213 protein-coding genes, 2 tRNA genes and 1 riboswitch (2 of these 216 running past the window's edge) are annotated in these 230002 nt (G+C 64.3%); of the genes, 123 read left to right on the top strand and 92 right to left on the bottom strand.

Annotation, left to right across the window (positions count from 1 at the left end; translation table 11 throughout):
* From JOF47_RS13730 to JOF47_RS13720, 3 genes are all read left to right on the top strand, one after another.
* Nucleotides 1-322 carry the 3' portion of a PucR family transcriptional regulator gene (locus JOF47_RS13730; protein ID WP_342592782.1) on the top strand. The gene continues 1331 nt to the left of window position 1, outside the view, so only the last 322 of its 1653 coding nucleotides appear in the window; the start codon falls outside the window, past its left edge; it ends in the stop codon at nt 320-322.
* Between the two features lie 33 nt (nt 323-355).
* Complete coding sequence (locus JOF47_RS13725; protein WP_209999454.1) at nt 356-1153, top strand: gamma-glutamyl-gamma-aminobutyrate hydrolase family protein; 798 nt, start codon at nt 356-358, stop codon at nt 1151-1153.
* An 83-nt stretch (nt 1154-1236) separates the two neighbouring features.
* Complete coding sequence (locus tag JOF47_RS13720) at nt 1237-1455, top strand: hypothetical protein (RefSeq protein WP_209999453.1); 219 nt, start codon at nt 1237-1239, stop codon at nt 1453-1455.
* Between the two features lie 118 nt (nt 1456-1573).
* On the opposite strand, the gene JOF47_RS13715 is transcribed toward JOF47_RS13720, so the two are convergent.
* The 3 genes from JOF47_RS13715 to JOF47_RS13705 all read right to left on the bottom strand — a co-directional run bounded on the left by JOF47_RS13715 (nt 1574) and on the right by JOF47_RS13705 (nt 7338).
* Complete coding sequence (locus tag JOF47_RS13715; protein ID WP_209999452.1) at nt 1574-2920, bottom strand: purine-cytosine permease family protein; 1347 nt, start codon at nt 2918-2920, stop codon at nt 1574-1576.
* A 363-nt stretch (nt 2921-3283) separates the two neighbouring features.
* Nucleotides 3284-5281 (bottom strand): hydantoinase B/oxoprolinase family protein, encoded by a 1998-nt coding sequence (locus tag JOF47_RS13710; RefSeq protein ID WP_209999451.1) that lies wholly within the window; start codon nt 5279-5281, stop codon nt 3284-3286.
* 2 nt (nt 5282-5283) lie between these two features.
* Nucleotides 5284-7338 (bottom strand): hydantoinase/oxoprolinase family protein, encoded by a 2055-nt coding sequence (locus JOF47_RS13705; RefSeq protein ID WP_209999449.1) that lies wholly within the window; start codon nt 7336-7338, stop codon nt 5284-5286.
* 178 nt (nt 7339-7516) lie between these two features.
* Between JOF47_RS13705 and JOF47_RS13700 the strand changes: the two genes are divergently transcribed.
* Nucleotides 7517-9100, top strand: coding sequence for a PucR family transcriptional regulator (locus JOF47_RS13700; RefSeq protein ID WP_342592781.1), 1584 nt, complete (start codon nt 7517-7519; stop codon nt 9098-9100).
* A gap of 207 nt (nt 9101-9307) precedes the next feature.
* Here JOF47_RS13700 and JOF47_RS13695 read toward each other — a convergent pair whose 3' ends face one another.
* The 5 genes from JOF47_RS13695 to JOF47_RS13675 form a co-directional block, all read right to left on the bottom strand.
* Nucleotides 9308-9934, bottom strand: coding sequence for a copper resistance CopC family protein (locus JOF47_RS13695; RefSeq protein ID WP_209999447.1), 627 nt, complete (start codon nt 9932-9934; stop codon nt 9308-9310).
* A gap of 108 nt (nt 9935-10042) precedes the next feature.
* Nucleotides 10043-10777 (bottom strand): YcnI family copper-binding membrane protein, encoded by a 735-nt coding sequence (locus tag JOF47_RS13690; protein WP_209999446.1) that lies wholly within the window; start codon nt 10775-10777, stop codon nt 10043-10045.
* 1437 nt (nt 10778-12214) lie between these two features.
* Nucleotides 12215-14164, bottom strand: a complete 1950-nt coding sequence (locus JOF47_RS13685) for an acyl-CoA dehydrogenase family protein (RefSeq protein ID WP_209999444.1) — start codon at nt 14162-14164, stop codon at nt 12215-12217.
* A 175-nt stretch (nt 14165-14339) separates the two neighbouring features.
* A complete protein-coding gene (locus JOF47_RS13680; RefSeq protein ID WP_209999443.1) occupies nt 14340-14816 on the bottom strand; it encodes a hypothetical protein in 477 nt (158 codons plus the stop codon).
* A gap of 128 nt (nt 14817-14944) precedes the next feature.
* The gene (locus tag JOF47_RS13675) at nt 14945-15622 is read right to left on the bottom strand and encodes a helix-turn-helix transcriptional regulator (RefSeq protein WP_209999442.1); all 678 of its coding nucleotides are present in this window, start codon (nt 15620-15622) and stop codon (nt 14945-14947) included.
* 95 nt (nt 15623-15717) lie between these two features.
* Between JOF47_RS13675 and JOF47_RS13670 the strand changes: the two genes are divergently transcribed.
* The gene (locus tag JOF47_RS13670) at nt 15718-16125 is read left to right on the top strand and encodes a DoxX family membrane protein (RefSeq protein ID WP_209999440.1); all 408 of its coding nucleotides are present in this window, start codon (nt 15718-15720) and stop codon (nt 16123-16125) included.
* A gap of 155 nt (nt 16126-16280) precedes the next feature.
* Here the strand turns inward: JOF47_RS13670 and JOF47_RS13665 are convergent, their stop codons facing one another.
* Together JOF47_RS13665 and JOF47_RS13660 are read right to left on the bottom strand one after the other, a co-directional pair.
* Nucleotides 16281-17588 (bottom strand): MFS transporter, encoded by a 1308-nt coding sequence (locus tag JOF47_RS13665; protein WP_209999439.1) that lies wholly within the window; start codon nt 17586-17588, stop codon nt 16281-16283.
* A 24-nt stretch (nt 17589-17612) separates the two neighbouring features.
* Nucleotides 17613-19028 (bottom strand): M20 family metallopeptidase, encoded by a 1416-nt coding sequence (locus JOF47_RS13660; protein ID WP_209999437.1) that lies wholly within the window; start codon nt 19026-19028, stop codon nt 17613-17615.
* A gap of 130 nt (nt 19029-19158) precedes the next feature.
* Between JOF47_RS13660 and JOF47_RS13655 the strand changes: the two genes are divergently transcribed.
* Complete coding sequence (locus JOF47_RS13655; protein WP_209999435.1) at nt 19159-20049, top strand: LysR family transcriptional regulator; 891 nt, start codon at nt 19159-19161, stop codon at nt 20047-20049.
* Between the two features lie 23 nt (nt 20050-20072).
* Here the strand turns inward: JOF47_RS13655 and JOF47_RS13650 are convergent, their stop codons facing one another.
* A complete protein-coding gene (locus JOF47_RS13650) occupies nt 20073-20774 on the bottom strand; it encodes a FadR/GntR family transcriptional regulator (protein ID WP_342592780.1) in 702 nt (233 codons plus the stop codon).
* 236 nt (nt 20775-21010) lie between these two features.
* On the opposite strand from JOF47_RS13650, the gene JOF47_RS13645 reads away from it, so the two are divergent.
* From JOF47_RS13645 to JOF47_RS13635, 3 genes are all read left to right on the top strand, one after another.
* On the top strand, nt 21011-22237 hold the full coding sequence (locus JOF47_RS13645; protein WP_209999434.1) for a CaiB/BaiF CoA transferase family protein: 1227 nt from the start codon (nt 21011-21013) through the stop codon (nt 22235-22237).
* Nucleotides 22234-23745 carry a carboxyl transferase domain-containing protein gene (locus JOF47_RS13640; RefSeq protein WP_209999432.1) on the top strand — a complete coding sequence of 504 codons (1512 nt, stop codon included), beginning with the start codon at nt 22234-22236 and terminating at the stop codon, nt 23743-23745. The genes JOF47_RS13645 and JOF47_RS13640 overlap by 4 nt, the downstream gene beginning before the upstream one ends.
* 164 nt (nt 23746-23909) lie before the next feature.
* Nucleotides 23910-24866, top strand: coding sequence for an Lrp/AsnC family transcriptional regulator (locus JOF47_RS13635; protein WP_209999430.1), 957 nt, complete (start codon nt 23910-23912; stop codon nt 24864-24866).
* A 29-nt stretch (nt 24867-24895) separates the two neighbouring features.
* Here the strand turns inward: JOF47_RS13635 and JOF47_RS13630 are convergent, their stop codons facing one another.
* On the bottom strand, nt 24896-26308 hold the full coding sequence (locus JOF47_RS13630) for an amidase (RefSeq protein WP_210001675.1): 1413 nt from the start codon (nt 26306-26308) through the stop codon (nt 24896-24898).
* A gap of 258 nt (nt 26309-26566) precedes the next feature.
* Here JOF47_RS13630 and JOF47_RS13625 point away from each other — a divergent pair, with 258 nt between their 5' ends.
* The 3 genes from JOF47_RS13625 to JOF47_RS13615 all read left to right on the top strand — a co-directional run bounded on the left by JOF47_RS13625 (nt 26567) and on the right by JOF47_RS13615 (nt 29323).
* Nucleotides 26567-27313, top strand: a complete 747-nt coding sequence (locus JOF47_RS13625) for a DUF5058 family protein (RefSeq protein ID WP_209999429.1) — start codon at nt 26567-26569, stop codon at nt 27311-27313.
* A gap of 358 nt (nt 27314-27671) precedes the next feature.
* Complete coding sequence (locus JOF47_RS22365; RefSeq protein ID WP_342592779.1) at nt 27672-28097, top strand: hypothetical protein; 426 nt, start codon at nt 27672-27674, stop codon at nt 28095-28097.
* A gap of 2 nt (nt 28098-28099) precedes the next feature.
* On the top strand, nt 28100-29323 hold the full coding sequence (locus JOF47_RS13615; protein WP_209999428.1) for an amidohydrolase: 1224 nt from the start codon (nt 28100-28102) through the stop codon (nt 29321-29323).
* 195 nt (nt 29324-29518) lie between these two features.
* Here the strand turns inward: JOF47_RS13615 and JOF47_RS13610 are convergent, their stop codons facing one another.
* Entirely contained in the window at nt 29519-30019 is a 501-nt protein-coding gene (locus tag JOF47_RS13610) for a hypothetical protein (protein WP_245356369.1), read from the bottom strand.
* Between the two features lie 258 nt (nt 30020-30277).
* Here JOF47_RS13610 and JOF47_RS13605 point away from each other — a divergent pair, with 258 nt between their 5' ends.
* On the top strand, nt 30278-30571 hold the full coding sequence (locus JOF47_RS13605; protein ID WP_209999427.1) for a cupin domain-containing protein: 294 nt from the start codon (nt 30278-30280) through the stop codon (nt 30569-30571).
* A 566-nt stretch (nt 30572-31137) separates the two neighbouring features.
* Here JOF47_RS13605 and JOF47_RS13600 read toward each other — a convergent pair.
* From JOF47_RS13600 to JOF47_RS13590, 3 genes are all read right to left on the bottom strand, one after another.
* The gene (locus tag JOF47_RS13600) at nt 31138-31416 is read right to left on the bottom strand and encodes a hypothetical protein (protein ID WP_209999426.1); all 279 of its coding nucleotides are present in this window, start codon (nt 31414-31416) and stop codon (nt 31138-31140) included.
* 199 nt (nt 31417-31615) lie between these two features.
* Entirely contained in the window at nt 31616-33007 is a 1392-nt protein-coding gene (locus JOF47_RS13595; RefSeq protein WP_209999425.1) for an aspartate aminotransferase family protein, read from the bottom strand.
* Nucleotides 33004-33441: an Lrp/AsnC family transcriptional regulator gene (locus tag JOF47_RS13590; protein WP_210001671.1), complete on the bottom strand. Its 438-nt coding sequence runs from the start codon at nt 33439-33441 to the stop codon at nt 33004-33006. The genes JOF47_RS13595 and JOF47_RS13590 overlap by 4 nt, the downstream gene beginning before the upstream one ends.
* A 316-nt stretch (nt 33442-33757) precedes the next feature.
* On the opposite strand from JOF47_RS13590, the gene JOF47_RS13585 reads away from it, so the two are divergent.
* The 10 genes from JOF47_RS13585 (at nt 33758) to JOF47_RS13540 (ending at nt 41186) form a co-directional block, all read left to right on the top strand.
* Complete coding sequence (locus JOF47_RS13585) at nt 33758-35008, top strand: polyamine ABC transporter substrate-binding protein (protein ID WP_209999424.1); 1251 nt, start codon at nt 33758-33760, stop codon at nt 35006-35008.
* Nucleotides 35008-36225 (top strand): ABC transporter substrate-binding protein, encoded by a 1218-nt coding sequence (locus tag JOF47_RS13580; RefSeq protein ID WP_209999423.1) that lies wholly within the window; start codon nt 35008-35010, stop codon nt 36223-36225. The genes JOF47_RS13585 and JOF47_RS13580 overlap by 1 nt, the downstream gene beginning before the upstream one ends.
* A 1-nt stretch (nt 36226) precedes the next feature.
* Entirely contained in the window at nt 36227-37381 is a 1155-nt protein-coding gene (locus JOF47_RS13575) for an ABC transporter ATP-binding protein (RefSeq protein ID WP_245356368.1), read from the top strand.
* Entirely contained in the window at nt 37378-38322 is a 945-nt protein-coding gene (locus JOF47_RS13570; RefSeq protein WP_209999421.1) for an ABC transporter permease, read from the top strand. The genes JOF47_RS13575 and JOF47_RS13570 overlap by 4 nt, the downstream gene beginning before the upstream one ends.
* Before the next feature lie 11 nt (nt 38323-38333).
* The gene (locus JOF47_RS13565) at nt 38334-39131 is read left to right on the top strand and encodes an ABC transporter permease (RefSeq protein ID WP_209999419.1); all 798 of its coding nucleotides are present in this window, start codon (nt 38334-38336) and stop codon (nt 39129-39131) included.
* Between the two features lie 150 nt (nt 39132-39281).
* Nucleotides 39282-39755, top strand: coding sequence for a MarR family winged helix-turn-helix transcriptional regulator (locus JOF47_RS13560; protein WP_209999417.1), 474 nt, complete (start codon nt 39282-39284; stop codon nt 39753-39755).
* A gap of 425 nt (nt 39756-40180) precedes the next feature.
* Nucleotides 40181-40417 (top strand): 50S ribosomal protein L28, encoded by a 237-nt coding sequence (gene rpmB / locus JOF47_RS13555; RefSeq protein ID WP_209999416.1) that lies wholly within the window; start codon nt 40181-40183, stop codon nt 40415-40417.
* The gene (gene rpmG, locus JOF47_RS13550; protein WP_068733060.1) at nt 40417-40584 is read left to right on the top strand and encodes a 50S ribosomal protein L33; all 168 of its coding nucleotides are present in this window, start codon (nt 40417-40419) and stop codon (nt 40582-40584) included. Before rpmB ends, rpmG begins: the two co-directional genes overlap by 1 nt.
* 2 nt (nt 40585-40586) lie before the next feature.
* A complete protein-coding gene (gene rpsN, locus JOF47_RS13545) occupies nt 40587-40892 on the top strand; it encodes a 30S ribosomal protein S14 (RefSeq protein ID WP_209999415.1) in 306 nt (101 codons plus the stop codon).
* Between the two features lie 135 nt (nt 40893-41027).
* The gene (locus tag JOF47_RS13540) at nt 41028-41186 is read left to right on the top strand and encodes a hypothetical protein (RefSeq protein ID WP_209999411.1); all 159 of its coding nucleotides are present in this window, start codon (nt 41028-41030) and stop codon (nt 41184-41186) included.
* 123 nt (nt 41187-41309) lie between these two features.
* Here JOF47_RS13540 and JOF47_RS13535 read toward each other — a convergent pair whose 3' ends face one another.
* A complete protein-coding gene (locus JOF47_RS13535; RefSeq protein ID WP_209999409.1) occupies nt 41310-41948 on the bottom strand; it encodes a DnaJ family domain-containing protein in 639 nt (212 codons plus the stop codon).
* 140 nt (nt 41949-42088) lie between these two features.
* On the opposite strand from JOF47_RS13535, the gene JOF47_RS13530 reads away from it, so the two are divergent.
* The 11 genes from JOF47_RS13530 (at nt 42089) to JOF47_RS13480 (ending at nt 54324) form a co-directional block, all read left to right on the top strand.
* Nucleotides 42089-43072, top strand: coding sequence for an SDR family NAD(P)-dependent oxidoreductase (locus tag JOF47_RS13530; RefSeq protein ID WP_209999407.1), 984 nt, complete (start codon nt 42089-42091; stop codon nt 43070-43072).
* Nucleotides 43073-43395: 323 nt separating this feature from the next.
* Complete coding sequence (locus JOF47_RS13525) at nt 43396-43680, top strand: HU family DNA-binding protein (RefSeq protein WP_068733068.1); 285 nt, start codon at nt 43396-43398, stop codon at nt 43678-43680.
* A gap of 184 nt (nt 43681-43864) precedes the next feature.
* Nucleotides 43865-44494: a hypothetical protein gene (locus tag JOF47_RS13520; protein WP_209999405.1), complete on the top strand. Its 630-nt coding sequence runs from the start codon at nt 43865-43867 to the stop codon at nt 44492-44494.
* 62 nt (nt 44495-44556) lie between these two features.
* Nucleotides 44557-45168, top strand: a complete 612-nt coding sequence (locus JOF47_RS13515) for a copper resistance CopC family protein (RefSeq protein ID WP_209999404.1) — start codon at nt 44557-44559, stop codon at nt 45166-45168.
* Nucleotides 45169-45418: 250 nt separating this feature from the next.
* Nucleotides 45419-45988, top strand: coding sequence for a copper chaperone PCu(A)C (locus JOF47_RS13510; protein ID WP_209999399.1), 570 nt, complete (start codon nt 45419-45421; stop codon nt 45986-45988).
* 5 nt (nt 45989-45993) lie between these two features.
* Nucleotides 45994-47220: a Dyp-type peroxidase gene (locus JOF47_RS13505; protein WP_342592778.1), complete on the top strand. Its 1227-nt coding sequence runs from the start codon at nt 45994-45996 to the stop codon at nt 47218-47220.
* A gap of 102 nt (nt 47221-47322) precedes the next feature.
* Nucleotides 47323-49452 carry a bifunctional copper resistance protein CopD/cytochrome c oxidase assembly protein gene (locus tag JOF47_RS13500; protein WP_342592777.1) on the top strand — a complete coding sequence of 710 codons (2130 nt, stop codon included), beginning with the start codon at nt 47323-47325 and terminating at the stop codon, nt 49450-49452.
* A complete protein-coding gene (locus JOF47_RS13495) occupies nt 49442-50224 on the top strand; it encodes a hypothetical protein (protein ID WP_209999395.1) in 783 nt (260 codons plus the stop codon). Before JOF47_RS13500 ends, JOF47_RS13495 begins: the two co-directional genes overlap by 11 nt.
* A 141-nt stretch (nt 50225-50365) precedes the next feature.
* Nucleotides 50366-52321 carry an NHL domain-containing thioredoxin family protein gene (locus JOF47_RS13490; protein WP_209999393.1) on the top strand — a complete coding sequence of 652 codons (1956 nt, stop codon included), beginning with the start codon at nt 50366-50368 and terminating at the stop codon, nt 52319-52321.
* A gap of 309 nt (nt 52322-52630) precedes the next feature.
* On the top strand, nt 52631-53059 hold the full coding sequence (locus JOF47_RS13485) for a MarR family winged helix-turn-helix transcriptional regulator (protein WP_209999391.1): 429 nt from the start codon (nt 52631-52633) through the stop codon (nt 53057-53059).
* On the top strand, nt 53056-54324 hold the full coding sequence (locus JOF47_RS13480; RefSeq protein ID WP_209999390.1) for an MFS transporter: 1269 nt from the start codon (nt 53056-53058) through the stop codon (nt 54322-54324). The genes JOF47_RS13485 and JOF47_RS13480 overlap by 4 nt, the downstream gene beginning before the upstream one ends.
* Nucleotides 54325-54334: 10 nt before the next feature.
* On the opposite strand, the gene JOF47_RS13475 is transcribed toward JOF47_RS13480, so the two are convergent.
* The 4 genes from JOF47_RS13475 to JOF47_RS13460 all read right to left on the bottom strand — a co-directional run bounded on the left by JOF47_RS13475 (nt 54335) and on the right by JOF47_RS13460 (nt 59745).
* Nucleotides 54335-55330: a hypothetical protein gene (locus JOF47_RS13475; RefSeq protein ID WP_209999389.1), complete on the bottom strand. Its 996-nt coding sequence runs from the start codon at nt 55328-55330 to the stop codon at nt 54335-54337.
* 48 nt (nt 55331-55378) lie between these two features.
* On the bottom strand, nt 55379-57133 hold the full coding sequence (locus JOF47_RS13470) for a helicase HerA-like domain-containing protein (RefSeq protein WP_209999388.1): 1755 nt from the start codon (nt 57131-57133) through the stop codon (nt 55379-55381).
* A gap of 72 nt (nt 57134-57205) precedes the next feature.
* The gene (locus tag JOF47_RS13465; RefSeq protein ID WP_209999387.1) at nt 57206-57721 is read right to left on the bottom strand and encodes a GNAT family N-acetyltransferase; all 516 of its coding nucleotides are present in this window, start codon (nt 57719-57721) and stop codon (nt 57206-57208) included.
* 5 nt (nt 57722-57726) lie between these two features.
* Nucleotides 57727-59745: an FAD/NAD(P)-binding protein gene (locus tag JOF47_RS13460; RefSeq protein ID WP_209999386.1), complete on the bottom strand. Its 2019-nt coding sequence runs from the start codon at nt 59743-59745 to the stop codon at nt 57727-57729.
* Nucleotides 59746-60091: 346 nt separating this feature from the next.
* Here JOF47_RS13460 and JOF47_RS13455 point away from each other — a divergent pair, with 346 nt between their 5' ends.
* From JOF47_RS13455 to JOF47_RS13430, 6 genes are read left to right on the top strand one after another with little or no spacing between them, the layout of a single operon-like run.
* Complete coding sequence (locus JOF47_RS13455; protein ID WP_245356367.1) at nt 60092-61174, top strand: amino acid ABC transporter permease; 1083 nt, start codon at nt 60092-60094, stop codon at nt 61172-61174.
* Nucleotides 61171-61977, top strand: a complete 807-nt coding sequence (locus JOF47_RS13450) for an amino acid ABC transporter ATP-binding protein (protein WP_209999385.1) — start codon at nt 61171-61173, stop codon at nt 61975-61977. The genes JOF47_RS13455 and JOF47_RS13450 overlap by 4 nt, the downstream gene beginning before the upstream one ends.
* Before the next feature lie 44 nt (nt 61978-62021).
* A complete protein-coding gene (locus tag JOF47_RS13445) occupies nt 62022-63023 on the top strand; it encodes a transporter substrate-binding domain-containing protein (protein WP_209999383.1) in 1002 nt (333 codons plus the stop codon).
* A gap of 58 nt (nt 63024-63081) precedes the next feature.
* Nucleotides 63082-64155: an LLM class flavin-dependent oxidoreductase gene (locus JOF47_RS13440; RefSeq protein WP_209999381.1), complete on the top strand. Its 1074-nt coding sequence runs from the start codon at nt 63082-63084 to the stop codon at nt 64153-64155.
* A gap of 47 nt (nt 64156-64202) precedes the next feature.
* The gene (locus JOF47_RS13435) at nt 64203-65612 is read left to right on the top strand and encodes an NtaA/DmoA family FMN-dependent monooxygenase (RefSeq protein WP_209999377.1); all 1410 of its coding nucleotides are present in this window, start codon (nt 64203-64205) and stop codon (nt 65610-65612) included.
* Nucleotides 65609-66562 carry an ABC transporter substrate-binding protein gene (locus JOF47_RS13430; protein ID WP_209999375.1) on the top strand — a complete coding sequence of 318 codons (954 nt, stop codon included), beginning with the start codon at nt 65609-65611 and terminating at the stop codon, nt 66560-66562. Before JOF47_RS13435 ends, JOF47_RS13430 begins: the two co-directional genes overlap by 4 nt.
* An 81-nt stretch (nt 66563-66643) precedes the next feature.
* Here the strand turns inward: JOF47_RS13430 and JOF47_RS13425 are convergent, their stop codons facing one another.
* The 8 genes from JOF47_RS13425 to JOF47_RS13390 all read right to left on the bottom strand — a co-directional run bounded on the left by JOF47_RS13425 (nt 66644) and on the right by JOF47_RS13390 (nt 72769).
* Nucleotides 66644-67426 carry an amino acid ABC transporter ATP-binding protein gene (locus tag JOF47_RS13425; RefSeq protein WP_281070244.1) on the bottom strand — a complete coding sequence of 261 codons (783 nt, stop codon included), beginning with the start codon at nt 67424-67426 and terminating at the stop codon, nt 66644-66646.
* The gene (locus JOF47_RS13420; RefSeq protein WP_209999373.1) at nt 67413-68078 is read right to left on the bottom strand and encodes an amino acid ABC transporter permease; all 666 of its coding nucleotides are present in this window, start codon (nt 68076-68078) and stop codon (nt 67413-67415) included. Before JOF47_RS13420 ends, JOF47_RS13425 begins: the two co-directional genes overlap by 14 nt.
* A gap of 65 nt (nt 68079-68143) precedes the next feature.
* Entirely contained in the window at nt 68144-68974 is an 831-nt protein-coding gene (locus JOF47_RS13415; protein WP_209999371.1) for an amino acid ABC transporter substrate-binding protein, read from the bottom strand.
* 363 nt (nt 68975-69337) lie between these two features.
* Nucleotides 69338-70264, bottom strand: coding sequence for an AEC family transporter (locus JOF47_RS13410; RefSeq protein WP_209999368.1), 927 nt, complete (start codon nt 70262-70264; stop codon nt 69338-69340).
* 124 nt (nt 70265-70388) lie between these two features.
* Nucleotides 70389-70459: transfer RNA gene (locus JOF47_RS13405), tRNA-Gly, on the bottom strand.
* 67 nt (nt 70460-70526) lie between these two features.
* On the bottom strand, nt 70527-71735 hold the full coding sequence (locus JOF47_RS13400; protein WP_209999367.1) for a cation:proton antiporter: 1209 nt from the start codon (nt 71733-71735) through the stop codon (nt 70527-70529).
* A gap of 11 nt (nt 71736-71746) precedes the next feature.
* Nucleotides 71747-72229, bottom strand: coding sequence for a cation:proton antiporter regulatory subunit (locus JOF47_RS13395; protein WP_209999366.1), 483 nt, complete (start codon nt 72227-72229; stop codon nt 71747-71749).
* Between the two features lie 54 nt (nt 72230-72283).
* On the bottom strand, nt 72284-72769 hold the full coding sequence (locus tag JOF47_RS13390; RefSeq protein WP_209999364.1) for an SseB family protein: 486 nt from the start codon (nt 72767-72769) through the stop codon (nt 72284-72286).
* Nucleotides 72770-72879: 110 nt separating this feature from the next.
* On the opposite strand from JOF47_RS13390, the gene JOF47_RS13385 reads away from it, so the two are divergent.
* Nucleotides 72880-74586, top strand: coding sequence for a fumarate hydratase (locus tag JOF47_RS13385; RefSeq protein WP_209999362.1), 1707 nt, complete (start codon nt 72880-72882; stop codon nt 74584-74586).
* Between the two features lie 100 nt (nt 74587-74686).
* On the opposite strand, the gene JOF47_RS13380 is transcribed toward JOF47_RS13385, so the two are convergent.
* Together JOF47_RS13380 and JOF47_RS21985 are read right to left on the bottom strand one after the other, a co-directional pair.
* Nucleotides 74687-75961, bottom strand: a complete 1275-nt coding sequence (locus tag JOF47_RS13380; protein WP_209999358.1) for an Nramp family divalent metal transporter — start codon at nt 75959-75961, stop codon at nt 74687-74689.
* Between the two features lie 175 nt (nt 75962-76136).
* Complete coding sequence (locus tag JOF47_RS21985; RefSeq protein WP_209999357.1) at nt 76137-76970, bottom strand: M15 family metallopeptidase; 834 nt, start codon at nt 76968-76970, stop codon at nt 76137-76139.
* 179 nt (nt 76971-77149) lie between these two features.
* Here JOF47_RS21985 and dcd point away from each other — a divergent pair, with 179 nt between their 5' ends.
* A complete protein-coding gene (gene dcd, locus JOF47_RS13370; protein ID WP_209999355.1) occupies nt 77150-77731 on the top strand; it encodes a dCTP deaminase in 582 nt (193 codons plus the stop codon).
* A gap of 96 nt (nt 77732-77827) precedes the next feature.
* On the opposite strand, the gene JOF47_RS13365 is transcribed toward dcd, so the two are convergent.
* Together JOF47_RS13365 and JOF47_RS13360 are read right to left on the bottom strand one after the other, a co-directional pair.
* On the bottom strand, nt 77828-78859 hold the full coding sequence (locus JOF47_RS13365) for a malate dehydrogenase (RefSeq protein ID WP_245356365.1): 1032 nt from the start codon (nt 78857-78859) through the stop codon (nt 77828-77830).
* Nucleotides 78860-78931: 72 nt separating this feature from the next.
* Nucleotides 78932-80269, bottom strand: a complete 1338-nt coding sequence (locus JOF47_RS13360; RefSeq protein ID WP_209999352.1) for an MFS transporter — start codon at nt 80267-80269, stop codon at nt 78932-78934.
* A 245-nt stretch (nt 80270-80514) separates the two neighbouring features.
* On the opposite strand from JOF47_RS13360, the gene JOF47_RS13355 reads away from it, so the two are divergent.
* The 6 genes from JOF47_RS13355 to mnhG are packed head-to-tail and all read left to right on the top strand — an operon-like array spanning nt 80515 to nt 86878.
* Entirely contained in the window at nt 80515-83502 is a 2988-nt protein-coding gene (locus JOF47_RS13355) for a Na+/H+ antiporter subunit A (RefSeq protein ID WP_209999350.1), read from the top strand.
* Nucleotides 83499-83975, top strand: a complete 477-nt coding sequence (locus tag JOF47_RS13350) for a Na(+)/H(+) antiporter subunit C (RefSeq protein WP_209999349.1) — start codon at nt 83499-83501, stop codon at nt 83973-83975. The genes JOF47_RS13355 and JOF47_RS13350 overlap by 4 nt, the downstream gene beginning before the upstream one ends.
* Entirely contained in the window at nt 83972-85600 is a 1629-nt protein-coding gene (locus JOF47_RS13345) for a Na+/H+ antiporter subunit D (RefSeq protein WP_209999348.1), read from the top strand. The genes JOF47_RS13350 and JOF47_RS13345 overlap by 4 nt, the downstream gene beginning before the upstream one ends.
* Entirely contained in the window at nt 85597-86211 is a 615-nt protein-coding gene (locus JOF47_RS13340) for a Na+/H+ antiporter subunit E (protein WP_209999347.1), read from the top strand. Before JOF47_RS13345 ends, JOF47_RS13340 begins: the two co-directional genes overlap by 4 nt.
* Nucleotides 86208-86471 carry an MrpF/PhaF family protein gene (locus JOF47_RS13335; protein ID WP_209999345.1) on the top strand — a complete coding sequence of 88 codons (264 nt, stop codon included), beginning with the start codon at nt 86208-86210 and terminating at the stop codon, nt 86469-86471. Before JOF47_RS13340 ends, JOF47_RS13335 begins: the two co-directional genes overlap by 4 nt.
* Nucleotides 86471-86878: a monovalent cation/H(+) antiporter subunit G gene (gene mnhG / locus JOF47_RS13330; RefSeq protein ID WP_209999343.1), complete on the top strand. Its 408-nt coding sequence runs from the start codon at nt 86471-86473 to the stop codon at nt 86876-86878. Before JOF47_RS13335 ends, mnhG begins: the two co-directional genes overlap by 1 nt.
* 67 nt (nt 86879-86945) lie before the next feature.
* Here the strand turns inward: mnhG and JOF47_RS13325 are convergent, their stop codons facing one another.
* On the bottom strand, nt 86946-87197 hold the full coding sequence (locus tag JOF47_RS13325; protein WP_245356364.1) for a DUF4235 domain-containing protein: 252 nt from the start codon (nt 87195-87197) through the stop codon (nt 86946-86948).
* 80 nt (nt 87198-87277) lie between these two features.
* A riboswitch (TPP riboswitch) is annotated at nt 87278-87399 on the top strand.
* A 53-nt stretch (nt 87400-87452) separates the two neighbouring features.
* Between JOF47_RS13325 and JOF47_RS13320 the strand changes: the two genes are divergently transcribed.
* Together JOF47_RS13320 and JOF47_RS22360 are read left to right on the top strand one after the other, a co-directional pair.
* Nucleotides 87453-88088, top strand: coding sequence for an ECF transporter S component (locus JOF47_RS13320; RefSeq protein ID WP_209999341.1), 636 nt, complete (start codon nt 87453-87455; stop codon nt 88086-88088).
* A 15-nt stretch (nt 88089-88103) separates the two neighbouring features.
* Nucleotides 88104-90464, top strand: a complete 2361-nt coding sequence (locus tag JOF47_RS22360; RefSeq protein WP_209999332.1) for an ATP-binding cassette domain-containing protein — start codon at nt 88104-88106, stop codon at nt 90462-90464.
* A gap of 122 nt (nt 90465-90586) precedes the next feature.
* Here the strand turns inward: JOF47_RS22360 and JOF47_RS13310 are convergent, their stop codons facing one another.
* Together JOF47_RS13310 and JOF47_RS13305 are read right to left on the bottom strand one after the other, a co-directional pair.
* On the bottom strand, nt 90587-91048 hold the full coding sequence (locus JOF47_RS13310) for an NUDIX hydrolase (protein ID WP_209999330.1): 462 nt from the start codon (nt 91046-91048) through the stop codon (nt 90587-90589).
* Nucleotides 91049-91085: 37 nt separating this feature from the next.
* Nucleotides 91086-91961, bottom strand: a complete 876-nt coding sequence (locus tag JOF47_RS13305) for an aminodeoxychorismate lyase (RefSeq protein ID WP_209999328.1) — start codon at nt 91959-91961, stop codon at nt 91086-91088.
* Between the two features lie 135 nt (nt 91962-92096).
* On the opposite strand from JOF47_RS13305, the gene cls reads away from it, so the two are divergent.
* Nucleotides 92097-93593, top strand: a complete 1497-nt coding sequence (gene cls / locus JOF47_RS13300) for a cardiolipin synthase (protein ID WP_209999325.1) — start codon at nt 92097-92099, stop codon at nt 93591-93593.
* Between the two features lie 44 nt (nt 93594-93637).
* Here cls and JOF47_RS13295 read toward each other — a convergent pair whose 3' ends face one another.
* The 4 genes from JOF47_RS13295 to JOF47_RS13280 all read right to left on the bottom strand — a co-directional run bounded on the left by JOF47_RS13295 (nt 93638) and on the right by JOF47_RS13280 (nt 97542).
* Complete coding sequence (locus tag JOF47_RS13295) at nt 93638-95686, bottom strand: chorismate-binding protein (protein WP_209999309.1); 2049 nt, start codon at nt 95684-95686, stop codon at nt 93638-93640.
* Nucleotides 95676-96173, bottom strand: coding sequence for a low molecular weight protein-tyrosine-phosphatase (locus tag JOF47_RS13290; RefSeq protein ID WP_245356363.1), 498 nt, complete (start codon nt 96171-96173; stop codon nt 95676-95678). Before JOF47_RS13290 ends, JOF47_RS13295 begins: the two co-directional genes overlap by 11 nt.
* 172 nt (nt 96174-96345) lie before the next feature.
* Entirely contained in the window at nt 96346-96966 is a 621-nt protein-coding gene (locus tag JOF47_RS13285) for a LysE family transporter (protein WP_209999305.1), read from the bottom strand.
* 123 nt (nt 96967-97089) lie between these two features.
* Entirely contained in the window at nt 97090-97542 is a 453-nt protein-coding gene (locus tag JOF47_RS13280) for a MarR family winged helix-turn-helix transcriptional regulator (RefSeq protein ID WP_245356362.1), read from the bottom strand.
* Between the two features lie 205 nt (nt 97543-97747).
* Here JOF47_RS13280 and JOF47_RS13275 point away from each other — a divergent pair, with 205 nt between their 5' ends.
* Both JOF47_RS13275 and JOF47_RS13270 read left to right on the top strand, forming a co-directional pair.
* Nucleotides 97748-99811, top strand: a complete 2064-nt coding sequence (locus JOF47_RS13275) for an MMPL family transporter (protein ID WP_210001653.1) — start codon at nt 97748-97750, stop codon at nt 99809-99811.
* A gap of 255 nt (nt 99812-100066) precedes the next feature.
* On the top strand, nt 100067-101887 hold the full coding sequence (locus JOF47_RS13270; protein WP_209999301.1) for a DEAD/DEAH box helicase: 1821 nt from the start codon (nt 100067-100069) through the stop codon (nt 101885-101887).
* A gap of 315 nt (nt 101888-102202) precedes the next feature.
* Here JOF47_RS13270 and JOF47_RS13265 read toward each other — a convergent pair whose 3' ends face one another.
* The 3 genes from JOF47_RS13265 to JOF47_RS13255 form a co-directional block, all read right to left on the bottom strand.
* Nucleotides 102203-103408, bottom strand: a complete 1206-nt coding sequence (locus JOF47_RS13265) for a metal-dependent hydrolase family protein (RefSeq protein WP_209999299.1) — start codon at nt 103406-103408, stop codon at nt 102203-102205.
* A gap of 36 nt (nt 103409-103444) precedes the next feature.
* Nucleotides 103445-104824 (bottom strand): MFS transporter, encoded by a 1380-nt coding sequence (locus tag JOF47_RS13260; protein WP_245356361.1) that lies wholly within the window; start codon nt 104822-104824, stop codon nt 103445-103447.
* A gap of 179 nt (nt 104825-105003) precedes the next feature.
* Nucleotides 105004-105252, bottom strand: coding sequence for a hypothetical protein (locus JOF47_RS13255; RefSeq protein WP_209999282.1), 249 nt, complete (start codon nt 105250-105252; stop codon nt 105004-105006).
* A 398-nt stretch (nt 105253-105650) separates the two neighbouring features.
* Here JOF47_RS13255 and JOF47_RS13250 point away from each other — a divergent pair, with 398 nt between their 5' ends.
* The 6 genes from JOF47_RS13250 to JOF47_RS13225 all read left to right on the top strand — a co-directional run bounded on the left by JOF47_RS13250 (nt 105651) and on the right by JOF47_RS13225 (nt 111535).
* Nucleotides 105651-106124 carry a hypothetical protein gene (locus JOF47_RS13250; RefSeq protein WP_209999280.1) on the top strand — a complete coding sequence of 158 codons (474 nt, stop codon included), beginning with the start codon at nt 105651-105653 and terminating at the stop codon, nt 106122-106124.
* A 358-nt stretch (nt 106125-106482) separates the two neighbouring features.
* Entirely contained in the window at nt 106483-108327 is a 1845-nt protein-coding gene (dnaK, locus tag JOF47_RS13245) for a molecular chaperone DnaK (protein ID WP_209999278.1), read from the top strand.
* A 14-nt stretch (nt 108328-108341) separates the two neighbouring features.
* Complete coding sequence (locus JOF47_RS13240) at nt 108342-108890, top strand: nucleotide exchange factor GrpE (RefSeq protein ID WP_209999275.1); 549 nt, start codon at nt 108342-108344, stop codon at nt 108888-108890.
* A 188-nt stretch (nt 108891-109078) separates the two neighbouring features.
* Nucleotides 109079-110050: a DnaJ C-terminal domain-containing protein gene (locus tag JOF47_RS13235; protein WP_209999272.1), complete on the top strand. Its 972-nt coding sequence runs from the start codon at nt 109079-109081 to the stop codon at nt 110048-110050.
* Nucleotides 110051-110159: 109 nt separating this feature from the next.
* Entirely contained in the window at nt 110160-110591 is a 432-nt protein-coding gene (locus JOF47_RS13230; protein WP_209999270.1) for a heat shock protein transcriptional repressor HspR, read from the top strand.
* A gap of 35 nt (nt 110592-110626) precedes the next feature.
* Nucleotides 110627-111535 carry an alpha/beta hydrolase gene (locus tag JOF47_RS13225; RefSeq protein ID WP_209999268.1) on the top strand — a complete coding sequence of 303 codons (909 nt, stop codon included), beginning with the start codon at nt 110627-110629 and terminating at the stop codon, nt 111533-111535.
* A gap of 76 nt (nt 111536-111611) precedes the next feature.
* Here the strand turns inward: JOF47_RS13225 and trmB are convergent, their stop codons facing one another.
* Together trmB and JOF47_RS13215 are read right to left on the bottom strand one after the other, a co-directional pair.
* Nucleotides 111612-112466 (bottom strand): tRNA (guanosine(46)-N7)-methyltransferase TrmB, encoded by an 855-nt coding sequence (trmB, locus tag JOF47_RS13220; protein ID WP_209999266.1) that lies wholly within the window; start codon nt 112464-112466, stop codon nt 111612-111614.
* Between the two features lie 26 nt (nt 112467-112492).
* Complete coding sequence (locus JOF47_RS13215) at nt 112493-113866, bottom strand: polysaccharide deacetylase family protein (protein WP_209999256.1); 1374 nt, start codon at nt 113864-113866, stop codon at nt 112493-112495.
* 313 nt (nt 113867-114179) lie between these two features.
* Between JOF47_RS13215 and JOF47_RS13210 the strand changes: the two genes are divergently transcribed.
* The 3 genes from JOF47_RS13210 to clpB all read left to right on the top strand — a co-directional run bounded on the left by JOF47_RS13210 (nt 114180) and on the right by clpB (nt 117971).
* Nucleotides 114180-114587 carry a YccF domain-containing protein gene (locus JOF47_RS13210; RefSeq protein WP_209999246.1) on the top strand — a complete coding sequence of 136 codons (408 nt, stop codon included), beginning with the start codon at nt 114180-114182 and terminating at the stop codon, nt 114585-114587.
* Between the two features lie 208 nt (nt 114588-114795).
* Entirely contained in the window at nt 114796-115263 is a 468-nt protein-coding gene (locus tag JOF47_RS13205) for a VOC family protein (protein ID WP_209999244.1), read from the top strand.
* A gap of 113 nt (nt 115264-115376) precedes the next feature.
* Nucleotides 115377-117971 carry an ATP-dependent chaperone ClpB gene (clpB, locus tag JOF47_RS13200; protein ID WP_209999241.1) on the top strand — a complete coding sequence of 865 codons (2595 nt, stop codon included), beginning with the start codon at nt 115377-115379 and terminating at the stop codon, nt 117969-117971.
* A gap of 115 nt (nt 117972-118086) precedes the next feature.
* On the opposite strand, the gene JOF47_RS13195 is transcribed toward clpB, so the two are convergent.
* Complete coding sequence (locus JOF47_RS13195) at nt 118087-118722, bottom strand: septum formation family protein (RefSeq protein WP_209999239.1); 636 nt, start codon at nt 118720-118722, stop codon at nt 118087-118089.
* A 155-nt stretch (nt 118723-118877) separates the two neighbouring features.
* On the opposite strand from JOF47_RS13195, the gene JOF47_RS13190 reads away from it, so the two are divergent.
* Nucleotides 118878-119105 (top strand): DUF3073 domain-containing protein, encoded by a 228-nt coding sequence (locus JOF47_RS13190; protein ID WP_209999236.1) that lies wholly within the window; start codon nt 118878-118880, stop codon nt 119103-119105.
* A gap of 139 nt (nt 119106-119244) precedes the next feature.
* Nucleotides 119245-120213, top strand: a complete 969-nt coding sequence (locus tag JOF47_RS13185; RefSeq protein ID WP_245356360.1) for a Sir2 family NAD-dependent protein deacetylase — start codon at nt 119245-119247, stop codon at nt 120211-120213.
* Nucleotides 120214-120358: 145 nt separating this feature from the next.
* Here JOF47_RS13185 and purM read toward each other — a convergent pair whose 3' ends face one another.
* The 6 genes from purM to JOF47_RS13155 form a co-directional block, all read right to left on the bottom strand.
* Complete coding sequence (gene purM, locus JOF47_RS13180; protein ID WP_209999233.1) at nt 120359-121501, bottom strand: phosphoribosylformylglycinamidine cyclo-ligase; 1143 nt, start codon at nt 121499-121501, stop codon at nt 120359-120361.
* A gap of 18 nt (nt 121502-121519) precedes the next feature.
* Nucleotides 121520-123070, bottom strand: coding sequence for an amidophosphoribosyltransferase (purF, locus tag JOF47_RS13175; protein ID WP_209999229.1), 1551 nt, complete (start codon nt 123068-123070; stop codon nt 121520-121522).
* Between the two features lie 63 nt (nt 123071-123133).
* Entirely contained in the window at nt 123134-123460 is a 327-nt protein-coding gene (locus JOF47_RS13170) for a hypothetical protein (protein WP_209999227.1), read from the bottom strand.
* Between the two features lie 13 nt (nt 123461-123473).
* Complete coding sequence (locus JOF47_RS13165; protein ID WP_209999225.1) at nt 123474-123851, bottom strand: sterol carrier family protein; 378 nt, start codon at nt 123849-123851, stop codon at nt 123474-123476.
* Nucleotides 123852-123857: 6 nt separating this feature from the next.
* Nucleotides 123858-124862, bottom strand: coding sequence for an asparaginase (locus JOF47_RS13160; protein WP_209999223.1), 1005 nt, complete (start codon nt 124860-124862; stop codon nt 123858-123860).
* 9 nt (nt 124863-124871) lie between these two features.
* Nucleotides 124872-125486 (bottom strand): class I SAM-dependent DNA methyltransferase, encoded by a 615-nt coding sequence (locus JOF47_RS13155; RefSeq protein WP_209999222.1) that lies wholly within the window; start codon nt 125484-125486, stop codon nt 124872-124874.
* Nucleotides 125487-125594: 108 nt separating this feature from the next.
* Here JOF47_RS13155 and purD point away from each other — a divergent pair, with 108 nt between their 5' ends.
* Together purD and JOF47_RS13145 are read left to right on the top strand one after the other, a co-directional pair.
* Nucleotides 125595-126881, top strand: a complete 1287-nt coding sequence (purD, locus tag JOF47_RS13150; RefSeq protein WP_209999219.1) for a phosphoribosylamine--glycine ligase — start codon at nt 125595-125597, stop codon at nt 126879-126881.
* The gene (locus JOF47_RS13145) at nt 126882-127787 is read left to right on the top strand and encodes a phosphoribosylaminoimidazolesuccinocarboxamide synthase (protein WP_209999217.1); all 906 of its coding nucleotides are present in this window, start codon (nt 126882-126884) and stop codon (nt 127785-127787) included.
* 97 nt (nt 127788-127884) lie between these two features.
* Here JOF47_RS13145 and JOF47_RS13140 read toward each other — a convergent pair whose 3' ends face one another.
* From JOF47_RS13140 to JOF47_RS13120, 5 genes are all read right to left on the bottom strand, one after another.
* Complete coding sequence (locus tag JOF47_RS13140; protein WP_209999214.1) at nt 127885-128301, bottom strand: hypothetical protein; 417 nt, start codon at nt 128299-128301, stop codon at nt 127885-127887.
* 14 nt (nt 128302-128315) lie between these two features.
* Nucleotides 128316-130124, bottom strand: coding sequence for an ABC transporter ATP-binding protein (locus tag JOF47_RS13135; RefSeq protein WP_209999212.1), 1809 nt, complete (start codon nt 130122-130124; stop codon nt 128316-128318).
* Between the two features lie 5 nt (nt 130125-130129).
* Nucleotides 130130-131950 carry an ABC transporter ATP-binding protein gene (locus JOF47_RS13130; RefSeq protein ID WP_209999210.1) on the bottom strand — a complete coding sequence of 607 codons (1821 nt, stop codon included), beginning with the start codon at nt 131948-131950 and terminating at the stop codon, nt 130130-130132.
* Between the two features lie 88 nt (nt 131951-132038).
* Nucleotides 132039-132992 (bottom strand): metallophosphoesterase, encoded by a 954-nt coding sequence (locus tag JOF47_RS13125; protein ID WP_209999208.1) that lies wholly within the window; start codon nt 132990-132992, stop codon nt 132039-132041.
* Nucleotides 132993-132996: 4 nt separating this feature from the next.
* Complete coding sequence (locus tag JOF47_RS13120; protein WP_342592776.1) at nt 132997-135273, bottom strand: transglycosylase domain-containing protein; 2277 nt, start codon at nt 135271-135273, stop codon at nt 132997-132999.
* Nucleotides 135274-135379: 106 nt separating this feature from the next.
* On the opposite strand from JOF47_RS13120, the gene sp36 reads away from it, so the two are divergent.
* Genes sp36 through JOF47_RS13105 form a run of 3 tightly spaced genes read left to right on the top strand, consistent with a single transcriptional unit; the run spans nt 135380 to nt 137005 of the window.
* Complete coding sequence (sp36, locus tag JOF47_RS13115) at nt 135380-135535, top strand: Sp36 family protein (RefSeq protein WP_181578252.1); 156 nt, start codon at nt 135380-135382, stop codon at nt 135533-135535.
* A 20-nt stretch (nt 135536-135555) separates the two neighbouring features.
* Nucleotides 135556-136032, top strand: a complete 477-nt coding sequence (locus JOF47_RS13110; protein WP_209999204.1) for a RidA family protein — start codon at nt 135556-135558, stop codon at nt 136030-136032.
* Nucleotides 136033-136054: 22 nt separating this feature from the next.
* On the top strand, nt 136055-137005 hold the full coding sequence (locus tag JOF47_RS13105) for an NUDIX hydrolase (RefSeq protein ID WP_342592775.1): 951 nt from the start codon (nt 136055-136057) through the stop codon (nt 137003-137005).
* Nucleotides 137006-137098: 93 nt separating this feature from the next.
* Here JOF47_RS13105 and JOF47_RS13100 read toward each other — a convergent pair whose 3' ends face one another.
* Nucleotides 137099-137776, bottom strand: coding sequence for a Crp/Fnr family transcriptional regulator (locus JOF47_RS13100; protein WP_209999193.1), 678 nt, complete (start codon nt 137774-137776; stop codon nt 137099-137101).
* A gap of 217 nt (nt 137777-137993) precedes the next feature.
* On the opposite strand from JOF47_RS13100, the gene JOF47_RS13095 reads away from it, so the two are divergent.
* Nucleotides 137994-139169: a MarP family serine protease gene (locus JOF47_RS13095; protein ID WP_245356359.1), complete on the top strand. Its 1176-nt coding sequence runs from the start codon at nt 137994-137996 to the stop codon at nt 139167-139169.
* 108 nt (nt 139170-139277) lie between these two features.
* Here JOF47_RS13095 and JOF47_RS13090 read toward each other — a convergent pair whose 3' ends face one another.
* The 5 genes from JOF47_RS13090 to acs form a co-directional block, all read right to left on the bottom strand.
* Complete coding sequence (locus JOF47_RS13090) at nt 139278-139784, bottom strand: hypothetical protein (RefSeq protein ID WP_209999169.1); 507 nt, start codon at nt 139782-139784, stop codon at nt 139278-139280.
* Between the two features lie 37 nt (nt 139785-139821).
* Nucleotides 139822-140835 carry a DUF2332 domain-containing protein gene (locus JOF47_RS13085; RefSeq protein ID WP_209999167.1) on the bottom strand — a complete coding sequence of 338 codons (1014 nt, stop codon included), beginning with the start codon at nt 140833-140835 and terminating at the stop codon, nt 139822-139824.
* 149 nt (nt 140836-140984) lie between these two features.
* Entirely contained in the window at nt 140985-141290 is a 306-nt protein-coding gene (locus JOF47_RS13080) for an MmcQ/YjbR family DNA-binding protein (RefSeq protein WP_209999165.1), read from the bottom strand.
* 33 nt (nt 141291-141323) lie between these two features.
* Nucleotides 141324-141779 (bottom strand): type II 3-dehydroquinate dehydratase, encoded by a 456-nt coding sequence (gene aroQ, locus JOF47_RS13075; protein ID WP_209999156.1) that lies wholly within the window; start codon nt 141777-141779, stop codon nt 141324-141326.
* 143 nt (nt 141780-141922) lie between these two features.
* Nucleotides 141923-143905: an acetate--CoA ligase gene (acs, locus tag JOF47_RS13070; protein ID WP_209999149.1), complete on the bottom strand. Its 1983-nt coding sequence runs from the start codon at nt 143903-143905 to the stop codon at nt 141923-141925.
* A gap of 380 nt (nt 143906-144285) precedes the next feature.
* Here acs and JOF47_RS13065 point away from each other — a divergent pair, with 380 nt between their 5' ends.
* Genes JOF47_RS13065 through JOF47_RS13055 form a run of 3 tightly spaced genes read left to right on the top strand, consistent with a single transcriptional unit; the run spans nt 144286 to nt 147269 of the window.
* Entirely contained in the window at nt 144286-145767 is a 1482-nt protein-coding gene (locus tag JOF47_RS13065; protein WP_209999147.1) for a hypothetical protein, read from the top strand.
* Between the two features lie 3 nt (nt 145768-145770).
* A complete protein-coding gene (gene nth / locus JOF47_RS13060) occupies nt 145771-146556 on the top strand; it encodes an endonuclease III (RefSeq protein ID WP_209999146.1) in 786 nt (261 codons plus the stop codon).
* A complete protein-coding gene (locus tag JOF47_RS13055; protein WP_209999143.1) occupies nt 146553-147269 on the top strand; it encodes an NUDIX hydrolase in 717 nt (238 codons plus the stop codon). Before nth ends, JOF47_RS13055 begins: the two co-directional genes overlap by 4 nt.
* Nucleotides 147270-147285: 16 nt before the next feature.
* Here the strand turns inward: JOF47_RS13055 and JOF47_RS13050 are convergent, their stop codons facing one another.
* Nucleotides 147286-148980, bottom strand: coding sequence for a bifunctional 3'-5' exonuclease/DNA polymerase (locus tag JOF47_RS13050; protein WP_342592774.1), 1695 nt, complete (start codon nt 148978-148980; stop codon nt 147286-147288).
* A 175-nt stretch (nt 148981-149155) separates the two neighbouring features.
* On the opposite strand from JOF47_RS13050, the gene JOF47_RS13045 reads away from it, so the two are divergent.
* From JOF47_RS13045 to JOF47_RS13015, 7 genes are all read left to right on the top strand, one after another.
* On the top strand, nt 149156-150370 hold the full coding sequence (locus JOF47_RS13045) for a CpaE-like family protein (protein ID WP_209999139.1): 1215 nt from the start codon (nt 149156-149158) through the stop codon (nt 150368-150370).
* The gene (locus tag JOF47_RS13040) at nt 150367-151590 is read left to right on the top strand and encodes a TadA family conjugal transfer-associated ATPase (protein ID WP_209999137.1); all 1224 of its coding nucleotides are present in this window, start codon (nt 150367-150369) and stop codon (nt 151588-151590) included. Before JOF47_RS13045 ends, JOF47_RS13040 begins: the two co-directional genes overlap by 4 nt.
* A complete protein-coding gene (locus tag JOF47_RS13035) occupies nt 151584-152312 on the top strand; it encodes a type II secretion system F family protein (protein WP_209999135.1) in 729 nt (242 codons plus the stop codon). Before JOF47_RS13040 ends, JOF47_RS13035 begins: the two co-directional genes overlap by 7 nt.
* Entirely contained in the window at nt 152312-152845 is a 534-nt protein-coding gene (locus tag JOF47_RS13030) for a type II secretion system F family protein (RefSeq protein WP_245356829.1), read from the top strand. Before JOF47_RS13035 ends, JOF47_RS13030 begins: the two co-directional genes overlap by 1 nt.
* A 197-nt stretch (nt 152846-153042) precedes the next feature.
* Nucleotides 153043-153243 (top strand): DUF4244 domain-containing protein, encoded by a 201-nt coding sequence (locus JOF47_RS13025; protein ID WP_209999124.1) that lies wholly within the window; start codon nt 153043-153045, stop codon nt 153241-153243.
* 11 nt (nt 153244-153254) lie between these two features.
* On the top strand, nt 153255-153599 hold the full coding sequence (locus JOF47_RS13020; RefSeq protein WP_209999123.1) for a TadE family type IV pilus minor pilin: 345 nt from the start codon (nt 153255-153257) through the stop codon (nt 153597-153599).
* Entirely contained in the window at nt 153596-154051 is a 456-nt protein-coding gene (locus tag JOF47_RS13015; RefSeq protein WP_342592773.1) for an Rv3654c family TadE-like protein, read from the top strand. The genes JOF47_RS13020 and JOF47_RS13015 overlap by 4 nt, the downstream gene beginning before the upstream one ends.
* Here JOF47_RS13015 and JOF47_RS13010 read toward each other — a convergent pair.
* Nucleotides 154026-156353: a DEAD/DEAH box helicase gene (locus JOF47_RS13010; RefSeq protein ID WP_209999121.1), complete on the bottom strand. Its 2328-nt coding sequence runs from the start codon at nt 156351-156353 to the stop codon at nt 154026-154028. The genes JOF47_RS13015 and JOF47_RS13010 overlap by 26 nt on opposite strands.
* 102 nt (nt 156354-156455) lie before the next feature.
* Nucleotides 156456-156959 carry a GNAT family N-acetyltransferase gene (locus tag JOF47_RS21970; RefSeq protein ID WP_342592772.1) on the bottom strand — a complete coding sequence of 168 codons (504 nt, stop codon included), beginning with the start codon at nt 156957-156959 and terminating at the stop codon, nt 156456-156458.
* 302 nt (nt 156960-157261) lie between these two features.
* Here JOF47_RS21970 and trhO point away from each other — a divergent pair, with 302 nt between their 5' ends.
* Nucleotides 157262-158182, top strand: a complete 921-nt coding sequence (gene trhO, locus JOF47_RS13000; RefSeq protein ID WP_209999109.1) for an oxygen-dependent tRNA uridine(34) hydroxylase TrhO — start codon at nt 157262-157264, stop codon at nt 158180-158182.
* A gap of 195 nt (nt 158183-158377) precedes the next feature.
* Here the strand turns inward: trhO and JOF47_RS12995 are convergent, their stop codons facing one another.
* Nucleotides 158378-159976 (bottom strand): helix-turn-helix domain-containing protein, encoded by a 1599-nt coding sequence (locus tag JOF47_RS12995; protein ID WP_209999107.1) that lies wholly within the window; start codon nt 159974-159976, stop codon nt 158378-158380.
* A gap of 256 nt (nt 159977-160232) precedes the next feature.
* Here JOF47_RS12995 and JOF47_RS12990 point away from each other — a divergent pair, with 256 nt between their 5' ends.
* The 4 genes from JOF47_RS12990 (at nt 160233) to JOF47_RS12975 (ending at nt 164533) form a co-directional block, all read left to right on the top strand.
* Nucleotides 160233-160433, top strand: a complete 201-nt coding sequence (locus tag JOF47_RS12990) for a hypothetical protein (RefSeq protein ID WP_209999105.1) — start codon at nt 160233-160235, stop codon at nt 160431-160433.
* 57 nt (nt 160434-160490) lie between these two features.
* Entirely contained in the window at nt 160491-161924 is a 1434-nt protein-coding gene (locus tag JOF47_RS12985) for a purine-cytosine permease family protein (protein WP_209999094.1), read from the top strand.
* Nucleotides 161925-161930: 6 nt separating this feature from the next.
* A complete protein-coding gene (locus JOF47_RS12980; RefSeq protein WP_209999083.1) occupies nt 161931-162944 on the top strand; it encodes an alcohol dehydrogenase catalytic domain-containing protein in 1014 nt (337 codons plus the stop codon).
* A 65-nt stretch (nt 162945-163009) separates the two neighbouring features.
* Nucleotides 163010-164533, top strand: coding sequence for an aldehyde dehydrogenase family protein (locus tag JOF47_RS12975; protein WP_209999081.1), 1524 nt, complete (start codon nt 163010-163012; stop codon nt 164531-164533).
* Nucleotides 164534-164687: 154 nt separating this feature from the next.
* Here JOF47_RS12975 and JOF47_RS12970 read toward each other — a convergent pair whose 3' ends face one another.
* The 3 genes from JOF47_RS12970 to JOF47_RS12960 form a co-directional block, all read right to left on the bottom strand.
* The gene (locus tag JOF47_RS12970; protein WP_209999078.1) at nt 164688-165488 is read right to left on the bottom strand and encodes a hypothetical protein; all 801 of its coding nucleotides are present in this window, start codon (nt 165486-165488) and stop codon (nt 164688-164690) included.
* On the bottom strand, nt 165485-166153 hold the full coding sequence (locus tag JOF47_RS12965) for a SatD family protein (protein ID WP_209999076.1): 669 nt from the start codon (nt 166151-166153) through the stop codon (nt 165485-165487). Before JOF47_RS12965 ends, JOF47_RS12970 begins: the two co-directional genes overlap by 4 nt.
* 83 nt (nt 166154-166236) lie before the next feature.
* The gene (locus tag JOF47_RS12960; RefSeq protein WP_245356358.1) at nt 166237-166818 is read right to left on the bottom strand and encodes a GNAT family N-acetyltransferase; all 582 of its coding nucleotides are present in this window, start codon (nt 166816-166818) and stop codon (nt 166237-166239) included.
* Between JOF47_RS12960 and JOF47_RS12955 the strand changes: the two genes are divergently transcribed.
* From JOF47_RS12955 to JOF47_RS12925, 7 genes are all read left to right on the top strand, one after another.
* The gene (locus JOF47_RS12955) at nt 166808-168484 is read left to right on the top strand and encodes a DUF7059 domain-containing protein (RefSeq protein WP_209999074.1); all 1677 of its coding nucleotides are present in this window, start codon (nt 166808-166810) and stop codon (nt 168482-168484) included. The genes JOF47_RS12960 and JOF47_RS12955 overlap by 11 nt on opposite strands.
* Before the next feature lie 11 nt (nt 168485-168495).
* Nucleotides 168496-169131: an ArsR/SmtB family transcription factor gene (locus JOF47_RS12950; protein ID WP_209999072.1), complete on the top strand. Its 636-nt coding sequence runs from the start codon at nt 168496-168498 to the stop codon at nt 169129-169131.
* A gap of 143 nt (nt 169132-169274) precedes the next feature.
* Nucleotides 169275-172055: a type I DNA topoisomerase gene (gene topA / locus JOF47_RS12945; RefSeq protein WP_209999070.1), complete on the top strand. Its 2781-nt coding sequence runs from the start codon at nt 169275-169277 to the stop codon at nt 172053-172055.
* 42 nt (nt 172056-172097) lie between these two features.
* The gene (locus tag JOF47_RS12940) at nt 172098-173123 is read left to right on the top strand and encodes a Ppx/GppA family phosphatase (protein WP_209999068.1); all 1026 of its coding nucleotides are present in this window, start codon (nt 172098-172100) and stop codon (nt 173121-173123) included.
* A gap of 22 nt (nt 173124-173145) precedes the next feature.
* Entirely contained in the window at nt 173146-173985 is an 840-nt protein-coding gene (locus JOF47_RS12935; protein ID WP_209999065.1) for a sugar phosphate isomerase/epimerase family protein, read from the top strand.
* Between the two features lie 19 nt (nt 173986-174004).
* Nucleotides 174005-174874 carry a pyrroline-5-carboxylate reductase gene (proC, locus tag JOF47_RS12930; RefSeq protein WP_209999064.1) on the top strand — a complete coding sequence of 290 codons (870 nt, stop codon included), beginning with the start codon at nt 174005-174007 and terminating at the stop codon, nt 174872-174874.
* Nucleotides 174875-174930: 56 nt separating this feature from the next.
* A complete protein-coding gene (locus JOF47_RS12925) occupies nt 174931-175404 on the top strand; it encodes a hypothetical protein (RefSeq protein WP_209999062.1) in 474 nt (157 codons plus the stop codon).
* A gap of 119 nt (nt 175405-175523) precedes the next feature.
* On the opposite strand, the gene JOF47_RS12920 is transcribed toward JOF47_RS12925, so the two are convergent.
* The gene (locus JOF47_RS12920) at nt 175524-176195 is read right to left on the bottom strand and encodes a potassium channel family protein (RefSeq protein WP_209999060.1); all 672 of its coding nucleotides are present in this window, start codon (nt 176193-176195) and stop codon (nt 175524-175526) included.
* Nucleotides 176188-177627: a TrkH family potassium uptake protein gene (locus tag JOF47_RS12915; protein ID WP_209999057.1), complete on the bottom strand. Its 1440-nt coding sequence runs from the start codon at nt 177625-177627 to the stop codon at nt 176188-176190. Before JOF47_RS12915 ends, JOF47_RS12920 begins: the two co-directional genes overlap by 8 nt.
* A gap of 280 nt (nt 177628-177907) precedes the next feature.
* Between JOF47_RS12915 and JOF47_RS12910 the strand changes: the two genes are divergently transcribed.
* From JOF47_RS12910 to JOF47_RS12885, 6 genes are all read left to right on the top strand, one after another.
* Nucleotides 177908-179056, top strand: a complete 1149-nt coding sequence (locus JOF47_RS12910; protein WP_210001640.1) for an acetoin utilization protein AcuC — start codon at nt 177908-177910, stop codon at nt 179054-179056.
* A gap of 70 nt (nt 179057-179126) precedes the next feature.
* Entirely contained in the window at nt 179127-179579 is a 453-nt protein-coding gene (locus JOF47_RS12905; protein WP_209999055.1) for an ArsR/SmtB family transcription factor, read from the top strand.
* Nucleotides 179580-179761: 182 nt separating this feature from the next.
* Complete coding sequence (gene gdhA / locus JOF47_RS12900) at nt 179762-181105, top strand: NADP-specific glutamate dehydrogenase (RefSeq protein ID WP_209999052.1); 1344 nt, start codon at nt 179762-179764, stop codon at nt 181103-181105.
* A 380-nt stretch (nt 181106-181485) separates the two neighbouring features.
* Entirely contained in the window at nt 181486-182598 is a 1113-nt protein-coding gene (locus JOF47_RS12895) for a 3-deoxy-7-phosphoheptulonate synthase (RefSeq protein ID WP_209999050.1), read from the top strand.
* 195 nt (nt 182599-182793) lie between these two features.
* Nucleotides 182794-183006, top strand: coding sequence for a helix-turn-helix domain-containing protein (locus JOF47_RS12890; protein ID WP_209999048.1), 213 nt, complete (start codon nt 182794-182796; stop codon nt 183004-183006).
* Nucleotides 183007-183150: 144 nt separating this feature from the next.
* On the top strand, nt 183151-183249 hold the full coding sequence (locus JOF47_RS12885) for a 30S ribosomal protein bS22 (protein WP_003792170.1): 99 nt from the start codon (nt 183151-183153) through the stop codon (nt 183247-183249).
* Nucleotides 183250-183374: 125 nt separating this feature from the next.
* On the opposite strand, the gene JOF47_RS12880 is transcribed toward JOF47_RS12885, so the two are convergent.
* A complete protein-coding gene (locus JOF47_RS12880; RefSeq protein ID WP_209999046.1) occupies nt 183375-184190 on the bottom strand; it encodes an HAD family hydrolase in 816 nt (271 codons plus the stop codon).
* 50 nt (nt 184191-184240) lie between these two features.
* On the opposite strand from JOF47_RS12880, the gene JOF47_RS12875 reads away from it, so the two are divergent.
* The gene (locus tag JOF47_RS12875; protein WP_209999042.1) at nt 184241-184495 is read left to right on the top strand and encodes a glutaredoxin family protein; all 255 of its coding nucleotides are present in this window, start codon (nt 184241-184243) and stop codon (nt 184493-184495) included.
* Nucleotides 184496-184593: 98 nt separating this feature from the next.
* Nucleotides 184594-185289, top strand: coding sequence for a redox-sensing transcriptional repressor Rex (locus tag JOF47_RS12870; RefSeq protein ID WP_209999039.1), 696 nt, complete (start codon nt 184594-184596; stop codon nt 185287-185289).
* A gap of 107 nt (nt 185290-185396) precedes the next feature.
* Here JOF47_RS12870 and JOF47_RS12865 read toward each other — a convergent pair whose 3' ends face one another.
* Nucleotides 185397-186158, bottom strand: coding sequence for a hypothetical protein (locus JOF47_RS12865; RefSeq protein ID WP_209999029.1), 762 nt, complete (start codon nt 186156-186158; stop codon nt 185397-185399).
* Between the two features lie 269 nt (nt 186159-186427).
* Between JOF47_RS12865 and JOF47_RS12860 the strand changes: the two genes are divergently transcribed.
* The 7 genes from JOF47_RS12860 (at nt 186428) to JOF47_RS12830 (ending at nt 193167) form a co-directional block, all read left to right on the top strand.
* Nucleotides 186428-187090: a histidine phosphatase family protein gene (locus JOF47_RS12860; RefSeq protein ID WP_209999022.1), complete on the top strand. Its 663-nt coding sequence runs from the start codon at nt 186428-186430 to the stop codon at nt 187088-187090.
* 4 nt (nt 187091-187094) lie between these two features.
* The gene (locus JOF47_RS12855) at nt 187095-187721 is read left to right on the top strand and encodes a TlpA family protein disulfide reductase (RefSeq protein ID WP_209999020.1); all 627 of its coding nucleotides are present in this window, start codon (nt 187095-187097) and stop codon (nt 187719-187721) included.
* Entirely contained in the window at nt 187718-188512 is a 795-nt protein-coding gene (locus JOF47_RS12850) for a cytochrome c biogenesis CcdA family protein (RefSeq protein WP_342592771.1), read from the top strand. The genes JOF47_RS12855 and JOF47_RS12850 overlap by 4 nt, the downstream gene beginning before the upstream one ends.
* The gene (resB, locus tag JOF47_RS12845; RefSeq protein ID WP_209999018.1) at nt 188512-190131 is read left to right on the top strand and encodes a cytochrome c biogenesis protein ResB; all 1620 of its coding nucleotides are present in this window, start codon (nt 188512-188514) and stop codon (nt 190129-190131) included. Before JOF47_RS12850 ends, resB begins: the two co-directional genes overlap by 1 nt.
* A gap of 20 nt (nt 190132-190151) precedes the next feature.
* Nucleotides 190152-191174 carry a c-type cytochrome biogenesis protein CcsB gene (ccsB, locus tag JOF47_RS12840; protein WP_209999016.1) on the top strand — a complete coding sequence of 341 codons (1023 nt, stop codon included), beginning with the start codon at nt 190152-190154 and terminating at the stop codon, nt 191172-191174.
* A 318-nt stretch (nt 191175-191492) separates the two neighbouring features.
* Nucleotides 191493-191566: transfer RNA gene (locus JOF47_RS12835), tRNA-Met, on the top strand.
* A 434-nt stretch (nt 191567-192000) separates the two neighbouring features.
* Nucleotides 192001-193167: an RtcB family protein gene (locus JOF47_RS12830; RefSeq protein WP_209999014.1), complete on the top strand. Its 1167-nt coding sequence runs from the start codon at nt 192001-192003 to the stop codon at nt 193165-193167.
* 63 nt (nt 193168-193230) lie between these two features.
* Here JOF47_RS12830 and JOF47_RS12825 read toward each other — a convergent pair whose 3' ends face one another.
* Nucleotides 193231-193647, bottom strand: a complete 417-nt coding sequence (locus JOF47_RS12825; protein ID WP_209999012.1) for a PLD nuclease N-terminal domain-containing protein — start codon at nt 193645-193647, stop codon at nt 193231-193233.
* A 52-nt stretch (nt 193648-193699) separates the two neighbouring features.
* Between JOF47_RS12825 and JOF47_RS12820 the strand changes: the two genes are divergently transcribed.
* Complete coding sequence (locus JOF47_RS12820; protein WP_209999010.1) at nt 193700-193969, top strand: DUF4229 domain-containing protein; 270 nt, start codon at nt 193700-193702, stop codon at nt 193967-193969.
* 286 nt (nt 193970-194255) lie between these two features.
* Here the strand turns inward: JOF47_RS12820 and JOF47_RS12815 are convergent, their stop codons facing one another.
* The 3 genes from JOF47_RS12815 to JOF47_RS12805 all read right to left on the bottom strand — a co-directional run bounded on the left by JOF47_RS12815 (nt 194256) and on the right by JOF47_RS12805 (nt 197375).
* Nucleotides 194256-195143: a 1,4-dihydroxy-2-naphthoate polyprenyltransferase gene (locus tag JOF47_RS12815; RefSeq protein ID WP_209999008.1), complete on the bottom strand. Its 888-nt coding sequence runs from the start codon at nt 195141-195143 to the stop codon at nt 194256-194258.
* A 117-nt stretch (nt 195144-195260) separates the two neighbouring features.
* The gene (locus JOF47_RS12810; protein ID WP_209998998.1) at nt 195261-196388 is read right to left on the bottom strand and encodes an AMP-binding protein; all 1128 of its coding nucleotides are present in this window, start codon (nt 196386-196388) and stop codon (nt 195261-195263) included.
* A gap of 21 nt (nt 196389-196409) precedes the next feature.
* On the bottom strand, nt 196410-197375 hold the full coding sequence (locus JOF47_RS12805; RefSeq protein WP_209998995.1) for a 1,4-dihydroxy-2-naphthoyl-CoA synthase: 966 nt from the start codon (nt 197373-197375) through the stop codon (nt 196410-196412).
* A gap of 363 nt (nt 197376-197738) precedes the next feature.
* On the opposite strand from JOF47_RS12805, the gene JOF47_RS12800 reads away from it, so the two are divergent.
* The 4 genes from JOF47_RS12800 (at nt 197739) to JOF47_RS12785 (ending at nt 202393) form a co-directional block, all read left to right on the top strand.
* Complete coding sequence (locus JOF47_RS12800; RefSeq protein WP_209998986.1) at nt 197739-199190, top strand: amino acid permease; 1452 nt, start codon at nt 197739-197741, stop codon at nt 199188-199190.
* A 331-nt stretch (nt 199191-199521) separates the two neighbouring features.
* On the top strand, nt 199522-200742 hold the full coding sequence (locus JOF47_RS12795) for a thiolase family protein (protein ID WP_209998969.1): 1221 nt from the start codon (nt 199522-199524) through the stop codon (nt 200740-200742).
* Nucleotides 200743-200744: 2 nt separating this feature from the next.
* Nucleotides 200745-201530 (top strand): enoyl-CoA hydratase/isomerase family protein, encoded by a 786-nt coding sequence (locus JOF47_RS12790; RefSeq protein ID WP_209998953.1) that lies wholly within the window; start codon nt 200745-200747, stop codon nt 201528-201530.
* On the top strand, nt 201530-202393 hold the full coding sequence (locus JOF47_RS12785; protein ID WP_209998951.1) for a 3-hydroxyacyl-CoA dehydrogenase family protein: 864 nt from the start codon (nt 201530-201532) through the stop codon (nt 202391-202393). The genes JOF47_RS12790 and JOF47_RS12785 overlap by 1 nt, the downstream gene beginning before the upstream one ends.
* Nucleotides 202394-202463: 70 nt before the next feature.
* On the opposite strand, the gene JOF47_RS12780 is transcribed toward JOF47_RS12785, so the two are convergent.
* The 3 genes from JOF47_RS12780 to JOF47_RS12770 are packed head-to-tail and all read right to left on the bottom strand — an operon-like array spanning nt 202464 to nt 207738.
* On the bottom strand, nt 202464-204860 hold the full coding sequence (locus tag JOF47_RS12780; protein WP_209998949.1) for a GNAT family N-acetyltransferase: 2397 nt from the start codon (nt 204858-204860) through the stop codon (nt 202464-202466).
* Nucleotides 204857-206212, bottom strand: a complete 1356-nt coding sequence (locus tag JOF47_RS12775; RefSeq protein WP_209998943.1) for a lysine N(6)-hydroxylase/L-ornithine N(5)-oxygenase family protein — start codon at nt 206210-206212, stop codon at nt 204857-204859. The genes JOF47_RS12780 and JOF47_RS12775 overlap by 4 nt, the downstream gene beginning before the upstream one ends.
* A complete protein-coding gene (locus tag JOF47_RS12770; RefSeq protein ID WP_245356357.1) occupies nt 206209-207738 on the bottom strand; it encodes a pyridoxal phosphate-dependent decarboxylase family protein in 1530 nt (509 codons plus the stop codon). Before JOF47_RS12770 ends, JOF47_RS12775 begins: the two co-directional genes overlap by 4 nt.
* Before the next feature lie 355 nt (nt 207739-208093).
* Here JOF47_RS12770 and JOF47_RS12765 point away from each other — a divergent pair, with 355 nt between their 5' ends.
* Genes JOF47_RS12765 through JOF47_RS12755 form a run of 3 tightly spaced genes read left to right on the top strand, consistent with a single transcriptional unit; the run spans nt 208094 to nt 209850 of the window.
* Nucleotides 208094-208447 carry an antibiotic biosynthesis monooxygenase family protein gene (locus JOF47_RS12765; protein ID WP_209998942.1) on the top strand — a complete coding sequence of 118 codons (354 nt, stop codon included), beginning with the start codon at nt 208094-208096 and terminating at the stop codon, nt 208445-208447.
* A gap of 14 nt (nt 208448-208461) precedes the next feature.
* Nucleotides 208462-209226: a tyrosine-protein phosphatase gene (locus JOF47_RS12760; RefSeq protein WP_245356356.1), complete on the top strand. Its 765-nt coding sequence runs from the start codon at nt 208462-208464 to the stop codon at nt 209224-209226.
* Nucleotides 209227-209235: 9 nt separating this feature from the next.
* On the top strand, nt 209236-209850 hold the full coding sequence (locus JOF47_RS12755; protein WP_209998940.1) for a GNAT family N-acetyltransferase: 615 nt from the start codon (nt 209236-209238) through the stop codon (nt 209848-209850).
* On the opposite strand, the gene JOF47_RS12750 is transcribed toward JOF47_RS12755, so the two are convergent.
* On the bottom strand, nt 209847-210455 hold the full coding sequence (locus JOF47_RS12750; RefSeq protein WP_209998936.1) for a hypothetical protein: 609 nt from the start codon (nt 210453-210455) through the stop codon (nt 209847-209849). The genes JOF47_RS12755 and JOF47_RS12750 overlap by 4 nt on opposite strands.
* A gap of 129 nt (nt 210456-210584) precedes the next feature.
* Between JOF47_RS12750 and JOF47_RS12745 the strand changes: the two genes are divergently transcribed.
* Nucleotides 210585-211610 carry an NAD-dependent epimerase/dehydratase family protein gene (locus tag JOF47_RS12745; RefSeq protein WP_209998935.1) on the top strand — a complete coding sequence of 342 codons (1026 nt, stop codon included), beginning with the start codon at nt 210585-210587 and terminating at the stop codon, nt 211608-211610.
* A gap of 211 nt (nt 211611-211821) precedes the next feature.
* Nucleotides 211822-213510, top strand: coding sequence for an ATP-binding cassette domain-containing protein (locus tag JOF47_RS12740; protein WP_209998934.1), 1689 nt, complete (start codon nt 211822-211824; stop codon nt 213508-213510).
* Here the strand turns inward: JOF47_RS12740 and JOF47_RS12735 are convergent.
* Together JOF47_RS12735 and JOF47_RS12730 are read right to left on the bottom strand one after the other, a co-directional pair.
* Nucleotides 213467-213895 carry a hypothetical protein gene (locus tag JOF47_RS12735; protein WP_209998933.1) on the bottom strand — a complete coding sequence of 143 codons (429 nt, stop codon included), beginning with the start codon at nt 213893-213895 and terminating at the stop codon, nt 213467-213469. The two genes, JOF47_RS12740 and JOF47_RS12735, sit on opposite strands and share 44 nt — an antisense overlap.
* A 249-nt stretch (nt 213896-214144) precedes the next feature.
* Nucleotides 214145-215032 (bottom strand): serine protein kinase RIO, encoded by an 888-nt coding sequence (locus JOF47_RS12730; RefSeq protein WP_209998932.1) that lies wholly within the window; start codon nt 215030-215032, stop codon nt 214145-214147.
* A 1030-nt stretch (nt 215033-216062) separates the two neighbouring features.
* On the opposite strand from JOF47_RS12730, the gene JOF47_RS12720 reads away from it, so the two are divergent.
* On the top strand, nt 216063-216266 hold the full coding sequence (locus JOF47_RS12720; protein WP_342592857.1) for a helix-turn-helix domain-containing protein: 204 nt from the start codon (nt 216063-216065) through the stop codon (nt 216264-216266).
* A gap of 95 nt (nt 216267-216361) precedes the next feature.
* Nucleotides 216362-217024 carry a class I SAM-dependent DNA methyltransferase gene (locus tag JOF47_RS12715; RefSeq protein ID WP_209998922.1) on the top strand — a complete coding sequence of 221 codons (663 nt, stop codon included), beginning with the start codon at nt 216362-216364 and terminating at the stop codon, nt 217022-217024.
* 11 nt (nt 217025-217035) lie between these two features.
* On the opposite strand, the gene JOF47_RS12710 is transcribed toward JOF47_RS12715, so the two are convergent.
* Nucleotides 217036-217476, bottom strand: a complete 441-nt coding sequence (locus tag JOF47_RS12710; RefSeq protein WP_209998920.1) for a PaaI family thioesterase — start codon at nt 217474-217476, stop codon at nt 217036-217038.
* 112 nt (nt 217477-217588) lie between these two features.
* Here JOF47_RS12710 and paaZ point away from each other — a divergent pair, with 112 nt between their 5' ends.
* The 3 genes from paaZ to JOF47_RS12695 all read left to right on the top strand — a co-directional run bounded on the left by paaZ (nt 217589) and on the right by JOF47_RS12695 (nt 222178).
* Nucleotides 217589-219715, top strand: coding sequence for a phenylacetic acid degradation bifunctional protein PaaZ (paaZ, locus tag JOF47_RS12705; RefSeq protein WP_209998918.1), 2127 nt, complete (start codon nt 217589-217591; stop codon nt 219713-219715).
* Nucleotides 219716-219909: 194 nt separating this feature from the next.
* A complete protein-coding gene (locus JOF47_RS12700; RefSeq protein WP_209998908.1) occupies nt 219910-221115 on the top strand; it encodes a phosphotransferase in 1206 nt (401 codons plus the stop codon).
* A gap of 604 nt (nt 221116-221719) precedes the next feature.
* Nucleotides 221720-222178: an ASCH domain-containing protein gene (locus JOF47_RS12695; protein WP_210001633.1), complete on the top strand. Its 459-nt coding sequence runs from the start codon at nt 221720-221722 to the stop codon at nt 222176-222178.
* Here JOF47_RS12695 and JOF47_RS12690 read toward each other — a convergent pair.
* From JOF47_RS12690 to JOF47_RS12675, 4 genes are all read right to left on the bottom strand, one after another.
* Nucleotides 222175-222855: a response regulator transcription factor gene (locus tag JOF47_RS12690; protein ID WP_210001629.1), complete on the bottom strand. Its 681-nt coding sequence runs from the start codon at nt 222853-222855 to the stop codon at nt 222175-222177. The two genes, JOF47_RS12695 and JOF47_RS12690, sit on opposite strands and share 4 nt — an antisense overlap.
* Complete coding sequence (locus JOF47_RS12685; RefSeq protein WP_342592770.1) at nt 222851-224269, bottom strand: sensor histidine kinase; 1419 nt, start codon at nt 224267-224269, stop codon at nt 222851-222853. Before JOF47_RS12685 ends, JOF47_RS12690 begins: the two co-directional genes overlap by 5 nt.
* A 76-nt stretch (nt 224270-224345) precedes the next feature.
* The gene (locus JOF47_RS12680; protein ID WP_209998906.1) at nt 224346-224684 is read right to left on the bottom strand and encodes a hypothetical protein; all 339 of its coding nucleotides are present in this window, start codon (nt 224682-224684) and stop codon (nt 224346-224348) included.
* 226 nt (nt 224685-224910) lie between these two features.
* Complete coding sequence (locus JOF47_RS12675) at nt 224911-226587, bottom strand: thiamine pyrophosphate-dependent enzyme (RefSeq protein WP_209998904.1); 1677 nt, start codon at nt 226585-226587, stop codon at nt 224911-224913.
* A 269-nt stretch (nt 226588-226856) separates the two neighbouring features.
* Here JOF47_RS12675 and JOF47_RS12670 point away from each other — a divergent pair, with 269 nt between their 5' ends.
* Nucleotides 226857-227438, top strand: a complete 582-nt coding sequence (locus JOF47_RS12670; RefSeq protein WP_209998902.1) for a GNAT family N-acetyltransferase — start codon at nt 226857-226859, stop codon at nt 227436-227438.
* A gap of 64 nt (nt 227439-227502) precedes the next feature.
* Here JOF47_RS12670 and JOF47_RS12665 read toward each other — a convergent pair whose 3' ends face one another.
* From JOF47_RS12665 to JOF47_RS12655, 3 genes are all read right to left on the bottom strand, one after another.
* On the bottom strand, nt 227503-228204 hold the full coding sequence (locus tag JOF47_RS12665) for a nicotinamide mononucleotide transporter (protein ID WP_209998900.1): 702 nt from the start codon (nt 228202-228204) through the stop codon (nt 227503-227505).
* Between the two features lie 89 nt (nt 228205-228293).
* Nucleotides 228294-228911, bottom strand: coding sequence for a TetR/AcrR family transcriptional regulator (locus tag JOF47_RS12660; protein ID WP_209998898.1), 618 nt, complete (start codon nt 228909-228911; stop codon nt 228294-228296).
* A gap of 102 nt (nt 228912-229013) precedes the next feature.
* Nucleotides 229014-230002, bottom strand: partial view of a phenylacetate--CoA ligase family protein gene (locus JOF47_RS12655; RefSeq protein ID WP_209998896.1) — the 3' portion only. It continues 331 nt past the right edge of the window; only the last 989 of its 1320 coding nucleotides appear in the window; its start codon lies beyond the right edge, outside the window; its stop codon occupies nt 229014-229016.

Raw genomic sequence — 230002 nt, 5'->3', positions numbered from 1 at the left:
CTTCTACCGTTTCACCGATGTGCGGCTGCACGGCCTGCTGGCGCTGATGCAGGGCGACGTCCGCGTGAAGTCCTTCGCGGAGGCGGAGCTGGCGGGGATCCTTGATCCGCCGGACGCCGCGGCCCTGGAACTGCTTGAGCTCTACCTCAAGCACGGGGGCAACAAGTCGGCGCTGGCCCGCACCGGGTTCCTCAGCCGGCCCGCGCTGTACGCCCGGCTGGAAAAACTCGAGGACAGGCTGGGGGTCAGCCTCGAGGATGCCGAGTCGCGCACCTCCCTGCACGTTGCCATGCTCTGGTACAGGCTTAACGGAAACCAATAGCCGGTGGCCGGGTCCCGGCTGTAGGGTTTTTCCATGACCAGCGAACTTCCGTTGATTGCCCTGACGGCCCCCGTCCACTCGTCCTCCTACGACGAGGCCTACGGTGCCGACATCGGCAGGCTCGCGGCGCTGGCCGTGGCGGGCATCGAAGCCGCCGGCGGCCGCGCGCTGCTGCTGGATGCTTCCGGGGCAAACCTCTCGGCAAATGCCACGGAGCTGGTGGACATCGGCTCGGTCGATGGGTTGCTGGTGCTCGGGGGAGGGGACGTCGACCCGGCCCTCTATGGCAGTGCGGGGCACCCAAGTATTAATGGGGTGGACCGGCGCGCGGACGACCTTGAGCTGGCGCTCATCGGGGCTGCCCGCTCGGCCGACCGCCCGATCTTTGCGATCTGCCGCGGAACCCAACTGCTCAACGTTGCCTTCGGCGGAACCCTTATCGAAGACCTCGGGGCGGACTCCTTCCACAAGGACCACACGCCGGCCGAGGACATGGTCGAACACGAAGTGATGCTGGTGGCCGAAACGCGGTTGCGGGGCATCCTGGGGTCGGGGCACGCCACCGTCATGTCATCGCACCACCAGGCCGTGGATGAACTCGGCGAGGGGCTGATCGTCTCGGCGCTCGCCGAGGACGGAATCGTTGAAGCCATCGAGGTGCCCGAGTCGGAGAACGGTGAATGGATCCTGGGCGTGCAATGGCATCCCGAGGAAACCGGCACTCCAGCGGGGCAATTCGGGGCGCTGCTCGAAGCGTTCGTGCAAGAGGCGGTCGTGAGGCGCGAGCAACGCACTGCCGAAGCCGAGGACTTGCAGGCGCTGCGCCCGTAGCGGTCTGGCCGAATGCGCCTTCGCCGGCCGCGGCCCGAGCTCAATTCGGTGATCGTATTCGGCGTGGCCCAGACTGGGCAGGCATGGTCACGCTGGCACTGGGCTGCCCGGTCAATCTCAAGGGCGGAGCGCCAGCCGGCCATGCCGATGCGAAGCTCATCGATGAGCTTGCCCCGGTGCCCGGTTTGCCCACGTTGCCGTTCGCGAACGCCGCAGAAGCGTTGCTGGAGATCGCCGGGAGAAATGACCTGACAAGCCAGCGGGTACTTGTCACCACGCCGAACGGATGGCGGGCAACCTAGGGGCAAGACATCCGACGCCAACAGGGCGTTCAGGTGATGGCGTTGCCTTAAACCGAAGTGCGGTGCGGGAATCCAATGGCGATTCCCGCACCGCACTTCGTATGCCCGGATGACTTGGTCAGCTGTTGGCCACTGCGGCTTCCCGGACATTGGGCGCGTGGCGCGAACCTCGCAGCATCACCGCGTAGATGATCGCCGCAAGCACCGGGGTGATCAGCGAACCGACGTTGGATCCCCACGCGGTGCCCGACTGGATCAGCGCGATGCCTACCGTAGCGGAGACCATCCACGCTGCGACGCCGGCACGGTTGATGGCGGGGAACGCGGCGTCGGGCACGGAACCGTCAAGTGCGCGGAGACCGTCGCGCTTTTCGAACCAGATGTGCACCAATGCGATGGCAACCCAGCCGGTGACAAGCGCACCCTGCCAGGACAGCGCCAGCAGCAGGTACTTGACCACCGGCAGCAGCATCAGCAGGTAGATGATCACAGCACCGATGCCGACCCAGGCCAGCGACGGCAACCGCAGGCGCAGCGCACGCTCGCCGAATTCGCGCAGGTTCGAAATGCCCAGGGCGTAGTTGGCGGTGTTGATGCGGGTCTGCGACACGAAGATCACCAGCAGGCCCAATGGGCCCATGAGCTGGACCAGGGCGCCGGCAACACCGGTTTCCGTGGCTTCCGCACCCGGAACGGTAAAGGTGAGGTAGATGCCGATCAGCGAGTTGACGCCGAACGCCAGGGTGTAAAAGAGCCAGCCGAAGGTGTAACGCTGGTGGAACTTCACGTCCTTGGCGCGGCCCAGCGCCGCGAAGTCCATGGTGTACATCATCAAGATCCAGACACCCATGAAGGCGGCGCAGGTGGCAAGCCATCCCGGCCCGCCGGAGGCGAAGGGAAGCTGTCCCGTGGAGTGGGTCAGCCAGGCGTTTCCGTTGGGGTGCGCGATGCCGGCCCAGATGACCGCGGTGATCAGCCCGCCCCAGTAGACGGGAAGCAGCCAGCCGTTGACCTTGTCCAGCCAGCGCTGGATGCCGCCGGCGATCAGCGGGATCGTGTAGAGCACCACCAGTGCGTACCAAAGTTGGATGGGCCCGCCGAATTGGGCCTGGAAGGCGTAGCCAAGGATGGCGCCTTCGAAGACCGCGTAGTAGATGGCCGTTGCGGCGAAGATGAGCGTGGCCAGCACCGCGCCCTTGCGCCCAAGCAGGGTGCGGGAGAACTGGGCGACGGTGAGTCCGTGCTTCAGTGCATAGCCGGCCAGAACGCGGTTGATCGCGCCGTAGATCACGATGGTGATGGCCAGGCCGATCAGGGTGTCCTTGGTGCCGTAGGCCTGGGCCAGCGAAGCGCCGATGTAGATGAAGAACATGGCCGAGACCAGGCCGTACCAGGCCATGGACAGGGACCCCGCGCTCATCTTGGAATTGGCGGCTTCTTGAACCACCGGTGATTGTGTTGACAAGGTACTTCTCCTCAAAAACAGGCATGGGCCATGGAATCCCCGGGATGGGCCCGGGGCATGCCTGATGCCGGATGTGGGTGATAAGGAAGGGACTTGAGGCGGCCGCGAGTTGGCCGCGGCCCGGTGAAGCGTGTCTAACAAGAGCCGCCCATGCGCGGCGCGGGGAATCCGGAAGCCGGATCCCCGGTTCCACCTCGAGGTGCCGGTGCTTTGCCGAAGCGGGGACTCCGCGGGTGGAAGGGTGTTGCCCCCCCCCCCCCCGCGAAAGGGGATGGTTCCAAGGCCATACGGGATGCGGATGAAAACGGGGGCTGTCAAAGACTTCCATCCGCATCCCGTATGGCCGGGGGGTGCTCCGGGGTGTTAGTCCCAGTGGGAGGACGAGCGGCGCGCCATCAGCTGGCGGTACTCGGCCGTGGTGTTCTCGAAGAGTTCACCGGTTCCCCAGTCGAGAATCACGCCGTGGCGGCGGATCACATCGAGCATCGGGAGGCTGCCGTTGCGGTAGTTCTCGGCAATGACCTTCGGGTCTTCGGTGAGCCAGCCGACGCGGGAGGCACGGATCTCGGCTCGCAGGGCCTCCGTCGCGGCCTCGTCGATTTCGAACTCGTCGAGTTCGGCGTCGATTTCCCGGATGACCACGCCGTAGTCCTTCGCGGCACGATCCAGGGAAACGTAGCCGTCGATGACGTCCTCGCGGACCTCCACGGCGGTGCGCAGCAACGGGTCGCCGTAGCCTCCGCCGCCGGCCGAGGGACGGGTGAAGGAGTCGCCGGACTGCACCGGAACCGAGGAGAAGTTCGAGCCGAGGAAGCGTTCCTCATCGGTGCCCTTGTTCAGCCAGACCCCGTGCGGAATGGAGGGCAGGCCGCCCTCGATGCCCCAGGTGATGGAGCGGGCGCGGTCGCAGCAGTAACTCATCACGGTGTCGAACGCGTCGGTGAGCACGCCGCCCTTTTCGATGCCCAGGCCGCCGCGGTACCGGCCCGGTCCTGCCGAGTCGATGGCGATCTCGTGGCGGGTGGTCAGCACGGGGGAGAGGCGTTCCTGCCCCTCGACCGGCTGCACCGCCAGGCCCGGGCCGAAGACCGGCGCGGTGGCGCTGGAGCCGTCCTTGGAGGCGCGTCCGCCCCAACCGCCGGCCATCCAGTCGTACCACATGAAGTACTGGTTGGCGGGGGTGCGGGCGTCCTTGCCGCCGACCAGCAGATACTCGAGGTTGAACGCACACGCCATGGCGCGCTCCGGCATGATCTGGCTCCAGAGTTCGAAGATGCCGTTCATGATCTTCTCGTACGGGCCCGAGCAGAAGCCCGTGACCGCAAACGGCCATCCGGCGTTGACAACCGAACCCTCTTCGCCGATCTCGGCCTGTACCGCGGCGTAGAAGCCGGAGTTCAGCGGCACATCCGGGAAGAACGTCTTGGTGCCTGCATAGATGGCCGAGTGGGTGGTTCCGTAACCGGAGTTCAGGAACGTCGCCACGGCCGGTGCGGATCCGGAGAGGTCGTAGTGGATGCCGGTGCCGTCAAGCTTCAGCTTGATCTTGATCGGCACCAGGCCCTCGCCCTTGCCCGGGTCCACGTCGATGTAGTCGGTGGTTTCCCATTCGCCCTGGGGCAGCGACACCAGCTGGCGGCGCACGATGCGCTCCACGTAGTCCTGGGTTTCCTGCATGGCCTCAAGCACCGTGTCCTTGGAATACTTCTCCACCAGTCGGTGCAGTTCGCGCTCGCAGACCGCGGTGGCCTCGGACTGGGCGTGCAAATCGCCCATGGCCTGGCGCGGGGCGCGGGTGTTGGAGACCAGCAGCTGGGCGACGTCGTGCAGGAAGACGCCCTTGGACCAGACGCGCACCGGGGTGATGCGCAGGCCCTCGCCGAAGTGTTCCTTGGCGTTCACGTCGAAGGATCCCGGCACGTTGCCGCCGATGTCCGCCCAGTGGCCCTTGTTCTGCGCAAACGCGATGACCTCGCCGCCGGCGAAGATCGGGCGGATGAAGGAAACGTCATTGAAGTGGGTTCCGCCGCGGTAGGGGTCGTTGATGGCAAAGACGTCGCCGGGGTGGATGTCCGTGCCGAATTCCTCGATCACGGCCTTGCACTGGAAATGTAGCGTGCCCACGTGCACGGCGATGTCGCCGGAGCCCTGCATCACGGTGTTTCCGGCCGCGTCGCACAGGGCCGAGGAGAAGTCGCGGGAGTAGATCACGAACGAGTAGCAGGTGCGCAGGATCTGTTCGCTCATCAGGTCAACGGAGGTGGCGAACGCGTTCTTCAACACCTCGAAGGTCACCGGGTCGAGCGTGGAGTTTGCCGGGAGCTCTGCCAGGCTTTCTGGGGCCAAGAGTGTATCGGTCATGACTAGGACTCCTTGGTGGATGGAAGATCGTGCATGTGGATGCGGATATTGCCCCAGCCGTCGATTTCGGCGGTGGTGCGCGGCGGAACCACCGTGGTGGAGTCCAGCTGGTCGACGATGGCCGGGCCGTCGAACGTGGCGCCGGCGGGCAGCCGGTCGCGGTCGTAGACGGGTGTGGTGACCCACCCCGTTTCGCCGAAGTAGACCTCGCGCACCGAAGCCGGCGAGCCCGGGTCTGAGCTGAGCTCGGTGGCGGGAACGAACGCGGGCTTCGGGGTCTTGCCGATCGCGCTGAGCAGCAGCTGGTAGATCTCCACCGGCTGGTCGTCCTGGCGGAAGGCGAATTCGCGCTCGTGCTCCTGGTGGAAGGTTTCGATTGCCGCCTCCAGCGCGCCGCGGCCGGAGCCGATCCGGACGGAGAGCGAACGCCACTGGCCGGCGTAGCGCATGGAGATCTCGCGCTGCAGCACCGCGTTCTCATCGCTCACCCCCTCGTGGCGCAGGCGGGCCGTCGCCTCCTTTTCCAGTGCCGCAAACTGGGCTTCCACCGCTGCCGGGTCGGTTTCGGAGGCGAGCCCGGTGAACATGGCCGACAGGTCGTGGCGGATGTCGACGAGCAGGCAGCCCAGCGCGGAGGTCACCCCCGGGTTTGCCGGAACCACCACGGTGGGGATGTTCAGCTCGCGGGCCACCTCGGCGCCGTGCAGGGCACCGGCCCCGCCGAAGGCGATCAGCGCGAAGTCGCGCGGGTCGTAGCCGCGGCGGATGGAGATCAGGCGGACGGCGTCGGCCATGTTGGCATTGGCCACCTGCAGGACAGCGTGTGCGGCCTCGGCCTCTTCCATGCCCAGCGGACCCGCGATGACGCGGTTGATGGCCTCGCGGGAGAGCTCACGGTCCAGGGTCTTGGCGCCACCGGCCAAGGACGTGCCCAGGCGGTTCAGCGTCACGTTGGCGTCGCAGTTGGTCGGCTGGTCGCCGCCGGTGCCGTAGCAAGCCGGTCCCGGTGCGGCGCCCGCGGACTGTGGGCCGTTGCGCAACGAGCCTGCGATGTCGATGTGGGCCAGCGAGCCGCCGCCGGCGCCGATGGTCAAGACCTCGATCGAGGGGAAGACTATCGGGTGGCCGTATTCGACCTGCCATTCCTTGGTGATGCGCAATTCGCCGCCGGAGACCAGCGCGATGTCGGTGGAGGTACCGCCCATGTCAAGGCCCACCGCGTTTTCATAGCCGCATTGCTGGGCCACGTGCTTGGCGGCGATGGCGCCGGCTGCGATGCCGGAGGCCGCAAGCCGGACCGGGTAGCGCTTGACCATGCGCGGGGTCATCGAGCCGCCGCCGGAGTGCAGCAGCAACAGGTCGCCGGTGTAGCCGCCATCCTTGAGCTGTTCGGCCAACCGGTCCACATAGCCAGTGACCAGCGGGGCCAGTACGGCATTGGAAACGGCGGTGTTGAAGCGGTCGTGTTCGAAGATTTCCGGGAGGATCTCCGCGGAGGTGGAGACTGTTGCCCCGGGAAGCTCTTCTTCGAGGATTTCGCGCATGCGGATCTCGTTGCCCGGGTTGGCGTAGGAGTTGATGAAGCAGACGGCGATGGTGCTCACGCCGCGCTTGCGCAACAGGGCAGCAAGGGTGCGCGCCGCCTGCTCATCCAGGGGGGTGATGACCTTGCCGGAGAAGTCGACGCGCTCGGAGACCTCAAAACGGTCACGGCGGCGGATGTAGGGGCCCGAAACGTCGTTGTAGGCATCCCAAAGATCATCCTTGGTGCCGTCGCGAATTTCGATGACGTCACGGAATCCCTTGGTGGTGACCATGGCCGCCGAGGGGAACTTGCGGGTGATCAGCGCGTTGGTTGCAACCGTGGTTCCGTGCGAGAAAAGCGAAACGTCGGCCAGGTTGATCTCGGCGCGCTTGACGCCGCTCATCACGGCAATCATCGGGTCGTGGGGTGTTGACGGGACCTTGGTTACCCGCATTTTCTGGGTTTCTTCATCGAAAATGCAAACATCGGTGAAGGTGCCTCCGACGTCCACGGCGACTCGTACGTTGGCCATCTAGTGCTCCTTGAAGTGGTTCGAAGAAAAGTGCTGAGACAACGATGCTGTGTGATGTGGATCTCTGTCACTGGTGGAAATCAAAGAACGATCGGACTAGATTGTAATTTCTACAAAAGCCCACGTGGATGTGCCCAATATCTGGACTTCCGGGGTTCCCGGCGAACAAAGGTCCAAGGTGAAAGAACCACGCGTATTACGGCTCAGCGACTTGTTGGCGCAAAAGGCATTCGGCATGGAACTGGTTGTGCCCGGCGTCGGCGACCCCGAAGTGACAGGTGCCCACACCTCCGAAATCCATGAGCCCGCCCGTTGGTTTGAGCCGGGAAATGTCATGCTGACCACGGGAATGCGTTTGCTCAGCGACGCGCACCCGGCGGCGCCGGCCAGAGAACTTGTTGCAGGCCTGCGCCGGGCCAAAATCGCGGCCCTGCTCTTCGGTGTGGGGGTGTACTACGAGCGGATCCCGCCGGCGCTGGTTGACGCCTGCACCGAATCGGAGGTTCCGCTGGTTTCGGTGGCGCAGGAGGTGCCGTTCCAGCAGATCGAGAACTTCGTCAACCGAAGCGCGCCGGCACCCGACTCGTACGGGCTCAAGCGGATAATGTGGCTGACCAACGACCTGCTCGACAGCATCTCCACCGAGGAACCCATTCGTTCGCTGATCGCCAGGCTGGCAACCGCATGCCGGGGAACGGCGGTCCTCTACGGGGCATCAGGCGAGATCATCGAATCCACCGGAGAGGGTCCCACCAACCTAATTTTCAGTGCCATCAGTTCCCAACCTGCGCGCTATGACCGGGTCTCGATCGGCCGTTGGGAAGTCATGTACCGTTCCATGGTGCTGCGCGGGCGCGGCTACCACCTGGCCATCGCCACCCGCCAGGGCGCAATGCTCGATGACCTGGGGGACGTGTTGCTTGAAACAACCCAGCGCATGCTCGGCGCCATCAACGGCATCAGCCACCTGGACATCTCCCGACAGCGACACGACAACGCGCAAATGCTGACAAGCTTGCAGGACGGCATTGGCGTCTCGCGCGAACTGCGCTACTGGGAACTGCTCAAGCCCTTCGGGTTCAAGGGGTTCGAACCCGTCAGGGCCGTTGTTGCAACAACGCTCAACGACGCCGCGCTGCTGCCGGCGCGGGTGGACGCGCTGATTGATTCGGCCGAGCGGCTGGGGCTTCCCATGCTGTTCGCAGAGAACGGGAAGACCCCGGAAGTGCCCGCCGGATTCCATGCCGTGATGCCCCAGATCCGGGCGACCGACCAGTGGCTGGCAGCGAACACCGGCGACCTGGTGGTGGGGTTGAGCGAGACCTCCAGCGCGCTGTCATACATTCCCGAACTCTTCGCGGACGCCGACCTTGCCGCCGCCATCGCACGTCGGCGCTTGGCCGCGGGCTCGGGCTCGGGGCAAGGTTGCATGGTGAAGATGGAAGACGCGGACCCGGCCAGCTGGTTGCTCGCCAGGCTGAAAAGCCCCACCGACCGCAAACGGCTGAACGGCTTTGTGCAGCCGCTACGGCACGACAAGGAGCTGGTGGAGACGGTTCAGGGCTACTTGGCCATGGACCAGGACATCGCCCGGGTGGCGGCGTGGCTTTACGTGCACCCCAACACGGTGCGATACCGGATCAAGAAGGCCGGAGAGATGCTCGGCGGATCATTGAATGAAGCGGGCATCATCAGCAACTTGTACTTGGCCTACCACGATGAAATCGGTCGTTTGCGCATACTGCATGCCCAGCCCGCGTAGGTTCTGCATACTTTCTCCCTGGCGCGGTCGGCCACACGGCAATCCATGCGCCGGTGCCCTCCGGTGCCGAAGATCCGGGATCCGAGCCACTCGAAGTCCCCGGAGAGCAGCGTCTTGGCCAGCTTCCGCAGACGCCCCCGGAGACTTGGAGCACCGGCCTTTCACAAACCGTCGTATTCCTGCGTGCGTCGATGCTCGCCGGGGGGATTAGTTCCCCGGGGTCTCATCATCCGCCTTGAGTCGGCTGCGCCGGCGCTTGCTGGCGGCAATACCCACAATGACAACCACGACGACTCCAATTCCGGCTGCTAGCCCGCCCCATGGGATGTTGTAATCCGTCGTGGCGGTCGGATGCGTCGCGGATTGCGTCGCTGGCTGTGCGGCTGGCGCCGGGGGCGATGTCGGCACCGGGGCGGGTTGACTGGAATCCGGTTCGGGTCCCTGGGAGGTGAAGCTGAAGGTTCCTTCGATGGGGTGTGAATCCGAGGAAACGATCCGCCATTGGACGGTGAATTTTCCGGCAGGTGCCCCCGCTCGGATGGCCTGTGAAACCTGGTTGTCCACGATGGAAACAGGTCCGTCGGCCCAATTGGTTCCGTTGCCGTCAAAGACGAGGATTTCGGCACCGAGCGCAATCGGAGTGTTGCTGAAGGTCAGGCCAATGGTCGATGGAGCAGTGGATAAGGTTGCCCCGTCCTCCGGGTTGGTGCCCACCAGTACATCGTGGGCCTGTGCTGCCGTTGCGGGGAAAATGACGACGGTCAGCGACAGGAATGCCAATAGAACCAGAGCCGTCTGACGGAACAAACAGCGGGTCAATGAGAACGAATCCATGGGGGAATATCCCTTCAAGAATGGATTGGGGGCAACGAATGGAGATGCCGGGCGCGGGGTCGGCCATGTCGATGATCCCGCGCCCGGACGTGCAGGCAGTTTTGCCTGTTACTTTCCTGTGTTGGTATTGCGTCGCCCGGACAAAACCAGGCCCAGTGCAATGCCGCCCAAGAGCAGCCCTGTCGCGCCAAGCACGATTCCCCAGACAGCGGAACCGCTGACGGGGGCTTGGGTATTTGATGTTGCCACGGGGGCCAGCGCATCCATTGTGTGGTGGCCCGTGGCCGTGTCATCCTCGGCGGTGGTGACGAAGGATGGAGCCGGGTGTTCCGGTTCCGGCTGTCCTTCGACTGCAGGCTGGTCCCAGCTCACCACGGTGCCGTCGGTGTAGGTCTGTGCCGCCGGCAGCGTGAGGGTGGTTCCCGCAACGGGGAGCTTGCCAACCGACAGGGAGAAGGTTTGGTACTCATTTTGGCCAATGGCGTGTGCCGCATCAGCTGTCCAGACCACGGAAGTCGCGGCCTTGGTGACAGTTGTGCCGGAGACCGTGACGGGCTTAGGCAGCGTGGTCGTGACCACCTTGGCGTTCCATCCTGCAACAGGTTGCACCGCAACGTAGGTGAAAGGTGCATCGGTGGGCAACTTGACCTCCAGTTTGTTTGTCTTCGCCGTTGGCGACTCGTTGGGCACGGTGAACGCCAAATGCGCGTAGCCGTTTGCAGTTGGGTTGTCCGGGGTGACGTGTACGTGGGCGGATGCGGCGGAAGCTCCAACGGCGAGCAGAGCAGTGGCGAGGGCGCCGGAAGCGATGGCCTTAATGGTGCGTCGGGTGGTGGTTTTCATGATGGTGCCTTTCAAGGATGGTTTCCGCCAGACGGCGCGAAACCAGATGAGAAGTATGGAAAAGAAGGGGGTTGCTTCGAATGCGTATCCGGCGTCACCTGTGAGCCAACTAGAGAACGATCCACTCAAAGGGTGCAGCTACGGCAGTAGCCGTCGGCGTTGTCCATTCAAGGGGGACGCTCAGACGGAATGCCGGGGCGCAACCGGGAACGGCAAAGCGCACCGGGCTTCCGGGTGGTGCCCGCCCAACGAACCGGTTTTCCCGGACCCGGGAAACACTCTCGGCAATGCACATCCACGACCCGTTTCCGGAGCACATATCCTGGCAACAACCACGAGATGAGCGCAAAAATCACTTGGATTGAGGAGACGGGAATCCGCATGAGAGCTTCTTCCACGGCTTTCTCCGGCGTAGGTCAAAGTGCCGTCGCGGCACCGCTGGTATCGCGGATGAGCAGGATGACTCAGGACAATCGAAGGCAGGGCACAGCAAAGAAAGTGGTGCCGTCGGAGCGATGCCTAGGACACGCTTGCGTGTGCGGGAGGGCCCCTGTGCCTCATGACAGGCAGGGGAAGGCCCAAATTAGAAAGGGGAAACAGTTTGGTTGTCGCGCTCGCCTTCAGGCGTCTCGGGGCCGGTGCCCAAACATGAACGAGCCTCAAAACCAGAGTGATTTTTAGCCGGAAGGCTTCCACGAGCCGGACGGCACTCACTTCTCCGTATCGGAGAAATAGAACCGTCAAGATGGCGGCCACTGCGTGGCCAAACCACATCTGTACTCCGTGGCCGGAGAGTTCTGCAACCGGGATTGTGAAGGTGATAGGCGGAGTTGCTGCCATCCCGGCGTGGGCATGGTGCATATCCGTAATCAGTGGCGAAGCCGAAGTCCGAGCGGGCGCATTGCCGATCCCAAAAACCATATGGAAGAACGCCTGGCTGGCCAGTACGCCGAGGGCCATCCGTGTGAGTGACAATAGGCGGCCGGCCAACGTACAACAGATCGACCCGGATACTGCCAACGAGAGTATGACAAGCAGTGGGTGGGGCGCTGCGCCTCCGCCGAGCACATGGGAAACGGCTGCAGTGCCCGTGGCAAAAAGTGCGCCGATCCAGCCGCGGGCAACGCGGGAACCACGTGATGTCATGTCCCCTCCTGTCGCCCAGCGCCGGTGGCCTTTGGTATTTTCTTGATCATCATAAACGTTCTACATGCCGTCGAATGCAGGCCGGTGAATGCTTTTAGCCTGCATGCCGTCGGATCATCAAACCTATTTGCCTCTCGAAACGCGGTTGGCGTTTTGGCATGGACCATCAAAAGGATCGGTTCGCAGATATTGCGACACCGAAGGCGTCATCGGGCGTCCAATCCTAAATCATGCGGAATTCAGCCAGCGATTCAGGTGTTTGCCTTGCTGCCGTTCACAAGCCGGATGTGCTCATTCCGCGTAGGGCCTGCGCACGTCCGGACCCGGCATATCCGTCCACCCGGCAATCCATTCTCCGGTGCCCTCCGAGGTGTCGATGATGCCGGATTCGAGCCACTCGAAATCCCCGGCGAGCACCTTCTTGGTCAGCTTACGGTCGGTCTTGTCGCTGTTGGCCCAGAGTTCCTTGAACAGGGCCTCGCAGCGATGCTCGGATTGTTCGCAGAAGGCGAGGGCAAGCAGCTCGGCCGAGTCTGCGTGGCCGGGATCCGTGGCGCGCATGAGCTCGACACGCGAGATGCACGCCGCCATGGCAAAGAGCTCGGCACCGAGGTCGACGACCCTGCCCAGGAAGGCCTGGTGCGATTCCATGCCGGCCTGCCAGGTGGCCATGCCGGCAAAGGTGTGCCTGGCCAGCCGTCGCGAGGAACGTTCGATGAACCGCAGGTAGGGGGCCAGACGTCCGTGGTCCGCGTAGGAATTGGGTAGCAGGCCCGAGCCCACGGCCAGCGTGGGCAGCCACTTGGCGTAGAAGCCGGAGGCGCCCAGTGCCGCCTTCGCCTTGGCCTGCAGGTCCGCGTCTTTGCTGGCCAGGTCCCCGGCGGCCTTCAGGTGCGCGTCGACGGCCTCGCGGGCAATGATCAGGTGCATGATTTCGGTGGATCCCTCGAAGATGCGGTTGATCCGCAGGTCGCGCAGCAACTGCTCGACCGGGACCGCGCGTTCCCCGCGGGCACGAAGGGAGGCGGCTGTCTCATAGCCGCGGCCGCCGCGGATTTGCACCAGCTCGTCGGCGATCTTGCAGGACACCTCCGAGGAGAAGAGCTTGGCCAGCGCGGCCTCGATGCGCACGTCCTTCATGCCCGCATCCGCGAGGCCGGCAGAGAGCTCGAAGACGGACTCCAAGGCAAAGGTGCTGGCAGCGATGTAGGCGATCTTCTTGCCCACAGCCTCGTGCTCGCCCACCGGCTTGCCCCACTGGACGCGGGCGTTTGACCACTCGCGGGCGATCTTCAGCGACCACTTTCCGGCCCCCGCGCACATGGCGGGGATCGAGAGGCGCCCGGTGTTCAGCGTGCTGAGCGCGATCTTCAGTCCGGCGCCCTCCTTGCCCAGACGGTTTTCGACGGGGACGACCACGTCGCGGAAGCGGGTCACCCCGTTTTCAATGCCTTTCAGGCCCATGAATGCGTTGCGGTTCTCGACCGTGATGCCGGGGGAGTCCGCCTCCACCACAAAGGCGCTGATGCCGCCGCGGGCCATGGATCCGTCCGGCAACCGGTGGCCGGGCACCGTGGCCATGACCACCAGCAGTTCCGCCACGACTCCGTTGGTGGTCCAGAGCTTGGAGCCGTTGATGCTGTAGCTCTTGCCGTCTTCCGACAGCGTCGCGGTGGTTCCCAGCCGGGCGGGGTCCGACCCGACGTCGTTTTCGGTGAGCAGGAACGCCGAGATCGCACCGGCGGCGCAGCGGGGGAGGAAGGCCTGTTTTTGTTCCTCGGAGCCGAACATCTTCACGGGTTCCGGCACGCCGATGGATTGGTGGGCGGACAACAATGCGCCCATGCTCGGGCTCACGGTGCCCACCAGCATCAGGGACCGGCCATAGTCCAACAGGCTCAACCCCAGGCCGCCGTACTTCAGCGGAATCTTCATGCCGAAGGCGCCGATTTCCCGCAACGTCCGGATGTAGGCATCGGGAATGCGGGCCTCGCGCTCGATGACTGCCGCATCGAAACCTTCCAGCGCCGCCCGCAGCTCCTTCAGGAAGGCCGCGCCGCGGGCCGCGACTTCGGCATCGGGTCGCGGGTGCGGGTGGACCAGTGCCCAGTTGAAGTCGCCCATGTAGAGGCCCTTGGCAAAGCTGGGGCGCTCCCAAACCTGTTCGCGGGCATCTTCGGCAACCTGCCGGGCTGTTTTTTCATCGATGCGTTCAGTGGAGGGGCGATCATCAATGCTCATGGCGAATCCTCTGTCGTATACGAAGGGCCAGCCACGGTGGGTTGTGCGGACCCGGACGGATACTGGCCAGCCTAGCCGCGGAGTCTTGTTGCCGATAGGGGACGTGACTTGAGCGGTGCCGGAGGCGGCGTGGCGGTGGCCGTCGTTTGTCATCGCCGCGGGCGGGCGTCCGGTTTCAGTCGGGCGGCGCCGCAAGCACATCCGAAACCAGCGCGTAGCCGCTGTCGTTGGGATGGAAGGTCAGCTCATGCGGGTCGGTGAACCCGGACTCCTCGGTTGCCTTGGCGCCGGTTTCCTTGGTGAACATGGTGGTCGCCACTACAACGTTCGCGACAATCTGGCCGTTTTGCATGCTCGCGTCCCTAACGATGACCACGACCTCCGAATCGGCAATTTTCATCCCGGCATTGCGATAGGTGCTTCGCATGTAACCGAAGGACTCTTCGGCGATCCTCTTGTCACTGGTGTTCGCCGGGTATTCCCTGCCCTCGAGCGTCGCGGACAGGAGATTCGCGTAGTCGGATACGCCGGCATCCAAAGCGGCTTGTTCCGTTGGGGAAAGTTCCGCTTTCGCTTCCGGAACGCAAGCGGTTGTCATGGCCAGTAGGAACAATGCCGCCGATGCGGTCGATACTCGCCCTAGGGGGTTCATGGGTCATTCCTACCACGGCCCGGATTGGCAGGCTAGGACCTGTTCGCACGCTCCTCTCGTGTCGCACCGTCCTGTCCACGTGCCCGCTCGCCTTTGCCCGGAGGGCCTCCTCTCGGTGCTGCGCAGGCCTATCCGGCGGGGATCTCCGGATCCAAGCGAACGCAGCAATGCCCGTCCCGGGTCGGTGCTTCAAAGCAGGCGCGGTAGGGGGCCTTTGTCCCGTCGACGACGGCACTGAGCAGCTCCAGGTTCATGGAGCATACGGTTTCCCGGTAACTCGTGGAGAGCTGGTGGAAGGGGCAGTCCAGGAGCCCGAGCGATCCATTTTCGCGTTCCTCGGGACGGTACCCGTGGTCGGTCAGGGCCTGGGCAAGCGACGGGGCGTTGGCACCGATTTCTTTACCTGCTTCACGCGCGACCTCGGCCAGAACCTGCGCAACTGGACGATCCTCGGCGCTCGCAAGCTCGATGGCCTTGGCCATCAAATCTGCAGCCAAGCCGTACTCGCGATGCGGAACGCTCGCGGAAATCTCGACATGCCGTGGTGAATATAGCTTTGAGGGCCGTCCCGAACCGGGGCCGCCCTTGCCGCTGAGGCGGCGGAACTCCACGGAAAGAAGTCCTTCATCGGCGAGCCGGTCGAGTTGAAAGGCGACGGCATTGCGGGGCAACCCCAGCGCCGTCGCGGTTTCGTCGCGCCCAACGGCGACTTCCCTGGTGCGCACAAATTCGTAGACGGCACCACGGACCGGATCGGCCAGTGCCGATAGGGCATTGAGTTCTTGACCCTTTGGAAGCAACCTCATGGAACCAGTGTAAATCTAAAACAAGAAAATGTTGACTTAGAGATCCCGACGATTCTAAAATAAAACATCTCCACTTTAGAAGGAAGGCAAGGATCATGGCTACGAATACAGCGAGCGCCGCCACCGCCGAGAGCACCAAGCTCAATCACCAGGCGTTCATGCTTTTGCGCACGATCTTCACCGTTGCGCCGATCGTTTTCGGGCTCGACAAGTTCACCAACTTGCTCACCGACTGGACGAACTACCTGGCGCCCATTGCCACCGACATCATCCCCGTTTCCCCGCAGGTCTTCATGTACGGCGTGGGAATCGTCGAAATCGCAGCGGGAATCCTCGTGGCGCTTCGCCCGAAGATCGGCTCGCTGGTCGTCGCGCTCTGGCTGCTCGGCATCATCGTCAACCTGCTGATGATCCCCAATTACTTCGACGTTGCACTGCGCGACTTCGGACTGCTTGTGGGTGCGCTGGCCCTTAACCGGCTGGCCACGGCGCGGGAACGCTGAGATCGGATTTGGGGGCGATATCGGCAGCGTAAGCCGGGAACTTCGGCAAGCAACAGCCAAGGCCGGGGATATCCGCATTGAATATCCCCGACCTTGGCTTCGTGCTATTGGGTTGCTTGGAATCGTGATCGGTTTTGCCGGTCAGCCGCGTTGGCTCAGCGCACGCCGCGGTATTTCACGGCCGAGGCCAGGGCTACGATGCTGACGCCCGCGAGAACTGCCAGATAGTAGCTCGGTGCCATGGGCTGGCCTGTGACCTCAATCAGGTAGGCGCAGATCATGGGTGTGAATCCGCCGAACACTGCGACTGCCGCGTTGTAGCTGAACGACAACCCCGTGGCACGGGTCTTGGATGGGAAGATATCTGCCATGACCGAAGGCAGGGCGCCGAAATAGACGGACTTCATCAAGCCCAGAATGATCATTACGAGCGCCAGCACCAGGAAGGTGCGTCCGGCAATGAGCCACATGAACAGCGGGATGGTCAGCACGGCGATGGCAATGGCAGCGGGAACCATGATTCGGATCCGTCCGAACTTGTCCGAGAGGTGTCCGACTACCGGGGTGAAGAAGGTCAGGATGAGTCCGGTCAAGATCAACGACGTGAAGGAGATCGACGGGCTGATTCCCAGCTGTTTGATGCCGAATGTCGGCATGTACTGGATAACAAAGTTTAATGCGGTGGAGATCGCCAATGCGCCTCCTGCCATGAGCACGCCGACCTTTTGCGAGACGAACACATCTCGGATAGGTGTGTGCTTTTCCTCCGGGGCGACCTTGGCCAGGGGTGCCTCGTCCACGAAGCGGCGGATCATCCAGCCCGCCGGGCCAACCAACAGCCCGATGATGAAAGGGATCCTCCAAGCCCAGGCGTTCATGTCCTCTTCACTGAATACCGTAGTCAGGATGACCACGGTGATGGCTGCCATTAATGCGCCCAAGCCCTGGCTTGCGAATTGGAAACTGCCGAGGAAGCCGCGTCGTCCCTGGCCCTGCGCGATGAGATAGGAAGTTGCCGCCCCGAATTCACCGCCTGCCGAAAATCCTTGGATAAGCCGCCCCAGGATCAGGCCTATCGGAGCCAGGATACCGATGGTGTCATAGCCGGGCATGAACGCTATCACCGCAGTGCCCAGGACCATCAGCCGGATGGTGAGCATCAGGCCCTTTTTCATCCCCCGGCGATCGGCATAGGAGCCGAGGATCAAGCCGCCCAGTGGGCGGATTAGATAAGACACCCCAAAGACCGCGAAGGCCTGGATGACCTCGATGGCGGGGTTGTCCGAGGGGAAGAAATTGTGGCCGATGTAGATCGCCAACAGGGCATAGATTGACATGTCGTACCACTCAAGGGCATTGCCGATCGTGGCAGCGGCGATGCCGCGGGCCATTGACTGCTTGCGGGGTGCCGGAGCGCCCGTGGTTGGCCGGGCTACGGCGGTCTGGTTCTGACTGCTGTTCATGGGAGTTCCCCTCGGGATGCGGTGTCAGGCGTGGGTGGTGAGGACCTTGGGTTCGAACGGGCTGTTGCCTCGAATCCCCAGGTCGTAGTAGAGACCGCACATGAGCTGCAGTCCCTGTCGGGCAATCGGTTCCAGCAGGTGCTCGTTCGGGGCGTGCTGCAGGCAACCGGGATAGGAATGAGGAATCCAGAGCGTGGGTAGCCCAAGGATCGATTCAAAGACGTCGTTGGGCAGCGATCCGCCGATGTTGGGCAGAATGGTCGTCGGAAGGCCGGTGCTTTCGCGCAGAGATTCGGCTGCCCAGCAGACCCATGGGTCATCGGGTTCGATCCGGCTTGCCGGGAAGCTGGTCAACACGGTGGCCTTGACCATCGGGAAACCGTGTTCGTCGAGGGCGCGCTGCACTTTGGCTTGAAGATCCTGTACCTCGGTGCCCACGACGAAGCGCAGTTGGAGGATGGCACTGGCTGTGCCGGGGATCGCGTTGACGGGGTTCTGCGGATCAGCCGCTCCCATGGCCAACACTTCAAGGGCGTTCCATCCATAGACGCGTTCGGCCGGGGTTAATTCCGGATCTCCCCAGCCGGTATCCATGTTCGGGTCGTTCGGCCCGGTGCCAACCTGGAGGCCTTCCAGTGCCGTGCGGACCGCCGCAGGCAATGAAGGCGGAAGCAATCCGGGGACCTTGATCCTGCCGTGTCCGTCCACCAGCACGCCAATGGCTGCGGCAAGGGTGGTGGCAGGATTGCGGATCAGTCCGCCCCAGTTTCCGGAGTGGTAGCTCTCCGAGCGGAGGTCGGCCGTGAGTTCGAAGCTGACTCCGCCGCGGGCGCCGAGGAAGATCGTTGGCGCCTCGGCCGAAAGCCGGGGCCCGTCCGAGGCGATGAATACATCGGCGGCAAGCTCCTCCTGGTGGGCTGCGGCGAATTCCGCAAGGTCCGGGGAACCGATTTCCTCTCCGGATTCGAAGAGGAACACCGTGTTGAATCCGAGGCTGCCGTGGGCTTCCAACAGGAACTCCAAGGCTTTCAGGTTGACCAGGTGCTGGCCCTTGTTGTCTGCCGAACCGCGCCCGTACCATCGTTCGCCCTCGGCGCTGAGGATGAACGGATCCCGGTTCTTGTCCCATTGGCCCTCGTGGCCGTCGACCACATCGGCGTGGCCGTAGCAGAGCATCGTCGGAAGTTCCGGATCCTCGATTCGACGTCCGATGAGGAAGCTGTTGGCCCCGCCGTTCCACTCCGGGTGGATCCGGGTGACGAAGCCGAGCTGCTCGAGCTTGGGAGCAATCTTGTCAGTGAGGTATGAATTCAATTCAAGGCGGTTGGCAGTGTTGGTGCTGACGGTGCGATGCCGGACCAAGGCCGCCAGTTCCGTGAAGAATCCGCCGTCGTCGACGAAAGACGCCGACTTCTTCATGAGTTCGTTGCGATTGTTCACGGCTTTACATCCTTTTGGTTGTTGTATCGTGAATCACACTAGGAGGTGCAATCGGCATTCACCAGTAGCGTTTTTCGCAACCCCGTTGACTTGAAGTCAAACCGGATGAAATGAGACTTGAATCGTGCAAATGCTGCCCACGTCCCTGGTCTACTTCCATGAAGTGGCCCGCTCCGGTTCGATCACCGAAGCTGCCGATGCTCAGCACGTTTCGGCCTCGGCCATCAGCAGGCAAATCACCCAGCTTGAACGCTCCACCGGAGTTGCGCTGTTCCGCCGCCATCCGCGCGGAATGCAACTGACCGATGCCGGCGTGTTGCTGCTTGCCCACACCAGGCGCAGTGAAGCGGAGGCCGAGGAGCTGCTGGGTGAATTGCGCGAACAGGCCTCAGGCAAGCAGCGGATGCTGGAAATCGTCAGTTCGGAGGGGCTGGCCGCCTACCGGGTCCCATCGGCAATCGCCGGATTCTGCCGGGAACACCAGGATGTGTCGATCCAGCTCACGGTGCTCCCGTCGCCGGAGGCCACGCGCCGCATCGTCGATGGAAGTGCTGACGTGGCCATGATCTTCGCCCTTGGCCCGCAGCGTGACGTCACCGTGGAGTTCTCCTGCCCCGCACCTGCCTATGCGGTGGTCGCCTCGGCGCATCCCTTGGCCGCGCACGCCAAGGTCTCGCTGGCCGAGCTCTGTCAATACCCGCTCTCGCTGCCCGCCAAGGGCATCAGTCAGCGGGAGCTGTTCGACATTGCCGCCCAAATGGAGGGACTAATCCCGCGAATCGCGATGGTCACCGACCACATCAATCCCGCCATGGAATTCGCCCGCTCGGGAGTCGGGGCGACGCTGCTGAGCCATTTTGCCAGGCGGGAGGGCGTGACCGACGGACTGCGCTTTATTCCGGTGGACCACCCGGCACTCGGCGAGCGCCAGGCGCAGATCCTCACCATGCCCAGGCGCCGCCAATCGGCGTTGGCCGCGGCCTTCATTCAAAAGATGACCGAGATACTGCTCAAGGACTAGCTGCCCCGGGCGGCCGGCGCCCCCTATTTCAATAGCGCGACGTCGGACACCAGGTCGATGTGCGCCTGCATGGCCGCGGCAGCGGCTGCCGCGTCGCCATTCAGGATGGCCCCGGCAATGACTTGGTGTGATTCAAGCGAGCGCTCCGGTCTGCCGGGTTGCCCGAGCGACTCCAGCCTTGTTTCAAGCACCATTTCGGCGATGAAGGTCATGAGCTGGGCCAGGACGCGCGAATGCGCGGCGGCCGTCACCGCCTCGTGGAAGAGCTCGTCGCCCCTCGCGCCGCGACCGCCGTCGGCAATCTCCCCGGCCATGACCTTCAAGGCCGCGTCGATTCGTTCGAGGTCCTCGTCGGTGCGCCGTTCGGCTGCGAGTGCCGCGAGCTTCACCTCGAGGGTGCTGCGGGCCTCGACGATTTCCGGAAGCCGGCTCTGGTGTTCACGCAGGTCACGCAGGACCGTAGCGATGCTGGGGCGGTAAACCAACACGGCTCCCGTCCCGTGTTGGACGTCAATGACCCCGAGGACTTCCAGGGCCACCAGCGCCTGGGCGAGGGTCGCGCGTGAGACCCCGAGCTGCTCGGCGAGGTCCCGCTCGGCAGGAAGGTGATCCCCGGGCCCCAGCTGCTCGGCTTCGACGTATCCCAGGATCTGCTTCATGAGCTGCTCATAGAGCCGCGGGCGTGCAACCTTGCCCAATGCTGCGGATTTTTCTCGAGCTGCCACGAATTCATCCTCTCAATTGCCTCGTTTGCACCCAAATCTACACCGGACCAGCCCTTGACAAAGACACCTAGAGTCTAGGAGGCTAGGCCAGTGATCCACTGGGTGCGCGCGCTTGGCACAACACTGAACCTCTACCCGGGGATCCTCCGGGGCGTTGGCGCCAGGCATGTCCCGGTCGAATCCCGTCGCACGACACGAACCTTGTCACATCATTTCGCAGGATACGAGGAGTCTTCATGAGCACCACCGCCTATGAGCAGTTGTCCACCGCCGTCGCCACCGGACCGCTGAGCGGCTACACGGTACTGGATTTGACCCGTGCCCTGGCAGGCCCCCATGCGGGAATGATGATGGGAGATCTCGGGGCGCGCGTCATCAAGGTCGAGACCCCGGAGGCTGGAGACGACACCCGCAGTTGGGGTCCTCCCTTTGTCGGCCCCGAGGACAACCCGCAAGCCACGTACTTCCTCTCTTGCAACCGCAACAAGGAATCAATCGCCCTGGATTTGAAATCCGAGGACGGCAAGGACACACTGACGCGGCTCATTGAACGCTCCGACGTGATGATGGAGAACTTCCGCACCGGTGTGCTCGAACGACTGGGGTTTGGCGTCGAGCGGCTGCACGAGCTCAATCCCAGGCTTGTCATCCTCTCGATCACGGGATTCGGCCATGACGGTCCCGAATCCCACCGCAGCGGCTATGACCAGATCCTGCAGGGTGAAGCCGGGCTGATGTCCCTGACCGGCTCCGGTCCCGATGACCCGCAGCGGGTGGGGGTTCCCATCGCCGATTTGTTGTCCGGCATGTATGGCGCATACGGTGCGCTCGCCGCCTTGTTGGAGCGCGAGCACACGGGCAGGGGACAAGTTGTCCGCACCTCCCTGTTGGCCTCGATCGTCGGCGTACATGCGTTCCAGGGCACCCGTGCCACGGTCGCCGGGCAGGTCCCGCGGGCCCAAGGCAACCATCATCCGTCCATTGCCCCCTACGGACTTTTCAAATGCCGAGACGGCAAGGTTCAGATCAGCGTCGGCAGCCAGAAACTCTGGGCGGCTTTCGCCGAAGCCTTCGGGCTTGACGCGGTGCGCCCGGAATATGTGTCAAACGCCGAGCGGGTGGAAAACCACGCTCTGCTGCTCTCCGAGATCGAGGAAGCTTTCGCCGGCTTCGATCCCGAGAATCTGCTGGAGAAACTCAATGCCGCGGGAATCCCCGCGGGAAAGGTGCGCACGTTGGACGAGGTCTATGAGTGGGAACAGGTCAAATCCCAGGGACTCATCGTGGATGTCGAACACCCGGTATTGGGAAGGATTTCACTGCCCGGCCCTCCGCTGCGCTTCTTCGACCCGGCAACGGCCGCTGAAATGACCCGCACCGTACACTCAGCACCTCCCTTGCTGGACGCTGACGGCGCCTCCATCCGAAGCTGGCTGGATGCTGAAGCGAAGGTCGCATCATGAGCGCGGCGCAGCTGGGCTCACGGCGGATAACTGCCGCCGGGCTGCTCGAGACGGTGCTCGACGCTGGATCGTTTTCTTCCTGGGACCAGCCGGTGCAGCACACGGGAATCGGTGCAAGGTACGCGGCCGAATTGGAGGCCGCGGAACTCAAGAGCGGTGTCGATGAATCGGTGCTCACCGGTGAGGGCCTGATCCGTGGCCGCCGGGTGGCGGTCATCGTCTCGGAGTTTCGTTTCCTGGCCGGCTCCATCGGCCAGGCCGCCACCGAACGTATCATCGCGGCCATAGAACGCGCCACGGCCGCCGGACTGCCGCTGCTGGCCGGGCCCGCCTCGGGTGGCACCCGCATGCAGGAAGGCACCCTGGCGTTCCTCGGGATGGTTGCCATCACCGATGCGGTGCGGCGGCACAAGGAAGCAGGATTCCCCTATCTGGTCTACCTCCGCAACCCCACCACGGGAGGGGTCATGGCGTCCTGGGGGTCCTTGGGACACATGACGGTTGCCGAACCGGGAGCCCTGCTCGGATTCCTGGGCCCACGCGTCTACGAGTCGCTCACCGGCACCCCGTTCCCTCCCGGGGTCCAGGTCGCGGAAAACCTCTACCGCAAGGGCCTGATCGATGCGGTGGTGGCCCCGGAAGAACTTCCCGACATCATCGACAGGGCCCTGCGGATCCTGATCCCATCGGCAAAGCCCGGAGGCGCACCCATTCCCGAAACCGTGAACGCGGTCCCCGGCACGGCAAGCGCATGGGAATCGGTGCTGCTCAGCCGCAATCCCCGGCGCCCGGACCTGCGTATGCTGCTTGCCGCTGGAGCGGCAGACGCCCTGCCGCTCAACGGCACGGGACAAGGGGAAAACGACCCGGGGTTGAGCCTTGCACTTGCCAGGTTCGGGCGGCAGTCCTGCATCGTGCTCGGCCACCAGCGCCCGCGCCACGCGGATGCCCCTGCGATGGGCCCGGCCTCGCTTCGGGAGGCAAGGCGCGCCATGCAACTTGCGGAGGAGCTCCAGCTCCCGCTGCTGACCGTCATCGACACCGCCGGTGCAGCCCTCTCGCAGGAGGCCGAGGAAGGCGGCCTGGCAGGGGAGATCGCCCGATCGCTCAACGAGCTGATCGGCCTGCGCGCGCCTTCGGTCTCCGTGCTCTTGGGGCAGGGCACCGGCGGTGGCGCCCTGGCGCTGCTTCCGGCCGACCGGATCATAGCCGCCGAACACTCATGGCTTTCGCCGCTTCCGCCCGAGGGCGCCAGTGCAATCCTCCACCGCAGCGTTGAGTTCGCCCCGCGGATTGCCGCGGAGCAGGGCGTTGATGTCGGCTCGCTGTGGCGCATCGGTTTGGTGGACCATGTGGTCGACGAGCGGCCCGATGCCGCCGACGAGCCCCGGGAATTCTGTGCGCGCATGGGCCTGGCGATCGAGCACGAGCTGGCCCTGGTCTGTGCGGCGCCGGCGGCCGAGCGACTGGAACGGCGCCGGGCGAAGTTCAGGAGGCTCGGACGCTAGGCGGAGCCTCCTGAACGCGGGTTTGCCCAGGCTTGGACCGCTTCGTGCCCGCGCGCAGGCCCGGTATCGACTCAATGCCGACTCGCGCCGAGGCGCCGACCAAGTTCGCGCACCTGATGCCTATGATCGAAGCGGCATCACCAACGGCAAGGAGCAAAGCCCGCATGACAGGACAGTTGACCAACCTCGAGCAGCTGATTATTGCCGCCCTGCAGATTGATGGCCGTGCCTCGTGGCGCAAGATCGCAGCGGTGCTGGATCAGCCCGAACGCACCGTTGCCCGCCACGGGGTGGGTCTGCTCAAAACGGGAGCGGTTTCGGTCGCCGGAATGCGCCTGCGCCGCAGCACCACGTTGCTGCGCCTGGAATGTTCCCCCGGAACCAGCCGGGTTGCAGCCGAGGCGCTGGCCCAACGACAGGACACCACCTTCAGCTACTTGATGACCGGCGGCGCGGACGTCGTGGCGGAACTGATGTTGGAACCCGAGGCGGTGTCCAACGTCCTGACCACCGAGATTCCCGCCACGGTGGGCCTGGTCCGCTCGGTGAGCTATCCGGTGTTGCGCTACTTCCGCACGATCCGCGGCTGGCGCTCCGGCATCCTCAACGATGTCCAGACAAGCGCCATGGGCACCGAGTTCACATTCGACGGCACGGACCTCAGCACCAGCGGACCCCTGAGCGATCAGGACGAGGAGATCGTCCGCGTGCTGACCGAAGATGGTCGGGCGAGCGTCGAATCCATTGCCCGACGCGTGCGTGTCTCGGAAACCACTGCGAGCCGGCGGCTGGATTGGCTGCTTCGCAACCGCCGGGTGGCAATCAGGACATTGGTGGAACCCGCGTCAGTGAACCTTCCCCTCGAGGCATTTCTGTGGATCAAGGCGGCCCCGGGAAAAGTGGAGCGACTCGGACAGGCATTGGCGACCCGAAGCGAGGTCCGCTATGCGGCAGCAGTGGCTGGAGACTGCCAGATCGTCGCAAACGTGACGCTGCCCGACGCCAATGCCCTATACCGCTTTGTCACCGATGCCGGATGGGCCGATGACGCGGACATCATCGAATCCACGATGCTGCTTCAGGCGCGCAAGCGCGGTGGACGGCTCATCCCTCACTCCTAGCGGGGACCAGCCATCCACCGTCCGAAATGCTATCCGGTGATCGATGTAGTCAGCAGCGCGGGGAGCACATCGACGCAGCGGGTGCGATCCTCGAAGCCCTTGGCGTAGCGCAACAGCTCGACATCGCGATAGTGGTTCACCGCCAGCTGGAACCCAACGGGCAATCCCTCGCCGGTGAACCCCGCCGGCATGGCAAGGACCGGCAGCCCCGTTGCGGAAAGCACGCATGCCGAACGCATCCAGTCCAGGTAGGTCTCCGAGGCCACCCCGGCCACGGAACCGGGGTACCGCAGCGTCGCGTCGAAGGGCAGCACCTGGGCCGCCGGGCTTAGGAACACATCGTAGTCACTGAAGAAACCGCGCACCGAAGCTTCCAAGCGGGTCCGGGCCGCAGCGGCGTCGATCAGGTCCTGGGCGCTCAGCGACCAGCCCAACTCCACGTTCCAAATGACCTCCGGCTTGACCAACCCGCGGTGCTCGCGCACCAGATCGCCCAGACCCGCGGCGAAGTCGGTGGCCCGCGCACGTTGGAATACGAGATCAGCCTCCGAGAAATCGGGGGAGGCCTGCTCGACTATCGCGCCGGCTTCCTCGAACACCCGAAGCTGGCGTTCCAGCACCTGAAGGACGGCCGGTTCCACCGGGATGCCGATCCCGAAATCGGGACTCCAACCGATCCGCACTCCGCGCAGGTCGCCCACCACGGGCCCCGCGAAGTCTGCACCGCTGAGTACGCTTGGCGTGCGCACCAGGGGGCTCGGCCCGGCTGCCGCCGACATGAACAGCGCGATGTCATCGATTTCCCTGGCCATCGGGCCGGTCCGCCCCAGCCAGGCCCAGGCATTGGCAGCGGAGGGCATCGGGATCACCCCGTAGGAGGGACGGAATCCCACGACGTTGCAGAAAGACGCGGGGATGCGCAGCGACCCACCCATGTCGGATCCTTCGCCGAGGGGCTGGATGCGAGCCGCAATCGCCGCGGCAACTCCTCCCGACGAACCTCCCGCGCTCAATGAAGTGTCATACGGGTTGGTGGTCGTGCCGAAGACCTCGTTGAAGGTGTGCGATCCGGCGCCGAACTCCGGCACATTGGTTTTGCCCGTGGCCACGACTCCAGCCGCACGCAATCGTTCGATGATCAAATCGTCTTGTTCCGGCACAAAGTCCTTGAATACCGGAGACCCCTGGGTGCTGCGAAGCCCTCGAACGTTGTGGGTGTCCTTGTGCGTCATGGGCAGGCCGTGCAGCGGGCCGAGCGGGCCTCCCGCAACGCTCATCCGGTCCGCATTGGCTGCCGCTGCGTAGGCCGCCTTCCGGTCTTGGGTAACCACTGCATTGATGGAGGCGTTGACGTCGTCGATCCGTCGATAGTGGGACTCAAGGGCCTCACGCGATGACAACGTCCGCTTCCGAATGCCCTCCGTCAGTTCCACAGCCGACATGTCCTGGATCTCACCCACGTGTTTCCTCGTTTCTCTTCCTGACGCCACGCCCGCTTGGCGATGTCTCGTGCTTCACAGTGTGCTCCGCCCGTGGAAGCCGGGGAAGTCAATCCTGAAACTAGGGTGATTTTGGGGGAAATGGCCATTTTTGTGGCGGTTTCACGAATCCCTTGCCATTTGCGGCGAATAAGCCGGAAAGTTGTGCCACAGCGAAGTCGTATTTGTAATCCGGCTCACATTTATGAGGAGTTTTGGCCCATGCACACACTTCGAGTTCCAATTCCGGCGGCAGCCGGCTCCACCGACATACTCGCCGTTGCGAATTCCCCGCTCGTCTGGATTTGCGCACTCGGCGTTTTCGCGGTGATCTTCATCCAGACGTTCATATACGTGAAGGCGGCCCGGCGGACCGCCCCGGAAATCGGCATGCCGGCCTCCGAACTGACCGGGGCGTTTCGCGCGGGCGCCGTGGCGTCGATCGGCCCCTCGCTTGCAGTGGTTCTGGTGGCGATCGCCCTGCTGGCACTGTTTGGCACCCCGGCAGTGCTGGTGCGCATCGGGTTGATCGGTTCCGCTGCCACCGAAACTGCTTCCGCCGGCATTGCCGCCACATCCATGGGCGCCACCCTGGGAGGTGCCGACTACACCCAGCAGGTCTTTGCGGTTGCATTCATGGCCATGAGTCTGTCCGGCGGCATGTGGATGCTGGCCACGTTGCTGCTGACCCCGATCCTGAAGCGTGGAGGCAAGCGCCTGGCCCAGGTAAATCCGGCGGCCATGGCGATCATTCCCGCCGCCGCCTTGCTCGGTGCCTTCTCAATGCTCTCGATCGCCGAGATGCCCAAATCGGGGATCCACTTCATCACGCTTCTGGTGTCAGCCGCGGTCATGGCCGGCTGCCTGTTCCTCGCCAAGATCCTGCGGGCCAACTGGCTCAAGGAATGGGCTCTCGGCTTCGCCATCATTGTGGCCATCGCCGTCGCCTTCGTCGCCCACACCTCCTAGCCTCCGCCATACGAAAGGAATGACATCATGAGTACGCAATCTCTGACACGTGCCGATGCAGGCATGGTGGCGTTCGAGTCCGCAACGTCCCGATGGGGACGCATCACCATGATCGCCGGGTTGGTTCTTTCCCTGATCGGTCCCGTCTATCTGGTGGTGTTCGGTGGACTGGACATCTCCTCCTCCCAGATCTGGATAGCGTTCCTGGCGGTGGCAGCGACCTTCGGCGTTTTTTGGATCGTCGAGCCCCTGACCTACTTCCCGATCCTGGGCTCGGCCGCCATGTACCAGGCGTTCATGATCGGCAACATTTCCAACAAGCTGCTCCCTGCGGCCATCGTCGCCCAATCGAGCATCAATGCCCGCCCCGGCACCAAACGGGGGGGATCTTGCCGCGGTCATGGCCATCTGCGGCGCCGCGACTGTCCACCTGAGCTCCCTGCTGATCTTCGTCGGGCTCTTGGGCACCTGGCTGATGAGCCGAATCCCGCCGGCATTGATCGAGGTCGCCCGCCTGTATATCCTGCCGGCGCTCATGGGCGCGGTGCTCGTGCAGTGCATCGTCACGATGAAGAGGGTGCGACCGACGCTTTTCGCCGTCGCACTGGCCCTGGCCGTGCAGTTCCTGGTGATCCCGGCAGCCCCAAAGGTCGCCATGTTCGCCACGGCAATCACGGTGCTTGGAACCGTGCTGCTTTCATGGTTCCTGCGCAACCGCAACGAGGACCACACCGTGGAAGCCGAAGAAGCACCCCGAACCCCCATTGAAGAAGAGGTTGGCTAGACATGTCAGAAACAACCACCCGGCAGTTGCTCAGCGATGCCGATACCCTTGCCATGCACGAGACGTACCGCCACTTGCATGCGAACCCCGAGCTCTCCATGCAGGAGCATCGCACCACTGCGTTCATTGCTGCCGAGCTGACGACATTAGGCATCGAAAACTTCGGATGCGGCGGCACCGGCGTGGTGGGCATCCTGCGCAACGGACCGGGGCCGGTGGTGGCGTTCCGCGCCGACACCGACGGGCTGCCCATCCTGGAAGATACCGGGCTGGACTATTCAAGCCATGCCACCGGCACCATGGAGGACGGGACGACGGTTCCGGTAATGCACGGGTGCGGGCACGACACGCACATCACCGCGGCGCTTACGGCAGCCAAGGTCCTTGCCCGCGAGACCGATACCTGGTCCGGCACGCTGGTGATGCTCTTCCAGCCTGGCGAAGAAACCGCTTCGGGTGCCCGGGCTATGGTGCAGGACGGATTGTGGGAGAAGGCTCCTCGCCCCGAGGTGGTTCTGGGCCAGCACGTCATGCCGCTGCAGGCAGGCCACATCAACATTTCCACCGGTACGGCGATGGCAATGGCGGATGCCCTGCGCGTGACGGTGTTCGGACGCCAATCCCATGGCTCGCAACCGCAAACGAGCATCGATCCGATTGTGCTTGGAGCGCATATGATCACCCGGCTCCAGACCATCGTGTCGCGTGAGTTGGACCCCTTGACCCCGGCAGTGGTCACCAGCGGCACGTTCCATGCGGGACTGAAGGAAAACATCATTCCGGATCGCGCGGAATTCACGTTGAACATCCGCACCTTCACGCAGGACACCAGGGACCAGGTGCTTGCAGCAGTGCGGCGAATCATTGCTGCGGAGGCGCTCGCCTCCGCAGCACCGGAACCAACGATCGAAGAAATCTATACCTTCCCGCGCTGCTACAACGACCCGGCGGCCACCGCACGAATCGTCGAGGCCCTGAGCCAAGAACTCGGCCCCGATGCCGTGCACGACGCCGCGCCTTCGATGGGCAGCGAGGACTTCGGACATCTTGCCGATTCGATCGGTGTTCCCTCTGTTTACTGGATGTTCGGTGGCTTCGATTTGTCCAGTGGAACGCCGCCGGTCAACCACTCGCCGTTCTTCGGCCCGGTCATCGAACCAACGCTGGAAACGGGAGTGCGGGCCGCCATCGCGTCCTTGCGGGCATTACTGGGTTCCGGTCACTGACCTGCAGTCTGCAGGGTTGAAGCCGCCACCCGGACGAGCCTGTTTTTCGACGCTCATTGCTTCTTTGAGATGCCAGCGGCATGGACACGGAAGCATTCGTAGGACCAGCATGCCGTTCTCCGTATCCGGAATTCACAAGCCAGGGTCGGGGACATTCACTGTGAATGTCCCCGACCCTGGCTTCGTGCGGTTGGTCTACTTGGAATCCCGCTTGGCCTGGCGCTTGGCGCCGGCGGCCTGCGAGGAGGCCTGCTTCTTCTTCGTTCCCGGGGACGTCTGGTGCTCGGCGGCACGTCCGGGTCCAACTCCTCCGGCTGCGGGGCCCGTTGAGCCATGGGGTCCCGAGGACTTTCCTGCTGCGGCGCGCTCCAGCCGTTCGGCCTTCAGAGCCTCGTAGGTTTCCTGTGCGACGGCAGCGAGTCTGTTGCTGACTCGGGACAGCGCCTCTTCAAAGATCTCCGCACGCTGTGCGGCCTTGCCGTGACGCGGACGGGCGGTTCCCCGGGCGCCTTCCTCCACAACCCCGGCGGCAGCAAGCCGCCTATAGTTCTTTGTGTGTTTCTTGCGGGCGCGGCGCACACGCTTGTGCAGCGCCAGAAGTTCGTCTTCATCAAGCAACTCCATGCGCTCGGCTTCGACCTCGCGGATCAAATCAAGTTCATCGTCTTTCAGGATTCCCGTGGGTGCTTCCATCATCGAACAGTCCATTCCTTGGTCTTGGCAGGCTTCGTACTGGCGACCCTATGCGAGAACGTGTGGCGGTACAAGGAACTTCAAGCCCAGCGGGCAGCGCGGAGGGAAAGCCGGCATGCCCTGAAGGGGCTGTGTCATCTTCTTGGCGTTGGATCGGTCCGCTGCCACGATGAAACTGTGGCACCTCCCCTGGTGCCATCCGCTTCAAACGATGCAGGCCGCATGCATGTTTGGCGTACTCAACGACAGCCAGGAAGCCAGATGAAACCCACGACACGCACCCCTGCAATTGCCACGCTCCAGATCGACAATGAGCGCGTTCGGGTCACCGAATGGCGCTTTGCGCCCGGCACCGAAACCGGTTGGCATGTCCACCCGACCGACTATGTGGTGGTTCCCATGACCACCGGTGAACTGGTTCTGGAAACCCGCGAAGGGGTTGTGGTCAACGAACTGACCGCCGGCGTTTCGTACACGCGGGTTGCAGGCAACGAACACAACGTCGTCAATGCCGCGGATACCGAGTTCGTGTTTGTGGAAATCGAGCTGAAGTAGGCGGAGCTGTGGGCCTGCCGTGGAGCCGACGAAAGCCGTTGTTTCCTGAAGTGCCAACGGCAGGTATTGGTGGGTGTTGTCCCATGGTGCCGGGCAAATACCCGGTCCTTCAAAGGACCACACCCATGCCCGGGATCTCGGAGCGGACCCTCTGCGACTGACATTTGCGATAGGTGGGATGCACCCGGATGACGGCTCCGGTGGAACCAACCAATGGCCAGCCTCGAAGGGAAAAGCCGGCATCGCCAGTTCATGTTGGTTTTTGCGGGACTCATCCTGGAGATGCTGCTGGCCTCGCTGGGTCCGATGATTTTTTCCGCGGTACTGTCCACGACCGTCGGGGAACTCAACGACGTTGACCAGATGCTTTGGGTCGGAACCTTCGGCGTCGTGCTCGTGAGTGCCCGCCCCACGGGGTGGGCAGGAACAGACGGCAGACTGGGAAGTCTCGATTCCGAGGGGTTGGCCATGCCTCGGAAACCGCGCCACCGCGCCCCGGCATCCGGAGGATGCAGACAGCGGAGACCCGGAACGGCTCTTGGCGTATTCCGCCGGGCCTTGCTGGATTACCGTGCTTGGCGTCGGCGAACGAGAAAATACAAGGCCAGGTACACAAAGCCGAGCAGGAACGAAGGCAGCGTGATCCAGGTGAGCAGGGAACTCTCGGCATAGGGGGAATTGTCCGACGTTCCCACGGTTGACGCAAAGATGCTGAAGACGGCAAAGGCGAGCGTCATGATCGCGATGGCCAGCAGGAATGTGCGGAGTTTCCTGCCAGGCTGCTTGTGGGCGGGGTTGGCCGAAGCCTGGCCGGGGGAGAATCGCGGGGAGTCGTTCGTTTCCATGTCGGTTCCGGCTTTCTCTGCGTCTGGCACTCTCATCGTTCCCGAGCCTGGTGTCGGAACATTCAACACGACGGGGGAGCCCGAAGCAATGAGCCGTGCCAAGGCACGCGCCGGACGCGCAGTCATTCCCGGCCCAAAAGGATTGGGTGGCGGTGAATTTCTTCACCGCCACCCAATCACCGCATAACGCGAATTCCCCTTAGAGGTGGTTCTCCGCCTCGGTCAGCACCGAACGCAGGATCGACTCGATCTTGTCGAACTCCGGCGGGCCCACCGTCAGCGGCGGCGCCAGCTGGATGACGGGGTCGCCGCGGTCATCGGCGCGGCAGTACAGCCCGGCGTCGTAGAGGGCCGTGGAGAGGAAACCGCGCAGCAGGCGCTCGGACTCGTCGTCGTTGAACGTCTCCTTGGTTTCCTTGTCCTTGACCAGCTCGATGCCGTAGAAGTAGCCGGCGCCGCGGACGTCGCCGACGATCGGCAGGTCCTTGAGCTTCTCCAGGGTCGACTTGAAGATCGGTGCGTTGTCCTTCACCCGCTGGTTCAGGCCCTCGCGTTCGAAGATGTCCAGGTTGGCCATGGCAACCGCGGTGGAGACAGGGTGTCCGCCGAAGGTGTAGCCGTGGTAGAACGTGGTGTCGCCATGCTTGAACGGTTCGAACAGCTTCTCCGAGGCGATCATTGCGCCAAGCGGAGAGTAGCCGCTGGTGATGCCCTTGGCGCAGGTGATGATGTCCGGCACGTAGCCGAAGTCGTCGCAGGCGAACATCGATCCGATGCGGCCGAAGGCGCAGATGACCTCATCCGATACCAACAGCACGTCGTACTCGTCGCAGATTTCACGCACGCGCTGGAAGTAGCCCGGCGGTGGCGGGAAGCAGCCGCCGGAGTTCTGCACCGGCTCCAGGAACACGGCAGCAACGGACTCGGCACCCTCGAACTCGATGGCCTCGCGGATGCGTTCCGCGGCCCACAGGCCGAAGTCCTTCTCGTTGTCCTCGAACTGGTCCGGGGCGCGGTAGAAGTTGGTGTTCGGCACGCGGAACGTTCCCGGCACCAGCGGCTCGAACGGGGTCTTCATGCCCGGAAGCGAGGTGATGGCCAAGGCGCCCTGCGGGGTGCCGTGGTAGGCGAGCGCTCGGGAAATGACCTTGTGCTTGCCCGGCTGGCCCTTCAGCTTGAAGTACTGCTTGGCAAGCTTGAAGGCCGACTCGACGGCTTCGCCGCCGCCGGTGGTGAAGAAGACGCGGTTCAGGTCGCCCGGGGCGTAGTGCGCCAGGCGCTCCGCCAGGTCGATTGCCGGTTCGTGGCCGTAGGACCACAGCGGCATGAAAGCGAGCTTTTCGGCCTGCTTTGCCGCAACCTCTGCCAATTCGGCGCGGCCGTGGCCGGCGTTGACCACAAACAGGCCCGCCAGGCCGTCGATGTAGCTCTTGCCCTGGTCGTCCCAGAGGGTGTGGCCCTCGCCGCGGGTAATGATCGGGACGCGGGCGCCGTTCTCCAGCGGAGAATATCGGGCCATATGCATCCATAGGTGGTCGCGGGCTGCGATCTGGCGATCGGTGCCACGCGGAGTGGTGTTGACAATGCTCATCGGGTACCCCAGTTGTATTCCTGTTTACGCAACGAGAGGTACATGAACGTTTCCGTTTCACGTACGCCCTCGATGGCTCGAATTTCAGTGATGATACGAAGTAGGTCCTCATCATTGGCGCAAATGACTTCCGCAATGATGTCCGAAGGTCCGGCGACCACAACGCAGTAGTCGACCTCCGGGAGGGCCGAAATCCGATCCGCCGTGGCGATGATGTCGCCGGTGGATCGAATGCCAAGCATGGCCTGCCGCTTGAAACCAAGCTGTAGTGGATCGGTGACCGCCACTACCTGCATGACCTTGCTGTCGACGAGTTTTTGGACCCGCTGACGCACCGCGGCTTCGCTTAGGCCAACGGCCTTGCCGACGGACGCGTAGGAACGGCGCCCGTCTTCCTGCAATTGCTCAATGATCGCCTTGGACGTGGCGTCCATGGTGAATCCGTTGCCGGCGCCGGTGTGCGCGGAGTGGGTCACTGCTTATCGACCTCCTGATCGAGCCATCTGGATAGCACTGAAAACTTTCAACATGGTGGGCACCACATCGCTTCACTAGAGCGTATCCCGAGGGAATCAGTTGTGGAAGGGGTCTTGTGCAATGGATTTCGTTCGATAGGAAAGCAAATCAGTCGAAAACTATTGTCAGAAAACGGATTTCCTGACATGATCCATGTCACATGTTCTTTGTGGTGTATGTCACGAGTGGCATGGACAGTCGTGTATGCAGCATCAGCTGAAGGGGAATCCGGCCATGTCTAGTCAAAACCATCGTGAACTGCCCAGTGATCCGGGGGTTCGGGCACTGATCGCCCAGGCTCAACGTATGCAGATGTCTCGCCGCAAACTTCTCGCGGGCGCCGGAGGCTTGGGCATTGCCGGCCTCTTGGCCGCTTGCGGAACCGGTGGAGGCACGGGTGGCGGGGCCACCGGCGGTGCCGCCGGCACGGCACCCGCGGTCACGGACGTCTCGGCAACCGACAAAAACGTATTCTGGGCCAACTGGACGCTTTACCTTGACTACGACGACAAAACCAAGAAATACCCGACGCTGCAGGAACTCACCAAACGCACCGGCATCGATGTGCACTACGTCGAAGACATCGACGGAAACGACACCTACTACGGCAAGGTGCAGGGCCAGCTCTCGGCGGGCCAGGACATCGGGCAGGACATCATCACCCTGACCGACTGGATGGCGGGGCGCATGATTCGCCAGGGCTTCACGCAGAAACTCGACCACGCCAACATCCCGAATATCAAGAACCTGCTCCCCGCACTGCAAAAGGTCGACTTCGACCCGGGACGCGAGCATTCGCTGACCTGGCAGAGCGGCTACGCGGGCATTGCCTGGAACAAGGAAAAGTACCCCAAGGGGCTCCGCACGGTTTCGGATCTCTGGAGCCCGGATCTCAAGGGCCGCATCACGGTGCTCGACGAAATGCGCGACACCATTGGCCTCATCATGCTCGATGAAGGCGTGGATATTTCGGGCCCGTGGGGCGACGCCGAATTCACCAAGGCCACCGACACGCTGGCCAAGCAGATCAACGACGGACAAATCCGCCAGGTGAAGGGCAACTCGTACAAGGAGGACTTCATCTCCGGGGACGCCATTGCCGGCATCGTCTGGAGCGGCGACATCGTGCAGATGAACTTCGAGAACAACGACCAATGGGAGTTCGTCATCCCCGAGGCCGGTTGCACCCTGTGGAGCGACAACATGATGATTCCGGTTGCCTCCCCGCGAAGGGCCAACGCGGAAAAACTCATGGACTTCTACTACGAACCGGAAATCGCGGCACAGGTCGCGGCGTACGTGAACTTCATTTCACCGGTCCAGGGGGCCAAGGAGGCCATGGAGAAGATCGACCCGAGTTTGGTCAACAACCCACTGATTTTCCCGTCCGATACGGACCTCGCAAAGGCGCACGTCTTCAGGAGCCTGAGCGCCGATGAAGAAACCAAGTTCAACAGCCAATTCCAGACAGCAATCGGAGCATAATGTCTCGCAGTGACCATCAGCGCAATTCCCTGCAACGCCTGGGCCGGGGCATTGCCGCGGCCCAGGTATCCCGTAGGGGAGTGTTGGCGGGGGCCGGAGGATTGGCGCTGGCTGGCTTCTTGGCAGCCTGCGGCACCTCGGGCGGCAGCAAGGCCGCCGCGCCGAGTGCCGCCGCCAATCTCTCTGCGGATTCAAAGATCGTCAATTGGGCCAACTGGACCCTCTACCTGGACTACGACGACAAATCCAAGAAGTACCCGACCCTGGAACGGTTCATGAAGGAATCCGGTATCAAGGCCGCCTACTCAGAGGACATCGATTCCAACGACACCTACTACGGCAAGATCCAGGCACAGCTTGCCGCGGGCAAGGACATCGGGCAGGACATCATCACGCCGAGCGACTGGATGTCCGAGCGACTGATCCGCCAGGGCTACGTCCAGGAGCTGAACCACGACAACATCCCCAACATCAAGTACCTGTTGCCGGAACTGGAAAGCGTGCGATTCGACCCGGGACGCAAGCAGTCGCTCACCTGGCAGTCCGGGTTCACGGGCCTGGCCTGGAACAAGGAAGCCTTCCCCAAGGGACTGAAGAACGTTTCGGATCTCTGGGACCCGGCCCTGAAAGGGCGCATCACGGTGTTGGACGAAATGCGCGACACCATGCCGATGCTCATGCTCGACGCAGGCATCGACATCACCGGCGACTGGGGCGTCGACGAATACTCGGACTCCCTTGACGTGTTGGACGCGAACATCAAGAACGGCCAGATCCGCCAGGTCAAGGGCAACTCCTACAAGCAGGACTTCATTTCGGGGGACGCCATTGCCGGCCTCGTCTACTCGGGTGACATCACCCAGTTGAACTTCGAGGAGGGCGACAAATGGGAGTTCGTCATGCCCGAACGCAAGGGCCTGATTTGGAGCGACAACTTCATGGTCCCGATCGGTTCGCCGCACAAGGGCAACGCGGAAAAACTCATGAACTTCTACTACGACCCCGCGGTCGCTGCCGAGGTTGCGGCGTACGTGAACTACGTTTGCCCGGTTGTCGGGGCACGCGAGGCGATGGCGGACATCGACCCCAAGCTCGTCGACAACCCGTTGATCTTCCCCACCGAGGATTACCTGAGCCTGGCAACCAGCGAACGGGAAATGACCGTTGACGAAGAAACAGAATTCCAGAACATGTTCCAGCAAGTGATTGGCGCCTAAATTGAGCACTCCAACAACCCTGAAGGATCCGGCCCTGACCGGGGAGTCCTCGGGGGCCGACCTGCACCTCAGCAACGTGACCAAGAGATTCACGGACTTCACCGCGGTGGACGACCTGACGCTCACAGTCCCCAGCGGGACGTTCTTCGCGCTCCTCGGCCCGTCCGGTTGCGGAAAGACCACCACGCTGCGCATGATCGCCGGACTGGAGCAGCCGACCAGCGGCAGCATTAGCATCGGCGGCCAGGACGTGACCAAGTTCCCCTCGTTCCAGCGCCAGGTCAACACCGTGTTCCAGTCCTACGCGCTGTTCCCGCACATGAGCGTGCTGGACAACGTGGCGTTCGGCCTGAAGCGCAAGGGCGTTAAGGACCAGCTGTCCCGCGCCAAGGCCGCACTGGAAATGGTCGAACTCGGCCATCTCTCCTCGCGCAAGCCAAGCCAGCTGTCCGGCGGACAGCAGCAGCGCGTGGCGCTCGCCCGTGCGCTGGTCAACCGGCCGGCGGTGCTGCTGCTCGATGAGCCGCTCGGCGCACTGGACATGAAGTTGCGCCGCCAGATGCAGGTGGAGCTCAAGGCGATCCAGACCGAGGTTGGCCTGACCTTCATCCACGTGACCCACGACCAGGAAGAGGCCATGACGATGGCCGACACCGTTGCCGTCATGAACAAGGGTCGGATCGAACAGATGGGCGCCCCGCGCGACCTGTACGAGCTGCCCAAGACCGCATTCGTGGCCAACTTCCTGGGCAAGTCCAACCTGATGCACGGCACGGTGACCGAGGACCTCGGCGACGCCGTGGCCGTGGATGTCTCCGGCCACAGGCTGGTGATGCCCAAGAACCGCTCGGTGGCCCACAGCGGCGCCGCAATCGTCGGCGTGCGGCCGGAAAAGATGCGCATCCTGAACCTCCCCGACGATTACTCGCACACCGCGAACATGCTCACCGGCACCGTCCTGGATGCATCCTTCACCGGTGTGAGCACCGAGTACCTCGTCGAGGTCCCGGGCATCGGCACCATCGGCACCTTCTCCCAGAACATGGGACAGCACCCCGCCCAGCGCGGCGACACCGTCCGCATGACCTGGGAACCCGAGTTCTCGTTCGGGCTGGACGGGGCGGAGAAGACGACCGAGGGGCAGGACGCGGTATGACTGCCACCGCCACGCGTCCCCGCGGCAAAAAGCGCGGCGCGCCCGCGGACGTCCGCAGCGATGAGGAAATCGCTGCGGAGAAACGCAAGGGACGGGTCGGGCTCTACCTGATCATTCCGGGCATGGCCTTCCTGGCCTTGTTCTTCGCGGCCCCGGTTTTGGTGCTGCTTTCCATGTCCCTGTACACCAAGCCGCCGGGCGCCGAAATCGGCGAGTTTGTGCCGGCCTTGCAGTTCAGCAACTACACCACGGTCATCACCGCCTACTGGGACGTGTTCCTGCGTTCCTTCTTCTTCGCGGGGATCGCCACCGTTGCGGCGCTGCTGATCGGGTACCCCATGGCGTACTTGGTGGCGGTGCGGCTGCGCGGGCACCAGCTTATGCAGGGAATCCTGTTGGTGTTGCTGATTGCCCCGTTCTTCTCCAGCTTCATCCTGCGCACGCAGGCCTGGAAGCAGATCCTCTCCGACGAGGGGCCGGTTGTGACGGTGCTGCGGGCGATTGCGATCCTGCCGCCGGACGGGCACCTCACGGCCACCGCGTTCGCGGTCGTCTGTGGCTTGACCTACAACTTCCTGCCGTTCATGATGCTGCCGATCTACGCCAGCCTCGACAGGCTGGACACCAACCTGCTCGAGGCCTCGGGGGACCTGTACGCCAGCCCCATCACGACGTTCTTCAAGGTCACGCTTCCGCTGTCGATGCCCGGTGTCTTTGCGGGCACCCTGCTGACCTTCATCCCGGCGGCCGGCGACTACGTCAACGCGGCGTTGCTGGGCAACAACCGAGACACGGCGATGATCGGCCAGATCATCGATTCGCGCTTCTTCAAGGTTGTTGACTATCCCGGCGCCTCGGCCTTGAGCTTCATCCTGATGATCCTCATCCTGGCGTTGGTCATCATATACATCAAGCGCTTCGGCACCAAGGAACTGTTCTAGGAGGTTATGGCATGAGACAAAAAATTGGACGCTGGTTCATCCCCGTCGTTGGAGGCCTCGCCTTCGTATACCTTCTGGTTCCCATCGCATACATCTTTGTTTTTTCCTTCAACGATGCCGGCCGAACCAACCTTGAATGGCGCGGCTTCACGCTGGACAACTGGAAGAACCCCTGCGGCGCACCGAACGTGTGTGAATCGCTGGTCAACTCGTTGCAGATCGGCGTTGTGGCAACACTTTTCGCCACCGTCCTGGGCACCTGCGTGGCCCTGGGCCTGGTCCGCTACAAGTTCAAGTTCCGCAACACCGCTGACCTGTTGATCATCCTGCCGCTGGCGACCCCGGAAGTAGTTCTGGGTGCCTCCCTGTTGGCCCAGTTCCTGAACCTGGGTTGGGAACTTGGCTTCCCCACCATCGTGATCGCCCACATCATGTTCTGCATGTCCTTTGTGGTGGTGACGGTGCGGGCCAGGGTTTCCTCGCTGGACCCGCGGCTGGAGGAGGCCGCCTCGGATCTCTACGCCAGCCCGTTCATCACGTTCTGGAAGGTCACCTTCCCGCTGTTGCTTCCGGGCATCGTTGCGGCGGCGCTGTTGTCCTTCGCCATGAGTTTCGATGACTTCATCATCACGAACTTCAACTCCGGCAACTTCACGACCTTCCCGAAGTTCATCTACGTTTCGGCAACGCGCGGCATTCCACCACAGGCAAATGTGATCGGCTCGGCCATGTTCATCTTGGCCCTGGTTGTTGTGGTTGCCTCGCAGGTCGTCGCGTACCGCAGGCGCAAGGCCCTCGCCGCACGGTAGGGAGCCACGGCCGGACTCCGGCATGCCCAACGTCGATCCCGGATTCCTGGCGGACACCCGTCACGGAACCCGGGATCGGCGTGTTTTGCGGCAAGATCGAAAACACGCCGGTGAGGTGAGCCAATGCGCGGCTATGGAAAGATGGTTCCCATGAGTGAACCGAAGTGGCTGAGCCCCATTGAACGAGAGGCTTGGCTGGCCCTGCTGTCGGTCACCACGCTGTTGCCTGCGGCGTTGGACAGCGAATTGCAGGTGCAGGCCAAGATCACGCTCTTTGACTACGACGTGCTGGCGATGCTTTCCGAAACGGCGGACCGGACGTTGCCCATGAGCGAACTGGCCTCGCGCACCAGCGCCTCGTTGTCGAGGCTGTCGCACGTGGTGAAGAAACTCGAGGCCCGTGGCTGGGTGGAACGCAGCCGCTCGGAATCCGATGCGCGGGTCACCATCGCAAGACTCACCACTGCCGGCTGGGACATGATCGAACACCTGGCCCCCGAGCATGTTGCCTCCGTGCGGCAGTTTATCTTCGACGGGCTCGATGAACGCGATGTGGCGGAACTGGCGCGCATTGGCCGCAAGCTCACCGGCCAACTCGACCCTGAACACTGGATTCTTCGTTGATCCGGCCCGTCGCAGGGCCGGCTGGCGAGCGCCCGTTCCGGTGACGTGCGGAGCGGCGTGAGGCAGATCGCAATTAAAGACACGGTTTTGGTTGGCTTCGATTTGTCCGCGGATGTGTTAATCGCCTAGGATGGTAAGGCGTTAAGTCGTGCATGCCTATGGGTGTGCACGTTTACCCGTAAAACCGAATATCGCGATCTACCGAGTAGGGAAAAATACTCACCTGGTCGCGAGGTTCACCGTCTTTCACGCTAATAAAGGCGCTTCGGTTGGTTCTCACCCAGCCTGGTTACCTTCAAAGTGTGCAGTAATATACGGTGTCACAACTGGTGGCGGGACTCTTAATCGCAGATTCAGAGGCAGCAGTTTTCCGCTGTATCTGTAAAACGAGTACCGCCAATATTTACTACAACTGAGGAGTGATCATGGCAGCTGTATGCCAGGTGACCGGTGCAGTTCCGAACTTCGGACACAGCATCTCCCACTCGCACCGCCGCAACAAGCGTCGGTTCGACCCGAATATCCAGAAGAAGCGCTACTGGGTTCCGTCTTTGCGCCGCAATGTTACCTTGACCCTTTCGGTCAAGGGCATCAAGCTCATTGACGTCCGCGGCATCGACGCCGTTGTAGCAGGACTCATTGCGAAGGGTGTGAAGCTCTAGTGGCTAAGGATAAGGACGTACGTCCGATCATCAAGCTCAAGTCGACCGCCGGTACCGGATTCACTTACGTGACCCGCAAGAACCGCCGCAATGACCCGGACCGCCTCGTACTGAAGAAGTACGACCCGGTAGTCCGCAAGCACGTCGAATTCCGAGAGGAGCGCTAAACATGGCTAAGAAGTCTATGATTGCTAAGAACGAGCAGCGCAAGGTCATCGTTGAGCGCTACGCCGAAAAGCGTGCCGCACTGAAGAAGACCTTGGTTGACCCGAACGCAACCGACGAGGCACGCGAAGAGGCTCGTCTGGGCCTGCAGAAGCTGCCCCGCAACGCATCGCCGATCCGCGTTCGCAACCGCGACGCCATCGACGGCCGCCCGCGCGGTACCTTCCAGAAGTTCGGTATCTCCCGTGTTCGCTTCCGCGACATGGCACACCGTGGCGAGCTTCCGGGCATCACCAAGTCTTCCTGGTAAATTCCAGAAGCAGTCAAAGGCTCCAACCGTTTCGGTTGGGGCCTTTGGCCTTTTAAGCAAAGGACACTTTTTGACGCGGCGGGTCCGAAGTGCCCCGGCGGCTACTTGCCGTGCCGCCGTATGTAGGCTGTGGGCATGAAGTGGAACAACTTGCTGGCTCCCGCCTCCGGGCTTCTCGTGGCGATCATCGTGATTGCAACCGATCTGCCGGCACCCCGGGCGATATTGGTCATGGCCGTGGGATTCGGAGTGGCCCTGGTGGCCGATCTGGCCGTGGCGCGTCGCGTTTGCTGAACCGGAAGGCGATCCGGCAGGAAGAGTACCGGCTGGCAACAGCGAGCAAACTTGAGCTGGATATCCTGCACGCCTACCGGGAACCGATCGTCTAGCCGGCCGGCCGGAATCCGGACAACGAGCTCAACGGGAGCGGAACCGCCTCTTCCACCAAGCGGTGCGCACCGTGGCCGGCAGCGGCGGCTCGGACGCCGTCGATGACGCTTGTTGGGTGCGGCGCAGTTCCCAGCCCTCAAGCTCGGCATCGACGTCCCGCAACTTGGTGATCACCGGTGGACCGCCGTTGAGTTGACGGCGGGCGTTGATGATTCGCGCATTGAAGTCCTCAAGGAGCTCCCGTACCTGGGTTCTGGAATGCAAACCGTCCATAGTTGTCTCGAGCTCCGCATCCTCCTTGCGCAGCATCAGGGCCGGCGGGCCAACGCCGCTGATCTTCTCCCGCTCCATCATGCCCTTGACCCACCAATCGGGGTCGGTGTTGCTGCCCAGCCCGGGGATGGGCTTCCCCGCGTAGGCAAGGTTGTCGAAGTCGCCGCGGGCAAAGGCCGCCTCAAGGGCACTGTTGGCCACCTCCCAGACTTCTTCATCGGCATGGAAGTGCGGCGTTTCGGCCGGTTCGTCTTTCTCATCGGAGAATTTCCGGCCTGTGGCTTGAGCATATTCATCAACTGGAATATCTTCAGTTGCTAGCTCTTGTGCCAAGCGGTACCGTGCGGCATGCAGCGACGCATCACGATTTTCTCCGTGGTTGCGGTGTGCCATCTGAATCGATCCGCCTCTCTTTGTCCTCCCTCTCAACCTTAACGAGCAGGGTGCCGCAGCGGCAATGAGCAGAAAGCAGTGTCCGCGTTTTCCCGTGTTTTCCGATGGAACGGGGGGAGGAGGGAGTAGCTTTGTTCAGCATGAGCACACATCAATTCGGCACTACAGAGAATGTTCCGCTCCTTGACGATTCCGCGCCTCGTGGCCACCGCTCCGTGGGCGATGCCTCGGGCAAACGCGTCCTGGTGACCGGCGCCAACGCCGGCATCGGTTTCTGGACCAGCCTGCAGCTGGCCCAGCGGGGCGCCGAGGTGATCCTGGCCTGCCGGAACCAGGCGAAGGCCGAAGCCGCGTTGCAAGCCATCCGTTCGCGGGTGCCGAATGCCAACGTATCCTCCGTAATCGTGGACATGGCAAGCCTTGAATCCGTCGCCGGGGCAGTCAAGCTACTCGCCAAGCTGGATGCCCTGGACGTTCTCATTGCCAACGCGGGGGTGGTCCATGCCCCCAGAACGCGGAAACAAAGCGAGGACGGGCTGGAACTTGTCGCTGCCACCAACTTCTTCGGGCACTTTGCCCTGGTGGCCGGCCTGTTGCCCGTGCTGGAGCGGACACCGGGAAGCCGGGTGCTCACCTTGGGCTCGCTTTCCACCCTCCTGGTCAAATTGAGGTTGGACGACCTGCAGCTGCGCAACGGCTATTCGGGATGGCAGGCCTATGCGCAGTCGAAGATCATGGTCCAGTCCTTCGGATTCGAACTGGACCGAAGGCTGCAGGAGGCCGGGAGCTCCGTGCGTGCGTTGAGCGCACATCCCGGTTACTCGATTTCGGGCCGCACGCCAGCGGTTCCCGGTGTCAATGAGCCAAACCGGGGAAAACTGTTCGCCGACTCTTTGCAGGCGCCCTTCACTCAGGGCAAGAACCGAGGTGCGCTGCCGATCGTGCGTGCGGCCCTGGATCCACAGGCGTTTCGGAACGACGGAGTGGCTTTCTTCGGCCCCAAGGGCTGGCTCAAGGGGACACCTGTCCGGTCGAAACCGGCTCGAATCACGACCGACCCCCGGGCCGCCGCAGCCATCTGGAAGGAAGCCGAAAAGGCGACGGGAATCAAGCTGCTTTCTTGAGCGAGGTGCACCCGGACGCATGGGAACACCGGGACTGAATGCTCGGAAAAACGGGTCGGTGCCAAGCCCCGAAACACCCCGAAACGGGATGTCTGCGGCATTGCCGGCACCGGCCTAAAAAAGTGCCCTTCATCTCTCTTTGGGCTTAAAACTGGCCGTTGAACGTGAAAAACCTACCAAAGTTCAAAAAAATCCCGGGAATTCGGCCCAATTCGGGCGTTTCGCGTCTGAACATTTGGTAAGTTCTCACACAGAAGTCCACGCGAATGCGAGGCGTCCTGAACCGGAATCGGTCGGGAAGATGAAGTCCAGGAGGACATACTTTGGCTATGAACCGTAGTGAACTTGTTGCAGCTGTCGCCGAGAAGACCGGCAACTCCCAGGTAGCCGTCAACGGCGTTCTGGATGCAGTGTTCGAGGTTTTCGTTTCCCAGATTTCGCAGGGCGAAAAGGTTTCGATCCCGGGATGGCTCGCAGTTGAGCGCACCGACCGTGCAGCTCGCACCGGCCGCAACCCGCAGACCGGCGAAGCCATCCAGATCCCAGCAGGCCACTCGGTCAAGCTGACCGCCGGCTCCAAGCTGAAGGCTGCCGTTACCGGCAAGTAGTCTGCACTCCCGCAGAAGCTTTCAAGCCGCCCCGCACGATGGGTCTTCGGACCGGTTGTGCGGGGCCGTTTGGTTTAATGAACTAGCCCAAAAGGTTCGTTGAGTTCTACATATTGTAGAATCGCGTAGAATGGGCTGCCGGGGCACAACTGCCCCGCGGACAAACCAGTTGGAGGGACTTGGCATGGAAGATCGCGGCCTGCGCTTTGTGCGTGGCTGGATCGGCGCACTCGTGTGCACGTGCCTTGCCGTGGCCTCCCACACCATTGCCGACGGCATGACGCCACCCTTGGCGATTGTCGGCCTTGTCCTGGCGGTTTCGGGTGCCGTGTGCACTGCACTGGCCTCAACCAATTTTTCCCTGGCTCGCACGACGCTTGCAGTTGTCTTGAGCCAGGGGCTCTACCACGCGGTTTTCGGCCTTTTTGGACACCAATCAGCAACCGGCCACCTGCAGGAGTCCGGAACGCACGCGGGACATGGCGCACATTCAATCGTTCTGAGTGTTGGACAGGTCCTGCCGCCAAGCGCTGTTGCCGAACCATCCCTCGGTTACCTCATGCCGATTTCACACCTGCTGGCCGCCGTGCTGACCATCGCTGCCTTGCGCAAGGGTGAGCTGGCCGCACGCTCCCTGGTCGACAGCATCCTGCTGTACGTTCCGCGGCGCATCCTGTCCTACCGCGCGTGGCAGCCGCTTGTTGACCCGCGGTCCCGGGCTGTCTCATCTCCAATGCCGGTGGCGCGCCTGGACGTTTTGTTGCCCGCGCTGCGGCGGCGCGGCCCTCCTGGCGGTTCTGCTTTCGCCTATTGATAATCGCAGAACCCTCCACACAGGAACCCCGCCACAAAGGGCGGGGGAGAAGGACAACAACCATGAATGTTTCAGCCCAGATTTCGGGATCCAAGGCACGCTTTGGCACCCTGCTCGCCATTGCACTACTGAGCCTGATGACGCTTTTCGGTGTCGGCAGCGCCCAGGCCCACGACGAATTGGTGGCATCAACGCCGGCAAACGGTGCGGTGCTCAAGACCTCCCCGGAAAAATTCGTATTGACCTTCAGCGGAGACCTGAAGGAAATCGGCACCATCGTTGAGCTGAAGGACGAGAAGGGCCAGAGCATCCAGACGAGCTACGAAATCACCCGCCGGGACCTCAACGTCACGCCCGACGCCACCCTGCCCAATGGCGACTACACCCTGGTGGTCCGGGTCGTCTCCTCCGACGGCCACCCCATCGACAAGAAGCTGACCTTCAGCGTGCAGGATCCGCAAGCCGTCGAATCCGCTACGCCGACCCCTGCAGCCACCCCCGCCCCAAGTGCGGCGCCAAGCTCCGGAGCCGCCACGGCTCCGGCACCCGAGCAGCAAAGCCCCGCCAACCAGCTGGCAGGGCTTCCCACCACGGTTGTCTGGATCATTGCCGGAGTAGTCGTGCTGGGCTCGATACTGATGATCCTGCTGAAGGTCCGCCGCCAAGGCAAGTAGGCAATCCGGGTGCCGTTGCCGCCACAGTAGTGCCGCAACGGCATCCCACGTGCACCGAGCGAACGATCGTCGCCGAACGTGCACGCATACACACAATTCTTGGCACCCACGCGCGTCCGCTTCCCGGGCCGCCGCATGCGCTCTTGCGGTCGGGCCCGGGAGAACCGCACCCGCTGGATGCCGCGCGGAATCCGCCGGCGGCCCCGTTGGGCCAAGCCCGGATACTCCGCCCATACACTGGAGATTTCCCATGCCCTTGAACAACCACACCTTGAAAAACCCGGCCTCACGCTTCACCCGCGCAGGTGTCGTGGCGGCCGTTGCGGCAGCCCTGCTGAGCGGCTGCGCCAGCGCCAACACGGCCGATTCGGCAAGCCAAGGCACGCACGCAACAACCCACGACGCAGCGGTTCATGTCGGCGAGGCATGGATCAAGGCCGCGCCCGATGGAATGACCAGCGGCTTCGCCCAATTGCAGAACACCACCGGACAGGAAAAAGCCCTTGTTTCGGTTTCTTCGCCCGTGGCGGAGAGCGTCGAGCTGCATGAGATGGCGGGAACCGGGACGTCCATGAGCATGCAAAAGCTCGATGGCCCGTTGGCCATTCCGGCCAACTCGACGGTTGCCTTGGAACCCGGAGCCAAGCACCTCATGCTCATGGGCCTGAAGCAGGAACTGAAGGCGGGTTCCACCGCGACCCTGGTCTTCACCTACGCGGACCAGAGCACCGACGAAGTCGACTTCGAGATCAAGGAGTTCGGCGGCGCCAAGGAATCCTATGCGCCGGAGGCCGAGCACTCCGGGCACGGAGACCACTGATCGAGGTGACAACCACAGCCAACCAACCAAGCGTCCACTCGCGGCGTGCCTTGCTCCTAGGTGGTGCGGCAACCGTCGCCGGCGCCGCCGCAGGATTTGCAGCCGGTTCCGGCGGCGGGACCGCACGGGCCGCCGCGACGCAGCCCGGCGACCCGATGCACGGACGGGAAACCATCGCCTTCCACGGGGACAGGCAGCCGGGAATCCAGACCCCGGCCCCGGCCTTCGTTTCCTTCCTGGCACTGGACCTGATCCTGCCGGACGCCTCAAACGAGATCGAACAACGCGAGATCCTGCGCCGTGTGTTCCGGCTGATCAGCGACGATGCCGCCCGGCTCATGGACGGGCGCGGCATCCTGGCCGACACGGAACCCGAGCTCGCGGCAAACCCTGCACGGCTGACCGTCACCGTCGGGCTGGGGCCGCTCGCGCTGAAGACCATGAACCCGGGCCTGCTGCCGAGCTGGCTCAGGGAGCTCGAGACCTTCCCGGGGGACACGCTGGACCCCGCATGGGGCCAGAGCGACCTGGTCCTGCAGATTTGCGGGGACGACAGGATGTCGCTCGCACACGCCTCGCGCGCCATGCTCAAGGACCTGCGGCCATTGGCCAGGCTCCACTGGGTGCAGGACGGCTTCCGCCATTCCCGCGGCTCCCAGGACGAGGCTGCGACCATGCGCAACCTCTTCGGGCAGCTGGACGGCACCGGAAACCCGAGCGGCGAAAGGCTCGAACGTGCGCTCTGGGGCGGCGAGAACCTGGAGCCGTGGGTTCCCGGCGGAACCTCGTTGGTGCTGCGCCGCATCGAGATGGACCTCGACGCCTGGGACCGGGTGGACCGGCCGGGCCGGGACTTTTCCCTCGGCAGGCGGCAGGACACCGGTGCGCCGCTGACCGGCAGCCACGAATTCGATTCGCCGGACCTGCGTGCCACGGACGAACTGGGGCTGCCCGTCATTTCCCCGGATTCGCACGTTGCACGTTCCCAACCGCGCGAGGCCGATGAAATCATCCTGCGCCGCGGCTACAACTACCTGGAACCGGGCAGCGCGGGATTGCTTTTCGCCTCCTACCAATGCGATCCCGGGCGCCAGTTCCTACCCATCCAGAGGCGCCTGGCCACGGCCGACATGCTCAACGAATGGACAACGGCCATAGGCTCGGCCGTCTACGCGGTCCTTCCGGGGTGCGCGGAGGGATCGTACCTGGGCAAGGAATTGTTCGCCGGCTGATTGCGGGCCCGCCGTGGTGCAGTGGTGGCGTGCACCACCACGGCACCACGGCGGGCGCCGAACGATGGGAGAATGAACAGGCATGGAAGTTGAAAGGACATTGTGAACAAGTCACAGATCACCGAACTCCGGGATGAAGCAAAGACCTCCGGGGGTTCCGTCGGCAGGCTCTGGCCGGTCCTGACCCTTCCCGCCGTGCTGCTGGGCCTCCTGGCCCTGGTGGCCGCCAGCATCTTTGCCGGCACGTCCGCGGCCAGCCAACTGGGCGACCCCGGTGCCTTTGTGCGCTGGGCGCTGCCGATCGCCAAAGCCCTGCACCACACGGCAATGTCGATCACCATCGCCGCACTGGTCTTCGCCGCGGCGATCCTGCCTCGTTCCACCAAGCCCAAGCGCCCCTCCCCGGGCAACCACGACACCGACGGCGGCAAGGCCCATCCGGCGTTTGTGCGCGCGATGAACCTCGCCGCGGCATCCGGCATGGTGTGGACCCTGGCGGCGGCCGCGGTGCTGGTCCTCAGCTTCTGGGACCTCGTCGGCAAGCCGATGAGCCTGGACCCCACCTACACCACGGCGATGCTCGACTTCGTGCTGGAGATTTCCGTGGGACGGGCCTGGGCCTGGATGATCGTCATCGCGGCGATCACCTCCTCGCTGGCCTTCGGGGTGCGCTCCCCGGCCTGGGTGGGCGCCGCGGCGGCCTTCTCGCTGACGGGCGTGCTGCCGATGTCGCTGATCGGCCATGCGGCCGGGGGCAACGACCACTGGGGCGCGGTCAACGCGATCGGCCTGCACCTGGTGGGCGTGGCCCTCTGGTTCGGCGGCATCGCGGTGCTTGCCGCGTTGGCCCCGCTGCTGCAGGGCAAGGCACCGGGACGCCACGGCGGAACCACACCCATCCTGGCGGGCACCGTCCTGCACAGGTTCTCCGCGCTGGCCACCATCTCGATCTTCCTGGTTGCCGGTTCCGGCGTTGTCAGCGCCATGATCCGGATCACCAGCTGGGAGCAGCTGAACAGCCCCTACGGCTGGCTAGTCATCGCCAAGGCGGTTGCAACCATCGGCCTGGGCGCACTCGGCCTGGCCCACCGCCGCTACGTGATTCCGCGACTCGAGGCCGGCCGGTTCGGCGCACTGAATGCGGCATGGCGCGTGGTCGGGATCGAGGCGCTCATCATGGCCGTGGTCATGTCCCTGGGCACCGTCCTGGGCAGCACCGCGCCGCCGACCCCCGACACCCCGCCGGAGGTCCCGACCCCCGCACGCCTGCTCAGCGGGTACGAGCTGCCGCCGGAACTCACGAGCGAGAGCTGGCTCACCGTCTGGCGCCTTGACTGGCTGTGGGTCGCCATCATCATCCTCCTCGCTGCCCTCTACGTGATTGCGACCGTCAAGGTGCGCCGCCGCGGCGACAAGTGGCCGATCCTGCGCCTGGCCGTCTGGATGGTGGGCCTCGCCGCCCTGTTCTACATCACCTCCGGCGCCCCCGCCGTATACGGCATGGTGCTGTTCTCCATGCACATGGTCGACCACATGGCGCTGACCATGGTCGCCCCGCTGTTCCTGGTCATGGGCGCGCCCGTGACGCTGGCACTGAAGGCCCTGGCTTCGCGCACCGACGGCACCCGCGGCCCGCGCGAGTGGATCCTGGTGCTGGTGCACTCGAAGTACTCGGCGGTCATCACGCACCCGATCTTTGCCGCCGCCAACTTCGCCGGGTCGATCATCATCTTCTACAACACCGACATCTTCGGCTTTGCGCTGCGCCAGCACGTGGGCCACGAATTGATGAACGTGCACTTCCTGCTCACCGGGTACCTCTTTGCGCTGAGCATGATCGGCACCGACCCGGTGCCCAAGCGTGCGCCCTACCCGATGCGCCTGGTGATCCTGCTGGCCACCATGAGCTTCCACGCGTTTTACGGGGTGTCCCTGATGGGGTCGACCTCGTTGATCCAGGCCGACTGGTTCGGCAACCTGGGACGCCCGTGGGGCGCTCCGGCGATGGAGGACCAGCGCCTGGGGGCCGCCGCCATGTGGGGCATCGGCGAGGTGCCCACGCTGCTGCTGGCCCTGGGCGTGATGGTCGCCTGGAGCCGCGACGACGCGAGGGAATCGAAGCGCTCGGACCGCCAGGCCGACCGCGACAACGACGCGGAACTGCAGGCCTACAACCAGATGTTTGCCCAGCTGAAACAACATGACCAGGAGATTGAACGACGTGGCCGCTAAGACCAAGATGGGTGCCCTGCGCGCCCTCGCCCTGACCGCGTCGTTGGGCTTGCTGCTGACCGGCTGTGCCGGCAAGGACCAGGCACTCGAGCTGCCGGAGGGCCACGCGCCGCTGCCCTCCAGTGCCGGCCCCAGTGCCCCCGCAGGCCCCTCGGCCGGGGCCCAGGAACAGCTGACCACCGCGCAGCTGGCCGTGGCCTCGGGCATCTCCATGGCCGCGCGCCTGGGCTTCGACCAGGCGCGCGTCATCAACGGCCAGGAGCTGGAATCCCTCAAGGAAGCCCCGCAGGATTCGCTCAACGGCGTGGTTGTCATCCCCTCGCAGTGCTCCGAGGTCATCGAGTCGCTGAACTGGTCTCCCGTGCAGATGGGGGGCGAGGGCGCGCGAACCGACTTCCTGACCGACAAGATCGCGGCCACCGGCTCGGTCGAGGTCGCAAAGGTCGCCGACAAGCCGGCCTTGGAGAAGCACTACGGCACGGTGCTGCGCATGCTCACCGAATGCAAGAAGATCTCCCTGCACCAGGAATCGGAAACCGTCCCGTTCACCACGCAGAAGCCCGTGGTGAAGGAGGGCCAGGCAGATTCGGCCATCCTGTGGACCCGCGCCAAGCCGGGACAGGCCATGCGCCAGCAGGCCCTGGTGCTGGTCAAGGCCCGGGGGGACTACGTCGGCATGGTTTCGTTCATCGCAACCGATGGCCTTGACTCGCCACAGTTCGCCCAGATGGCGGGAGAGATCCTCAACGCGGCGCTGACCCAGGCGGGTTAGAAACGGGCAGTTCCGGGCCCCTCTCCGGGCCCCTCTCCGGGGCCGGAAGTAGCATCGGGTCATGATGTCGCTGGCGGGGCCCCGAAAGCTGGATAATGGGGTGCAGCACCGCGTCAGCCGACAAGCTCAAGGAGTACCCCCATGACAGCGCCCTCACACACCGGAACCGAATCGGTTCGCACCTCCTACAAGGTCCGCGCCTCCGAACTGGTTGGCCGGAACTGGTTGAACACCGGCGGCAAGCAGCTGTCCCTCGAGGACCTGCGCGGCAAAATCACGATCCTTGATTTTTGGACCTTCTGCTGCATCAACTGCCTGCACGTCCTAGACGAGCTGCGCCCGCTTGAGGCGAAGTACTCGGACGTACTGGTCACCGTCGGCGTCCACTCGCCGAAGTTCGAATACGAGGCCGATCCGGTGGCGCTGGCCGCGGCCGTCGAGCGCTACGAAATCCACCACCCGGTGCTCGACGACCCGGAACTTGTCACCTGGCAGGCCTACGCGGCCCGCGCCTGGCCGACCTTGGTGGTTGTCGACCCCGAGGGCTACATCGTGGCCCACCTCTCCGGCGAGGGCCATGCCAGCGGCCTGGAATCGCTGATCGAGGAACTCATTGCCGAGCACACCGAGAAGGGGACCCTGCACCGCGGGGACGGGCCCTACGTGGCGCCGCCGGCACGCGAGGGAGACCTGCGCTTCCCGGGCAAGGCCGTTGCCCTGGAGAACGGAAACTTCCTGGTCGGCGATTCGGGCCACCACCGCATCGTGGAATTGGGCAACGACCTGGCCACCGTGGTGCGCACCTTCGGATCGGGCGTCAAGGGCTTCGCCGACGGCGACGCAGAGACCGCCCAGTTCAACGAACCCCAGGGCCTGGCCCTGCTGCCTGCCGCATTGGCCGCAAGCCTCGGCTACCACGTGGTCGTCGCCGACACCGTCAACCACCGCCTGCGCTCGATCAACCTGGAAACCGGCGCCGTGGGCACGCTGGCCGGCAACGGCGTGCAGCGCCTGCTCGACGCCGAACAGGCACGCACCGCGGCGGACAACGTTGCCGACGCCGACGCCTGGATCAGCGACCTGGGCAACGACCCGCTGAACACCTCGCTGTCCTCGCCCTGGGACGTGCTCTGGAGCGAGAAGGCCAACGCGGTTGTCATCGCCATGGCCGGCACCCACCAGATCTTCTCCTTCGACCCGTCCAGCCTGGCGCTGCGCGTCTTCGCCGGAACCGGGCTCGAGGGCCTGGCCGACGGCAAGCCGGGGGAGAGCTGGTTCGCCCAGTCCTCGGGCCTGGCCGCGGACGCCCAGGGCAACATCTGGGTGGCCGATTCCGAGACCTCCGCGCTGCGCCGCCTGGTGCTGGCCGAGGACGGTTCGGTCGAGGCCGTCGAGTCGGCCATCGGCGCCGGGCTCTTCGACTTCGGTTTCCGTGACGGCGCCGCGGACCAGGCACGCCTCCAGCACCCGCTGGGCGTTGCCGTACTGCCGGACGGCTCGGTCGCCATTGCCGACACCTACAACGGCGCGGTGCGCCGCTACGACCCGGCCACCGCCACGGTTAGCACGCTGGCCCGCGGCCTGAACGAACCCGCCGACGTGCAGCTCGACGACACGGTGGACGGCGAACCGGTGCTGCTGGTCGTCGAGACCAACAACCACCAGCTGGTGCGCCTGCCGCTGCCGGCGGAGGCCTTGGTTGTCGACGAGGGCGCGGCACATACCCACCGCCCCAAAACGAAGGTCACGGCCGGAGCGCACGAATTGACCGTGCGCTTCTCCGCACCGAAGGGACAGAAGCTCGACGACCGCTGGGGCGATCCCACGCAGTTGAAGATTTCCTCGTCCCCGGAGGAGCTGCTGCTTGGCGGCGGCGGAACCTCCACCGGCCTGAGGCGCACCCTGGAACTCAACCCGGAGATCTCCGAGGGAGTGCTGCACATTACCGCCCGTGCAGCGGCCTGCGACGGGGAACCGGGCGGCGAGATCCCGGACCACGCGGCCTGCCACCTGTACCAGCAGGACTGGGGCATCCCGGTGATCCTGGATGCCGAGGGCGAAACCGAGCTGGTTCTCGACCTGCGCGGCATGGACTAACGGGCGGGCTTGGCCCCTGCGGCAGGGCCCCTTTGGTGTGTTTCCGGAATTTTCCGGACGGCACCAAGGGGGCCTTTCGCTTTTTCCGCGCGGTGCAAGGCGATTCACCCGGGCGGACCCGGCGAGGGTGACCGGCGTCATGGCGGGAATATTTTGATCCGATTATTGTTAGCAATGCTAAGGAACTAATCGAGGTCGAAACCCATGAGCCCGCACGCGGGGCTCGTCGAAGGAGGATCCGTGTCCACCCCGGATCAAGAGAACGTAACTGAAAACGAACCGAAACCCGTACGAACAACCGCCGCACGGATGAAACCCGCAACCGAAACCGGGGACCTGGCCGCCGAGCTGCGCGTGGCCATCATGAAGACCTCCCGGCGGCTGCGCCTGGAATCCAGCTCCGAAATGCTGACGCCCGCCCAGTACTCGGTGCTGGCCGCCCTGAAGACGGAAGGGCACACCATCGGGGAGCTGGCCCAGCGCGAACAGGTCGCGGCGCCCTCCATGACACGCATCGTGAAATCGCTGGTCGAATCCGGCTGGGTGACCCGCACCTCCAGCGCGCAGGACGCCCGCCAGGTGATGATCGACATCAGCGAGGAAGGCATGCGCACCTTCGTCGGTGCCCGCAGCCAACGCACCGCATGGCTGGCCCGCCGGATCGACCAGCTGGGGGAGGACGACCGACAGATCCTCGCAAGGGCCGCCGCCCTGCTGCAGGAAATGAGCGCAAAATGAGCAAGATGTTCCGCGCCCTGAAAACCCCCAACTACCGCTTGTGGACCTCCGGGGCCCTGGTGTCCAACATCGGCACCTGGATGCAACGCGTGGCCCAGGACTGGCTGGTCCTCACGGTGCTCACCCGCCACGACGGAACCGCGGCCGGCATCACCACCGGCCTGCAATTCCTCCCCATCCTTTTCCTGGGAGCCTACGCGGGGGTGGTGGCGGACCGGATGAGCAAGCGGAAGCTGCTGCTGGTCACCCAGTCGCTGATGGGCCTCTTCGCGCTCACGCTGGGCCTGCTGGTGCTCACCGGGACCGCCGAGCTGTGGCACGTCTACCTGCTGGCACTGGGCCTGGGCGTGGCCAGCGCCTTCGACGCACCGGCCCGCCAGGCGTTTGTCTCCGAACTTGTCCCCGCCGAGGACCTGCCCAACGCCGTGGCCTTGAACAGCGCCTCCTTCAACCTGGCACGCCTGGCCGGACCCGGCGTTGCGGGCCTGGTCATTGCCTTGCTCGGAACGGCTCCGGCCTTCCTGATCAACGCCGCAAGCTTCGGCGCAGTGATCTTCTCCCTGACCCGGCTGCGTCCCGAGCAGTTCCAGCCCACAACCCGGGCGCCGCGCGAAAAGGGGCAGGTCCGCGAGGGCCTTGCCTACCTGCTCACGCGCCCGGACTTGCTGCTGGTCTTCGCGCTGGCCTTCGTGGTCTCCACCTTCGGGCTGAACTTCCAGCTGACCAACGCCATGATGTCCACCGACGTCTTTGGCGTGGGCCCCGGGGAATTCGGCCTGCTGGGCACCATCATGGCCGTGGGAACCTTGGCCGGCGCACTGCTGGCCGCCCGCAGGGCCAGGCCGCGGCTGCGCTACCTGCTGGGCGGCGCCGTGGGATTCGGGGCCGCGGCACTGGTCGCCAGCTTCATGCCGAGCTTCTTCTGGTACGCCGTGATGATGGTGCCTATCGGGCTGGCATCGCTGACGTTCCTGAATAGCTCCAACACGACCATCCAGCTTTCGGTGGAACCCGCCTACCGCGGGCGCGTGATTGCGCTGTACATGGTGGTGGTGCAGGGCGGAACCCCGATCGGCGCACCGCTGGTGGGGTGGCTGGGCAACACCTTCGGCGCCCGCTGGTCGGTGGGAAGCGGGGCGATCATTTCGCTGGTCGCCGCGCTGGTCGCCGTGGTGATCGTGTTGCACCAGCGGCACCGCAAGTCGAGGACGCCGGCGGAACTGCGGCGCCGGGGGTACCGGCTGGTTCCCTCCATGGGCCACTAGGGCAGGCGGGTCACTCGCTGGCCACGGGGACGACCCGGGCCTTGGTGGTGCTGGCCTGGAGCTCCGCGGTGAAGCCGAAGTCCTCGTCGATCGAACGCTCCGCGGAGGCTCCGGTGCGCAGGTCCTGTTCGGTGACCTTGAGCCGGGTCTTGACCGTCAACGGGCGCAGGGCCCATTCCCCGTTGTAGGGGACGATCTCGGCCTGGGGGTACTCCAGGATGCTCCAGTGGATCGAATCCGCGTTGACCCGAGCCGAGGTCGAGTAGCTCATGGGGCAGCTTGCCGGCATCAGGACCTGTTGGCTGGCGCAGTCGTCCAGGTACTTCTTGATTTGCCCGTTGACCTCTTCGACCAGTGCCTTGGTGGGCTCGGTGCGGAGCTTCACCTCGGTTCCCTGCGCGTTCGGGTCGGTGACCACCATGCCGCGGGAATCGGCCGCAAAGTTCGGTGTTTCAAATCCGGCGTTGATCACCGACGGCGCAAACACCGGGACCGTCGTCCTGCCGTTCTCCAGCGGTGCTGGCATGGCGTTGATGTCCACGGCATTGGTGGTGTTCGCCGAGACTTCCACCGCGGGCAGGATCGAGGGCACGAAGGCCCAGCGGTCAAAGAACAGCCAGCGGCGGCCGGCCGACTGCAGGCTGTAACTGGTCTGCTGGGCGGTTCCGTGGACGGTGTAGCTTGCCGTCACCTGCACCACCTTCCCGCTTCCGGGGATCGGCTCGGGCTTGCCCACCGTGAAATCCTTGACGTCGGCGCTGGCGGCACGCAGCCCGTCGCCGTCGAGCAGCAGGCCGTTGCCCTCGGGCACCGTCGCATTGAGCAGGCCCAAGGCCTGTGCGCCCTCACCGGCGGCCAGGTGGGCCTGAAAGTCCCGGACCTTCTGGCCCGGGCCGAAGACCGTGTGGTTCACCAAGATGATGACGGATACTGCTGCTACGGCCAGCAGCACAAGGGCCGCCGCCCAAATGGCTGCGACCCTGGTGGGGGATAGTCGTTCGCTCATGATGTTCAAGGCTACCGGGAATCCGGAGCGGTTGTGACCTGCGGGTCCTTAGCGGCGCCTGCGCTTCTTGGTTCCGAACATGCCGCGGAACAGTTCGCTGCCGATCGCGTTTGCCGCCTGCAGTGCCATGTCCAGCAACTGGTTCTCCGGCTGTGCGGGGCGTGCCGGGGGCACTGACCGCGTGCGTGGCGTCGACTTCTTGGCAGGTTTGTCGATCTCGAAATCGGGCATGGAATAGTCGGCGGCACCCGGGCCGGGGGCCGAGCTCGGCAGCGAGGAGGGCTTGCCCAGGATGGATTCCTCGATCCGGCGCGCCTCGGCATCGATGTCCGCCTGGGATTGGCCCGCACCCGGTATCCGTCCGCCCACGGAGCCGCCCGTGGGCACGGGGGCCGTCACCCCTGGGAACGATGCGTTCGGGGCATCCGGCGCCAGGACGGACGCGTTTGCCGGTGCCGAGGTGAGCTTCTCGAACGCCGATTCCCGATCCACCGCGGTGCCGTAGACCTGCATCAACGCCGAGCCCTGGATGATTCCCGCAACGGTCCCGGGGTTGGAGGGCCCCATCGTCGATTCGGGGCTCCACATGCGCGTCCAGGCCACCGGTGTCGGGGCGCCCCTTTCATTCATCACCGTCACCACGGCCTCACCGGTCCCGGCCTGGGTCAGTGCCTGCTCCAGGTCGTAGTCGCTGGTCGGGAACGTCGAAATGGTTGCCTTCAGGGCCTTGGCGTCATCCGGGGTGAACGCCCGCAGCGCGTGCTGCACCCGGTTGGCCAGCTGCCCGAGCACGTCGGCCGGAACGTCCTTGGGGGTCTGGGTCACGAAGAACACGCCGACGCCCTTGGAACGGATCAGCCGCACGGTGGTGGTGATCGAGGTCAGGAAGGCCTTGGAGGCGCCGCGGAACAGTAGGTGGGCCTCGTCAAGGAAGAACACCAGCTTGGGCTTTTCCGGGTCGCCGACCTCGGGCAGCTCGACAAAGAGGTCGGCGAGCAGCCAGATCATGAAGGTGGAAAAAAGCACTGGCTTTTGCATCAGGGTGGGCAGTTCAAGGCAGCTGATGACGCCGCGCCCGTCGGGGGCCACCCGCAAGAGCTCCGACGTGTCGAATTCCGGTTCCCCGAAGAAGCTGTCCATGCCCTGCGCCTCCAGGGTCACCAGCTCGCGCAGGATGACGCCGGCGGTGGCCTTGGAAACGCCGCCCAGGTTCTCCAGCTCGGGCTTGCCTTCGTCGCTGGTCAGGTACTGGATGACGGCGCGCAGGTCCTTGAGGTCGTAGAGCTCAAGGTCCTTGGTATCCGCGTAGTGGAAGATCAGCTGCAGGCAGGATTCCTGGGTCTCGTTCAGCTCCATGATGCGGGAGAGCAGCAGCGGGCCGAACGATGAGATGGTGGCCCGGATGGGAATGCCCGCGCCGTCCCCGCCGAGGGAAAAGTATTCGACGGGAAAGGACTTGGCCGACCATTCCATGCCCACCGAGGCGGTGCGCGCCAGGAGCTTCTCGGTTGGCTGTCCGGGGGTGGACAGCCCGGTGAGGTCTCCCTTGATGTCGGCCAGGAACACTGGAACACCGTGGCCGGAGAGCTGCTCGGCCATCAATTGCAGGGTGATGGTCTTGCCGGTGCCCGTGGCGCCGGCAACCAAACCGTGCCGATTCATCATGCGCACGGGCAGGCGGACCTGCGCCTCGGGATAGACCTGGTCATCGATCAATGCCGCACCCAAATGTACGGCCAGCCCCTCAAACGAGTAGCCGGCGGTGATGGTTTCTACATGCTGAGCTGCTGTCATCTTCACCATGTCCATAGCCTACGGTCTGGAGACCGGTAGGTGCGGCTGGCACGCCAAATATTGTGTTGACGACGGGACATGTCATGCGACGGAGGTGACAAGTTCCTTGGTGAAGGGAAGATGGCCAACCGTCTCGAAGTCGGCCTCGAGATCGAAAAGAGGGGTGTACCCGGCATTGAGATACAGCCTTACGGCCTCTGGCTGGCGGGGACCGGTTGTCAGGTACACGCTCTGGTACCCGTAGTTCAGGGCCTCCTCTTCCAAGGCGTTCAGGACCATTCGGGCCAGCCCACGGCGGCGGTGGTCTTCGTGGGTCCAGATCCTCTTGAATTCGGCGATGCCCGCCTTGTAGCGCCTGAAGGCGCCACCGGCGATGGTCTGGCCCCGCTCCTGCAGGAGCAGCAGGCTGCCGATCGGCGCGGCAAATTCGGCGGCGGGGTAGCGTTGCATCTCTTCCTCTGTGCCGCCGAAGAAATCTCCATAGCGTTGCGTGTACTCGAGGGTGAGGCCGGCGATGAGCGGTTCGGCGCGCGGATCGTCAAGGGCCGCCCGGACGACTACCTGTTCGCGGCTGGACTGTGGGGACGTTGTACTCATGATATTTACCCTACGTATCGGTGGACTGAATCAATGCAGGCGGCCAAGGCCGTTTCCGACATGAACATGGGTTCGGGACGGGTTACCGATTCCGGGATGCTTGTGAGAACCAAGCGGGCCAGCGCGTCAGTGTCCCGAAACGGGGCTGCGTTGGAATGCGGCCGTGAAAACGCGCCGGCGCTCCACCCCGACACGCCGGCGCCCACCGCATACAGCCAGGGGCATACCGCCCCTTGGCCGCCCACAGCCCGGTACTCGTCATTCACCAACAGCTTTCCGGTCCCGCTGGACTCCTGGGTGATCAGGCCGCGGGCGAAAAGTGCACGCAGGAGCGGATTAGTGGTGGTTTCCAGCGTGGAGGCCGGGAGGCGCGCCTCCACAAACGCCTGTGCCCGCGCCACGTGGCCGTCCACGGCGCCACGGGCAACAAAGCTGCAGCCGTCCGGATCGATGTCGAATTTCGTTCGGGGCCCGAGGAACCGGATGAGCCCTGCCCGTTCAAGTGCCAGGAGTTCCCGCAGCCTGCTAGCCGGGGGACCGGAATCAACATAACTGAAGAATCCGTGCCACCAGCCCGAGATGTCGCGTCGGCTTGATTCATGCAGGTCATCCAGGGAGACGAGGCGTCCCAACTCCATGTAGCAACCGAGCAGGCCCAGGAACAACCCCAGGGTCTCGGAATTCTCCCCGCCGTCGCGCAGGGCAAGGTCAGTGGCCACGGACTCGCGCACAGCCGATTGGATCTGCTCCGGAGTGTCGAAATCCCGTGCGGCCAGCGGACGGTCCAGAGCCTCGAAATCCAGCCGGTCCCTTGGATCCGGGATTGCCAGGTCAACAAGCGCTTCGCGCTCTGGGGAGTACCAGTCCAGGGGCGCAAACCTGTCGGCGAACTCCGTCCAGGAGACATTCGCACGCTCGGGGGACGCCGTGAGCAATTCGCGGTAGTACCCGTAGGCGGCGTCCTTGGCCACCAACGGCCACAGGTGGGTCCGGAAGTCCAGAAGCCCATGACGTTGTCGCAGCTTGTCGACGGCCTGTGCGGTCAGGAAGCGCAGGCCCTTTCCGGCTTCCCCGCGCAACCCGCCACGGATCTTTGACAGGTAGGGGACGCCCCGGCGCGAACCGACCAACAAACGAGGCTCCCTGCCCGATGGCTCATAGGTCAATGAACCGTCAGGCTGGGGGCTGAAGCTGCCTCCTCGGCCCTGCATCAGCAACACAAACAGGTCAACGAAGGCCAGGCCCATTCCGGAGACCAGCACATCGGTTCCGGGCAGCAGCCCGGAGAAATCGACGTCGTTGGTGTAGGCGGGCGGTACGTACTTAAGCCGTCGGGGGTTGTCGGCCGCGAAGCCAGCGAAACGCCGGGAAACGGCATCCGGCAGCGCATCGGTGTGCCCTTGGGCCAGCACCACCTGGTCCGCTTCCAGTGCGGCACCGGACGCCAGCGCTATGCGATGCCGCCCGCCGGGTGCGCCGGGAAGAATATCCACGACCGTATCTTGGTGGAAGGCCACCTGGACCCCATCCGGGAGGACCGCCACCGCGCGCGCCAGGAACCACGCAAGGTAGTGACTGTGTAGCTTGCGTGTGGGGAACGAATCGGCCCCGAGCGATGCAATCTCCTCGCCCAGCGAGCTGCCGGGCGTGAACGATGCCGTGTCGATCCCGGGGCAGGTGCCGGCGCGCATCTGGCACACCCATTCCCACAACGAGGGTCCGGGCACTGCAGGCCCCGCGCAGGTCACAGATCCGTCGGTAAACATGCTCACGTCCATTGCCATGGAGTTGAGCTTGAGCAGCGGGGACTGGTCACCGCGCCAGATGCGCCCGGCCCCGGGAGGAAACGGATCGACCACGTCGATATGCAGGGAGTCGACACCGAGTTCCCGATGGTTCGCCGCCACTCGTTCCAGCAGCATGGCAGCGCGGGGGCCGCCGCCGACGATCAGAAGACTGGACGCCGGGCTGTCGGTAGAAGAACGACCGGCAGGTCCGTGTGTTGGCCTAGGTGGCAGGCTCATGTGTGCTCCCTTGATCTCTCGCTTCGTCACGCCTGGCTGCGCCCCGTGAAGTGAAGGCCAGCCTAGGTACCGAAACGGGCGTGGCTAAAGAGTTGAGTCACCTGCCGTGATACGCCGCAACGCTACGTGACGAAGCGTCACAGTTCGCCTCGGACGAAAGCCCCTGAAATGCGAGGGCGCTTCATTGTTGCGTCGCATTGCCCGAGGTTGCTTGGCATGGACTAGCACCTTGTGAGAGTGGAGTTTCGACTCCTAGCGTGAGGGCAGAACGAATTATTCAAGCCGTTCAGGGAAACCAAAAATCACCCCAACACCGTCTACCGGTGTACCGCGAAGGAGGTGGCACATGGGTGCCGCAACACCGACAACCGAAATCGAAGACGAGTCCGGGGCAACGGCCGCGGCCGCTTCGCCGGACGCCGACGAGCAGGAAACGCCGGACCGGCGAACGGGGCAAGAGGAACCTTCGGGGAAGCCTGTCCCGGCCAGGGAAGCCGGCGGACACGTCGGGGACGACGCCGACTACTACGCCAAGGGCATCGTGCCGGCCAGACACCCGGGACGCTGGGTCGGCACCGTGGTTGTCGGTCTGGCGCTCGCAGGAATCCTCTATTCCCTGACCACCAACCCGCGCTGGGAATGGAACGTGGTGGCCCAATGGTTCACCGCCGAGTCGGTAATTCGCGGCCTGGGGGAGACACTCAAACTGACGGTCATCTGCGGCGTGCTCGGTTTCGTCCTGGGCTTCGTACTCGCCCTGATGCGGCTTTCGAACTCACCGCTTTTCTCCTCGGTCTCTTGGACCTTCTCCTGGATCTTCCGCTCCACTCCGCTGCTGGTCCAGATGCTGCTTTGGTACAACCTCGGCTACCTGTACGAGAAGATTTCGCTGGGAATCCCGTTCACCGGCATCACCTTCTTCGAGGTCTCCACCACCACCCTGATCAGCCAATTCGGCGCAGCGGTCCTGGGGCTCACCCTGAACCAGGCTGCCTATTCGGCCGAAATCATCCGCGGTGGCATCCTTTCGGTGGACCACGGCCAGCTCGAAGCCGCCGCGGCACTGGGCATCCCGCCGTGGCGGCGCTCCACGCGCATCGTTCTGCCCCAGGCCATGCGTGCGATCCTGCCCACCGCCTTCAACGAAATCATCGGTCTGGTCAAGGGCACCTCAATCGTCTACGTGCTCGCCTACGGGGAGCTTTTCTACACCGTGCAGGTCATCTACTCCCGCACCCAACAGGTTCTGCCGCTGCTGCTGGTGGCCACCTGCTGGTACATCGTGATCACCTCGGTGCTCTCGATCGCCCAGTACTACATCGAACGCCACTACTCCAAGGGGGCGGTGCGCACGCTGCCCGAAACCCCGTTGCAAAAGCTGCGCCGTTTCTTCACCATCCGCACCCAGAACCCGATTGGAACCCGATGAGCACCGCCGCGACGCCGTACGCCACCCGCGGGCTTGTGGACATCCGCAACGTCCACAAATCCTTCGGACCCCATGAAGTGCTCAAGAGCATCAACCTGACCATCAATCCCGGAGAGGTCGTGGCCATTCTCGGCCCCTCGGGCTCGGGGAAATCCACGCTGCTGCGCACCATCAACCACCTGGAAAAGCTCGATGGGGGAACCATCCGCGTGGATGACGAACTCATGGGCTACAAGGTGCGTGGCCATCGCCTGCATGAGCTTCGGGAACACGAGGTGTTGCGCCAACGCACCCACGTGGGCATGGTATTCCAGAACTTCAACCTCTTCCCGCACCTGAGTGCACTGGACAACATCATCGAGGCCCCCATCCACGCCCAGGGACGCAACCGCGCCGAGGTGACGGAAAAGGCACTGGAGCTGTTGCGGCGGGTGGGCCTGGCCGAAAAGGCCGACGCATATCCCCGCCAGCTTTCCGGCGGGCAACAGCAACGCGTCGCCATTGCCAGGGCCCTTGCACTGAACCCCAAGGTCGTGCTCTTTGACGAACCCACCTCCGCGCTTGACCCCGAGCTGGTCGGCGAGGTGCTCGACGTGATTCGGGGACTCGCCAAGGACGGAACCACGCTGGTCATCGTCACCCACGAAATGGGCTTCGCCCGTGATGTGGCCGACCGCGTGGTGTTCATGGACGACGGGCACGTCATTGAACAGGGGACACCTGCTGAAATCTTCGGCTCCCCGCAACACCGGCGCACCAAGGAATTCCTCTCCAAGGTCATCGAACCCGCCTTCCACCTCTAAAAACCCGCCTCGATCGAAGCCCGCACACCAAAGGAATGTCACAAATGAAAGCCACTACCCATCAATACGCCAACCGGACACTGCTTGCACTGGGCCTGGGCACGGTGCTGTCCCTCAGCCTTTCGGGTTGCGCCGACCCGACCGGCAGCGCCAATGCAGGCACGGCCGAGAACCACTCGGATCAAACCACCCCGGCCGGTGTCCGGTACAACACCGCGCCCGAACAGGACAGGATCCGTTCCAGCAAGGACGACAAGCTTGCGGCCAGTGTTCCTGCGGACCTGGCCCAGGACGGCAAACTCACCGTGGCCACCAGCGCCGGCTCGGTTCCCCTGACCTTCCACGCCAGCGACAACACCACCCTCATCGGCACCGAAACCGACATCGCCCAACTCGTCGCCGACAAACTGGGCCTTGAACTGGACCTGCAGCTCACAAGCTGGGAGAACTGGCCCCTGCAGACGGACTCAGGGGCAGTGGAAGCAGTCTTCTCCAACGTGGGAATCAACGCCGAACGCATCAAGAAATACGATTTCGCACCCTACCGCGCGGCCTACATGGGGTTCGAGGCAACCACCAAATTCGAGGGAACCGTCAAGGATGCCGCCGACGTATCGGGCAAGAAGGTTGCGGTTGGCGCCGGAACCAACCAGGAAAAAATCCTGTTGGCCTGGAACAAGGAACTGGAAGCACAGGGCAAGGAACCGGCGAACCTGCAGTACTACTCCTCGGATGCCGACACCGTCCTGGCCTTGTCCTCGGGCCGCGTGGACCTGAACCTTGCCCCGTACCCCACCACCGTCTACCGCGAAAATTCCAGGGACGACACCAAGGTAGTCGGCAAGATCAACGCCGGCTGGCCATCCGAAACCCTCGTGGCGGCCACCAGCAAACGCGGCAACGGACTCGCCGAACCCATATCCGCCGCAATCAACGAGCTCATTGCAGAGGGCAGCTACGCCAAGGTGCTCCAACGCTGGGGCCTGGAGGAAGAGGCAGTGAAATCTTCCAAGGCAGTCACGGCGGAAAACTACACCAGCAGGTAATCAGCCGGATTGCCGCGCGATCCGGATTTGCCCACACGAATTCCTTAGGAGCCAAACCATGACCACGGCACACCAACCCAACGCAATCCTCGTCCTCGAGGTGGACGGAGCAGGCGCGCACCCCGCCGCCTGGCGACTGGACAACCAAACACCGGACTCGGTGCTTGACGCACAACAGATCGCCAAGGCGGTCCTTGCGGCCGAATCAGCAGGATTCCATGCCGTCAGCATCGAAGACAGCCGCCTGGCCCCGGGCAGCGGCCCCGGTGCGCGCCTTGACGCCATCCAACGGGCGGCCTTCCTGGGCCCACTGACCCACAGCATCGGACTGATCCCGGTGGCCGATTCCATCTACACCGAACCGTTCCACCTTTCCACCCAGCTCTCGGCCCTCGACGGAGTTTCCGCCGGCCGTGCCGGATGGATCGTTTCGGCGGGCGGAACCGCGGCCGAAGGTGCGGCGGTGGGAAGAGAAGCTGTGACCGCGGGGGAGCTGCCCGGTGAGGTCGCCGATGTGCTGGAGGCAAGCCGCCGGCTCTGGGACAGCTGGGAGGACGGCGCAGTGATCAAGGACGTGGCGACGGGCCGGTACCTAGACAGGTCCAAGGTGCACTATGCCGACTTCGTGGGAAAGCGTTTCTCGGTCAAAGGATCCTCCATCAGCCCGCGACCCATCCAGGGACAGATCCCGGTGTTTGCCGCCGAACCCCTGGATGCGGACAGCGACGCAATCCTCATTGGCGCCCCCGACCTCGATGGGTTGCTTGCCGCCGCACAAGGCAACAGCTTCCCCGGGATTCGGATTGCCGAACTTGATTTTGTGCTGGACCACGCGGGGGAACCGGCCGCGGATCGGGTGGAGGCGCTTGACGGCTGGGAGCCTTGGCACTCCCCGCGGGCCCGCTTCACCGGCACGGCAACGGACTTCACCGACTATCTGCTCGAGCTGCTTGGACATGTCGGCGGCGTTCGCCTGCACCCTGCCGAACTCCGCAAGGATGCGCAGGAATTCGCGGCACTCGTCCTTCCGGCCTTGCGTCTGGCAGGGGCGTTGAAGCCGATCCGGACCGGCAACACCCTGCGCGAAACCCTGGGCCTGCCCGCCGCGCGGAATCGGTTCGCAGCCAGCTAACGGCATCCACCCCGTCCACCGCCACTTCACGCATTGGAGGCTTCATCATGAGCACACGGAACCAACCAAAAAACCTACTACGACTAGGCGTCTTCTTTCAGGGCGTCAACTCCGGAACCGTCTGGAAAACCCCGGAGGCGGGCTCTCAAACGGACTTCGAATCCTTCCGCAGGCTCATCCAGACCGCGGAGCGCGGGATATTCTCCGCCTTTTTCCTGGGTGAAGGACTGCGTTTGCGCGAGCATCTCGGACAGATCCACGACCTTGACGTTGCCGGGCGGCCCGACGCACAGACCCTGCTGGCGGCGCTGGCCGCCGTGACCAACCGGATTGGTCTGGTTGCCACCCAAAACACCACCTACAACGACCCAGCCGACATGGCCCACCGGCTCGCCTCCCTGGACCTGATCTCGGGCGGGCGCGCCGCGTGGAACATCGTCACGACCGACAACGCCTGGACGGGTGCGAACTTCCGTCGCGGCGGCTACCTTGACCACGCGGACCGCTACACGCACGCCGAGGCCTTCGTTGCCACCGCCAAACGCATCTGGGATTCCTGGGGACGCGAGGACATCGCCGCCAACGGGTCCCAAAGCGCATGGTTCGCTGGAAACGCCCCGAAGCCCGTCGAACACACGGGCAAGCACTACAACATCAGCTATACCTCGCGCCTGCCACGCAGCGCGCAAATCCGCCCCGTGCTTTTCCAGGCGGGCGACTCCGCGGAGGGCCGCGATTTCGCGGCACGCCAGGCAGACGTCATCTTCTCCGCCCACGGCGGGTTGGAAGCGGCCAAGGTGTTCCGCGCCGACATCACGGCCCGAACGCTCAAGGCAGGCCGTCCGGCGTCGGCAGTGAAGATCATGCCAGGAAGCGAGTTCATCCTGGCCGCCACGGAATCGGAGGCGGAGGAAAAGCACCGCTGGGTTCGCGAGCAGCAGATCGGGCCGCAACAGGCTCTTGCCTACCTGGAACAGTTCTGGGGCGAGTCCCTGGCGGGTCTTGACCCGGAGGGGCCGTTGCCCGACTTCGATCCCAAGATCAGCGAATCCGATGTGACCCGAGGCAGCGGGTTCCAGGGTGCCAAGGCCGTCGAACTGACCCGTTCCTGGCGCGAATCGGCCAAGGACCAAGGACTGAACATCTTGGAGTTCGTGCGTGGCAAGTCCGGGCGCGTCGGCGGATCTTTCGTGGGTTCCTATGCCCGGGTCGCCGACACGCTGGAGCGGTACGCAGAGTCCGGCGCCGTTGACGGTTTCAACATCACCCCGTGGCTGATTCCTTCGGGGCTTGACGATATCGTCAACCACTTGGTTCCGGAACTGCAGGAACGTGGTGTTTATCCCACCCACTACGCGGGGGACACCCTGCGCGAAAACCTGGGTCTTGAGGACCCGACCGACGTCGCGCCCGCGGTGACGGATGAGGACAACACCCGATACGAGGTAGCGGTATGAACCAGCGAACGACCACAGGACTGATTGTCGGGGCGGCTGCCCTTGGCCTCTTGCTGACGGGCTGCTCGGACCCCGGAAGCAACGCCACGGCGGGAACGGTTTCCAAGCAGGGATTCAACCTGACCCCGGAACAAAACCGCCAGGCGGCCGAGCCTGTCGCCGCCGCAACCAAGATCGTTCCGGCAAGCGTCAAGGAAGACGGAAAGCTCACCGTGGCCATCGCCCCGGGTTCCGCGCCACTTGCCATGTTTGCCACCGACAACAAGACGGTGATCGGCGACGAGGCAGACATCGCCGTGGCACTTGCCCAGTCGCTGGGATTGGAAGCGGACCTCGTGCCGGTTTCCTGGGCGGACTGGCCGCTGGGACTCGAATCGGGGAAGTACGAGGCCGTCATCAGCAACGTAACCGTGACCCAAGCACGTAAGCAGAAGTACGACTTTGCCACCTATCGCGAGGACAAGCTTGGTTTCTATGTCCAGGCCGATTCCAAGATCAAGGAGATCCGTGCGCCCAAGGACGTCGCCGGTCTGCGGATCACCGTGGGTTCGGGCACCAACCAGGAAAAGATCCTGCTCTCATGGGATGCGCAGAACAAGAAGGCCGGACTGAAACCCGTCTCCTTCCAGTACTACGACGAAGACGCACTGGCATCCGTCGCGCTGACCTCGGGCCGCGCGGATGCCTCCTTTGGACCCAATGCCTCCGGCGCTTACAAGGCCAACACCGACGGAAAAACAAGGCTTGTTGGCCTGGTGCCCGGCGGTTGGCCGGATGCCGCAAGCATCGCGGTGACGGTGAAGAAGGACAGCGGCCTGGCCGAGGCCTCGCAGGCAGGCGTCAACGGCCTGATCGAATCCGGGCTCTACAAGCAGATCCTGGACAAGTGGGCATTGGGTGAAGAAGCGATTCCCACATCCGAACTGAACCCTCCCGGACTCAAGGACTAGAGACACCCGCTTGAAGGGCCGGGCCGGCTGCGAGATGCAGCCGGCCCGGCCCTTCAATACCCCGTCACAATCGCACGCACCTTAGAACGGATTGAGCAGGCGGTGCACAAATTGCTGGGTGCGTTCGTTCTCCGGGGCGCGCAGGACCACGTCCGGGTGTCCGCGCTCGACCACCACACCCTGGTCCATGAAGACCACCTCGTCGGCCACCTCGCGGGCAAACGCCAACTCGTGGGTCACCAGCACCATGGTCCAGCCTTCGTCGGCCAGCTCCTTGATGACCTTCAGGACATCGCCGACCAGTTCGGGATCCAGCGCCGAGGTCGGCTCGTCAAAGAGCAACAGCGAAGGCTTCAGCGCCAGGGCCCTGACAATGCCGACGCGTTGCTGCTGTCCGCCGGAAAGTTGGTGCGGATACTGGTTGTGCTTGTCGGCCAGTCCCACGCGCGCCAGTAGTTGCGTTGCCTCGGCAACCGCCTCGGCACGTTTGCGTTTCTGGACCTGTACCGGGCCCTCGATGATGTTCTCCAACACCGTCTTGTGCGGGAAAAGGTTGTAGTTCTGGAACACCATGGCACTGCGCGTGCGCAGCACCTGTGCCTTCTTCTGCGTGGTCGTGGAATCAAACGTGACCGCCGGGCCTCCGTCGAAGGCCACGGCACCCGCATCAGGGATTTCCAGCCCGTTCAGGCACCGCAACACCGTGGTCTTGCCGGACCCGGAAGGGCCGATCAGTGCCAGCACCTCGCCCTTTCGCACCGCAAGGTCGATGGACTTGAGGACCTGGTTCGATCCGAAGGTCTTCTGCAGGCCGTCGGCACGCAGCATCACGGGGGCGTCCGCCGGGGGTCTAATGTGCGACATAGCGATCGAGCCTTCCTTCCAAACGCGATTGGCCGGTGGAAAGCACCAGGCAGAACACCCAGTAGACCAGCGCGGCTTCTAGGTACAGCAGCATGAATTCCTGGCTGAATGCCGCAATTTCCTGGGCCTTGCGGAAGAGCTCGGTCACCAGGATCAGCGAAGCCAGCGAGGTGTCCTTGAGTAAGGAAATAAAGGTGTTGGACAAAGGCGGGACCGCAACGCGTGCGGCCTGCGGCAGGATCAGGCGCCGCAATGTCGTGGCCCGGGACATGCCGATGGTGTACCCGGCCTCCCACTGGCCGCGCGGAACGGAGAGGATCGCTGCACGAATGACTTCGGCAGCGTATCCTCCCACGTTGAGGGAAAACGCGATGATGGCGCTGGGCCAGGGATCAATGGTGAGCCCGACGGACGGCAAGCCGTAGAAGATCACAAACAGCTGGACAAGCAGCGGGGTTCCACGGATCACCGAAATGTATGCCCGCGCAATGAATGAAACCAAACGGTTGCCGCTCAAACGCATCAGGGCCATGATCAGCGCAATGACCAACCCGATGGCAAAGCTGGCCAAGGTCAGCGGAATGGTGCCCGTGAGACCGCCCTGCACGATGGGCCAGAGCGAATCGAGGAACAAGTTCCAATCGACGTTCATTGACCGTTCTCCCTAGCTAGTCGGAAAACCACTTGCGGCAACTTGTGCGACAGCAACGATCAAACCTACTTGGTGACGTCGGCCCCGAAGTATTTGTCGGAGATCTTTGCCAAGGTCCCGTCAGCCTGCAGCTCTGCCAAGGCGCCGTCCACGGCCTTGACCAGGTCTTCGCTGCCCTTGCGGAAGGTGATGGCACTTTCGGATTTGTCGGTGGTTTCGGCGGCAATCTTGATGCTTGGATCGTTCTTCGTCTTCTGCGAATCCAGGTAGGTCAGCTTGTCATTGATGGTCGCATCCACCCTTCCCTGCTTGAGCAGCGTGACAGCCTGGGCCCAGCCCTCGACGGCTTCGACCTTTGCGCCTGAATCCTTGGCCAGTTGGTACCAGTTGCTGGTCAGCGACTGGGCAGTGGTCTTGCCGTTGAGATCGGCGAAGGAAGAAATATCGGTGTTGTCGGCCTTGGTGACGATCACGCCGGTGCTCACCGTGTAAGGGGTGGAGAAGAGGTATTTTGCCTTGCGTTCAGGGGTGATGGATACCTGGTTCGCGATCACGTCGAAGCGTCCCGCGTCCAGGCCGGCAAAGATCCCATCCCATTGGGTTTCTTCAAACTTTGGCTCGACACCAAGTTTGCCGGCTACAGCCGTTGCGATTTCCACGTCGAAGCCGGTCAGCGGACCGGTGCCACCCTCATGGAACGAGAAGGGCTTGTACGTGCCCTCGGTGCCGATCTTGAGCACGCCAGCGTCCTTGACCTGCTGCAGTGTCAGGCCGCTGGCGGTTCCCGTTGCGCCGGCGGCTCCCGAGGACGGGGACGGTTCGGAGGATCCTCCGCAGGCAGTGAGCGTCACGGCGATCACGGCGGTGGTCATCAACGCAAAGAATTGACGTTTCATGGGGCGGTACGATCCTTTCGAAAACAAAATGTCCGCATCGAGGGCATGCTGCGTCATGTGAACAAAACGCCTGCCGATGCGAACCTTGATGTGACGCTAACACGGAGGCCCGGCCGGCATAAGAGCTTTGTTCCGAAGTGCGTCGAAAATGTTTGCTGAGTGGGCCTGATCTGCTGAATATTGCAAACTCGGGACGGACCGCGTTCGCAACCGCGTGGGCCTTCCCGTGCGCCATAGAAACCATCTTCGCCGAATCAGCCATGCCAAGGGAAGGCTGTAGGTCCGTACGGAGCCGGAGCCGGAAAGGAGCGGGCCGAAGCCCGCCGAGGCAAGGTCGGGACGCCAACGATTGGTCCTTCGCCGCTAGGCGAGCAGCAGCGGAACCAGCATCATGGCCGGAACCGCAACGATCGTGGTGAGCAGCACCGTGTCCTTAGCCAGGACGACCCCGCGCTCGTAGCGGGAGGCCGTGACAAAGATGTTCTGGGCGGTGGGGAGCGCGGCCATGATCACGACGATGAAGACATCGGTGCCGTCCAGCCCGAATAGCCACCGGGCGCAGGCCCACGCAGCCACCGGCTGGAACGCCAATTTCAGTGCCGTGGCGACGATGGTGTCGGCCTTGCGGCCACCGGAAGCCTCCAACGGCTTGGAGCCGACCAGCGAAATGCCAAAGGCGATCAACATCGCCGGAATGGACGCGCCCGCGATGAGCTCGATGGGATCCGCCAGCGGCTGGGGCAATTCCACGTTGAACAGCGCACACGCCAACCCGGCCAGGGAACCGACGATCATCGGGTTCTTCGCCGTTTGCGCCAGCATCGACAAGGGCGTGGTGCGATGCCTTGACGTGCTGGCATCCAGGATGGCCAGGCAAACGGGGGAGTAGAGCGCCAGCTGCCAGAGGATCACCGGGGCCGCGTAGGAAATGTCGCCAAGCACGTAAAGGGCGATCGGCAGGCCCAGGTTGGCCGAATTCACCGTCGAGGCGCTCATGGCGCCGATCGTCGTCTCGGTGATGTCGCGGCGCAGCCACCACCGGGTGGCCAACACGAAGGCAAGGGCGGTGGCTGTCGAGGAGATCGCCGCGACGCCCAGGTAAGGGCCCAGTACCGAGACCGGATCCGAGTCCGCAAGGGTCGTGAAAAGCAGGGCCGGGCTTGCCACGAAGAAGGTCAGGCGGTTCAGCACGTACCGTGCATCCGCGCCAAGCACGCCGGTGCGCCCCACCAGGTAGCCCACAGCAATCACTGTCCAGACCACGGCAAAACCCGAGAGTACACCGACCATGTGTTGTGGCACCTTCCCGTTCGGTCCGAGCCGCAGGTCGGGGAAATCATTGTCCCCGGCACACGGGGCACACTGCGGCTTAACGCATTGAGACCCGGCCACAGGCCGGGTCTCAACAATCACGAGCGGGCGACGGGAATCGAACCCGCGTGTCCAGCTTGGGAAGCTGGCGCTCTACCATTGAGCTACGCCCGCGATGCACCGAGAAGCCTAATGACCGCCCGGGCAAAAGACAGCATATCCCAAAGTAGGCCCCCAAAACCTAATCGGTGACCAAGGGCGGGTTTGGGAGTGTCGGAGAGGACTGGGTCCGCTTGCGCAGGAACGGCTTGCTCAGCGGTTCCACGAAACGCGTGGCCACCGGTCCAAGGACGGCAAGCAGCAACACGTAGGCGGTTGCAAGCGCCGCCAATTCGCCGGTGACGGCTCCGGAGGCGACGGCCAAGCCGGCAATGACGATGGAGAATTCACCGCGGGCGATCAGCGCGACACCGGCCCGCAAACGGCCCGGTACGCCGATGCCGGCACGTTTTGCCGCCCAGACACCGGTGAGGATCTTTGTAGCCGAGGTGACCAAGGCCAGGCCGATGGCCATGGGCAGGACGGCGGGAATGGTCGTCGGGTCGGTGTTGAGCCCAAAGACCACAAAGAACATGGCGGCGAACAGGTCGCGCAGGGGCTCGAGTACCTTGGTGGCCGAACTTGCCGTCGACCCGGAAATGGCGATACCCAAGAGGAACGCTCCCACAGCGGCGGAAACTTGAAGGGCCGAAGCCAGACCGGCAACCAACAGGGCCGCCCCGATGAGCTTGAGCAGGAAATTCTCCTGGTCGGCCGAGTGAATGAGCCGTGAAATCTGCGGGCCGAACCTCAGCGCAGCGAGCAGCACTACGGTAATCGCGGCCAGGGCGATGCCCACGGTGCGCAGCCCGCCAAGGAAACTCAGGCCGGCCAAGGTGGCAGTGAGGGCGGGCAGATAAATGGCCATGGCCAGGTCCTCGAGGACCAGGATCGACAGGACGACAGGCGTTTCACGGTTGCCCAACCGTCCCAAGTCGGAGAGGACCTTTGCGATGATTCCAGAGGAAGAAACGTAGGTGACCCCGCCCATGACCAGGGCCCCGGTAAAACCCCAGCCCATGAGTAGGGCAAGGCCTGCACCCGGAGTGAAGTTCAAGACGAAGTCCACGATCCCGGCAAACCAGGACCCTTTGAGCCCCGTGACCAGTTCGCGGGCCGTGTATTCAAGTCCCAGCATCAGCAGCAACAGGATGACACCGATTTCACTGGCGATTTCGCCGAATTCGGAGATTCCTCCCAAATCGATCAACCCGCCGTGGCCAAACATCAGGCCGCCGATGAGATAAAGCGGAACAGGCGACATCCCGAACTTGGCGGCCATGCGTCCCAAGAGGCCAAGGCCAAGGAACACGGCTCCGAGCTCAATCAGGATGATTGCTGTTTCCCCCATGACCTATCGCCTTATCCGTCGTTGATCAGGTGGGCGGCGTTGTCTAGACCTGTGGAGGTGCCGACAATGACCAATACATCACCGGCATTGAGCTCGAAGGATGGCTCCGGGGAAGGGAAGACTCGTCCGCTGCGGGAGATCGCAACAACCGACGAGCCGGTGCGTGTGCGCAGGCTGGTGTCGCCCAGCGTCCGGTTCACGTAGGGGCTTTCATGGCTGAGCACGAATTGCTGGGTGTTGACCCCCGGCAGGTCCCGGTGCTGGTCGGTCAGCTGCGTGACCAGCTGCGGGGCGCCCAACATGGCGCCGATGGCCCCCGCTTCGTCCACGCTCAACGGAATCGCGGCAGCGCACGCATCGGGATCTTCACGTTGGGAGATGATCAATTGCATGGATCCGTCACGCAAGATGACCACCCCGACCCGGCGGCCCGACGCGAGAGTGATCTCGCGGCGGACACCGAGACCGGGTAGTGAGGTATCTTCAAAATTCATGTATCAACTCTAGTACCTCGGCACCGTGGATGCCGGGGTACTAGGGGGCACAAGTTATGCCTGCTGGTTCTTCAGCGTTCCGTCGGGGTTGAAGTCCTCGCGGATGGTCTTCACGCCTTCGGCGTCGATCTCGAAGCTCAGCTCGTGGCCCGGGTTGATCACAAAGCCCGTGTCGATCAGGGAGCGCACGATGGTTGCGCCCAGTACCTGGACCCCGTACGGGGCCGCATCGATGTACGTGCCGGGAATGCGTGCCAGGTGGGTGAAGAGTGCGATGACGGGCTGGCCGGCGGCGTTCTGCAACAGCATCGGCTGGGCGTTCTTGGTTTCGCCGGTGACCTTCTCGCGGCTCAGGAAGTAGACCTCGGAGGCCATGAAGGACGCGATGACCTGGCCGCTGAGGGCAGGGTCGTTCTGCCCGGCACGGATCATCATCTCAAAGTGGGTGACCGGGGCGTTGGGGTCCGTGACGCTGGCGGTCGCGGCGGGGGTTTCCTCGGCGGACGAGGCGTTCTGGGACTGCTGGTTCTCTTCGCTCATGCCCCCAAGCATGTCTACTTTACGGCCGGCGGCGCAACCCGATGTCAGGTTGTCCCCCCAACCGTCCTAAACTAGGGGGATACCTTTTGAATCTTTTGTGAGGAAGCCTCATGCCCGAATTCCAGTACGAAGACCTGCTGCCCATCGGGGCGGACGAGACAACTTACCGCCAGATTTCCACCGAGGGTGTGCGCACCGTCGAGGGCCCGGGCGGCCGAACGTACCTCGAGGTCGACCCCGAGGCGCTGGAGTTGCTGGCCACCACCGCGCTTCACGACATCTCCCACTACCTGCGCCCGGCGCACCTGCAGCAGCTGCGCAACATCCTCGATGACGAGGATGCCAGCCCGAACGACAAGTTCGTCGCCCTTGACCTGCTGAAGAACGCAAACATCGCCGCCGGCGGCATCCTGCCCATGTGCCAGGACACCGGAACCGCGATCGTGATGGGCAAGCGCGGCCAGCACGTGCTGACCCAGGGCCCGGACGAGAAGGACCTTTCCAAGGGCATCTACGACGCCTACACCACGCTGAACCTGCGTTACTCGCAGCTGGCCCCCTTGACCACCTGGGAAGAAAAATCCACCGGCAACAACCTGCCGGCGCAGATCGAGCTGTACGCGGACACCACCCCCGGCCACGAGAACCAGTACAAGTTCCTCTTCATGGCCAAGGGCGGCGGATCGGCCAACAAGTCGTTCCTGTACCAGGAAACCAAGGCCATCCTGAACGAGAACTCGATGCTCCGCTTCCTGGATGAGAAGCTGCGCTCGCTGGGCACCGCGGCCTGCCCGCCGTACCACCTCTCCATCGTCATCGGCGGAACCAGCGCCGAGTTCGCGCTGAAGACCGCCAAGTACGGTTCGGCCAAGTACCTGGACAACCTGCCGACCACCGGTGCAATGACCGGCCGCGGCTTCCGCGACACCGACCTCGAGGAAAAGGTCTTGGACCTGACCCGCAACTTCGGCATCGGCGCCCAGTTCGGCGGCAAGTACTTCTGCCACGACGTGCGCGTGGTCCGCCTGCCGCGCCACGGCGCCTCGCTGCCCGTGGCCATCGCCGTGTCCTGCTCGGCCGACCGCCAGATGCTTGCCAAGATCACCCCCGAGGGCGTGTTCGTCGAGCAGCTGGAAACCGATCCGGCGCGCTTCATGCCAGAGTCCGACCACCCGGCCATCGCCGCCCACGACGAGGAGACCAGCGGTGTCTCCGGCACCGGCGGGTCCTCCGTGGTGAAGATCGACCTGAACAAGCCGATGGATGAGATCCTGGCCGAGCTGACCAAGCACCCGGTCAAGTCGCGCCTCTCGCTCACCGGCCCGCTGGTGGTGGCCCGCGACATCGCGCACGCCAAGATCAAGGAACGCCTGGACGCCGGCGAGGAAATGCCGCAGTACCTCAAGGACCACCCGGTGTACTACGCCGGTCCGGCCAAGACCCCCGAAGGCATGGCCTCGGGTTCCTTCGGCCCGACCACCGCGGGACGCATGGACTCCTACGTCGACCAGTTCCAGGCAGCCGGCGGCTCCATGGTGATGCTGGCAAAGGGCAACCGCTCCAAGGCCGTCACCGACGCATGCAACACCCACGGCGGTTTCTACCTGGGTTCCATCGGCGGCCCGGCCGCGCGCCTGGCCCTTGACTGCATCAAGAAGGTCGAGGTCGTCGAATACGAGGAGCTCGGCATGGAAGCGATCTGGAAGATCGAGGTCGAGGACTTCCCGGCGTTCATCGTCGTCGATGACAAGGGCAACGACTTCTTCGCAGAGTCCTCGAAGCCGACCTTCACCGGCCTGCCGATTCGCACCAAGTAGTCCCGGCCCCGCAAGGGGATCGGTGACTGCCTGAAAACAGGAAGGGCACGGGTGGAAACACCCGTGCCCTTCCTGCATCCCCGGGACGCGGGGAACCTGCTCAGCCCTGGACGGTCAGCACGATCAGGACCACGTTCAGCGCGATCAGCAACGCCGAAACCAGGATGCCCGCGGCGGTGGTGAACCACTTGTTGGCGTAGTGGCCCATGACGCTGCGGCGGGCCGTGAGGTTCACCAGCGGGAGCAGCGCAAACGGGATGCCGAACGACAGCGCAACCTGGCTCAGGATCAGCGCAAAGGTCGGATCGACTCCCGCGGCGAGGATGATCAGCGCGGGAGTGAGGGTGATGAGCCGGCGGGCCACGATCGAGATGCGCCGGTGTAGCAGCCCCTCCATGATCTCCGCGCCGGCGTAGGCGCCGACGGCGGTCGAGGCGAGCCCGGAGGCCAGCAGCCCCACGGCGAAGAGCGTGGCGATGACCGGGCCAAGCGCCGTCTCAAGCGCGGCGTGCGCACCCTCGAGCGAATCGGTTCCCTCGACCCCCGCAAGGTTCACGGCGGCCAGCAGCAACATGGCCACATTGACCGAACCGGCGATGAGCATGGCGACCGAGACGTCCCAGCGCGTTGCCCTCAGCAGGCGTGGGATGCCGAGTTGGCTCGGGGCCCGGCCGAAGCGGTCACGGGCCAGCGATGAATGCGCGTAGATGGCGTGGGGCATGATCGTTGCCCCGAGAATCGATGCGGCCAACAACACCGAGTTGGCGTCCGCGAAGCGCGGAACCAGGCCGCCGACCACGCTGGAGGCCTCGGGCGGTGCGATCACGACCCCGGCGCAGAATCCGACGGCGATGACCAGCAGCAGCGCTATCACGATGCGTTCGAAAACCCAGGGGCCCTTGTGGGTTTGCACCAGGAGCAGGCCCATGGAAATCACGCCGGTGATCAATCCGCCCAGCAGCAGCGGCAGGTCAAAGAGCAGGTAGAGGGCAACGGCCCCGCCGATGACTTCTGCGATATCGGTGGCCATGGCCACCGCCTCGGCCTGCAGCCAGTAGGCGATCCTGCCCGCGCGGGTTCCAAAGCGGTCGCGCAGCGCCTCGGGAAGGGATTTGCCGGTGACAACGCCCAATTTGGCCGAGAGGTATTGGACCAGCCAAGCCATCACGTTGCCGCTGACAACCACCCACACCAGCAGGTACCCGTACTGTGCGCCGGCGCTCATGTTCGCCGCGACGTTGCCGGGATCCAGGTAGGCGACGCCTGCCACCAGGGCCGGGCCAAGCAGCCACAAGAGACGTCGGGAGGAGGGTAGCGCCGTCGAGGCGGGGGTTGCCTCGGTGGCGACAGCGGCACCGAAAATATTTTTAGGCATGGCTAAAGAGTAGCGTGTTTTAGCCATGCCTAAAATACTTTGCGCGGCATGCTACCGATGTAGCCGGAAGCCGTGCGGAGGCTGTCGGAGGAGCGGATGGGCCCGCCACATTGGTGGTTCGGTGAAGCCGGGCCAATGTCCCGGAAGCCGGGTCTCGGCCGTGGATTGCCTGTGGTCAGCGTGCGAAGTCGTAGCCGACGGACCAGTCGCGGTACGGGGGGAGGAAACGCAGGATCAGCAGGGACTCTCGTTGCTGCTTGATCTGTTCGGCCGTCAGGGGCTTGACCTTCGTGGCCTTGACCAGCCTCGCGTGGTATTCCTCGAAGGTCTTGGACCCGGAGGCCTTCATGGCCCTGGCCTGCTCAACGCCAACGTAGCGCAGGTGCCACGGCTCGTACTTGTACCCCGTGACCTTTTCGCCGTCGGCGGGATAGCGAATGATGAAACCGAAGCGTTCGACATTCTCGGCCAGCCATTTGCCTTCGGGCGTTTCACCGTAGCAGGCCTTCAGATCGCAGGAGCTATTGCGCGAACCCAGGTCCGTTGCCAGTCCGAGCTGGTGTTCGCTGGTGCCCGCGGGAGCAGAAATGCGGGTTGCGAACTCGACACCGTAACGTGCCTTGTACTGGTTGAAGAGGGCTGCCTGCCGGTCGTAGGAACGGTAGGCGCTTAGAACCGTCAGCGAGCGGGAATCCTTGCGCCCGGCCTTGAGCAAGCTCTCCAACGCCGTGGCTGCCTCGTCGCGGAGCTGCGAGTCGCTGCCCGCGACCGTCCGGAGATCCCGGGGCTTGTAGTTGGCCGGGTCCAACGCGTTCTCGCGGTTGACCAAAACCAGCAGCGAGGCAGGGTCCTTGGTGAGTTCATTTGCAGAGGGTGCCTTGGGCTGTTTTTCAAATCCCACCGAAGGGATCGCCGGGGCGGCAATGGCTGCCGGAGCTGCAGCGACGCCGGAAACCAGCAAGCCGGCGACCAGCAGGAGTGCGGGAACGCCAAGACGAAACGAAGACACGATGCCCTTTCAGGAACTGAAACACCAAGGAACAGTTTCAGGATAACCGCTAAACCTTGGATAATCCTTGCACGACCGCACCCTTTGCGGGGCATGGCGATTCGGGCGGAAGGGTCATGTGGGGCACAATCACGTTGCCGATGCCTGATAGGAACCGTATATGGGATATTTTGGGTGTTGTGCTGATTTCTGATGGTGATATTCGACGCGAACTCGCGGCCGATCGTATTAAGCTGGACCCCTTCGACCCGGCGATGGTTCAGCCGGCTAGCGTTGACGTGAGGATCGACCGGTTCTTCCGGCTCTTCGACAACCACAAATACGCCCACATCGACCCGTCCCAGGACCAGCCGGAGCTGACCCGTTTGGTCGAAGTCGACCCGGACGAGCCATTCATCCTGCACCCCGGCGAATTCGTCCTGGGTTCCACCTACGAGACTGTCACCCTGCCGACCGACATCGCGGCACGCCTCGAAGGCAAGAGCTCGCTTGGCCGGCTGGGCCTGTTGACCCACTCCACTGCGGGGTTCATCGACCCCGGGTTCTCCGGGCACGTGACCCTGGAACTTTCCAACATGGCAACGCTGCCGATCAAGCTCTGGCCCGGGTCCAAGATCGGTCAGCTTTGCTTCTTCAAGCTCTCCTCCCCGGCGGAGCACCCCTACGGTTCCGGCGCCTACGGCAACCGCTACCAGGGCCAGCGCGGGCCCACCGCCTCGCGCAGCCACCTGAACTTCCACAGGACGATGCTGGAAAACTAGCCCGCTGTGGAAAAGGCCCGGACCGACTGGTCCGGGCCTTTCCTGCTTAACCGTCGTTGGCATTCTCGATCCATGGAACTGGCTGTATGGAGCCGGCTAGGGGACCAGCCCAAGGCTCCGGACCATGTCGCGCTCGTCGCGCAATTCCTGGACGGACCTGTCGATGCGGGCCCGCACCGCGGGCGAGACCTCCAGTCCCTGCTCGATCTCCCAGGCCTGGTTGTTGCTGCGCACCGGGAAGGAACTGATCAACCCCGCTTCGACGCCATAGGAACCGTCGGAAACCCGGGCGACCGAGGTCCAGGACGATCCGGTGCCCAGCACCCAATCGTGCATGTGGTCCACCGCTGCGGCCGCGGCCGATGCCGCCGAGGAAGAACCCCTGACCTCGATGATCTCGGCACCGCGCTTGGCCACCCGGGGAATGAATGTTCCACCCAGCCATTCCGCGACAGCACCGGGGCCGCCCAGCACCCCGGCCAGTGCCTCGGGCAGGGCTTGCGGCACACCGCGTGAATCCGTGACAATGCCGTGGGCGATGTCGGGAGCCTGGGTGGCCGAGTGGTTGCCCCAAACGGTGACGTTGCTGATCGCACTGACCGGCACCCGCAGGGTCATCGCCAGTTGTGCAAGCGCCCGGTTGTGGTCGAGGCGGGTCATGGCGGTGAACCGTTCGGCCGGGACGTCGGGCGCATGGGCGGAGGCAATGAGTGCATTGGTGTTGGCCGGGTTGCCGACCACCAGCACCTTCACGTCATCGGCGGCGCCAGCGTTGATGGCTGCACCCTGCGGGGCGAAAATTGCCCTGTTGGCCTGCAGCAGGTCCCCGCGTTCCATGCCCGGGCCGCGCGGGCGGGCCCCGACCAGCAGGGCGATGTTTGTCCCCTCGAATCCGGCGGAAACGTCCGTGGTGACATCTATGGAGGCCAGGGTCGGGAATGCGCAGTCCTGGAGTTCGAGGGCGGTTCCCTCGGCGGCATTGAGGCCGGCCGGGATTTCCAGGAGCCGCAGGCGCACCGGGGTGCCAATGCCCAGCATAGCTCCGGAGGCTATGCGGAAGAGTAGGGCGTAGCCGATCTGCCCGCCCGCTCCTGTCACGGTAATTGTCATGGGGGTGTTTGCGCTCATGGTCCCATCGAACCACGGCCGTTAAACCGGTGTCATCAGCCGGGGCCAAAACGGGAGCCACGGGGCGTCTGGCTAGGCGGGCTGCTCCACGCCCAGGCGCCCGGGAGCGTGCACCGGCAACAGCAGGGCCAGACCCAGCAGCAGGACGAGGATGATGCCGAGGATTCCGTAGCGTTGTGCGTCGTCGACGTACGGCTTTGCCAACGCAATGGACATCGCGAAAAGTGCCGGTGCCAGGAAGCTCACCGCACGGCCTGTGGTGGCGTACAGCCCGAAGAGTTCACCCTCCTGCCCTGCCGGCGCGAGCCGGGCCAGGAAGGCCCGGCTGGAGGATTGCGCGGGCCCCACAAAGAGACACAGCAACAATCCAAAGATCCAGAATCCCGTGGCGTCGGGGGAGAAGAAGACGCCGAAGCCGGCGACAATCAGTCCGATCAGCGCGGCGACAATGACGTTCTTCGGGCCCACCTTGTCATCGAGCCAGCCGCCGAGCATGGCGCCGATTGCCGCAATGACGTTTCCGACGATGGCAAAGATGATCACCTGGGTCAGCGGGAAACCGAAAGTGCCCGCGGCAATGACCCCGCCGAAGGTGAAGACCGCGGCCAGTCCGTCGCGGAACACGGCGCTGGAGAGCAGGAAGTACACGGTGTGGCGGTCGGTGCGGGCTAGGGCCGCCACGCGGCGCCAGAGTTCCTTGTAGGACTGCACCAACGTGAAGCGGGGGCCGCCCGCCGTGCCGGGGATTTCCGGGACCGCAAAGAGCACCGGCAGGCCAAAGCCCAGGAACCACACCGCCGAGAACACCGCGACAAGACGCAGGTTCAGCGCATTTTCCTCGGAGGCGCCGGCCCACGGGAAGATCGGTGTGACGAGCATGAACAAGACGATTGCAAGCGCCACGATGCCGCCGAGGTAGCCCATTCCCCACCCGAAGCCAGAGACCTTGCCGATGGTCGCGGGGGTGGAGATCTGCGGCAGCATGGCGTTGTAGTTCACCGTGGCGAACTCCGCGAAGACCGACGCGAGGGCGATGAGCGTGACACCCAGGACCAGGAAGCGAGGCTCGGGGAAAACAAAGAAACAGGCAGCCGTGAGCACCGCGACAATCACGGTGTTCACGCCGAGCCAGAAACGCCGGCGGCCGCCCGCGTCCGAGCGCAACCCCATGATAGGGGCGAGCAGGGCGATGGCGACCCCGGCAATGGCCAGAGCGTTGCCCAGCACCACGGAGTTCGCGTCCTTGTCGCCGAAGAGCTCGCTGGTCAGGTACACCGTGAAGACGAAAGTTGTCATCACCGCGTTGATCGCGGCGGACCCCCAGTCCCAAGACGCCCACGCCAAGACGGTTTTGTTGACGACCTTGGTGCGGGATGCATCGGCCGGCACCCCGGCAGGAAACTCGCTCATGGGTGCATCGTAACCGGTGTATCGACCGACGGCGCGGCCGCGGGCCAAAACCGGCTTTTGTGTCGGGCGGGATCATCGGGAAAAGTCCCCTAAACGCCCGCGGGGCCCGGAGAATTCCCGCAGGTAAAACGCGGATCCGTGCCGCCGGGCGGCGAGGGCGGACGGCTCCCCGGCTGGTAGGCTGGAACCCCTGACCTTGACCATTTGTTGCCAGGACTCTGGCCGCGCCGACCTCAGGAGATACTGTGCTCCTCGTCCTGTTTGCGCTCTTTGCCGTGGCCGGCATCGCTCCGCTTGTTTTCCGGAAACTGGGTCGTTCAACGTTCTACATCCTGGCGGCCGTTCCGGCCATCGCCTTCGTGTGGCTTTTGAGCAACTTCCCGTCATTCACCAACTCACAACAAACCGAGGCTAGCGGGCTCCCGAATGCGCCGCCGTCCGAGCTTTATGCGTGGATCGGGCCGTTGGACGTCCAATTGGATTTCCGTATGGATGCGCTCTCCGCGATCCTCTGCCTGCTGGTTCTGGGCGTCGGGGCCCTGGTGCTGTTCTACTGCGCCAGGTACTTCAAGAGCGAAGACGCGAACATCGGCACTTTCGGTGCCCAGCTGCTGGCCTTCGCCGGCGCCATGTTCGGCTTGGTGATCGCCGACGACTTGATCCTGATGTTCATCTTCTGGGAACTGACAACGGTCCTTTCGTACCTGCTGATCGGCTTCAACCGCACCCGCATGAGTGCCCGGCGTTCGGCGCTGACCGCGCTGATCGTCACCACCTTCGGCGGGTTGACCATGCTCGTGGGCCTGGTCATGCTGGGCCAAGCCGCAGGAACCTACCGCATCTCCGAGATCATGGCCATGGCCCCCGAACTCGTCTCGATGGGCACGTTCATCGACGTGGCGATCCTTCTGGTCCTGGTCGGCGCCGTGTCCAAGTCGGCCCTGGTGCCCTTCCACTTCTGGCTCCCCGGGGCCATGGCCGCGCCCACCCCGGTCTCGGCCTACCTGCACGCCGCCGCAATGGTCAAGGCCGGCGTCTACCTGGTGGCACGCCTGGCCCCCGGCTTCAACCAGACAGCCTTCTGGGAGCCGATGCTGCTGGGCCTTGGCCTGGCGACACTGCTGATCGGCGGCTGGCGCGCCCTGAAACAGCATGACCTGAAGCTGGTGCTGGCCTACGGAACCGTCTCCCAGCTTGGCTTCCTGATCCTGATCATGGGGCTCGGCGACGCGAATGCGGCGCTGGCGGGCATGGCCATGATGCTGGCGCACGGATTCTTCAAGGCGACGCTCTTCCTGGTGGTCGGCATCATCGACCACAAGGCGGGAACCCGCGACCTGCACCAGCTCTCCGGGCTCTACAGGAGCTCCCCGCTGCTCTTTGCCGTCGCGGCCATAGCCGCCGCCTCCATGGCCGGCATAGCGCCCCTGTTCGGCTTTGTCGCCAAGGAATCGGTCTACGAGGCGCTGCTCGACTACGCGGGCACCAACGGAACCCCGGGCACGCTGCTGCTGGTCGGCGTGGTGCTCGGCACGATCATGACCTTCGCCTATTCCGCGCGCTTCCTCTGGGGCGGATTCGCCACCAAGCAGGGACTTGCTCCCACTCCCTTCCCCAAGGTCCCGGCGCTGTTCCTGGCCCCGCTGCTGGTGCTCACCTTTGCCACGGTGGCCTTCGCCTGGGTGCCCGGGGTGCTGGAAGACATCATCGACCCCTACGTGGGCCTCTTCCCGGCCGCCGAGCACCCGATCCACCTGGGCCTCTGGCACGGATTCACCCCGGCCCTGGGGTTGAGCGCCCTGACGATGCTCGTCGGCACCGCGCTGTTCCTGGCCCGCGAAAAGGTCTTTGCCGTCCAGTCCAGGGTCCCCGCGCTGCTGGATGCGGACCGCGACTACAAGCACCTGGTCAATGGCGTGGACAACCTCGCGATCTGGCTCACCGGCCGCACCCAGCGAGGCTCGCTTTCCTTCTACCTGGTCGTGATCCTGACCGTGGCGCTGGTGGTCCCGACGTTCGTCTCGGTCTGGTTCACCACGCCGGCGCCGGGCAACTTCATCGCCTTCGATTCCCCGGCCCAGCTGGTGATCGGGCTGATCATCATCATCGGAGCCATCGGCGCGCTGCAGGCGGACCGCCGCTTCCTGGCCGTGCTCATGGTCTCGGTCACCGGCTACGGCATGGCCGCGGTCTTCGCCCTGCAGGGAGCCCCGGACCTCGCCGTCACCCAGCTGCTGGTCGAGACCATCGTGCTTGTCGCCTTTGTGCTGGCGCTGCGCGCGCTGCCCGTCGAGATCTGGGCCAAGAACCCCACGGGGCACCGGCTGGGCCGGGCCCTGATCGGCATCGGCTTCGGCGCCTCGATGGTGTACATCGCCGCCACCGCCATGGCCTCGCGCATCGCCGAGCCGATCTCGCTGGCCTACCCGGAGCTGGCCTACACCGGCGGCGCCGGCAAGAACATCGTGAACGTGACGCTGGTGGATATGCGCGCCTGGGACACCTTCGGCGAAATCACGGTGCTGGCCGCCGCCGCCACGGGCGTCGCCTCGCTGATCTTCGTCCGCGGCCGCGGGGACTCGCGCCTGCGGGCCTCGGCAGTCGCCACGGGTTCGGTCGACCTCGGCTCCGAGGCCATCGGGAGCCACGGGGGGAGCAAGGCCGGACTGGCAGTGGCCCGGAACTTCGCAAGTTCCCCGCGCGACTCGTGGCTGGTCGCCGGCCACACGCTGGCCCCGGAACGCCGCTCGATCACCTTCGAGGTCGTCACCCGGCTGCTCTTCCACACCATCCTGCTGGCCTCGCTGTACCTCCTGCTCACCGGGCACAACACCCCGGGCGGCGGCTTTGCCGGCGGCCTGCTGGCCGGCCTGGCGCTGACCATGCGCTACCTGGCCGGCGGGCGCGTGGAGCTTGCCGAATCGACCCCGATCAGCCCCGGCACCATGATGGGCGTCGGGCTGGGCCTGGCCTCGCTGACGGCCGTGGCCCCGCTGCTCTTCGGGCTGCAGATGTTCACCTCCGCCGCCTTCGAGTTCACGCTGCCGCTCTTTGGCACGCACAAGTTCGTGACCTCAACGATCTTCGACATCGGGGTGTACATGGTGGTCATCGGGCTGGTCATCGACGTGCTGCGCTCGCTCGGCTCGGAAATCGACGAGCGCTCCGAGGGCCGCAGCCCCACCGACCTGCACGACCAAGTTTCAGACGCCGACACGGGAGTGGGACGATGAGTACCAATGTCACATTGCTCATAGTGATGGGCGTGCTCTTTGCGGTGGGCATCTACCTGCTGCTTGAACGCAGCCTGACCCGGGTGCTGCTGGGCATCGTGCTGCTGGGCAACGGGGTGAACCTGCTGCTGCTTTCCACCGGCGGGCGCCGCGGGCTGGCCCCGCTCTACGCGTCGGGCACCGACCCGGCGGAGTATTCCGACCCGCTGCCGCAGGCGCTGATCCTCACGGCGATCGTCATCACGTTCGCGGTGACGGCGTTCATGCTCGGCATCATCTACAGGTCTTGGGTCATCTCCCGGGCCGACGTCGTCGCGGACGACGACGAAGACTTGCGCGTGTCCCAGCAGTCGCCCTTCGACTTCGAGGAAGACTCGCCGGTCCCCGAGGACACCACCGAATTCGACGGCGACGAATCCGTCCCGGCATCCAAGACCAACACGAACACCGACCCGGGGGAGGCCCGCGCATGATCGATGCCCCGCTCACCGCGGTGTCCTTTGCACCGCTTGCCGTCGCGCTGCCGATCTTCGGCGCCGCACTGGCCTTCATCCTGCGCCGCCACAAGCGTTCGCAGCGGCTTGTCACCATCGGGGTGCTGGTCTTCACACTGGTGCTTGAGTCCTGGATGCTCGCCACCGTCTGGAACGGGGGGACGTACTCCGTCACCCTGGGCGGCTGGGCGCCTCCCTTCGGCATCTCCATGGTGGTCGACGGGTTCTCCGCGTTCATGCTGGTGGTCTCCACCATCGTCTCGCTTGCCGTGTTGCTCTACGCCACCAGCCAGGGCATGGCTGACGGCGACGAGGACGGGCCCGTTTCGATCTTCCACCCGGCCTACCTGATCCTGGTCGCCGGCGTCTCGAACGCTTTCCTGGCCGGTGACCTGTTCAACCTCTACGTGGGCTTCGAGATCCTGCTCACCGCCTCATACGTGCTGCTGACCCTGGGCGGGACCAACGCGCGCATCCGCGCCGGCACCACCTACGTGGTGGTCTCCGTGGCCTCCTCGCTGCTGTTCCTGATCGCCATCGCGATGATCTACGCGGCCGCCGGCACCGTGAACATGGCAGACCTGGCGGTGAAGCTGCCGCAGGTTTCCGAGGGGACCCAGATGGTGCTGCACGTGATGCTGCTTGTCGCCTTCGGCATCAAGGCCGCGGTGTTCCCGCTGTCCTTCTGGCTTCCGGACTCCTACCCGACGGCCCCGGCCCCGGTGACCGCGGTGTTCGCGGGGCTGCTGACGAAGGTCGGCGTGTACGCGATCATCCGCACCGAGACGCTGCTGTTCCCCGGGAACGAGCTTTCGACGCTGCTGATGGTCGCGGCCGGGCTCACCATGCTGGTGGGGATCCTGGGCGCCGTGGCGCAGACGGACATCAAGCGAATGCTCTCCTTCACGCTGACCAGCCACATCGGCTTCCTGATCTTCGGCGTCTCCCTGGGCAACCAGCTGGGCATGGCCGCAACGATCTACTACGTGGCGCACCACATCGTCGTCCAGACGTCCCTCTTCCTGGTGGTCGGGCTGATCGAGCGCCGCGGTGGCACCTCGAACATCGACCGCCTGGGTTCGCTTGCCAAGATCTCCCCGGTGCTGGCCCTGCTCTTCTTCATCCCGGCCATGAACCTCGGCGGCATCCCGCCGTTCTCCGGCTTCCTGGGCAAGCTGGGGCTGGTCCAGGGCGGCGCCGAGCTGGGCACTCCGTTGGCCTGGGTGTTGATCGGCGTTTCGCTGCTCACCTCGCTGCTGACGCTGCTGGCCGTCGCCCGCGTGTGGAACAGGGCGTTCTGGCGCAAGGCCGAGGACGCGACCGACCCGGACCCGTTGCTGCTGGTCGGCGTGCACGGCGCCCGCGGGGAGACCTACGACATCGTCGCCGACGAGCCCGCAAGCCGCTACAGCGACCGGGGCGACACCGCGCTGCTGCCCAACGGCATGGTCGCCATGACGGCGGTGCTGGTCCTGGTGGGCCTGGCGCTGACAGTGCTGGCCGGACCGATCTTTGAGTTCAGCGACAGGGCCGCGGCCCAGATCATGGACAACGGCAACTACATCGAGGCAGTGCTCGGGTCTACGACGGAGGTCTCGCAATGAGTCCGCAGCAGCGCCTGAGCGATGCCAAGAACGAAAGCGGCAAGCGCCAACGCGCCACGCTGCGCCAGGAACTCCCGCTGCTGGTCTGGATGGTCCTGGTGTGGGGTGCGCTGTGGCAGGACTTTGCACCCGGGAACCTGGTGTTCGGGCTGTTGCTTTCGCTGATCGTCGTCAATCTCTTCCAGCTGCCGCCGGTGATCCTTTCGGGCCGCTTCAACGTGCTGCGGGCCTTCACCTTTACGGTGGCGTTCCTGTGGGACGTGGTGCGTGCAAGCTTCGAGGTCATGTACCTTGCGGTGTTCCGCGGGCCGAAGACCAAGAGCGCCGTGGTTGCCGTGTCGCTGCGCACCGAATCGGACCTCTTGGTCACCGCGGTGGGACACGCCCTGACGCTGGTGCCGGGGTCCTTTGTGGTGGAGGTCGACAGGCGCTCCTCCACGCTCTACCTGCACGTGCTGAACATCAAGGACCAGACCGGCGTCGAGAAGGCGCGCGCCGATGTGCTGGACCTCGAGGCGAGGCTGATCCGCATGATGGGCAGCAAGGACGAGCTGGCCGCATTGAACGCCGAATCGAACGACGCCGCCATGGGCACGGAAGGGACGCCATGAGTGTAGTTTTGTGGATTTGCGGGACGATTCTTTCGGTATCCGCCTTCCTGGCCATCATCCGCCTGGTCAAGGGACCCTCGATCCTCGAGCGGGTCATCGCCACCGATGTGTTGCTGCTGATCGTTTCGGCGGCGCTGTGCCTTGAGATGACGGTGAACAAGCACACCAACAACCTCGTGTTCGTGGTCCTGGCCTGCCTCGTGGGGTTCATTGGCTCGGTCACGGTTTCCCGCTATGTCACGGACCGGAGGAACGCCTGATGAACGACACGATCATCGACATTGTTGCCGGCGTTTTCATGATCTTGGGCTGCCTCATGTCCCTCGCCGCGGGCATCGGCATGCTCCGCTTCCCGGACCTGCTTTCACGCATGCACGCGGCGACCAAGCCCCAGGTGTTGGGCCTGTTCCTGTTGCTTTCCGCGCTGGGCCTGGAGCTTCGCAGCTGGGCGGTTGTCCCGGTGTTGCTGTTGGCCTGGATCGTCCAGCTGCTCACCGCGCCGGTCTCGGCCCACATGGTTGGCCGCGCCGGCTACCGCACCCGCCACCTCAAGCGCGACACTCTGGTCACCGACGAGCTGGCCAAGGTCGTTGATGCGGCAGGAAAACGCGAAAGCCAAGAGCGCGGTGGGCATCCGGGTTCGGACCGCACCGACTTCATGGATTAGCGTCCGCCGACGGGGACACAACGAAAAGGACCCGAAGAAGAATCTTCGGGTCCTAGAAGTCACTAAGTTACGAGCTCTTGGTGAACTTCGCAATTGCCTTCTGTGTGCCGCGGTCGGTGAGCACCTGGATCAGCGCCGCGGTGATGGCCGAAAGCAGGGCAAACGCGATTGCCTGGCGCATTGTGGCTTCCGCTTGGGCTTCCTTGTTTCCGTGCTTTGGAGGCTGCTGGCCGGTAAACCCGACCCACAGCTTGTCGACGATCTTCCCGCCGACGAATCCTGCGGCGATGGAGATCAAGGGGCCAAGAAGTTTCATCATGCGGTTCACGAGTGCTCCCAATGTGTTGCGGCAACGGTACCTTCCCCAGCATAGCCTGCGGTAGCATGGCAGGACTGAAACAATCACGACAGGGGAGCGCCGCACGGTTTAGTCCGTGCCAAGGCGCTGAGAGTGCGGAAAGCCGCAGACCCTCGAACCTGCCCCGGCTAGTACCGGCGAAGGAAGTCGAGTTCTCAGGGGTGCGCTGAGAAATCGCATTCCCTCCCCTCCTTGTATCCAAGGAGGATCACCATCATGAGCACCATCGAAGGCCGCAACGGCCGAAACACCACAGCACCCAAGACCAACGCCTGGCGTGTCGTCGACATTGTCATTGCCGCGGTCATCGCAGTTTCCTCGGGCGTCATCTTCTGGGCCTGGAACAACACCCACCACGTATTCGACGTCTTGTTCCTGGCCTTCCCGCCGTCCTCCGCACTGCTGGCGGGCATGTGGCTGTTCCCCGCGGTACTGGGTGCACTCATTATCCGCAAACCCGGAGCCGCACTCTTCTGCGAACTTGTCGCCGCAATGGTGAGCGCGCTGCTGGGTTCCGAATTCGGCTTGACGGTATTGGCTTCCGGACTGGTCCAGGGCCTGGGCGCCGAAGCCGTCTTTGCCGCGTTCCGCTACCGCCGCTGGAACCTGCCCGTGGCACTGCTGGCCGGCGCCATGGCGGGCCTGTTCGGCGGCATCAACGACGCCTTTATCTTCCGCTGGTTCCCCGAATACACCATGGCCATGCAGCTGACGTACGTTGCCTTCATGACCATCTCCGGCATGGTCATTGCAGGCCTGCTGTCCTTCTACGCCACCCGTGCCCTGGCCAAGACCGGTGCGCTGGGCGCCTTGGCCAGCCGCAAGGCGGCAACCGAACCAACGTTCGGCTAGGAAGGTCCCGAATCCATGAACACCCCTTCAACGCTGCGCCACGGATCCGGCACCCCGCTGCCGAACAAGCATGCTGCGGCCGTGTCGGTCACCGCCAAGGACTGGGGGTGGCGCCACGCAGACCGGAGCAACCCGGCCCTGTGGGGACTCGACCTGGAAATTCACGCGGGGCAACGCGTGCTGTTGGCCGGCGCTTCCGGTGCCGGCAAGTCCACGCTCCTCTATGCCCTGGCCGGGGTCCTTCACGAAGACGACGAAGCATACTCCTCCGGGGAACTCCTGCTCGATGGCCAACCAGCGTCCGAGGGCCGCGGCATGGTGGGGCTCATGCAACAAGACCCCGAAACCCAAGTGGTCCAGGCCAGGGTCGGTGACGACGTGGCCTTTGGAGCCGAGAACCTGTCGGTGCCGCCGGCAGAGATCCAGCGGCGGGTTGTCGAGGCGCTCGACGCGGTCGGCCTGGATGTCCCGCTGGACCACCCGACGGGCGCACTTTCGGGCGGGCAAAAACAACGCCTGGCGCTTGCCGGAATCCTTGCCATGGGACCGGGCCTTGTGCTGCTTGACGAACCCACGGCAAACCTTGACCCGGCCGGGGTCCTTGAGGTCCGCGATGCGGTCATCAAGGCTCTGGACTCCACCGGGGCAACGCTGCTGATCGTCGAACACCGCCTCGACGCCTGGGCACCGTACATGGACAGGGTCATCGTGCTGGAACCCGGAGGAGGAGTGGCGCATGACGGGAGCCCCGAGCTGCTCTTTGCGCCGGGCCAGGTGCGCGATGAACTCATCTCGGCGGGCGTCTGGGTGCCCGGGTACTCGCCCACGATCGAGGCCATCGATCCGGTCCCGGAGAACGGCCCCGTTTTGCTGGAGGCCAAGGACCTGTCGGTCACCCGGAAAAAGGGCGGAACGGTTGCCGCCGGCAACCTGGACCTCCGAATCACCGGCGGCAACTCCTGGTGCATCCGCGGGGCCAACGGGGCTGGCAAGTCGACGTTTGCGCTGACCCTGGGCGGGCTCCTGCCCCAGGCCTCGGGCAGCCTGATGGCCACCGGGGAGCTCGCCGACGGCACCGAAGCACGCCCCTACAATTGGCGTGCAACCGAGCTGGTCGGCCGCATCGGTTCGGTCTTCCAGGAGCCGGAGCACCAGTTCGTGGCCGCCACGGTCCGCGAGGAACTGGCCTTCGGTCCACGGCTTGCCGTGAAACCCGGGACCAAGGAACCGCTCTTCGACGCCGAGTCCATCGAGCAACGGGTCGATGAACTCTTGCTGCGGCTCCGGCTCGAACACCTGGCCGAAGCCAACCCGTTCACCCTTTCGGGCGGGGAAAAACGGCGGTTGTCGGTGGCCACGGTCCTGGCCTCCAGCCCGGCGATCCTGATCCTCGACGAGCCGACCTTCGGCCAGGACGCAAACACATGGCGGGAGCTTGCCATGCTGTTGCGCGAGGAGTTGGCCCGCGGCACGGCAATCATTGCGGTGACCCACGACGTCGACTTTGCCAGGGCGTTGGGCGCCGAGGAATTCTTCATCAGCGCCGAACCCCGGAAAGCCGGTGAAACCGAAAGCCGGACCGGTCTGCTTGAGGCCGATGCGCGCGGCGGTGCCAGTTTCCTGGGCAGGGCAAACCCCCTGGCGAAGCTGCTGGCCGTGGGACTGGCGACCATTCCGCTGGTTGCCAGCATGGACTGGGTCAGCAGCGGGTTGGTGGTGCTGGTGACGGTACTGGTCCTGCCGTTGGCGGGGCTTTCCCTGGGGCGGTTCCTCTCCAGGGCGTGGCCGCTGCTGCTGGCCGCCCTCTTCGCCGCCTGGGGCACGGCCCTGGTGGGCAACGATTCCGGGGACGTGCTGCTGAACCTGGGGATCTTCACTATCACCGAGGGCTCGGCCGCGGCGGGTGCCGCGACCGGGCTGCGTGCCTTCGCCGTCGCCGTGCCGGCCGTGCTGGTGCTGTTCACCACCGACCCCACCGACCTTGCCAACGCCTTGGCGCAAAAAGCGAGACTTCCACACCGCTTTGTCCTCGGGGCGCTGGCCGGCATGCGGCTGCTTGGCTTGCTCATCGAGGAATGGACCACCCTGGGCATGGCTCGGAGGGCCCGCGGAGTAGGAAGCCGGGGTTCACTCGGCCAACGCGTGCGGGCGAACCTGGGCCAGGTCTTCGGGCTGCTGGTACAGGCGATCCGGCGCGCCTCACGCCTCGCCGTGACGATGGAAGCCAAGGGATTCGGCACCTCCGCACGGACCTGGGTGCGCGACTCGCTCTTCACCGCGCGGGACCTCTGGATAGTGCTCTTCGGGCTGTTGCTCGGTGCCGCGGCGACGCTCGGTGCGGTGCTCGCGGGAACCTGGAATCTGGTCTGGGCCTAAAACGCGCAAGCGGTTCCACCAACAGGGGGCCTTGTCCCGGGCATGGTTTCATTCCCGGGACAAGGCCCCCTGTTGATTCGGCCGTCCGGTTCCGCCGGGCCGCGATGCCGCGATGCGGGAAACTAGGCGTCGAATCCGAGCGATGCGATCGGTGCGAGTGTTCCCTCGCGCAATCCCTCGAGCACGTAACGCTCATGGGGAGGCATCGGCCCAGGAAGGTCGGCCAGTTCAAACCACCGCAGGTCCGCACATTTCTCCGGTTCCCGGATGACTGGGTCGCCCGACCACCGGTCGCACGAGAAGAAGAAATCTACGCGCTGGTCCAACAGCCTGGTCCCGCCGTTGGTCCTGTGCAGGGTGGTCAGCGGGGTGAGTGCATCCGGGTTGATGGAAACGCCGATTTCTTCCATGGCTTCCCGTACTGCGGCGTCGGCGGCCGATTCCCCGGCCTCCACGTGCCCTGCTGCGGCGCAGGCCCAATGCCCGTCCATGAAACCGGTGTTTTGCCGCAATTGCAGCAGGACCCGGTCGCCGCGAAGAAACAGCACGTATGCGGCGGGAACCACCGCGAATCCCTTGCTCATGCCGGGATCTCCCGCACTTCGCGATGCATGCCCGGCCCTAGCCGATCGAATCGACCATTGCGGTGAGCTCCGCGTGGAGTTCCGCATCGCGGGCAACGCCGACGCCGTCGATGGAGTTCACCGGTGTCAGCAGGCGCACGCTGGAGACCAGCCAGACCGCTTCGGCGTCCATGAGGTTTTCGGGGGTCAGCGGGCCGTAGCCCAGCACCCAGCCGGCGGCCTTGGCCGCATCGAAGATTGCGCCCTGGGTGGTGCCGGGAAGGATCCCGGTTTCCAGGGTCGGGGTGATCAGCCGCTTGACATCACCGTCGCGGTGGGCCATCAACACGGTAGAGGTCGGGCCCTCCAAGACGATTCCGTCGCTGGAGATGAAAATGACGTCGTCGGCGCCGTTCTTCTTGGCATGGCGCAGGGCCGCCATGTTCACGGCGTAGGAAAGGGTCTTGGCACCCATCAGCAGCCAGGGCGAACGCTCGGCGACCGTCGAATCGTAGCCGCGGTCCAGCAGGATCACGCTGATCCCGCTGTCGCGCTGGGTGCGTCCGAGCTCGGGGGCCGCGGAGACCGTGACCCAGCAGGTGCCGTGGGCGGTTCCCTCGGTGCCTCGCGTCGCGATCAGCTTCACCACGGCCTCTTCGCTCGGGGTGCTTGCGTCGAATGTTTCAACGGCCGTGGCAATGGCTGCACGCCACGCTTCCTCGCCGGGGATCGCCAGGTCGCAGGTATCGGCCGACACCCGCAGGCGGGCCAGGTGCGCGTCGATCTTGCGGACCACCGAGCGCGTGTAGAGCACGGACTCGAAGACCCCGTCCCCGCGGGTAACACCCTGGTCCAGGACCGAGAGCTGTGGAGTCATTGCATCGGCGATGCGGCCGGCGGGGTAATCGGGGTCAAGGAACACAAGTGCAGTCATGGCTACAAGATTACCGGTGCACCGGGGCCTGCGGCGGAAACCGGCACCGGCCGGGCCGGAATTTCCCGGCTGGACCTGGCACTGAAGGTACGCTGGTAATGGGGGCCTGATGGCGGCTCTGGCAAGGAGGAAGTCATGGATGCTGGCAGCGGTGCACTCACCGTCGGCGCAGCCCTGTGGTCGGTCGCCGTCACCCTGGAGATCGTTATCCGCATCACCATGATCGGGATCGTTCCGGGCAACCGCCGCCCGACAACCGCCATGGCGTGGCTTCTGGCCATCTTTTTCCTCCCGGTCGTCGGATTGCTGCTGTACCTGCTCTTTGCCAACATCAAGCTCTCCCGCAGGCGCACCCTCCGGCAAAAGCGCGTCAACGACTCGATCCTTGAAACCACCCAGCACATGGCCGCTGACCAGGCGGTGCCCGATGCCCCGGACTGGGTGCTCTCGGCCGTGGCGCTCAACAAGGCGCTCGGGGCGCTGCCTCTGCAAAAGGGAAACGCCGTCGAGTTCATCACCGGCTACGCCGAATCCTTTGTCCAGATGCGCCATGAAATCGACAGGGCACAACGCTACATCCACGTGCAGTTCTACATTATGGGCGACGACGAAACCTATGTGGGCCCGATCCTCGAAGCCCTGGAACGCGCGGTGGACCGTGGCGTCAAGGTCCGTGTGCTCTTCGACCACCTCGGGACAATCCGGGTCAAGGGCTACCTGGCGCTGACCCGGCGGATGACCGACGCCGGCATCCACTGGCGCCGCATGCTTCCGTTGGCGCCCTTCCAGCGCCAATGGCGGCGCCCGGACCTGCGCAACCACCGCAAGATCGTGGTCGTGGACGGGCACGTGGCGTTCACCGGGAGCCAGAACCTGATCGAACCGGGCTACAAGCGGGCTTCTTCCCGCAAAAGCGGCCGCGCGTGGGTTGAACTCATGGCCAAGGTCCGCGGGCCGTTGGTCACCAGCCTGGACGTGGTCTTTGCAACGGACTGGTCGCAGGAACAGGAAAGCGACGAGGACCTGATGCGGGACCTCGCCGACGTGGAGACCATCATCCGGGAGACGCCGGACGCGGGCGAGGCGATCGGCCAGCTGGTGCCCAGCGGACCCGGCTTCGAGACCGAAAACAACCTCCGGCTGTTCAACACCCTGATCTACTCGGCAACCGAACGGCTCTCCATCACCAGCCCCTATTTTGTGCCCGACGATTCGCTGCTGTACGCGATCACCACGGCCGCCCAGCGCGGCGTGGCGGTGGAACTCTTTGTCTGCGAAAAGGGGGACCAGTTCCTGGTCCACCGGGCGCAGCAGTCCTACTACGAGGTGCTGCTGAAAGCGGGGGTGCGGATTTACCGCTACCGGGCCCCGGACGTGTTGCACTCGAAGTGCTTTACCGTGGACGACGAGGTCGCGGTGTTCGGCTCCTCAAACATGGACATACGATCGTTCTCGCTGAACCTGGAGATCACCCTGATGCTCCTGGGCCCGGACATGGTGGCCGAACTCATGCGGGTGCAGGACAGCTACCGCGCGGAATCGGTGGAGCTGACCCTGGGGGAATGGAAGAGCCGCAAGCCGCTCAGCCGCTGGATCGACAACGTAGCACGGCTCTCGGCCACCCTGCAGTAAACACCCTGCCGTGGACGCCCGGGCGAACCATGCGCCGCCCGGGTTCAGTCCGATGCGTCGGGGAACACCGAGCCCAGCGCCGACAACACGCCGAAGGCCTTGGTGCGGACCTCGTCCCATTCTTCCTGCGGTGATGAGTCCGCGGTGATGGCACCGCCGACGCCGAGGCTGAGGTTCCACAGGTCCTGCTCCGGTTCACGGACCATCACGAGCGTGCGGATGACCACCGACAGGTCGGTGGCCCCGGTGGCCGAAAAGTAGCCGACCGCGCCCGAGTAGAGCCCGCGGGCCCTGCCGTCCTCGAGCCCGTCGAGGATCTCCATGGTCGAGATCTTCGGTGCACCGGTCATGGACCCGGCGGGGAACGCCGCGGCGATGGCCTCGGCGCGCGAGGCGCCGGGGAGCAACCTGGCGTCGATCGTTGAAACCATCTGGTGCACGGTGGCGTAGGTTTCAATGGCGCAGAGCCGGGAAACCGAGAGCGTTGCCGGGTCCGCGAAATGCGAGAGGTCGTTGCGCAGCAGGTCCACGATCATGATGTTCTCCGCGCGGTCCTTCGGCGAGGATGCCAACTCCGCCTTGAGCGCCTGGTCCGCCTCCGGCGTGGCACCGCGCGGCCGGGTGCCCTTGATGGGTTCGGCGCGCATCCAGCCGTCCGCGCCGATCGACATGAAGCGTTCGGGGGAGGTGCTGGCCGCGGCCATGTCGCCGAAGCGGAGGTAGTGGGCGAACGGTGCTGGGTTGGCAGCACGCAGCCGCAGGTAGTTCTCCCACGGGTCGCAGGCAACCCGGGCCGAGTGCAGGGAGGTGGTGAGGCAGACCTCGTAGCTGTTGCCCTGGCGGATCTGTTCCTGGGCGGCACGGACCTTGGCCAGGTAGCCGGGCCTGTTGTCGCGGACAGCGAACCGCGGGGCCGGGGCCAACGCCGGGGGTTCCGGCGCGCTTCCGGGCAGGGCCTCCAACGCCGCCCGGACGCGGGCGGCAAAGGCCCCGGGATCGGAACCCGCCGAGCACAACAGGTGCACGGTGTTGCTTCCATGGTCCAGGACGACAACCTGCGAGGGCCGGATCAGGGCCGCGTCGGGGATGGCCCCGGGGCCGGCCGGATCCGTGCGGAGATCGCTTCCGCCGGTTTCGCGCTTGAGCTCGTAGCCCAGGTAGCCCAGCCATCCGGGCACAAAGGGCAGTTCCGTCTCGGCCGGGAGGAAGGAACCGGTGTCCCATTGTTTCGCCAGGAAATCGAAGAAGCCGCCGGCGATCCTGGCCGTGGCGGTGCCCTCGTGCAGCGTCCCGGTTCCTTGGAGGTGTTCCAGGACGGCGCTTTCGTCGGTGTCGGCCGCGGCCATGATGCTGAAGCGGTTGCGTTGCCGGGGGTCGGCAAAGGAAAGATTGCTGGATTCGAGCAGCACGGTGTGCCGCTCGTTTGCGTACAGGGCCGCGAAAAGCGCTGCCGTGTCCGGGCTCCCCGGGAGGCTGAGGTGGACCGGTTGCCTGGCCGCGGCCTCGGCCCGTTCCGGGGCCAGCAGGGTGTAGAACTTGGGAAGCGCCTTCAGGGCCCGCAGCGTGTGTCCGGGTGCGCTCCCGTCGGCCCTGTTCTCGAGCCTCACCTGGGCATGCTCCGGGACGGGGTCGGCGCGCAGGTAGGTTTCTTCCTGGTCCGCCCAGCGGTCCCAGTGTGCGGCAAAGACTTCCCCATCGCGGGTCAATGCCCGCGTCTTCCGGGTCTCGTCGGCGACCTCGACCCATACCAGGGCATCGAGCAGTTCCCGTGCCGCGGCGCAGCCTGCCCCGACGCCCTCGATGATGACCACCGGCGCGGCGGAGAGGGTGCTTGGAGCCCCCGGGGTGCCGGCGGCCCAATCCCAGGTGTTCCAAGTTGCGTTCCGGCCCCGGCGCAACGGGACCAGGACGTCGGAGACGTATGAGGCCATCCCTGCGGCAAGTCCGTCCCACCCGGGGTAGATGTCTTCGAGGTGGAAGACGGTTACCTCGCGGTGGCGTCGCAGTTCGGTGGCCAGTTCGGCCGCGAGCGTGCTCTTCCCTGCACCGGATCGACCGTCAATGCCAAGGATGAGCGCCGGGCTAGTTGCCACGTGAAGGCATGGTGTGGGCGCGCACGTAGTCGAGCACTCCCGGAATGGCAGCGTGGATCATTTGCCAGCAGAGGCGGAAATCGGCCGAGTCCCCGAACCAAGGGTCGTAGATGCCCTGTTCGTCGTGCGGAGACGTGGCGAACGATGTGTCGAAGGAGCGCATCATGCGAAGCGCGGGGCGTTGCTCCGGCGCAACCGCCTGCAGCAGCCGTTCCATGGTCGTGTAGTGCTCTTCGTCCATGGCCAGCAGCAGGTCGATGTCCGTGAGCTGGGCCGCGTCGATGGAGGCGGCCCGGTGCGTCTCGGGGTTGATCCCGTGGGATTGCAGGATGGAGGCGGCCCTCGGGTCGATGGCGGCTCCCGTTTCCCCGTGGCTTGTGCCTGCGGATGAAACCGTGACGTCGGTGATTCCCGCGTCGTCGAGTGCCGTGCGCAACATGTACTCGGCCATGGGGGAGCGGCAAATGTTGCCTGTGCACACTGTCATTATCCGAAACATGGTTTTAGTTTAGGACGCTGACGCCCCTAGTGACAGGCTCAAACGCGCCGAGTGCAGAAGGTTATCGGATTGTGCCCTGCGGCTGTGGCCGGCGGCGTTCCCTGGGGGACTCCGGCAATAGCTCCAAAGGGCAATGTCAGGGGCCGACCCGGGACCCTGGCTAGTGGATAAAGGCGAGCAAGGCTGCCACGAAAATGAACAGCGTGCCGAACGTCATATTCAGTATTTTTTGCCCGCGTTCGGTGGCGGTGAAGCGGCTGAAGCTCTTGGCGGCGGCGGCGAAGAAGAACCACATGACCAGAATGTCGACAATCACGATGGTCGTGATGAAAACCGCGTACTGCCCAAGCGCCGGCTGGTCCAGGCGTATGAACTGCGGGGTGAATGCCAGGAAGAAGACGATGGCCTTGGGATTGAGCAGGTTCACCCACAGGCCGCGCCTGAACATCGAGAACGCCGGTTCCTGCCCGCGCATGTCGATTTCGTCGGGGCTCTGGGGCTTGGCAAGAATGAGCCGCACGCCAAGGTAGACAAGGTATGCGGCGCCCGCATAGCGGATGCCCGTGAAGAACATGGGGGAGCGTGAAACCAGCAAACCCACGCCCGCCGCCACGACAACCACGTGGACCAGCAGCGCCGCCTGTTGTCCCAGGATGCCCCAGATGGAGCGCTTGAATCCCGAGTTCAGCGAGTTGGTCATGGTGTTGATGGCGCCGGCGCCCGGGGTGAAGCTGATGAGCGTGGACGCGCCAAGCAGGGATAGCCAGAGGGAGAGAGTCACCCTGCAATCTTATGTGAGCTGGAACATCGCCCTTGAAAGAGGGTGCTTGTCATTGAATATGGGGGCGGTGACGAAGCGAATGCCCGAGCGTGCTGTGCAGGGCAACCCGGGAACCGGCGCGCCTTAGGGGCCTGTGCCCCGGCGGCTTGCCTGGTCGATACCGGCGATGGCATCGATCATGAACTTGGAGATCAGGGCGATGTCACGGTCCTCATAGGAGGAAATGACCTCCATCATGCTGGCTGAGAGTGGCCCGAACATGGTTCGCCCATCCACCTTGGCCTTCTCCGTCATTCGAATGCGCACCACGCGCCGGTCCTTGTCGACGCGTAGGCGTTCAACGTGGCCGCTGCGCTCGAGCCGATCGAGCAACGCACTGGTTGCGGGGGAGCTGAGGCTGAGTTCACGTGCCAGGTCCCCTGGGGTCGGTGGATTGCCTGCCAGCTCAAAACGCATGATGGCAGCCAGCGCATTCATGTCGGTTCGGTGGGTCTGGTGGCGAGTGCCGGTGGATTCCACGTAGCGATCGGATGCCTGCGCAAACTGCTGGAGCAGCAGTACAAGTTCACGTGCCATGTTGGGATCCATGGCAACAATCATACGTTTAGACTTGAAGTAGTTCCATGATGGAAATACTATTTAGTCGAGAGACTTCGTCTCACTGTAGGAAGTCGACTAGCGCGATGATGGGAAAACTGTGGAAAATCAAGTTGCCGGTTCTACGGAGCTTGCAGAAAAACTAGGTTCGTCCGGCAATAAAAGGCGGCCGGTCGGCGGCAAGGTGCGCGCGCTGGTTGCCGTGGTCCTGGTTCTTGCTTGGCTGGGCATCGCCGGGGTCGGCGGACCTACTTTCGGCAAATTGGGTGATGTGCAGACCACAGACCAGGCTTCCTTTCTCCCCGCGTCGGCCGAGGCGACCCGTGCCCTTGAATGGCAGGCGAAATTCCGCACCTCCGATGCGATTCCAGCGGTCGTTGTCATCGTCGGCGACACAAAGCTGGATCAGGCGGCCATCGCCGAGGTGGCAGAGTCGCTCAAGGACCTGCAGTCGCTCGACGGCGACATTGTCGGGCCCTTCCCGTCGGACGACGGACTTGCTGCCCAGCTGCTGGTGCCGCTGAGCGCCGCGGGTGAAACCAAGGATTCCGTTGACATGCTGCGCAAGGAGCTTTCCGAACGTGTCCCCGAAGGCGCACTGGCCTATGTGACGGGGCCGGCCGGCTTCAACGCCGACCTTGTGGAGGCATTCGGCGGAATCGACGGGGTGCTGCTTGGCGTTGCGCTTGTGGCGGTGCTGCTGATTCTGCTGCTGGTCTACCGTTCGTTCCTGCTGCCGCTGGTTGTCCTGTTCACGTCCGTTGCGGCGCTGTGCGCGGCCATCGTCGCCGTGTACTACATGGCCAAGGAAGGATGGATTCGTCTGGACGGACAAAGTCAGGGAATCCTTTCCATCCTGGTCATCGGCGCCGCGACCGACTACTCACTCCTGTATGTGGCCCGGCACCGCGAGGCATTGGCCCACGGGGCCGACCGCTGGGAAGCCGCAACCAAGGCGTGGAAGCGTTCGGTCGAACCGATTCTTGCATCCGGCGGCACGGTGACGGTCGGCCTGCTCTGCTTGCTCTTCTCCGACCTGAACTCGAACAAGGCGCTGGGTCCGATCGGCGCCAGCGGCATCGTCTTCTCCGTCATTGCGGCGCTGACATTTCTTCCTGCGGCGCTGGGCCTGCTCGGGCGTTCAGCATACTGGCCGTTTATGCCGAAACCGGCTCGTCCGCTGGGGCCGGAAGAGCTCCCCGAAGGACTGTGGGGAAACGTTGCGAAATTCGTTGGCCGCCACCCCCGCCCGATCTGGATCATCACGGCCATTCTCCTGGTCGTGGGCGCGCTGGGCGTGACCCAGTTCAAGGCATCAGGTGTCCCGCAGAGTGAACTCGTCCTGGGGCAAACCGATTCCCGCGACGGTCAAGTGGTCCTGGGTGAGCATTTCCCGGGCGGAACGGGCAGCCCGGCATTCGCCATCATTGACAGTGCCAAGGCCGAGGACGTGCTTCTGGGGATCGAGGGCCTGGGTGGAGTGGCCTCGGCCTATCTCCAGGCTCCCGACGGTGGCCCGGCCATGTCCGCAGCCGGACGGGAAGCGCAGGTAGTTGACGGACGATCGCTGATTTCGATCACGCTGGATGACGCCGCCGACTCGGATGCGGCCAAGTCAACGCTAATTGAACTACGCACTGCAATCCACGCCGTGGATCCGGAATCCATGGTCGGCGGCACCACTGCAACACTCAGCGACACCGCCACGACCGCTGAAGCGGACCTGGCCAAGATCATCCCGCTGATCCTGCTCGCCATTTTGGTCATCCTGATGTTCTTGCTGCGTTCGATCGTCGCCCCGCTGTTGCTGGTTGCCACCACGGTGCTGTCCTACGGAACCGCGATGGGCGTATCGGCGTGGGTGTTCAACGGAATCTTCAAGTTCCCCGGCGCCGATCCATCGGTTCCGCTCTTTGGATTCGTATTCCTCGTCGCGCTGGGTGTCGACTACAACATCTTCCTGATGACGCGCGTCCGCGAAGAATCGTTGGTGCACGGCACCCGTGCGGGCCTCCAGCGCGGACTGTCGGTGACAGGCGGCGTCATCACCTCCGCCGGGGTGGTGCTTGCAGCAACTTTCGCTGCACTAGGCATCATCCCGATCATGTTCCTGGTTCAGCTTGGATTCATCGTGGCGTTCGGCGTCCTGCTGGACACGCTCGTGGTTCGCTCGTTCTTGGTCCCGGCCTTGGTGCATGACATTGGCAGGCGTGTGTGGTGGCCAAGCAAGCTGGGTCAAGGAAGGTAACGGATCTCTCGTACGGTTCCCTGCGGGGTACTGCTAAGATGGAAGCTTGTAGATCGGTATGGCTCGAGGATCAGCTTCGAGGCCTGAAGGTCTATGCGTCGACAGATTAGATTTCCCGATCCGCCGCTTGTTTCACATCCTTCTTGCGATTGAACGCGGCTGCATCATGTGCGCTTTGCGCCATCTAGGCTCTCTCTTTCTTCGGCGATCACGCGCGTCGAAACCGTCGTGCGAAGCTTTGAGAGAAAGTACCACGTGAGTCCTTCATTCACTTCCCTTGGCGTGCCCGCAGTCCTTGCAGAGGTCCTCGCGGCCCAAGGAATCGAATCGGCATTCCCCATCCAGGAAGCAACCCTGCCAACCACCCTCAAGGGTGGCGACGTGCTGGGTCGCGGTCAGACCGGTTCCGGCAAGACCCTGGCATTCTCCCTTCCCGTGGTTGCCCGCCTGGCGGCCAACCCGAAGCCGCGCAAGGCCCGCTTCCCGCGTGCCCTGATCATGGCTCCCACCCGCGAACTGGCAACCCAGATCGCCAAGGTCGTCGAGCCGTTGGCCGAGGCCTTCGACCTGCGCACCGCGGTTGTCTTCGGCGGCGTTTCCCAGCTGCGCCAGGAAAAAGACCTCAACGCCGGCGTTGACATCCTCATCGCCTGCCCGGGTCGCCTCGAGGACCTGCTCAAGCAGCGCGTTGCAGACCTTTCCCGCGTGGAGATCTCCGTGCTGGACGAGGCCGACCACATGGCCGACCTCGGCTTCCTGCCGGTCGTCAAGCGCATCCTGGACCAGGCGCCGCGCGGCATCCAGCACCTGCTCTTCTCCGCAACCTTGGACAACGGCGTGGACAAGCTCGTCCAGCGTTACCTCGAGAACCCGACCGTGCACTCGGTCGATGCGCCGCAGGCAGCAGTGAACACCATGGAACACCACGTGTTCCTGGTGTCGAACGACGACAAGAAGGAACTGGTCCGCACCCTGGCATCGGGCACCGGTCGTCGCATCATGTTCATGCGCACCAAGCACCACGCCAAGAAGATGGCCGTATGGCTGGGCAAGTGCGGCATCCCTTCGGTGGACCTGCACGGCAACCTGAGCCAGAACGCCCGTGACCGCAACCTTGCGGCCTTCGCCGCCGGCGACGCCCGCGTGCTGGTTGCCACCGACGTTGCGGCCCGCGGCGTTCACGTCGACGGCGTTGAATTGGTTGTCCACATCGACCCGCCGGCAGAGCACAAGGCCTACCTGCACCGCTCGGGCCGTACCGCCCGCGCAGGTTCGGACGGAACCGTTGTCACCATCGCGACCCCGGACCAGCAGGGTGACGTGAAGTCGCTGCTGAAGGCCGCAGGCCTGAAGGTGCCGATGGTCAAGGTCACCCCGAACGCCCAGGTTGTCTCCGACGTTGTCGGCGAACGCGCCGAGCCAGTTGCATACGTAGCCCCGCAGCTGCGCACCCAGGCAACGGTCCGCAAGGACACGCTCACCGACTCGGACGCTGCAGGTGGCCGTGGCCGCCGTCGCGGTGGACGCGGTACCGCAAAGGTCTCCGCGCCGGCCAAGAGCAATGGTGGCGAAAGCCAGCGTGGCCGCGATGAGAACCGTGGCGAGCGTCGTACCGAGAACCGTGGCAACGCAGCTTCCTCGACCCGCAACAGCGGTGGCGAGCGTCGCAGCGAAAACCGCGGCGAGGGCCGTGGCTATGCAGCTCCGGGCGCCCGCAGTGGCGAACGCCGTGGCAACGGTGCCGCCGCAGGTCGCGGTGGCGAGCGTCGCAGCGACGTCCGCACCGACAACCGCGCGGATCGCCGTGCGGACATGCGCCAGGATTCACGTGGCGAGGACCACGACGTAGCCCGCCGTGGCGCCGGCGCCGGTGCCGGCCGCGGTTCCGCCTCTGCCCGAAACAACTCCGGCCAGCGCCAGGGTGCCACTTCAGGTTCCCGCCCCCGCGGTGGAAACACCATCGGCGACGCGCTGGGTGCTTCCAAGGTTGAAGCAGCCACCGGTGCCAGCCGTGGCGGACGCTCGCGTGGTCCGCGCCGCGCTTCCTCGCCGGCCTCGAACAACCGCGGCTACTAAGCCCGGTCGGTCGTCCAAGAGGCGGCCGAAGGCTTGATGCTCCCTGGTGGGCCCTGCTTTGCAAGAAATCTTGCAAAGCAGGGCCCACCAGTCGTTTAAGAATGTTCAGGTTTTGAAACTCGCATCCGTTCGGATGAATCGCGCCAAATGTCGGTCGGCCCGGACTTCGGACGACTCGCGCGCAAGCCGATCCAGTTGCTGCTTACCACTCGGGTGGAGATCGCTCTACAGGTTGGAGCGTGGCAAACGCCTGGCACGCAAGCCACACTGTGAGTGTCGAACAACTGGAATCTGTTGTGGTTCTCGCCGTGGTGATTAGTGCTGCCGATAGCGCACCACCCGTCCACCCGCGACGACTATCCTCCGGTGCTCGTCGGCTGTTATTGCTGAGATGTCCATCAACGGGTTGGCATCCACTACCAGCAGGTCCGCGTGGTGCCCTGCGGCAACTTCACCGACTTGGCCGGTCAGGTTCAGCAACTCGGCACCGTTGATAGTCGCCTGCTGAATCAGTGCCAACGGGTCGATTACCTTGGCGCGCAACTGGAACTCTGCCAGCTGCCAGCTGTGACCTTCACCGTGTAGGTCAGTACCGTAGGCGATCTTCACTCCGGCTCGGTGGGCTCGGTCCAGCGAATCGAGCCCGGATTCAAGCACACCGGAGAGCTTGCGCTGCTTTTCCACAGGCAGACTCGACCAGTTTTCTTCGCGAGTCAGATAGGCGAAAGTCGCCAATGTTGGTACGTAGAAGGCGTCGTGTTCCAAAAACAGCTCGATGCTGCGCTCGTCAAGGAAATTACCGTGCTCGATGCTGCGAATTCCGCAGACAAGCGCTCGATTGACCGCCTCGGCAGTGTAGGCGTGGGCGGCGATGTACCGCTGGGCTAGGTTAGCCTCGTCCACCGCAACTCGAAGCTCGGCCTCACTGAAGCCCAGCGCCTCCATCCGCATCTTGGAGATCACCCCGCCGCTAACGGTCAGCTTGATATGGTCGGCTCCGTCGCGGAACTCCTTTCGAAGCGCCCGGCGTATCTCCACCTCCCCGTCGCAGACCACAGTCAGCGCATGGCCTCCTGTGGGGGCGAAGATGGGCCCGCCGAACTTGATGGCAGGGCCCACTATCAGGCCTTCATTTACAGCCCTGGCGATCCCGGCATCGGCTCCGCCCATATCCCGTACAGTAGTGAAGCCACGCTGTAACATGTCTCCCAGCACTCCTGCGGCGCGGGCGCCGACGTAGTAGGGAGACCATTCCTGTAGGTCAACAAAGTTCCCAGAAACTTGCATGACGTGCGAATGCGAGTCGATAAGCCCCGGCAAGACCGTCATTCCTGACACGTCAATGACCTGTGCGCCGCGGGGCTCCGCCGTTGAAGGTACGATCGCCTGGATAGTTCCGTCTGCGACGAGCACGCTGTGGTTCTCGAGCAGATTGCCGGTGCGCACATCTAGGATGTTCCCCCCGTAGAGGACCAGATCGGCGTCAGTGGCACCTTGTTGTTCGGTGCTGATGTGGTTCATGAATAGCTTCCTTTCAGCTGATTGCCGTGGGCAAAACTACGTGGCGCTCCTGGTAGCGCTGATGTCTTCTAGCGTGCGTCCCTTGGTGTCCACTCCGAAGATGAGAATCGTCAAAGCCCCTGCCAGAAGCACCGCCATGATCATTGCGAAGATGCCGCCGAATCCCAGCTGGGCGTAGCCCACACCGATAATGATCGGGGCTGCGATGCCTCCAATGCGTCCGACGGCCGAAGCTGTACCTACGCCAGTGGCCCGCAGATTGGTTGGGTAAACCTCTGGCGTGTAGGCATACAGGCCTGCGTAGCATCCGTTCATGAAGAAGGAGATCATCGACCCGAAGACAAGTACTTGACTGGTGTCACCAGAGCGGGCCAGCAGGAAGGCCGACACTACGCCGCCGACGAGGTAGGTGAAAATCAGCACCTTGCGCCCGAGCTTTTCGTTGAGGTAAGCAGCGCTGTAGTAGCCAGGGATCTGGGCGATGGTGATGATCAGTGTGTAGGTGAAACTCTTGGTGATGGTCATGCCATTTGCCACCAGCAGCGAGGGAATCCACACGAAGAATCCGTAGAATGAGAAGGTGACGGCGATCCAAAGTACCCACAGTACGATGGTGCGCTTGAGCTGGTCGCGAGCGAACAATTCGGCGTGGCGGAAAAGCTTCGTGGTGGAGCGTTGTCCGCGAGCCGATGCCACTACCGTGGCGTCAGCGGTAGGGCGGTTGGCTGCCAGCTTGCCGTTTTCCAGGTTCGTGGCAATTTCTTCTGCCTCAGCCACTCGGCCCTGTGCTATTAGCCAGCGAGGCGACTCCGGCAACACTCGACGCCACCACAGCAGCAAGACAACTGGCAGCGCTGTGACCAGCTGGCCGATGCGCCATCCTTGGGCCATCGGCGCGACAACGAAGGTGCCAATCAATGCAGCGCAGAGGTAGCCCAACGAGAAGAACCCGGCCACGGACCCGACGAAGAGTCCGCGCTTGGCTGCTGGGATCAGTTCGGAAATAAACGTGGGGATGATCGCAGCCTCGGCACCCAAACCAATGCCAGCCAATACGCGTAGTGCGAAGAACATCTCCCAGTTGACGGAGAAGGCAGCGATTGCGGTAGCGACCGCATAGAACGCTAGCGCATACATCATGACTTTGCGCCGGCCGATTCGATCGCCCAGCACGCCGGCGACTAGAGCACCGATCAAGATGCCGATCAGTAGTGAGCTGCCGATCAGTCCAGTCTGGCCTCCGGTGAGGTTCCACAACGGGGTGATGATGGGCAGGACATAGGAAACCAGCGATCCGTCCATGCCATCGAAGAGTAGGCCTAGGCCCCCGATCATGGCCAATTTGTAGTGCGGGCTGGCTACCCGCATGTTTTCCATGCGTTCAATGACGCTCAGTCCCTGCTTTACGGACTCCATAGGTCTCTCCAGAAAATCGATAGGCTTCCCCGGCCATCTCAAGTTAGGACACGGCATCTTTCGGAGGCATTGCCACGACTAGCTCGAGTCATTGTGATGGAAGGGACGGGCGAAAATGCGTTGACGGAATGGTCTTGAAACTAAACCGCAATGGCAGACAAGCGATGGACGGCCCACGTTCAGGCCAAGAATTTTTGTATACCAAACACGGTAACTGGCATTACATCGTTTGTAAATGGTCTGCTTTTATCTGAATATGGCGCAGTTTTTGGAATACCAAATACTGTGGCGAGTCGATCGTATTGACCGTAGTCGAAGGGTGGCGCATCAACCAGCGTCCGGAAAGGTGTGCCGGGAAGCTTGGAGGCGTTTGCAGCATGAGTAAGTGCTTCGGCGTGCTGTTGCGGAAAGAGCGTTTGCCTGCGCATGAAGCGTCGTGTCGGCTATCGTGCCGACAGTCTGCGGGTGCGCGGTTCATGCCGCGCTTCTTCGTCAGTTCTGAACAGCTGCGCGGACCAAGTGTGTTCGGACAGTCTCCGGCGGCCGCTTGATTTGAGCTGTTCTAGTGGTTCATGCTTTGAAATTCATCTTGAAAAGTGAGAACCACTAGGCATGTTAGGCGTATCTTGGTTCTTGAAATCTCATCCGTTCGAATGACTTGCGCCGGGTGCATAGCCAGGCAATTCATCCCTAAGAGCGGCATCGGAGACGGCCAAGGCAAATAATCTGGGGGCAGAACGGCGGGGCTGTTGTTTTGCCCGTTCCCGCCCGGTACCCAGAATTCGTTGGCTATTGCTGGTCAAATACCTACCCATGGAGTAGTCCCGTGATTGAATCCCTGCAGGAATTCGCATCCTCGTTCCCGCCCGCATTGCAATGGATCGCCGTAATGCTGGCTGCGGCGGTTCCCTTCGTTGAGTCCTATTTCGGGTCCGCGCTTGGAGTCGTGATCGGCCTGAATCCTGTGGTTGCCATTCTGGCTGCAGTACTTGGCAACGTCGCCTCGATGCTCCTGCTGGTCAATGGTGCACATCTTGTTCGCAGCAAGGTGGCCAAGGAAAAGAAGGCCCCGACCGAGAAGTACAAGAAGCTGCACGTGGCCTTCGACAAGTACGGCGTTGCAGGCGTCAGCCTTTTGGGGCAGACCATCTTGCCGAGCCAGATCACCTCGGCCGCACTGGTTTCATTCGGCGCTGCGAAGGAGAAGGTCATCTTCTGGCAGATCATTTCCATCATTTTGTGGGGTGCGGCCTTCGGTGCGCTCGCGTTCCTGGGCGTGGACCTGATGCTGGGTCGCTGACCTTGGTTGGGCGATGCTTTCGAGGCGGCCCGAAAGCACCGCCCACTGTGCGTAATGCCTCGGAAGGCCCTCATTTCCGGGGAGTCCGCCAGTCGTCTTGGTGGTGGATCGGCGCATGTTCCGCTCAATCTCTCTCAGCGAACACATCTCCCAGCAACTTCAAAGAATGCCGGATTTCCGCGGGTTTTTTCCACGGAATCCGGTTGTTTTTTGCCCAAAAGCCAAAACTTGAGCCATCTGCACTCAAGTTTGAATTGACAAGGATTTGCGGCCGAGTAAACTTGAGTACAGAACGCTCAACCGGTTCATCCGGAAGGAACGTTGGTTTATTTTCCCCAAGGCAAGAAGGAGCTCACCCATGTCACGTGCCGTAGGTATTGACCTCGGAACCACCAACTCTGTTGTATCCGTCCTCGAAGGTGGCGAGCCCACCGTTATCGCCAACGCCGAAGGCAACCGCACCACCCCGTCGGTTGTTGCATTCGCCAAGAGCGGCGAAGTCCTGGTTGGCGACATCGCCAAGCGCCAGGCAGTCAACAACATCGACCGCACCATTGCTTCGGTCAAGCGCCACATGGGCACCGACTGGTCGGTTGCCATTGACGACAAGAAGTACACCGCGCAGGAAATCTCAGCTCGTATCTTGATGAAGCTCAAGAACGACGCCGAAGCCTACCTGGGCGAAAAGGTCACCGACGCGGTTGTCACCGTTCCGGCTTACTTCAACGACGCCGAGCGCCAGGCCACCAAGGAAGCCGGCGAGATCGCGGGCCTCAACGTCCTGCGCATCGTCAACGAGCCGACCGCGGCAGCACTGGCCTACGGCCTGGACAAGGGCAAGGAAGACGAGCTCATCCTGGTCTTCGACCTCGGCGGCGGAACCTTCGACGTGTCCCTGCTGGAAGTTGGCAAGGACGACGACGGCTTCTCCACCATCCAGGTCCGCTCCACCGCGGGCGACAACCGCCTCGGCGGCGACGACTGGGACCAGCGTGTAGTTGACTGGCTGCTGTCCCAGGCCAAGCAGAAGGGCGCCGACCTGTCCAAGGACAAGATCGCCCTGCAGCGCCTGAAGGAAGCCGCCGAGCAGGCCAAGAAGGAACTTTCCTCGGCCACAAGCACCAACATCTCCCTGCAGTACCTCTCGGTCACCCCGGAAGGCCCGGTTCACCTGGACGAGCACCTCTCCCGTGCGAAGTTCCAGGAACTGACCGCCGACCTGCTCGAGCGCACCAAGAAGCCGTTCAAGGACGTCATCGCCGAAGCCGGCGTAAAGGTCTCCGAGATCGCACACGTGATCCTCGTCGGCGGCTCCACCCGCATGCCTGCGGTTGCCGAACTGGTCAAGGAAATGGCCGGCAAGGAAGCCAATAAGGGCGTCAACCCGGATGAGGTCGTTGCAGTTGGCGCGGCCCTCCAGGCCGGCGTGCTGAAGGGCGAGCGCAAGGACGTTCTGCTCATCGACGTCACCCCGCTGTCCCTGGGCATCGAAACCAAGGGTGGTGTGATGACCAAGCTGATCGAGCGCAACACCGCGATCCCGACCAAGCGTTCGGAGACCTTCACCACCGCCGAGGACAACCAGCCTTCGGTATCGATCCAGGTCTTCCAGGGCGAGCGCGAGTTCACCCGCGACAACAAGGCCCTGGGAACCTTCGAGCTGACCGGCATCGCGCCGGCTCCGCGCGGCATCCCGCAGGTCGAGGTCACCTTCGACATCGATGCCAACGGCATCGTCCACGTGTCCGCCAAGGACAAGGGCACCGGCGTTGAGCAGTCGATGACCATCACCGGTGGTTCCTCGCTGTCCAAGGACGACATCGACCGCATGGTCCGCGAAGCCGAGGAGCACGCCTCCGAGGACAAGGCCCGCCGCGAGGCAGCCGAGACCCGCAACGCCGCCGAGCAGACCGCCTACTCGGTGGACAAGCTCATCAAGGACAACGCCGACAAGCTGCCTGAAGAGGTCAAGGCCGAGGTCCAGGCCGACGTCGACGCGCTGAAGAAGGTCCTTGAGTCGCAGAACAACGATGACGAGGTCAAGGCCGCGTTCGAGAAGCTGCAGGCTTCGCAGGGCAAGCTGGGCGAGGCCATCTACGCCAACACCCAGGCATCGTCCGACGGAGAAGGCGGAGCCGAGGCCCCGAACGCCGAAGAGGACATCGTCGACGCCGAGGTCATCGACGAAGACGAAAAGAAGTAAGGGGCGCATCAACCATGTCTGAGGAAAACCACGACGAGGGTGCCTCCAACGAAGAGATCACTCCCGTTGACGAGGCCCATGACTCGGGCGACGCGTTGAGCCAGGCCGAGGCCATCCTCAACGAGGCTGCCGCGGAAGGCGCGGTTGCCGACAAGGAAGCCGAGTTGCGCGAGGACCTGCAGCGACTGCAGGCCGAGTACGTCAACTACCGCAAGCGCGTTGAGCGTGACCGAGAGGCAGTGCGCGAGCTTGCCGTGCAGTCGGTCTTGAACAACCTGCTGCCGGTCCTTGACGACATCGATGCAGCCCGTGCCCACGGTGATTTGACCGACGGACCGTTCGCTTCGATCGCCAACAAGCTCGATGCAGTGCTCGAAGGCCTCGGCCTTGAGCGCATCAGCGAAGCCGGCGTGGCATTCGACCCGGCCGTGCACGAGGCACTGTTGCAGCAGCCGAACCCGGAAATTCCGGCAGACCATGTCGCAATGGTCCTGCGTGCGGGTTTCAAGAAGGGCGACCGCATCATGCGTGCAGCCCAGGTGATCGTTTCCCTCGGGGAGTAATTGCCAAGCAAGGCAACACAGTAGTAAAACCGTGAAGTAACTCCACCACCTGCGGCGGGTCATCCGGGTTCCTGGAAAGGACCGGGGACCCGCCGCAGGCCGGTGGAGGTCCACCCCAGGATTTTGGCCCGGGAACCGTTTCCACGAGTTCCCGGGCACCGAAGCACTACAGGAAAAGGAGGCGCCTGATGGCAAGTCAGGATTGGGTCGAAAAGGATTTCTACGCCATATTGGGCGTCTCCAAGGACGCCAGCGAAGCTGACATCAAGAAGGCCTACCGGAAGATGGCCCGCAAGTACCACCCGGACACCAACTCGGGCGATGCCGCGGCGGAGCGGCGCTTCAAGGACATCACCGAGGCGCACTCGGTGCTCTCCGACCCCGAAGACCGCCAGCAATACGACGCAATCCGGGCCATGGGCTCCGGCGCCCGTTTCAGCGCCGGCGGCGGCCACGGCGGGCCCAACAACGGCGGCTTTGAAGACGTCTTCTCCAACCTCTTTGGAGGCGGAGGCGGAGGCGGCGGACACCGCGGCAGCCAGGTGCCACCCGATTTTTCCGACCTCTTCGGAGGAGGCGGCGGCGGGTTCGGCGGGTTCGGCCAGCAGGCACCGCGCAAGGGCGCGGACCGCACGGCAAGCACCAGCATTTCCTTCGCTGGTTCCATCAAGGGAACCACCATCGGACTGCGTGAAGACAACGGCGAGATCATCGACGTGCGTATTCCCGCGGGCATCAAGGACGGACAATCCGTGCGCGTGCGCGGCAAGGGTTCGCCGGGCACGGCCGGCCCAGGGGACCTGATCGTCAAGGTCAGCGTCAAGCCCCACGCAGTTTTCACCCGCGAAGACAACAACATCCGCATCCATGTTCCGGTCACCTTCGCGGAGGCGGCACTGGGCGGGCAAATCGAGGTCCCCACGATCACCGGGGACACCGTCAAGATGAAGGTTCCGGCCGGATCCTCTGCCGGCCGAACGCTGCGCCTGAAGGGCCGCGGCGTGCATACCGCCAAGGCCACCGGCGACATGCTTGTCACCCTGGATGTCTTGGTCCCGCAGAACCTGTCCAAGGAAGCAAAGGCCGCGGTCGAGGCGTTTGCGGAGGCCACCAAGGGCGAAGATCCGCGTCACGGCCTGTTGGCCCGCGCAGTACTCTAGGAACGACGTGGTTGCCTTCCCGGCATTTGCGGAAGGCAACCCCCACGGGCATCGTTCAACCGGCCCATTGTGGGTTGCAACATACGGAAATGCATGGAGGGGCAGAATCATGAACAATGAAAGACTTCGACCGGTTTTTGTCATTTCCGTTGCAGCCGAATTGGCGGAGATGCACCCGCAAACCTTGCGCCAGTACGACCGCATGGGCCTGGTTTCGCCTTCCCGGCAGGGCGGCAAACAACGCCGGTACTCCGAACGCGACGTGGAGTTGCTACGCGAAATCCAGCGTTTGTCCAAGGACGGCGTCTCCCTCGAAGGGATCAAGCGGGTGCTGGCCCTGGAGAACCAGGTTGCCGCGCTCCAGGCCCGGATCAGCGAACTGAGCAACGAGGTTTTTGCACTGCGCAGCGCCCGCCAGAACGCGGGGCCGGGCCGCGTCTTCGCCGCCGGCACCAGCGGCGACGTAGTGTCCCTGACGCGGGGCCAGCGTCCGCGCGGCCGCAGCCAAGCCTTGGTGATCTGGAACCCGCGCACCAAATAGACACCAAAGGTCTTGGCCTGGCAAGGGGGACTCGAATGCCGAACCACGGGGGATACGCCCGGCTCAGTGCAGACGCCGAGGCCCGTTTTGAGGCCCTGTGCGCCATCCGCGGCCGTTTGCGCAGAAGCCACCGCCAAGCCCTCGACGGGACGGCACACGCGCTGCGTGCGGGCTCCATGGACCCCGCCATCCCCGGGCGCCACCTGCTCTACCTGGACCTTTCGGCGCGCGAACCGCTGGCAGCCATCGTCGTGGGCGACCTGGATACGGCAACGCATGTCACTTGGCAGCTTTCTGGCACCGGGATCAGGGCCCGCAACGCCCTGTGGGGTAGCGTGCGCGAAGCGGGACAGCTGTACCTCGAACAGCGCAAGGTGGGAGTCGAGGAGCCGGCGGTTGTCGCCTGGCTGGGATACCGCAGCCCCAACATGCTCAGCGCCCTGTTGAACGGCTCGGCACACCGCGGCGTGGAGATCCTCGAACGCGACCTGGAAACCTTTGCCGCGTTGCGGCACGGGGAACCGTACCTGGCACTCGAAGCCCATTCCTACGCGGCAACCCTCGCCGCCCAGGCGCTCGACTCGCGCGCCGGATCCACCGCGTTTGTCCAGGCCCTGGCGACCATCGGCTCGGCGGGTATCCCTAGGCAATTGTCCCGCGACCCGAGCCGGCTCAACGTCCCCGCGGACCATATCTATGAGGCGATCGCCGTCCGGGATCGTCTGGCCTGGTGGGGACGGTTGCTTTCGGGCAGGAAGCTCATTGCCGGCCACTCCTTCAGTGTTGCCGGCAGGCCCGATCTTGGCCTGCTTGGCGTCAGCGGGCACAACACCTCGCAAATGACCCCGGGGAACCCCGGTGCGCCGCGCGGATACAGGGACCCGGGCACCACGTCGCTGCGCAACCTTGCCTTGATCACCACAGGCCAAAAACCGTTGGGATAGGCCGAAAGCGTTTTGCCCGCAAAACGGAAATTCCCCCTGCAGCGCCGCGGCGCCACAGGGGGAATTTCATGCTTGCCTAGTTCTTGCGGTAGGTCAGGTCGAAGATCAACCGGCCCGCCTTCAGTGCCTTGCCTTCGAAGCTGGTGAGCGTGCGGCCCTCGAAGCGCGGGGCCCAGCCGCCAAGCTCGTCGGTGAATGCCGCATCTTGGTCCTCACCCTCGAGACCGAGTCGGCGGACCTTCGTCAGGTTGCTGTCCTCGCCGGCCAGATTGCCGGGGTGCAGGTTCTCGAAGCTTCCGGATGCGTCGAAGATTTCGCGCATCTGTTCCGCATAGTTCGACCAGTCGGTGGCAAGCCGGACGACGCCGCCGGGAACCAAAACGCGCTCGATCTTGGGAAGGAACGATTCCTTGATCAGGCGGCGCTTGTGGTGGCGGATCTTGTGCCACGGGTCGGAGAAGAAGATCCAGACTTCATGGGCGGAAGCCTCGGGAAGCATGATGTCCAGGGCTTCCGGGGCGTTGGCCTGGACAGCGCGCACGTTGGTGAGCTCGCGGTTTTCCACGCGAACCATCAGGGCCGCAAGTCCCGGGCGGTAGACCTCCACGGCCAGGAAGTCCTTGTCGCGGTTCTCGTCAGCGGCGTGGGCCATGGCTTCGCCGAGGCCGGAACCGATTTCAACGATCAGCGGGGCCTTGCGGCCGTAGACGGCCTCCGGATCCAGGACGAAGCCCTCGGCCACCGAGGTGTCGGTACGTTCGCGCTCAGGCTCGATGACGTACTTGTCCGCGATGCGCTCCCAGGCATCCGCACGGCGGCCATGGAGGCGGCTGCCACGGCGGACGAAGGATACCGGTTCGGCTTGGTAGAAGCTGAGGTCTTCAACTGCGCGGCCGGTGGACGGCATCTTGCGATCTGTGGGAATGCTCATGTACTTAAGGTTAGCGAACTCGCCGACTACTTTTTCTCGTCCGTCCCCGAACGGCCGGCGGTCGGCAGCGGGGTGCGGGAATAGGCTTCCCCCGAATTCAACTTGTCCTTGCCCAGCAACTCGGTGACGGTGACAAAGGTGTAGCCCTTGGCCTTGAGCCGCGAAAGGATCTCCGGCACTGCCGCCACGGTGCTGCCGTGGATGTCGTGCATGAGGACGATGGAACCCGGTTTGGTCTGCGAAACCGCGGCGTCGACAACCTTCCCGGTGTTCTTGTGCTTCCAATCCAGGGTGTCGACGTCCCACAGGATCACCGGTGCCTGCGCCAGCCGGTCGATCGTTGGGTTGCGCGCACCGTAGGGGGGACGCAGGAGCGTGGCGGGCTGGTCGATTGCCGCGGAGATCGCCTCGTTGGTGCGGTCAATCTCACTTCGAACCTGGGCCGGGGACAAGGCCGGCAGCGAACGGTGGCTCCAGGTGTGGTTGCCCACCTCATGGCCCTCGGCGATCATGCGCTCGATGAGTTCGGGACGGGTCTTGGCGTTGGGTCCGACGACAAAAAAGGTTGCTGCGGCGTTTTTCTTCTTGAGCTCGTCAAGCAACTTGCCGGTCTTGGGGCCGGGGCCGTCATCGAAGGTCAGTGCCACGCACTTGGTTTTGCTGCAGTCGATGTTTCGCGGCTCGCGGCGCTGTTCGGTGCCCGGAACCTGGGTTGTCTGGGTCGGCTCCCCGGGCCTTGCGGAGCCCCAGAGGCCCGCCGAAATCCTCGGCACGGGGTTCATGGCCGCGGTTCGTGCCATCTGGCCAAAGGGCGAGAGCAACGGAACGATGTTTGCTGCCGGAACCGTGACGACAATGGAGCCGGCCGAGCCAGGGGCAATCGTGTAGTCATCGAATTCGATGGTGGCGTTGCCCTGCGCGTCAAAGTTGACCGAATCCAGCCACGAATCTTCCAGCTGGGTCACGCTCTCCGGGACGACCTCGGGATCTGACGTCGCGGACTGGGCCACGAACTCGCGGAATTCCGCCCAATCGTCGTCGCTGTCGAACAGGTCGCGGCTGTCCAGCAGACCGGGTGTGCGCGTGTCGAACCACTGGGTCACGAAGCTGCTGCCGCCCGAGGCTCCGGCGAACTCGTAGACGGCGGTCCTGATGCCGATAACGTGCTGCGAAACCGCGGTGAGGTAGCTGCGCAGGTTGAGTTCCCCGGTTGCCGCGGATCCGGCGTAGACATCGGGGATGTTGTTCCGGTTGAACTCATCCAGGTGCGACTCGACGAGGCCGCGTTGCGCTTCGCCGACCGAGGGAACCGAAGGCACCTCGAAGTGCCGGCTGAAGATGTGGCGGTGTTCGTCGGATTGCTCGACGGTGTTGAGGTCGGGGACCAGGAGCAACGGCAAGGAATCGGCCTGGGAAGCGCCGGTTTGCGAAGAATCCCGGGCTGACGTGGGGGAAGCTTCTGTGGGCGTTGCCGGAGAGCCTGGTAGCGGTGCGCATCCGGTGAGAAGTGTGAGTGTGAGGAGTCCTGCAAGGAACTTGGATGATTTTTGACCGAAGGCGTACCGCATTCATCAAGCTTGCCGTTTTAGGCCGAACTAATCGAATTGAGAGAGGAAAGCGGCGCAAATTGTTAGAAAGTGTTACCGGGCCTTCGGGGAAAAATCAGGGACATACCCCATGGCAGAAGTTCCCCGAGTGGGCGATGCTAGGAATATGCGCAACCTACTTTCGACTGTCCTAAATGTCATTTGGCTGGTTTTCGGAGGCATATGGCTGGCGGCCGGATACGCCTTGGCCGGCGTCATCTGTTGCCTGCTCATCGTGACGATTCCCTTTGGCATTGCGTCCTTCCGCATTGCGCTATACGCCCTGTGGCCGTTCGGACGCACGGTTGTCGACCGCGGGCAAGTGGGCGCAATGTCGACCATTGGAAATGTCATCTGGATTCTGGTGGCAGGCATCTGGATCGCCATCGGCCACGTACTGACGGCCATCCCCATGTTTATCAGCATCATCGGCATCCCGCTGGGCATAGCAAACCTCAAGATGATCCCGATTTCCCTGATGCCGCTGGGCAAGGAAATCGTTCCCTCCAGCCACTACATTCCAGGGGGCCGCTAAGCCCCGGCGCTACCGAGGCCCGACCCCGCACCCCGAATTACCGCTTCCGGCAGCCATGGCCCGGGGCGATATTTTTGCGTGGTGCGATGCTCTGCGTGAGCGGCGCTTGTCCGCGTGCTGTGTGCGTTCCGCCCTTGAAAGTCGTTCGGGGGGTTCATAGTCTGTGGATGTGCCGAACACCCAATCAGAGCCCCAAGGGGGATCACCCATGAAAAACATCGTTACCTGCCTGTGGTTCGACCAGCAGGGTTTGGACGCCGCCCGGTTCTACACCTCGATCTTCCCGAATTCGGAGATTGGCACCCAAGTGGTTCTCGATGAAAACGGGCAACCCGCAACCGTGCCACTGACCGTCGACTTCAGCCTCAACGGCAGCCCGTTCGTGGCGCTGAACGGGGGACCCATGTTTTCGTTCAACGAGGCTGTCTCCTTCCAGATCATGTGCCAGGACCAGGCCGAGGTCGACTACTACTGGGACGCATTGACTGCGGGCGGCGAGGAAAGCCAGTGCGGCTGGCTCAAGGATCGTTTCGGGGTCTCCTGGCAGGTGGTTCCGACGAGGCTGCCGGAGCTGCTCGGCCAGGGCGATCCCGAGGTGGCGCGCAAGGTTATGGAGGCATTCATGCCGATGCGGAAATTCGATATCGCGGCACTCGAGCGTGCGGCCGTTTCCTAATACGGGGCGGAGGCTGCCGAAAAATCCGAGATGCCGGGAATAGGTTCATGCAAACCAAAGTTGAGTTAGGTAGACTCAAGTTTGAGTGAATCGCTAACAACGGAAGGAATAGCGTGGACACGAAATTTACAACCAAAAGCCAGGAAGCACTCTCCGGATCGGGCATGAATGCCTCCACCGCCGGGAACCCTCAGGTGGAACCCGTCCACCTACTCAAGGCCCTGGTCGACCAGCGCGAATCGGTGGCCGTGGCACTGCTCAAGGCAACGGGGGTCGACCCGGACCAGGTTTCCGTCCAGGCCAGTGCCGCGATCAAGGCCCTGCCCTCGTCTTCGGGAAGCACGGTGGCCCAGGCCCAGTACTCCCGCGGAATACTCCAGACAATCAACTCCGCGCAGCAAGCGGCCGAGGCGCTCGGCGACGGTTACGTTTCGACCGAGCACCTGCTGCTGGGGCTAAGTGACGACACCGGGGCCGCGGGCAACATCTTGCGCGGACTTAACGCCACCCGCCAGGCCCTCGAAGCTGCGCTGCCCGGAATCCGCGGGGACCGCAAGGTCAACAACCCGGATCCGGAAAACACCTTCCAGGCGCTGGAAAAGTTCGGCACGGACATGACGGCCATCGCCCGCTCGGGCAAGCTGGACCCGGTCATCGGCCGCGACGGGGAAATCCGCCGTCTGGTCCAGGTGCTCTCACGCCGCACCAAGAACAACCCGGTGCTCATCGGCGAGCCCGGCGTGGGCAAGACGGCCGTTGTCGAGGGACTGGCCCAGCGCATGGTGGCCGGGGACGTCCCCGAATCCCTGCGCGGCAAGACCCTGATCTCCCTGGACCTGGGGTCCATGATCGCCGGCGCCAAGTACCGCGGCGAATTCGAGGAACGCCTGAAGGCCGTGCTCGAGGAAATCAAGGCCTCCGACGGACAAATCGTCACGTTCATCGACGAGATCCACACGGTCGTGGGCGCGGGTGCCTCCGAGGGCGCCATGGACGCGGGCAACATGCTCAAGCCCATGCTGGCCCGTGGCGAACTGCGACTGATCGGTGCCACCACGCTGGACGAGTACCGCGAAAACATCGAGAAGGACCCTGCCCTTGAGCGCCGATTCGCCCAGGTCTACGTGGGGGAGCCGAGCGTTGAAGACACCATCGCCATCCTGCGTGGCTTGAAGGAGCGCTACGAGGCGCACCACAAGGTCAGGATCGCCGACTCCGCACTCGTGGCCGCCGCGGCGCTGTCCGACCGGTACATCCCCGGCCGCCAGCTTCCGGATAAGGCAATCGACCTCATGGACGAGGCCGCCAGCCGCCTGCGCATGGAAATCGACTCGGCCCCCGAGGAAATCGACCAGCTGCGCCGCGCCGTTGACCGCCTGACCATGGAGGAACTGGCGCTGGAACGGGAAACCGATCCGGGGTCCATCGAACGCCTGGAAGCGCTGCGCTCGGACATGGCCGACAAAAAGGAAGAACTCGCAGCACTCAATGCGCGTTGGGAGGCGGAGAAAGAAGGCCTGAACCGCGTCGGCGACCTCAAGGTGCGTCTCGACGAGCTGCGCTCGCAGGCGGAGAAGCTGCAACGCGAGGGCGACCTGGAACGCGCCTCGCGCCTGCTCTACGGGGAAATCCCCGCGCTGCAGGCGCAGGTGGACGCGGCGGCCAAGGCCGAGGAGGAAGTCGGTGCCCGCGACCTGATGGTCGCCGAGGAAGTCTCGGCCGACGACATCGCCGAGGTCATTTCCGCGTGGACGGGAATCCCCGCCGGGCGCATGCTGCAGGCCGAAAGCCAGAAGCTGCTGGAAATGGAATCGTTCCTGGGCCACCGGCTGATCGGCCAGCAGAAGGCCGTCGCGACGGTCTCCGATGCCGTGCGCCGCGCCCGGGCCGGAATCTCGGACCCGGACCGTCCCACCGGTTCCTTCCTGTTCCTGGGCCCCACCGGCGTGGGCAAGACCGAGCTGGCCAAGGCGCTCGCCGACTTCCTGTTTGACGACGAACGAGCCATGGTCCGCATCGACATGAGCGAGTACGCGGAGAAGCACTCGGTGGCCCGGCTGGTCGGCGCCCCTCCGGGATACGTCGGCTACGAGGAGGGCGGACAGCTCACCGAGGCGGTGCGCCGCCGCCCCTACTCCGTGGTGCTGCTGGACGAGGTGGAGAAGGCCCACCCGGAGGTCTTCGACATCCTGCTCCAGGTGCTCGACGACGGGCGGCTCACGGACGGCCAGGGCCGCACGGTGGACTTCCGCAACGTCATCCTGATCATGACCTCGAACCTCGGTTCGCAGTTCCTGGTCGACCAGACGCTGGACCCCGAGGCGAAGAAGGACGCGGTGATGAACATCGTCAACGCATCGTTCAAGCCCGAATTCCTGAACCGGCTCGATGACGTGATCATGTTCGATCCGCTGTCGCTCGAGGAACTGGGCTCGATCGTCTCCCTGCAGGTGGACACCCTGGCCGGGCGTTTGGCCTCGCGCCGCCTGCAATTGGTGGTCGACGAGGATGCCCGCGATTGGCTGGCGTTCACCGGATTCGACCCGGCCTTCGGCGCCCGCCCGCTGCGTCGCCTGATCCAGCGTGAGATCGGCGACAGGCTGGCCCGCGAGCTGCTGGCCGGCAACGTCCAGGACGGGGACACCGTGGTGGTGGGTGTCAACGAGCTCAATGACGGGTTGACGCTCAGCTCAAGCCGCACCCGGTAACGAACACGGGCCGTGACAAGTTGGCGCCGGGCTTCGACGGGGGTTTCCCCGATCGGATCCCGGCGCTTTCACGTACCCGTCCAGGGTGTCGGAACACGGTCCTGCGGGATGGTTCCTAGGAGCTGATGCCAGCCGCATCGTCGGGCAACAGGGATTCCTGTACGGTGCCCTCGTTCAGGGCGAGGAAGCATGCCACCTTGCGGTCTCCCGTTTTCCAGGTTCCGGCCGAAGGGCGCGAGAAGTGGTAGGACCAGGTTGAATCTATCGAGCTTCCCGGATCGAGGGTGACGGATTTGCACAGGCTCTCCGAGCGGCTCTGCATCTGCTCGGTGCCGGGGAAAACATCCTCGGTGATTTCGAACGAACCAATCATCTGGGCATTGTGCGCTGTCGGGCACGTAACAATCGTGACGGGTTCGAGGGCGCTCTTGAATCCTTGGAGGCAGTCGCCCACGGCCAGCTGCTCCGGGGGAACCTGAAGGGCGATGATGCCGTCGAGGCCCGGAGATGGGTTTCTCGTCACTGTGGCAGCGGGGCCGCTGGAGGGGTCATTGCCGAGAATTTTTACCGCGCCATAGAGAGCAACCAGCAGGATGCCGAGCGTTCCGACCACAGCCCACAACGAAGGCGAGCGCCACCACAAGCGTTTTTGCGGTCTGGCTCTGCGCGCCGGCAACGCGGCTTTTCCCTCGAAGGGAGGCGGGACGGACAAGCAAGCTCCCTTGACGGTAGCAGTCGACTTGGTGGACAAAATAATACTCTACCGGCAGAACCGGGGTTGCGGGCAGGCACTAGTCGCCGAATCATGTTAACCTTGAAACACGAAAGAATTAGTCACATATTCTGGGGCCTCCGCCTAAAACGGCAGGACCACCTCCAGATCTACTGAAAAAAGGGGGTCACGCCATGGGGCGCGGCCGTCAGAAGGCAAAAGCGACACGACAGGCCAGGGATATTAAGTATTTCTCCCCGGCCACTGATTTGTCAGCCTTGGAACGCGAGCTTGGGAACACGCGCGGTCATAGCACCGCGACACCAAGCCCTGTCGAAGTACCTTACGAGCCCGATTATTCGGACTACGAAGATAAGTACGCAGACGACGACGATGAGGACGACCAACGGCGCATCAGCTGATGTGCCGACTCCCTGAAGTGACCCCTGATGCATCAGCGGTCGTGGTTTTTCCAGTACGTGAGCATGAAGACCGTGGCCACCACACAGAACCTGTGTTGGTGACCGCGGTCTTTGTCGTGCCCGCAGGGAGGGAATAGAAATGCTTCACGAAGGCCAGCTCGGCATCGAAATGGCGCGCCGGGCCGCCATCCGTTCCATCGAGCGTGTGGTGGGGGAGAACGCCCCGCTCCAGGACCCCGAGGTGGCCAGCAACGGCATCCGCGAAATGCTGGCAAGAGGCTCGGTGCTGGTGCTCACCGGTGCCGGCGTCTCCACAGATTCCGGAATCCCCGACTATCGCGGCCCCCACGGATCCCTGCTTAGGCACCGGCCCATGACATACCAGGAATTCCTGCATGAACCGGCGGCACGACACCGCTATTGGGCGCGCAGTTTCGTGGGCTGGCGGCACATGGACAAGGCCTCTCCCAACCCGATCCACCATCGCCTGGCTGCATGGGAATCTACGGAAAAAATCAGCGGCATCGTCACGCAAAATGTCGACGGGCTGCATGTTGCGGCCGGCTCGCGAAACGTGATTGCCCTGCATGGCGACCTTGAACAGATTACCTGCCTGAAATGCGGGACCCTCGAAAACCGCCGCTCGCTGGACGTGCGCCTGCACGAGGCAAACCCCGGCTACCTCGAACGCATCGAGCTGGACCCCAGCCTGGTGAACCCGGACGGGGACGTGAGCCTGGACCAGAAGCACGTCGATGAATTCACGATGGTGGGCTGCCTGGTGTGCGGATCCGAGGCGTTGAAGCCCAATGTCGTCTATTTCGGCGAAAACGTGCCACCCGAACGCAAGGCGCGGCTCAAGGAGCTCGAGACGGGTTCCAGCGCGCTGCTGGTCATCGGTTCCTCGTTGGCCGTCATGAGCGGCTACAAGCTGCTGCTCGACGCCCGCGCCGCGGGCAAGCGCGTTGGGCTGATCAACGGCGGTCCCACGCGCGGGGACGCCAAGGCCGACTTCAGGTGGCGCACCAACATCGCCGAGGCACTGGACCTGCTCGAGGTACCCGCCCGGGCCGATCCGTCCACGGAGCAACGCCGCCTGCCGATGTAGGTCGTTCCGCTTTCCGCCCCCCCGAGGGGCAGGTCGTCGCGGCGGGGAGACGCATCTTCGAAACGGGCGTCGCAAACCCGAGGCCTTAAGCAGTGAAGGACCGTACCCATGGGTACGGTCCTTCACTGCTTAAAGCTTGCGGTAGTTAGCTGGCGAAGTTGCCGCGCATCAGCACGGCGCCGCCGTCTACGCCCTTGGCGCCCTGGACGTAATCCAGGCCCGCGGTCTTGGCGTCCTCGGTGACGGCACCGACGGTGCCCATGACCCACGAGTTCATGCCGCGGGCATTCAGACGGGCCAGGGCGGCATCGGCGATGGAGGCATCAACGATGGCAACCATGCCCACGCCCAGGTTCAGCGTGCGCTCCAGGTCCGGCTGCGGCACGGAACCGAGCTCGGAGATGACCTTGAAGACCGCCGGCAGTTCCCAGCTGTTGCGCTCCACGGTGGCCATCAGGCCCTGTGGCAGCACGCGGGCCAGGTTGGCCGCAAGGCCGCCGCCGGTGACGTGGCTGAAGCCGTGCACGTTGATTGCGCCGTCGACGTTGAACGCGCGGATCAGGTCCAGGCAGTCCATGGTGTAGATGCGGGTCGGTTCCAGCAGTTCCTCGCCCAGGGTGCGGCCGAATTCCGGAACGTGGCGGTCAAGGGCCCAGCCGGCGTGTGCAACAACGCTGCGCACCAGCGAGTAGCCGTTGGAGTGGATGCCGGAGGCGGACATGCCGATGATGACGTCGCCGTCTTTGACGCGGTCCGGGCCCAGCAGGCCGTCGGCCTCGACGATGCCGGTTGCGGCACCGGCGACATCGTATTCGTGCTCGCCCAGCAGGCCCGGGTGCTCGGCGGTTTCGCCGCCGACCAGTGCGGTGCCGGCGATCTGGCAGCCCTCGGCGATGCCGCGGACGATGTCGGCGATGCGTTCCGGGACAACCTTGCCGCAGGCAATGTAGTCGGTCATGAACAGCGGCTCGGCGCCGACAACAACGATGTCATCGACGACCATGCCGACCAGGTCGTGGCCGATGGTGTGGTGGATGTCCATGGCCTGGGCGATGGCCACTTTGGTGCCGACGCCGTCGGTGGAGGTCGCCAGCAGCGGCTTCTTGTAGGACAGGAACTTCGAGGCATCGTAAAGGCCGGCGAATCCGCCGACCCCGCCGATGACATTGGCGTTGTGGGTTGCCTTGATGGCACCCTTCATCAACTCGACGGCACGGTCTCCGGCCTCGACGTCGACACCGGCCGAAGCGTAGGTGATTCCGGAATTCTCAGGGGTGGCGCTTGTCATCTCTGATGTGTCCTTTACTTAGTTGCGCGGTGTTTTGTCTTCGGCGGTGAGCGTGGACTCGAACTCCGCATCCGGGCCCGGTTCACATCCCGCCTGGTTGCTACGTTCAAGCAAGTTCTTGCCCCGAAGCTCGGTGCCCGGCAGGGCGATCGGGTAGTCGCCGGTGAAGCAGGCGGTGCACAGTCGCTCGCGCGGCTGCTTGGTGGCACCGATCATGCCGTCCTCGGAAATGTAGGCCAGGGAGTCGGCGCCGATGGACTTGCCGATTTCCTCGACGGCCGCACCGTTGGCGATTAGTTCCGCACGGGTGGCGAAGTCGATGCCGTAGAAGCAGGGCCACTTGACCGGAGGGGAGGAGATCTTCACGTGGACCTCGGCGGCGCCGGCCTCGCGCAGCATGCGCACCACGGCGCGCTGGGTGTTGCCGCGCACGATCGAGTCATCGACAACCACCACGCGCTTGCCCTTGATGACGGGCTCCAGGGCATTGAGCTTGAGCTTGATGCCGAGCTGGCGCAGCGTCTGCGACGGCTGGATGAAGGTTCGTCCCACGTAGGCGTTCTTCACGAAGCCGTGGGCGAAGGGGATCCCCGATTCCTCGGCGTAGCCGATGGCTGCCGGTGTGCCGGATTCCGGAACCGGAATGACGATGTCCGCCTCGGCGGCGTTTTCGCGGGCCAGCTGGCGGCCCATCTCCACGCGGGATTCGTACACCGAGCGGCCGTTGATGGAAGCATCGGGGCGGGCCAGGTACACGTACTCGAAGACGCAGCCGGCAGGGGTTGCCTCGCCGAAGCGCTGCGAGCGGACGCCGTCCTCGTCGATGGCGATGAATTCGCCGGGCTCGATCTCGCGGATGAAGCTGGCACCGACGGTGGCCAGTGCGGCCTGTTCGGAGGCCACGACCCATCCGCGGTCCAGGCGGCCGAGCACCAGCGGGCGCACGCCGAAGGTGTCGCGTGCCGCGTACAGGGTGTTTTCGTTCATGAAGACGAAGCAGAAGGCACCCTGGAGCTTGGGCAACAGGTCAAGTGCCGTCTCTTCAAGGGTCTGGCCTTCGCCGCCGGAAAGCAGCGCCGTCACCAGGGCGGTGTCGGTCGTGTTGCCCTGGGCGATTTCGCCGCGGACCTTTTCGCCGGACTCGGCGAGACGGGCGTTGACCATGTCCATGAGTTCGGCGGAGTTGGTCAGGTTGCCGTTGTGGGCCAGTGCCACGGTGCCCGAATTGGTGGGGCCAAGGGTCGGCTGGGCGTTGGCCCAGTGGCTTGCGCCGGTGGTCGAGTATCGGCAATGGCCGATGGCCAGGTGGCCGGCCATCGAGTTCAGCGTGTTCTCGTCGAACACCTGCGAGACAAGCCCCATGTCCTTGTAGACATTGATTCGCTGTCCGTCACTCGTGGCCAATCCGGCCGATTCCTGCCCGCGATGCTGCAGCGCATAGAGACCGTAATAGGTCAGCTTCGCTACTTCTTCGCCGGGAGCCCAAACACCGAAGACACCGCATTCATCCTGCGGGCCCTTCTCGTCGGGCAAAAGATCATGATTTAGGTTTCCGTCACCACGCGCCATAGAAATTATTCTCTCACGACACGGGAGCCTTGGTTTGCGAGAAAAGTCGCCCGGCAGGTCCTTCTAGTGGTGTTCTGGCTCACCAGTGGGCACTGCCGTGGCACGACGGCCGCGCTTGAGTGTGACGCGATCCACAATCAAAAAAACGATACCGGCCAGTAGCACCCCGGCAAAGGCAAAACCGACGGCCAGGAAGCCGGCAACGGAGCCGCGCGAGAAGTCGGGCGACTCGGGGCCGGTGTATGCGGAAATGAGGGCGATGATGATGCCCACCGCGGCGCCGACACCCATGAAGGGCCAGAACTTGGGGGCCGCATGCACGACTACTTCGATGTTTCCGGAAGGGGTTGGATCGGGTGTTGGTTCTGCGGGTTGTTGCATCGGTTCCATACCCTCAAGGGTACTAAACCAGCGGCAACTCGGCTGCCAGATCAGCCCGCAGGCCCGAAGCCGTGACCTTTCCGGTCGCCAGCGCCGCTTCCCAGGAGATCCGCCCGCTCACCAGCGCCAGCCACATGTCGGCAGGTAGCTCGATGACGTTCGGGGGAGTGCCGCGGGTGTGCCGCGGGCCTGGAATGCACTGGGTGACGCCGAAGGGCGGAACCCGCACCTCCACGGAGTTGCCCTCGGCCCGGCTGGCCAATTCCTCAAGCGAGTAGCGCACGGCCATGGCAATGAGCGGGCGCGGCAGGTCTGCCTCGACGCCCTCGGCGCTCGCGGTGATCCAGTGCTGCAGGGCTGCACGCCCCTCGGCCGGGTTGATGCGTCGTTTGATGGCCACGGGGGATCAGTCCAGCAATTCCATGACGCTGTCCGCCAGGCGCACCGATCCCACGGGCTCGGCCCCTCCGAGGATCGGGCGGGAGATCTTGGGAAGGATGCCGGCCAGCTGTTCGGCGCTGATGGCACCGGCCCGTTCGAGCAGGGTCAGCCCCAGCATGTCGGAGCCCCGCCCCGAACCGTCGAGCATCTTCACGGCGACCGCGGTGCCGTTGGGGGCCGCGAGCACCAGCACGCCCTCGGCGCCCAGCTTTGCGAGGACGCCCAGATCCTCCATCACCACGGTGTTGGGCAGGGTATGGCCCTGCACGGCCCACGGGTAGTCGAGCATTGCCGTGGCAATCGTTGCCGCGCGGGCCTCGGAGTGCTTGTTGCCGGGCGCCTGGGCGAGCTTCGAGATGGCACGCGCCAATCCAACGAGCGAAATGACGGGAACCGGGGCGCCGCAACCATCAATGCCCAGATGGGAAATCTTTTCTCCGGCATACTGCTCGACAACCTCGATGACCCGCTGCTGCAGCGGGTGTTCGGGGGAGAGGTAGGTCTTGGTGTCCCAGCCGTTTTCGGTGCAGGCCCACAGGAAGGCGGTGTGCTTGCCCGAGCAGTTGAACGCGAGCTTCGACTTGCCTTCGCCGTCGCGGACCATGTCGATCCGGGTTCCCTCGTGTGCCGGCCACGCTGTGGGGCAACCCAGGTCGTCTTCCGCCAGGCCCGCCTTGGAGAGCATGATCTTGGCCAGTTCGATGTGCTCGGCACTTCCGATGTGGCTGGCGCAGGCCAACGCCACCTCGGCGCCACGCAAGGGAACTCCGCTCTGCATGGAAGCAAGTGCCTGGAACGGCTTGAGCGTTGAGCGCGGGTAGATCAGCCCGTGTGGATCCCCGAGCGCGGAAACTATATCGCCCGAAGCATCAACGACCACCGCGGCACCGCGGTGCCGCGATTCAATGAAGCCGTTGCGTTCGACAACGATGAGGTCCACGGCCTGGGAAGAAAGTAAGGTTTCGGGCATCTAACCAGTTTAGGGCTTGGCCCCGTGCAAGAGCGCAACGATGAAGTCGCCGTCGGCATCGAAGTCGTGCATGTCCCAGCCGGAAAAGCGGGCCGTGAAGACGAGCCCCGCCGCTGCCGCATCCCGCTCGAAATCACCCAGGGCGTAGCCCTTGCGAAGGGAGAACCCGACCACCAGCCGGCCGTTCCCCGCCAGGTGGCCGGCGAGCGAGCGCAACACCGCGCCGGTGCTGCCGGGTGCCGCAAAGGCCAGGACGTTTCCCGCGGCGACGACCACGTCGAACAGCTCCGGGTTGCCATCGGCATCGCGCAGCCGGAGTGTTGCCAGGTCGCAGTGTTCCCAGCGGGAGCCGGGGAAATCCTTGCGCGCCTGCGCCAGCAATTCGCCGTCCAGGTCAACGCCGGTGACCGCATGGGAGCGTGCCGCAAGCTCGCCGCCGACGCGTCCGGTGCCGCAGCCGGCGTCAAGGACGCGGGCCCCGCGCGGCAGAAGTGCATCGACGAACCTGGCCTCGCCATGCAGGTCGGCTCCCTCGGCCCGCAGCTGCGCGAAGCGCTCGATGTAGTCCTGCGCCTGCTTCGGGTTGGTGCGCGACTGCTTTTCCCACAGTGTTTCCTTACTCATGCCAATGAGCATATGCCGGGGCGGGAAAAGATCGTCGTTGCGCCCAATGCGTCGGACCAAAGACTTCCGGAAGCCACTGCGCTGCCGGAACCGGTAGGCTTAAGTCTCGTGAAGGTACTGGTTATTGGCCCCGGCGGCCGCGAACATGCACTGATCCGCGCACTGGCTGCGGACCCCTACGTCACCGACCTGCATTGCGCACCGGGTAATGCCGGAATTTCGCGCGATGTCTCGACCCATGAGATCGACGCCCAGGACCCCGCGGCAGTGGTGGCACTGGCCCGGGAACTGGGTTCGGATTTGGTTGTTGTTGGCCCCGAAGCGCCACTGGCTGCAGGAGTGTCCGACGCGTTGATCGCGGCAGGCATCCCGGTCTTTGGCCCCACCAAGGCGGCTGCCCAGCTTGAGGCCTCCAAGGCCTTCGCCAAGAACGTCATGGCAGAGGCCGGCGTTCCCACGGCGATGGCAAGGGTGGCCACCAACACCGAGGAAGCGGCCGACGCACTTGACGCCTTCGGCGCCCCCTACGTGGTGAAGGACGACGGGCTTGCCGCGGGCAAGGGCGTCGTTGTCACCTCCGACCGTGCCGAGGCCCTGGCCCACGCCGAGACCTGCTTCGAGGCGGGCGGAACCGTGGTCATCGAGGAGTTCCTCGACGGCCCCGAGGTCTCCCTCTTCGTGATCTGTGACGGCACCCACGCGGTCCCGCTGGCACCGGCCCAGGACTTCAAGCGGATCTTCGACAACGACGAAGGCCCGAACACCGGCGGCATGGGCGCCTACTCGCCGCTGCCGTGGCTGCCTGCCGGCTTCGTCGACGAGGTCATGGAACGCGTCGCCTACCCGACGCTGCGCGACATGGAATCCCGCGGCACCCCCTTCACCGGCGTGCTCTACTGCGGACTTGCCATCACCTCCCGCGGCATCCGCGTCATTGAATTCAACGCACGCTTCGGCGACCCGGAAACCCAGGCCGTGCTTGCGCGCCTGAAGACCCCGCTCGGCGGGCTGCTGCTGGCAGCAGCCAAGGGCGAGCTCGACGACGCGGAGCAGCTGCACTGGCGTCCCGAGACCGCCGTCGGCGTGGTCATGGCCGCCGAAAACTACCCGGACTCCCCGGTCAAGGGCGCCGCAATCAGCGGCCTGGCGGACGCCGAGGCCATCGAGGACGTCTCCGTGCTGCACGCGGGAACCACCAGCAACGAGGCCGGGGACGTCATCGTCGCCGGCGGCCGCGTGCTGGCCGTCGTCGGCCTGGGGGCCGACCTGCATGCAGCACGCGACAAGGCCTACGCCGGCGTCGCCGCCATCTCTTGGGACGGTGCCCAGCACCGCACCGACATCGCACTGAAGGCCGCCAACGGCCAGATCAGTGTCTCGGAAGGAACAAACTAAATGTCAGGCCTGCAAACCGAAACCCTGGACCTCCCGGGCTGGACGCACTTCTACTCGGGCAAGGTGCGTGACCTGTACGTTCCGGCCGGAACCTCCTTTGCGGAGACCGACCGCGTGCTGGTTGTCGCTTCCGACCGCATCAGCGCCTTCGACTACGTGCTCACCTCCGAGATCCCAGACAAGGGCAAGGTGCTCACGCAGTTGAGCCTGTGGTGGTTCGACCAGCTGAGCGAAATCCCCAACCACGTGATTTCCACCGACGTCCCCGAGGCCGTCGCCGGCCGGGCCATGGTCTGCAAGAAGCTGGACATGTTCCCGATCGAGTGCATCGCCCGCGGTTACCTGACGGGTTCCGGCCTGGCCGAGTACAAGGTCAGCCAGACCGTGTGCGCACTGCCGCTTCCGGCAGGCATGGTCGACGGCTCCAAACTGGACCCGGCGATCTTCACCCCCTCGGCCAAGGCCGAGGTCGGCGAGCACGACGAGAACATCACGTTCGAGGAAACCGCCGCCCGCATCGGCGGCCAGCAGGCCGCGGACCTCCGCGACGCCACGCTTGCCCTGTACACCCGCGCCGAGGAGATCGCCCGCGGCCGCGGCATCATCCTGGCCGACACCAAGATCGAGTTCGGCATCGATCCGTCCAACGGCCAGATCACCCTGGGCGACGAGGTGCTGACCCCGGACTCCTCGCGTTTCTGGGACGCCAAAACCTACGCGCCGGGCCAGGCCCAGCCGTCGTTCGACAAGCAGTACGTCCGCGACTGGCTGACCAGCGCCGAATCGGGCTGGGACAAGAACTCCGGCGAGGAGCCTCCGGCACTTCCGGCCGAGGTCATCGAGCGTACCCGCGAACGCTACATCGAAGCGTACGAGCGCCTGACGGGCCTGACCTTCAGCGCCTAGAAGCTTGAACGCGAGGGGCCCTGGAACCGCATTTTCGGATGCGGTCCCGCGGCCCCTTCGTCGTTCCCTGTGTTGGCTCCGGGTTGCTTCTGCGCCCTCAGGCGACGCGTGAGGCGACGGCCAAAATGAAACAGGGCAGCAGACTCGCAATGATGCCCGTGGCCCAAAAGACCATGCCGGACAAGGACGCCCGCGGGCGCAGCCAGCGGTTCACGAGCCACCAGACGAGAACCGACGTTGCGATGATGGGGCCGAATGCAACGAACACGGGAAATATCCCGTCGTTTTCCGTGGGGTCCCGTTGTGTCAGGCCGAGCGCGGCCAGCGGCCAACTGGCCGCGATGTACCAAGCCATGAAGAGGGGAATGATCCCGGGGATTCCCAGCAGCAGATTGACGCAGGCAACGAAGCAGGGGCGCACCTCGGCCCTGGAAGCGATCGCATATTGCTGCTTGATTTCCGTGCTCCGTCCTTCGTCATTGTCGAATCCGGTAGGCAGGTCCCGCCGTGGCAAGCCGTCTCCGGGCCTCAGACCATCGACTCGCGCCAGGCCTTGTGCAACGCCGCGAAGCGGCCGTCTTCGCTGATCAGCTCCGCGGGAGAGCCGTCCTCCACTACCATGCCGTCGTGGACCACCAGCACCCGGTCGGCGATCTGCACCGTGGACAGACGGTGCGCGATGATCAGCGCGGTGCGGTTGCCCAACAGCGTCTGCAGGCCGCGCTGGACCGCGCGTTCGCTCGGGATATCCAGCGAGCTGGTGGCCTCGTCCAGGATCAGCACGGCAGGGTCCGCAAGGAAGGCGCGCGCGAACGAAATCAGCTGGCGCTGGCCGGCCGAGACGCGGCCGCCGCGCTTGTTCACATCCGTCTCATACCCGTCGGGCAGCGCGTTGATGAACTCGTGGGCCCCCACGGCGCGGGCGGCAAGGATGATCTCCTCGCGGCTCGCGCCGGGCTTGCCCAGGGCGATGTTCTCCGCGACGGTTCCGGAGAACAGGAAGGACTCCTGGGTCACCATGACTACGTGGCGGCGCAGGTCGTCATTGGCGATCTGGTCGATGCGGACCCCGTCCAACGTCAGGGAGCCGGAGCGCAGGTCGTAGAACCTGGCGATCAACTTGGCGAGGGTCGACTTGCCGGCGCCGGTCTGGCCCACCACCGCAATGGTCTGCCCGGCCGGGATGTCCAGGTCGAACCTGTCCATGACCACGGGGCCGTCGCCGTAGCCGAAGACCGCGTCCTTGAACTCCAGGTGGCCGGTGACCCTGCCCAGGGGGCGTGGCTTGAGCGGCTCGACAACCGTCGGCTCTTCCTCGAGCAGTCCCGAGACCTTTTCCAGTGCCGCCGTCGCGGCTTGCAGCGAGGAATAGAACATCGCGACGTTTTCAACCGGCTGGAAGACGCGCTTGGTGGCCAGGAGGAGTGCAACCAGCACGCCGACGGCCAGCGTGCCGTCGAGGACCCGGAAGCCGCCCCAGGCCAGCACCGCGGCCATGCTGAGGCTGCCGATGAGCACCAGGCCCGGCTGCAGCACTCCAAACAGGTTGATGGAGCGGATCGAGTTGTCGCGGTATTCGCCCGCGACATTCGCGTAGTTTTCGTCGTTCGAGGCTTCCCTGCGGAAGGCCTTGACAGCGCGGATGCCCGTCATGGTTTCCACGAAGGTGCCGATGAGCTTGGCCGAGACGACCCGGGATTCGCGGTAGACGGTTTCCGAGCGGCGCTGGTACCAGCGGAAGAGCAGGCTGATCGGAATCATTGCCGCAACGACCACCAGGCCGCTGCGCCAGTCCAGCACGAAGATGGAGACCAGCGTGAAGATCACGAAGACGCTGGAGGAGACGAGCTCGGAGATGCCCTGGTCCAGCAGCTCGCGCAGGGTCTCGAGGTCGGAGGTCTGCCGGGAAATGATGCGGCCCGAGGTGTAGTTTTCGTGGAATTCCAGGCTCAGCCGCTGCGTGTGCCTGAACACGCGCAGGCGGAGGTCAAGGAGCATGGCCTGGGAGATCCTCGCGGTGCACAGGACGTACCAGCCGAGCAGGCTTCCGGCCAGGATGGCGCTGAGCAGGTAGACGCCGCCGGTGATTCCAAGTGCGGCGATGTTTCCGCCCTGGACCTGCGGCAGGCCCCAGTCGATGGCCCAGGCGATGATCAGCGGGAAGGAGGCGCTGGCCGCATTGGAAACGACGACAAGCAGCACGGTCAGGGCGAGCATCGGCTTCTGCTTGCCGGCCAGCACGGCCAGCAGCCTCCACGACCTGGCGCGGACCCGTGCCCGCTCGGGCTTGGAAAGGGTAATGGCGTCTTCGTTGGACACACCCGTGTTTTGGCTCATGTCCCTTACGCTTCCTGGTGCAGGTTGTCGGCTGATTCTTCTTCGAGGCTGGCGATCACGAACCGGTAGTGGTCGTTGCGCCCAAGCAATTCCGAGTGTGTTCCCACGTCGTCGATGACACCGTCGCGCAGCAGCGCAACACGGTCCGCCAGAGCGACGGTGGAGGGCCGGTGGGCCACGATCAGCGTGGTGGTTCCGGCGAGGGTTCGGCGCAGGCGTTCGGTCACGGCTTCCTCGGTGCGCACGTCCAGCGCCGAGAGCGGGTCATCGAGGATCAGCACCCGGGGCTTCGCGGCAATGGCACGGGCCAGTGCGATGCGCTGGCGTTGCCCGCCGGAAAGCGAGAGCCCTTCCTCGCCGATGACGGTGTCGAGACCCTGGGGAAGCGCGCGGGCGAATCCCGCCTGGGCGGTGTCGAGGGCCTCGTTGAGCAGAGATTCCATTTCCCGGGCCGGGAGGTCGGGCGCACCGAGCAGGATGTTGTCGCGGATCGAGGACGAGAAGAGGATGGTGTCCTCGAAGGCGACGGCAACCTCCCGGCGCAGGGCGGTGAGGTCCCACTGGCGCACGTCGATTCCGTCGATGAGCACCGCGCCGCCCGTCACCTCGTAGAGGCGCGGGACCAGGTGCAGGAGCGTGGACTTCCCGGTGCCCGTCATGCCCACCAATGCCATGGTTTCCCCGGGTCCGACGTCGAGCTCGACCCTTTGTAGGATCGGTGTGCTGTCATCTGTGGCATCGGGGAACCGGAACTGGACCTGTCGCAGTTCAAGGTGCCCGCGGGGGCGGTCGGGGGTCAGCGGATTCGCGGGGGAGGCGATGGTGTTGGGGGTGTCCATGACCTCGAAGTGGCGGTCCAAGGCGGTCTTGGTCGTCAGCGTCATGCCCAACAGCATGCCCATGCCTTCAACGGGTCCGGCAAGCACAGCGGCCGTGGCGAAGTACGCAACGAGCGCGCCGACGCTCAGCTGTCCCTGGGCGGTCAGCCAGAGGCCGGCGACCAGGCCCGCGGCGAGGGTGATTTCGGGGACTGAAACGACAAGGAACAGGAAGCCGCCGAGCGTCTTGGCCTTGACGATTTCGGTGTCGCGCAATTGCTTGGCGCGGTCGCGGAAGCCGTCATACATGTGTTTGCCGCGGCCGAAGGCCTTGATCACGCGGATGCCGTGCACGGATTCCTCGACGGCCGTCGCCAGGTCGCCTGCCTGGTCTTGGCTGAGCCGGCTGGCGGCGCGGAAGGTGTTGCGGAAGTGGAAGGCCCGGATGGCAATGGGGATGGCCCCTGCCAGGTAGATGGATCCAAGGATCCAGCTGCTGGAAAACATCAGGATCACGCCGGTGGCGACGGTGACGGTGGATACCACGAGCATCAACGCGCCGAAGGCGAGCCAGCGCCGCAGCAGGTTGAGGTCGGACATGGAGCGCGAGAGCAGTTGGCCCGATCCCCAGCGGTCGTGGAACGCCACGGGCAGCTGCTGCAGGTGCCCGTAGAAGCGCACCCGCATCTGGGTCTCGAGGCGCGCCGCAGGGGTGATGACAAACTGGCGGCGCAGGAACACCAAGACCGCTTCCAGGACGCCAAGCCCGCCGACCAGGGCCACGGCCAGCCACAAGTTGCCGCCCTCGCCGGCTGGCTGCAATACGTTGTTGACAAGCCACGCAAGGACCTGCGGGATGGCCAGCGCAATGATTCCCGCCGCCAGGGCACAGAGGAATCCCAGGCTAAGCCGGGGCAGGATCGGCTTGACGAAGGGTGCCAGCCGGGAAAACGTCTGGCTCAGCGTGGGCACCCCCGAATTCGGTGCATGCCCTTGTGGTACTGCCACTTTTCCGACCCCATTCCACCGTGCGCGTCACTGACCAGTGAATACGTTACAGTGCCCGGTTGGGAATCTTCAATCGGAAGCCGAGGGGTTACGCCCGGGCCGTGAGCGTGAACAAAATGGCCTCGGGAGGGCACGCAATGCGGATGGGGGTGAAGCGCGAGGTTCCGATGCCAGCCGAGATGTTCATCGGCGTGCTTCGCCCCGCATGTTCCCAATAAGTCAGGCCGCTGGCACGCCAGGTCGGCAGGTCGCAATTGGTGACCAGGGCGCCATAGCCCGGGATGCAGACCTGTCCGCCATGGGTGTGGCCGGCGAAAATCAGGTCGGCCCCGGTTGCGGTGAACTTGTCCAGCACGCGTTGGTACGGCGCATGGGCGAGTGCAATGCGAAGGTGCGGCGCCTGGTTCGAGGTGGACGAACCCGACGGCCAACCGGCAAAGCGATCCAATTCCAGGTGAGGGTCGTCGACGCCCGTGAAATCCAGCCGGGTGCCGTTCAGTGCCATCGAGTGGCTGCGGTTGGTCATGTTGACCCACCCGGCGGCGCCGAAGGCTCTGTGCATCTCCTGCCACGGCAGCTGGAACTTGGGGGAGTTGCGCGGGGCGTCCGTGCGCTTTTGCAGGTAGCGCAACGGGTTCTTCGGGCGCGGGGCGAAATAGCAATTCGATCCGGGAACGAACGCCCCGGGGAATGCCATCAGCGGGCCCAGAGCCGCAAGCAGGGAGTCCAGGCCCTCGGAGTGGCCCAGGTTGTCGCCCGTGTTGATGACGAGGTCCGGCTTCAAGTCGGCCAGCGAATGGAGCCAGCGGCGCTTGAGCTCCTGGTTCGGCACCATGTGGATGTCCGACAGGTGCAGGATCCTGATCGGTGCCGCTCCCGGAGCCAGCAGGGGCAGCGTCTCCTCGCGGACACCAAAGCGGGTGGTCTCGCTCATTCCGTAGCCGATGAGGACTCCCGCGCCGGCCGCTGCCGCACCAACCGCCAAAGCGGCCACACGCGCTGTGCGTGAGACCGCTGAGGCCAGGCGATGAGAGTTCGCCATGTGATTAGTCATCGTTATCCGAGGAATCTTCCTTGGCTGGCTTTTCCTTTGCCGGCTTTTCGTTGTCGGACTTAGAATTGCCGCCCGAAGAATCGTCGTTCGAGGAGTCTCGGTTCGAGGATTTCCGGTTGGAGGAATCATCGTTGGATGAGTCGTCGTTCGAGGAATCATCGTTGGAATTCGATTCTTCCTGCTTCGGCTCGAGCTTCGGCTTCGGGGCCTGGGTGGCCCGGCCGAGCGAATTGGCCGGGTACAGGGTGCCGACGCTCTTCATGTAGTTGGTCCACAGCGGCGCGGCCCAAGTGCCCGAGTCAACCCAGCGACGGGCGATGCCGTTGACGGTTACGCCCTGGGTGGCCTTCATCTGGTCCTTGTCGTAACGGCCAACCCAGGCCGCGGATGCCATGCCGGTGGTGTAGCCAACGAACCAGGTCGAGTTGGCGCCGTTGTTGGTTCCGGTCTTGCCGGCGATCGGGTACCCGATCTGGCCCTTGGCAACCTTCTGCGAAGCGATCTTCTTCAGGGTGCCGTTCATGTCCGCAGCAACCTGCGGGCTCATGACCTGTTCACACTTCACGGGCTTGACCTTGTACTTGTTCCCGCTGGAATCGGTCACGGAGGTCAATGCGCGGTTCTCGCAGAACTCGCCGTCGTTGGCCCAGGTAGCGAACGCGGTCGCCTGTGCCAGCGGGGTGATGCGAGCGGAACCGATGACAAACGACGGGTTGGCCGGGTTGATTGGCTGGGCCTTCGTTGAGTCTTTGCCCTTTTTCCAGTCGTAGTACTGGTCGTAGTCGACCAGTCCGAGTCGTTCCGTGGCGCCCGCGATATCGCAGAGGTCAAGCTGCGAGGCTTCGGACACAGTGAAGGAGTTGACTGAATTGAACAGACCGTAGTCAACCGTGCCGGACGAGGCCCAACCATCAACAGCGTTGGCTGGTGTCCAGCCGCCGCCAACTGTGGTGTAACCGCGGGGCAGGCAGGACGCCTTCCAACGGAATGACGCTGGGTAAGTCTTGTTGCGCGGTGCGTTGATCGTTTCCCACATGTTGCGGCCGGATTCGAGCCAGGCCATGGTGGTGTACGGCTTCATCGTGGAGCCGCCCTGGAACCCGCCGGCTCCGCCCATCGCCGATTCAACGGCGAAATTGTACATGGTGTTCGGACCCTTGTCCTTGGTCGTCGGCGCGTAGTTCTTGTTCTGGCCCATGGCCAGGATGTTGCCCGTGCCCGGCTCAACGGTGACGATTGCGGCGCCGATGTTGGACGGGTCGTTGGCCGGGATCATGAGGTTCGTCTGCTTTTCGGCAGCCTTCTGCAAGCGCGGGTCAAGGGTTGTCTTGATGGTCAGGCCGCCGCGGTAAAGCAGGTTTTCGCGGTCCTTTTTGGTCTTGCCGTAGGCATCGTCGCTGGTGATCAGCTTGGTGACGTAGTCACAGAAGTAGTTGGCCGAGTCGGCCGCGATGCAGCCGGACTTGGTTTCGCTTGGCTTCAGGCCCAAGCCGGACTTGACTGCCTTGTCGTAGGCGGCCTGGTCGATGGAACCGGTGCGCAACATGGCAGCCAGCACGGTGTTGCGGCGCTTGAGGCTGCGTTCGGGGTACTTCTCCGGGTTGTAGCCGTTGGGAAGCTGAACCATGCCGGCGAGCATGGCAGACTGCTGCAGGTTCAGGTCCTTGGCGTCGACGGAGTAGAAGCGTTGGGCGGCTGCCTGGATGCCGTAGTTGCGTCCGGAGAACAGCACGAGGTTCAGGTAGCCCTCAAGGATTTCGTCCTTGGACATTTCCTTTTCGATGGAGATCGCGAGCTTGGCTTCGCGGGCCTTGTCGGCGATGTCCTTGGTGCCGGAGATCGTCAACTGCGAACGGTCGACACCGTTGGCGACATCGGAGTTGATCAGCAGGTTGTTCACGTATTGCTGCGTCAGCGTGGAGGCACCCTGCTGCGAGGAACTCGTGAAGTTGTTCATCGCGGCGCGCGCGATGCCGCGCACGTCGATTCCGTTGTGCTCGTAGAAGCGCTCGTCCTCGATCGAGACGATGGCCTTGCGCATGATCGGAGAAATGTCGTCCAGCTTCACCGGCTGGCGGTTTTCCGAATAGAACGTCGCGATGGTCGAACCATCGGAGGCCAGGATCTTCGAAGGCTCTGCGATCGGCTCCTCTTTGAAGCTCGCCGGCAGGGCATCGAAGATCTCGGACCCTGCCTTGGCGCCGCTGCCGGCAAAGGAAGCGACAGGAACCATGAGTCCTGCCGCAAGTACGCCACATAATGCGCTCACCCCAAAGAAGGCAACGACCTTGCCGAGGGTGGTAGCTGTATCAAAAAAAGGAGACTTTTTAGCTGCCATGCCCACTAGTTTACTAGGACGCGCTAACGTATCGGTTATGACCAAATGGGAGTACGCCACTTTGCCGCTAATTATTCATGCCACGAAGCAGATCTTGGACCAGTGGGGAGACGACGGTTGGGAGCTTGTTGCCGTCGTTCCCGGACCCAATGGAAATGCACCGGTCGCTTACCTGAAGCGCCCCAAGGCCTAAGTACAGAAACGAGAAAAACCATGCAAGAACAGACAACTTCAGCAGTAGAGGCCCGCTTGGCCGAGCTCGGCTACGAGCTTCCTGCCGTCGCCGCACCCGTTGCTGCCTACGTACCGTCCATGGTCACCGGAAACCTGGTTTACACCTCCGGCCAGCTGCCGTTTATTAACGGGGAACTCACAGCCACCGGAAAAGTCGGCGCAACCGTTTCCGCCGAGGTTGCAGCGGGACAGGCCCAGATCTGCGCGCTGAACGCATTGGCTGCGATCAAGGCGGTTATCGGAGATCTCGACCGCATCACCCGCATCGTCAAGGTCGTCGGGTTCGTTTCGTCCGATCCTTCCTTCACCGGCCAGCCGGTTGTCATCAACGGCGCCTCCGAATTCCTCGGTGCCGTTCTGGGCGACAAGGGCGTGCACGCCCGTTCGGCAGTGGGCGTTGCCGCACTTCCGCTGGATGCCCCGGTTGAAGTTGAACTGATTGCAGAGTTTGAATAATCCGCATGATCCGAGTGGCCCCGTGAACGGCGTACCTGTGGTGAAATCCCAGGTCCCGTCCACGGGGCTCTTGCGTAGGCTTTTTCCGCTGCCGCCAACGCAGTACGACGCGGCCGAGAACTGGGTTTCCTACGGCAGCCGTACCCCGCGCGCCACGCGCAGGGCCTCGTCCGTGGTGTTGATCCGCGACTCCCCGAACGGCGTGGAAACCTATCTGGGATATCGCCCGGGCGGATCTCCACTCGGGAGTGTCGCGTTTCCGGGCGGAAGCCTCGAAGCCAGCGACGAGGAAGAAATTCCTTGGTACGGACCCAGCCTTTCGGAATGGTCCAAACGCCTGGGAATCCTCGACCAGAGGCTGGTGCGGGCCCATATTGTCTGCGCCATCCGAGAGCTCTTCGAGGAAACGGGCGTACTGCTCGCCGGAACGGATGAGTTGTCAGTGGTCGAGAACTGCGTCAGTGAAGACTGGATGCAACTCCGGGAAGCCGTCGCGGGCCAAGACAAATCCTTTGTGAGCGTGCTGACCAAGCGCGGCCTGGGTCTGCGTACAGACCTTCTGCGTCCGCTCTCGCACTGGATCTCCCCGAACTTTGCCCTGCGCCGGTTCGACACCCGCTACTTCGCCGCCGCACTGCCGGTGCGCCAGGAACCGTCCCTGCTACAAGGCAAGGGGGGCTGGGCTGCTTGGATGGTTGCTTCGGACGTGCTTGCCTTCCGCAACTCAAGCAACCTCGGGGACACGGCCGGGGCGCCGGATACCGTCGGGCTGCCGCTGAGCATGATCACCACTCCGGCCGTTGAGGTCATCCTGGAAAAGATCGCTTCAACGCGGGGAACCGTCGCGTATCTTTCGGTACGCCGGGAACTCAAGAGCTACCACCCCGACCTGGTACAGGTCGGCGAGGATTTTTTCTTGGATGTCACAACCACCACCGCGGCCGAAGGCGGCGGAGGCGGGCGCGGGCGCTAGACGCGGCTCCCGGTGCGCAAGACGTTCTTAAATGCAGTGAGGCGGTGTTTCCCGGAAACCGGGAAACACCGCCTCACTTTTGTGCTGTGGGACTTAGCGTGAGCGCTGGCGCAAACGCTGGATGTCCAAGATCACCACGGCGCGTGCTTCAAGACGCAACCATCCGCGCTGCACGAACTCGGCCAAGGCCTTGTTCACGGTTTCGCGCGAGGCACCAACCAGCTGTGCCAATTCTTCCTGGGTCAGCTCGTGGGCAACCAGGATGCCATCGGTCGCCGGACGGCCGAAACGGTCGGCCAAATCCAGCAGAGCCTTGGCAACGCGGCCCGGAACATCCGAGAAGACCAAGTCGGCAAGCGACTCGTTGGTGCGGCGCAGGCGTGAGGCAAGGGCCTGAAGCAACTGAACCGAAACCTCCGGGCTGGTCATGATGACCTTGCGCAGGTTTTCATGACGCAAGCCGGCGAGGCGAGTCTCGGAGACTGCCGTTGCGGTTGCGTTGCGTGGGCTCGGATCGAACAATGCCATTTCGCCGAACAACTCGCCCGGGCCGAGTACCGCAATCAGGTTTTCACGACCATCGGAAGAGGTGCGGCCCAGCTTGATCTTGCCCGAAACAATGAAGTAGAGCTGGTCGCCCTGATCTCCCTCGCGGAATACCGAAGCACCACGGGACAGATCCACTTCAGTAAGTTCTTCAGTCAATGCAGAGAACACCTCGTCGCCCAATGATGCGAAGAGTGGTGCTCGGCGCAATACCTCGATGTCCATAAAATCTCCTGTCAACTGTCGTTAGCGCTCATCTAATTGTGCCGTACGGTTTGGCCGTGTGACAGCTTCCACACGCATTTTAGGCCTAAATGTGGTTAGAATCGCGGGGAACTGTCAGCCGTGCCCGCTACACTCGGGACGATGAACAGTTGCCGAATGCCAAGAGTTCGAGGCATTAGGCACGTATGAGGGTGGGAGTCCGGACGCAATGTGGGGAATGACGTGGTTGGACCTGATACTCATCATTTCCTTGATCGGATTTTTGGCCTCTGGCCTGCGTAAAGGCTTCTTCGTCACGCTTGGCGCCATCATTGGTTTCCTTGCCGGCGGCACTGCTGCGTTCTTCGGAATCCCCTTGGTCTCCACATGGGTGGCGAACCCCGGGTGGCGCATTTTCTGGGTTGTCGCCTCCGGCGTGGTCTTCATTTTGATCGGCCAGGGAATCGGCATCGCCATTGGCTCTAGAATCCGCTTATGGCTGAACTTCCCGGTTTTGAAGTCATTTGACCGTGTTTTGGGCGGCGTGGCCAACACTGCGATGGCCGCCTTGGTCATTTCCGCCATCGCGTTCTCGGCGGCAGCCATGGGAATCCCGTGGGTATCCCAACAGGTTGCCGACTCAAAGGTCATCGGCACGATTCAGACCCTGACCCCGCAACCGGTCACCAACCTCATCACCTCCGCGCGTTCAGCGGTCATGGGACAAACCATCCCCGAACTCCTGGAACCATTCGCACCCCAGGTGGCGGCGGAAGTCCCGGGGGAGGCTTCGCTGAGTGCGGACGTCAACGCCGCGGCCGGCTCCGTCGTCAAGATCATCGGCACCGCCTTTGCCTGTGGCGTCAACCAATCGGGTTCCGGCTTTGTCGTTGCCCCAGAGCGCGTCATGACAAACGCCCACGTGGTCGCCGGGATCACCGAACCATCGGTGACAACCCGGGACGGTCAGGTGCATTCGGCCCGCGTTGTGTACTTCGATTCGGTCTCCGACATCGCCATCTTGGCGGTGCCCGGCTTGGACGTGAAACCCCTTGAGCGTGGTGAAGACCTGGGGCGTGGCGCAACGGCGGCGTTCCTCGGATTCCCCGGCGGCGGCTCATTCAAAGCCATGGGTGCAGTTGTCGAATCACTAAGCACCATTTCCATCCAGAACATCTACGGTGCCGAGCCGGCGCCGCTGCGCATCTACCAGTTGGCAGGCAAGATCGAGCAGGGGAATTCCGGCGGACCGCTTGTTGATTCCCAGGGCCGCGTCGTCGGCATGATCTTCGCCAAGGCAAAGGGCGGGGCCCAAGTTGGTTATGCGCTGGCACTGGAAGAAATCGACAAGGCCTTCCTCAACGCCCAGGCCTTCCGGGAACCGGTGCCAACCGGCGCCTGCTCGCCGCACTAGACACCGCCGGACGCGCGAGCCCCGAACCGAATCCGGCCAAGCGGCAATGTCCTGTTGCTTCACTGGCCGCCACCATCCAGCTTGCGGGCACAGCTTCTGGGGAAGCCTTTACGGACTCCCTGATCCGTCGGGCAACCCGGCGGTACGCCGCTTGTCGACGCTCACGTGGAAATCGCGGGACAACCCCACGATTCCCGATGGCGGCCCACCCGAGCACACGTCAAGCAGCAGCGAGGCCGGAATCGTCAGGGCGAGCACCGTCCGCGCGAACATCAACCACCCGCTCCGCCACCCCCCCCGGACCCGTGTGCCGGGGGTGTGGCCGCGGTGGCACAGGAACCCGACGGGCCAAGGGACCACCAGCGCCAGGACGGCCACCGTGATGCCAAACGGGACGAGATTCCCTGAAGGCTGCGAGTCCCCGGCGCCGCAAAACGCGGCAACCAGTTCGGTAACGAGCGTCATGTCCACCAGCTGTGCCAGCGCCTGCCGCGCCCAGTGCGGTTGCACTCCCAGGCTTGCATTGGCGAACCTCGAGGCAACCAGTGGCCGGTACGCCTCCATCTGGGCAGAATCCGGAACCTTCCAGCGCGCCGCCTTTGAAGTGGACGTCATGCTGCCAAGTCTTGCACGGCTGATCGGCGGGAATACGCTACTCGGTGGGAGCGCCGCGCAGCCAGTGGAGCTCGTCTCCGTGCTGCCCGGTGTGCGCCAACGGAACCCCATCGAGCGACAGCGTGAAGTAGTTGGAATCGGACGAGGCCCGGGAATCGCGGGCAGCATCCATGAAGAAGTTTTCGTTGGACACCCACCGGCAATCCAACGCGGAAACCTTTGCGGCGAACCGCGCCCGGTCGGCCGCGTCGAGGTACGCCAGGACGGCCGAGTGGAAGACAACAGGCACCGTGCCTGACGGTGTGGACTCGACCAATTCGGCGATGTGCTCGTTCAGGTCGCCCGGGGCCAAGCCAGGGGCTGCTGCCGCGCTGCCCAACGAACCCGCCTTCAGCGCCGCGAGGGTGTCGAGGGCCTGGCTCAATTGTGCCAGGCGAGTGTCCTGACCCGGCCATACCAAGGCGCGCAGCCAATTGGCGGTTTCCGGGTCCGTCCCATCCAAAGGATTCAGGTCCACCCCCGAACGCCAGACAATGTCCGGCAGGGCGGTGGGAATCGGCGGGTTTCCGGTGGTGGTGCAGCGCAACAGCGGGGAACCCGAACCCAGCGGCGCGGCTCCGTCGTAGGAATAGGAATAAAGGTCGGGGAGCAGGCACAAACCAGCGGAGGGCCCGACTTCGATGAGGGCCAGGGGACGGCGTTCCTGGGTGAAGATCATTGAAATCACCGGCAGCAACGTGGCGCAGCGGCCCGCCTCATTGGTTTGTGTGCGGTGGCTCATGACGACCGCCTCGATTTCCGGCCATCGCGCAAGCATGAAGGTCCTGGCGGACTCGAACTCGACGTCCCCGCTGCCCAGATGGCGGGCGGAGGCAAAGACAAGGTTTGGCTGGCGCTTGGGTTTGGGCAACCCCGCGACCAAGTTGAGCAGCCCGTGGTCGGATGCCAGGCCCGTGGCCCATTGGACGTAGAGCGGGCTGTGGCCATGGAACCAGCGGTGCGCGTAGTCAAGGTAGAGGGATACAGTGGATTCCGTTGCCTGGGTGCTCACGTTCCCGCCTCACGTAGCCGGATCAAATTGGTGCCTGCGATGCCGCATCCGTGTCCAGCTTGGCCCCGGACCACCCGCGGCACAAGGGAGACCAATCCCGGCATGAAGGGGGCCGGCCCGGACATGGCATGGGCGCCCCCGGAGCCGAATCAGCGGGTGCCGCCGGACAGCCGGTGCGACTCCACCAACAGCTCTTCCAGTTCCGCCGGATTGACGCGTTCGAGCCTGACCAGCAGCAGCAACGGTGAACGCTCATGGTGCGGCGTCCAGAAGTAGGTATCGGGCTCCATGGCCGCGAGCGCCTCACGCTCGCCGGTCTTCACGGTGAGTACGCCGTCGTCCCAGATCCGGGCCATGAGCGTTGCGGCAAACCAGGCGGGGCGTTGCCAGCTCAGTCTTTCGGTGACACCGGGAAGGGCCAGGCACAGCCGGCGGACGTCTTCTTCGGTGCTCATGGCCACACGCTCCCTCTTGCCCAGGGGCGCCGTTTAGCCGCGGGTGCCCAGATGGATGAGTTGCTGCACGCCCAAAGCGTAGCCATTGACCCCGGCTCCCACAATGATGGAGGCCGCAACCGGCGAAATGTAGGAGTGGTGGCGGAACGCCTCGCGCTTGTGCACGTTTGAGATGTGGACCTCGATGACGGGCAGCTCCACACCGGCGATGGCATCGGCCAGTGCGATCGAGGTGTGGGTGTAGGCACCGGGGTTGAAGACGATTCCCGCGACGTTGCCGCGCGCCGCATGGATGGCGTCGATGAGCACGCCCTCGTGGTTGGACTGCAGGAACTCGACGTCGAACCCGGCGGCCGCGGCGGTGTTCTCACAGAGCACCCGCACGTCCTCCAGCGTCTCGCTGCCGTAGATTCCCGGTTCCCGGGTGCCCAGGAGGTTCAGGTTGGGCCCGTTGAGGACAAGGATTCTGCGGTTGCTGGATTCGCTCATGACTCCACTGTAGCCAGCAATCACTTCCCGGGTCCCGATTTCGGCCCCGTCGCCGTCTTGATGACGGGGGCGTTAAACGACCGGGCGGGGCCGAGGTGAAGAATCACCGTGGCCCCGCCCGGTCGTGAAACGACGCGGTCAAACTACTTGCGCATCGACTCGGCGATCTGCGTCATCACCGTGTTGTCGGCCAGCGTGGTGGCGTCACCGACCTCGCGGCCCTCGGCGACGTCCTTGAGCAGGCGGCGCATGATCTTGCCCGAGCGGGTCTTGGGCAGCTCCGGGACCACCATGATGTGGCGCGGCTTGGCGATCGGGCCGATGTCCTTGCCGACGTGGTTGCGCAGCGTGGCCACGACGTCCTCGCCCTCGGGCGGCTCGACCTGCAGGATCACGAACGCGACCACGGCCTCGCCGGTGGTCTCGTCCTTGGCGCCGACCACCGCCGCCTCCGCGACGTACGGGTGTGCCACCAGCGAGGACTCGATCTCCGTGGTGGACAGGCGGTGCCCCGAGACGTTCATGACGTCGTCGACGCGGCCCAGCAGCCAGATGTCCCCGTCCTCGTCCTTCTTGGCGCCGTCGCCGGCGAAGTACATGCCCTCGAAGCGGGACCAGTAGGTGTCCTTGTAGCGGTCCATGTCGCCCCAGATGCCGCGCAGCATGGCCGGCCATGGGTCGCGGATGACCAGGAAACCGCCCTCGCCGTCGGCCACCGAATGGCCCAGCTCGTCCACCACGTCCACGGTGATGCCGGGGACCGCGACCTGGGCCGAGCCCGGCTTGGTGGCGGTGATGCCCGGAAGCGGGGCGATCATGTGCGCGCCGGTCTCCGTCTGCCACCAGGTGTCGACGATCGGGGTCGGGTGTTCCTTGCGTTCGCCGTTCTTGCCGTTGTTGGTGCCGATGACGTCGCGGTACCACATCCACGCCTCGGGGTTGATGGGTTCGCCCACCGAACCGAGCACGCGCAGCGAGGACAGGTCGAAGGAATCCGGGATGCTCCGGCCCCACTTCATGAACGTGCGGATGGCGGTCGGGGCCGTGTAGAGGATGGTGACGCCGTACTTCTGCACGATCTCCCACCAGCGGCCCTGGTGCGGGGAATCCGGGGTGCCCTCGTACATGACCTGGGTGGATCCGTTGACCAGCGGCGCGTAGGTGACGTAGGAGTGGCCGGTGACCCAGCCGATGTCGGCGGTGCACCAGAACACGTCGGACTCGGGGTGCAGGTCGAAGGTGTCCCGGTGGGTGACGGCCGTCTGGGTGAGGTAGCCGCCGGTGGTGTGGACGATGCCCTTGGGCTTGCCGGTGGTGCCGGAGGTGTAGAGCACGAACAGCGGGTGCTCCGAGTCGTGGCCCACGGCGGTGTGTTCGTTCGATGCGGTCTCGACGACCTCGTGCCACCACTTGTCCAGGGGCGTCCACGCGACGTCCTCGCCGTTGCGCTTGACGACCAGCACGTTCTGCACGGTGTGGCCCTCCTTGGCCAGCGCCTCGTCGACGGCCGGCTTCAGGGAGGAGGGCTTGCCGCGGCGCCAGGTGCCGTCGGCCGTGACCACGAGCTTGGCCTCGGCATCGTCGACGCGGCTGCGCAGGGCATCGGCAGAGAAACCGCCGAAGACGACCGAGTGGATGGCGCCGATGCGGGCGCAGGCCAGCATGGTGATGACGGCCTCGGGGATCATCGGCAGGTAGACGGCCACGCGATCGCCCTTGGCAACGCCCAGGGACTCGAAGGCGTTGGCCGCCTGCTTCACGGCCTCGGTCAGCTGTGCGTAGGTGTAGCTGCGGGTGTCGCCCGGTTCCCCCTCGAAGTGGATGGCCACGCGGTCGCCCAACCCGTTTTCCACGTGGCGGTCCAGCGCGTTGTAGGCGGCGTTGACCTTGCCCCCGACGAACCACTTGGCCACGGGGGCTTCGGACCAGTCCAGGGTTTCGGTGAAGTCGGTGTCCCAGGTGAGGGTGTTGCGTGCCTGGTCGGCCCAGTAGCCCAGGCGGTTGGCCTTGGCTGCCTCGTACTGTTCCGGCTTGGCGATCGCATTCGCCACGAACTCTGCGCTAGGGGCGAACGAACGGGTCTCGTGAGACAGGTTATCGAGAGTGGGGATGTGAGTTTCCGACACCGGGGGAGTCCTTCCAACAACGGGGTTTGCTTGTGAGTCAGATTACAGCCACCGGCGCGGGCCGGGTGCGAGCGGTCACAATTGTGACAGCCGGGAGTGCGGTTTGTGCGCCAAGCGGTATCGGCGTGCGCCGAGCGGTCGCCCCGTCCTGACCTGTTGCGAAGCCTGGGGCGGGGGACGAGGGGCCCGACTTCTTCCCGACACCTCCGCCGGAGCGACGGCCAACGGGGGGAAGAACCTAGGCGGCGCGGATAGGCTGTAGAAAGACCACCCGGTGGCGGCCGAAACAATTTGCAATTCTGGTGTTTTGCCCGGAGCCGGGGTGGTTGACTGGCAGCAACGATGAACAGAAGCGGGGTCCTCAGATGGAACAGGTGCACTTGGGAACACAAGACGGCAATGCCATGACCAGGGTGAAGGGTCGGGTTGGACCGCTCACGCTGCGTGACACGTTCGTCGTCGTCGGCGCGGTGCTGGTGTTGGTCGGCTCGCTGGTTCCGATTTCCTGGACCAAGGCGATTTCGGTGAACATGTGGATCTTCCCCGGCTTGCCGTTCCACCTGCTGGTCACTCTGCTCATGCCGTTGGCTGTTGGCGCTGCGTTCGCCTGGCGCCGGTTCACCAAACGCACAAGGGTGCGTGTGGGATCGCTGAGCCTTGACCAGTTCGGCTCGGTCGTTTCATTGATTTCCGCCGCGTACTTCTTCAACTCCTATGTCGCAACGATGTCCGCCGCCTTCCTGCTGGGCTTTGTTGGCGCGTTGGCCATGATTTGCGGCACAACCCTGGCCCGCTACTTTGGCGCGTTCCGCACGGATTTTGTTCCAGGGGACGAGGCTGTGATCAGCAACGACGTCCGCCCCGTGGCCGCATCGAAGGCCGCTTCCGCCGCTGCGGCGGCAACCGCTGCATCCGTTGACAGCTCCGAAGGATTCGGCGCCAGCAGCAACCCCGGGGCAAGCCCGTCCGCGCCCGCGGTTCCCAAGACCGCCGCCGCCCCGGAGCCTGAAGCATCCGTGGAAGCACAGCCCGCCAATTCCCTCGCCACTGCCGGTGCCACTGCCGGCGTGGCATCCGCTGCCGCGGCGGCAACCTTGGCCGGAACCGCAGCGGCGTCGGAAGCGTCTTCCGAGGCCCCGGAAAAGGCCGTCGGCGACGAGCCGGCCGCAGCGGAGACCGAAGCAGAGGAACTCGAGGAATCTTCGGTCGAGGCACCTGCTGCGGGGGACCGGATGCAGGAAAGCACGGGAACCGGCGAATCCGAGGCCGGGCCCGAGGCTGTAGCCCCGGCAACGGCCGAAGCCGTGAACGAAAACGTGGACGCTCCGGCGGCTGCATCCAAGGTAAAGGTGCCCGAGACCAGCGACGCCGGCGAGTCGGACTTCCCGGAGGTCAGCCTGGTGCAGCAGGATGCCGAGGCCGAATCGGCCCCGGCAGCCACCGGCCTGATCCCGGCGGCGGCCCCGGTGCAGTCGCGGGAGGAAGCCCCGCAGGCTGGCCCGGTCACCTCCGCAAACCCCGTCGCCCAGGCGGCGCCGAACGCAACGGCCGCACTTTCCCGCGACGAGCTTTCCGCACAGATGAAGGCGGCCGCCGCCAGCCAGAGGGCACAGGAAGACGAGCCCTTCGGCGCCCGCTCGGACACTGCTGCCGAGGAACCAGAATCCAGCAGCTTCTGGTTTGCGCTGAACCAGCCGCGTCCGGTCTACGACCCGAGGAGCGGTGCACGGATCACCACGCTGCAGCCCGGCGTCTGGATCCTCTGCCTTGAGGACCGCGGGCAGGACTACCTGGTCAACCTCGATGGGGACCGCCCGGCGGTGTTGCGCGAGCTGGACAACCTGCAATACCCGGAAAAGTAGCCGATGATGCGTGACGAGAGCACCCTTGGCCTCAAGCGCCGGGCCCGGAAGATCAACAGGGTGCTCGCCGAAACCTACCCGTACGCGGTTGCCGAACTCGACTTCGGCAACGCGTTCGAGCTGCTCGTCGCCACCGTGCTCTCGGCGCAAACCACCGACGTGCGGGTCAACGCGATCACCCCGGCGCTCTTCGCCAGGTACCCGGACGCGCTGGCCATGAGCCAGGCCCAACCCGAGGAACTCCAGGAAATCATCCGACCCACCGGGTTCTTCCGCGCCAAGGCGAACTCGCTGCTGGCCCTGTCCACCCGCATCGTCGACGAGTACGACGGGGAGGTCCCGGGCCGGCTCGAGGACCTGGTGACCCTGGCCGGGGTGGGACGCAAGACGGCCAACGTGGTGCTCGGCAACGCGTTCGGGGTGCCCGGAATCACCGTCGACACCCACTTCATGCGGCTGGCCCGGCGCTTCGGCTGGACCGAGGAAAGCGACCCGGTGAAGATCGAACACGAGGTCGGTGCGCTCTTCGAGCCCAGGGACTGGACCATGCTCAGCCACCGCGTGGTCTTCCACGGGCGGCGGGTCTGCCACGCACGCAAGCCGGCCTGCGGGGCCTGCCCGCTGACCACGCTGTGCCCGTCCTACGGGGAGGGCGAAACCGACGAGGCCAAGGCCGTCAAGCTGCTGAAATACGAGCTGGCGCCGGGACGCGAAGAACTGCTGGAGAAGATGCGCCAGGGTGCCACGCGCCGGGAGCTGCGCGCCCAGGGATACGGATTGGAAGCATGAGCGTACGCGAAGAACTGCTGGCGATGATCCAGCGCCAGGCCCCCGGTGAGGGTGCCGGGCACGGTGAAGCCACCAAGATGCCCGACAGCTGGGTGTTCAGGGACATCGACCGGGACCGGGCGAAGCACGCAGCAGTGCTGATCCTCTTCGGGCGGCTTGACGACGTGCCGGCGGCCAGCAAGGTTCCGTCCGTGCGCGAGGACCTGGACGTGCTTTTTGTGACCCGCGCGGACACCCTGCGCAAGCACGCCGGCCAGGTTGCGTTCCCCGGAGGTAAGGTCGACCCCGGGGACACTGACGCGATAGCCGCGGCCGTGCGGGAGGCGGAGGAGGAAACCGGGCTGGACCCGGACGGGGTGGAGATCCTTGGCGCGCTGCCGGACACCGAGCTGCCCGTCAGCAACTTCATCGTCACCCCCGTGGTGGGTTGGTGGCACGCGCCCTCGGACGTCTTTGCGGTCGACCTTGCCGAATCCTCCACGGTCTTCCGCGCCCCGGTGGCCGACCTGCTGGACCCGGCGAACCGGGTCACCTCGGTGGTCGAGCGCGACGGCTCCAGGTTCAGCGCCCCGGCCTTCGACGTGGAGGGCGGATTCATCTGGGGCTTCACGGCCATCGTGCTGGATCGGATGTTCAACGACCTGGGCTGGACGGTGCCGTGGGACAGCACCCGCGAGGTCCCCGTCGAGGTCATTCAGGGGAAGGCTTCCTAGCCCCGGCCGGAAACCGTTATTTGGCCTGGTCGTAGGAATCCACGACGACGGCGGTGACCGGGAAGTCCACGGGAATCGGGCCGAAGAGCAGGTCCGCCGCGGCCTTCGCCGATTCGTGGACCAGCCCGACGATCGTCTCGGCCTGTTCGGCCGGCACGTGAAGCATGATCTCGTCGTGCAGGAAAAAGACGAGCGAGCCCAGGTCGGTGCCCGCCGCGGCCCCGGCACGCAGCCGGCGGCGCAGCTCGCCCATCCAGCACAGCGCCCACTCCGCCGCCGTCGACTGGACAATGAAGTTCCTGGTGAAGCGGCCCCGGCTGCGGGCCTCCGCGAGCGCCGCGCGGGCCGATTCCTCCGAATCCGCGCGCTTCTGCGCGCGCAGCCAGGCCTCGGAGGCGGGGGGAGTGCCGCGGCCCAGGAACGAGGAGACATCCGCCCCCGCTTCGCCCTGTTGCGCGGCCCATTCGACCAGGCCCACGGCGCGCGGGTAGGTGGCCTTCAGCTTGGGCATCAGCCGCCCGGACTCGCCGGTGGTGGCCCCGTACATGGCCCCGAGCATCGCGATCTTGGCGTGGGCGCGGTCGCCGCCGAAACCGGCGTCGGCAATGCCCTGGTACAGGTCCTTGCCGCGGGCCGCGGCCGCAAGCGCGGTGTCCCGGGAGAGCGCGGCCAGGATGCGTGGTTCCAGCTGCGCGGCGTCGGCGACGACCAAGACCATGCCCGGGTCCGCCCGCACCGCCGAACGCACCTGATGCGGGATCTGCAGCGCCCCGCCGCCGTGTGAGGCCCAGCGCCCGGTCACGACCCCGCCGACCACGTATTCGGGCCGGAAGCGCCCGTTCTTGACCCAGCGGTCGACCCAGGCGTAGCCGTTGGCGCTGGCCAGCCGCGCGATCTTCTTGTAGGCAAGCAGCGGTTCGACCACCGGGTGCTTGAGCTCGGTCAGCTCCCAGGCCCTGGTGTTGGTCACGGAGATGCCCGCCTGGTTCATGGCGCGCAGCAGTTCCTGCGGGGAATCCGGGTTCAGGGCCGGCGCGCCGAGCAGCTCGCGGATCCGCACCGCGAGGTTCTCCATGAGCGGCGGGCGCACCCCCGCCGGGACGCGCGGCCCCAGGGCTTCCTCGAGCAGCCGGTGGTGCACCGCAATGTCCCAGGGGACCCCGGCATGGGTCATTTCCGCGCCGATCAGCGCGCCCGCGGATTCGGCGGCGATGAGCAGGCCCAGCCGCCTGCCGCGCTCGTCCCCAGCCACGGCCGCGCGCTGGGACAGGAACTCGGCAAGCACGTTTTCCAGCGCGCCGGAATCGTCCTTGGGCTCGGAGAAAAGCTCTCCCTGGTTTTCGGAGACGCGCGCCGGCGGTAGCAGGTGTGCCGGGGCCAGGGTGGCGGGGTCCGGTTCCCGGCGCAGCGCGGCCAGGTAGTCGCTCGGAAGCGCGTGCGGGGCGTTGCGCAGGATGTTCCGGGTCAAGGTGAGGTCGTGGGCGCGGTTGACTTGGACTCCGGCTGCCAGCAGCGCCGGGTACCAGGCCTGCACGGAATCAAAGACCCAACGCGGGGAGCGCGATTCGAGTTCCGCGACAACCCGGGCCAGGCCGTCCCCGTAGACCTGCACCGGGGGCAGCAGCGCGGTGCCCCCGGCATCGACGAGCTGCACCAGCGCCGTGGCGGCACCGGCCTCAAGGTCCGGCTGGGAGATGGCGTGGGTTGCCACGATCGCGAATTGTTGCACGTTTCATTCTCGCAGTTGGCTGCCACGGCTTGGGACGGCGCGGCAGGTCGCGGCGCGTCCGCGACTTTCCCGCACCGGGTGCTTGCCGCCCCCCGCGCCTCCACAGCCCGAGGGCGAGGCGGCCGATGGGCCCGGTCCCCGGTCCACAGTGGGGTGCATGGAAGAGCAGAGACGGTTCGTCGCCGGCGGTACCCGGAGACCGCAGCGTGGCACCGGGGCAACCGAGTACCCGGCGCTGCATGCCGCATTGCAGCACGCACAAACGCAGGATCCGCCCGACGCACCGGAAACATGGCAGGAACCGCGGCCGGATCCGCGGACTGTCGACAGGGAGGCGCAGGCCGCGCGCTGCATCCTGCTCACCCGCGACACGGGGCTGGCGCAGTCGATCGCGCTGATCGCCGTGGGCGCCGGGGTGCAGCTGGTCCAGTACCGCGAGACGGAACGGACCCGCACGCACCAACGGGAAACGGTTCTGGTAGGGCACGACTGCGCGGGTGAGGCGGCAAGCCTCTTTCCCGGGGCGCGGCTGGTGCTCGCCGGGTTCGAGGAGCACCAGGACGTGCTCTGGCGCGCCGCGGCCCGCAGCCCCGGGGCCAGGGTCGCGGTGCTTCCGCAGGCCTCGGCCTGGCTGGGGGAGTACCTGGGCGAACTCGGTTTGAACGGCGGGGCCGCACGCATCACCTTGCTGGCCGGCGGGTGCGGGGGAGCCGGCACCAGCACCCTTGCCGCGCTGCTTGCCGCAACCCACACCCTGGCCGGTCGGCGGACCCTGCTCATCGACGCAGACCGGGTCTCCACGGGGTTGTGGCCGATGTTGCGGCCCCGGGAACCGGAGGGAATCGGCTGGGAGGACCTGGAGCATAGCCGCGGGGCGCTGGCACCCGGGCAGCTGGCCGAGATCCTGCCACTGGCGCAGGGCAGCGCGGTGCTCTCCTGGGTGCGCCAACCGGGAAGCTACGTGCCGGAGGAATCGCTGGTGGTGGCGGTGCTGGCGGCCTCCCGGCGCATCTACGAAGACATCGTCATCGACGCCGGGCGGCTGCCCGCCGTCTTGCCCGGCGTGCTTGCCCTCTGCGGGGAGCGGCTGCTTGTCATGCCCACCCGCTGCGCGGCGAACCGCCGTTTCCCCGTGGCGGCCGGCGCCAACTGGTCGGTGGTGTTCACCGGCAAGCTGGCGGCCGGAACCGACACCCGCGCACTGGCCCACGGGCTGGGCCTGCCCCTGGGCGGCTACCTGCCGTGGCTCAAGCCCCTTGAACGCGGCGCCGCGGAGGGCCGGCTGATGGGCGTGCTGGCCCGCACCGCCCTGCGCCGCAGGATCACCGCCCTGGGCGCACCGGAGCGGGCGGCCCTGGGCCAGGCGGCATGAACGCCGCGGAACGGCGCACCGGGCGCCGCCGCTGGGAACAGGTTCCGGAGAACGGACAGGCCCCAACCAGCCCGGAGGTCCTGGAACAGGTGCGGCTGCGCGCCCTGGGCAGGGGCGGAGGACTGAGCGAGGTCGACCTGGCTTCGGCCGTCCAGGCCACAGGCAACGTCATCGGTTCGCACACCACCACCGAAATGGTGCAAAACCTCAGCCGGGACATCCACGGGCTGGGGATGCTCGAGGAATTCGCGCGGCAACCCGGGGTCACCGACGTGTTGGTCGACGGGCAGGGCCGCATCTGGGTCGACGGGGCCGAAGGGCTGAAGCCCAGCGGGTCCGGCTTCACCGACCCCGCCGCACTGCGGGCCCTGGCCGTGCGTTTTGCGGCCGCGGCCGGCCGCAGGCTGGACGACGCCCAGCCCTTCGTGGATCTCACCCTGGGCAACTACCGGGTCCATGCGGTGCTGCCGCCGATCTCCACCGGCGGCACGCTGATCTCGGTGCGCGTCAAGCGGACCGTGCGGCCGGAGCTGGCCGGGCTGATCGACCAGACCCGCCCCGATTGGCTGCAGGCGCTGCGCGCAATCGTCACCGCCCGGCTGAACTTCCTGGTCAGCGGCGGAACCGGTGCCGGCAAGACAACGCTGCTGGCGGCAATGCTTGCCGGGGTCCCGGCAAACGAACGCATCATCGTTGTCGAGGACTCGGCGGAGCTCACCCCGAGCCACCCGCACTTGGTCGGGCTGCAGGCGCGCGGCGGAAATGTCGAGGGTGCCGGAGAGATCGGCCTGAACATGCTGGTGCGCCAATCCCTGCGCATGCGGCCGGACCGGCTGGTGGTCGGCGAATGCAGGGGAGCGGAGATCGGTGATTTCCTGGGCGCCATGAACACCGGTCACGAGGGCGCCGCCGGGACGGTGCATGCGAACAGCGTCCAGGCCGTGCCGGCCCGGCTGCTCGCCATGGGCGCGCTGGCCAAGATGGATCCCCAGACCACCGCGCTGCAGGCGGTGAGCGCCCTGGACCTGCTCATCCACGTGGCCAGGGACGCGCGCACGGGCGCCAGGAACCCCGTGCAGTTGGGGCGGCTGGTGCTCAACCCCGCCGGGACGCTGGAGGTGCAGGTGATCTGCGAGCTCGGGAAGGCCGCCAGCGAATCAGAGGGGCTCGACTGGTTCCGCGGGCGACTGCACTCGCGGGGAGTGGCCAGCCCATGGTGATGATCCTTTGCGCCACGGCCCTGACCGGGCTTGCCGTCTGGCTCTTCCGGCGTCCGGGCAACACCGGCCGGGGCACACGGGCGGACTCCGACGCCTGTGCCGGGCGCTCAGGGTTCCCCCTTCGGCGCCCGGCACGCGATGAGGCACAGGAGGCGGAGGAGTACGGGAAACTCATCCGCCAGCTTTCGGCGTTGCTGCGTGCGGGCTGCTCCAACGCAGCGGCACTGGAACTGCTGGAGAAAATCTGGGCCGGTGCCACGGGAAGCGCCGGGAGCGACATCCATGCCGGGTGCGCCAGGGCGCTGACCCAAATGCGCACCGGCGGCACGCTGCGCGCGGGACTGGCTGAACACGCGGCCACGGGCAAGCACCATTCCCGGCTGTGGGCGCGCCTGGCGTGGTGCTTCGCCATTTCGGAACAGTCCGGTGCCGCCCTGGCCGAGCTGCTTGACCAGCTGGCGGCGGAACTGGAGAACTCGGCCGACATGCGCAGGGCCCTTGACGCCGCGCTCGCCGGACCCCGGGCCACCAGCCGGCTGCTCACTTTCCTTCCATTGGTGGGGCTGGGCCTGGGCCAGCTGCTGGGCATTGACCCGTTGGCGGTGCTCACCATGCACCCGGTGGGCAGGCTGGCCCTGATCGCCGGGGTGCTGCTGTGGCTGGCGAACCGCTGGTGGTGCCACCTGATGCTCGTGAAGATCGTCAGGCAGGTTCCCTCGTGATGGCCTGCCTGGTGGCGGGGTTGTTGGCGGGACTGGCGGTCTGGATGTGGTCGGGGAACCCGGTGGTCCATTCCCCGGACGCGGGCCGTTCCCGGCCTGAAGCGCCGCCCACGGAGCAGCGCGAGTCACCGTCGTTGGTGCTCGAAATGTGCGCGACGTTGCTGGAATCCGGGCTGCCGGTGCGGTCGGTGTTGGAAATCGTGGGCGGGCACGTGCCCGGCTATGCGCCGCTGACGCGCGTTTCCCGGGCGCTGGAGCTGAACGTTGATTGGGACCGGGCCTGGAGCCCGATGCCCGCCACGGTCCGGGAACTGGAACCGTCCTTGCGTTTCACCCAGCTCAGCGGGGCTCCTGCCGCAAAGCTCCTGCGTTCGGCGGCGGCCTCGGGGCGCAAGCGGGAAATCCGGGAGGCCGAGGCACGCGGTGCCGAATTCGGGATCAAACTGGTCATTCCCCTGGGGCTGTGTGCGTTGCCGGCTTTTGTCTGCCTTGGCGTGGTTCCCATCGTCATTTCCCTGCTGCCGGACTTCTGAGGGCCTTGGTGCGGCTTCCCCGCACAACGCACGCACCGCGCACCGTTCCCCGGTTATCCCCAACGCCGCCGCGACGCGGCCCCGCCCGGACGCCCCGGAGCCAGACTCAAGGGGAGCCATGCCGGGCCCGACGGCCGGAGGGTTCGCAAACAAGCAACACACACCCAAGAAAAGCAACAAGGAAAGGCAGGCAGCACATGGAACACGAGGTCGAGCTGGTAACGCCGGGACACATCGATCTGCGGGCCATCGGGGACGAGGAAGGCAGCACCACCGCGGAATTCGCCATCGTCACGCTGGCGGCCGTGGCCTTCGCCGGGCTGCTGGTCAGCATTCTTTCCAGCGGCGATGTGCGCGGAATGCTTCTGGGGCTGATCCGTCAGGCCCTGTCCTTTTAGGGACCGTTGGCATGCGAACGCATTCGGAAGACGGCAGCAGCACCGCGGAAATCGCGGTGCTGCTGCCGGCCGTTGCCCTCCTGCTCACGGTGGTGGCCGCGGCGGGAATGCTCGGCGGGGAACAAGTGCGGATCCAGCAGGCCGCAAGTGCCTCGGCGAGGGAACTGGCCCGCGGCACCGATGCGGGCGAAGCCATCGCCACCGCCCTGCGCATTGGCGGTGCCGACCTACACGTCTCCCTGGGGTCGGGGGCTGGTTACGAAAAGGTGTTTGTCACCTCCGGAGTCACCCTTCCGTTGTTGGGGGAAATCCGTTTGACCGCGGAGGCATCGGCCCGGAAGGAAATCGAGCCGTGAGGCGGACACGCATTTCCGGGGCCGGGAGCGAGTCGGAGGCGGGCAACGGGACGGTGCTGATGATTGCTGTCGTCTTCCTGGCGTTCTTCGCGCTGGTGGTGGTGCTCATGCTCTCCGCCGCGGGCCATGCGGCCTCCAAGGCAGCAACGGCCGCGGACCTTGCGGCGCTGGCCGGTGCCGACGCCGCACGTCTCCTCATCCCCGGGGAACCGTGTGCCGTTGCCGGGCAAACGGCCCGGACCAACCATGCAATGGTCACCGAATGCAGCAGGCAGGGAACCAGCGGTGAGATCGTGAAAATCGCCGTCAAGGTTCCGGTCGCGATGGTTGGCTGGCTTCCGCCCTTCGGCCACGCGGTTGCCGTGGCGCGGGCGGGCCCGCCGCCGCAGCCCTGGCGCTTGGCACCGCAGGCCACCCGGGGGATTCTCAGGCCGAGTGCGCCGCCTCGCTGAGGATGGCCGAGAGCAGGCGGATCGCGCCATGTTTGTCCAGCGGGTTGTTCTTGTTCCCGCATTTGGGGGACTGGACGCAGGACGGGCACCCGCTTGCGCATTCACAGGCGGCAATTGCATCCCGGGTGGCGCCCAGCCAGGCCGTGGCCTTTTCGTATCCGCGCTCCACGAATCCGGCTCCGCCGGGGTGGCCGTCGTAGACAAAGATGGTGGGCATGGACGTGTCCATGTGAAGCGCGGTGGAGACCCCGCCAATGTCCCAGCGGTCGCTGGACGCGACCAGCGGCAGCAAACCGATGGCCGCGTGCTCGGCGGCATGCAGCGCGCCGGGGAATTCCTCGGGGGAGATGCCCGCGGCGATCAACCGCCTCTCCGGAATGGTGAACCACACGGACTTGGTGTGCAGGTCGCGGGCCTCAAGGTCCAGGGGCTCCTCGCTGAGGATTTCGTTGCTCATCACCGATTTGCGCTGGAACGACACCACCTGCGTGGTGACCACCACGTCCCCGAAGTTGGCGGTGATCGGGCCCCATTGCACGCTTCGCTCGATGTCCCTGACCTCGACCGTGGTGATGTCGCGCGCCTGGGTGTAGAAATCCGGGTTGGCCCGGGTCACCATGACGCAGTGGTCCATTTCGTTCAGTTCGTCAACCACGTAGCTGGCACCCTGGTGGACGTAGATGGCCCCGGTGTGTGCCTGGTAGTGGGTCTGCGGCGAATCCATGGTTCCCAGGAGCGCGCCCGTGTCTGACTCGATGATGCTCACCGGTCCGCCGCCATCGGCGCGCAGGTTGACCATTGAGGCGGCATGCTCCGGATGCGTCCAGAACCACCCTGCGGGGCGCCGGCGCAGGAAGCCCCGCGCCACCAGCGACTCAAGCAACCCGTGGGCGGAGGGGCCGAACGCCGCAAGGTCCTCCGGGCGCAACGGAAGCTCTTCGGCGGCCGCGCAGAGGTGGCCGGAAAGCACATAGGGGTTTTCGGGGTCGAACACCGTCGCCTCGACGCCGGCTTCGAAGATGGCCTCGGGGTGGTTGACCAAATACGTGTCCAGCGGGTCGTCGCTTGCCACGAGCACGGCCAAGGCATCCTGTCCGGCGCGCCCCGCCCTGCCGATCTGCTGGAAGAACGAAGCCCTGGTGCCGGGCCAACCCGCCACCAACACGGCGTCGAGGCCGGCAACGTCGATCCCCAGTTCAAGTGCCGAGGTTGAGGCCACGCCCAGAAGTGTCCCGTTGCGCAATTGCTCCTCGAGTTCGCGCCGCTCGGCCGGCAGGTAGCCGGAGCGGTATGCCGCGACGCGATCGGGAAGCGTGGGGTGGACCTGGTCGACCATGTTCCGGGTGATCGTGGCGATGGTTTCGGCTCCACGCCGTGACTTGATGAAGGCGAGCGTTCGCACGTGGGAGCAGACCAGATTGGCGAGCAGATTCGAGGTTTCGGCAACGACCGTGCGGCGGGTTGGGGCCCCGTTTTCACCGTGCAGATCCGTGAGAGGCGGTTCCCACAGGGCGATGGTCAGTGCGCCCTTGGGCGAGAAATCGGTGGTGACTTCTTGTGCCGTGGCACCAATGAGTTTGGAGAAGGAAGCGGCGGGATCGGCGCTGGTGGCCGAGGCGCCGATAAAGACCGGATTTGCCCCGTAGTATTCGCAGATCCTGCGTAGCCGGCGTAGCAGGTTGGCGATGTTCGATCCGAAAACACCGCGGTAGGAGTGTGCTTCGTCGATGATGACAAAGCGCAACCGGCGCAGGACCCTGGCCCACCAAGTGTGGTTCGGCAGGATGCCAAAGTGCAGCATGTCGGGATTGGAGAGGATGAAGTTTGCGTGGTCGCGGATCCAGCGACGTGCGGAAACTTCCGTGTCGCCATCGTAGCTGGCGGCCCGCACGCTCGAGAGGCCGAAACCCGCAATTGCAGAGAGCTGGTCCGCTGCCAGAGCCTTGGTGGGTGCCAGATAGAGCACGGTGCCGTCTTGGGGAACCAGGCTTGCCTGGTTTTCCAGTGAGGAGGTGTGGATGGCGTTCAGGGCCGGCAATTGGTATGCCAAGGATTTGCCCGAGGCGGTGCCGGTGGCAATGATCGTGTGTTCGCCTCGGTGGGCAAGATCCGCTGCCTGGACCTGATGCAGCCAGGGGGAGCTGACGCCCGTGCGTTCAAAGACTTCGCGAACCTCAGGATGGACCCAGCCCGGCCACGGTCCGGTGAGCGCCTCGCGCGCTTGGATGGTGCGGGAATGGAGCAGCGCCGAAGGGGTTGGCCCGTGGCCCAACAAGGCGATCTGTTCCGAATAAGCGTTCACCGAATCATTGTGGCATCCCACGGGGTCACCTGTTGATTGGGTGACAAAAAAGTGGTGGGCCTCGCCAAGGCAAGACCCACCACCAAACGAAAATTTTTGAATCTAGGCGTCTTGCTTGCCTTCAAAGAGAACAACGTTGCCCAGATTGGTCCAACCGAGCGACTGGTAGAGCTGCTGGCCGTCGACCGAGGCGATCAGCAGGCCTTCCTCGACATCGTGCTCCAACGCAAGGGAGACCAAGGCACGCATGATCAAGCTGCCCAGTCCGCGACGGCGGAAGTCCGGGGCGGTGATGATGCGGTCGAAAATGGCATAACCCTCGACTGCGGACACGTGGCCGCTTGCGGCAACAACCTCGGCGTCTTCCACGGGGTGGATCGAGACGTAGGCGTGGGTGTTGTCGCGTTCGATCTGGAAGGCGAACCCTTCAGTCGGGCGTGGTTCCTCGACGTCGTGGCCGCTCATCTCGGTGACCATGAGTACTTCATCGGAATTGACCACGTTTAGTCCAGCAGCCTGGGCTGCTTCGATGAGCGAGGAGATTTCGTTGGCGAATGCCGTCAGGCGACGCTTAGGGTGCTTGTGCAGCGTCTCGGCAACAGCCACCAATTCTTCATTGGACGGCTCATAGATAACGTACTCCCAGTCACCTGAAGTATCGTGGCGCAGGGCGGCATGGACCCGACCCTCATGTCGGTTCTCATAACCTCGTGCACCAGCCCAGCCGGTAACCCAAGTACCAATTAGTTCATCGCTTGCAGTAGATCCCATAGCTCGACCCTACCCCGTGAACAGGCCCGATGGGTTGCATTGAGGTGAACTGTTGCACGCTTGAAACACTCGAACATCCCGGTGACGGTTGACACTTCGGATGCCCTAAACGGGATTTTGCACCTAGGCTTAACAGCGTGTCGCAGAACCGAATTGTCTTGTATTACGCCTTTACCCCACTCGCCGACCCCGAGGCCGTGCGCCTATGGCAGCGAACGCTCCTAGAGAGGTGGGGTCTTCGCGGACGCATCATCATCTCCAAGGACGGCATCAACGGAACGGTCGGGGGCGAGATCTTTGCCGTCAAGCAGTACGTCAAGGCCACCCGCGAGTACCCGGCGTTCAAGAAGATGGATATCAAGTGGTCCGAGGGATCTGCCGAGGATTTCCCGCGTATTTCCGTGAAGGTCCGCGATGAAATCGTGTCATTCGGTGCCCCGGGCGAGCTGAAGATCGACGACAACGGCGTACTCGGCGGCGGCGTGCACCTCAAGCCCGAGGCCCTGCACGAATTGGTTGAAGCGAAGAAGGCCGCAGGCCAGGAGGTCCACTTCTTCGACGGCCGAAACGCCTTTGAAGCCCAGATCGGCAAATTCAAGAACGCGATCGTTCCGGACGTCGAAACAACGCACGACTTCATCGCCGAAATCGAATCCGGCAAATACGATGACATGAAAGACCAGCCCGTTGTGACATATTGCACAGGCGGAATTCGCTGTGAAGTGCTTTCGGCCCTCATGGTCAATCGCGGCTTCACCGAGGTCTACCAGATGCAGGGCGGCATCGTCCGCTACGGGGAAACCTTCGGTGACAAGGGGCTCTGGGAAGGCTCGCTGTATGTCTTCGACAAGCGCATGCACATGGAATTCAGCGAAGACGCCGTGACCATCGGCAAGTGCGTTTGCTGTGAGGCGCCAACCAACAAGTTTGAGAACTGCGCGAACCTTTCCTGCCGGAACCTGCGCCTGTTCTGTGCGGACTGCGCCGCCACGGACGAACTGCGTCGCTGCCCCGACTGCGTCGCGTCGGCCAACGCGCTTGAAAGCGTCAGTTCGTAGCCGCAGGGCAAGCAGCATGACCCGCCCGAACCAGGTTCGGGCGGGTCATGCTGCATTTAGGGGTAGCCACCCCGTTTGGCATGCCGGGTCGACGGTGGTTGCAATTCGCCGACGGAGGCGATGAAACGACAGGACACATCGGGGACGTCCGGCGGTTTTCGCCCACGCCTGGTTCCCGGGGCGCGGCAGGGGGGCTTATCCCCTGACGCCCAACCGGTACAGGGTGACTGCAAGGTGCAGGGACGTCATGGTGTCGGCGTCGGTCAGTTCGCGGCCCTGGACTTTTTCGATCCTGCGCAGCCGGGCGTAGACGCTTGGCCGGCTCAAATGCAGTGCCCGGGACAACTCCGCGATGCTGCCGTTGGTCTGGAGGTAGGTCTCGATGAAGTCCATGTACTCCGGCTCGTCCAGGAACGGTGCGAGTTGGTCGTGCACATAGGTGTGGCTTTCCTCCACGTCCAGCAGGCGTTGCATGAGCCAACGGAAGCCGAGGTCGCTGGCGCGGTGGTACGGAGCCCCGGAATGGTCCATGGTCGACGCCGAGTGCGCCACGCGGCAGGCTTCGTCCAATCCCTTCAGGGCCGTGATGCCCAGCTCGGGGCTGGCCGTTCCAACTCCCATCGTCCAGGAACTGTCGTTGCCGTAAGTGCCGAGTACCGGTCCGATGCTGTCATGGACGATTGACAGGGCTGCCTCGATGTCGGCCGCCGCGGGCAGGCATAAAAGGATGCCCACCCCGTTTGCGCCGGAATCACAGGCAAAGGCCGGGAAGCTGGAACCGCGAAGCGTGTCCTGCAGCGTGGCGGTAATGGCTGCCAGGTCGGGGCTTGCCGACGCTGACACGGCGCTGCCGCGCTGCTTGAAGTTGATGGCGATGGGTACGAACAAGTCGACGGATGCCACGCCCAGCATCGCCGCGTGCAGCAACAATTCCTTTTCGCTTCGGATTTCGCCCGAGCGAACCTCCTTGACCATGGTCGACAGCGACTCCTGCCGGGCCAGCGCCAAGTCGGCAGAGCCATTGGGCAGCAGTTCGCCGAATGACGCGCCGACCTCCTCCATGCCCAGGGAAGCGCGTGGGTTTCCCGCGCCCACCGTTGAGACAAGCTGCCCCACCTTCCGGCCATGGCCGATAACCGGGTAGACCAGCCAGTTCTCGTTGCCCACGACGCGGACACTGGAGCCCAAGACCTTCGAAGAGGCTGGCGCCTGGATGAAACGCCGCATCTGCTCCGGGTCCAGGCCCTGGTGGATGACAACTGTGGACAGCGAATCCTCGAGGACAAGGGGTGCATCGAGCATGTCGGCGATCGCGGAGAACAGCTCCCTCAGCTCCAGGTGAGAGGCGGCCGCGGATGAAAGAAAATTCGATACCGCATCCAACCCGCTCAGCCCTCTGGCGGCGGAGTAGATAAGCCGATGCACGGTTTCGGTGATGTCAACGAAACGGGCGCGGTCGTCCAGCAGCACCACAGGAATCTGCGCCGTGGCAGCAGCCGTTTCCAGGCACTTCTTGATTTCGGGCGCATCGGAAAGGAAGGAGAAGATCACCCCGGCTGCCCCTGCTGCGGCCAAGCCGTCCAAAAAGGCCTGGGTTGTCTCTAGCGATGTCGTCAAGGACAGGCCGGAACTGAGGATCAGTTCCCCGCCTTCCAGGAGGCCGGACAAATCCGCGGACTCTGTCACGTGGATGCTGCGGACCGGGGAATCCAGGAGTCGAGCCTGGCCGAGCACCTGTGGATGTCCCTCGCTGACCGCTGAAACCCCTAGAATTCGGCGAATCGTTAAGGTCATTTACAAAGTGTAACAGCGGCAAAATCGAGGTGATTACAGTATTGATGTTGTGCAGGTCACAGGGTAGGGCCACGATAGAAGTGTGACTTCCGGAGCATGTTTTTCGAGAAGCCGCAGCCTTGAAAGCCGTTGAATCCGGATGCCTCACCAAGTTCCCGATGACCCACAAATGCGTGGATTTCGCCGCCCGTAAATTCTAGCGAGCGATCGAACTTGTCCGTGGTATCCAGATGATAAAGCGAAGGAATGGCAGGAAATGAAAGAAACAAGCGAAGAAGTTGATGGGTCAGGGTCCGAGCTGGATCTCGCAGGTTTTGAAGCGGAACGTGACAGGGTGTGCACCTATTTTGCCGAGCGCGAAGGCAAACGGCAGCCCGGGCAGCTCACCAATGTCGAGTACATCTTTGTGGGCGTCTTGCTCGTCGTGACATTCGCCCTGGTCCTGGTTTTTCAGTAAGCAACCTTCACTGCCCAACACCCCTGGCTAAGGGGTGCCGATCACAGAGGATTCCCAATGGACTACGCCATTGAAGCAGAACGAGGAAGGGCCCCGTTGCCGCCGTCAAAGCGGCTGTGGGGATTCTGGGAATACACTTGGGCCAACGCGGCCCTCGCGATTGCCACGTGGGGCTTTCTCATCGGAGGATCGCTGGCGCTCGTTGTCGATGTAAAGAGCGGTCTTGTCGCCATCGTTCTTGGAAACGTCTTGGGCGTCCTCCTGGTTGGGCTCGCCGTATCCGTCAGCGCCGGTAAGTACGGAACCGAGCAGTACACGTTCATGCGCAGCGTGTTCGGCCACAACGGCAGCCGGGTCATTTACACGGTGGCAATGATCCTGCTGACGGTCGGCTGGCTGGTGGTCCTGGGGACCATGTTCGGCCGTTCCATCGACTCCGCAATTAGTGTTGTCAGTGACCGGGACCCGGATCCGAATGCACCGTACATCTACGTCATCACGATCATTGCCATAGCGCTGACCGCCTACATCGTGGCCAAGGGCCCAACCTCCATCAAGCTCTTCAACGTCATCGTTGCCCCCGCCTTGATCCTGGTCATGGGCTTCATGATCTGGCTGTTCCTTTCGGACACTTCGCTCTCGGAGCTGCTTGCCCTTGACGCGCTCGCCCGGCCGTTCGATTCCAATGCCGTGAACTTCATGATCGCCGTTGAAATCAACATTGCCGCCGGTTTCTCCTGGTGGCCGTACATCGGCAACCTGTCGCGCATCACCAAGAACGAACGCACGGCCTTCTGGCCAAACCTGATCGGCATCGGATTCGCCGCCAGCCTGGGTGAAGCAGTGGGACTCATCGGCGCGATCAAGTACGGCAACGCCGACCCGACGCAGTGGATGGCGGAAACCGGGGGACTGTGGCTGAGCGCCATTGTCTTGGTGTTCATCGCCTTCGCGAACATCACCAGCATGGCAAACATCCTCTACACGGCAGTCGTTGGACTCCGGCAAATGTTCGGCGCGCTGTTCAAGAACGTGTCCTGGGAGTGGCTCGTCACGGGGTTCTGCATTGTCCCGGTGATTGTCATGTTTGCCATTCCGGGCCTCTACGACGGATTCATGACGTTCCTGGTGTGGACCGCGGCCATCTACAGCGCCCTGACCGGAATCATGCTTGTCGACTACTTCCTCCTGCGCCGGCAGCGGGTGGACCTCAAGCACCTATTCATCGAAGGCAAATCGTCGATCTACTACTTCACCGGTGGCTACAACATCGCCGCGATGGCCGCAACGGTGAGCGGCATTGTGATCTTTACCGTCACTTTCAATCCGTTGACTTTTGAACACACAGGATATTTCCGGTACACCACTGCTTCGCTGCTCGCAGCCGTCGCAGCCGGGCTCATCTACTGGGCGATGTCCGCATTATTCGTTGTACCCCGTGGCCTGGGCGGTTACCCAACTTCCCGCGCCAAAACCCTCACTAGGAGCTGAATTACGATGACTGAAACCATGTTGGCCGCTTACTTCACCGAAGACAACAGCCCCCTGGAAATCCGCGAGACCGCCATCCCGCAGCCCGGCAAGGGCGAGGTTCTCGTCAAGATGGAAAGCTGCGGCGTATGCCACACTGACGTGCACTTCTGGAAGGGCGAGGATGAGCTTCCGCGCCCGAAGCCGGCAATCCTGGGCCATGAAGGCGTCGGCTCGATCGTTGCCGTCGGCGACGGGGTGGAACTTACGGCGGGAGAACGAGTCGGCGTCGGCTTCGTGTACTCCGCCTGCGGCAACTGCCGCGAATGCCGCAAGGGCCTGGAGACCTACTGCCAGAACAGCCAGGCCACGGGTGTCCACGTTGACGGGTGCTTTGCCCAGTACATCGTGGCCCCCGCCGACTGGGTCACCCACATCCCCGGGGAGCTCTCCTCCGAGGAAGCCTGCCCGCTGCTCTGCGCCGGCGTCACCGCCTTCAGTGCGGTGCGCAAGGCCAACATCGAGCCCGGCTCCGTCGTGGTCATCTTCGGCCTCGGAGGCCTGGGGCAGTACGCGATCCAGTTCGCCAAGCTCTTCGGCGCCAAGGTCATCGGCATCGACCTGGATCCCAAGAAGCTGGAAACCGCCAAGCGCCTGGGCGCACACGCCGCCTACGCACCGGGCGAGGAGGCCGAAAAGGCCATCCATGAACTGGGCGGCGCCGACGCCCTCCTGAGCTTCGCGCCCTCGCCGCAGGTGTTCCGGAACATGTTCACCCTGGCGGCCCCGACCGCCCGATTCATCCAGGTGGCACTGCCGAACAACCCGTTCACGTTCAAGGCCGCCGAGCTCATCGACCTGGGCATCACCATCATCGGCAGCGCCGACGGCACCCGTCTGGAACGCGACCAGGTCATGCAGCTGGCCAAGGACGGCCTGGTCCACTCGAACGTCGAGACGATGGAATTCAGCAACATCAATGAAGCATTCCGCCGCCTGGATGCCGGGGAAGCCGACGGCCGCCTCGTCGTCCAGTTCTAGGTCTTCCAATCCCCACCGCCGCATAAACACCATCTTTTCCAACACAAAACCGAAAGGGGCTTCAGATGAGCATCGACAGCGCTGAAACCTACTTTGACAACTACTTCGACACCTACCAGGTCCCTGCTTCCGTCCGTTCTTTCCTGGCAAGGTCACACCAACTGTTTATCGACGGTGCCTGGGTGGATTCCTCCGACGGCGCCACGGTGCCTGTCACCGAACCATCAACCACCCAAACGATCTCCAACATTGCCAGCGCTACCGTGGCAGACCTGGACAAGGCGGTTGCCGCGGCCCGCCGTGAATTCGACGGCGGCTCCTGGAGCCGGTTCACCCCGCTGGAACGCGAGGGCCTGCTGCACAAGCTTGCGGACTTGATAGAGGCGAACACCGAGGAACTGGCCCTGCTCGAATCGATCGACGTGGGCAAGCCGTTGGCCGAGGCCGAGATGGATATCCAGGGCACCATCGACACCTACCGCTACTTTGCCGGTTGGGCCTCAAAGATCTCCGGCCGCAGCGGCGAGGCAGCGGGGCTGCCAGGGGACTACGTGACCTACACCCGGAAGGAACCAGTGGGTGTTGTCGGTGTCATCGTGCCGTGGAACTTCCCGCTGCAGACCCTGGCCTGGAAGCTGGGCGCTGCCCTGGCCGCAGGATGCACCACCGTGGTGAAGCCGCCGGAGATCACCTCGCTGACGACCCTTCGCTTCGCAGAGCTGGTCAGCGAGTCCGGCATCCCGGGCGGCGTTGTCAACATCCTCACCGGCAAGGGATCCACGGTCGGTGCGGCCCTGGCCGGACACAAGGGCATCGACAAGGTCACCTTCACCGGTTCAACGCCCACGGGCAAGTCGGTGGGCCACGCGGCGCTGGAGAACCTCACCCGCATGACCCTCGAGCTCGGCGGCAAGTCCCCGGTCCTGGTCTTCGCCGACTCGGATCTGGACAAGGCGGTTGAAGAGGTCGCCATGGGCATCTTCTTCAATGCCGGGCAGATCTGCGACGCCGGTTCCCGCCTGTACGTCGAAGATGCAATCTACGACGAGTTCATGGGCAAGCTTGTCGAGAACGCCAAGAGCTGGGTCATTGGACCGGGACTCGACCCGGAAAGCGCCATCGGCCCGGTTGTCTCCGAAAACCAGTGCAACAGCGTTATGGGCTACATCCAGACCGGAATCGACGAGGGCGCCACGCTGTTGTGCGGCGGCAATCGGCTGGACCGCACGGGCTACTTCATTGAGCCAACCATCTTCGGCGACTGCAACAACCAGATGACGATCGTCCAAGAGGAGATCTTCGGCCCGGTGCTGGTGGCCCAACGGTTCTCAACCGAGGAACAAGCCATTGAATTGGCAAATGACAACCAGTACGGCCTGGCCGCAACGATTTACTCGCAGAACCTGAACCGCGTGCACCGTCTGTCCAAGGTGCTCAAGGCCGGTTCGGTCTATGTCAATGCGCAGAGTTCCATCGACCCGGCGATGCCCTTCGGCGGTTTCAAGAACTCGGGATTCGGCCGGGACCTGGGACCGGAGCAGCTGGACTCCGTGACGGAGACCAAGACCGTCTGGATCACGCTGTCGTAGCCGGCGGCGCCAGGAAGGTGCTTGAAATGATGGCGCTGCTGATGCAGGGCTGAGTCCCTCAGTTCCCGCCTGGAACAAGCGGTGTTGCCCCGACGAAATCGGGGCAACACCGCTTGTTTTCATGTGTGGCACCGGCTCGAAAACGCCCTGCAGGCTAGCCCGAGATGCGGATGAGACCGACCCCCAGCAGGGACAGGCCCCAGCTGAACAGGCTGCCCACCAGGAAATACTCGGCCTTCGATCCGGTGGCCCCGTCGTTGGAGATTTCGGGGAAACGAACGATGCCCTTGGCCGCAATCAGCGACGCGACAATGGTGAACATTCCCGCGAGCGTCAAGGTGAGCAGGCCCAGTCGTTCCAGCGGGCCGATGAGCCTGCCGCCACGCAGGTCCGGCAACGGCACGGGGGCCTCGGCGAGGACTCCCCGCCGGTGGATGCTGCCCGGACGCAGGGCGCTGCGCACCACGATGTTCGAGCTTTCGAGGAGGAACAACCCCACGCCGATGGCCACGAGGATCGAAGCCAGCGGAATCTCGCGGATCCATTCCGGTGCCGCAGTGCTGTGCCAGATGCCGGCCGGGGTGCCGACAGTCGGATCCGTGGTGTCAATGACGGCGAAGGCGAGGGTGCCCAGCAGCACGCCGAGCGCCGGCCACAGGCGCAGCGGGGCGGCTGCTTCCTCGTGGCTCGTGGTGGTGGCCAGCCAGCCTGCGGCCAGGACCGTGGCGGCGAGGGCCCACCACCACTCCATGCCCAGCAACCACATGGATGAAACCAACATGACCGCCCAGAATGCGCTAATGACCAGGGTCATGGTTCGTTTGCCCCGGACGTCCAAGGCGCGGTGGGAACGCACGGGCCCGCCGACGTTTTCATCACGGGACTCGTCGCGGACTATTGATCTGGTCAGGTCCGCGATGCCGATCATGGCCAGCAGGAGCGCCGCGGTGATCATCGCTGCACCCGGTGGCGGGGCTCGAGCACCGTTTCGAGCTGTTCCAGCGAGGCGACCAGTGTGCCGGCACCCGAGTTTTTCAGAGCCTGGGAGACCGCGGACTGGGTGACGCCCTCCGCCCGGGCGATGGAGCTCTGGGTTTGGCCCAAGAGCAACCCGGAGGCGTAGCGGCGGGTCTTGGGATTCAGTGAGGAGATCAGCTGGTCGCGGGTCAGCAGGTACGCATTGGTGATGGCCGTTTGGTCGTCATCGGCCTTGGCGCCGTGGAACCAGGAACGCAGCGTGGGGTTCTTTGCCTTTTCGCGCTGCCGGGCTTCATCGATGGCTGCCCGGGCCGCCCACCATCCGGATCCGTCCTGGATGCGGGCGGCGGAAATCGAAGAGACCGGCTTGATGGATCCACGGCCGATGCCGAACCGGCAGTCGATGTCTTCGGGCAGGCTCAGGCGCAGCAGGGCCGTCGAGGACAAGGCCTCATGCAGCGTTGAATACACCGCCTGAAATTCGTCTCCGACCGTGGCCTGCCATGGTTGGAGTGCGGGCTGGTGCCGTTCGACCATCGCGCAGACGGACTCGATGGCGGCTTGGGCCGATTCGCGGTCCGCGAGCTTTCTCGAGTCCACGATGTCCATGATGACCGGGACGACAACATCAAACGATCTCATGGGAAGAGCATACGACTAATATCCCCAAGAATATAAGTATTTTGCTAATATTCTTGGGAATATCAGTCGCCAATCCGTGGCAGCTAGCCCCCCGGCCACATCCCCGCGGCTCCGTCGCCGGGGACCAGCTTTTCGGTCTCGGTGTGGAAAACGCTGAGGCCGCGCGCCTCATAGTTTGCGATTGCGGCGGGGCCGTCAAGGGAACATGTGTGGACCCAGACGCGAGCCACCGGGGCAAAGCCCTCGCAACGCGTATCGAGATCCCACGCACGGGCGATGCCCTCGGTGAGCAACGCCCCACCCAGTCCTTGGCCGATGCACTGCGGGAAAAGGCCGAAGTACATGATTTCAACCTCGGTGCCCCCGTCCGCGTGCCGGGCCAGCAGCTCCACATAGCCGCCGGGCGCCCCGTTGACATAGAGCACGTGGGTCTCGGTGCCCGGCGTGCGCATCAACTCATCCCATTGGGTTCGGGTCAGCTTAAGCCGGTCCGCCCAGTTCCATTCGCTGCCCACCCCTTGGTAGAGGAACTTGCTGAACTCCGGGGTGATCTCCCGCACCAGTTCGATCCGGGCGCGGGCCGGCAGCGGGCGGGAGGACGGAACCAGCGCCGAAGCGGAAAGCTGCTGCAAATGCGTGGTGGTGACCTCAATCATGGAATCCATTTTAGGTTCTTTCCGTCCGGCCTTTCCCGGGCTGGATAGACTTGTGGGCGTGACTTCCACCGCAAACTACGCCCACGTTCCCGACGCTCCGCGCAGCGACGACCTGCAACTCCTGGCGGCATTCGCCCAAGACCTGGAGCGTGGGCAATTCGCCCACGAGGCCATCATCGAGTTCCTGGGCGAGGTGGCCCACGAGGCCCTCATGCGGGACCAGCTGATTCCGGCCTTGCGCCTGATCGGTTCGCTGCCGCGGCCGACGGTCCTGGGCACCATGCTCGGCCTGTTCATGCTGGGCGGCGAGGCTTCCGAATCCGACATCGCAGTGGCTTTCCCCTCGCTTGGCCTGGCCGGCCTGGTCGAACTGGGGCTGCTCGAAGCCGTGCCGGAGGCGAACGGAATGTGGCATGCCCGTGTGGATATGCGTCCGCACGCCTCGGATGCGGACGCCGAGATCTGGGTCGCCAGCGACCTCGGCGCACACCAGCGCCCCGGCGTGCTGCGCCACGACCACGTGCTGGGCATTGGCCAGGCTTCGCTGACGCTGGCCCAAACCACCATCCGACCGCGGGTGGACACCGCGCTGGACTTGGGCACGGGCTGCGGCATCCAGTCCTTCCACCTGCTCTCGCACGTACGTCGAGTCGTCGCCACGGACATCTCCGCACGCGCGCTGGGTTTCACCCGCTTCAACCTGCTGCTCAACCACCGGGCGCTGGAGATTGATCCCGCAAACCTCGAGGACCGGGTCCAGCTGCGCCTGGGCAGCCTGCTGGAGCCGGTGGCGGGGGAGACGTTCGATCTTGTCGTTTCAAACCCCCCGTTTGTCATCACCCCGCGCCGCGTGGGTGAAAACGCCGACGACCGCTTCACCTACCGCGACGGCGGAATGCCCGGCGATACCCTGGTGGCAACGCTGGTGCGGGACCTGCCCGGCATCCTTGCACCCGGCGGAACCGCCCAGATGCTCGCAAACTGGGAAATCACGGAGCCCGCGGACGCCGATGCCGGGCTCGAATGGAGCGCGGGGCCGCGCTCCTGGCTCCCGGAGGGCACCGAGGCCTGGTTCATCCAGCGCGAATCGGTCAGCCCCACGCAATACGCCGAAACCTGGTTGCGCGACGCATCCCAGTCCCGCGACCAGAAGGCCTTCGCGGAACAATACGGCGCCTACCTCGAGGATTTCGCCTCCCGTGACGTGGCCGCAATCGGCTTCGGCATGGTGTGGCTGCGCCGCCCGGCCGATGCGTCGAAGCAGCCGGTGGGACGGCTGTTCGAGGAAATCACCTACCCGATCGAACAGCCCATCGGCCCGTACCTGGGCCGGGCCATCGAAACCGCCGACGCACTGGACCTTGAAACGCTCGGGGATGTGCACCTGCTCGTTGCCGAGGACGTCACCGAAGAACGCCACCAGCGTCCGGGCGCCGAACACCCCGGGGTGATCCTGCTCCGCCAAGGCGCGGGCCTGCGCCGCACCGAACTCATGGACACTGCCCTGGCCGGGTTCGTCTCGGCCTGCGACGGGGATTTGAGCGTTTCGGCTCTTGTCGGCGCCCTGGATTCGTTGCTCGGCGAGGGCGACCCGGAATTTTCCGCACGACTTAATCAGGGGATAATACGACTTATTAAGCGGGGTTTCCTGTTGGAGATGCGAAACAACCGCTAAAGTTTTTTTGTATGAGCCAGAACACCGCCGAGAGCGACGACGTGAAGATCGCGCCGCTCACCCACATGCCCGCCAAATCGGTGACGATTAGCGATCCCCAAGCCATTCGTGCGCTCGCTCATGAAGCGCGGCTAACTGTGCTTGAGGAGCTTTTCGCGTCGCAGTCGACACGAACCGCCACCGAGCTTGCCTCCCGCTGCAACCTCACTCCCAGTGCCATGAGCTACCACCTGCGCGCCCTGGAGAAATACGGCTACGTCATCAGGGCCGCCAACGAGGGCGACGGACGCGAGCGCCGCTGGAAGGCGGCGGGCGACGAGCTGGTCCTCGGCTCGCTCGCCGATTCGGCCTCGGCCAAGAACGCCTATCTGAACGTGCAGCTCAATGCGTTCAGGGACAGGCTTTCGGCGGAAATCACCCGCCGTGACAAAGAACGCATCGCGGGCAAGGTGCCGGATCCGGACCGCGCCCCGATGCTGACCACCGGCATGGTTTTCCTCTCGGAGGCGCACCGCAAGGAATTCATCGCCAGGGTCTATGACCTGGTCTATGAATACGAGGCGAAGGCCGAACCCGAGGAACGCGGGGTCGACGGGGAGCGCCTTTACTACATGCTTTCCTTCCTCCAGGAAATCCGCGACGAATAACCCGCCGCAGGGCCCGCTCCGACCGGAAAAGCACGCGCTTTCTGGCGGGCACTTGCCTAGGTCCGCCAGAATGCGGCTAACCTAGAGCAGGGAATGTGCTGTGCGCCCACTTTGGTGCACCACTGGTTGCTAATAGGAGTACTGTGCCCGCCAAGGCCAAAGAAAAGACCGGAAAAAAACTCGTTATCGTGGAGTCCCCGGCAAAAAGCAAGTCCATCGCCAAGTATCTGGGCGAGGGCTTTGAAGTCGACGCCTCGGTGGGACACATCCGGGATTTGCCGCAGCCTTCGGAGCTGCCGGCGGAACTGAAAAAGACTTCACTGGGCAAGTTCGCGGTCGACATCGACAACGACTTTGAGCCTTACTACGTCGTCTACCCGGACAAGAAGAAGCGCGTCGCCGAGCTGAAGGCCAAACTCAAAGAGGCCGACGCCCTTTATCTCGCAACCGATGCGGACCGCGAAGGCGAAGCCATTGCGTGGCACCTGCTTCAGGTGCTCAAGCCCAAGGTCCCGGTCTACCGCATGGCCTTCACCGAAATCACCCAAGAGGGCATCAACCGTGCCATGGAGAACATCCGGGAACTGGACACCGACCTTGTCGATGCCCAGGAAACCCGTCGTGTGCTCGACCGCCTCTACGGGTACGAGATCTCCCCGGTGCTCTGGCGCAAGGTGGCCCGCGGCCTGTCCGCCGGCCGCGTGCAGTCCGTGGCAACCCGACTGGTGGTCGAGCGCGAGCGCGAACGCATGGCCTTCCGCAGCGCCTCCTACTGGGATTTGAGCGGCACCTTCTCAACGGCTAACGGCGAAACCTTCGGCGCCAAGCTGGCCTCCGTCGACGGTGCGCGCGTTGCCACCGGCCGCGACTTCACCGACCGCGGCGAGCTGAAAAACCCAAAGTCAGGTGCCGTCGCGCACCTTGACGAGGCCAAGGCTTCCGCACTTGCCGCTGGCCTGGCCGACGTCGACTTCGCTGTCACCTCGGTCGACGAGAAGCCGTACACCCGCCGCCCGGCCGCACCCTTCACCACCTCGACGCTGCAGCAGGAAGCTTCCCGCAAGCTGCGCTGGAGCTCCAAGTCGACGATGCAGGTTGCCCAGCGCCTGTACGAAAACGGCTACATCACCTACATGCGTACCGACTCGGTGTTCCTCTCCAACGAGGCGGTGAACGCGGCGCGCAAGCAGGCCGCTGAACTCTACGGAACCGACTCGGTGCCGGAGAAACCGCGCGTGTACAAGGCCAAGTCCGGCTCCGCACAGGAGGCCCACGAGGCCATCCGCCCGGCCGGCGACTCCTTCCGCCGCCCGTCAAGCGTGCGCGCCCAGCTTTCGGCCGACGAGTTCCGCCTCTACGAACTGATCTGGAAGCGCACCGTCGCCTCCCAGATGTCCGACGCCAAGGGCTTCACGGCCACCATCAAGCTGGCCGGCAAGGCAACCACGGGTCAGGTCGCGGAATTCTCCGCCTCCGGCACCGTGATCACCTTCCGCGGCTTCATGGCCGCCTACGAGGAGGGCCGCGACGCGGCCCGCGAGGCCGAGGCTGCGGAAGCCGCCGAGGAAGCCCGCCTGCCGCAGCTGAAGGTCTCCGACCCGCTGTCCGGCACCGGGATCGACGCCGCGTCGCACACCACCAGCCCTCCGGCGCGCTACACCGAAGCCTCGATCGTCGCCGAGCTGGAGGCCCGCGAAATCGGCCGCCCGTCCACGTTCGCCCCGACGATCTCCACCATCATGGACCGCGGCTACGTGACCAAGCGCGGCGGCGCCCTGGTGCCAAGCTGGATCGCGTTCTCCGTGGTGCGCCTCTTGGAGGAGCACTTCGCCAAGTACGTCGACTACGACTTCACCGCGCGCCTGGAGGACGACCTCGACGAGATCGCCCACGGCCAGCGCGGCCGCAGCGCCTGGCTGAAGGACTTCTACTTCGGCTCGGAGGAAACCGGCGAGGCCGGCCTCCAGTCCGTCGTGGAGAACCTGGGCGACATCGACGCCCGCGCCATCAATTCCATTGAGATCGCCCCGGGTATCGTGCTGCGCGTGGGCAAGTTCGGCCCGTACCTGGAAAAGCCGCTGCCGGCCGACGCCCCTGAGGGCACCGAACCGCAGCGCGCCAACGTTCCCGAGGACCTGGCACCCGACGAGCTGACCGCCGAAAAGGCCATCGAGCTCATGGAGAACCAGGGCCCGTCCGAGCGCGTGCTGGGCGTGGACCCGGAGACCGGCCGCACCATCGTGGCCAAGGACGGGCGCTACGGCGCCTATGTCACCGAGGTCATAGTCGAGCCGACCGCCGAGGAACTGGCGGCCATGCCGGTCGAGTACTACAAGAACGGCAAGCCGAAGCCTCCGAAGAAGCCGACCAAGGCCAAGCCGCGCACCGGGTCGCTGTTCAAGTCGATGACGGTGGAGACCGTCACCCTCGAGGACGCGCTCAAGCTCATCTCGCTGCCGCGCGTGCTGGGCACCGACGCCGAGGGCGAGGAGATCACCGTGCAGAACGGGCGCTTCGGCCCGTACCTGAAAAAGGGCAGCGACTCGCGTTCCATCGGCAGCGAAGAGGAGATCTTCACGATCACCCTGGAGCAGGCCCTGGAAATCTACTCGACCCCCAAGGTCCGCGGCGCCCGCACCGCGGTGCCGCCGCTGGCGGAGTTCGGCGTCGACCCGGTCTCGGAGAAGAACATCGTGGTCAAGGAGGGCCGCTTCGGTGCATACATCACCGACGGCGTCACCAACATCACGATCCCGCGCGACACCACCCTTGAGGAGCTGACCCGCGAACGCGCCATCGAGCTGCTTGCGGACAAGCGCGCCAAGGGCCCGGTGAAGCGCAAGACCGCGACGACGACCGCCAAGAAGGCACCCGCCAAGAAAGCCCCCGCCAAAAAGGCAGCGGCCGCAAAGACGAGCAAGTAGCCGCGCCCACGGCGCGGCGGAACACAAGGCGAGGGGCACACCATGAGGCTGGGCGTACTGGATATCGGGTCGAACACCGTTCATCTATTGCTGGTCGACGCGTACCCGGGCGCCCGCCCGGTGCCCTTCGCCTCGCACAAGCGGCCGCTGTCGCTGGTGCAGTACCTGGATGAAAACGGGGCCATCAACGAGGCCGGGCAGGCCGAGCTGCTGGACTTCGTGCACGAGGCCGCGCAGTTCGCTTCCAACCACCACGCGGAGGACCTGTTGGCCTTCTGCACCTCGGCCATCCGCGAATCGGCAAACGGCGAGGAAGTGCTCGAGCGCGTCATCACCGAAACCGGCGTGCGGCTGACCGAGTTGACCGGCGAGCAGGAGGCCGGCATGACCTACTACGCGGTGCGCCGCTGGTTCGGCTGGAGCTCGGACGCCATCCTGAACCTCGACATGGGCGGAGGCTCCTTCGAAATGGCCCTGGGCCAGGACGAGTTCCCGACCCTGGCGCACTCGGTGCCGCTGGGCGCGGGCCGGCTGACCCGCGAATGGCTGCCGCAGGACCCGCCCTCCATCAAGGAGGTCAAGGCCCTGCGCAACCACGTGCGCGAGACGCTGGCCGAACCCGTCGCCGAGCTGCGCCAGTTCGGCAGGCCCACGCTTGTCACCGGCACCTCGAAGACCTTCAGGTCGCTGGCCCGGATCACCGGTGCGGCCCCCAGCACGGAGGGCCCCTACGTCAAGCGCGTGTTGCGTGCCGACTCGCTGAAGCTCTGGACCAACCGCCTGACCGCGATGAACTGGGAGGAACGCGCAGAACTTCCCGGGGTTTCGGCGATCCGCGCCCCGCAGCTGCTGGCCGGTGCCATCGTCGCCCTCGAGGCAATGAACGCGTTGAAGGTCAAGTCCCTGCGCATCTGCCCGTGGGCGCTGCGCGAAGGGCTGATGCTGCGCCGCTTTGAGCATGTCCTTTTTGACTCCAGCGCCCCACTCAGTAGTAGCGTGGGAGTCGGAGAGGTAGCGCTGGGCAAATCCTCGGTGGTTTCGATGTCCCAGGGCAGCAACGTTCGTTAGCCAAAGATAAGGGGCCAGGTCCATGGTCGAGTCCAGCAACAACAGCAAAGCCCCCATTCCCGTTGCCCTTTCGAGCGCCTCGGTCTACCCGTTGAACGTGCACGACGCCTTCGCCGTCTCCCACGACCTGGGCTACGACGGGATCGAGGTGCTTGTCACCGGAAACCAGATCTCGCAGGACGCAGCCCAGCTCAACCGCCTGGCCGAACGCTACGACCAGCCCATCATGGCCATCCACGCGCCGACCCTGCTGCTGACCCAGCAGGTGTGGGGGACGGCCTGGAACAAGATCGAGGCCTCGGCGGCGATGGCCGTGGAGGTCGGCTGCGACGTGGTCGTCGCACACCCGCCCTTCCGCTGGCAGGGCACCTACGCCACGGAATTCTCCAGCGGCATCCGCCGGATCATGGAACAGTACGGCGTGAAGATCGCCGTGGAAAACATGTACCCGTGGCGGGCACGCGGCCGCGAGGCAAAAATGTACCTGCCGCACTGGAACCCGATCCCGGAGCCCTACGAATTCGTCACCTGGGACTTCTCACACTCGGCGATCGCCGACATGGACTCGGCCGCGGCCTTCCGCGACCTGGGCCAGCGGCTGAGCCACGTGCACCTGTGCGACGGCAAGGACAACGGCAAGGACGAGCACCTGGTGCCAGGGCTCGGCACCCAGCCGGTCATCGAGGCCATCGAGTTCCTGCGCGATTCGGAGTGGGACGGGGTGGTTGCCGTCGAGGTCTCCACCCGCAAGGCCCGCGGCGCGGGGGAGCGCGAGGCCTGGCTGGGGGAGACCCTGGAGTTCGCCCGCCGGTATCTGGCGCCCGTCACCACACCGGCCGAGGCCGGCAGCCACTCGATCTAGCCCGCGCGCCCGTGACAGAATGGGCCATATGACTTCTGCCCCTGACTCCGCCGCCCCGACTGAACGCAAACTCGCCTTCCTTGGCACCGGCTCCATGAACGGCGCGGTGTTGCGCGGCATCATCGCCTCGGGCCACAACCCGCAAGCCGTCAACGCCACCGTCCGCTCCGACGCCCGGGCCGAGGCCCTGCGCGCGGACACCGGCGTGAACGTGCTGATCGCCTCCGAGAACCCCGAGGCCAACAAGCAGGCGGTGAGCGGCGCGGACATCGTGTTCCTCGGCGTCAAGCCGGTGGGCATCCAGGCCCTCTGCGACGAGATCAGGGATTCTCTTTCCCCGCAGGCCGTGGTCGTTTCGGTGGCCGCGGCCATCACCATCGACATGATGGCCTCCCACCTGAACCCGGGACAGCCGATCGTGCGCTCCATGCCCAACACCCCGCTGATGGTCGGCGCGGGCGCCGTGGGCCTGAGCGCCGGGGACACCGTCACCGCCGAAGCCTTGGCCGAGGTGGTCCAGCTGCTCTCCGGCTCCGGCATCGTGCACGTGGTGCCCGAATCCCAGCAGAACGCCGTCTCGGCGATCAGCGGCTCCGGACCCGCCTACGCGTTCTACCTGGTCGAGGCCATGGCCAAGGCCGGCGTCGAGCTGGGCCTGGACCCGGCCCTGGCGATGGACCTGGCGCGCGCCACGGTCTCCGGGGCGGGCAAGATGCTTGCGGACCCGCAGGCCGACCCGGCGGCCATGCGACGGGCCGTGACCAGCCCCAACGGCACCACCGAACGGGCCATCGCGACCTTCGACGCCGAGGGCCTGCCGCAGATCATGGTCCACGCCACCGCGGCGGCCGCCGCACGCGCCGCGCAGATCAGCAACGAACTGGCCTGATTCCGCCGGGCCCGTTCGGCCGCCGGGGCGGCCAAGGGCCACATAGGATGGTGGACATGAAAAAGACGACGCGCACCGGCACGGCCCTCCCCGCCGCAGGGATCCGGGCCCTGGGCATCGGCGGTGCCGTCCTGTCGCTGGCCTTCGCGCTGGCCGGCTGCGCCGCCGAGCAGAAGCCCGGCGTCATCCTTTCCACGTCCAAGGCCGGGTATTCCGCGGTCGTCAGCACGGAGGCAGGGCACGGCGACTCGGCGACCGCCCAGCTGGCGGGTCCACTTGTCCTGGGCCCGGGAGGATGCTTCGAGGTCCTCGACGGAACCGGGACCTCGAACTGGCTGGTGCTTCCGGCCGGCTCCACCGTTGTCGACGGAGACATGCCGTCGCTGCGCATCGGAAACACCACCTACAACGTCGGCGACAGCGTGGACCTCGGCGGGGGATTCGCGCCCTTGAACGAGGCCGGGCTGGAGGTTGCCGGAGCCTGCGCCCTGGAACGCGAACCGTTCATGGTCCACTCCACCGCACCCTGAGGCTTCGCGAAAGCCGCGTCCGAAGCCCGCGGGCCCCGCCCGCAAATGACGGTGCCCGGCACCCCCTGCCCGCACTCGCGGGGAATCGGTGGTGCCGGGCATTCCGGTTTGTGTTCCGCCTACGGGCGGGCGGCGAAGCGTTCGAGCAGGTCAACGTGCCCGGAGACGATCAGCACGTCGCGCCGGGTGACCTTGGTGTCCGGCTGGGCGTAGGTGAAGTCCTCGCCGGGGGATTTCACGCCCACCACCGTGACGCCGTACTTGGAACGCACCTGGGACTCGCCGAGCGTGAAGCCCTGGGTTTCCTTGGGCGGGTACATCTTCACGATCGCGAACCCGTCGTCGAACTCGATGAAGTCGAGCATGCGCCCGCCCACCAGGTGCGCGGCGCGGACGCCGGCGTCGGCCTCCGGGTAGATCACGTGGTTCGCGCCGATGCGGGTGAGGATCTTGCCGTGCGAGGGCGTGATGGCCTTGACCCAGAGGTGCTCGATGCCCAGGTCCACCAGGTTCACGGTGATCAGCACAGAGGACTCGATGGAGGTTCCGACGCCGACCACGGCGGAGGAAAAGTCCTGGGCGCCGAGCTGGCGCAGGGCGTCGATGTTCGTGGCGTCGGCCTCCACCACGTGCGTGAGGACCGAAGACCACTTCTGCACCAGTTCCTGGTTGCGTTCGATGGCCAGCACCTCGCGCCCCTGCCGGACCAGCTGGTCGGCCACGGCCGCGCCGAAGCGGCCCAGGCCGATGACCAGGACCGGGGCGTTGTGGTCGGTTTTCTTGTCAGCCAATGATCGGCCTCTCTTCGGGGAAGTGGTACAGCTGGTTTCGCTGGCGCAGCGTCAGGGCCGCGGCCAGCGTGATGGTGCCGATGCGGCCGGCAAACATGAGGGCGGAGAGGACGTACTTCCCGCTCGGCGGCAGCTCCGCACTGAGGTTGGTGCTCAGCCCCACGGTGGCGAAGGCGGAAATCGTTTCAAAGAGCGCCCTTTCCAACGTCGTGCCGCTGATGACAAGCAGCGCGGCGGTGGCCAGCGAGACGAGCGTTGCGCCGAGCACGATCACCGAGATGGCCACGCGCATGGTGCCCTCCGGGATGCGCCGCCCAAAGGCCCGCACGTCGGTGTCGCCGCGGGCCTCGGCAAAGATTGCAAGGAACATCACGGCGATGGTGGTGACCTTGATGCCGCCGGCCGTCGAGGCGGAGCCGCCGCCGGCAAACATCAGGGCGTCGGTGAGCAGCATCGTCACCTGGTTCATATCATTCATGTTCACCAGGTTGAAGCCGCCCGAACGCGTCATGACCGAGGCGAAGACCGAATGGATGACCTTGTCGCCGGTGGTCATGTTGCCGATCGTGGCGGGGTTGGACCATTCGGCCAGCCCCCAGAGCAGCGTGCCCGAGACCAGCAGGAGCGAGGTGACCAGCAGGGTGAGCTTGGTGTGCAGCGTCCACTTCCTGGTGTTGAAGCGGTGCGCAATCAGGATCATCACCACGGGGAAGCCCAACGAGCCAAGGAACACGCCGAGCATCAGCGGGACCAGGATCCACAAGTCGGTCTCGTAGGGAACCAGGCCGTCGGAGTGCGGGGTGAAGCCTGCGTTGTTGAACGCGGAAATCGAATAGAAGATCCCGTGCCAGAGCGCCTGCGCGAAGGGCTCTCCAAGGATCAGGAAGCGCGGGGTCAGCATCAGCATCAGGGCGACCTCGATGGCCACGGAGGTGGTGATGACGATGCGCAGCAGCGAACCGACCTCGCCGAGGGTGGAGGCCGCCGAGGTGTTCATGGAGTTCTGCGCCATGAGCTTGCCGCGTACGCCCAGCCGCTTGGAGACGGCAAGGGAAAGCACCGAGGCGAGTGTGAGGATGCCCAAGCCACCGACGAAGACGCCGATGATCATGACCAGCTGGCCGAAGAACGACCAGTGGGTCGCCGTCGAAACCACGGTGAGGCCGGTGACGCACACGGCGGAGACCGCGGTGAACAGGGCATCGTACAGCGGTGTGTACTGCCCGCTGGCGCTGGCCGCGGGCAACGAGAGCAGCGAGGTGAAGATCGCGATGACAAACGCAAAGGTGAAGAGCGCCAGGCGTGCGGGGGAGCGGACGGTGAACTCGGCGGATGCCCGCCGCCACTGGTCCAGACGCGTACGCCATCGAGCCGGGTTGCGGGCGCTGGCATGTTGCCGTCCCGCTGACTCGAAGGAGGGAATGTTTCCCATGGTGTGGCGCGGCTCCCGGTCTTCGGAAAAAACGAGGTGCGGGCGATCTTTCCCGCAACACCCCACAATAAACCATGACGTCGCATCCGCGCCCCTTGCCCCGCCGTTGCCCTCGCCCCGCCGCGGGTCCCGCCTGCCCCCGAAAGGTGGGTGTCTTGGGGGAATGCGACGCAAACATGAAGTGTCCCGAGACACAGCCGGGTTGCCGATCGCGTAGCCTAAGTGGGTGCTAGACGTAACAGGACCCGTGCCGCCGACCCAGGTGATCTGGAGCGAGCAGATGATGGCCTATCGCTTCAGCGAAACCCACCCCATGCATCCGCTTCGCCTGGATTTGACCGCACGGCTGTGTCGGGAACTCGAGCTGTTCGACAGGGAAAACGTCACAGTCGTCGAGCCGCACGTCGCCTCCGACGACGAATTGGCGGCGGTGCACGAGCGCGGCTACATCGCCGCGGTGCATGAGGTCAGCGCCAACCCGGAGGTCCCCAACGAGGCCCGCGGCCTGGGCACCGAGGACAACCCCGCCTATGCGGGCATCCATGAGGCCAGCGCACGTCTGGCCGGCGGTTCCATCGACGCGGCGGAAGCCGTCCTTGGCGAAAGCGCGCTGCACGTCGTGAACTTCGGCGGCGGCATGCACCACGCGTCGGCTGGCAAGGCCAGCGGGTTCTGCATCTACAACGACGCGGCGCTGGCCATCGAACGGCTGCTGGCAGGGGGCGTGCAAAAGGTCCTCTACGTCGACGTCGACGCCCACCACGGCGACGGCACCCAGTCCATCTTCTGGGACGACCCCCGGGTCATGACGATCTCCATCCATGAATCCGGCATGTCGCTGTTCCCCGGCACCGGGTTCGCCAACGAGATCGGAGGGCCCAATGCAGCGGGCACCGCCGTGAACCTGGCAGTGCCCGGGCTCACCGGGGACGCTGCCTGGCTACGTGCCTTCCACGCGGTGGTTCCGCAGCTCGCCGCCGTGTTCGGCCCGGAAGTCATCGTCTCCCAGCACGGTTGCGACGGCCACAAGGACGACGACCTGTCCAACCTGCGGTTGAGCGTCGACGGGCAGCGCCAGAACGCGCTGGACATCGCCGAACTTGCCCAACGCCTCTGCGGCGGGCGCTGGATCGCCACCGGCGGAGGCGGCTACAACACCACCTCGGTGGTGCCCCGGGCCTGGAGCCACCTGGTGGCCATCGCCTCCGGCAAACCCGTCCCGCTGCGCACCCCCGTGCCACGCCCGTGGCGCGAATACGTGCATGAACGGTACGGAATCTGGACCCCCGAGACCATGGGCGACGACGCGGAACTGTGGTGGCGTTCCTGGGAGGTCGGCTACGATCCCGCGGACCCGGTCGACCGCAGCATCATGGCCACCCGCAAGGAAGTGTTCCCGCTCTTCGGCCTGGATCCCTGGTTCGACTGATCTGGTTCGAGCGACCTGGAGCGGAATGGGCAAAGATGCCATTGCGCGTATATACGGTTAGGGTTATCCGGTGGCTCACGACGATATTTTCTCCGCATTGGCAGACCCCACCCGGCGCCAACTCCTACAATCCCTGCGCGCGGAGTCGCGCTCTGTTGGTTCCCTGGTCGAATCCCTGGGCGTTTCCCAGCCGACGGTTTCCAAGCACCTGAAGGTGCTGCGCGAGGCGGGCCTGGTGTCCATGCGCGCCGACGGCCAGCGCAGGTACTACGCACTTGAACTTCCCACCTTCACCTCGTTGCAGGAATGGCTTGAGGCCTTCCTGCCGCCGGCTCCGGCCCTGGCTCTGGTCCCCGCCGCGGGTGCGGAGCTGGACGCAGCCCACCACGAGGTCTCGCACCAGGCGACCGCCGCCGCGCAACAATTGGGCCGCTCCGTCGGCAGGGGCCTGGAACAGGTCACCGGACGTGCGCAGGACTTCCTGGAACGCCTACCCAAGCCCAAATTCGGCCGCAAGCGCTAGTGTCACCCGGCGGGCAAAAGCCCGCCGGACGGGGTTGAAACGTTACGCGCGGCTGGTTCTTTGATTACGTCCGGTTGGGTTGCCGGGTGTGGTGCATGTCATTCTCAGGTTGTGGGGCAGCGTCGCCGGACATGGCGGTAGCTTGCCCCCGTGCCTGCCCCAAGTGATGAAGGAGATAAGACTTGGACCAGCATTTAGCAACCATCCGCGATGAAGTTTTCCGTCGTAATCCCGGTGAAGCAGAATTCCACCAGGCGGTTACCGAGGTATTCGAAAGCCTCGAGGCGGTTTCCCGCAAGCACCCCGAGTACGCCGAGGCTGCAATCCTGCAGCGTTTGTGCGAGCCGGAGCGCCAGATCATCTTCCGTGTCCCGTGGACCGACGATGAAGGCCGCGTGCAGATCAACCGCGGTTTCCGTGTGGAATTCAACTCCGCACTGGGCCCGTACAAGGGCGGCCTGCGCTTCCACCCCTCCGTTTACCTGGGCATCGTCAAGTTCCTGGGCTTCGAGCAGATCTTCAAGAACTCGCTGACCGGCATGCCCATCGGCGGCGGCAAGGGCGGCTCGGACTTCGATCCGCGCGGCAAGTCCGACGGAGAAGTCATGCGCTTCTGCCAGTCGTTCATGACGGAGCTCTACCGCCACATCGGTGAATACACCGACGTGCCGGCGGGCGACATCGGCGTGGGCGGCCGTGAAATCGGCTACCTCTTCGGCCAGTACAAGCGGATCACCAACCGCTACGAATCCGGTGTGCTCACCGGCAAGGGCATCAGCTGGGGAGGTTCCCTGGTTCGGCCGGAGGCCACCGGCTACGGCGCTGTGATCTTCACCCAGGAAATGCTCAAGACCCGCGGTGCCAGCTTCGACGGCCAGCGCGTTGTCGTTTCGGGTTCGGGCAACGTTGCAATCAACGCCATCGAAAAGGCTCAGTTCCTGGGCGCGAATGTTGTTGCCGCCTCGGACTCCGCAGGCTACATCGTTGACGAGCGTGGCGTGGACGTTGAACTGTTGCGCCAGATCAAGGAAGTCGAACGTGGACGCATCAGCGACTACGTCGAGCGCGCAGGTTCCAAGAAGGTGCACTACGTCGAGGGCGGCAACGTCTGGGAGGTGGACGCGACCGTGGCGCTGCCGTGTGCAACGCAAAACGAGCTCAACGAGATCGACGCCAAGCGCCTGATCACCAGCGGTGTCATTGCCGTGGCCGAAGGCGCCAACATGCCTTGCACCGCCGCAGCCACCGCGCTGTTCCAGGACGCAGGGGTGCTCTTCGGCCCGGGCAAGGCAGCGAATGCCGGCGGCGTTGCAACCTCCGCACTGGAGATGCAGCAGAATGCCAGCCGCGACTCGTGGAGCTTCGAACACACCGAGCGCCGACTGACCGAGATCATGGTCGGCATCCACGACCGCTGTGCAACAACGGCCGACGAATACGGAATGCCCGGCAACTACGTTGCCGGCGCAAACATCGCCGGCTTCGTCAAGGTTGCCGACGCGATGCTGGCCCAGGGCCTCATCTAACCGGCCACATTGCATCGCCCACGGGGCGCCGTCGCGAAAGGGAATCCGCTTCCCTTTCGCGACGGCGCCCCGTGCCGTATCCGGCGGGCCGGAGTGCTTCAACATGTCATGTTCGTCATGAAATTGGGCATCACGGTGGATTGTCTGTACATTGATCATCATGACTAATCGTTGGTATGCGTATTTTGTGTCGGCTCTGGAGGGGCCTAAGACGCGATAATTTCGCATACCCACCTTCAGAGCCGACAAGGGCCGCAAGCTATTGCTTGTGGGCCCTTCGCTATTTTCACCATAGCGGCCCTGAAGAAATACGCAGCGATTGTCGGGGCCGCATCGAACGCTAGGCCCTCAGATGCAGGGCCGGAATCGAAAGGCCCGCCATGAACCCGAATATCCTGAACGCAGATGCACCGGCCCGCGCCAACACCAATGAGCGAGTGGTTTCCTTCACCGAGTTGCCGAGCCCGGCCGAACTGCTGAGCGAACTCCCAACCACCGACGCCCAGGCATACAGGATCACCCGGGCCCGCCAAGAGGTGCGCGCGGTGCTTTCGGGATTGGACCAGCGACTGCTGGTCATCGTGGGTCCGTGCTCGATCCATGACCCGGCCGCCGGACTCGAATACGCAGCACGCCTTGCCGCAGCCGCAAAAAAGCACGAGAGCGAACTGCTGATCGTCATGCGCAGCTACTTCGAGAAGCCACGCACCACGGTGGGGTGGAAGGGCCTGGTCAACGACCCCCACCTCGACGGAAGCCACGACATGGGTGCGGGACTCCGCGCGGCACGTGAATTCATGCTTTCCGCCAGTGCACTGGGCCTGCCCCTGGCGACCGAATTCCTGGAGCCGCTCAGCGCCCAGTACCTCGCCGACGTGATCAGCTGGGGCGCAATTGGCGCGCGGACCACCGAAAGCCAAACCCACCGCCAGCTGGTCTCCGGGCTTTCGATGCCTGTTGGGTTCAAGAACGGCACGGATGGATCTGTGCAGGTGGCAATCGACGCGTGCCAGGCGTCGTCGGCAGCCCAATCGTTCATGGGAATCGATGAGTCGGGACGCACTGCCGTTGTGCACACGGCCGGCAACCAAGACGCCCACCTCATCCTGCGCGGCGGGGCAGCCGGACCAAACTACCGGGAAGGCGATGTCGCCGCCGCCTCGGAGGCCATGGCCAAGGCCGGCATGAACCCACGGGTGATCATCGATGCAAGCCATGCAAACTCGGGCAAATCCCATGTCCGCCAGGCTGAGGTGATCACTGAACTTGCGGCACGCATTGCTGCCGGGGACACGACCATCGCCGGCATCATGGCCGAAAGCTTCCTGGTGCCCGGCGCCCAGAAGCACGACCCGGATTCTGTGGAGGTGGGTACGGACGTGCTGGAGCAGCTGACCTACGGCCAGTCGGTCACAGATGCCTGCATGGGCTGGGAAGCAAGCGCCGACGCACTCGAGGAGTTGGCCGACGCGGTGCGCGCCTCGTGGGGCTAAATGCTGACGCCTGAAACCGCCTCACACGGCTCCACTTCAATACACGGATACCTACCGTTCACTTTGGTCACATCAGCCACTAATGTGGGTGGAGGGGGAACGAAAAGTACTTTGGAGCGTTGCTGTAACAAGGAACGACGACGGTGATTCTAGCCGTCACGACTCCTTCGTTGGGAAAGTCAGGAGCATCGGGTCATGGTTGAAGCGAAACACTTTGCCAATGCGAAATTCATGACGGTGGCCGAAGTCGCCGAGGTGATGCGGGTTTCAAAGATGACGGTTTACCGCTTGGTGCATTCGGGTGAATTGCCTGCCGTGCGTTTCGGTCGATCCTACCGGGTGCCCGAAAATGCGGTGGAAGATTACCTGCGTGCCGCCGGTCTTGGAAACATTTCCGGCGCAGGATAGGACCCCGCCTTGCAAGGTGGTCAGAACCTGCCCGAGAAGCAGGTAATCTGTTAAGGAACGTTTAACGTCCAGTTGACTGCATTCTGGTGCTTTGATGCCGAAGAAGTTGTAGTCGGCAATCGAATCAGTTTGTGAGGAACCACTATGGGCTCAGTTATTAAGAAGCGCCGCAAGCGTATGGCCAAGAAGAAGCACCGTAAATTGCTTCGTAAGACCCGCCACCAGCGTCGTAATAAGAAGTAAATGCCGGTTCCGGTTCATCCGGATACTTTGCATGTAAAAAGGTGCGCTCCCCTTCGGGGGAACGCACCTTTTTGCATGTGGCGGCAGGCCGAGTCAATTCTGGTGCCGCGAGCAGTGCCCTGGCATCATGGGCGGCGGCGCACCATTCCAAGGCTGCGCCACAGGCCCCATATCGCTCCAGAGACGCCCGCAGCTTTCAACCCGAAGGTTGCAGCCCTGCGTCCCGTGCGAAAGTCATAGATCGGCCAATTCTGGCGTTTGGCGTGATGGCGCAACTTGGCATCCGGGTTGATCGCCACCGGATGTCCCACGGCTTCCAACAGCGGGATGTCGTTGTGGGAGTCGCTGTAGCCCCAGCAATCGCCCAGATCCAGACCCTCGGCCACCGCCAGCTCCCGGACCGCTTCGGCCTTCGCAGGCCCATGCAAGATCTCACCGACCAGTCTGCCGGTGTATGCCCCCTGGACGTGTTCCACTGCCGTTCCCAGTGCTCCGCTGAGCCCCAGCCTGCGCGCCATGACCGAGGCGACTTCCAGCGGGGTTGCCGTCACCAGCCAAACCTTGCGCCCGGCGTGCAAATGCTGTTCGGCGATGGCACGGGTTCCCGGCCAAATCTTGGATTCGATGAACTCGTCGTAAATTTCATCCGCAAGGTAATGCATTTCGGCCACGGGGAAACCCTCCACCAAAGTGAGTGCGCGATCCCTGATCGCCCTGATATCCCCGAGGTGCTCGCCGCGGGCGGCGAAACGCAACTGGTGCAGAAGGAACCACAGGATTTGGCGGAGCGAAAAAGCCTTGTGCCTGTACATCTTGCGGGCCAGCGGAAAAAGCGATGCGCCGCGCATCATGGTGTTGTCCACATCGAAGAAGGCAGCCGTCGGGCGCATCTTCTCCGTTTCCTCGTCATTGGGCAGGACATGAGTTTGTGTGGCGGGCATCCCCACAGTCTATTGCACGCATTTTGTCGCGGAGCTGTAGCGTTAGATTCATGAGCACTGCGAAGACACCCCACGAGATCACGTTGTTAGTCCGTTCCGGGTGCCATCTGTGCCATGCGGCCATGGAAACGCTCGACGAGGTCACAACCCGGATGGGATATGAGTGGCAGAGCGTTGACATTGACGAGCATGCAGATCTCTTGGCCAAGCACTCCGAGGAAGTGCCGGTGCTCCTGATCGACGGGAAGGTGCGGGATTTCTGGGTCATTGATCCGCAACGCCTGGAATCGATGCTCTGCAACTGACTGGGGCCGCTGCCGTTCCAAACACTGGAACTCGCTTGCCTGCGCCAAGGAATAGATCGTAGGGTCATGAAAAGATCCAAGGAATGAGTCGGAGCACGATGCCAACCCCGCAACACCCCCCGGCAGACGATGGAGTAGAGCCGCCGGCACACCCCACGACTGGCTCCCTCGAGCGGATTCTTCCCGAGGCCACCCTGGCACGGCTTACCCAATACCTGCGGGCCCTGAACACGCTTCAAACCCAGGGACAGACAAGAACCTCGTCCGGCCTCTTGGCCACGGAGTCGGGTGTCAACCCCTCGATCCTGCGGAAGGACCTTTCCCTGTTGGGGTCATACGGGACCAGGGGAGTGGGTTACGTCGTCACCGAGCTGGCCGAACACATTTCAAAGGCCATGGGCCTGAACCAACAATGGCGTGTGGCGATCATCGGTGCCGGCAACTTGGGGCGTGCGTTGTCCGGATACGGCGGTTTCCGCAGCCGGGGATTTGAGATTGTCGCGCTTTTGGACGCGGCACCGGATGTCATCGGATCCACGGTCGGAGAGCTGACTGTTGCCGATACCAAGGACCTGGCTTCGGTTCTCGAAGCCACGGCCGCCAACATTGCCGTACTTTCGGTTCCCGGCGCAGCGGCGCAGGGCCTGTGCGACAAGGTCGTTGAATGCGGGGTGCGCAGCATTCTGAGTTTCGCACCGGTCGTCCTGCAGGTGCCGGATGGGGTCAACCTCCGGAAAGTCGATCTGGCGACCGAGCTACAAATCCTGGCCTACCACGCCCAAAACATCGTCTAGGGCTTCGCGCTGGGAGTCTCGGCGAACAAACGCCAGGCCCTTAACCGACTGAGGGTTCCCGAACGCGGGTTTCCCCGCATTCAAGAACCCTCGATCGTGAATGCTTCTTAGCGGTAGCCTGCTGCGCGGGCCGCGCGTCGGGCGGCGATGTAGGCGCTGGCGGGACGTAGCCAGGCGAAGACCACGCCGACGACGCCTGCAAGGATGGACAGGATGGACAGGAGCGTTCCGCCGAGCAGTCCAAAGACGGAAAGGGCAGCGAAAACCGTTGCGAAAATGCGGGCAACGTTGCTTCCCTTGCGGATCATGAACGCGAGCAAGACGTAGATCGCCAGCGAAATAACGGAGAAGACAATGATCATGGTGTGCAAGAAGCTGAGGAATGCATCGATCGACATGCCGGTGGCCTGCAATTGCTGGTCAAGCTCCGGCACCGTGGCAAGCTGCTGACGGATCAGGTTCGCGTCGAAGCCGATGACTGCGCCGAGCACCGACAGGACGCCGGCTGCAATGATGACCCAGAACGCGATGTCGAGTTCCTTGGGGCGTTCGGTAGGCATTTGAGGCGCCGGGAAATTGCCCTGCGGCGGTACAGGGAACCCTGTGCCATAAGGCTGCTGCCCATACGGGGTCGGCGCCTGGGGCGGCTGGCCGTAGGGGTTGGGGTTCTGGCCGTAGGGATTTTGCCCATATGGATTGGGGTTCTGCCCGTACGGATTCTGCTGCGGGGCACCAGGCTGGGGAGCCTGGCCGTATGGAGGAGGCACGGGAGGGTTCTGGCCCTGCGGAGCGACCTGCCCGTACTGTGGTGGCGTGGGATTGGCCGGCGGGGTCTGCGGGTTCTCCGGTTCGTTCTCAGGTGTCGACATGACCTGCTCCTTCGGTTTGAAAATACGTCTTACGCATCACAATATCCGCTGCTATCTGGTTTTATCCCCCTCCTAAAGGATGGTTTTAGAGCCGGGCATGCTTCGACAGAAGTTGGTCGTTGCCCACGAAACCAGCCGGGTGGCTGCGGGATCTTGCCTGCGCGGTTGCTGTGAAACGACGGAACGACGGCCCAAGTCGCGTGCCCGAACATGGCGGGGATCATGTTCCCTGTTTAGGTAACCCACCAAAGTTTTGAGACACTTAAGGCATGTCGACTGCTACCGTTCACCTTCTGCGTCACGGCGAAGTGTATAACCCGGACAGGGTTCTCTACGGTCGGCTACCCGAATTCCATCTCTCCGACCTTGGCCATGAAATGGCACAGCGCGCGGCAGAGTACTTCACGGCCCAGCAAGAGGCCGGCGCGAACATCACGCACATGGTTTCGTCTCCGCTCGTTCGAGCCCAGGAAACCGCCAACCCGACAGCCAAGGCGCTCGGGCTGGATATTGTGACCGATGATCGGATCATCGAGGCCGCGAACCGATTCCAGGGCCTTTCACAGATCAAGGAACGACTGAAGGAACCAAAATACTGGTCCTACGTCGTCAATCCCTTTCGTCCTTCCTGGGGGGAGCCCTACCGGGACCAGGTAGAACGAATGATGGCCGCCATTGTTGAACACCGCGATCTCGCGGTTGAACTTGGCGGTAGCGGAGCGCAAGCCATTCTGGTCAGCCACCAGCTGCCGATTTGGGTCACGCGCCGAGCAGCCGAAGGCAAAGCCCTCTGGCACGACCCGCGGAAACGCGAATGCACTCTCACCTCCGTGACTAGCCTGGACTTTGAAGGTGAAAGTCTGGTCGCCGTCCGCTATGCAGAACCCAGTGTTGACCTCTTGGCCAACGCTGCGAACATTCCTGGAGCCTGAGATCATGACCGATCCCACTTCGTCCCAACCATCGCGTTTGGGACGACGCACTTTCTTGCGTGCAGCCATGCTCGCCGCAGCGGCGCTGCCGCTGGCTGCTTGTGTCGGAGAAGAAGACCCGCTGGCCAAGCAGGCCCGCGAAGGCAACAACAAGAACTACATCGCCGGCGATGGATCGGTCCAGGAATACGGCCCCAAGTCACGTACCGAGCCCGTGGAAATCAACGCCACCGCCTACGACGGATCGAAGATCGATTCGGCCGACTGGGCCGGCCAAGTGACGGTCCTGAACTTCTGGTACGCCGCCTGCGCGCCGTGCCGCATCGAAGCACCGCACATGGTTGAACTCAGCGACGAGTTCAAGGGCAAGGCGGAATTCATCGGCATCAACGTCCGGGACGAGAAGGACGCAGCCGAAGCTTTCGAACGGACGTTCGGCATCAAGTACCCGTCGGTGCAGGACACCCAGGGTGCAATCCAGCTGGCCATGACCAAGTACGTTCCGCTGCAGGCCGTGCCCACGACCTTGGTTCTCGACCGACAGGGACGCGTGTCAGCCCGCATTCTCGGTGTTGCGGAGAAACCAACGCTCAAGGCCCTGATCAACACGGCCCTCACCGAGTCGTTGTGATAGCTCCGTCGCTCGTTGCTGCTTTGGCGGTACCGGCCGAGGGAAATGCCTTTGCCGAAATTGTTCAGGACGGATCGCTGCTCCTGGCCGTGCCCGTAGCCATGCTTGCCGGGCTTGTATCCTTCCTTTCTCCCTGCGTACTTCCGTTGGTTCCTGGCTATTTGGGCTATGTCACTGGCCTCTCCGGGGCAGATCTTGCAGACCAAAAACGCGGACGCATGGTCACCGGCATAGGTCTGTTTATTCTGGGTTTCACCGTCGTCTTTGTCCTCGCCGGAGTGGTTTTCTCGCAGGTTGCAGGTTGGATGGCATACAAGGGCTCATGGGTTACCCAAGTCCTTGGGATCGTGGTGATCCTCATGGGCGTGGTGTTCATGGGTGGTTTTTCGTTCATGCAGCGAGAAGCGAAGATTCACCGCAAACCCCCGGCGGGACTGTGGGGCGCGCCCGTTTTGGGACTCACATTTGGTCTGGGATGGGCCCCCTGCATTGGGCCAACGCTCGGTGCCGTTCTGATTATGGGCGGTGAATACGGCAGTAGCCCGACCAAGGGGGCGCTGCTGACATTCTTCTATTGCATGGGTCTGGGGCTGCCTTTCCTTTTCATTGCGATGGGTCTGCGCCGTGGCATGGGCGCCATGAAATTCTTCCGTCGACACCAGCTTGCGGTAATGCGCTTTGGTGGCGGCATGCTAATACTTCTGGGCATCTTGATGGCCACCGGCCTTTGGGGTACCTGGGTTACACAATTGCAAGATTGGTTCGCCAACGAAGTCAGGTTGCCCATCTAATGGCAAAGCAAGATATGAAAAAAGACGTTGCAGTTCCGACACTCGGGTTCATCGGGATGCTTCGCTGGGCCTGGGCCCAGCTCACCAGCATGCGCACGGCGCTGTTCCTCTTGCTGCTGCTGGCAGTGGCTGCGGTTCCGGGATCCGTGTTCCCGCAGCGTGCGGTCAACCCCGAGCAGGTTGCTGCATACCTGACCAACAAGCCCACCCTCGGCGCCTGGCTTGACCGGTTCCAGCTCTTTGACGTGTTCTCTTCGGCTTGGTTCTCGGCAATCTACCTGCTGCTGTTCATCTCGCTGATCGGTTGCATCCTGCCACGCGTAAAGAAGCACGCGAAGGCCCTGCGAACCCCGCCTCCACGCACCCCGTCGCGGTTGAATCGACTGCCGCAGAACGGCACGATTGAGATCGAATCGGCCGAAACCTCGGGAATCAGCAACGAGCAGATCATCGCCGATGCAGCCAAGTTGCTGAAGAAGCGCGGTTACCGGGCCGAAGCACGCCCGGAAGGCGCCAGCCCCTCGGTCGGTGCCGAACGTGGCTACAGCCGCGAAGTCGGCAACCTGCTCTTCCATATTTCCTTGGTTGGCATCCTTGCCTCGGTAGCAGTCGGCGGCTCGTTCGGCTACAGCGGGCAGCGCGTCCTGGTCGAGGGGGAGACCTTCGTCAACTCCCTAGTTTCCTACGACTCCTTCAAGCCCGGCACCTGGTTCAAGGAAGAGTCGCTTAACCCGTACTCGGTCAAGCTGGACAAGTTCAACATCACGTTCGACCGCGAATCCACGACCCACTTCGGGCAGCCCATCGACTTCACCGCCGAGGTCGAAACGCGCCGGAGCCCGGATGCTCCGGTGCAAAAGGAAAACATTCGGGTCAACCACCCGCTGCGGATCAACGGCGCCGACGTTTACCTCGTCGGCAACGGATATGCCCCAGTTGTGACGGTCCGCGACGGACAGGGCAACGTATCCTTCAGCGGCCCCGTTGTTTCGGTTCCACAGGACGGCATGTACACCTCGCTGCTGGTCATCAAGGCCCCGGACGCAAAGCCGGATCAGCTTGGCTTCCAGGGGTTCCTGCTGCCGACGGCGATGACCGATGAGACAGGCTTTGCCATTTCCGGCGACCCCAACGCCGTCAACCCGCAGCTGCAGCTGAACTCCTACTACGGGAACCTCGGCTTGGACGACGGGAACCCGCAAAACGTCTACGTGCTGGAAACGGATCAGCTCAAGGAGCTGAACAACCGCAACCTCAAAGCCGGCGGCATCGTCTTGGGCGCCGGACAAAGCTATAACCTGCCGGACGGCAAGGGAAGCATTTCCTTTGACGGACTCAAGCGCTTTGTCGGCCTCGACATCAACTACGATCCGAGCAAGCGCCCGGTGGCTATTTTTGCCGGTCTCGCCCTCCTGGGCCTGGCCATCTCCCTCTTCACGCCGCGTCGTCGGGTCTGGGTGAAAATCAAGACCTCGGTTGACGATTCTGGACGTGAAGAGCGGATAATCGAATACGGATTGCTGGCCCGTGGTGAAGACCCTCGCTTGGAATCTGAAGCGAAGGAATTGCGCAAGCTTCTTGAGCAGCAGTGGCCCGCCGTCGTGCGTGCCGGAGTCTAGGAGACCTTATGGGAAACGACATGCCCACTATCAACGAGACGTTGGGGCAATACAGCGATCTGTTCATGTTGCTTGCAGCATTCGTCTATGCGGTGGCGTTCATCGCCTTCGCCTGGGACTTGGCGAAGTCCAGCAAGCTGATCAGGGAAATTGATGCAGCAACGCTGGAAGCCGAGAAAAAGGTCCTGGTGGCTGCGGGGGCCGGAAAATCGGCACCTGTGGCAGGGGGCTCGACCGGTGAAGAGCTGGTCAACGATTCCATGGACTACGTCCCGGCGTCCGAGAAGCGCATGTCCGCCAAAGTCGCGGTATCGCTGACCTGGCTGGGCGTGCTCATCCACGGCTTTGCCGTGGTCAGCCGTGGCATTGCGGCAGGCCGTGTGCCCTGGGGCAACATGTATGAGTTCCTTTCCACGGGCTCCTTCATCGTGGCTTTCGTCTTTGTCGTGGTGCTGATCAAGAAGGACCTGCGTTTCATGGGCACCTTCGTCATCGGACTGGTGACGGTAATGCTCTGCGGTGCCACCATGGGGTTCCCGACTCCGGTTGCGCACCTGGTGCCCGCCCTGCAGAGCTACTGGCTGATCATCCACGTGTCCATCGCAGTGTCGGCCTCCGCACTGTTCACCATCAGCTTCGCCATGAACGTCCTGCAGCTGGTGCAGCATGCCCGCGTTGAGGCCCTGGCTGCCGGCAAGTCCGACAAGTTCCCCTTCATGGGTGTCGTGCCGAGTGCGGGCGCCCTTGAGAACTTCGCATACCGCATCAACGCGGTTGCCTTCGTCATGTGGACCTTCACCGTCATGGCCGGCGCCATTTGGGCCGAGGCGGCCTGGGGACGCTACTGGGGCTGGGACACCAAGGAAGTCTGGAGCTTCGTGATCTGGGTTGTCTACGCGGGGTACCTGCATGCCCGTGCAACCGGTGGTTGGACCGGCGCACGCTCGGCCTGGTTGAGCATCATCGGCTACCTCTGCCTCGTCTTCAACTTCACCATCGTGAACATCTACTTCAACGGCCTGCACTCCTACGCAGGACTGTAAGGCCGAATTGCCGAATGGTGGCCCGCTGCTTCGCATTGCAAGCAGCGGGCCACCATTGCGTTAACATCCCGGCGCCATCTGGACGGGCACCGGGACAGACCTTGACACGTCGACAAAGTGCGCGAAATGGAAAAAACACCTCAAGCCACGTGATTGTACTCACGCGCAAGAATTCTGCGTTCGGACAGGTTTCGCTCCGCTCCGGAGTGACAGGAGACCGAAATACGCCCGATTACTCGGCAAATCGGGGGATTTTCGATGAAATGCCCCCTCGATTAGGCGTGAGGCCAAACCGCTGTTAGGGTTAGTACATACCGACGCGGGGTGGAGCAGTTCGGTAGCTCGCCGGGCTCATAACCCGGAGGTCACAGGTTCAAATCCTGTCCCCGCCACAAAGAGAACAACCCATGATCCTGCTTCTGGATCATGGGTTGTTCTCTTTAACGAGACAGGCCCGAACCGGGCCCGCTGTTGCCCGATCGCTGTTTCAGCTGTTAGGCTCGCCTCTTGTCGGCTCCGCACCGGAGGCGGCACATGAAAACCCCGAAAACGGGAATCGGTCTACAACTACTGGAAAGGACAAGGCCATGTTGAATTTTAAAGCAACCCAACTAAATGACTTGTCCATGCGCTCCTTTCAGCGCCAGTACAAGCATGAACCAGGCCGTCGGTTGCCCCTTTTGTAGATCCCTGCACGCCAGTAGGACTCCAAACCCCGCAACCGCACACCGGTTCGGGGTTACTTTTTTGGATCCGATCGTTTCCCCGAATCTTTCAGCCTTTCCGCGGACCGCGCGGCGAGGACCACATCACAGAAAGAGAAATCGTGGAGACCATCAACAGCCGGCTCAAGAACTGGGCGTCCATCCTGGATGAAAAGACCCGGGAGCAGGCAATCACCACCTCGAAGATGCCGTTCATCTTCCCGCACCTGGCGCTGATGCCGGATGCGCACCTTGGCAAGGGTGCTACCGTCGGGTCGGTGATCCCGACGCTTGGGGCCATCATCCCCGCGGCGGTGGGCGTGGACATCGGGTGCGGCATGATCGCAGTGAAGACCCAGTACAAGGCCGCGGACCTGCCGAAGGATCGCAAGCCGCTTCGTGAAGAGATCGAACGCGCCATCCCGCTCTCGGCCGGGAAGTACAACAGCAAGATCGTTGCAACTGCGGTTCCCCGGATCGAGGAACTCAAGGAACTGGCCGTGAAGGCCGGTTTCGACCCGGCAAGCTACGCGGGGCACTGGGCACACCAGCTTGGCTCCCTGGGCTCGGGCAACCACTTCATCGAGGTGTCGCTGGACGAGGAGGACTCGGTCTGGCTGTTCCTGCACTCCGGCTCGCGCGGCATCGGCAACAAGATTGCGACCAAGCACATCAAGGTCGCACAGCAGGTCGCCAAGAAGTACTGGATCGAGCTGCCGGATCCGGACCTCGCCTACCTGGTGGAGGGGACCGACGAATTCAACGCGTACATCCGCGAACTGCGCTGGGCCCAGCACTTCGCCCTGCTGAACCGGGAAGAAATGATGGACCGCGTGATCCGCCAGTTCACCAACTGGGTCGGGGGACCGGTCGAGGAACTCGAACGCATCAACTGCCACCACAACTTCACGGAGAAGGAAACGCATTTCGGGAAGTCTGTCTGGCTTTCCCGCAAGGGCGCCATCCGGGCCCGGGAGGGCGACCACGGCTTGATCCCTGGCTCCATGGGCACCGCATCGTATGTGGTGGTCGGCAAGGGCAACCCCGTGTCACTTGATTCCTCGCCGCACGGCGCCGGACGCGAGTACTCCCGGACGGCGGCCCGCAAGACCTTCAGCATCGAGCAGCTGCGCGAGGCCATGGCGGGGATCGAGTACCGTGACACCGATGCGTTCATCGACGAGATCCCGGGTGCCTACAAGCCCATTGACCAGGTCATGGAGGACGCTGGCGACTTGGTGAGCGTGCGGCACAAGCTGCGCCAGATCATCAACGTCAAGGGCGACTAGACAAAAAGGTTGGGCAGGCCCGGAAAAATCCGGGCCTGCCCAACCTTCGAATCGGTTCTTGGACTACGGGGTGTGGTGCGGTTTGTCTTCGGACTGATTGCCGCCCTCTTCGGGCTTCTTGTGGTTTTCCTCGGCCGCCTTGCGCTCGCGTTCCTTGAGCTCGGCCTCCTTGCGGCGCAGTTCCTCGTCGCGGGCCTTGTTGCGGCGCTGCGTTTCCAGGTTGCGCAAGAAGGCCTCGTCGTCGTCGGGGGCGCCGGTGGCCGGGCGCGTTCCCGGGGCCTGGCGCTGCCCGCCCGTGACGGGGCGTCCGAGCCAGAACCAGAGCCCGGCACCGATGAGTGGCAGCAAGATAATGGCGGCGACCCATCCGACCTTGGGCAGGGAACGGACATCGCTCGGACGTGTGCGAACACATTCGATCAAAGCGTAGATGGTGACAGCTAGTGCGACCAATGCGGCAAAAATTATGTTCCTGACCATATACATAGTCTAGTGAAAATATCTGGGATCGGGCTGCGGATAGACTGGAGGCGTGCAGTTCTTAAAGTACACCGTGATCCGGTTGGCCCTTTTCTTCGTTGTTTTCCTCCCGCTGGTATTCCTTCTGGGCTGGTCCGCCTACATCGCGGGCCTGATCGCGCTCGTCGTTGCCTTCGCCGTCAGCTACTTGTTCTTCAACAAGTTGCGGCTCGCCGCCAACGCCGACGTGCAGAAAATGTTCGCGGCAAATGGCCCCAAGAAGTCCAAGCGGCAGCTGTCCGACGAGGAAGCCGAAGACCGCTTCCTGGACGGCGACAAGTAGCTTTCCACCCCTTTCGGGGTCCGGGGCCGTAGACAATGTTCCGCTTCAACGCGGGCGGACATGCGGCCCTACGTGTCCTTAACCGACGTCCGGTTGTCCCGTGGCCGGCAGGTGCCCATCCCGTCGGCCAAGAATTTCCTGACACTGTTGCATCGGATCCATCGGGGTTGCGCTTCCATGGGGAATTTGCCCTTGCGATCGTCGCAACCGGACCGTGGGTGACACAAAAATGCGGCGGGGCCACTCCGAATCGGAAGCCGCCCCCGCCGCATCTGTGCAGGGTGTGTTAGGCCAGGGCCTTGTCCATGACGATCGCGGCGGTGAACAGCGCGGCGTAGACAAGGTTGATGATGCCGGTCTGCTTCAACACCGGGATCAATGCGCCGGGTTCGTGCTTGCGCAGCATGATCCAGCAGGGCATCAGGCTGGGCAACACGGTGAGCAGCACCAGCCACATCCACGGGCGGGTGCCGATCATCGTCACCGGCAGCAGGATGGCAACGGCAAGCATCATCACGTAGCTGATGCGCGCGGTGGTGTCTCCCAGGCGCACGGCGAGGGTCATCTTGCCGACTTCGCGGTCCGTGGGAATGTCGCGCACGTTGTTGGCCATCAGCAGGGCCGTGGCAATCAGGCCGGTGCCGATTGCACCCAAAAGCGACAGCAGCGACAGCATGCCGGCCTGGGTGTAGGTGGTGCCGAGCGTTGCCACCAGGCCGAAGAAGATGAAAACGAACACCTCGCCCAGCCCGCGGTACCCGTAGGGGTTCTTGCCGCCGGTGTAGCCCCAGGCCGCGACGACGGCCGCGGCACCGACCAGCAGCAACGGCCACGAACCGGTGAAAATCACCAGGAATGCGCCAACCAGGGCCGCCGCACCGAAGCAGCCGAACGCCGCGTTCCGCACGTCTTTCGGCTCGGCGAGCCCCGAGCCGGTCAACCGAAGCGGGCCGACGCGAACGTCGTCGGTGCCCCGGATTCCATCCGAGTAGTCGTTGGAGTAATTCACTCCGACCTGGAGCAAAAGACCCACGATGAGTGCCAGGATCGCCTCGAACCAGGCAAGCTCTCCGGTGATGTCCACTGCCGCCGCCGTGCCGATAACAACCGGGGCAATCACGATGGGCAGCGTGCGAAGTCGTGCACCGGCGACCCATTGGGAGAGCGTTGCCACTGTTAGTCCTCTCGATACTTCCGTCTAAGATCAGCCTCCATTCTCCCCTGATCAGTGATGAGGGCGAAATCTACCTGAACCGGCGGCTGGATGGACGGGAATGTCGCGGGGTACGGGCTATTCCGGGGCGGCGGCCAGCAGTGCGCCCAGGGCCATGCGGTCGAACTTGCCGTTGGGCAGCAGCGGCAGGGCCGGAAGCTGCAGGATGCGGCGCGGCACCGCAGCGGCGCCAAGGGCCGAACGCACCGCCTCACGCACCGATTCCGGGTCGGCGGTTCCGCTGAGCGCGGCGCCGACCTGCTGGCCCCACTGCTCGTGGGCGACGGGCAGGACCATGACCGAGCCAACACCCGGAAGCGACTCGATGACCTGCTGGATCCTGGACGCGGAGACCTTGACGCCGCCGGTGACGATGACGTCATCCGCCCGGCCGCCCACCGTGAGGACCCCGTCCTCGTAGCCGCCCAGGTCATCGGTGCGATACCAGCGGGTTCCCTCGCCGTCGACGCTGAAGTGCTTCGCTGTCAGTTCCGGATCGCCGAGGTAGCCCGAAGCGATGGTCGGGCCGCCGAGCCAGATCCGTCCGTCGACGGCTTTCACCTCGACCCCGGGAAGGGGCTTGGCGTCGTATACGCAGCCGCCGCTGGTTTCGCTGGATCCGTAGGTGAGGTGGATGTTCAGGGAATGCCTGGCAGCCGCCTCGAGAACCGACCGCGGGGCGCGCGCCCCGCCGAGCAGGATCGCATCGAAGCGCTTGAGCGTGGACAGGGTTTCGCCGTCGGGGTCGGTGAGCAGGCGCTGCAGCTGGGTGGGCACCAGTGACACGAGGCGCTTGCGGTCGGTCAGCGCCGATGCAGCCTCGTTGAACCCGGCGGCGTCGAAGCTCCGGTCCAGGTCCATGGCCCAGGGACGCGTTCCGGCATACAGGCTCCGGCTGAGGACGGACAGCCCCGCCACGTAGTGCAGGGGCAGGGCGAGCAGCCATTGGCCCTCAAAGCCCAAGTACTCGGCGGTGGCCATGGAGGAGGAAGCAAGAGCCTCGACCGACAGTGCCGTGCGCTTGGGCGTGCCGGTGGAGCCCGAGGTGCGCACCACGGCCGCGATTTCCTCCAGGCCCTCCACGTCCGCCTCGGCCACGAGGCTCACCAGGTATTCGTTGTTCGTGGTGCCGGGAAGGATCTCCACGGCGGGGCCTTCCCCATTGAGGGAAGCCGAAAGGGCAACGAGCGCGGAATCGGGATTCATGGGTGGCTGGAGTCCTTGGCCTTAGAAGTAGTACGGGTGGGCGGACCAGTCGGGGTCGCGCTTTTCCAGGAAGGCGTCCCGGCCTTCGACTGCTTCGTCGGTCATGTAGGCCATGCGGGTGGCCTCGCCGGCGAAGACCTGCTGGCCCGCCAGCCCGTCGTCTGCCAGGTTGAAAGCGAACTTGAGCATGCGGATGGCCTGCGGGGACTGCTTGGCGATGTCCGCCCCGTACTCCAGCGCCACCTCTTCGAGGCGGGCGTGGTCGACGGCCTCGTTGACGGCGCCCATGCGGACCATGTCCTCGGCGGAGTATTCGCGGGCGAGGAAGAAGATCTCGCGTGCGGTCTTCTGGCCGACCTGGCGGGCCAGCAGCGCCGATCCGTAGCCGGCGTCGAAGGAGCCGACGGTGGCGTCGGTCTGCTTGAACTTGCCGTGTTCGCGGGAGGCGATGGTCAGGTCGGAGACGACGTGCAGCGAGTGCCCGCCGCCCGCGGCCCAGCCGTTGACCACGGCGATGACAACCTTGGGCATGGTACGCATCAGGCGCTGGACCTCGAGGATGTGCAGGCGTCCGGCGCGTGCCGGGTCGATCGAGTCGGCGGTCTCGCCCTCGGCGTAGCGGTAGCCGTCGCGGCCGCGGATGCGCTGGTCGCCGCCCGAGCAGAATGAATGCCCGCCGTCCTTGGGGGAGGGGCCGTTGCCGGTGAGCAGCACCGTTGCCACGTCCGAGCTCATGCGGGCGTGGTCCATGACGCGGTAGAGCTCGTCAACCGTGCCGGGGCGGAACGCGTTGCGCACCTCCGGGCGGTTGAAGGCAATGCGCACGGTCGGCAGGTCGCGGAGGACGTTGCCGGAGGTATCGCGCTCGACCTGGCGGTGGTAGGTCATGTCCTCGAGGTCGAAGCCCTCGACCCCGCGCCAGCGCGTGGGGTCGAAAATGTCTGAGACCTTGGCCGGCAGCTGCGGGTTTGATTCAACGTTGCTCACAGTTATGAATGCTAGCCGCTCACCCGGCGGCGGCGCGAAAACCGGGTGCGGGAGGCGAGGCATATCTACGTCCGGAGGTCGCCAGGATCCAGAAACTGTTCAACAATTTTTGGAAAAGTTTTTTGGACCGGATAATCCGCGGAAAGCCGGGCTTCACTACGCGATTTGTGCAATTGCACGTGGTGTGCATCACGTCGGAATCCTGTGGTCCGTGGCACATCCCAAGTGTATTAACGGCCACGAATGGGGTAGGTTTACCGCTTGCGTCCACTGTATGTGTCACGGGCCACCCCGGGCGGGTTTTGGCGGGCACCTCCCGCCTTACCCAGCGCGAGAGTAAAGCTTTACTGAAGGAGTCACGCGTTGGAACCCCACAACGTTCTAGAGCATCAGCATCAAGTTTCGACCAGCGAAGCTGGTGTCACGTCCGAGGGTTACAAGAAGACCCTGACGCGTCGCCACGTCCAGATGATCGCGATGGGTGGTGCCATCGGGGTCGGCCTGTTCATGGGTGCCGGCGGGCGCCTGGCTTCCACCGGTCCCGCATTGATCTTCTCCTATGCCATTGCCGGTGTCATCGCATATTTCCTGATGCGTGCGCTGGGCGAATTGATCATGTACCGCCAGTCCTCGGGTTCCTTCGTTTCCTATGCCGGTGAGCTCTTCGGCGCCAAGGGCGCCTACCTTTCCGGTTGGATGTACGTCCTGAACTGGGCCATGACCGGCATCGCCGAGCTCATCGCCATCGGCCTGTACTTCCAGTACTTCTTCCCCGGCGTTCCGGTGGAGGCCTCCGCGCTCTGCGCCCTGGGGCTGCTCGTGGCCGTGAACCTCTTCAGCGCCAAGGCCTTTGCCGAGTTCGAATTCTGGGCCTCGTTCCTCAAGGTCGCTGCCATCGTGTCGTTCCTGTGCATTGGCGCCTACCTGGTGGTCACGAACGCGCAGGTAGGCGACGGACACGCCTCGGTGAGCAACCTCTTCGCCAGCGAAGGCGGCATGTTCCCGCGCGGCTTCCTGATCTCCATCTTGGTGCTCAACGCCGTCATCTTTGCCTACAACGCCATCGAGCTGGTCGGCATCACCGCCGGTGAAATGGAAAACCCGGCCAAGGAAGTTCCCGCCGCAATCCGCGCCGTGGTCATCCGCATCGTTGTCTTCTACGTCGGCTCGGTGTCCCTGCTGGCCATGATCGTTCCGTGGAACGAGTACCAGGCGGGCGTCAGCCCGTTTGTCACAGTCTTCGACCAGCTGGGCTGGGGCTGGATCGGCAGCGTCATGAACTTCGTCGTGATCACCGCGGCACTGAGCTCCTGCAACTCGGGCCTGTACTCGATCGGCCGCATCTTCCGCGCGATGGCAAACAATGGCCACGCCCCGCAGTGGCTGACCAAGATGAACAAGCGCTACGTTCCGTACGCGGGTATCTGGGCCATCTCCGGCGTCTACTTCATCGGCATCATCCTCAACGTGTGGCTCGGTGGAACCTACGCATTCGACCTGGCGCTGAACACCGCGTCCATCGGCGTGCTGTTCACCTGGGCATCGATCTTCGCCTGCCAGCTGATGCTGCGCAAGAAGCGTGGCAAGGCCTCCTCGCTGTTGATGCCGGGCTCGCCGTACACCAGCTGGGCGGGACTTGTGTCCCTGGCGATCATCACCGTGCTGATCGGCTTTGACACCATCACGGGCAAGGACGGCGAGGTGTTCCACCTTGGCCTCTACACCATCGGGTGCATCCCGCTGATTGCCGTCGCCCTGTGGATCGGCTGGCGCAAGGTGCGCAACAACAAGCCCAAGAGCGAGTTGTACGCCTAGTACACCGGTTTCTTTGTACCCCCGATACCTTTTTGAGGGTTGAAAATCGGCGGGGTTGGGTGGAAGTGTCATAGGGACACCTTCCGCGCCGGCCCCGCCGATTCTCTTTTAAGCTTCGGGGTGCTCCCGTGAAGCCCGTCCGGGTGAATGTGGCGCGGAGGTTGACCCCGATCACTTCGGGGTGGGATTGTATTAGTGAACGAATGGTCGGTAAATAACGTGCGGTCTGTCCAAGACCCGCGGCCGGGGACAAAGAACGGCCCGCCATCGCCCTCCCATCGCTAGCGGCGGGAATGGGGCATGGCGAGTTTCGAATGACAAAGGAGTTGTGATGACCGAGGCTTTCTTGGTGGGCGGAGCCCGCACACCGGTTGGACGATACGGCGGAGCGTTGAGCAGTGTCCGACCCGATGACCTGGCGGCGCTCACCATTCGGGCCGCCGTCGAGCGCGCCGGAATCGATCCGGCCGACGTCGACGAGGTGATCTTCGGAAACGCCAACGGCGCCGGCGAGGAAAACCGCAACGTCGCCCGCATGGGCTGGCTGCTGGCGGGCTTCGAGGACACCGTCCCGGGCATCACCGTCAACCGACTCTGCGCCTCCGGCATGAGCGCCATCACCATGGCCAGCCACATGATCAAGGCGGGTGCCGCCGACATCGTCGTCGCCGGCGGCGTCGAGTCCATGAGCCGCGCCCCGTGGGTCATGGAAAAGCCGGACAAGGCCTTCGGCAAGCCAGGGGCCAGCTACGACACCTCGATCGGCTGGCGCTTCCCGAACCCCGAGTTCCTCTCCGGCGAGCTTTCCCGCGAGGGCAAGGCCACCTTCTCCATGCCGGAAACGGCCGAGGAAGTCGCCCGCGTCTTCGGCACCAGCCGCGAGGACTGCGATGCCTTCGCCGTGCGCTCCCACGAGCGTGCCATCGCCGCCATCGAGGCCGGCCGTTTCAAGGACGAAATCGTCCCGGTTGTCGTCAAGACCCGCAAGGGCGAAACCATCGTCGACACCGACGAGGGCCCGCGCCCCGGCACGACCTTCGAGGTGCTATCCGCGCTGCGCCCCGTGGTCAAGGGCGGCACCGTGGTCACCGCCGGAAACGCCTCGACCCTCAACGACGGCGCCTCGGCGATCATCGTTGCCTCCGAGGCAGCCATCAAGAAGTACGGACTGGTTCCGCGCGCCCGCATCATCGACGGCGCCTCCGCCGGCCTGGCCCCGGAAATCATGGGCGTGGGTCCGGTTCCGGCAACACGCAAGGTCATGGAGCGCTCCGGCCGCAAGATCGAGGACCTGGCCGCCGTCGAACTGAACGAGGCCTTCGCCTCCCAGTCGCTGGCGTCCATGCGCGAACTGGGCATCGACCCGGAGATCGTGAACAACGACGGCGGAGCCATCGCGCTCGGCCACCCGCTTGGCTCCTCCGGCGCCCGCATTGTCATCACCCTGCTGGGCCGCCTGGAACGCGAGGCGAAGAACGGTTCCAAGCTGGGCCTCGCGACCATGTGCGTCGGCGTGGGCCAGGGTTCCGCCCTGCTCATCGAGGGCGTCTAGGCGTGGGGGAGAACCTGGACACCGCGGGCTTCCAGACCCTGAAGGTCTCCGAGTCCGTGGACCGGCTGCTGGTGCAGCTGGACCGCCCCGAGGTCAGGAACGCCATCGACCAGTTGATGGTCGACGAGCTGCATGCGGTGTGCGCCTACCTTGAGCGCACTCCGAAGATCATGGTGCTTTCCGGCACCCCGGCCGATCCGGAAACCGGCGCCAAGGGAGTCTTCGCCTCCGGCGCCGACATCGCCCAGCTGCGCGAGCGCCGCCGCGACGATGCCTTGGCCGGCATCAACTCGGGCATCTTTGACCGCATCGCCAAGCTGCCGATGCCGGTTATCGCGGCCCTCGATGGCTTCGCCCTGGGCGGCGGCGCCGAGCTGGCCTACGCCGCGGACTTCCGCATCGGCACCCCGGAGCTGCGCATGGGCAACCCGGAAACCGGCCTCGGCATCATGGCGGCCGCAGGTGCCACCTGGCGCCTGAAGGAACTCGTGGGCGAGCCCGTCGCCAAGGAGATCCTGCTCGCGGGCAAGGTGCTCAAGGGCGAGGAGGCCCTGCGCGTCGGGCTCATCACCGAGCTGGTCGAGGGCAAGGACCTGCTCGCCGCCGCCTCGGCGTTGGCCGACCGTATCGGGAACCAGGACCCCCTGGCCGTGCGGATCACCAAGTCCGTGTTCCACACCCCGCGTGAGGCGCACCCGGTCATCGACACCCTCGCGCAGGGAATGCTCTTTGAATCCCAGGCAAAATTCGACCGCATGCAGGCCTTCTTAGACAGGAAGAAAAAGTAATGAGTGAAGTTTCCCCGGCCCTCCCGGCCAAGGTCGGCGTCCTCGGCGGCGGCCGCATGGGCGCCGGCATTGCCCACGCCTTTTTGGTCAATGGCTGCGACGTGGTCGTCGTCGAGCGCGACGAGGCTTCCGCACAGGGCGCCCGCGAACGCGTCGAGTCCGCAGCCGCCAAGTCAATCGAGCGCGGCTCGGTCGACGGGAACCTGGGCGAGATGCTCACCCGGTTCGACGTTTCGGTGGACTACGCGGCCTTCGCCGACCGCGAGCTCGTCGTCGAGGCCGTCCCGGAAATCTGGGACCTGAAGGTCTCCTCGCTCAAGAACGTCGAAGAGCACCTTGCCGCGGACGCGATCCTGGCCTCGAACACCTCCTCGCTGTCCATGAGCGGCCTGGCCGCAGAGCTGCAGCGCCCGGAGAACTTCCTGGGCCTGCACTTCTTCAACCCGGTGCCGGCCTCCACCCTCATCGAGGTTGTCATCGCCAAGCAGAGCGCCACGGAGCTGATCGAGCGCGCCCGCGGCTGGGTCGCCGGGCTGGGCAAGACCGCCGTCGTGGTCAACGACGCCCCCGGCTTCGCCTCCTCGCGACTGGGCGTTGCCATCGCGCTGGAAGCCATGCGCATGGTCGAAGAGGGCGTCGCAAGCGCCGAGGACATCGACAACGCCATGGTGCTCGGCTACAAGCACCCGACCGGCCCGTTGAAGACCACCGACATCGTGGGTCTCGACGTGCGCCTGGGCATTGCAGAATACCTGCACGAGACCCTGGGCGACCGCTTCGCTCCGCCGCAGATCCTGCGCGACCTGGTCGAGGCGGGCCACCTGGGCCGCAAGACCGGCAAGGGCTTCTACGACTGGAGCTAAGGCCACCGCATCCAAGACGGGGGCCGGATCGCAGCCATGGCTGCGATCCGGCCCCCGTTGCGTCTCGGGCCTACGCCCCGTGCCCCGCCAGCGGGTTGGCCAGCGTGCCGGCGTAGATCAGCCCGCCGGACTGGTCGGCCAGGTCCAGCATCTGCTGGTTGTTGCGCAGCTGCAGCCGGTTCAGGCAGGATAGCTCGAAGTCCGGGGCGAAGAGCTCCAGGGCGTCGAAGGCCGCCGCCTGCTCCGGGTTGCGTTCCCGGTAGGCGAGCAGGCGCTGCACGGCGATGGCCCAGAACTCATCCTCGCCGCACACGCCCTCGCGGGCCAGTGCCGGAGCCAGGAAGCGCAGGAAGCAGTCGACGACGTCGGTGAAGATCGCCAGCCGGCGTTCGGAGTCGGGCGCCGTGATGCGGATCCGCTCGACCTCGGCGGGCAGCGGCTGCCGGTCCCCGAACACCGCGACCTCCTCGGCCAGGTCCTTATGCAGCACGCGCACCGGCACCGAGTCCTCGAAGACCATGATGACGTTTTCCCCGTGGGGCATGAACACCAGGTCGTAGCGGCACAGGCAGTGCACCAGCGGCACCAGGTAGGCGTCGAAGTAGCGGGCCAGCCACTCGGCCGGCGCCAGGCCCGAGCGCCGGACGTGCGCGGCGGCCAGCGAGGCGCCGGCGGCATCGATGTGCAGCAGCGAGGCCATGGTGGCCAGGGCCTGCCCGTCCTCGATGCGCGAGGCCGGGGACTCGCGCCAGAGTGCCGCCAGCATCTTGCGCTGCGGCGCGTTCTGGCCTGCGGCGTTGAACAGCGAGTTGGTGTAGCCGACGGCCGCGACCTCGCGCAGCAGCCGGGTCCCGCGGGCCTGCAGCTCGGCATCGGCGTCGAACACCGAGGTGAGCCACGCGTTGATGGCCGGGGTGCCCTCCATGTAGGCGGCCGAGAGCCCGCGCATGAAGCCCATGTTCAGCACCGAGAGCGCGGTCTTGACGTAGTGGCGCTCCGGGTTGCTGCGGTTGAAGAAGGTGCGGATCGACTGCTGCGGCTGGTACAGGTCGGCGCCCGCGCCCAGGTGCACCAGGTGGCCCGTGGCGACGTCGGGCGCGAAGCTGACGGCCAGCTTGTTGTCCCACTGCCACGGGTGCACCGGGATGAACACGAACTCCTCCGGATCCAGCCCGCTGGCGGCGCAGGCGGCGGCGAGCCGGGCATTCAGCAGGTCCATTTGCGCCTCGCCGAGTTCCTCGCGCAGCAGCCCCGCGGCGTTGATCCCGTACAGGGCGGTGAAGCGGGCCCGCGAGTTGTGGGCGGCAAGCCACTGGAGTTCGATCGCCGAGCCGGTTTCCGGGGCGTAGTCCAGGTAGTCCCCGGCGCCCAGGCCGAGCCGGCCGTTGTTGGCCACGAAGCACGGGTGCCCCTCGGTCATCGCGGCCTCGGTGCGCTGGAAGTCGGCCACGGCGTCCCCGGTCCCGGCCGCAAGTTCCGCGGCACTCGCGGTGGAGTGCAGCTGCTTGTAGCAGTGCCCGGCCAGGGTGCTGCCGATTTCCTCCAGGTACACCGGCAGCTGCGCCTCGGAGAGGCCGAGTTCCTGACGGAAGGCCAGCACGAAGCCCGCCGCATCCGGTGCGACGGACACGCCGGCACGGTTCACCTCCAGGGAGGCGGGGTCCACCACCCAGTGCTCCAGCTGGTGCACGGTGGCGGCAAATCGGTATTCGAGGTCCCCGACCGACAACGACCAGGTCCCGTTCCCCGGAACCGGGGCCAGTAGCCGCTCGTGGGTGAACTCGGCGATGGCCTTGGCCAGCACGTGGCGGTTGGCGGTGTCCCAGCGGGCGGGGGACAGGTGCGCGGTGGCGGTGGAGGGCCCGTAAGTGGCGGCCGCGAAGTCGGCACGGGTGCAGAAGGACAGCAGCGCGGTCTTGGCCGGGGTGTCCGGGCCCGCCGGCAGCTCGACGCGCCCGGCGGGGCAGAAGCCCAGCCGGGAGTTCAGCGAGTGGATGGCGGTGTTGCCCGCGTCCGGCTCCACGACGATGCGCAGCACCGCCGGGTCGGCGAAGAGGTGGGCGATGGCCGCCTCCATGGCCGCGGCGCTGAACCCGGGCCGCGCCGGGCCGTTGCCGGGGCCGGCAAGCAGCAGGTGCAGGCCGGCGTCCCCGTGCCGGTGGGTGTAGGCCCCGGCAAGCACCGAATGCTCCGGGGTGTAATGCTCCAGCAGCATCACGGCCTCCGGCTCCCGGCCGGGCGCGGTTGCGGGCAGCAGCCCGAGCAGCACGTGGTGGTGCGGGTCCGCGTCCAGGGCCGCGTAGGCGGCGCGCACCTGCTCCACGGACGTGCCGTTCATGCCCCAGTAGCGGGCGCGCTCGGTGTTCACCCAGCCGTGCAGCAGCTCGGCGTCGGCGGCGGGGTCGAAGCGGCGGAAGGAAATGTCGGTGGCGGCAGGCGCGATGGCCGGCTCGAAGGTGGTGATCATGCGTGGGCTCCTTCGGGGTGGAGTTCAATCTCGGGGGAGTGGGCGGGATTGGCGCCCGTGGCGGGGCTGCCGAAGTGCTGGAAACCGATTCGGGTCTCGACCCGGTAGTGCGCCCGGCCGAGCAGCCGGTTGATGATCACCGAGTTGCGGTAGGCGCCCATGCCCAGGTCGGGGGCCGTGAACCCGTGGGTGTGCAATTCGGCGTTCTGCACCAGCACGTCGCCCTCGGGGGTGATCGCGTAGTCGCGGTCCACGTCCAGCCGGCCGTCGGGCAGCCGGTTCAGGCGCTGGTCGATGCCGGCCAGGAAAGCCGGTTCCCGGTAGCCGTAGCCGGTGGCCAGCACCAGGGAGTCGGCGTGCGTGGTGAAGGCCCCGCCGTCGTCCTGGTTGCGCAGCCCCAGGCCCAGGGAGCCGTCGCAGGTTGAGACGGATTCCAGCGCGGTGGCCGCGCGCAGCGTGACGGGCCGGTGGCCGGACACGGACCGCCGGTAGAGCATCTCGTGGATCTCGTCGATCAGATCCGCGTTGATGCCCTTGTAGAGCCCCTTCTGGCTCGCCGAAAGCCGGTCCCGGGTGCCCTGCGGCAGCCCGTGGAAGTGGTCGATGTACTCCGGGCTTGTCATCTCCAGGGTCAGCTTGGTGTATTCCAGCGGGAAGAAGCGCGCGGAGCGGGTGACCCACTCCAGCTGCCCGTCGGCCGGCAGCCGGCCCAGCAGGTCGGCGAAGATTTCCGCGGCGCTCTGGCCGCTGCCGACCACCGCGATGCGGCCGGAGGCGGCAACGCGTTCGCTGGCTTCCCGGTAGCCGCTGCTGTGCACCACCTGGCCGCTGGCCAGCAGTTGCTCGGGCACGGAGGCGGGCACGTACGGCACGGTGCCGGTGCCCAGCACCAGCTTGCGGGTGCGCACGGTGTGCGCCCCCTCGGACGTGTGCACGTCGAGTTCGTAGACCCCGTCCACGTGCCGGGCGGCGGCGACGTGGTGCCCGAACCGGACCGAGGGCAGCTTGGCCGCGGCCCAGCGCAGGTAGTTGTTGTACTCCTCGCGCAGCGGGTAGAAGTTCTCCCTGATGTAGAACGGGTAGATGCGTCCGGTTTCCTTCAGGTGGTTCAGGAAGGACAGCGGGTTGGTCGGGTCGGCCATGGTGACCAGGTCGGCCATGAACGGGACCTGCAGGTGGGCGCCGTCCAGCATCATGCCCGGGTGCCAGGCCAGCTCGTCGGCGCTCTCGAGCACCAGCACCCGCAGGTCCTGCACGGAGCTGGCCAGCGCCGCGAAGCCGAGGTTGAAGGGGCCGGCGCCGATGCCCACTGCGTCCCAGACCGGTTCGTGGTTCAGGTTCTTGATGCTCATGCGTTGACCTCGCTTGCTGCGCGCTCGCCGGAGAGCCGGCGGCCGTGGGCCACGACGGCGTCAAGGATCTCGGCCACGTCCCGCGGCGCGGTTTGCGGGTTGAGCAGGGTTAGCTTCAGGTGGCGCACCCCGTTGACGGTGGTGGCGGCAACCATGGCCTCGCCGGATTCATACAGGGCCTTGCGGATCACATTGGCCAGCGATTCCACGGCACCGTCGCCGTCCCGGCCGGCCGGGACGTAGCGGAAGACCACGGTGCTCAGCTGCACCGGAGCGGCGAGCTCGAGTTCGGGGTGGTCCTGGACCATGTCTCCCGCCTCGGCGGCCAACTCCATCACGGAGTCGAACATTTCCCCGATGGCCTGCCCGCCGATGGAGCGCAGCGTCACCCAGAGCTTCAGCGCATCGAAGCGGCGCGTGGTCGCCAGCGACTTGTCGACCTGGTTGGGCACGCGGCCGGCCTCGGCCGCCGGGTTCAGGTATTCGGCATGGTGCGAGACCAGGCCCAGGGAGGACTTGTCGCGGACCAGGATCGCGCTGGATCCGATGGGCTGGAAGAAGGACTTGTGGAAGTCGACGGTCACCGAGTTGGCGTTTTCGATGCCGGAAAGCATGCCGCGGTGCCGCGGCGAGGCGAGCAGCCCGCAGCCGTAGGCGGCATCGACGTGGAACCAAGCGCCGTAGGCGGCCGCCAGCGCCCCAAGAGCCGGCAGCGGGTCGATGGCGCCGAAGTCGGTGGTACCCGCGGTGGCGACGATGGCCAGGGCGCGCAGCCCGGCGGCCCGGTCGTCTGCAAGCGCGCGCTCCAGGGCGGTCGCGTCCATCCGGTGCATCGAGTCCACGGGAATTGCCACCACTGCGTCGGCCCCCATGCCGAGCAACGAGGCGGAGGTGGAGATGCTGAAGTGGCTGTCGGCCGAGGCATAGATGCGCAGCCCGGCAAGCCGCTCGGGCAGGCTGCCCGGCGCGCCGGCGACCGCGGCGTTGCGGGCCAGCAGCATGGCCTGCATGTTGGAGGCCGTTCCGCCGCTGGTGAAGACGCCGTCGGCCTCCGGGCCGAGTTCCGCCAGGTCAGCTGCCCAGTCGATGAGCCGTTGTTCGATGAGCGTGGCGCCGGCGCTCTGGTCCCAGGTGTCCATCGAGGTGTTGACGGTGGTGACGAGCGCCTCGGCGACAACGGCGGGCACTGCCACGGGGCAGTTCAGGTGCGCGGCGTAGCGCGGGTGGTGGAAGTAGACCGCATCGCGCAGGTACAGTTCCGTCGCTTCCTCCAGGGCGGCTTCGGTGCTGCCCAGCGGGGTGCGCAGGTCCACCGCGTCGAGCCGGGCCCGCAGCGCTGCGGGGCCGGGACCCGTGGTGGGGCCGGCGGCCCCGGCGATCGAACGGGCTGCCATGCGTGCGGCGGCACCGAATTCTTCGGCCATGCGTTCGGCGGATTCGGCGCCGAGCAGATGCCTTGCCGCGGCGCCGTCGGAGGCATATGCGGGGGAGGACAGGGTTTGCGCCAGGGGACGTTGGGGCGTCATGGGGCTCCTTCGATGTTGGGAAAAACCACAAGCTGACAGGCAAAGGTTATGCTTACCTAACTCGTGCCGAGACATTAAGCGCACGACCGTGGCCCTTAATGCAAATTCAGTTAAATGAACAACAAAAAAATCCATGTCGGACGGGGGTGGGCGTCCCTCCGGAGGGCTCGTGCCCGTAAGGCCGGCCGGGGGCGAAACCCGGTGCTTCACAATTCGCAAAATTTCCGTCCCGGCCTCGGTCTCTTCATCTTGTGCGTCACCACGGCCATGCACTTGCAGATTCCGGGAGGGTCATGGGTACCGTGGGAGGCAGAGCACGGAGCCAAGGGGCACCGATCGCCACCCGAAGAAGGGCATGAACATGTACATCGTCACCAACCGGATCGATGTTCCGGCAGAACGCGCCGCCGCATTCGAGGAGCGCTTCATCGGCAACATGCGAAACAACCTGTCCAAGGTCGCGGGGCTCTCCCGCGCCACCCTTGACCGTCCGGCGGAAGAAGGAACCCCGTACAAGGTCACCATGGAATTCGAGGCCGAATCCGACTTCGAGGCATGGAAAAATTCGGAGGCCTTCCGCGCCTCGCACACGCGTCCCGCCGCCGCAGATGCCGCCCCCGCGGAAAAGCCCAAGAACGAGGACGTGCGTTCGGCGACGGGAATCGAACGCCACATCCGCATCGAGACCTACCAGGCAGCCCAGGCCTAGGGCGGCGGTTCGACTTGTTGGATTCCAGCGGGCAGCCGCATTGGGAGGGGGCCGTCAACGCACGCCACGTGCTGGGCCGGATCTATCGGATGGGGCGCAGTGAATGGCTGACCACCGCGGGGTGGGAACAGGCCTACGCCGACGGCGTGCGCACGGTCATCGACCTGCGCAACCCCACCGAACGGAACCGCCGCCCCACCGACCCCACGATCGATGAGGCGGTGCGGGCGGGGATCGCCATCATCAATGCACCGACCGAGGAACCGGGCCACCCGGAGTTTGAACAGGTCGCCGTCCCGTACATGAACCACCCGCGGCTGTACCCGGCGAACGTTGAGTACTTCCCGGACAGGATCGCCGAGATCTTCCGCCGGATAGCCGCCGCGGAGGGCGGCATCGTTTTGCACTGCTCGGCGGGCCGGGACCGCACCGGACTGGTGGTCTCGATGCTGCTGCAGCTGGCGGGGCGGCAGGACCTGCTGGAATCCCAGTACGAGGCGGCCTTGCGGGGCATCAACGAATGGCACAGGGTCAGCCCGGTCAAGCACCCCTACGAATCGCACATCGAAGAGCAGAAGCTCGCGGAGCACCTTGCCGAACGCGTCGCGGCGTTGGATGAATTCGTGGGTTCACTGGACGTCGAAGCGTTCCTGCTGGCGCACGGGCTGACCCAAGCGGAGATCGACTCCATCATCGGGAAGCTGACCCAGCCCCTGCCTCCGGATTTCCCGCCCGGCACCAGGGTGTCGTCGAAAAAACGCGACGGCACCAGGCCTTAGGCTGAAAACATGACGTTGATTGAGCCGGCCACCCTGCGGGGGAGCCTTGTCACCCTTGAGCCGCTGACCCCTGAACACCATGACGAATTGGTCGACGCGGTTCGAGACGGCGAGGTGTGGAACCTTTGGTACACGGTGGTGCCTCATCCGGAGCAGATGCGGGCGGAAATCGAATGCAGGCTGGCGGAGCAAGCGGCGGGTTCCATGCTGCCGTTCGTGAGCCGCCGCAATTCCGATGGACTGGTGCTGGGCATGACCACCTACATGGCCATCGATGCCTCCCTGCCGCGCGTTGAGATCGGCTCCACCTGGAACCGGGCTTCTGCAAGCGGCACGGGAACCAATGCGGATGCAAAGCTCCTGCTGCTGACCCACGCCTTTGAGGTGCTCGGATGCCCGGCCGTTGAATTCCGCACGCACTGGATGAACGCGCAATCACGGGCCGCCATCGAGCGCCTGGGTGCGAAGCTGGACGGGGTGCTGCGCTCGCACACGCGCATGGCCAACGGGTCGCTGCGCGATACATGTGTCTACTCGATCATTGCCTCGGAGTGGCAGCAGGTGCGCTCGGGGCTCGAACACCGGCTGGCCAAGCATGCGCGTGGCACCGGCACTGTTGGCTAACCCTTCTCGGAGGGTCCCGGGGCAGCGGTGAAAGTCACCACAGAGTACTCATACTTGGTTCCTGCGGGAGCGCTGATGTTCAGGCGCGTGGGCTGCGAATCGGGGTTGAAACCGGAGCTGAACGCAAAATACGACCCGGCATGGCAAGTGGGTACGCTGCCGCTGCCGGATTCCCCTGCCGAATCGGGGCCCGTAAAAATGGTGTGAATAGGGCCGTCGGCGCTCGAGCCAGGAAGGCACTGGATGGCGACAAGCAGGGTATCGCCGCCGACTTTTTCGGGAAGCGCCACGATGTGCTCCCCGGAAGCGACATTGGCAAGCACCGTGCGTTCGGTGCCCGGCACCGCGTTGTCGAAGGGGTGCCGGCCGTCCTGTATTTCTCGCGAAGCAGCGCCCTTGGAGAGCTTCGCGATTCTTTCCTGCAATCCTTTGGCGGAGTCAGGCTCAACAGCGGGCGCACTTTCCGTGGGGGTGGCGGCTGGTGTCGGCGGCTGCGTTGCGGGGCCCTGCGAGACTGGAGGTTGCTGCGTCTCGAGCTGCACGCATCCGGAAACCGCCAATGAGAGCGTCAGGCAGGCGATGGTGGTACCCAAGAACCGTTTCATGGCCAGAGTCTACAGAGACCGCCGTGAAGTGTGCGGCAGTTCAAGGAACGTGTCCGCCCTGTTTTCTGGGACTCAGCTCATGGTGAAAGCCCCTTGTCAGGTTGGCTTGAGCCAAGGTGTGATCGGAGGATGACGAAGATCCTCATACTCGGCGGCACCGCTTGGCTTGGACGGACACTGTGCGAACAGGCGCTGGCGCGCGGCCACGAAGTCCATGCGTTGGCCCGAGGCAGCCACGAATTCGCGGCCGGTGTCCAGCCCATCATCGCCGACCGAACGCTTCCCGGCGCATACGAAGCGGCCCGCGCCATCCGCTGGGACCTGGTCATCGAGCTGACCCGCGATCCTGGGCAGGCCCGCGGCGCCGTGGAGGCGTTGGCCGACACCGCCGCGCATTGGGTCAATGTGTCCTCCTGCTCGGTGTATGCCGACCAATCCATACCCGGCGCGGATGAGGACGCAGCAGTGCTCGAACCGCTGCCTCCCGAAACCCCTGCAGACGACTACGACTACGGCCGCGCCAAATCCTATGGCGAGCACGTCACCATGGAAGCCCGCGGTGGCCGGGCCTTGGTGGTCCGGTCTGGCCTGATCGGGGGTCCCGGGGATCCGAGCGGGCGCAGCACCTATTGGCCGCTGCGGTTTTCCGAGGAGCGGCGCCCGGTGCTGGTGCCGGGCGATCCGGGGAACACGCTCAGCGTGCAGATCATCGATGTCCGGGACCTTGCCGCGTTCATCCTCGACGCGGGCCTTGCCGGCCGGCACGGACACGTCAACGCGGTGGGCGAGCAAACGACCCTGGCCGAAGCACTGCACATGGCCCAAGCTGCGGGTGGGGGAGAACTGCATCCCCGGACCGGAGTTGAAGCAACACCTTCCGTTGTTCACTACGACCTCACCAAGCTTGAAGCGGACAACGTCAATGTTTGGGCGGGGCCGAAGTCGCTTCCGTTGGTGCTTCCGCCCGGCCCGGAGCACGCGGGTTTCACACGGCGGTCCGACGCCCGTTCCCTGGCCATGGGGCTGCGCCGCCGGGCACTGCTGGAAATCTTCACTGACATCGTCCGTGCCACGCCTGCCGGTGACGTGGCAACGCTGAAATCGGGACTCAGCCCTGACGAGGAGGCCGCGCTGATCGCCGCTTCCTCCGGATGACACCCTGCCCCGGGGTGCCAGGGCCGTTTGACAGCCGCTGACGTGAGGCGTCAGGATGGAAGAGTCCCATTGTCGACGTGAGGATCACGACGTGTTGCTTGTTCTTGCCTTCGCCTAATCGCGCCAAGGAACTCATGACTCGTACCAACCAGCAGGTTGTTGGCGGCATGCAGTAGTTTCGGCGCTTCCTTCGTCGATTCGAGAACACCCCATGCAAAACGTTAATCCCGTCGTCTTGGACCGCCTCAGCTTTTCCTGGCCCTCAGGGGGCACGGTCTTCGATGGCCTTTCCACCACCTTTTCCCGGGGGACCACCGGGCTCATCGGCCCCAACGGCTCCGGCAAATCAACGCTCTTGCGTTTGATCGCCGGCGAACTGAAGCCGACGGCAGGAAGCATCCTTGCCTCGTCGCAACCGAGCTACCTGGCCCAAAACGTCGTGCTCCATACGGGCAAGACGGTCGCCGAACTCATGGGCATCGAGAAAACTCTGGCCGCATTGGGTAGGGTGCTTGAGGCAACGTCTGCCGATCTCGAACACGACATGGAGATCATTGGCGACGCCTGGGACCTGCCCGAACGCAGCGCCGCAATCCTGCAGGGCTACCTGAACACCACCGTCGATCCAGAGTTCCTGGGGCGTGACATTGCCACGCTGTCGGGCGGCGAAACCATGGCGGTTGCGCTCGCCGGGGTCGAGCTGCGCGGCAGCGGAATCATGCTGTTGGACGAGCCGACCAACAACCTGGACAGGTCCGCGCGGCACCGCCTCTACGGAGTGTTGGAACGCTCTCCCGGGACGGTGCTGGTGACAACGCACGACCAGACCCTGCTGCGCCTGGTCGATTCGTTGGCCGAGCTGCGCCCGGTCAACGTGCGCGCGCTCAGGGCCGAGAAAATGGATCTGGTTCGATTCGGGGATTGGCAGTCACGTGAGGAGAGCATGGGCCACGATCGCGAGAGCGCCCAACGGAGACTCAGTGATGCCCGTCGCAAACTGGCCACCGAAAAGCGCCAACGGCGTGAGGCCGAGACAAAAATCGCCAGGCGCTCCAAGCAAGGGCAGAAGGCCGCCGGGTCGATGCCGAAGATCTTGGCAAACACGCTCAAGAACAAGGCCGAACAGACCGCTGCCAAGAGCAGAGGAATCATGAAGGACAGCGAAGCTTCCGCCGCCGCGGAGTTCAATGCGGCAAGGGACTCCCTTCCCGTGGAGTTCCGCATTGGCATCGACCTGCCCGAAACCCGGGTCCCTGCCGGCCGCACGGTCGTGGAAATTCCCGTCGCCGAGATCGGCCGCGGGACGCTTCTTGAGTTCGGTGAGCAATGTGCCGACGACGGGGTGGTTCATGTCCGCGGTCCCGAACGCATCGCACTGACAGGCGGAAACGGGGTCGGGAAATCCACGCTGCTCGGCCAGCTGGCGGCTAGGGCCGGGGTGCCGGTGGGCTTCCTGCGGCAGCGTCTGGACGCCGGAGACGCCGATGGCTGGGTGGGTCTCAATGAGGATCTGAGCATGCTGGAGAATCTGCGCGGTGCGGCTCCCAGTGTGCCGCCGGAAGCGTTGCGCGAGCAACTGGCGGCGTTTCATTTCCGCGGAAGCAGGGTGGACGAGCCGGTGTCCCGGCTTTCCGGCGGTGAAAGGTTCCGGGTGGCGTTGGCCCAAATACTGTTGGCGAGCCCCGCACCGCAGCTCCTCTTGCTTGATGAACCAACCAACAGCCTGGACATGCCCACCGTGGAGCAGCTGCTCTCGGCGCTCGAGTCATTTGGCGGTGCCATGATTGTGGCCAGCCACGACGAGGATTTCCTCGCGGCGCTGGCCACCGATCGTGAATGGGAGATGCTGCGGGCCGCTACATTGCCGGGCGGGCAACGTTCCGCCGGGCAGGCACTCTGACCGGGGCGTGCGCCACGGAATATGCCGCGACCTCGGCCAACGCCAGGATGGCAAAGGCGTTGATGCCATGCAGCATGCCGACCCAGGGTGCGCCGAAGGCCGCAAATGCCAGCCCGATCTGAACCACCACTGCCAACAACGTCAAAAGCGCCCATTTCAAGCCGGCATGGGCGAACAGGGCTATGACAACCAGTGCAATTGCCAGCACCGGAACCACGTACATCCCGATGTTTCCGTGCAGCATGGCAGCGAATGGAGGTCCATCAAGCATGATTCCGCGCGAGAGGAGTGAGATTGCCTCGAACATGGACCAGGCCACCACTGCCGCCTGAACGACGACGGCCAGGGAAATGAGGTGGGCAATGATTTTGTATGCGGTACGCATGCGTGCGTCCTTCCCGAAGAATTGCTCAAGGAACTGCAAGAGTGACGGCCAGCTGGTGGCCGCGTGGCCGCGCGCGAATTGGATGAGGGCGGGTATGCGAGTTTTGGAAGTGCGGCCCGGCACATTGGATGGGCACACTCTAGGCCTGACCGCGGATGGATACCAGTGCGGCAAGGGCATCAAATCAGTGATTGATGCGGCCCGGCCCGGAGCGTTGTTGGCTGATCCGGGCCGGGGTGCATCCCTGTCCTACCAGGCAGCGGCGATGAGTTCGGCGAGAAGTTCCTCGCTGTCGACTGCCAATCCGCGCGCAACAAACCAGTTGCACATGTTCCGGCAGTCACGTTGAAGCAGCTCGATTCCTTGCTCGTTGCCCGACAAGTCCACGAATTGCGGAAGGTCGATGACGACCAGGCGGTCGCCGGCCGCGAGCACGTTGTATGGCGACAGGTCGCCGTGGGCGAATCCCAACGAGGCAAAGACCTTCATGGCATTCACGAGCTGGTCCCAATAGCCCTGCAGGCGTTCGGGACCGGGGTGGACCTGTTGCAGCCGCGGGGCTGCGCCCCCGGCCGATTCGGGGTCCTCGATGAACTCCATGAGGATTTCAGTGCCCATGATCTGGACCGGATAGGGCACGGGTGCCCCGGCTTCGTAGCACAGCAGAAGGTACTGCCATTCCGAGTTCGCCCAACGGGAGGCCTCGACGAGTCTTCCGTAATTGCTGCCGTTTTTCAGCGCACGGGCATCGCGTGAGCGCCGAACGCTGCGCCCCTCCGTGTAGGTGGAGGATCGATGGAACATTCGTTGGTCCGGAGACCTGTAGCGCTTGGCTGCCAGAAGTGCGCTTTGGGAATCGGTGGCGCGTTCAATGAGGAACACGTCGGCCTCTTTGCCGGTCTTGAGGACGCCGAGCTCGGTATCAATGGCCGCGGCGTCTTCTATGACGAACTCCGGGTATGGCTTGGGACCGCGCATGAGCTTCTCAACGGATGGCCAGGTTGACCACCGTTGGTTGTCTGTCAGCTGATCGTCAAGGACGTTCCAGTTGTCGCTTCGGTCGGCTTGTGCCGCACGTGAGCGGGAGATCGATGATTCAAAAGATTCCAGAAAGCTGGTTTCAGAGTAATTCTTCATGAGGGTAGTAACTTCCGAGGGAAGGGATATCTGTCGCTGGGTTGTTCATTGGGACACTCATCGGGTTCCCCTCCTTCGTTGTTACGGCCTGCGTTGGGTTCAAGAAGACCACGAATGATTGGTCATTGTCAATCACTCTAGTGGAGAAGGCTGAGGCGTGGCGACGTAGAGGAACATAACGATAAACATCATGTTGAAGTCGCTGCCCTCAAATCGAGCGGCTCTACGATATGGGCAAAACGGAGGCCGCGCCATGGTGGGAATTATTGTGCCGATTGTCGTGCTGCTGATGGCTTTCTTGACGGCATTGCTGGCCGCACCCCTCTTTGACAAGAAAACGAGGGGGCGGGAGGTTGCCCTGACTCGGGTATCGCCGTGGCCTAGGTGGTCATTGCGGGCGCATCGATGGTCTATCGGTTCGTAGAGACCCTCGTGGCGCCGAGCCTGCAGGTCAAGATGCCTGCCGAGGAATTCTGGCCGTCAATTCCGCCGGGCGCCAGTGTGCAGGGAACCACCGCCTAGGTGATTTCGGGCGGTTTCACCCAGGCCCTCGTGGAAGTCCAAGGTCTGGCGGCCAGCACTCGATGGTTGCTCGGGACCGCGGCGTTGTTGCAGGGGATCGCGGCGATCTTCATTGGTGCGGCGGTCATCAGCATGTGCAACGGATACATCAGCAAGACGACGTTCCGCCCGGTGCTGGTCAAGTGGTTCATGGTCACCGCTGCGGTGACAGTGGTGTGTGGCATGGGGTGGCAGGTGACCGAATCGATTGCCGGCATGCAGGCTTCGGTGCAGGTCCTGGGGTTTGATGCTTCCCAATTCAGAACAGATGTGACAGAAAGGGATGACTTACGAGATATCGTTGGCATCCCGACGCCCGTCTACCTCGAGAACTATCTGAACTTCTGGCCACTCTGGGCCGGGCTAGGGTTGTTTTCCACCGCGCAGATCTTCAAGCGCGGGCTTCAGATGCAAAAAGACACGGCCGGCCTGATCTTGTGGTCTCGAGGATTCCGAGGAGCCTTCGGAGATTCAGTGTCATCTGGGTGCACTGCTCGACAAGCGATCCATGACCTTGGCGGAGCTGAGCGAGTTGGTGAACATCAGCGTGGTGAACCTTTCCGTGTTGAAGAACAATCATGCCAAGGCCATGCGGTTCTCAACCCTTCAGGCGATTTGCAAGGCGCTGGACTGCGAGGTCGGAGAGCTACTCAGCTATGTTCCACGCGGCTAGGGCATCGGCTATGAGCATGCAGGATCAGGGATTTGCCGGACACCATGGGCGGTGAAGCCGGCTGTTCGGCGCGCGAATGGCCTAGGATCGGCTCCATGGAAATGATCGACTGGAAGGCCGAGACGCAAGCGGCGTATGACCTCGTCGCCCCTGGCTATGAGCGATTGCTGCGCACCGAACTGGACGCCAATCCGTTCGACCGCGCCCTGCTCGGGCTGTTTGCCGAGCTCGTTGGCACTGATGGGTCTCCCGTTGCCGACCTCGGCTGTGGCACCGGGCGAATTGCGCGCTACCTGAGCGAGCGCGGGCTGGATGTCCGCGGCATGGACCTGTCACCGAAAATGATCGAAATCGCACGCCGGGAAAACCCGGGGCTCAGCTTCGATGTCGGTTCCCTGGAAGACCTCGACATGGCCGACGAATCGTGCGCGGGGGTGCTGGCCTGGTACTCGATCATCCATGCGCCGATGGAGGTGCTGCCGCAGATATTTGCCGAAATGCATCGGGTGCTGAGGCCCGGGGGATTTGCGCTGCTGGCATTCCAGTCCGGGAACGAGAGCGTGAAGGTCTCGCGCGCGTACGGCCACGAAGTTTCGTTCACCGCTCATCGGTTGGATCCCGAGTACATCGCCTCGCTGCTGGAAGCTGCCGGATTTGCCAGACACTCGAGTACGGTTCGCCAGCCAGGGCCCATGGAATCAACCCCGCAGGCCTATCTGATGATGCGCAAAGAAGCGCAACAGCACGCAGACGACTAAGCGGGAGCCCCCTACTTCTTCACGTCGATGATCAGGTTGGTGATGCGCATGGTGCACAGGCGCTGCCCGGCCTCGTTTTCGATGACAACCTGGTGGCTGGCCATGCGGCGGCCCAGGCTGATCGGGGTCGCGGTGATGGTGATGATTCCTTCGCGGGCACCCTTGTGGTGGGTGGCCGAAACGTCGACGCCCACCGCGGACTTGCCCATGGTCGAGGCATGCTTGACCGCGGCCCAAGAGCCAACGGCCTCTCCGACGGCCAACGAGGCACCGCCGTGCAGCAGGCCGAAGGACTGCCGGTTTCCCTCCACCGGCATCGTCGCGACTACCTTTTCCACCGATTCCTCGATGATCTTGACGCCCATCTTTTCGTCGAGCTCGCCCAGGGCGATCTGCCAGACGCCGTCCTTTGAGGTTTCCGGGGCCGGGGCTGTCGGGCGCTGTTCGCTCATCGTGGGGATCTCCTGATTTTCATGTCATGTGGGCACCCAAGGCTCGTGGTGTCCTGCACCATACTGTACTGTGGTTGCTAATACTGACCGATCGTTCAGGAAGGATTCGTCGATGACGACAACTCCCATGGCTCCACTTGTTCCCAGCTTCGTCCAAAACGCCTGGTGGACTCCGTCCGATCCGGCCGCCGGCACCCCCGTGCTCGACGCAAACACCGGCGAACAGCTGGCCACGGTTGATTCCAACGGCCTGGATTTGGCCGCAATGGTCGACTACGCCCGCACCGTCGGCCAGCGCGAGCTGGGCAAGCTGACCCTGCACGAGCGCGCCCTGAAGCTGAAGGAACTTGCGCAGTTCCTCAACGGCCGCCGCGAAGAACTCTACGAGATGTCCTTCCGCACCGGTGCCACCAAGATCGACTCCATGGTGGACATCGACGGCGGCATCGGCGTGCTGTTCACCTTCTCCTCCAAGGGCCGGCGCGAACTGCCGAACTCCAACGTCATCCTCGACGGGCCCATGGAGGTCCTCTCCCGCGACGGTTCCTTCGCCGGCGAGCATATCTACACCCGCATCCCGGGCGTTGCCGCCCAGATCAACGCGTTCAACTTCCCCGTCTGGGGCATGCTTGAGAAGTTCGCGCCGGCCTTCATCGCCGGCGTGCCGACCATCGCCAAGCCGGCCACCCCCACCGGGTACGTCGCCGAGGGCATGGTCCGCCTGATGGTCGAATCCGGAATCCTGCCCGAGGGTTCCATCCAGCTGATTTCCGGTTCCGCACGCACCCTGCTGGACGTGCTTGACTACCGAGACATGCTTTCCTTCACCGGTTCGGCGTCCACCGCATCCTCGCTGAAGGCCCACACCAACGTCATCGACGGGGGAGTGCGCTTCACCGCCGAAACCGACTCCCTCAACGCCGCGATCCTCGGCCCCGACGCGGTCGCCGGCACCCCCGAGTTCGACGCCTTCGTCAAGTCCGTTGTCACCGAGATGACGGTCAAGGCGGGACAGAAGTGCACCGCCATCCGCCGCACCATCGTGCCCGCCGCCCTCGTCGATGACGTTGTCAAGGCGGTGGGCGAGCGCATCGAACAGCGCGTTGTCATCGGCGACCCCCGCGCAGAGGGCGTCACCATGGGCGCGCTTGCGTCCCTGGAGCAATTGCGCGACGTGCGTGCGGCTGTCGAGGCCATGGTTGCCGCCGGCGGCGAAATCGCCTACGGCACCCTGGACGCACCGGTGGTCCGCACCGCCGAGGGCGAACAGAAGCATGTCGACGCCGGCGCCTTCATGTCGCCACTGCTGCTGACCTGGGACGACGTGAACAACGAGGCGGTACACAGCCTCGAGGCCTTCGGCCCGGTCAGTTCCGTAATCGGCTACACCGACCTTGACGACGCCATCCGCTTGGCGGCCATGGGCTCCGGCTCGCTGGTCGCCACGGTTTGCACCAACGACCCGGAGACCGCCCGCACGCTCAGCGTCGGCATCGCCTCGCACCACGGCCGCGTGCACATGCTCAACCGCGAAACCGCCCGCTCCTCGACCGGCCACGGATCCCCGGTTCCGCACCTGGTCCACGGTGGCCCGGGCCGCGCAGGCGGCGGTGAGGAACTCGGCGGCATCCGTTCGGTCAAGCACCACATGCAGCGCACCGCCATCCAGGGTTCGCCGAACATGCTCACCGCGGTCACCGGCATCTGGCACACCGGCGCCGACCGCGTGATCGCCGGTGCCGAGGAATTCGGTGCCGTCGAGGGCGCCATCCACCCGTTCCGCAAGTCGCTGGCCGAGCTTCGCATCGGTGATGCATTTGCCTCGCCGCTGCGCGAGGTGACGCTGGAGGAGATCACCGCATTCGCCAAGGAAACCGGCGACACCTTCTACGCCCACACCGATGCGGCCGCGGCGGAGGCGAACCCGTTCTTCCCGGGCATCGTCGCGCACGGCTACCTGCTCGTGTCCTGGGCCGCCGGACTCTTCGTCCAGCCCGCACCTGGCCCCGTGCTGGCCAACTACGGCCTGGAGAACCTGCGCTTCATCACCCCGGTTCCGGCCGGCGACTCGATCCGCGTCACCCTGACCGCCAAGAAGATCACCCCGCGCGTCACCGACGAATACGGAGAGGTCGCCTGGGACGCGGTCATCAACAACCAGGCCGGCGAGATCGTGGCAACCTACGACGTGCTGACCCTGGTTGAAAAGGAAAACACCACCTACGCAAACTGGGCCTGACACTCCCTTTCCTGCAATTCCAACGGCGTTGGCCCGGCTGCTTCGGCACTCAGGCCAGCGCCGTTGGCGTTTGAAGATGCTGTTGCTTCTCAGGTCATCTGCCGATTATTTGCGGTGATGCGGTTCCCGGTGTGAGAGGGTATCGTGCAAGGAGCTCGGACCCATCCTCGGAAGCTAAGGCAGTTCGTTCAAACATGACTGAAATCAAAAACCGGTGGAGCGAACGCGAGCAGCTGGATTTCTTCGGATCCGCTGAGTTTGCCGGAATGCTCGTCGAATTGGTGCGCCCGCTCGGTCTGGATGACGCGAGGGTCACCGTCGTCGAGCTGCACCACCGCCCGGGCGCGGGCGTTTCGGGGGTCTTCGAAGCCTCGACGGATGATGCAGTCCTGTACCTGGGGGCAACGGCGGAAAACCTCGAGCCGGTTCCCGACGGGGTAGTGACGCTGTCCAGTCCCAAGGGACGGATCGAGGTGTGGCTTCATCCGGCTGACCCGCGGCTTCCGGGGCTCGCCCTGGCCACGACGCCGGAATCCGTGCAGCTGCATTGGGGTAACGGAAGGAACCTTGTAGACCTGCGGACCCTGGCTTACAGGCCATTGCGCCGTGCGGTCCTCAGGGCCACTTTTGACGACGACCGGGAAGTCTTCCTCAAGGTGCTGCGCAAGGACGGCGACACGCTTTTCCGAAAGCACGAACTGTTGGGCGAGGCTGGAATATCCGTGCCGAAGCCGTTGGGACCGCCGCTGAAGGATGTCTTGGCTTTTGAAAAGGTCCAGGGCGTTTCCATGGCCGAAGACCTCATGCACGGCGATGCCATTCCGTTGCGGCCCGAGGCGGTCCTGGAGTTGCTGGATGCGCTTCCCTCCGGACTCATGGATGTCCCGGCGCGGCCGGCCTGGTCCGACAGGTTGGGGTGGTACGGGCATGCCGCCCTGACCACGTTGCCGGAAGAAGCTCAAAGGATTGGAGGACTGGTGCAACGCTTGGGCAGGATTTTGGAGAGCTCCGATCGTGGCTACCTGGTGCCCAGTCACGGTGACTTCTATGAGGCGAATATTTTCGTTGAACACGGACGCGTCACCGGGTTGCTGGACATAGATTCGGCCGGTCCCGGTTACCTCGTCGATGACCTGGCCTGTTTTCTCGGGCACCTTCTTGTCCTGCCGTCCCTGGACGATCGATACGACCGGGTGCCGGAGTACTTCGAAACCTATGCTGCGGCATTTGCCAGGGAACTGGAATCCAGGGGCGTCGGCGCTGACGGGCTGTTTGCCCGCGCCGCCTGTGTTGTCCTGTCGTTGGTGGCCGGAGCCCGCGACGAACAAGACCCCCAGTGGCGCCGAGGCGCCCTGGAGAGGCTCGAGCTGGTGGAGAGGCTGCTCCTCAGGGCCCCCTGAGCCCGGTGCGGCGCCGGAAAATCCGAACATGAGAGCACTCTCATCTTCCTCTCCTTTTGGCCTCACGATGACGGGTCATGCTGGAAGCAAGCCAGAAGGCCAGTCGTATCCAAGGAGAAGAACATCATGAAGAAGTCTCGTATGTTGTGGTCCGTCACCGGAGCATTGGGAATCGTATCGCTTGGCGCGGGCGTAGCGATGGCCCAGCCGTCCGTTTCCGTCGCGGAACAACCTGCAATGCAAGCGGTGGGTCAGCAACACCTCGCCGTGGGTGCTGCGGCAGCGACAGCGGGCACGGATGCGGTCTCCGCCCAGTCGGCGGTTTCGGCCAAGTCGGCCGTCTCGGCGAAATCTGCTGTTTCGCCGGTGTCTCCGCAATCTCCCGTATCCCCGGTTTCCGCGGTAAGCCCACAGTCTGCTCCGTCGGCCCCCTCGGCGGACTCGACCAAGTAGTCGCGGCGCGAAAGGATCCCCGGCTTTCCCCAAGAGCCGGGGATCTGCCATGTCAAGACGCATTTAGAGTGCACAGTCCCTATGCGAGAATGGCCGGGTGAACATAGAGGGAATCTCGGCGTTGCCAGTGGACCATGAAGCGGCACGGATGATGTGGTCCCAGTATTCGGACAGTCATCCTGAAGCGGTGAATTTGTGCCCCGAATACACGGTCGAGCATTTTGGCGATTCGGCGGCCTTGGCTGACCTCCTCCTGCGGGAAGTCACCCACGGCCAGAAGCGGGCAACCTCGGAGTTGGCCGCGGAATTCGCGGCACGCGGCGAAGCCATTCCCCGTGTCGGGTCGCACTGGATCGCCTGTGACGGCGCAGGGATCCCGCGGGTCATCCTGCGCAGCGTTGAATTGCGCTTGGGCGGCTTTGACAGTGCGGACGTGGCCTTTGCCTGGGACGAGGGCGAGGACGACAGGTCCCTGGAGAGCTGGCGCACCGAACACCGGAAGTACTGGCAGCGTGGTTGTGCGGCACGCGGTGCCGTGTGGCAGGAAAGCGACGAGATCGTGTTTGAACGCTTTCGGGTGGTTTGGCCGCCGGAACTCGCCGACGCCTAAGCTGGGCCACCCGATGGATCGTCCAATCGGTATCCCATGCCGCGAACGGTCGTGAACCACTCGGCCCCGAGCTTGTTGCGCAGGTAACGGACGTAGACGTCAACGACGTTGGAGCCGGGGTCGAAATCGTAGCCCCAGACCCGTGAGAGCAGCTGCTCGCGGCTCAGCACCTGTCCCGCGTTGCGCATGAAGGCTTCGGCCAGGGCAAATTCGCGCGTGGACAGGTCGATCTCGCGACCCGCCAGCCTGGTCCGGCGGCTGCCCAGGTCCAGTTCCAGGGAGCCAACGCGCAGGACACGCGTGTCTGCCCCGTTGGCCTGGGGCCGGAGGCGCAACCGCACCCTCGCGAGCAGTTCTTCGAACCTGAATGGCTTTGCCATGTAGTCATCGGCCCCGCCTTCCAACCCGGCAACTGTGTCGTCAATGCTTGAGCGCGCCGTCAGGATGATGACAGGGGTATCGACGCCCGTGTTTCGGATTCGTTTGAGCACCGAGAAGCCGTCCTCGTCCGGGAGGCCCAGATCAAGGATGATCAGCTCAAAGTCCCCGGTTTGTGCAAGGTACCCTCCCTGCAGACCGGTATCGGCGATGGTCGGCTGGAATCCCGACGACTTCAGGCCCTTGGCAACGAAGGAACTGATGCGCTCCTCGTCCTCGATGATCAGAATGCGGCTAATGTGCTTCTCCTGTTGCGCGTAGGGGGATTTCCACGACGAAGGTGGAACCGATGCCCGGATCCGAACTTACGTCCACGGATCCATGGTGTGCGGCGGCGATCGCCGCCACGATGTTCAAACCCAGTCCGGAGCCTTCGGTGCGTTTTGAATTGTGGCCCCTGCCGAATCGCTCGAAGATTCTTTCTTGGTCCTCCGGTGCGATTCCGATGCCTTCGTCACGCACCCAAAACCGTAGCGTCTTCTTCCCGTCGGGCGACCCATTGATGTTGGTTCCCAGCGTGATGGTGCTTCCGGGCGCCGAGAATTTTACGGCGTTTGAACACAGCTGCAGCATGGCCTGGGTGATTCGATGGGGATCCAGGACCGCAACGGCCTCGTTTCGATGGCCGATTTTCCAGGACCGATCACCCAACGGATGCGCCTTGTCCAGGAGGTCGTCCAATAGCGTTCCAACATTCGTGGCGACAGGTTGAACAAAGTCGATTCGATTCGACTTAGCCAGGGTCACCAGGTCGTTGATCAAGAACGACATCCGGTCCAGTTCGGCCAGCGCTATGTCGCGTGACTGATCGACGTCGTCGGGATCCAACGGGTCCATCAGCTCCAGGTGTCCCTGAATGATGGTGACCGGTGTCCGCAGCTCGTGGCCAACGTCATCCAACAATTGGCGCTGCGATGTCATGGCGTTTTCCAAGCGGTCCAGCATGGCGTTGACGGTGACTGTCAGTTCGGCCAGATCGTCCCGCCCGACAACCTCTATGCGTTGGGAAAGGTCGGATTCGGAGATTTGCCGCGCCGTGTCCCGAAGCAAGGTGATGGGGCGCAGGATGCGGCCCACCAGCAACCAGCCCGCGACTCCGGCGGTCAGCAAGACGACGAGCCCCACCAACAGGTACATGAGGAAACCCTGGTTCAGTGCGCGTTTTTCCGCCGTGTAGTCGTAGGCGAAGATGAGGTGCGCGGGGCCAGCTTGATCGCCCAGGGAGACGGGCACCGAAACCGCCCGATAAGTTGTCTTTGCGGTGGCCACCGACTGCACGACCACGTCCGTGAGCGAGGTGCTGCCCGCGGCCCACGCAACAAATTCCGGATCGTTTTCCAGCCTGAGGTCGACGACCTCGGGGGCGGTCCACCGCACCTTTTCGTTGACGATGCTCAGCATGCCCTCGTGGTTGGCCGGCAAGGTCTGCTGCATGGCGGTGTAGAGGAGGACCTCGGCCGTTACCGGTTCGGGGAAAACCGTAGGGTCCGCATGGCGTGCAGCCAGCACCCGGAACTCCTCGACGCTGCGTTGGAGCGAGTCGTCGATGCGGTCGTCCATGCTGGAGAGCTGCAATAGATACACCACGCTGCCGGTGACAATGAACGCGATGGTGATGAGTCCCAGCATGCCGGCCAGGACGCGCGAACGCACCGACCAGCCCCGTCGCGAAACCTTGGGCCGGGGGCGTGCAACCCCATCGGTTACTGGCGGGATCGACCCCGCGTGGCTAGTCGTCAAGGTCAACGTCGTCGTCGTTGTCGTCGTCATCATCGTCGTCGGCCTTTGACGGGGGAAGCGGCTTGACCGGTGCCGATTTGCTGGGGATGACAGTGGTTGGTGCCGGCGAAGCTGAACTTGGGGTTGCGGGGGTGCCGGACGCCTCGGAATTTGCAGGTGCAATCGGGCGCGACCGGCTGGGGATGTCGCTCTGCTGGATGGTGATTCCCGGACCGAGATTGACCGGAGGGGGAGCCGAAACGCCCTGGGCCAGTACATACACGCCAATGCCGAGGGCAGACAAAACCACTGCCCAGAGGGCAACCTGACGTATCGTACCGAATCCCATAGCAATCAGTATGGCCGAAGTTGATGAGACGAAGATGAGAACCCGCCACCGTGAATTTGCGGGTGGCTTGGCACAACCACCACGCCAGCGGCATGTGTGACCATCGGTTAATACAAGAAAGGGGGAACGGCCAAGACGGATCCCTGCCGAAGTTTGGGTCCACCCCCTCGGCCAGCGGGTACGTGCAATGGGCGGACCTGCTGGCCGAGCGGGCGGTCGAAGCGAATCAGTAGGCCTTGACGCGCTGCTCCACGATCAGGTGGACGAGTGCAAACTGGCCGTCCTTGTCGATGGCCTTCAGCGCCGCCTCGAGCGCCGAGGGAATGTCTGCATCGTTTTCAACCCGGACCCCGAACCCGCCGAAGGCCTGGGCCATCAGGGCGAAATCGGGGTTCTTGAGCTGGGTGCCGGAAACGCGTTCCGGGTAGTGGCGTTCCTGGTGGGTGCGGATGGTGCCGTATTCCTGGTTGTCCATGACGATCACCAAGGGGGTGGCGCCGTACTGTGCGGCCGTTGCAAGTTCCTGCCCGTTCATCAGGAACTCCCCGTCACCGGCAATGGTGACGACTCGTCGGCCCGGGAAGTTCAGCGAAGCCGCGATGGCCGAGGGAACCGAGTAGCCCATCGAACCGTTGCGGGCCGAAATCATCGAGGCGTATTCCTCGGTGGGGAAGTAGCGGTGCGCCCAGTTGGTGTGCTCGCCGGCGCCGAGGGTGATCATCGCGTCGGTTGGCAGGTCCTTGACCAGGTTGGCCATGAGCGTGTCCATCCTGGCCGGCCCGGCGGACGGCGTGGCCGGGGGCAGCGCCGAGAATTTTACCTGTTCGGCGCGCATGCGATCGGTGAATGCCTGCCATTCCGGCTTTACATCCAAGTCCATCATGACAAGGTCGCGGACGAACACGTCGGGCTTGGAAACTATCTGGTGGGAAACCGCGCCCGAACGTCCACGCAGCGACGGGTCGATGGTGACCAGGAAGTTCTTCTTGCTCCAGTCCTGGCGAACCACAAAACCGTCGGTGATGACGTCACCGGGGACGGTTCCGACGAAGACCAGCAGGTCGGTTTCCTCCAGCAGGTCGTAGGTTGGCTTGGGGCGACCGTAGCCGATCGGGCCAACGTAGGACGGGGAGCTGAACGGGACGGTGCCTTCGCAACGCCATTCAACGGCCGCCGCGATTTGGTGGTCTTCCAGCCATTTGGTCAGGGTTGCGGCACCCACTGCGGTCCAGTCGTTGCCGCCCACGACGAAGAGCGGCTTGGTGGATACCTCGAGGGCTGACTTGAGCTGCTTCCAGTCGGTGACGGTCATCCCGCCCGCGGCGACGGGAATGATCGGGTGCAGGGTGGGTTCGACCATCTCGCGGATGATGTCCTCGGGCAGGCCGACGACCACCGGACCCGGGCGTCCGCTCATGGCTGCAAACATTGCCTCGGCAACGATCTCCGAGGCACGCTCGGGGTGGTCCAGGACCATGACGCGCTTGGCTCCGGTGTCGAACCAGCCCTTGATGTCGAATTCCTGGAAAGCCTCGCGGTCGCGGTGGGCGAACGGGATCAATCCCACGAACAGCACCATGGGGGTCGAGTCCTGCCAGGCGGTATGCAGGCCGACGTGTGCGTTGGCGGCACCCGGGCCGCGGGTGACCATGGCGATGCCGGGGCGCGGGTGCATCTTGCCGTCGGCTTCAGCCATGTAGGCTGCCCCGCCTTCGTGGCGGCAAACGATTGTTTCAATCGGGGAGTTGTGGAGTCCGTCGAGGACATCGAGGTAGCTCTCACCCGGAATGACATAGGTGCGTTCCACACCGTGGGCAACCAGGGTGTCGACGATGACGTGGCCCGCCGATTTCTTGGTCGGCGTCGGGGTCTGCACGTGTTCCTGCAGTGTTTCGGTGCTCATTGGTCATTGCTCCTTGCTGTCGCCGCGAGTGCCGGGGACATATGTTGCATGGCGGGCACGTCGTTGTGCCGCGCGGATCGAATGAAAGCTCAATTTTCAGCAAATGTACATGATGCTTGCTGACTGCCCTAAGTATGGTACGAAATGCGCCCGTCACAATAGGGCGTTGATCACTATGACTTGTTTTTGCTATCACGGTTCCTTGTCGTGACGGTGCCTACAGCCGGATCGACGGGTCCGGGGAAAATCCCTACAGATAGGGTTGGATCATGACAGCGCTTCACCTACCTGACGCCGACCCGGCCTACCTGCGTCCGTGGACGGATTCGGAAACCGACGTGGAAGCCATCTTGGCGGCATTCGACAGCGAAGACATGGCTGGCCAGGCAGGCGAACCGGTAGGCACCATCGAAGCCGCCCTGCGGTGGGTGTCGCCCTGGCTGGACCCTTTGGCGACACCAGGCGTCGCCTTCGCGATCGATATGGGTGGCCTGGCCGTCGGCAACGTCATGGCCACAGCGATCGACAAGCGGCACGAAACCGCATGGGTGTCGTACTGGGTCAGCCCGCACGCGCGCGGGCGTGGCCTGGCCTCAGCGGCAACCGCGGGGCTGGCCGAGCATTGTTTCCACGAATTGGGGCTATACCGGCTGGAACTGGCTCATCGGGTCAACAATCCCGGGTCGGGACGAGTTGCTGTGAAAGCGGGATTCGTCGCAGAGGGGACAGAACGCGGAAAGCTGAAGTACCTCGATGAGTACGGTAGGCCTGTCCGCTTCGACGTACGGACGTTCGCGCGGCTGCGCGATGATCCTTCACCTCGCCTCGTTCCGCTACGCGTCGGAAATTAAGCGGAAGGGCCTGGAACATCGCTGATGTTCCAGGCCCTTCTCAAATCTTGGCTGTTCTTGCCACCTACGCGGCGTAGGGGCTCGGAGGGTACTCAGAGCCTGATTCGGCGTCGGCCGCGATCGACTTCGCGGTGGGAAGGTCGCGCCAGACGAACCATCCATAGAGACCTGCAAGGACCTGGAAGACCGTGACGCCCAACAGCGCCAGGGCGGGGTTGCTGCCGAAAAGAACCGCGACGTAGGCGATGCCCGACGCGCTGGCCGCAAGCCAGGCCCAACGGTAACCGCAGGCGATGCCGATCAGCGCCACCACGAGTGCGGCTTCGGCGAGCAGGGAAACAAGCACTGCCGTGTTTCCGTCGCTGAAAATGAAGCCCGTGGTGAGCATCCGTCCCAGGCGCAGGGTGCCGAAGGCCAGCAACATCAACAGACCGATGAGCAGCGACTTCACCGAGAATTCGCGGCGGATCACCTTGCGGCCAAAACGGCCCGCCATCTCGAACTTGGAGAAGCGCCACAGGCCGAACGCGGCGGCCAACATGGCCGGGACCGCGTAGAAGAGCATTGAAATTTCATACTGCAGGGCAACCACCGTGGGCCCGGCGAAAACAGCCAGGATTTGCGCCCACCAGCCCAAGTCGTTGCGGCGGGCCAGCAGCACCATGGCGATGCAGCTCAGCAGCGCGGAAACCGCGAAGAGCGATACCTGGGTGCCGGAATCGGTGCCCGGTGCTTGGGAGAAGAGGTTGTAGAAAAGTTCGTCCACGAAAAATACTGCCTATTCACAAAGATTTGGGAGTGAGACGGTGCGAGAGCCTCAACTACTGATCGTAGCGTGAAACGTGGAACAAGCGCCTATCGGTCGCTCTTGTGCAAACCCTCAAACATCATGGTGATCGCGTGTTCTTCGACCTGTTCGGCGGTGACGTTGCCGTCCTCGCGGAACCACTCGACCAGCGAGTTGATGGTGCCGAAGAGCAAACGGGTGGTGGTGCGCGGGTCGATGTCGCTGCGCAGCGAGCCCTCTCGCTGGGCCTCGATGACCAGGTCCGAGACCCTGCGGTCGACCGCTCGCCGTCGATCAAGAGCATCGCGCTCGATCTCCGTGTTGCCGCGCAGGCGCAGCAACAGGGTGACGTATTGCTGGCGCTTGACCAGCACCCGGATGGTGGAACGCAGGAAGAACTTCAGGCGTTCCTCGGCGGTTCCCACGGTGGCGCGATCGTCTTGGGCAATGGCTTCCAGCGGCACCAGGGCCTCGTCGAGGGCCAGACGCAACAGGTCGCCCTTGGAAGGCACATGGTGGTAGATCGCCGATTTGCTGATGCCGAGGTTTTCGGCGAGCTTGCCCATCGACGTGGCGTCGTAGCCGTGTTTGTTGAAGACCTCTACGGCAATCGAAAGCACAGACTCCTGGTCGTAGCCGGGACGTCCCCGCTTGCTTGCCGGGGGCTTCATTGCACTGGTGGTCATGGTCAGTCATTCTTTCACGAAGTGAGATTCGGCGGGGCGTCCGGGGAAACGTGTTGGGGCGGGAACCGCTTCCGGATTCCCGCCCCAACACAGATGCAGGACTTACTTGTTGCGCATGTCGTAGATGCGCCGGAGCTTGCCCGAGGAACGGGCAAGGGTTCCAGGATCCATGACGTCGATCTCGCAGGAGGAGCCGACATGGATCTTGATGAGCTTGGCCAGTTCCTTGGCCGCGGCATCGGCGCGGTCGCTGGTGCAGTCCTCGCGGCGCTCGATGCGAACCGCCAGCTGGTCCATTCGGCCCGGACGGGTGATCTCCAGCTGGAAGTGCGGGGAGAGCCCCGGAACCTTGAGCGCCAGCTCTTCGATCTGGGACGGGAACAGGTTGACGCCGCGCAAGATGATCATGTCGTCGCTGCGGCCGGTGATGCGGCCCATGCGGCGGTGGCCCTCGCGGGCGGTGCCCGGCAGCAGTCGGGTCAGGTCGTGCGTGCGGTAACGGATGATCGGCAGGGCCTGCTTGGTCAGCGAGGTGAACACCAGTTCGCCGTGCTCTCCGTCCCGCAGGACCTGGGTCTCGTCAAAGGCGTCGACGATCTCCGGACGGAAGTGGTCTTCCCAGATGTGGCTTCCGTCCTTGGTTACATTGGACTCGCCGGCAACGCCCGGGCCCATGACTTCGGACAAGCCGTAGATGTCGCAGGCGTCGATGTCGAACATGACCTCGAGCTCGTGGCGCATTTCCTCGGTCCACGGCTCGGCGCCCAGGACAGCCGTCTTCAGCGAGGTCTTGCGCGGGTCCAGGCCCTGACGCTGCATGGCATCGCCGATGGTCAGCAGGTAGGTCGGGGTGCACAGGATGGCGTCGGGCTCGAAGTCCTGGATCAGGGTGATCTGCTTCTCGGTCTGTCCGCCGGACATCGGGATCACGGTGGTGCCCAGGCGCTCGGCCGCGGCGTGTGCGCCGAGGCCTCCGGTGAACAGGCCGTAACCGTAGGCGTTGTGGACCTTCCAGCCCGGCTTCACGCCGGAGAGGCGCAGGCAGCGGGCGCCGAGCTTGGCCCAGTCGTCAAGATCTGACTGGGTGTAGC

The organism is Paeniglutamicibacter kerguelensis, from assembly GCF_017876535.1.
GTDB lineage: Bacteria > Actinomycetota > Actinomycetes > Actinomycetales > Micrococcaceae > Paeniglutamicibacter > Paeniglutamicibacter kerguelensis.
Note: the sequence above shows the minus strand (reverse complement) of the source record. Positions and strands in the feature narration are given on the sequence as shown.

Bases quoted from the DNA above. Each gene is read 5' to 3' on its own strand.
- JOF47_RS13725 (WP_209999454.1), top strand. From the start codon at position 356: ATGACCAGCGAACTTCCGTTGATTGCCCTGACGGCCCCCGTCCACTCG.
- JOF47_RS13720 (WP_209999453.1), top strand. From the start codon at position 1,237: ATGGTCACGCTGGCACTGGGCTGCCCGGTCAATCTCAAGGGCGGAGCG.
- JOF47_RS13710 (WP_209999451.1), bottom strand. From the start codon at position 5,281: ATGACCGATACACTCTTGGCCCCAGAAAGCCTGGCAGAGCTCCCGGCA.
- JOF47_RS13705 (WP_209999449.1), bottom strand. From the start codon at position 7,338: ATGGCCAACGTACGAGTCGCCGTGGACGTCGGAGGCACCTTCACCGAT.
- JOF47_RS13695 (WP_209999447.1), bottom strand. From the start codon at position 9,934: ATGGATTCGTTCTCATTGACCCGCTGTTTGTTCCGTCAGACGGCTCTG.
- JOF47_RS13690 (WP_209999446.1), bottom strand. From the start codon at position 10,777: ATGAAAACCACCACCCGACGCACCATTAAGGCCATCGCTTCCGGCGCC.
- JOF47_RS13685 (WP_209999444.1), bottom strand. From the start codon at position 14,164: ATGAGCATTGATGATCGCCCCTCCACTGAACGCATCGATGAAAAAACA.
- JOF47_RS13680 (WP_209999443.1), bottom strand. From the start codon at position 14,816: ATGAACCCCCTAGGGCGAGTATCGACCGCATCGGCGGCATTGTTCCTA.
- JOF47_RS13675 (WP_209999442.1), bottom strand. From the start codon at position 15,622: ATGAGGTTGCTTCCAAAGGGTCAAGAACTCAATGCCCTATCGGCACTG.
- JOF47_RS13670 (WP_209999440.1), top strand. From the start codon at position 15,718: ATGGCTACGAATACAGCGAGCGCCGCCACCGCCGAGAGCACCAAGCTC.
- JOF47_RS13665 (WP_209999439.1), bottom strand. From the start codon at position 17,588: ATGAACAGCAGTCAGAACCAGACCGCCGTAGCCCGGCCAACCACGGGC.
- JOF47_RS13655 (WP_209999435.1), top strand. From the start codon at position 19,159: ATGCTGCCCACGTCCCTGGTCTACTTCCATGAAGTGGCCCGCTCCGGT.
- JOF47_RS13645 (WP_209999434.1), top strand. From the start codon at position 21,011: ATGAGCACCACCGCCTATGAGCAGTTGTCCACCGCCGTCGCCACCGGA.
- JOF47_RS13640 (WP_209999432.1), top strand. From the start codon at position 22,234: ATGAGCGCGGCGCAGCTGGGCTCACGGCGGATAACTGCCGCCGGGCTG.
- JOF47_RS13635 (WP_209999430.1), top strand. From the start codon at position 23,910: ATGACAGGACAGTTGACCAACCTCGAGCAGCTGATTATTGCCGCCCTG.
- JOF47_RS13630 (WP_210001675.1), bottom strand. From the start codon at position 26,308: ATGTCGGCTGTGGAACTGACGGAGGGCATTCGGAAGCGGACGTTGTCA.
- JOF47_RS13625 (WP_209999429.1), top strand. From the start codon at position 26,567: ATGCACACACTTCGAGTTCCAATTCCGGCGGCAGCCGGCTCCACCGAC.
- JOF47_RS22365 (WP_342592779.1), top strand. From the start codon at position 27,672: ATGCCCGCCCCGGCACCAAACGGGGGGGATCTTGCCGCGGTCATGGCC.
- JOF47_RS13615 (WP_209999428.1), top strand. From the start codon at position 28,100: ATGTCAGAAACAACCACCCGGCAGTTGCTCAGCGATGCCGATACCCTT.
- JOF47_RS13610 (WP_245356369.1), bottom strand. From the start codon at position 30,019: ATGATGGAAGCACCCACGGGAATCCTGAAAGACGATGAACTTGATTTG.
- JOF47_RS13605 (WP_209999427.1), top strand. From the start codon at position 30,278: ATGAAACCCACGACACGCACCCCTGCAATTGCCACGCTCCAGATCGAC.
- JOF47_RS13600 (WP_209999426.1), bottom strand. From the start codon at position 31,416: ATGGAAACGAACGACTCCCCGCGATTCTCCCCCGGCCAGGCTTCGGCC.
- JOF47_RS13595 (WP_209999425.1), bottom strand. From the start codon at position 33,007: ATGAGCATTGTCAACACCACTCCGCGTGGCACCGATCGCCAGATCGCA.
- JOF47_RS13590 (WP_210001671.1), bottom strand. From the start codon at position 33,441: ATGGACGCCACGTCCAAGGCGATCATTGAGCAATTGCAGGAAGACGGG.
- JOF47_RS13585 (WP_209999424.1), top strand. From the start codon at position 33,758: ATGTCTAGTCAAAACCATCGTGAACTGCCCAGTGATCCGGGGGTTCGG.
- JOF47_RS13580 (WP_209999423.1), top strand. From the start codon at position 35,008: ATGTCTCGCAGTGACCATCAGCGCAATTCCCTGCAACGCCTGGGCCGG.
- JOF47_RS13570 (WP_209999421.1), top strand. From the start codon at position 37,378: ATGACTGCCACCGCCACGCGTCCCCGCGGCAAAAAGCGCGGCGCGCCC.
- JOF47_RS13565 (WP_209999419.1), top strand. From the start codon at position 38,334: ATGAGACAAAAAATTGGACGCTGGTTCATCCCCGTCGTTGGAGGCCTC.
- JOF47_RS13560 (WP_209999417.1), top strand. From the start codon at position 39,282: ATGAGTGAACCGAAGTGGCTGAGCCCCATTGAACGAGAGGCTTGGCTG.
- rpmB (WP_209999416.1), top strand. From the start codon at position 40,181: ATGGCAGCTGTATGCCAGGTGACCGGTGCAGTTCCGAACTTCGGACAC.
- rpsN (WP_209999415.1), top strand. From the start codon at position 40,587: ATGGCTAAGAAGTCTATGATTGCTAAGAACGAGCAGCGCAAGGTCATC.
- JOF47_RS13540 (WP_209999411.1), top strand. From the start codon at position 41,028: ATGAAGTGGAACAACTTGCTGGCTCCCGCCTCCGGGCTTCTCGTGGCG.
- JOF47_RS13535 (WP_209999409.1), bottom strand. From the start codon at position 41,948: ATGGCACACCGCAACCACGGAGAAAATCGTGATGCGTCGCTGCATGCC.
- JOF47_RS13530 (WP_209999407.1), top strand. From the start codon at position 42,089: ATGAGCACACATCAATTCGGCACTACAGAGAATGTTCCGCTCCTTGAC.
- JOF47_RS13520 (WP_209999405.1), top strand. From the start codon at position 43,865: ATGGAAGATCGCGGCCTGCGCTTTGTGCGTGGCTGGATCGGCGCACTC.
- JOF47_RS13515 (WP_209999404.1), top strand. From the start codon at position 44,557: ATGAATGTTTCAGCCCAGATTTCGGGATCCAAGGCACGCTTTGGCACC.
- JOF47_RS13510 (WP_209999399.1), top strand. From the start codon at position 45,419: ATGCCCTTGAACAACCACACCTTGAAAAACCCGGCCTCACGCTTCACC.
- JOF47_RS13490 (WP_209999393.1), top strand. From the start codon at position 50,366: ATGACAGCGCCCTCACACACCGGAACCGAATCGGTTCGCACCTCCTAC.
- JOF47_RS13485 (WP_209999391.1), top strand. From the start codon at position 52,631: ATGAAACCCGCAACCGAAACCGGGGACCTGGCCGCCGAGCTGCGCGTG.
- JOF47_RS13480 (WP_209999390.1), top strand. From the start codon at position 53,056: ATGAGCAAGATGTTCCGCGCCCTGAAAACCCCCAACTACCGCTTGTGG.
- JOF47_RS13475 (WP_209999389.1), bottom strand. From the start codon at position 55,330: ATGAGCGAACGACTATCCCCCACCAGGGTCGCAGCCATTTGGGCGGCG.
- JOF47_RS13470 (WP_209999388.1), bottom strand. From the start codon at position 57,133: ATGGTGAAGATGACAGCAGCTCAGCATGTAGAAACCATCACCGCCGGC.
- JOF47_RS13465 (WP_209999387.1), bottom strand. From the start codon at position 57,721: ATGAGTACAACGTCCCCACAGTCCAGCCGCGAACAGGTAGTCGTCCGG.
- JOF47_RS13460 (WP_209999386.1), bottom strand. From the start codon at position 59,745: ATGAGCCTGCCACCTAGGCCAACACACGGACCTGCCGGTCGTTCTTCT.
- JOF47_RS13455 (WP_245356367.1), top strand. From the start codon at position 60,092: ATGGGTGCCGCAACACCGACAACCGAAATCGAAGACGAGTCCGGGGCA.
- JOF47_RS13450 (WP_209999385.1), top strand. From the start codon at position 61,171: ATGAGCACCGCCGCGACGCCGTACGCCACCCGCGGGCTTGTGGACATC.
- JOF47_RS13445 (WP_209999383.1), top strand. From the start codon at position 62,022: ATGAAAGCCACTACCCATCAATACGCCAACCGGACACTGCTTGCACTG.
- JOF47_RS13440 (WP_209999381.1), top strand. From the start codon at position 63,082: ATGACCACGGCACACCAACCCAACGCAATCCTCGTCCTCGAGGTGGAC.
- JOF47_RS13435 (WP_209999377.1), top strand. From the start codon at position 64,203: ATGAGCACACGGAACCAACCAAAAAACCTACTACGACTAGGCGTCTTC.
- JOF47_RS13430 (WP_209999375.1), top strand. From the start codon at position 65,609: ATGAACCAGCGAACGACCACAGGACTGATTGTCGGGGCGGCTGCCCTT.
- JOF47_RS13425 (WP_281070244.1), bottom strand. From the start codon at position 67,426: ATGTCGCACATTAGACCCCCGGCGGACGCCCCCGTGATGCTGCGTGCC.
- JOF47_RS13420 (WP_209999373.1), bottom strand. From the start codon at position 68,078: ATGAACGTCGATTGGAACTTGTTCCTCGATTCGCTCTGGCCCATCGTG.
- JOF47_RS13415 (WP_209999371.1), bottom strand. From the start codon at position 68,974: ATGAAACGTCAATTCTTTGCGTTGATGACCACCGCCGTGATCGCCGTG.
- JOF47_RS13410 (WP_209999368.1), bottom strand. From the start codon at position 70,264: ATGGTCGGTGTACTCTCGGGTTTTGCCGTGGTCTGGACAGTGATTGCT.
- JOF47_RS13400 (WP_209999367.1), bottom strand. From the start codon at position 71,735: ATGGGGGAAACAGCAATCATCCTGATTGAGCTCGGAGCCGTGTTCCTT.
- JOF47_RS13395 (WP_209999366.1), bottom strand. From the start codon at position 72,229: ATGAATTTTGAAGATACCTCACTACCCGGTCTCGGTGTCCGCCGCGAG.
- JOF47_RS13390 (WP_209999364.1), bottom strand. From the start codon at position 72,769: ATGAGCGAAGAGAACCAGCAGTCCCAGAACGCCTCGTCCGCCGAGGAA.
- JOF47_RS13385 (WP_209999362.1), top strand. From the start codon at position 72,880: ATGCCCGAATTCCAGTACGAAGACCTGCTGCCCATCGGGGCGGACGAG.
- JOF47_RS13380 (WP_209999358.1), bottom strand. From the start codon at position 75,961: ATGCCTAAAAATATTTTCGGTGCCGCTGTCGCCACCGAGGCAACCCCC.
- JOF47_RS13365 (WP_245356365.1), bottom strand. From the start codon at position 78,859: ATGAGCGCAAACACCCCCATGACAATTACCGTGACAGGAGCGGGCGGG.
- JOF47_RS13360 (WP_209999352.1), bottom strand. From the start codon at position 80,269: ATGAGCGAGTTTCCTGCCGGGGTGCCGGCCGATGCATCCCGCACCAAG.
- JOF47_RS13350 (WP_209999349.1), top strand. From the start codon at position 83,499: ATGAGTACCAATGTCACATTGCTCATAGTGATGGGCGTGCTCTTTGCG.
- JOF47_RS13345 (WP_209999348.1), top strand. From the start codon at position 83,972: ATGATCGATGCCCCGCTCACCGCGGTGTCCTTTGCACCGCTTGCCGTC.
- JOF47_RS13340 (WP_209999347.1), top strand. From the start codon at position 85,597: ATGAGTCCGCAGCAGCGCCTGAGCGATGCCAAGAACGAAAGCGGCAAG.
- JOF47_RS13335 (WP_209999345.1), top strand. From the start codon at position 86,208: ATGAGTGTAGTTTTGTGGATTTGCGGGACGATTCTTTCGGTATCCGCC.
- mnhG (WP_209999343.1), top strand. From the start codon at position 86,471: ATGAACGACACGATCATCGACATTGTTGCCGGCGTTTTCATGATCTTG.
- JOF47_RS13325 (WP_245356364.1), bottom strand. From the start codon at position 87,197: ATGATGAAACTTCTTGGCCCCTTGATCTCCATCGCCGCAGGATTCGTC.
- JOF47_RS13320 (WP_209999341.1), top strand. From the start codon at position 87,453: ATGAGCACCATCGAAGGCCGCAACGGCCGAAACACCACAGCACCCAAG.
- JOF47_RS22360 (WP_209999332.1), top strand. From the start codon at position 88,104: ATGAACACCCCTTCAACGCTGCGCCACGGATCCGGCACCCCGCTGCCG.
- JOF47_RS13310 (WP_209999330.1), bottom strand. From the start codon at position 91,048: ATGAGCAAGGGATTCGCGGTGGTTCCCGCCGCATACGTGCTGTTTCTT.
- JOF47_RS13305 (WP_209999328.1), bottom strand. From the start codon at position 91,961: ATGACTGCACTTGTGTTCCTTGACCCCGATTACCCCGCCGGCCGCATC.
- cls (WP_209999325.1), top strand. From the start codon at position 92,097: ATGGATGCTGGCAGCGGTGCACTCACCGTCGGCGCAGCCCTGTGGTCG.
- JOF47_RS13290 (WP_245356363.1), bottom strand. From the start codon at position 96,173: ATGACAGTGTGCACAGGCAACATTTGCCGCTCCCCCATGGCCGAGTAC.
- JOF47_RS13280 (WP_245356362.1), bottom strand. From the start codon at position 97,542: ATGGCACGTGAACTTGTACTGCTGCTCCAGCAGTTTGCGCAGGCATCC.
- JOF47_RS13265 (WP_209999299.1), bottom strand. From the start codon at position 103,408: ATGAACCACATCAGCACCGAACAACAAGGTGCCACTGACGCCGATCTG.
- JOF47_RS13260 (WP_245356361.1), bottom strand. From the start codon at position 104,824: ATGGAGTCCGTAAAGCAGGGACTGAGCGTCATTGAACGCATGGAAAAC.
- JOF47_RS13255 (WP_209999282.1), bottom strand. From the start codon at position 105,252: ATGCGCAGGCAAACGCTCTTTCCGCAACAGCACGCCGAAGCACTTACT.
- dnaK (WP_209999278.1), top strand. From the start codon at position 106,483: ATGTCACGTGCCGTAGGTATTGACCTCGGAACCACCAACTCTGTTGTA.
- JOF47_RS13240 (WP_209999275.1), top strand. From the start codon at position 108,342: ATGTCTGAGGAAAACCACGACGAGGGTGCCTCCAACGAAGAGATCACT.
- JOF47_RS13235 (WP_209999272.1), top strand. From the start codon at position 109,079: ATGGCAAGTCAGGATTGGGTCGAAAAGGATTTCTACGCCATATTGGGC.
- JOF47_RS13230 (WP_209999270.1), top strand. From the start codon at position 110,160: ATGAACAATGAAAGACTTCGACCGGTTTTTGTCATTTCCGTTGCAGCC.
- JOF47_RS13225 (WP_209999268.1), top strand. From the start codon at position 110,627: ATGCCGAACCACGGGGGATACGCCCGGCTCAGTGCAGACGCCGAGGCC.
- trmB (WP_209999266.1), bottom strand. From the start codon at position 112,466: ATGAGCATTCCCACAGATCGCAAGATGCCGTCCACCGGCCGCGCAGTT.
- JOF47_RS13210 (WP_209999246.1), top strand. From the start codon at position 114,180: ATGCGCAACCTACTTTCGACTGTCCTAAATGTCATTTGGCTGGTTTTC.
- JOF47_RS13205 (WP_209999244.1), top strand. From the start codon at position 114,796: ATGAAAAACATCGTTACCTGCCTGTGGTTCGACCAGCAGGGTTTGGAC.
- JOF47_RS13190 (WP_209999236.1), top strand. From the start codon at position 118,878: ATGGGGCGCGGCCGTCAGAAGGCAAAAGCGACACGACAGGCCAGGGAT.
- JOF47_RS13185 (WP_245356360.1), top strand. From the start codon at position 119,245: ATGCTTCACGAAGGCCAGCTCGGCATCGAAATGGCGCGCCGGGCCGCC.
- purM (WP_209999233.1), bottom strand. From the start codon at position 121,501: ATGACAAGCGCCACCCCTGAGAATTCCGGAATCACCTACGCTTCGGCC.
- purF (WP_209999229.1), bottom strand. From the start codon at position 123,070: ATGGCGCGTGGTGACGGAAACCTAAATCATGATCTTTTGCCCGACGAG.
- JOF47_RS13170 (WP_209999227.1), bottom strand. From the start codon at position 123,460: ATGGAACCGATGCAACAACCCGCAGAACCAACACCCGATCCAACCCCT.
- JOF47_RS13160 (WP_209999223.1), bottom strand. From the start codon at position 124,862: ATGCCCGAAACCTTACTTTCTTCCCAGGCCGTGGACCTCATCGTTGTC.
- JOF47_RS13155 (WP_209999222.1), bottom strand. From the start codon at position 125,486: ATGAGTAAGGAAACACTGTGGGAAAAGCAGTCGCGCACCAACCCGAAG.
- JOF47_RS13145 (WP_209999217.1), top strand. From the start codon at position 126,882: ATGTCAGGCCTGCAAACCGAAACCCTGGACCTCCCGGGCTGGACGCAC.
- JOF47_RS13135 (WP_209999212.1), bottom strand. From the start codon at position 130,124: ATGAGCCAAAACACGGGTGTGTCCAACGAAGACGCCATTACCCTTTCC.
- JOF47_RS13125 (WP_209999208.1), bottom strand. From the start codon at position 132,992: ATGGCGAACTCTCATCGCCTGGCCTCAGCGGTCTCACGCACAGCGCGT.
- sp36 (WP_181578252.1), top strand. From the start codon at position 135,380: ATGACCAAATGGGAGTACGCCACTTTGCCGCTAATTATTCATGCCACG.
- JOF47_RS13110 (WP_209999204.1), top strand. From the start codon at position 135,556: ATGCAAGAACAGACAACTTCAGCAGTAGAGGCCCGCTTGGCCGAGCTC.
- JOF47_RS13100 (WP_209999193.1), bottom strand. From the start codon at position 137,776: ATGGACATCGAGGTATTGCGCCGAGCACCACTCTTCGCATCATTGGGC.
- JOF47_RS13095 (WP_245356359.1), top strand. From the start codon at position 137,994: ATGACGTGGTTGGACCTGATACTCATCATTTCCTTGATCGGATTTTTG.
- JOF47_RS13090 (WP_209999169.1), bottom strand. From the start codon at position 139,784: ATGACGTCCACTTCAAAGGCGGCGCGCTGGAAGGTTCCGGATTCTGCC.
- JOF47_RS13080 (WP_209999165.1), bottom strand. From the start codon at position 141,290: ATGAGCACCGAAGAAGACGTCCGCCGGCTGTGCCTGGCCCTTCCCGGT.
- aroQ (WP_209999156.1), bottom strand. From the start codon at position 141,779: ATGAGCGAATCCAGCAACCGCAGAATCCTTGTCCTCAACGGGCCCAAC.
- nth (WP_209999146.1), top strand. From the start codon at position 145,771: ATGATGCGTGACGAGAGCACCCTTGGCCTCAAGCGCCGGGCCCGGAAG.
- JOF47_RS13055 (WP_209999143.1), top strand. From the start codon at position 146,553: ATGAGCGTACGCGAAGAACTGCTGGCGATGATCCAGCGCCAGGCCCCC.
- JOF47_RS13045 (WP_209999139.1), top strand. From the start codon at position 149,156: ATGGAAGAGCAGAGACGGTTCGTCGCCGGCGGTACCCGGAGACCGCAG.
- JOF47_RS13040 (WP_209999137.1), top strand. From the start codon at position 150,367: ATGAACGCCGCGGAACGGCGCACCGGGCGCCGCCGCTGGGAACAGGTT.
- JOF47_RS13035 (WP_209999135.1), top strand. From the start codon at position 151,584: ATGGTGATGATCCTTTGCGCCACGGCCCTGACCGGGCTTGCCGTCTGG.
- JOF47_RS13030 (WP_245356829.1), top strand. From the start codon at position 152,312: ATGGCCTGCCTGGTGGCGGGGTTGTTGGCGGGACTGGCGGTCTGGATG.
- JOF47_RS13025 (WP_209999124.1), top strand. From the start codon at position 153,043: ATGGAACACGAGGTCGAGCTGGTAACGCCGGGACACATCGATCTGCGG.
- JOF47_RS13020 (WP_209999123.1), top strand. From the start codon at position 153,255: ATGCGAACGCATTCGGAAGACGGCAGCAGCACCGCGGAAATCGCGGTG.
- JOF47_RS12995 (WP_209999107.1), bottom strand. From the start codon at position 159,976: ATGACCTTAACGATTCGCCGAATTCTAGGGGTTTCAGCGGTCAGCGAG.
- JOF47_RS12990 (WP_209999105.1), top strand. From the start codon at position 160,233: ATGAAAGAAACAAGCGAAGAAGTTGATGGGTCAGGGTCCGAGCTGGAT.
- JOF47_RS12985 (WP_209999094.1), top strand. From the start codon at position 160,491: ATGGACTACGCCATTGAAGCAGAACGAGGAAGGGCCCCGTTGCCGCCG.
- JOF47_RS12980 (WP_209999083.1), top strand. From the start codon at position 161,931: ATGACTGAAACCATGTTGGCCGCTTACTTCACCGAAGACAACAGCCCC.
- JOF47_RS12975 (WP_209999081.1), top strand. From the start codon at position 163,010: ATGAGCATCGACAGCGCTGAAACCTACTTTGACAACTACTTCGACACC.
- JOF47_RS12970 (WP_209999078.1), bottom strand. From the start codon at position 165,488: ATGATCACCGCGGCGCTCCTGCTGGCCATGATCGGCATCGCGGACCTG.
- JOF47_RS12965 (WP_209999076.1), bottom strand. From the start codon at position 166,153: ATGAGATCGTTTGATGTTGTCGTCCCGGTCATCATGGACATCGTGGAC.
- JOF47_RS12955 (WP_209999074.1), top strand. From the start codon at position 166,808: ATGGAATCCATTTTAGGTTCTTTCCGTCCGGCCTTTCCCGGGCTGGAT.
- JOF47_RS12960 (WP_245356358.1), bottom strand. From the start codon at position 166,818: ATGGATTCCATGATTGAGGTCACCACCACGCATTTGCAGCAGCTTTCC.
- JOF47_RS12950 (WP_209999072.1), top strand. From the start codon at position 168,496: ATGAGCCAGAACACCGCCGAGAGCGACGACGTGAAGATCGCGCCGCTC.
- JOF47_RS12940 (WP_209999068.1), top strand. From the start codon at position 172,098: ATGAGGCTGGGCGTACTGGATATCGGGTCGAACACCGTTCATCTATTG.
- JOF47_RS12935 (WP_209999065.1), top strand. From the start codon at position 173,146: ATGGTCGAGTCCAGCAACAACAGCAAAGCCCCCATTCCCGTTGCCCTT.
- proC (WP_209999064.1), top strand. From the start codon at position 174,005: ATGGGCCATATGACTTCTGCCCCTGACTCCGCCGCCCCGACTGAACGC.
- JOF47_RS12925 (WP_209999062.1), top strand. From the start codon at position 174,931: ATGAAAAAGACGACGCGCACCGGCACGGCCCTCCCCGCCGCAGGGATC.
- JOF47_RS12915 (WP_209999057.1), bottom strand. From the start codon at position 177,627: ATGGGAAACATTCCCTCCTTCGAGTCAGCGGGACGGCAACATGCCAGC.
- JOF47_RS12910 (WP_210001640.1), top strand. From the start codon at position 177,908: ATGATGGCCTATCGCTTCAGCGAAACCCACCCCATGCATCCGCTTCGC.
- JOF47_RS12895 (WP_209999050.1), top strand. From the start codon at position 181,486: ATGAACCCGAATATCCTGAACGCAGATGCACCGGCCCGCGCCAACACC.
- JOF47_RS12890 (WP_209999048.1), top strand. From the start codon at position 182,794: ATGGTTGAAGCGAAACACTTTGCCAATGCGAAATTCATGACGGTGGCC.
- JOF47_RS12885 (WP_003792170.1), top strand. From the start codon at position 183,151: ATGGGCTCAGTTATTAAGAAGCGCCGCAAGCGTATGGCCAAGAAGAAG.
- JOF47_RS12880 (WP_209999046.1), bottom strand. From the start codon at position 184,190: ATGCCCGCCACACAAACTCATGTCCTGCCCAATGACGAGGAAACGGAG.
- JOF47_RS12875 (WP_209999042.1), top strand. From the start codon at position 184,241: ATGAGCACTGCGAAGACACCCCACGAGATCACGTTGTTAGTCCGTTCC.
- JOF47_RS12870 (WP_209999039.1), top strand. From the start codon at position 184,594: ATGCCAACCCCGCAACACCCCCCGGCAGACGATGGAGTAGAGCCGCCG.
- JOF47_RS12865 (WP_209999029.1), bottom strand. From the start codon at position 186,158: ATGTCGACACCTGAGAACGAACCGGAGAACCCGCAGACCCCGCCGGCC.
- JOF47_RS12860 (WP_209999022.1), top strand. From the start codon at position 186,428: ATGTCGACTGCTACCGTTCACCTTCTGCGTCACGGCGAAGTGTATAAC.
- JOF47_RS12855 (WP_209999020.1), top strand. From the start codon at position 187,095: ATGACCGATCCCACTTCGTCCCAACCATCGCGTTTGGGACGACGCACT.
- resB (WP_209999018.1), top strand. From the start codon at position 188,512: ATGGCAAAGCAAGATATGAAAAAAGACGTTGCAGTTCCGACACTCGGG.
- ccsB (WP_209999016.1), top strand. From the start codon at position 190,152: ATGCCCACTATCAACGAGACGTTGGGGCAATACAGCGATCTGTTCATG.
- JOF47_RS12825 (WP_209999012.1), bottom strand. From the start codon at position 193,647: ATGGTCAGGAACATAATTTTTGCCGCATTGGTCGCACTAGCTGTCACC.
- JOF47_RS12810 (WP_209998998.1), bottom strand. From the start codon at position 196,388: ATGAATCCCGATTCCGCGCTCGTTGCCCTTTCGGCTTCCCTCAATGGG.
- JOF47_RS12795 (WP_209998969.1), top strand. From the start codon at position 199,522: ATGACCGAGGCTTTCTTGGTGGGCGGAGCCCGCACACCGGTTGGACGA.
- JOF47_RS12785 (WP_209998951.1), top strand. From the start codon at position 201,530: ATGAGTGAAGTTTCCCCGGCCCTCCCGGCCAAGGTCGGCGTCCTCGGC.
- JOF47_RS12780 (WP_209998949.1), bottom strand. From the start codon at position 204,860: ATGATCACCACCTTCGAGCCGGCCATCGCGCCTGCCGCCACCGACATT.
- JOF47_RS12775 (WP_209998943.1), bottom strand. From the start codon at position 206,212: ATGAGCATCAAGAACCTGAACCACGAACCGGTCTGGGACGCAGTGGGC.
- JOF47_RS12770 (WP_245356357.1), bottom strand. From the start codon at position 207,738: ATGACGCCCCAACGTCCCCTGGCGCAAACCCTGTCCTCCCCCGCATAT.
- JOF47_RS12765 (WP_209998942.1), top strand. From the start codon at position 208,094: ATGAACATGTACATCGTCACCAACCGGATCGATGTTCCGGCAGAACGC.
- JOF47_RS12755 (WP_209998940.1), top strand. From the start codon at position 209,236: ATGACGTTGATTGAGCCGGCCACCCTGCGGGGGAGCCTTGTCACCCTT.
- JOF47_RS12750 (WP_209998936.1), bottom strand. From the start codon at position 210,455: ATGAAACGGTTCTTGGGTACCACCATCGCCTGCCTGACGCTCTCATTG.
- JOF47_RS12745 (WP_209998935.1), top strand. From the start codon at position 210,585: ATGACGAAGATCCTCATACTCGGCGGCACCGCTTGGCTTGGACGGACA.
- JOF47_RS12740 (WP_209998934.1), top strand. From the start codon at position 211,822: ATGCAAAACGTTAATCCCGTCGTCTTGGACCGCCTCAGCTTTTCCTGG.
- JOF47_RS12735 (WP_209998933.1), bottom strand. From the start codon at position 213,895: ATGCGTACCGCATACAAAATCATTGCCCACCTCATTTCCCTGGCCGTC.
- JOF47_RS12730 (WP_209998932.1), bottom strand. From the start codon at position 215,032: ATGAAGAATTACTCTGAAACCAGCTTTCTGGAATCTTTTGAATCATCG.
- JOF47_RS12715 (WP_209998922.1), top strand. From the start codon at position 216,362: ATGGAAATGATCGACTGGAAGGCCGAGACGCAAGCGGCGTATGACCTC.
- JOF47_RS12710 (WP_209998920.1), bottom strand. From the start codon at position 217,476: ATGAGCGAACAGCGCCCGACAGCCCCGGCCCCGGAAACCTCAAAGGAC.
- paaZ (WP_209998918.1), top strand. From the start codon at position 217,589: ATGACGACAACTCCCATGGCTCCACTTGTTCCCAGCTTCGTCCAAAAC.
- JOF47_RS12700 (WP_209998908.1), top strand. From the start codon at position 219,910: ATGACTGAAATCAAAAACCGGTGGAGCGAACGCGAGCAGCTGGATTTC.
- JOF47_RS12695 (WP_210001633.1), top strand. From the start codon at position 221,720: ATGTGGTCCCAGTATTCGGACAGTCATCCTGAAGCGGTGAATTTGTGC.
- JOF47_RS12680 (WP_209998906.1), bottom strand. From the start codon at position 224,684: ATGGGATTCGGTACGATACGTCAGGTTGCCCTCTGGGCAGTGGTTTTG.
- JOF47_RS12675 (WP_209998904.1), bottom strand. From the start codon at position 226,587: ATGAGCACCGAAACACTGCAGGAACACGTGCAGACCCCGACGCCGACC.
- JOF47_RS12670 (WP_209998902.1), top strand. From the start codon at position 226,857: ATGACAGCGCTTCACCTACCTGACGCCGACCCGGCCTACCTGCGTCCG.
- JOF47_RS12660 (WP_209998898.1), bottom strand. From the start codon at position 228,911: ATGACCACCAGTGCAATGAAGCCCCCGGCAAGCAAGCGGGGACGTCCC.